The sequence below is a fragment of the Pseudoalteromonas sp. A757 genome (genome assembly GCF_004103285.1).
Taxonomy (GTDB): domain Bacteria; phylum Pseudomonadota; class Gammaproteobacteria; order Enterobacterales; family Alteromonadaceae; genus Pseudoalteromonas; species Pseudoalteromonas galatheae.
Genome location: NZ_QNQN01000068.1, coordinates 57,173 through 224,630, shown reverse-complemented (window position 1 = coordinate 224,630; position 167,458 = coordinate 57,173). Strand labels below are relative to the sequence as shown.

Genomic DNA, 167,458 nt, shown 5'->3' with positions numbered 1-167,458 from the left:
AGCGAACTACTGTGAATAAATACAGAAACACGTAGACAGTAGACAAGGCGAGGGGAAACCCTCGCTTTTTTCGTTTTTGCTTTGTTGAATAGATAATAGACCGGCAAAATGTCGGTATTTAACCTATTTAACATAACGTAAATTATAGGCTTATTTATACAGTATTGCATAACATGTATAGGTGTCACTATAATATGTCCAATACTAACCAATATCGGACTTATCATGATTTTACCATTGGTCGACACCTTAAAGCAGCTTAGGTATCAAATCGCCCACCTTGAAGATGATACGCTTGCGCATGAATATCCCGAGCTGAAAAAATTTTTGGCTCGCCATGGTAAATTATTACCAGTAGATAACGAGCTGCAGTTTTTATTTCAGTTTTTGTATGTTTACGGTCGTAAGTCTGAAGCAACTTTTAACCGCTTTCGTAATGAGCTTGAACGTTTTTATTTATGGTCATGGCTGGTTGCTGAGAAGTCAGTGTTTGAGCTTAAACGGGAAGATATCGAGGCGTATGTGGATTTTGTGGTTGAGCCTGATAAAGCATGGACGCAAACTTCTGTACAGTGGCGTTATAAACAAAACCAAGGTATCCGTCAGGTTAACGAAAATTGGCGGCCATTTGTTCTCAAAGAAAATGGCGCTAGCCAGCAAACGTTAGCCGCGATGTTTACCGCGCTGAATGTGTTTTACAAGTTCGCTATTTTAGAAGAAAAGTCGTTCGCTAATTTTGTTCCGGTAGTTAAAAAAAATAGCCCGTATTTAGTTGTTCAATCGCAAATCAATCTTCCTGATACGCTGAGTGATTTGCAATGGGAATATGTTTTTGGTGTAACTCGTGATTTAAGTGAACAGCAACCAGACCTTGAACGGAATCTCTTTGTATTAGCTTGTTTAAAGGGTTTGTATTTACGTATTTCAGAGCTGTCAGACCGTCCTCATTGGTCACCGGTAATGAGCCATTTTTGGCAGGATCAAGATGATTTTTGGTACCTAAGAATTATGGGTAAAGGCAATAAGCTAAGGGATGTAACGCTTAGCGAAGACTTTATCGGTTATTTAAAGCGTTACCGGCAGTACCGAGGATTAAGCGCCCTGCCTCGCGTTGATGAGCCCTACCCAATTGTTCATAAACTAAGGGGTCAAGGCGGTATGAACGTTCGTCAATTACGCCGTATTGTTCAGCAAAGTTTTGACTTAGCAGTGGCTAAACTAAAAGAAGATGGCTTTACGGAAGAATCAGAGCAACTCGAAGCCGCAACTTCACACTGGCTAAGACATACAGGTGCGACACATGATGCGCAGCACCGCCCGCTAAAACATCTATCTGAAGATTTAGGTCACGCCAAAATCGCAACAACAGATCAAATTTATATTCAAACCAATATTAAAGAACGCGCCAAATCGGGCTTAAAACGGAAGATTTAAATATAAGAAAAAGGACATTCGAGAACGTCCTTTTGAGTCTTCAAAGAATAAGTGCACTATGCTAAAACTCACTTACGCTTAAAACGAATAATCAATTCATGCATTTCTTTTGCTGTAGTTTCTAGATCTTTACTCTCTTGGTGTACTTTGTCTGCACTATCTAGACTGTTGTTCGCAAGCTGGGCAATATTCACTACTTGCTGATTTATGTCATCAGACACAGTCGCTTGTTGCTCAACCGAAGTTGCAATTTGCATCGACATGTCACTAATTTGAATAACAGCTTGAGTGATTTGTTGAAGCATATCAGTGCTTTGATTCAATTGCTCAATACCATGGAGCGATTCTTCTTGACCTTGCTGAGCAATATTTACAGACGCTTGTGTGCTGCTGGTTAGTTGTTCAATAATTGCATGGATCTCTTTTGTCGACTCTTGAGTGCGTTGTGCAAGATGCCTAACCTCATCAGCAACTACGGCAAACCCCCTACCTTGTTCGCCAGCTCGCGCAGCTTCAATTGCCGCATTTAGTGCTAGCAAATTTGTTTGCTCTGCGATTTGTTCGATAATTTGTGCGGCTGCAGCAATTTTATCAGTTTGTTTAGAGACGCCTTCAACAGAGTTGCGTATGTCGGCAATCGTGTTACTCAAATCACCAAAGGCAACTTTGGTTTTATTAGCGATTTTTTCAGTTTGAGAAGTCAAATCAAGGGAGTTTTGAGCATCTTTAGCACTCAGTTGCACACTGTTAGATACATCGTTGATGGTTGTTGTCATTTCGTTCATAGCAGTGGCAACAAGTTCTGTCTCAGTTTGCTGCTTTTGTAAATCAGCATAGGTGGCCCGCGCTTCTTTACTTGCTGTGTGGGCTCCTTTTGATACGTTCTGTGCAGCATGTTCAACACGGGTGAGAATTGTATCTAGGTGTGCCCTTTCACTTTTCAAGCGTACTTGGATTGACCCCATGGTGCCATCCCAAGTTGAGTAAACTTGCTCGGATATTTCATCGCAAAAGCTGTGTGACAGCTCAGATTCCAGACGTCTCAACTGTTCCTTATCGCGCCAAGTCGCATAGGCAGAATACGCGAGCATATTCGCCATTAACCAGAAAAATCCTGCAGACTCTGAGGCAAAATACCAAAGCGCAAGGGACGAAGCGATGTTAAATACTGGCCAAATCACACGTAATTTTGGAAGGCGGATACCGCTTCCCTTATTGGTATTAACGCTGGTGTAAAGTTGACTTGCTCGTTCAACCGTAGCCCTATCTGGGCAGCTTCTAACTGATTCGTAACCAATGATTTTGCCGTTTTCCGTTATTGGCGTTACATAAGCATCAACCCAATAGTGATCACCATTTTTACAGCGATTTTTTACGATCCCCATCCATGGTTTGCCTGTTTTAAGCTGCTTCCACATCGTGTGAAACGCTAGAGGTGGCATATCTGGATGTCGTACTATATTATGAGGTTGACCAACAAGCTCATCACGTGTAAAACCACTAACATCGATAAAAGCTTGATTGCAATCAACGATATTACCTTTTAGATCGGTGACAGAGATGAGTTTTACATCGCGAGAAAAGGTCTTTTCTCTTTGCGTTACTGGGTGGTTGGTTCTCATTAGACTAGTCCAAAACTAACAAAAAATTGATTTTCCCTTAAAGATTTTCAGGAAAATACGCCCTCAACCCCCGAATAGCAATAGAGACGGGGCTAATTAATGATAATTACAACTATAGTGTGAGTTAATTTTGGTCGCAAATTGATTTATGCCAGTTTAGATCGAAATTAGGCTTACTCCCGTATAGGCTTTCTTGTAAAATAACTCTATTAAAATGATAATCTAAGGAGCGTTAGGTGTCTCGCTTTTCAGCCATTACAGATAACCCCCATGAAGGCCGATTTAATTCCAAAACGGGTATTCTTATTACGAATTTAGGTAGCCCTGATGCACCAACGGCTAAAGCACTTAGAGTTTATCTAGCTGAGTTCCTCTCCGACCCCCGAATCGTTGAAATTCCAAGACTAATTTGGTTAATCATTTTGCATGGGATTATTCTACGTGTTCGTCCTAAAAAATCAGCCCATGCCTATCAATCAATTTGGACCGATGCAGGCTCTCCGTTGATTACCATTAGTCGAGCGCAAACTGATAAAATAGAAAAGCAACTACGAAGTGAAGGCTTTGAAGAGATAGAAGTTGAACTCGCGATGCGCTATGGTAACCCATCGATTGAATCTGGGCTTGAAAAGTTAAGAGAAAAAGGTGTTTCTCGCATTATCGTTGTGCCGCTATATCCTCAATACTCCAGCGCGACAACAGGCTCAACCTTTGATCAGATCTCCAAAGTGCTTAGGGGCTGGCGCTGGGTTCCCGAACTGCATTTTATTAATGGCTATCATAAACACCCCCTTTATATAGAGTCTTTAGCTAACTCCATTAGGGAGGACCTTAAGGCGAATGGTGAGCCAGATAAACTGGTTTTTTCATATCATGGTACACCAAAACTATTTCTAGATAGAGGCGATCCGTATCATTGTTTTTGTCAGCAAACGACTCGATTAGTTGTTGAAAAACTCAATCTTGATAAAGAAAAAGTGATGACAACCTTCCAAAGTCGTTTTGGCAAAGCAGAATGGTTGCAACCCTATACGGACAAAACACTTGAGAGCTTTCCGAGTCAAGGTATTAAAAACGTCGCAATATTAAGTCCGGCTTTTAGTGCAGATTGCTTGGAAACGTTAGAAGAGTTGGAAGTAGAAAACCGCGAGGTCTTTGAGTCTGCTGGCGGTGAAAAGTACCGCTATATTCCTGCGTTAAACGAGCGTGATGACCACATTAAAGCGATAACTGCTTTGATAAAGCCCCTATTGTAATAAAGGCTCAGTAGTAACCATACTTTTTAAGGTGTGATATCAAATCATCACACCTTACTTTTCAACAGCACTTTGTGTTTGCTCTGCAAAAGCATTTGTTGTTAATAACTCCAGACAAGCTTCAATCGGTTTCGCCGGACTGTAAAAGAACCCTTGAATGTGATGGCAGCCGAGCTCTCGCAGCTTTTCAAGTTGAGTGAATTGCTCAACCCCCTCTGCTATCACTCCAATCCCCAATTGATCACTCAGCTTTATAAGGCAGTCTATCATTACTTGTTTGTTGTAATCAGACATTAAGCTGTCAACAAAGCTTTTATCTATTTTTAGGTAATCGACCTGATTTTCTATTAAGTTACTTAATGACGAATAGCCAGTACAAAAATCATCAAGTGAAACTTTGACGCCATGTTCTCTTAGTTGGTTGAGCGTTTTCCATGTATAGCGATTCGTGGCAAGTGATTCAGTTACTTCAATGGTAATTGCTTCATACGGGATCTTGGCTTTTTCAATAGCACAGGTGATTAACTTCACCTGATTAATACTGGCTTTAAACTCGCTAACGGAACGATTAATAGAAATCCCTATATTTGTGAAACCAGCATGATGAATTTTTGCTAAGTCTTGACAGCTACGCTCAAGCACAAACTGTCCAACTAAATGGATAAGACCAAACTCTTCAGCAATAGGAATAAAAGTGCCGGGCGACACCATGCCGTATTCATCATCAAACCAACGCACTAGTGCTTCAAACTTTGTGATGTGATTTGTGTCAGCATTTACGATTGGCTGGTAGTATACAGTTAGCGATCTTTCTTTAAGTGCTTGTTTCAACTTGTCCTTAAGCTTTATTTTGTTTAAATAGGCGTTTTGAATTGCCGCATTGTGTAGGGCTACCTGCCCGCGCTCAGTTTTTTTCACACTGTTAAGTGCATGCGCCGCGTTTCTCAATAAATTTGCAGCGGTGATCCGTGAACCTGCTTCGAGTTGTGCAACTCCCGTCGAGCAAGTAACTTCAATGGTAATTTCATTAAATACATAAGGTTGAGAGAGTTTCTGTGAAAGCTTCTGGGCAACTTTAAGTGCACTTTCTACATCGCTATGAGTGAGCAATAGCGCAAATTCATCACCACCATACCTTGCGATAATATCATTTTGTCGAACGGCATTTTTTAATCGTTTTGCAACAGATATAAGTACCTTATCGCCAATCTCCGGGCCAAAAACATCGTTGACTTCTTTAAACCTATCCAAGCCAATAAAAAGTAGTGAGCAACTGGTATTGTTACTTCTAGAACCTGAGATCTGCTCTTCTAGGCGCTGCATAAAGCTGCGGCGATTTAAAAGTGCTGTTAGCGGCTCATGGTTGGCGTAAAAGGTGAGTTGGGACTCGTTACGCTTCCACTCAGTAATGTCTCTAAAAATGCCAACATAGTTAGCGATTTTACCATGCTCGTCTTTGACGACACTGAGCGTTAGCTCTTCAGGGTAAATTTGACCATTTTTACGACGATTATGGATCTCCCCTTTCCAATGACCAAGTGTACTCAACGACGCCCACATGGCTTCATAAAAAGATTTGTCTTGCTTACCAGAGGAAAGAACTGCAGGGTCTTGCCCTAACAATTCATAGCCTGTGTAGCCCGTTAAGCGCTCAAATGCACGATTCACCATAATAATTTTATTGTCATTGTTGGTGATCATAATCGCTTCAGTGGCATGCTCGAAGACAACATTGGTCAGCTCAAGCTGTTTATTAAGCGAAGAAATGTAACTAATATCTTGTATGGTTGCGGTGAAGATTACATCATCTATGTTTTGATCATCAGGCTCAACCTGTCCGATAATTCGCAGTAGACCATGATGTTCTGTCCGTGACGCTAACGAAACTTGTAAATCTATATTACGAACAGCACCTAACCTTACCTTTTCCAATGCAACTCTTAACCTTTCACTATCTTCTATCATGAGCTTATCAAGAAGTAACGATAATGAAGGTGAATCTGCTTGTGTTTTCAGCAAATGATTTAAATGAGAGGAAAAATAGTGTTTGTTTTGTTTAAGCTGCCAAGTCCAAGTACATAAATCTGCTATCTGCTCGCCTTTTGCAAGCTGTTTGAGCAAAATACCTTGTTTATTTAGCTCTAAGTTATGACTAAGCTCGGTTGAGATCAGGTGTCCTAGCTCTTGAAACCATAGTTTCTCTTCACGGCTAACATGTTGTTCCTTGTTAAATAAACAGACCATGATACCGATTGGAGTATGATCTAACGCTCTTAGCGTTACTCCTAAATATCCTTCTATACTGAGGACTCGAAGAATTTCATCCTCTTCATAAAGTTGTTGTAGGCCACTGGTAACACTGCAAACGCCATTACTTGCCTTCGCGTCAAAGCATGGCGTGCCTTCTAGGTCATAAATGATATTGTCGACTTCTTCACCATCCGCAAGGTACATCACGGTTTTTACACGTTTGTCGTTATCGATAAACTTACCCACAAAGCAGTGATCAGCATCAAAGCACTCGTACAATTGCTTTAAGGCAAATTGATAACGCTGGCTGGTGGATGTCATATTGTAAAAATGGCTAAACGATAAATTCATAGAAGTCTGTAGGGCCAATCCTAACCAAGAGCTGTGTTTAATAGATAATAATAGTTCATTAAACTACATAGAATATAAACTCAGATCAATAAATTTGCTTTGAGTGATGGTTGGTGGTCAGTGGTAAGAAGATAGCGTCAGTAGACGCCATCTTACTTTAGGGAGATTAGCCGGTAATTTGCGGTTGTACGTCAAGGCCGTAGCCAAACATAACCGCGAGCACTAGCACAGTTGCGGCAGCCAGCATAAGTTTAGCCATTAACGGCATGCAGAATTTAAACCAATGCGTATAAGGAACCCCTGCCATACCAAGGATCCCCATTAATACTGCATTAGTTGGTACTATCATATTGGAGAAACCATCACCAAATTGATAGGCCAGCACTGCAACTTGTCTTGGTACCCCAACTAAATCACCCACTGGAACCATCAATGGCATAGTGACATAAGCCTGACCAGAGCCCGATGGTATGAACATATTTAAAAGCGTTTGGATAATTAACATACCCACCGCCGAAATTTCCGCAGCTACATAAGAAAGTGGTGTAGAAAGGCCATGTACGATGGTGTGCAGGATTTGACCATCCTCAAGAATAAGTGCAATACCACGAGCTACACCAATAAGTACAGCGGTAGTAACAAGGTCAGAGACTCCTTCGATAAATCGATTTGCTGCTTCATCTGCTGAAAGTTTACCAAGGATTGAAATAACGACACCCCACGCGATAAATAAGCCACCTAGCTCGTATAGATACCATCCTTGAGTTGCAATCCCCCAAACCGCACACACGAGAGTCACAACGAAAGTCAGCAAAATAGTTCTATGACGACCATTAAGCTGTGGATAGCTAGGAGCTTCCTGACCCGCAAGTGGGCAAGGCACGCCTTTCATCATAGAATATTCGGGGTTTTGCTGTACCTTTTTTGAATAGTTCCATACATGATGAAATCCAATTAAGACAAATGGAATAAAAATCGCAAATCGTAACCAAATACCTGAATATACTGGGACTTCAGCGATTTGTTGGGCGATTAATACCGTAAATGGGTTAAATGCTGAGACACCGTAACCAATACCGTAGCCAGCGATAATCATGCCTACCGCGGTCATGGCATCTAATTTCATCGCTTTACAAAGTGCTACCAAAATAAGTACAAAAGGAATGTATTCTCCGGCAGTACCGATAGCGCTTGACGCGATTGCAAAACAGAACACAACCATAAAAATGAGTTTTTGCGGCTTATCACCATTTTTTTCAAGTAAGCGGCCAATTAGCGCATCAACAGTGCCTGTTGCGCGCGCAATAGCGAGTACACCGCCGACTATCATCACAAAGAAGATTACGTCTTGTGCAGCAGCAAAAGCACGAGGGATAGCTTTTAATAGATCCCAAGGAGTAAGACGAACGGACTCATCTGCGATATGGTAGGTACCAGCAAGTACAACTTGTCTACCTGAGTCTGTGGTTGCGGTATCAAAAAAACCTTGTGGAATAATCCAGGTCGACAGCAGTGCAATTAGCATCATACCTAGCAGCAAGACTAGCGTATGAGGAACTTTCAATGTTTTTGCCATGGAAAGTACAGCTCCAAATAAAGGTAACGATAAAAATTGCAACGCATCTTACCGATATTCGGAGCAAATTTCACTTTTTAATATCAGATTTCCAATTATGCTACATTGTGGTTAGCTAAAACGGCGTGCTCAACGCGGTTTCTACCATTGGCCTTGGCCTGATAAAGGCTACGATCTGCAAGTTTAAGCGCGTGATGCAAATCATCAGAACACAATGGCCAGTGAGAAATCCCAAGAGAAATCGTGATATGCCCCGCTTCATCAAATTGAGTTTCAGCAGTGCATGCACGTAAGCGCTCTGCAATGTTTCCCGCCTTATTGATATCTACATGAGGAAGAAACATTAAAAATTCCTCGCCTCCGCTTCGGCACAGATGATCTTGCTCGCGGGCATTGGTGCGCATTAATTCGGCGAGCTTTTGTATTACAATATCACCAACATCGTGACCATAGGTGTCGTTTACTTTCTTAAAGTGGTCTATATCAAGTGCAATAATGCTAAAAGGAATTCGTTGCTCATAGGCCGATTCAAGCCACTTCTCCATTCCGCGTCGGTTAAACAAATGTGTAAGCTGGTCTTGTTTCCGCTCATCATCGAAGCGTTGGATTTGTGCTCCTAAATTTTTTACACTACTTCGCATCGCTTGATATAACCATGTTGCTTCGTAGTACCACGTTGGTACATGTGGGAAGTCGATATTTCGGCCATCCTGAACTTGCTCCGAAAGCTTAGCCAGTCTCCATAAGGGCTTTGCTATGAATGAGCCGAGCCCTAGAACGCAAATGAGTAAAAACACGGTAAATGGCACTGTAGTTTTAAGTACGTGCTTCATGGTGTTTGAGAGATGCGACATGGTCACTTCCAGCGGGCGCTGTGCAACTACGCCCCAGTCGCTTGTAGGCACCAAAGCATAACCAGCAAGCATTGCAACTCCTTGAGTGTTGACGACTTGAGTCGAACCTGAGACTTTCTGAAGTAGTGATCCCACTACTTCATTGTCAGTGACATCCTGTCCTATGCGGTGATCGTCGTGATGATAGATAAGTTTGCCGTTTGGCCCTGTCACAAAAATATAGGTTTTATCTTGATGATGGTGGTTTGCAAGAAGCCGACCTAATATATTGTCTCCTTTTAGGTAAATGCCCGCTGCGATAAAGCCGGCAAAATTCCCTTTGTTATCAAACATTGGATGCGTTGGACTAACCATCAAATTGCCCGCAGGAGAGACAAAAGGTCCGACAATAAAAGGCGCCTGCTCACGCAATGGCGAAGTTTCGGCTTCATTTATAAGCGTTGTCCCAACGACCCCGAGTGAGCTGGGTTGAGCTCCTATGATTTCTCCTTGCGCATTGACCAAGACAATGGAATCAAAGCTATGAGTTCGAGTAAGCATTTGCTTAAGCTCGTTATTTATCAATTCCGGGCTATCCAAGTGTGAGACGATAGTTTCACCCGAGGCTTTTAACTGCATCAGAACCGACTGTAAGAAAAGATCGGTAACATCGGCTAACTTAGTTGCATAAGCGCGGTTTGCTTCTAGTGTATCCTTCACCATCACTTGTTTTTGCACTTGATAACTGGAAAATAATGCGTTAAATAACGAAGCTAGTACGCATAGTGTTGCAAGAATAAGTATTAGCTTTTTTAAGTCTAACCAATGTTTCGCTTTATTAATATGTGCCACTAAAAACTCTCTTTTAATGTACTTCCATGTCATTTTAGCTATTCACATTAGAGAAATAGTTAATCTATATCAAACTCTGGTCTGACCAATAACGAATAGCAATGCCCACATTTTTTGTGCCCGCATTATAACCAGATGGCTAGAAATATTTAGTTTTTTTAACAGATTATTGGTATTGTCGCTGTTCTCGGGTGTAAAATAATCTGAACATGAATACAGCGAAACACTAATGAAGAAAAAGACTACTAACCCACTCGTTGGTCACTTTACACTGGCAAGTCTCGCGCTTGCGGCAATCTGGATGTTTGTATCTGATAGAGATGCATTGCTTGTCCTCAACTCCTTGGTGTTAGTGTATATCGTATTTGCCTTAGCAAGGCGATTGATGAAGTCTACAAGTAAGAAGTCTACAAACAAAAAGTAACCTTTACTGTTTTGTATCAATTTGCTTAATAATGAGACCTACGTTGAGGCGAAAAAACTTGGTTAGTCGAACTAGATAGAAGATTTTTAACGCAGTTAGCGGCATGTTTGTTCCTCCACTTTGAGCAACTGTTAAGACAAATTGGTATTGATTACAGATTAACCTAGTTCAGTGCCAAGGATTGATCATTGACACTGAACAGTTAAAAAAATGGGTTATTTTCTAACTAACTTCATTAAGTTTTCTCCCTTACTATCAAGCTTATTGAGCGGTTTGAGCCCCATAATATGTGAAAGCGTTGGGTAAACCTCTAAATTGCTTGCTTGTGTTATCGTTAAGCCTGATTTAAAGGCTGGGCCATGTGCAACAAAGAATGCTGCCATATCGGGCGTTACTTCGTAACCATGAGTGCCATAATAGCTATGCTTACCTCGGCCCATAAATACGATTGGCGCTTTAGCTTGTAAAATAATATCACCTATTCGAGGTGATTCACCTCCATTGAGTTGTAACTTTTGCGCTTTAGTTAAAACATCATAACGGCCTTTAGCTTTTTCACGTAACTGCTTTATAAGCACTCCTTTTTCAAGAGATTTATTGCCTAGCGCATAAAGTGATACTCTCGTTCCGCTATTTTTTATCGTCCAATCTTCAGGTATATCTAGGTCTTCAAGTAGCACGGCTTTGCTAGGCTCTACGCTTGTCATACCGTGATCAGAAACGAGTACTAAGTTTACTTTGATTTTGTCCTTCTTTAGAGTCGCGATGAAATCACCAATTAAGCCGTCAATAAATTGTACAGCTTCTTTTGTTTTTTCATGATCTGGTCCATATCCATGGCCCATGGTATCTACTAGAGAAAAATAGCTGGCAACAAACAATGGCTTTTCGCTTTTCGGTAATTTTAGCCAATTATGAATTTCATTAAGGCGGTTTTTATAATCGGCTTGTTTTGAATAATGATAATAATAGTCTGGTGTCATACCATTGATTCTAGCGTCGGATTCAGGCCAAAAGTAGGCGGCAGATTTATACCCGTGCATTTTCACTAGGTTCCACAAAGGAATACCGCTAATCCATGAGCTATCCACTTTACCCATCCCCATTTTATAACACTCATCACGTTTTTTATCGCAAAAATAGTTATCAACAATACCATGATGGATTGGCTTTAAACCTGTTACGATTGATAAGTGGTTTGGAAAGGTTTTGGTCGGGTATTGAGGCCATAGCTTGGTCACACGAACGCCCTGTTTGGCAAGCTTTGCTATATTCTTTGCGTCGTGCTTTTCGATGTAATCCCATCTGAAACCATCTATAGAGATCAATATAGTTGTGGCGCGCTCAGCAAATGCAGCACAGCTAAAGATGGATAAAGTGAAAAGAAGGATTTTGAGCATGTATAAATTCCTATGTCATAAGAGTACCGCTGCAAAATTAAGAGGCTATGCAGCTTGTTCCGTGTGATTGCGGCCGCATTAAATCACAATGATTTGAAATTTATATTGATTTGCGGTCAGTGGATGACAATTATAGATATTCGGGGAAGGTTAACTTTCACTATGTTGAAGTAGAGCTTAATTAATACTTGATCTATGTCAAAGTGACCTTTATATTAAAGTTTCAATAATTACTGAAAGTTTAGAACGATGAACTTATCACCAAAAATAGAAAATTTTGTACTTCATTGCGGCGAAATGGGAAGCCGTTGGGGTTTCAATAGAACGATAGGACAAATGGTGGGCTTGTTGGTTATCAATGAAAAACCATTGACAGCGAACGAAATCGCCGATGCGTTAAAAATTTCACGCGGTAACGTGAGTATGGGAATTAAAGAGTTGCAATCTTGGCAACTTGTAAGAGTTCACCATGTTCCAGGAGATCGCAAGGAGTACTACTCTCCAAATGGGTCTATTTGGGATTTAGCTAACCGTGTTTTTGAAGAAAGAAGAAAAAGGGAAATTGACCCAACACTCACCTTACTTCGAGACCAAATCCTAGATAGCGCTAACTCACCAGAAGAAGTATATGCTCAACAGCAAATGCAATCCATTCATGACCTACTTGAAACTGTCACTAAATGGTCAGCCGAACTTCAACGCTTATCACCAGAGCAACTACAGTCGTTGATGAAACTCGGATCTTCAGTGAGCAAAGTAATAGATTTAAAGGATAAATTATTACGTAAGTCTTAAAGTGCGAGGTGCGTCATGCTTGATACGTTGTTATTGTCGCGAATACAGTTTGCGGCAAATATTAGTTTTCACATTCTCTTTCCCACAATAACCATCGCATTAGCTTGGTTTCTGGCGTTTTTTAAACTCAAGTATGACTTGACTGGCCACCCCGTTTGGTTGCGGGCCTATCGCTTTTGGGTCAAAATTTTTGCGTTATCTTTTGCCCTTGGAGTGGTTAGCGGCATTACTATGTCTTTCCAGTTCGGTACAAATTGGCCTGGATTTATGGAAAAAGTCGGCAATATTGCTGGTCCTTTACTAGGTTACGAAGTACTGACCGCATTTTTTATGGAAGCAACATTTCTGGGGATAATGCTGTTTGGAATGAAGCGTGTGCCACCTAAAATACATACTTTAGCTACTTTCCTTGTAGCCATTGGTACAACACTTTCAGCATTTTGGATCTTGTCTTTGAACAGTTGGATGCAAACCCCGACAGGCTTTGAGCTCAGAGACGGAATTGTGTACCCTACTGACTGGTTTGAAGTTATTTTCAACCCTTCATTCGGATATCGTTTCTTCCATATGTTACTGGCCAGTGCACTTACTGCTTCGTTCTTGATAGCCGGTGTCAGTGCATATCGAATGCTCAAAAATGATGAAAAACATGCACCTAAAAAAGCGCTAACAGTGGCTTTGACGGTCGCAGCGCTTCTTACTCCAATACAGGCTTTTGTCGGCGATTTACACGGCCTAAATACGCTAAAACATCAACCACAAAAAATTGCGGCAATGGAAGGAGTATGGGAAACAGAAAAAGGAGCACCGCTCTTACTCTTTGCGATTCCTAACGAGGAAGAAAGGCGCAATGATTTTGCGATAGGCATTCCTAATATGGCTAGCTTTATTCTTACCCACGACGTTAATGGTGAAATTAAAGGGCTTAACGAATTCAAAGGTGAACACCCACCAGTTAAGCCCGTCTTTTTCGGCTTTAGAATTATGGTTGGTATGGGAATGCTGATGATTTTGGTCGCGTTTGTTACCCGGTTTACGCTGTGGAAAAAAGGTGAGTTACCCAAGTGGCAACTAAAGGCTCTTGTAGCTATGACCTTTTCTGGCTGGATAGCAACTCTAGCGGGATGGTATGTCACCGAAATTGGCCGTCAGCCTTACATTGTTAGTGGAGTTTTGAGAGTTGAAGATGCTGTAACTACAATTGCCTCGGAAAACGTACTATTTACGCTGGTTGGCTATCTAACGATATACGCAATCTTATTGTACGCTTACATTCGCACTTTATTCCACACTGCCAGCAAGTCTGTAGAGGTGGAAGAATATGACATGAAGGAATTCGCTGAGGAGGTGACTCGTGTTTAATCCGGAATATCTATCCCTCATCTACGCAGGTTTGATGGCACTTGCTGTGCTTGTTTATGCAATATTAGATGGCTATGACCTTGGCGTTGGCATGATGATCCCACTGGATGATAAAGAAACAGCAGATACTATGATTGCCTCAATTGGTCCATTTTGGGATGCTAATGAAACTTGGCTAGTTTTGGCAGTAGGCCTTGCATTTATCGCATTTCCTCAAGCCCATAGCATGATTTTGCAGGCGCTTTACATTCCTGTTGTTTTCTTATTATTTGGCTTAATTATGCGTGGTGTTGCTTTTGATTTCAGAGCAAAAGCGCGAGTTAAACGCCAAAGACGGTGGGACAAAGTGTTTAAATTCGGGTCGTTACTTACTTCGTTTGCACAAGGATACATGCTGGGACTTTATGTCATAGGCTTTGATAATACACCGCTTGCTCATGCATTTGCAATCTTTAGCGGGATCGGTGTTGTTTGCGCGTATGGCTTGATTGGTTCAGCGTGGTTGATTATGAAGTGTGAAGGGAAACTACAGCAAGATGCAATCAGTTGGTGCAAAAAATTTGCGAGAGTTGCTTTTGTTGGTGTGTTGCTTGTTTCTATCATCAATCCAGTTATTAATGAATGGATCTACGAGCGGTGGTTTGACCTACCTATGGCTTTGGTAGTAATGCCTGCCCCAATCATCTGTTTGTCGCTTTTTGTAATCTTAGAGCTTGTGTTACAAAAGTTGCCAAAGTCACCTAATAGTGGTGCTTGGCTGCCATTCCTCATATCAGCGTTTATTTTTGTACTTTGTTTCTTCGGCTTAGTCTATAGTTTTTACCCGTTTGTGGTACCAGGCAAGCTGACCATCTTTGAAGCGGTTGCTGACGCATCAGCTCTCACCTTCTTATTATATGGCGTAGTGATTGTGGTGCCGACCTTAATTGCATACACGTTATTTTCGTACCGAGTCTTTTGGGGCAAGGTTCAACCCTTGTCCTACTATTGACACTTGCATACATTAGCCCAACCAAAAGGCAGCGAGTTGGAAGCTGCCTTTTTTATTATTCTAAAAACAAAGTTTGCTAAATTATATTTTGTTTAAGGCATTTTCAAGCCAAGTGTATAAAAAAGCCCGTTGCTAAAACGGGCTTGGTCGTTGTGTCGTGATCGTTAGATTTTTGGATAACCTATTCTGTCAGATAGATATCCAACGCTTGAGGCAAAGTAATAAGATCTATTCCAGTTCATCAAGGCCTTGTAATTGTCATAAGCAAGGTACATACGGCCATTGGCGTCATCTGGCATTACTAATGCCGCAGTGATATTCACTTGAGGTAAGTCAGTGCCGTCCATTCTACGAAGACCAAGCGCTTGCCACTCTTGTAGTGAACGCTCTGACTTACGCCATTCACTAAGCCACTCTTTGTGTGACTTGGTGCCACGCCTTAAAATGTAGCTAGTGTCAAAACCTTCTGGAAGCTGTACTTGGCGACCCCAAGTAAGATCATCGTTCCAGCCCACACTTTTTAGATAGTTTGCAATTGAAGCAAACGCATCTTCTTGTGTGGTCCAGATGTCCTTACGACCATCTTTGTTATAATCAACTGCGTAAGAAGTGAATGACGTTGGCATAAATTGAGTTTGCCCCATCGCTCCCGCCCAAGAGCCTTTAAAGTCATCTAGGCCGATGTGGCCGTCTCTTAAAATATCCAGTGCAGCCCATAGCTGTCTTTTATACAAAGCTTCTCGACGACCATCAAAAGCGAGCGTTACCAAAGCGCTAATAACCGGGTAACCACCTTGAATGCGGCCAAAGTTACTTTCAAGGCCCCATAGGGCAACAATGAAGCGCGCCTGCACACCATACTCTTTTGCTATCTTTTCTAAAGATTCTTGGTGTTCTTTATAAAGTTTGCGAGCTTGTTTTACCTTCCACTCAGGAACGCGCTTTGGTAAGTAAGTCTCTAATGTCTCGACAATTTCTGGTTGGGTTTTATCTGCCTTAATTACCTTTTCCTTAAATACTGCCGTAGCAAAAGCGTCCTCAACTAATTTTTGCGAGTAACCCTTTTCAATTGCTTCTTGTTTCAGATTATTAAGATACTCATCAAACTTGGCTTGAGTGTTGGCGAAAACTGATGTGGACAAACAAACTGAGGCTACTAATAGGGAAATTTTTTTTATCACGAATCTGTTACTCCATTTTGCTTTTTAAACTCATCTAGCAAACTTTCTGTGTGAGGGGGAAGCTGCAAGTAAAAACCATCATCAGTTAACTTTTGCTTAACCGTATCAAGATCTGCAATACCCAACTTTGTTCTTCTAGCAAGATCAACCATCATGACGTAGACCGGCGTGCCAAAAGTTTCCATTAAAGGTGCAGGCACGTTGGAGAAATCATCTCTTTTGGTTACAAAAAGGTAGGTATCCGCTTTTTTTGGACTTTTGTATATGGCAGTGAGCATTATAAGCCTATAAATTCTTGCTAATCATTGGCGCTCACTATACCATGCTATTAGTAAGTTGTGGAAAGTTTTACTACCCTCTAAAGTCAGGTAAATAAGGCTTTAGCGGCGGTTGTAACAGAAATTTGAGTACATATGGCAAATCAAACATTCGAACTAAAAGGAAATCTATTTACACTCTCTGTACTACAGTTGTTTTCTTTAGATCTGACCAAGTTAAGACAAGATCTTGATAGCAAAATTTCGCAAGCACCTAAATTTTTTCAAGGGGCACCAATTGTGGTCAATTTAGCTGATGTTCAGGAGCAAACTGTAGAATTCAAAGAGTTAAAGCAAACACTGGTCGATTTACAGCTCAATCCAGTGGGTGTATGTAGCGGTACTCAAAGTCAGCACGACTTAGCCAAAGAAGCCGGGTTTTCTGTACTAAACTATTCAAGGGATGTGCAACCGAGTGCCCCATCGCAATCTCAAGCAGCTGAAGTAATAGAAAAACAAGTTTATCTTCCTGCTCAAATTGTGAACGGAACGGTACGTAGTGGTCAGCAAATATATGCTAAAGACCGCGATCTGATCGTGCTAGGTGCTGTAAGTCACGGTGCAGAAGTTATCGCAGATGGTAATGTGCACATTTACGGTACGTTGCGTGGTCGTGCAATCGCAGGTGCGCAAGGCCAAGAAGACACTAGTATATTCTGTCAACGCTTAGAAGCTGAGCTAGTGTCTATAAACGGGAGTTATTGGATCAGTGATTCACTGCAAGGTGAACACTGGGGTCAAGCTGCTCAAATAACACAACAAGACGAATCATTAAAAATTACAGCTTTGGTCAAAGGATAAATCAGATGGCAAAAATTATTGTCGTAACTTCAGGTAAAGGCGGTGTTGGTAAGACAACGTCAAGTGCAGCAATTGGTACTGGCTTAGCGCTAAAGGGTTATAAAACAGCCATTGTCGATTTTGATATTGGTCTTAGAAACCTTGACCTAATAATGGGATGCGAGCGTCGCGTGGTGTATGATTTTGTTAATGTCATCAACGGCGAAGCTAATCTAAATCAAGCGTTAATCAAAGATAAGCGTGTTGAGAAGCTGTATATACTTCCAGCTTCGCAAACTCGTGACAAAGATGCTCTTACTCGAGAAGGCGTGGAGCGTGTGTTAAATGAAATGAAAGAAGAATTTGATTTCATTATTTGCGACTCACCAGCTGGTATTGAAGCGGGTGCTATGATGGCTTTATACTTTGCAGATGAAGCAGTGGTTACTACTAACCCTGAGGTGTCATCTGTTCGTGACTCAGACCGCATTTTGGGGATTCTACAAAGTAAGTCCAAGCGTGCGGAAATGGGGCTAGAGCCGGTTAAAGAACACTTACTGCTGACACGTTATAATCCAGAGCGTGTAGACAGCGGTGAAATGTTGTCTGTAGACGATGTTAAAGAAATTCTAGCGATTGATTTACTGGGTGTAATACCTGAATCAAAAGCGGTACTCAATGCATCTAACTCAGGTCAGCCTGTTATATTAGACCAAGAGTCCGATGCTGGCCAAGCGTATAGCGATGCAATTAACCGCTTACTAGGTGAAGTCGTCGATTTCCGCTTCTTGCAAGTTGAGAAGAAAGGTATCTTCAAGCGGATCTTTGGAGGGTAAGGTGTCATTATTAGATTATTTCCGCTCTGAGAAAAAAAATAGCGCGTCGCTTGCAAAAGAGCGACTGCAGATCATCGTTGCTCATGAACGATCAAAGCGTGGTACGCCGGACTACTTACCACAACTCAAGCAAGACATTCTTGATGTTATTCGTAAGTATGTAAAGGTAGACTCGGATGCTGTCAACGTACAGTTTGAACAAAATGAAGATGATTTAGCAGTACTTGAGCTGAACGTCACTTTACCTGATGATGAAAAGTAAATTCGAATTTAAAAAGGGCTATGCGTAGGTAGCCCTTTTATTTGTTTAGCACCACCAGCTGTCTAATTTGTCCCCAATAAGCTGAGCTCTCCAGCCTAGAGCGAGGTCCGGCCTCATCAGCAACTGTTTTTCTTCTGGTGATTTTTTCCACGACCAGCTGATCACTTGGTTTATTTGTTTCTTTGAGGCAAACACATCAACCGGAATATTATTATCCTCGGCAACGTTAGCAACCACATGTTTGATATCCTTACAGGCTGCTTTATAACCTTTAAAGTCGATGAGTCTTCTTACGCGTTGTGGACAATTTTGTTCACTCACCTCTTTTGCTTTTTCTATACAGGCGAGAATTTCTTTACCTGAGCGATTGACTTCCATGGGCTCAACACCCGGAACATTGCGTAAACTACCCAGTGAGCTTGGACGACGTTTGGCAATCTCCACCATATTATGTTCTTTTAGCACAAAATTGAGTGCTAAGTTTTTTTTCTCTGCTTTGGCTCTGCGCCATGCTGCAAGTTCTTTCAGGGTGGCAAGATCTCTAGGCTTGAGCTGCCATACGTTTTTAACATCAAGGTAAAGAACTTCATCTGGCTGGCGGAAACTTCGCTTTTGAGCGAGCAACTCACTTTCTTGAAGCACTATGTTAAATAGCTGCTTTTCATTTACTCGCGTCTGAATAGTCTCAAAACATGGCAGTAAATGATATACATCGGAGGCGGCGTAATCTAATTGGCTCTGAGTTAGAGGGCGGCGTAACCAATCTGTTCTGGATTCACTTTTGTCAATATCTACGTCTCTAAGTTGCTTCACCATATTAGCAAAACCAATACAACTACCCTCACCTAACAACTGTAAAGCAAACTGGGTATCGAATATTGGTGATGGGATAAAACCTGCGAACTTTAGAAATACTTCGATATCTTCCGAAGGAGAATGGAGTACTTTTAAAACACTAGTATCTGAAAATAATGTCCAAAGCCTACTAAAATCTATATCGGCTAATGGATCGATAAGAGCAAGGTGGTTACCATCAAAGATCTGTAATAGAGCAATTTCTGGGTATAGGGTGCGGCGACGCATGAATTCGGTGTCGACGGCGAGCACTTTGGCTTTCGAAATAGACAAGACAAATTCATCTAGTGCTGTTTGGCTTTCAATAACTTGATACTGCACTGTTACTCCCATGCAATTTACATAACTAGCCATATCACGCTAGTTATAAAAAAGCCGGCTAGTGCCGGCTCTATTTGTTATTCTTTTAACGCTCTACGCAGTATTTTACCAACATTAGTCTTTGGCAGTTCATCTCTAAACTCAACTAGCTTTGGTACTTTATAGTTCGTTAGATTATCTCGGCAATGTGCAATTATATCTTTTTCTGTTAAAGATGGGTCTTTTTTAACAATAAAAACTTTAACTTGCTCACCACTAACCTCATGTGGCACGCCAACCGCCGCAACTTCTAATACGCCTTCGTGCATAGCAACGACTTCTTCGATTTCATTAGGGAAAACGTTAAAGCCAGACACTAAGATCATGTCTTTTTTACGATCAACGATGTAGAAGAAACCGTCATCATCATAAGTAGCGATATCACCCGTTGCAAACCAGCCATCTTTTAAACATTCGGCAGTTGCGTCTGGGCGATTGTAGTAACCAGCCATCACTTGTGGGCCTTTAACACATAGTTCACCGGGTTCACCTTTAGGGGTTTCATTGCCATTGTCATCTATGATTTTAATATCAGTGCTTGGGGCCGGTAAACCAATAGAACCATTGTAGGCTTCTAGATCGTGCGGACAGATAGTAACTAGCGGAGCACATTCTGTAAGGCCATAACCTTCCATCAGTTTTGATTTTGTGACTTTCTGCCAACGTTCAGCGACAGGGCGTTGTACAGCCATACCCCCGCCTAGAGACATTTTCAGGGTTGAAAAGTCGAGGTCGGCAAACCCCGGTGTGTTTAATAATCCATTAAATAATGTGTTTACACCTGTGATAGCGGTAAATGGAACCTTTGCTAGCTCTTTTACAAACGCAGGCATATCACGTGGGTTGGTAATCAAAATATTGTGACCACCGTACTTCATAAAGGTTAGGCAGTTCGCTGTAAGTGCAAAAATATGGTAAAGCGGTAAGGCCGTAATAACGACTTCCTTTCCCTTATCTAACACCGTGTCTAAACAGCCTGAAACTTGTTCTAGGTTTGCTACCATATTGCCATGAGTTAGCATTGCGCCTTTAGATACGCCAGTTGTACCGCCAGTATATTGCAAGAAGGCAAGATCGCTCAGAGACACTTCTGGTTTACTGTATTTTGCGGGGTTTGCTGCAATTACTTGTTTGAAAGGGATTGTATTTTGCAGGCTGAAGTCCGGTACCATTTTCTTGAAGTGCTTAACAACGAAGTTAACTAAATGCTTCTTAAAGCCACCTAACATGTCACCAATCTCAGTGAGCACTACGTGTTTCACACTTGTCTTTGGCAATGCTTGCTCAAGGGTATGGGCAAAATTCGCAAGTATAAAGATAGCTTTTGACTCTGAGTCATTCAGCTGGTGCTCCAATTCGCGTACCGTGTACAGCGGGTTGACATTCACAACAGTACAACCAGCACGCAGTACCCCTAAAATGGTAACTGGGGTTTGTAATAAGTTTGGCATCATGACTGCAACTTTATCGCCTCGGCCAAGCTTCAATTCGTTTTGTATATAACTAGCAACTGCTTTGGTTTTTTCATCAACTTGCTGATAAGTCAGTGTCTTACCCATATTGGTATAGGCCGGATACTGGGCATAATCTGCGAAACTTTTTTCAAATAATTCAAGCAATGAGTTGTAATGCTCTGGGTCGATAGTTTCAGGCATACCTTCTGGGTAGCGCTTAAGCCAGATTTTTTCCACTCTTAGCTCCTGTGTTCTCGTTATTTTTATATTCACCTTAAACCATAAACGATGTAAGGCACTTTAACAATTGAGCAAATACTCTAAAAGCGCCATATTCCCACAATATCTGAGGATTTACAATCTAGATGCTGTTGAAACGTGGGCTTTAATGCTCTTTGTGAACTTTTCGTTCCATGATTAGTTTATTCTTTACGCTCCTTGGGTTGTAAACGATGTTCTGTTGCTGTCTTGGTGCGCTTCAATTAGCTTATAGCAAATTTCTGGGTTTTCCATATGGCAATGGTGGCCGCCAGGCATTTTCTCAAGCTTAAGTGAGTCGAAACAGCTCTTAAATTGATTATATTGTCTGACAATCATGTCATATCCTTGTTCCGCTAAAACCAGTAAAGTTGGAACAGATATCCCGTTGAGTGCTGATTTTGCTTGGGCGATGGAATATCTAAATCCAGAGTGATGCTTTAGCCGTGGGTCCAATCTAAGCTGCACGCCATCAGTATGCGACAGAGTATTTCTTGCCATAAGCATCGCTGCTATTTCTACAGAAATATCACTGACTTTACTGCGCAGTTGCGCAAGCGTATTTATATCAGGATAAACCCTTGGTTCAGATTGTTTTAATTTATCTCGAGAATTAAACGCATTAATGAGCTGGGTTTTGGTATCACTCTCTGAGGTGCTCACTATCCCTATGCCCTCAATTATAACCAAAGATAAACAACGTGTTGGATAACAACTAGCAAATAAGTTAGCTATCATCGCTCCCATAGAATGACCAACAATATGGCACGTTTGGATCTGTGCTAAATCTAAAAAACATTTCAGATCATAAACATAGTCTATAAAGTAATAAAAGGCATCCGTGCTTTTCCAATCTGATCGTCCGTGGCCGGGTAAGTCAAGCGCAATATGAGAATATTTTTCATTGCCAAATGACGCAAGCGGCACAAAACTGTTGCTGTTATCTTGCCAACCATGAAGGTAGACCACAGTTTGATCCCCCTCTCCCCAGCTTTGGTAGGAGAATGGCCCGATTTTTTGTTCTTTTATCGCATCTATAGACATCGATTAATTCTTTTAGTGTTCATTGTATCATCATTGATTTATCATCTTACCGTGACATATTTGAACTTACTACTTTGATTTGTTGAAAATATTTTTAATTTGAACACAGCTACCTTTCGGGTATGCAAGTAGCGAGGTTCGAACAACAGGTTTCTATTTAGAAAAGTACACGGGAATAACAATGAAATTCAAAACTGGTCTTTTGGCCTCATTTGTTGGGTTAGTATTTGCGGCTCCGACACTGGCTGCTCCAAAAAATATCATTTATATGATTGGCGACGGCATGGGCCCAGCTTATACCACTGCCTATCGTTATTTTAAAGATGACCCTTCCACGAAAGTTGTTGACCCAACGGTTTTCGACTCTATTTTGGTTGGTATGGCGCATACCTACCCAGACGACGACACGGTTGTAACAGACAGTGCTGCAGGTGCAACCGCTCTGAGTACAGGAACTAAAAGCTATAATGGCGCAATTGCGGTAGACCCCCATAAAGAACATTTGGAAACGATGCTTGAAGTGGCGAAAAGAAAAGGTAAAACAACCGCGCTTGTTGCAACATCGCAAATCAACCATGCAACACCTGCAAGTTTCGCGTCTCATAATGAATCGCGTCGTAACTATGACGACATTGCCAATGATTACATCGACAATAAAATCGCAGGAAAACTACCCGTAGATCTTATGCTTGGTGGCGGCACTAAATACTTCATTCGTGAAGATAGAAACCTAGTTAATGAATTTAAAGACGCAGGTTATCAATACGTTGATGCTTTATCCAAGCTTGAAACGCTAAATAAAATTCCTGCTATGGGTCTGTTCGCAGAAGTAGGTCTGCCATTCGCAATTGATGAAGAGCCGCAGCGCCTAACTAAAATGACTAAAACGGCGCTATCATTATTGGAAAATCAAAATGATAAAGGCTTCTTCTTAATGATTGAAGGTAGTCAGATTGACTGGTGTGGACATGCTAATGATATCGCTTGTGCTATGCATGAAATGGACGACTTTGCAAAGTCAATTAAGCTGGCAAAGACTTTTGTTGATAACAATCCAGACACTATCTTGGTGATCACAGCAGATCACTCTACCGGCGGATTAACGCTTGGTGCGAATGGTCAGTATCGCTGGGAACGCGATGTGATCGCTAAAGTGAAAGGTTCAGCGGGCGAAATTGCAAAAGCACTTGCAAAGGCAAAAGACGTTAAAGCAACATGGCAAGAGCTCACTGGTCTTGAGTATGACAGTGCGACTGAGCTAAAAGTAAAAGAAGCACTATCACAAGGTCCAAAGGCGCTTAGCATTGTCGTTAAAGAGGCAATTAGTGATGCATCTTTCACTGGTTGGACAACGGGTGGTCACACCGCTATCGATGTACAAGTGTTTGCCCATGGTAAAGGTAAAGAAGCGTTCATTGGCTCGCAAAATAATACCGCAATTGCGGATAAACTGATTGGATTTATTAAAAAGTAGAAATCTTCATCTACTATTTCAAACAAAGAAGGTCAGCATTTGCTGACCTTCTTTGTTTTATAGTTTTGGATGAGATAATATACCAATTAGCCTTAATACTTGCTCAATTTGAAGGAGCAAATCTGACGCTAACGGCGTTAAAAATTTCTCATTTAGAACAACTAAATAGCAAAATTTTTGTCATGCCTACATGGATGCAGGTACCTTAGCGATAGCAGGACGCGGTAGCGGTGTATCGACAAGATTTTCTTGCCTCAAAATAGACCACTTAATTAAGTGAATTGGTATTACGCGTAAACAGAAACGCCAATCATACTTTTTATCTCATCTCGTCTTGCTTCCGTTGCAATTGCTTTGTATTCACTAATTGCCTGTCCAGTACGAAAGTTAGGGCGGTCGTAGATAGTCGAACGTTGCTGCGACTGGAACTGCTCCACCAACGCAATGCCCTTTTCACTGGTTTTGATCTGTGCGGTATTGAGCTTCGCCGTATTTCCGTCTTCAATAGCAGGGCTCACGGCCTTTTTAGGCTGTGGCTTTACTTGGTAAGTACCAGCTTGTTGAATGATTGAATTTAGTTTCACGTTCTAGCTCAATAAATACGATATGCTTGTATAAAAATACGCCTTTATTCTCGACCTGGCAACTTTTTCCACGTCACAGTATCCCTCACATATTGCGGCTGGGCGTCAGCCGCATCCACAGATAAGCCTTGTGTGAAACTATCGTCGGCTATAAACAGCATGTAATAAGCGTCTGGTAATGTGATATTGTCAATGATTTCGCAGTCAAGCTGTGTAGCAAGCTCTGAGAATGCTTGCCATCCTGTACCAACACCTGCCGCACCACTCGATGTAAAGTCGATATTTTCAGGCGTAATAACTGTTTCTTCGGTGCTTGGTTGAATAACACCACAAGTTTCCCCGTTGTATTGGCATAGGTAGATCTCACCCATACGTGCATCTATTGCCGACACTACGCTGGACTTGCCTGCTTCCATGTATGCCTGTTGCGCCATCGCCTGCAAAGTTGAAACACCAACCAACTTAAGACCTGAAGAATATGCTAAGCCTTGCGCAACTGCTGTACTTATTCTCACCCCTGTAAAGCTGCCAGGCCCACGTCCAAATACAATGCCATCCAGCTCACTAAGAGTGATATCGGCTTCGCGTAAGATACGTTCAACTAAGGGAAGTATCTTTTGACTATGCTGCTGTGGGCAAACCTCGAAGTGGCGAATAAACTTGCCTTCATAGTGCAATGCAATACTGAGTGCTTCGGTGGAGGCATCTATGGCCAACAGGTTATTTTTCATTTTTATCAATATTCTCTAAAAATCGAATTGCCTTGTTTAAGTCTCTCGTGCGAGACATATCAGGCAAACTACTTAAAAACGTCTGGCCGTATTTTCTCGTAACTAAGCGATTATCGCAAATAATCAGTACACCTTTATCGTTAGCATCACGAATTAATCGCCCAACCCCCTGTTTCAGCGCGATTACAGCTTGGGGGAGTTGTATTGCATCAAAGGGTTCTAATCCACGCATTTCAGCGTCGCGCATACGAGCTTGCAACAAAGGGTCATCTGGTGAAGCAAATGGTAGCTTATCAATGACAACACAACTCAAAGTGTCACCTCTCACATCCACGCCCTCCCAAAAGGAGGCTGTACCAAGTAGTACGGCGTTTCCATGCCGAATAAATTGTTCGAGTATTATCCGTTTAGATGCTTGCCCTTGCATAAAAATGGGATATTGCAGCGCCGTATTCAGTCCTTCGTAGACTAAATGCATCGCGCGATAACTGGTAAAGAGTAAAAATGTACGCCCTTTTGCCGCTTCAATCACTTGCTTTGCAAGCTTTACCAGCGCATGTGGCATTAGGTCGTCACGGGTCTCTGGTAGATAGCGTGGCAGGCATAACAAGGCTTGTTGCTTATAGTCAAATGGGCTCTCAACAATAAATTGTGAGGTCGGTTTGAGCCCTAGGCTACGACTGAAGTGCTCAAGGGAATTATCGACGGATAAGGTGGCGGAGGTAAATACAAAGCTTGCCTCAGTGGTTTTGACAATTTGTGCAAACTTACTTGATACATCAAGCGGCGTGATATGAATAGATAAAAAGCGTCTTGTGGTTTCGAACCAGTAACTAAATCCGGTTTGGCTGGTATCAAAGGCACGTTCAAACTGGCTTTTAAAGGTCATGACCTTTTCAAATGGGTGTTCTATTTTTTCACTTCTATCCAGACAAAGTTTGAGTACCTTATAGAGAAAGTCTAAGTTAGCTATCACTCGATGCATGGCATCGCAAATCGGTTTATTCGCCAGCGCTTCACGCCAATCACCACGAGCACCATCGCCACCAAATACCAAACGCAAATCGGCGACACTGGTTTCCAATTTATTGAGTGTTTTGCCAAGTTGTAACATATCTGGAATATCAGCGCGGTAGATCACCCTCAAATCGTTAATAAGCGCCTGCAAAGCTTTAGTGCTGATAGTCTCACCAAAGTAGTCACTGGCAATTTCCGGTAATTGATGTGCTTCATCGAAGATATAGCTATCCGCGGTTGGCATTAGCTCTGCAAAGCCTAAATCTTTTACGGCCATATCGGCAAAAAATAAATGATGGTTGATCACCACAACATCGGCATCGACTGCCTTTAATCTTGCCTTTCGGATATAACAGTCTTCGTAGTCTGGGCACTCTTTCCCTAAACAGTTATCTGCAGTTGAAGTAACGTAGGGTAATACCTTTGCGTCTTCTTCGATACCAACACAGTCGGCTAAGTCTCCACTGTGTGTTTCAGAAGCGAACTTTGCAACCATAGCAAGTTGGTGCATAACATCTGGGTCGTCGGTTGGCACATGGCTCAAATGCTGTGACAAGCGATAAGGGCAAAGGTAATTGGCTCTACCTTTTAGCAAAGTGACTTTTTTACCACTGCCAAGCACCTTTTTTAGGGTCGGCACGTCACGATGGAATAATTGCTCTTGCAAGGCCTTAGAGCCGGTAGAGACGATGACTTTACCTTTAGACTGAAAGGCAGGAATGAGATAAGCAAATGTTTTCCCCGTCCCTGTTCCTGCTTCGGCGATGCATTGTCCACCATTTTGTATAGTTTCTTCTACCGCAATTGCCATATCAATTTGGGGCTGCCTTGGTTGATAGCCCGGGAAATGCTGGGCTAAAGGCCCCGTAGAAGAGAAAGTCGTAGATACAGCCAAAGTAATGTAGTTTACAAACAGACAGGTCGCGAAATTGTATGTGGCTAAGCATCAAATCGCAACCGCTGTTTGGCAATAACTGAGAGTGGATACCAATTGAATTAATTATCTAATCAATTTGAAGGGTGAAATAGCATATTAGCTTCGTTAAAAACTTTTCATTTAGAACAACTAAATAGCAAAATTTTTGCCTAGCTACTAAAGCTATTTCCCCGCTTCGAAATAGATCATTTACTTAATACAACTGGTATTACCTGTTAAGTTGTCGTTTAATCTTGATCATACCCACCCCACAAATAGTGAGATATACGAGATATAAAGCGATGCGGTTAGTCCAAGTAGATTCTGGCGAAGGCATGACAACACGCAAGTAATCATTCAAAACCAACATACCGACGCCGACAATGATTGCTGTCAATTGAAAGTGGCGGTGATTGGCTGAAGAAATGGTAAACAAGGAAACTAGGAGTAGTACAAGGCTTAAGTAAAATGCTAAGACAGCCATACTACCAGGTACAACACTCGGGGCTAATGCTAGCACAGACAGACCTACAACAAAGCAACCTATGAGATTCTTCACTGATTTATTTAACATATTATTTCTCCCTAAATAAACGACCAGTTTGACTGGAAAATTATATCCTAAGAGGTTTATTGTAAGGAGCTTCTCGAATATAAAGTGGGTGAGCCGAGCTTGCGCTTTCAATCAGGCTAATCAAAGGTTTGTTTAATATGGTACTGCCACAGTTAATAGGTTGTTCGCTATTCAGGCCCATGTATCTAGATTCTCACCCTTATGTTCTTCGTGAGATTTTTCCTCCTCATCCTCTTCATCTTCACTTTCTTTAATTTTTTCATGCTCAGCAGCTTGGCGTTTAAGTTCGACATCTGTTTTGAGGTCTTTCTTAATTTTTTCAATCTTATAGTGCTGTACACCAGCTACATGAAATGCAGACTTATGTGCGACATCAAGTCTTACGATAGGGGCTAAAAAGGGTTTGAATGCATCCATATGATCCTCCACTAACCTGCTGTTGATATTGCTTATTATCGGCTGTTATAAGCTATTCTTTAATTTGCGTTAAAAAATGATTGCCAAGTAGAACAAAATTATGTTTATCTATAAATGAACTTTTTGAACAGCAGATATATTACAAAGGTAACATCATGCTAATGACACTGACAGCAATTCATCATCACCATCATCATACGGGATAACCTGTCAGGTATTTCGCTGGTGGGTTATTCCTTAAAGGAACCTCCGGCGAAACAAAAAGTATAGTCAAAGTTTATTTCGCCCCGAGGTTCCGCCTCGGGGTTTTTCGTTTAAAGAATTAGGAAATAAATAATGAGTAACAATAATCGTTTAAGAATCGCAATCCAAAAATCAGGCCGTCTTTCAAAGGATTGCCAAGCCCTACTCAAACAACTAGGTGTAAAACTAAATCTACGTGAACAGCGTCTAATTGCACACTCTACCAACATGCCTATTGATGTACTTAGAGTGCGTGATGATGATATACCGGGTCTTGTAATGGACGGCGTTTGTGATTTAGGCATTGTTGGCGAAAATGTTTTAGAAGAAGCGCAAGCTGAGCGTGTGCGTAACGAGCAGTTTGCTGAAGTCACTAAGCTTTCAAAATTGGACTTCGGCTTTTGCCGTTTAGCGCTGGCGTGGCCACAAGAGCTAGGTCTACAGGAAAAAGCCTGGTTTAACGGCAAACGCATCGCAACCACCTACCCTGAGATTTTAAAGCAATATCTAAAACGTGAGAACATTGATGCTAGTGTGGTCATGTTAACAGGCTCGGTAGAAGTTGCACCTCGAGCAGGTCTCGCTGACGCCATTTGTGACCTAGTATCAACCGGTGCAACGCTCGAAGCTAATGGCCTTATGCAAGGCGATACTATCTTAGAATCGAATGCTTGCCTCATTCAAAATGCAGCATTGACTGACCAAAGTAAGCTTGCGCTAATCGATAAGCTAATGCCACGCCTTAAAGGGGTGAAACAAGCAAAAGAAAGTAAGTACATCATGATGCATGCACCAAAGAACAAGTTAGATGAAGTATGTGCACTTTTACCAGGTACCGGCCAACCAACTTTGCTTGCACTTGCTGGCAGCGATGAATATGTTGCACTTCACATGGTCAGCTCTGAGACTCTGTTTTGGGAGACAATGGAAGAGTTAAAGGCGCTTGGCGCTAACTCCATTCTGGTTATGCCAATTGAAAAGATGATGGAGTAATACCATGTTTGATTGGCAGTTAGCCACCAGCGAGCAACGCATAGAATGCTTGAGCCGTCCTGCGGTCAAAGTGGGTGACAAGGTAAAAGCGGCAGTTGAAACGATAATCGAAAACGTCGCTCGCAACGGCGACAACGCACTTATTGATTATGCTGAGCAATTCGATGCTCGCGTCAGCCCCAGAATAAGAGTGACAGAAACAGAGATCGCCGACAGCGAATACGCGTTAGCGCCAGAGCTGAAAAGTGCTATTGACCTAGCTTATAGCAACATTAAAAAGTTTCACCAGTTGCAGCTACCACAAAGCAAGACAGTTGAGACTCAGCCGGGTGTGATCTGCGAGCTTAGATATCAAGCGATAGAAGCTGTAGGCTTATATGTACCTGGTGGTAGCGCTCCTCTACCTTCTTCTGTATTGATGCAAGGTGTTTGCGCGCAGCTAAGCGGTGCCAAAACAATCGTGTTAGCAACCCCAGTTAAAGGTGATAGTCAGATAAACCCTGCGATTTTGTATGCAGCTAAACTCTGTGGCATTACTGACATTATTGAATGTGGTGGTGCTGGAGCAATTGCTGCGATGGCTTTAGGTACCGACAGCGTACCAAAAGTGAATAAGATTTTTGGCCCAGGTAATAGCTTTGTTACGATGGCAAAACAGTTACTTTCTCAGTCAGTGCCTGGACTTGCGATTGATATGCCTGCAGGCCCTTCAGAGGTGTTAGTGATTGCAGATAAAGGGGCTAATCCAGAATTTATCGCAGCCGATCTACTTTCTCAAGCGGAGCACGGTGAAGACTCGCAAGTCATATTATTAGCATCTGATAGTCAGCTTATCGAAGAAACTCAAGCTGCAATCGAGCGCCAACTCGGCGAACTTAGCCGCGCTGATATTGCCAGAGCTGCGCTTAAAAATAGCACGCTTGTTTTAGTTGAGAGCATAGAGCAAGCATTTGAGATCTCAGCAGAGTATGGACCAGAACACCTTATCTTACAGATAAGAGATGCTGAATGCTTCCTGCCGCTAGTAAAAAACGTGGGCTCAGTGTTTGTCGGTGACTATACGCCAGAGTCAGCAGGTGACTATGCTTCAGGCACCAACCATGTACTGCCAACCTATGGTTATTCAAAAACCTACTCAAGTTTAAATCTGATGGATTTTTATAAGGCTTACACAGTACAAACCATCACAAAAGAGGGCCTGCGTGGTTTGAGCTCTGCCATTTTACCTCTGGCACAAGCTGAAGGTCTAGACGCTCACGCGAATGCTGTTAAAGTAAGGTTGGAGAATATTAATGACTAGTATTGCGTTACCTAATAACATCGAAAAACTAAAGGCTTACAGCTCTGCAAAAAGCGAAAAGCTGACAGGCACAACATGGCTTAACGCCAATGAAAGTCCATACGCTCGTATGCTTGAAATGCGTTTTGATAACTTAAATCGTTACCCTGATCCGCAGCCACAAGTCGTAATAGGTGCCTATGCGAGCTACGCAAAAGTCGAGCAAACAAATGTGCTGATGACTCGTGGCGCAGATGAAGGGATTGAACTTTTAGTTCGAACTTACTGCGAGTCAGCCAAAGATAGCATTGCGATTTTTACTCCTACCTATGGAATGTATAAAGTTACGGCTGACACTCATAACATTGCGATTAATGAATTAAGCCAAGATCAGCTTGCCAATGACGATGTGGATACACTAACCGCTGCAATTGGCGAGGCTAAACTTGTCTTCGTCTGTAATCCAAATAACCCAACCGGTGCAATGCAACCTGCCAGCAAAGTTGCAGCACTTGCAGGTAAGCTTCAAGGCCGTACAATTTTGGTCGTTGATGAAGCCTATATTGAGTTTTGTGAAGAAAAAACCTGTGTCGAGCTAATCAAAGAGTTCTCAAATGTCGTCGTGCTGCGTACGCTATCTAAAGCGTTTGCACTAGCGGGACTTCGCGTTGGCTTTATGTTAGCAAGTGAACAACTATTGGCACCGGTGAGAAAAGTGATTGCGCCCTACCCTGTTTCTACAGTCGTGGCACAAATTGCAGCAACTGCGTTAACGCCAGACGCATTAACTCAGATGCGTCGCCAAGTCTCTATTTTGAACCTAGCAAAAAAGAAGCTTATACAATGGCTACAAGACAGCGAATTCGTAAGCGCAATATTATGTGGCGAAGGCAACTTTGTTACTTTACAGCTAACCGACAAACAGTTTGTAAAGCAAGCGATGCTCCAAGGTTTAATCATGCGGCCATTTGTGCTGTTTGGCGAGGACAATTGGCTGCGCATCTCTATCGGCAACGAGCAGGAATTAAAACAAGTAGAAAATTGGCTGAAACAATGCCAAGTCACTGAGGAAGTATCATGAGCGCCCCGTATTTATTCATCGACCGCGATGGCACTATTATCGAAGAGCCAATAACCGATAAACAAGTAGATAGTCTAGAGAAGCTAGCACTATTACCTAATGTGATCCCTGCGTTATTACAATTACAGTCATTTGGTTATAAATTAGTGATGGTATCTAACCAAGATGGCCTCGGCACAAGTAGCTTCCCTAAAGCAGATTTTGATGCGCCTCAAGATAAAATGATGCAAATACTAACAAGCCAAGGGATCCGTTTCGAAGAGGTATTGATCTGCCCTCATTTTGATGAAGACAATTGCCAATGTCGTAAACCTAAAACTGGATTACTCACCGAACTGATGCGCTCGGGCAAAGTGGACCTTAGCAAATCGTTTGTTATTGGGGATAGACAAACGGATATTCAGCTTGCAGAAAACCTCTGCATTGAAGGTATTCTCTACAAAGATAACTGGCCTGCTATTGTGACGCAGTTAACCACCTTAAATCGCAGCGCACAAATTGCCAGAAATACCAAAGAAACGCAGATTTCGGTGGCGATAAATCTAGACCAACAAGCCAATGGGGAAATTTCGACGGGGCTTGGTTTTTTTGACCACATGCTAGATCAGATCAGAACCCACGCCAACCTTGGCCTGAATATTCAGGCGAAAGGTGACTTACACATAGACGAACACCACCTCGTAGAAGACATCGGGATTGCTCTTGGTCAGGCTTTTAAGGCCGCGCTTGGCACAAAATCACAAATCGCACGTTATGGCTTTGCGTTGCCGATGGATGAATGTAAAGCAGAATGTCAGTTGGACTTATCTGGACGCGCATCTTTTGTACTCAATGCTGATTTTACACGAGATAAAGTGGGTGACTTGGATGTACAAATGGTTGAGCATTTCTTCAAGTCATTTGCGGATAATGCGGCTGTGAGTTTAATTCTGAGCGTCAGTGAAGGTAATGCCCATCACCAAGTTGAAGGCTTATTCAAAGCGTTTTCTCGTGCTATTCGTATGGCAATTGCAACGGATGCGTCACAGCAAATGGCAAGTTCTAAGGGGTGTTTATGATTGCAATTATTAATACCGGTTGTGCCAATATTAATTCAGTGCGTTTTGCATTTGAGCGCCTTGGTGTTACACCAGAAGTGATCACTGCACCGGAGAAACTAGCCAGCTTTGAACGAGCAATTTTACCGGGCGTAGGCCATGCCAATGTGGCAATGAAGCGTTTAAATGAGCAAGGCTGGGCAGAGGCGATAGCTGACTATCAACGGCCTTTGATGGGTATTTGCTTAGGGATGCAGCTGCTTTGTCAATCGACAGAAGAAGGTGATATTCCGTGCTTAGGTCGCATTCCGGGTAAGGTTGAGTTATTAGAGACTAACGAGTTAACAGCACCGCACATGGGCTGGAATAATCTCCGAGTGGTGAAGCCCCATGCGCTCACGGCAGGACTCAGTGAACAAGAGCAAGTGTATTTTGTGCACAGTTTTGCGCATACCATCAATCAATCGACACTGGTTTCGGGTGAGTACGGTCAAGCGTTTTCTGCGATTGTTGCAAACGACAATTATGCTGGCATGCAATTTCACCCTGAGCGCAGCGGCAAGGTTGGTGCGCAGCTTTTACAAAACTTTATTAATTGGCAGCTATAAAAGGACGAACAATGATTATTCCCGCTTTAGATGTATTAGAGAACAATATTGTTCGTTTGTATCAAGGCAAGTACGAAACTGCACAGTTTTACCCATTTAATTTAGCGGAGCGTTTACTTGAATACCAAAATGCAGGTGCTGCAAAGCTCCATTTGGTGGATTTAGAAGGTGCTCGAGACCCGAGCAAAAAGCAATGGCGCACCATTCAGGCAGCGACTAAGGCTTTATCTGTACCCTTTCAAGTAGGCGGTGGTATTCGCAGTATGGACGACGTAAAGCAATGGCTAGATGCCGGAGCCGCCCAAGTGGTGATAGGCTCGATGGCGGTAGATAAACAGCAAGAAGTTGCAGCATGGATTAAAGCATGTGGCGCCGATAAATTTGTGATAGCACTTGACGTGAACAAAACTGAAAATGGCTGGTCTCCTGCTACTCACGGCTGGCTCAATGATGCGAAAAGCGATCTATTCGAGCTGTTAGATTTTTATGTAGAGCAAGGTGTAAGCGACTTTTTATGCACAGATATCAGTAAGGATGGCACGATGACAGGTCCATCGTTTGCATTATACGAAGACATCACTAAGCATAACAGTGCAATTAAAGTACAAGCATCAGGGGGCGTGAGCTCTCTTGAGGATATTGCACGGCTTGCGAAACAACAAGTAGGTGGAGTAATACTTGGCAAATCGCTACTTGAAGGTGTTTTTAGCGTTGAGGAGGCCTTAACATGCTATCAAAACGCATAATTCCTTGTTTAGACGTAAAAGACGGCCAGGTTGTCAAAGGTGTTAAATTCCAAGGCCATGAAGTGGTTGGGGATATTCTTGATCTCGCCAAGCGTTATAGTGAGGCCGGTGCTGATGAACTGGTGTTTTATGAGATCAGTGCCAGCGTTGAAAAGCGTTTGCTTGATGTGAATTGGGTAGCTGAAATTGCTAGACATATTGATATACCATTTTGCGTAGCTGGTGGGATTAAATCGGTGGCTGATGCAGCTCGAGTGCTTGAGCAAGGTGCAGATAAGATCTCCATTAATAGCCCTGCCATTGCAAGGCCTGAACTCATTAAAGAGTTACATGATGAATTTGGTAAGCAATGTGTGGTTGTAGGCGTAGACAGCTTTTATGATAAGCAAACTCAAGAATATTTAGTATACCAGTTAACTGGCGATCCGAATGCGTCAAGTCGTACTCGATACAAAACGCAAGAATGGGTCAAACGAGTTCAAGATCTTGGAGCCGGAGAGATTGTACTTAATTGTATGAATCAAGATGGCGTGCGTAATGGCTATGACATAGCGCAGCTCAGCGCGATTAGAACATTGTGTAAAGTGCCACTTATCGCCTCTGGCGGCGCAGGCAGTATGCAAGACTTTGTTGATGTATTTAAACAAACTGATGTCGATGGTGCTTTGGCTGCAAGTGTGTTCCATAAAGGTGTGATTGAAATTCCAAAGCTCAAGCAGTTCTTAATAAATAATGATGTGGCAGCACGACAATGATAATTAATAAACAAAACATAGCAGAAGTAGATTTTGATAAATCAGCACTCATTCCCGCTATCGTACAAGACGTATTAACCGGGGTAGTGTTGATGCAAGGCTTTATGAACAAAGAAGCCCTTGAAGTGACACTAGAAAAGCAACTTGTGACTTTTTATTCGCGTTCTAAATCGCGTCTTTGGACCAAAGGTGAAACTTCAAATAATGTGTTAACTTTGGTGGAAGTGCATACCGATTGTGATAAAGACAGCCTGCTGATTTACGCAAAGCCACAAGGTCCAACTTGCCACCTTGGCAGCGAAAGTTGCTTTGCGGATACCATGCCAGAGCTTGCATTTTTAGGCAAGCTTGAGCGAGTGATTGCCCAGAGGAAAAATGCATCCCCTGAAAGTAGTTATACCGCTTCTTTGTTTGCAAAAGACTTAAGCCGTAGTTGTCAAAAGGTCGGAGAAGAAGGTGTTGAAGTGGCACTGGCGGCGATGAAAAACGACAACGAAGAGTTGCTCAATGAGTCCGCAGACTTACTGTATCATCTTATTGTCTTATTACAGAGACAAGGGCTTACGCTCAGTGATGTGGTCAATACGCTAAAAGATAGGCATAAGTAATTTGCGCTTTGGGTAAGTAATCATTTCACCTATCTTTTCGTTGGCTTGTTCCGACATCGTGCCGTAACAAGCCAACTTACTATATTTGGGATAAATCTGTAATTAGATCAACTCCTATTCATATAAATAAGGTAAACTTCTCATAGTCTTACAACTATGCAGTGGCAAAATATTAGTCTAACTTTAATGGTGCTATTGCGAACAGTATGGAACGGTTTATGAAAACAAGATTACTCGCTCTAATGTTGGCAGGGTTGACAGCTGTCGGATGTTCAACACTGACTCCTGAGCAACAAGAAAAGCTTGATGATATGTCGGGGTGTGAAAAGCTAAATACGCTTCTAAGTGCATCTTCAAATGGGTTTTCTGCGCTTAAAGGCGCTGAAGTTGGTACAAAGTTGATTAACTCTTGGCAGGCAAAAGCACATCTAGTTGGCAACAAGTGTCAAATTATAGAAAGTACTTTAGGTAAAACAAAATATACCTGTTCAGAACAGTTCAAAGAGTACGAAAACGCAGTAAAAATTCATAACTATGCGCAAGGTCTTGCAAAGCAGTGTTTAGATCCCTCTTGGGTGGGTGATAGCCAGAAAAGTGGTGACCTGATGCGTACGCAAATTATGTCACCGAGCTCGACCAGCAAAATCGCAATTGAACTAGGCAAAGGTCTTGATAAAGTCACGCCATGGATAGTTACGTTTAATGTAACTGAGAAATAAAATCCAAAACGCGGAGAAAAACCCTGCTTCTCCGCTTATCGATTGATTAGCTGAATTAGTTCAGATTAGCATTCCACGCGTTTTCGACTTCCTTCAACTAATCTGATTTAGCTTGGATAGATTCTACATTAGGTTGCTAATTTCGACTCTATATCTTAATTTCTTCATTCCATCGTCACACAAAAACCGCACACTCTGGTGTACTTATTATGTGGATGTATGCATTATTGTGACCAAACCGAATATTTTTCTCATCAATTTAGACTCTTGTACGGATAGACTAGCAGAGTCTACTTCTCAATTTGATAAATTCTCACTCCCCTTTGAAAGGGTTAGCGCAGTAAAAGGAGCAGAGCTGAACGCAGATGTATTAGACGCGAGCTATTGTAAGAAAAAAAATGCTAAACAGTATTTTCGCCCTTTAACGCTAGGAGAGATAGGTTGTTATCTAAGTCACATGAAAGCACTAAGCAGAATTGTTGAGTTAAAACTCCCCTATGCTTTTATTTTTGAAGATGATTTTCAACTACACGACGACTTAGCACAGATAGACCAAATGATTGCTTCACTGCCATTTGAGTGGGATATGATCAAGCTATTCCAGTCTCAGAAGAACAAAAGAACTCCGATTGCAAGCTTCCCGCTAAACAAATCGCTATCGTTATTTATGCAAAATAAAGTACCTGCAGGAACGGTTGCTCAGCTTGTAAGTCTTAAGGGGGCAGAGAAAATATTATCCAAATCAATTCCTTTTGGTAGGCCGATCGATATTGATTATCAACATTTTTGGGAAAAAGAGCTGAGTGTATTCGTAATGAGTCCTTGTCCTGTCAGCCATGGCGAAAAGTTTGCTAGTACCATAGATAGAGCACCAAGCGTTACAGGAGCAAAGCGGTATTTTTTGCGCAAACAGTTGCTCCAGATAAATAAATTTATAAAAAATAAGTTTTATCGAAGTTTAGTTCTCAAACGCTATCATCATCATTTCTAACTACACAGTGTGAAAACCGCTGTATGCCTTTTAACCGATGGGGTCGATGGCTGTACATAATAGAGAAAAATTCGTGTTAAAAGTGTAATTTATGAGAAGACTTCTGAAAAAGATATGCTAGTATCTAAGATTATTGCAATAAGATTAACTTTTTGCTTAAACCATTAATAATAACAACGTTGAGGGAGCACAGACGTGTCTATAGAAATCAACTTTGAACTCTCTGATTCAGATCTAGAACACTTCCGTGGAATGATGAAAGCTGCTATCGAAAAAAGTGGCGATGTGAGTGATGCCGAAATCATTGCTAAAGCGCGAGATTTAGTGGCAACAATGGAAAAATCCAACCTTCCTGAATTTGTTAGTACTCGTCTAATTTCATTACAAACGCTAATTGATGCTGTGTTAGATGAAGAATGGCAAATGCCTGAAGATGAAAAGCGAGAGATCATGGCTTCTCTTGCTTATTTCAGTGAGCCAGAAGATATCGTTCCAGATCATATCCCTGTACTGGGTTATGTGGATGACGCCATTATGATTGAACTTGTATTGCAAGAATTGTCACTAGACTTAAAAGCATACCGTGAATTCTGTGGCTTTAGAGCTACTGAAGAAGCAAGGCGTGGTGATAACGCCAAAGTAGACCGTGAAAGCTGGCTAGCAGGTACACGCTCTCAGATCCGCTCTTCTATGCGTAGAGGCCGCTCTAAGAACCGTTCACGCTTCTTCTCTCGCATTATGTAAGTTAAGTTGTTCTAAGTTAAGCTAATTGCGACTGAGCTTAGGACTACGGATTTAAAAGGGCTGATAGTTATCAGCCCTTTTTGATTAGGCATTATTTTATTTCATTTGGGTGAGAAACACCCATCCATGCTTTATAAAGTAATGCTTGCTCGTTTGATGGGTTTGGCATGAATGTTATTTTTTTAGGCTTATCATGGTCACGGTCAAGCTTGATTTTGGTATTCATTAACTTATCTCGACGGATAAAATCTATTGTGATTGTTTGACCTGGCTCGAAGTTTTCTAAGCTTGTTTTTAAATCTTTACGAACATGGTGCTTATCAAATGCAACGATAAGATCCCCTGCTGTTAACCCCGCTTGCCATGCATTTCCTTCACGAGCCACATGGGTCAGCTCCAGTAATTCACCCTTTTGCCTTGCCATACCATCTAAGCCAGCAATCACTTTTGCCGACTCTGGATAACCATAAACAAGCCCTACTTTGTCGAATAATTTGTCAAAATCTATGTTCGCTGGCGTATCAACATATTCATTCCACCAAGCACTATAGTCTTGGTCTGTGAGCTCTTTTAGGATGTTTTTAACATCTTCGCTGGTGAAGCTGTGTGGCAGTTTGTGCTGTTTGTAAAGCGCTTTATGAACGTCACGGTAGCTAATTTTTCCGTTTGACTTTGCGAGTAAGTCAATATCAAGCGCCATGGATACCAACGCCCCTTCTGAATAGATATTGGTGCTGTAATTTATCCCGTGATCGCCACCTTGATTGATCCATTTATCAAAGCTCGTTGCTGCGACTGACTGAATATGACGACCAGGAGTTTTCAAGTGGCGGTTAACACGCTTAGTCAGCATGTTAAGATATTCATCATTGGTGGTGATCCCTGCGCTTAGCAGTAAATAATCCTCAAAGTAGCTGGTTGAGCCTTCTGCTAGCCACAATAAATCAGTGTAGTTTGGTGCGACGTAATCATAAGGAACCATACCTGCTGGGCGATAGTTTTTGACATTCCACGTGTGAATGAACTCATGTGCTGCTGTAGAGATAAAACCAATGTAATCATCTCTTTCTTTAAAACTGTCTCTATGTCTTTGAATAATCGTCGAGTTTAAGTGCTCTGTTGCCCCTCGTGCACCACTGGTTGCATGCACCATAAAGACATAACGGTCATAAGGATAGTCGTGCCAAATGAGCGTGCCGGTTTGAACGAGTTTTTTAAGATCAGCGAGCATTTGTTCAACGTCATAGTTGCCGTCGCCCCAAATAACTAATTCATATTTACGGCCATCTACCTCAAACTTATGCAGCTGATTAATGCCAGTTTCAATAGGGGAATCTAACAATATGTCATAGTTATCGGCTTTGAAGCTGTGTTTTGAATCGGCAAAGTCCATACCGGAAACAGAGCGCCAGCCTTTCGGAACATTGAGCTCAACAGATACAGGCTCAGATCTGAAAGATTCACTAAACATCAAAAAGCCAGATGCATCAATAAAGGCGTGGGTGTCGTCTATGTGTCTGGCTCGAAGACCTAACTCATTGGCATAAATCTGGTATTTAACCGTCAGTTCGGTCGGCTCGCTAAGGTGTACACGCCATGTGCTTTTATCAATTTTTTCCCATTTTTGTACTTGCCCGTTTTGAGACTTGGCGTCAAAAAAGCGTACGCCATTGGCTAAATCCAATATCTCGTAGCGACCTGTGCGCCAATCTGGGAGTTGCACATCAATGCTTGACTGTGAGGATTTTGGAAACTTTACTTCCACTTCTGCAAGGTGATGCTGTGGTTGCGTAATTGAAATACGGTAGTCGACGTCAGCATAAACACTAAATGTTGCTGTACATGCTAAGGCAATAAGACTTTTCTTCATTATTATTTGTCGGTAATTCGAGATATGATCAATTTACCAAATCAGCAACTTACACGCTAAGTAATATCGATGAGTAAACAGCAAACTCCGATACGTTACCACGTTAAATTTCTGCACATAACGACCTAATTTGTTGTAGACTTAATAACTAAGAGATTATTTTATGATTGGAAATCTGTGACTGACAATGCCTTAATGCTCGAGCAAAAATTAAAGCAAGCCATAGAGGCTAGAAAAACGCTTGAGGATGCAAGAAAACAACAAGTAGAACTTCTAACTCAGTTTGCTGCAAAGTTATCTCTCGCCTGCAAAGGGCAAGATGTTTCGCTTGATAATCAGCTGGCTAAGTTTCGTACTGTGCTTAATAAAGGTGTTGATTTTGAGCAGCTAGCGCCGTTTATCGATGGTATCTCTGAGCCATTGAAGTCTCAAGAAGTGACCAACTCCAATAACCAAAAAGCGTTGCAAGTAGCGATTCAACAAAGCGGCAAGTTGCTGCAAAAGCTTAAAGGCCTGCCAAATGAATCACGCAGAAAGTTGCGTCATTTGTTAGATGTTGAACTTGAAGAAATTAACTCCACTAATGCTTACATCCCAGTGCTAGAGTCTTTAGTTTCAATCTATCACACCGTTTTGCAATCTAAAGTAGAAGTTAGGGAAGAAACCGGCGATGGCCGTCATCCTGAGTTAGCTGCAGAGCTTCAAGCTTTAATCAACGAATTAATTTTCGAAGACGAAGTGATAGAAAAGGTTAAAGAGATCCGGGCAAGCGTTGCTGACGATGACAGTTTAGATAATTTATATTCTGCAGCGACAGAGATCATTAAAATTATTGCGCAAACGATTGCCAAAGAACGCCAATCTGCGCAAGGCTTCTTAGTTTCTTTAAATCAGACACTAGAAGAGCTACATCGTTCTATTGTTGAAACAACAGCACGTTCAAAATCAACATCTAAAGAGCTGCAATCGTTAAACAATAAAATTGAATCAAAAATTCAGAACTTAAATCAGCAAACCCAAAACGCCAGCTCAATAACAGAACTTAAGGCCTTGGTCGATAATGAGTTGAAGCTATTGAGTGCAGATTTGATAGCGCGTGAAAAACTCGAAAAAAATGAGCGAGAGGCGCTGCTAGACTCCTTTGATGCAATTAATAATCGAATTAACATTTTAGAATCTAAAGTTTCAAATTATAAAAAACGGCTCAGTGAACAAAAATTTAAAAGCTTACTGGATAGCTTAACCAAATTACCAAATAGAGCCGCGTTTGATGAGCGCCTAACCCATGAAATGCATTTATTTGAGATTAATGACTCAGATGTGACTCTAGTTGTGATCGACGTCGATCACTTCAAGTCAATCAACGACCGCTATGGACATAGCGCGGGCGACAAAACATTACAGGTGATCGCAAGAGCGCTTAAAAAGTCTATCAGGAAAAGCGATTTCATCGCACGTTACGGCGGTGAGGAATTTGTCTTGCTAATGCCGGGGATGCCATTGACTCATGCGCAAAAACCGCTTGAAAAAGTCAGGCAAGTCATTAAATCTATACCATTCAAATTTAAAGAAAAAGAAGTCGAAATTACGATTTCTCTCGGCGCTACTCAGTTTGTCAAAGGGGATACAGCGCTCAGTGCCTTTGACCGAGCCGATGCTGCGCTTTATGAAGCGAAGAACAGCGGGCGAGATAGGCTATGTTTTAAGTAAATAGAGTTAACTTGGGTAAAGGCTGAGTGGCGAGCTTTTATACTCGTCCCCGCTTTGCTTAGTTATACCAATTCGTTTAATTAAGCGTTCTATTTTGAGGCAAGAAAATCTTGTCGATAACACCGCTACCGCGTCCTGCTATCGCCAAGGTACCTACATCCATGTAGGCAAGGCGAAAATTTTGCTGTTTAGTTGTTCTAAATGAGAAATTTTTAACGCAGTTAGCGTCTGATTTGCTCCTTCAAATTGAGCAAGTATTAAGACTAGTTGGTATTACCACCCGCTGCGCATAACAAACAAGGAGTAAGCCTATGCAAATAGAGCTAAACCCAACTGGGGTTCTTAACTTATTATCAAGATTGGAAGTCGATTTACTTCAGCAGTCAACCACAAGTGAGAGGTATAGGCTTTTTAGAAATTGTGCATTGGCGGTGTTGAACGTAGGTAGCCATACTGATTCCAGCTCAGAAATATACGATAAATATGAAGATTTTGATATTCAGCTACTCGCACGTGAGCGAGGAATAAAAATTGCGTTAAGCAATCCCCCCGAGTCAGCTTTTGTCGATGGTCAAATAATTACCGGTATTCATGAGCACATATTCTCTGTGATCCGCGATATACTTTTTATTTGTCAAAAATACCATGGTGAGAATAAATCTCCGGTGGAAATTACTCATATGGTTTTTGACATGCTGCGTAACGCCGATGCGCTTGAAGTGAATAAAGACCCTAACATGATTGTCTGTTGGGGCGGTCATTCAATCAATGAAGTTGAATACAAATATACCAAGGAAGTGGGCTATCAACTGGGCCTTCGTGGTCTGAATATTTGTACTGGTTGTGGACCAGGAGCTATGAAAGGGCCAATGAAAGGAGCTACAATTGGCCATGCCAAGCAACGGATCTCTAATAATCGTTATTTAGGGTTAACCGAGCCCAGTATTATTGCCGCTGAGCCGCCTAATCCTATTGTTAATGAATTAGTGATTTTGCCTGATATTGAAAAACGTCTAGAAGCGTTTATCCGTATCGCACATGGCATTATTATTTTCCCAGGCGGTGCCGGAACAGCTGAAGAGCTGCTTTATTTACTGGGTATTTTGTTACATCCAGAAAACGAAAAGCAATGTTTACCTGTGATCTTAACTGGCCCTAAAGAGTCAGCTGCATATTTTGAAGAGCTCAGTGCTTTTGTTGAAAAAACACTTGGGAAAGAAGCCCTGTCTAAGTTTGAGATTATCGTAGACAATCCAGAACTGGTAGCCAAAAAGCTCAAGCAGTCGATGGCAACGGTGCGTGAGTATCGTAAGTCTCAGGGTGATGCCTATTACTTTAATTGGACATTAAAGATTGAAAATGATTTTCAGCATCCTTTTTCACCGACGCATGAAAATATGTCTGGCTTAGACTTACACTTAGCGCAACCAAAACAATTACTGGCCGCTAACTTAAGACGTGCTTTTTCTGGTATTGTTGCCGGTAACGTGAAGGATGAAGGTATTACAGCAATTAAACAGCACGGTCCGTATGAATTAAGTGGTGATAAATCACTGATGGCCGATATGGATAAGCTGTTGGGTGCATTTGTAGCTCAAGGGCGAATGAAGTTACCTGGAAGCAAATATATACCGTGTTATAAAATTAAAGCTTAGAGTGAATGAATAATTTGTTGTTAATAGATGCGCTTAACCTTATCAGGCGCATCTATGCCGTTAACGAACCAAAAGGTAATAAAGAACAAGAGGCTCATATTAAGGCCTCTTGTCTTCGTGTAGAGCAAGCTACTCGTAGCTTGTTACGTAAAACGGGGGCGACACACGCCGTTGCGGTCTTTGATGGTGATAAAAGTTGGCGTTATCACTTCTACCCAAAATATAAAATAAGTCGTCAACCTATGCCCGAATTCCTAAATCATAACCTCGATAAGTTTTCAGAAGCGTTTGCAAGTGTTGGTGTTAAATCATTTAATCCCGAACATGATGAAGCTGATGATGTGATAGCGACGCTTGCTTGTAAAGCCGCTGCCGCCAATGTTAACTGCACGATAGTATCGACTGATAAAGGCTTCTTACCCCTGATCAATGATGCTATCTCTGTGTACGACTATTTCAAAAAGTCGATAATTTCGCTTGAAGATATCAAAAGTCGATTTTCTGTGACCCAAAGCAAGCTCGAAATGTTTTGGGCATTAAGTGGTGACAAGACGAACGATATTCCAGGTGTTGCTGGGGTTGGTGTCAAAACAGCGCAAGAGCTGCTTGCAAAGCATGATGACTTTGAAAATATGCTAAAAGATGAGACAGTAAAGCCTGCTGCAAAAGCAAAATTAGAGGCCGGAGCAAGCGATTATGTTACAAGTCTGGCACTAGTGACACTAAGGAGAGATATTGAAATTGGCTTTAGTTTGAAGGATATACGAGTGGTTTGAAGGGACTTTTTATTGGCAATGTATTACATCGTCGCTAAGCGCTAGGCTAATGTAGGTGACTTTGATATATTGCATGCAAGCGTATCTCAGTTTTGTTGATACAGAGTCCATTTTACCCATTCTTTATTGAGCAGTTAGATGATTAGGAAAATATTACAGTACATATTTCTTGGCCTTGCGGTTTACGTTACTGTGGTGTTTCTCGTTATCAACTACTATAAAGATGATCCGCAAGCGATGATTTGGCAGGATCGAGAAGCATTTAATAATCGTTTCATTCGTAACCTTAGCCTTGAAAAACCAACTGAGTTGGATACAGTATTAGATACCTTGGGTAGTCCGGATCTAACGTATGTAAAGAAGAAACAAGATAATACGATTTTACAAATTGTATTTTATCGTACTCAGCTTGTAAAACCGGACGGGATTACGACGGAAGATGAATGTACTGGATTATTATTTGAAAATGGCGTACTGAAGCTTTGGGGTCCTGGTGCAAGGGTTACATTTGATAAAGTGTCATACCAATCAGATTAATGTTCCAACCAATTTTAAGGGTGAAATAACATATTAGTTTCGTTAAAAACGCCTCATTTAGAAAAATTAGATAGCAAAGTTTTTGTCTTGCGAGTAGGGCTGTTTTTCTGCTTAGCAATAGGCCGTTTACTTAATAAAATTGGTAAAGTTTGATGGACGCAAGGATAGTCACTAGTAAAACACTGTTTGCGATAGCTCAGGGCACACACAAAGTATTACGTCTTTATTATCACAAAGAAAAGTGGTCATCTATTTACCCTACCCTAGTTAAACTTGCACAGCTTTATATGGACTGTTACGAGTCCTCCCCTAGCAGCTTGCATGGACAGCTTGGGCTTTATTCACAAAACTTGGGCTACAACACCAATCTGGTCATGAATCAAAATGTGTTGGTTTGTATGGCTTGTCATCACTTAAATTTCTCGCGTGCCGTAACTGAAGAATTATTGCTTGCGAGTTTTGCAGACTATTTATGCGTTGCCCGCGAAAGCGACCAACTTGCAGCGGGTAAAAAGCTAGACGCGCAGCAAGATAAGCTTTGGAAAGTTCGACATCAACTGGCAGTACAAATACTGAGTGATGGACAAACACCGAACTTGCAGTGCTTGCGAGTTTTATCTCGCCTTTCAAATTACGACAACAAACTAGTATCCTCTATTCCCCAACGGTTTAATGACCATGCTTCTTTGATCGTGGCAATTGCTCATCGAATAGCAAGCCTAATAACACCAACCTATAGACAAAATAGTATGGCTTTAGATCGAGCAATTAAGCTTCTTTATGGCAAACTTAATTACACTTTTGCATTAAAGGTACTGAGTGCAATTGCTGGGGCATTTGTAAAACATCCCGCGGGAATGCTGTGTGAAATTAAGGGCGAAGTGGGCTTTTTGGTGATACAAAGTAGTAGTGAGAAAATAATTGCTGTTGTTGAACAAGGGCAAACTAAAAAGTTGGCGAAGGCCAATCGTAGGTTCCAATTCCACTGTAGCTTGACCACAGCGACAGATGCTAATCTCCTATACAATATTTGGGATAGAGCCGCTGAACCAGTAGTACAACCTTTTGGTTCTGAACACTCTCATTTATTAGCAACAGTAAAAGCATTATCTCACAGTCAATTTCAGAGTATTCGGGCACTTGAAAAACTGATTTGTGAGTTTGAATCAGTTTCAAGTGCGGTTCAGATCGCAGCTAAGCAGTATAACCGTGAAAATCTAAAAGCCGCATCCGTCAGGCACTCGCTTGCAATGGTGGGACTTGATGCAGCAGGGTTACTGGCGCAGCGGGTGTTGCTTGAACAAATTATAACAAATCACAAACTTCCTTTTACAGAAGATGTCGTGCATAAATACGGCATAATTAGTCAAATCATTGCCTTATATGTGGGTGAGAGTTATGGTGAACAATTTGAGCGTTTGTTGTCGCCGTTCGCAGCAGTTATTGTGTTTCTGGTGACCAAACAAGGGGTTGAGATCCAACATGCTACTGCGCTCCACTCTCGTGAGTATTCAGAAGAACTAGTATCAATTGCTAACCTATTTGGGATCCGTGCAATAGCAAAAGAAAAATACCTAGACTTTAATCAGCAGTACTTTGAAAGAAGTATTCTTCACAAAGCCATGCTAGAGAGCGAAACGCTAAACAAGTCTCAGATCAATGCTCAGTGTAGACTATTCATTTTTATAAAACTGATTGCACTTAAAGTGATATCACCAAATTTTGTGTTAACTGCCTGGCAAAAGCAATTAGTTGACGATGTTTTAGCTGAAAGTCGTTTTGTTACCGCACAAAAGTTCGATTTGGCGTTACTAGAGACTGGATTTTACTCATCTATTGCCTGATATTTATTCTATAAATACTATCAATAACAAGCATAAATGATATGTATGTCATTTTTCCATTCCATACTGGAATAAGACCTAATTAATTGCTATAAAACGCGGCTTAAACAAGCGAACGTACACCTTTGTTAATTTCTACTAAACTTAGTCTGCAATTCTTCTCGGGTGTATTCCAACTTTTGATAAAGGAAAAAACATGGCACAGCAAACCATCACAGTTATCCGTGGCGACGGCATTGGCCCTAGCATCATCGATTCAGCAATCGAGATCTTAAAAGCCGTAGGTTGCGACTATGAATATGAATACGTAGACGCAGGTTTGGCTGCATTAGAAAAAACAGGTGAATTACTTCCAGCTGCAACGCTAGAAGCGATTGAGCGTAACAAGATCACGCTAAAGGGCCCACTAACTACACCTGTTGGCGAAGGTTTTACTTCTATTAACGTGACATTACGTAAGCATTTTGGCCTTTACGCAAACGTTCGTCCAGTTAAGTCATTTGAAGGTACTAAAGCACGTTACGATGATATTGATATCATTACCGTACGTGAAAATACGCAAGGTATGTACTCAGGTCTTGGTCAAGTTGTTTCTGAGGATGGCAACGAAGCGGAAGCAATGTCAAAGATCACTCGCGAAGGTGCTGAAAAGATCGTAACTTTCGCTTATGAGTTAGCAAAGCGTGAAGGTCGTAAAAAAGTAACTGCGGTTCATAAAGCGAACATCCTAAAATCAACTTCAGGCCTATTCCTTAAAGTTGCTCGTGAAGTGGGTGAGCGTTACCCTGAAATCGAATCAGCAGAAATGATCGTTGATGCTACTTGTATGAAACTAGTAATGACACCTGAAGAGTTTGATGTGATCGTAACAACAAACCTATTCGGTGACATCCTTTCAGATCTTTGTGCGGGCCTTGTCGGTGGTCTTGGTATGGCACCAGGTGCGAACATTGGTACTGATGCTGCAATCTTTGAAGCGGTTCACGGTAGTGCTCCAGACATCGCAGGCAAAAACCTTGCAAACCCAACTTCTGTTATTCTTGCGTCAATTCAAATGCTTGAGTACTTAGGCGAAGCTGATAAAGCGGAAAGAATCCGCAGTGCAGTGGCTGACGTTATTAAGAGCGGCGACCGTACAACTCGCGATCTTGGTGGTAGCCACGGCACTACCGATTTTACACAGGCGGTAATTGAGCGCCTTTAATTCTTAACGCTTGATTTAATCTTTGGGTGGTGCGTTAGCACCACCTTCTTCTTAATCCCACTAGAATCCCACCAATTAACGCAAACCACCCGATACTACCTCCAGACGATCCGCTATCACCAGAATCCGTCGGCGTTGTTGTTGGGGCCGTTACTGTGATCTCGACAGTGCCTTTAGTGCTTTGATCTGCGCCATCCGACAGCGTTAACACGACATTGTATGTGCCCGCTTGAGCGTAACTATGCATTGTAGTTAAACCAGAACCTTGCGTGCCATCACCGAAATCCCAATTAGCTTGATAGTTACCATCACCACCAGCAGCAGTTACGACAAAGCTTGCCTGTAAGTTAGATGTGGTCGCTGCGGCTTCTATGCTAAGTGGCACTACCACTGTCACCGAGGTTGATTTAGCTACCGCCTCACCTTCGACATCTTTCACATTAAGCGTTACCGTGTACGTGCCGCTTAGCTCATAGATATGTTCGACTGAGTTTGATGTCGCGGTTGCCCCGTCACCAAAGTTCCACTCAAGCTCATAAGGCGCTTTGCCACCAATGATTTCGGCATTGAAGACAAAACCTTGCCCTACTGCGGTCGCTTTGATATCACCGACAGCAAGTGGGATTGGCTCTACATTACCAACGCTGACATTTGAGCTCAACGCTGAGCTGCTCCCATCTGCTTTGGTGCGTGTGAACATTACCGTATAGTTGCCAATATCTTGATAGTTATGAACAGGTGAAAGCGCTTTACTTGTTTGACCATCACCAAAGTTCCACAAAAAGCTATCTGATTCGTTTAAAGCTAAGCCTTTGACATTGAACTTAACGGTGTTTTGCGATTGTACTTGAGTGATTTGAGGATCGCTGAGATAAATTACACCAACTTGTGCACTGCTTGCATCTTCTTCTATGGTATTCAATCTAAGTTGAACACCAAAACCTGGCAAATTAACACCTGATTCCTTTTGGATTGAGAAGGTGTAATCCTGAGTATCATCAAACGTACTGATTGGCGTTAGATGTTGATCGCCAAGACCCGCTTTTTGAGTATCTAAACGCAGAGTTGCATCTTTGACCTGAATAATACTCGTTGCGGGTGTAGTGCCGTCGGCTTTGAAAATAGGGTTTTGGTCTTGATCAATCACCAACATATCACCAGAACCGGGGTGTAACGAAGTAGAGTTATTGCTTTGCCCATCGTTGCTGTACCACATCAACACACCTGAATTATAACCCGATAAAGACAAACCAGCATCTAACCCTCTAAATGAGCGCAAATGCGCATAGTATGCGTTACTAGGCTTAGCTCTGTAGCCTGAGATTTTACGAAAACCGTTGTAGATTAGGTCATTTGTTGGCTCCGCAGTATTGGTATAAATTTTCGTACCATCCGCTGTCACTTCGATATTATCTAGTAATACTCCTTTGAGCGTTTCAAAATCGTCGGTTTGATAAACGAATGTCACGGTGATAGTTTGTCCTCGGTACGCTGAGATATCAAAATCTAGCGTAATTGGATTAGCGCCAAAAGCAGACGACTCGCCATCCATGTAGTGAGTGATATTGGAGTAATTTGGATGGTTTGATTTTGTTGTATTTCCCGCTATTGGCTGTCCATTTACCGCCACTTGGAAAATATCGTAGTTGAGCTCGATACTATAATTTGCAAGCATGGATAATGAAATTTGACTTGCGTTGGGTAAACTTAAGGTAAAACTTGCTTGATTATTGAGTTTGTCGTCTTCTCCGGAGTAATAGTGATAATTCCCATCAAGTGGCGTTATGAACTCTTCTAGTTGCGCAGGCAGATTTATTTTTATTTGATTCGTAGTACCATTGTTCACTCCAATATCCGTGAGTGTTACCGTTTGTTCTGTACTCAAGTCGTCTAATGTGTACTCGGTTTGGTTTAACCAATTTCCTGCATAATTTTGTTGTAAAAACTCGAGGCTTTTAGGGGAAAACTGGGTCGGCTGCGAGCCACTTAATTGACCTAAGTAACTGCCTGAAGACATGACCGACCATAGCGCAACGGGTTCACCTATGTCATTGGAATTTAAATCGTATTCGTCCGGTAATCCGAGGTCATGACCAAACTCATGGACAACCACGCCAATTGCAGCATCGATAGGATTAATGGTGTAGTTATAAACTTTGTAGTTGGTATCTGGAATTGCTTTTGGTTGGTTGTTTTCATCAAATACGAAGAAGCGATGTGACCAAATTGCGTCAGTATCTAATACGCCGCCACCTGCTTCTTGACCAATACTTGAATGAAATAACATGACATGGTCAATAATGCCATCAGGTTCAAGGCGGTTGCCATCACCATCTATATCGTTCAAATCTGTTTTATCGTACTCAGATAAGTCGATATTAAATTGAGTCACGGCCTTACTAACAGCTTCGAATACTAACTCTTCCGGCCTTAAGTCGCGGGTATCGCCTTCTTGCTTGCCGTAGTAGGCTGCGTTTTGAGAGGCTCTTACCCAACCAAATGCATTGCCAGATACTTTAAAGCTACCGCCTGAGGCCGCTTGATAAAACTGGGTAGCTGATTGTAACGTTTCATTGTTCGGTCCGTTATAGCCGCTATCTGAATATAATAATGATTGGTAGTGAGACGCGGGATAGCTCGAGTAGTACATGTCTGTATCACTCGGATTTAGTCGGTTTTGGTCGTTAGGTAAATCCGGGAAATCGACCAGAATAGCAAGAATTTTGGCTTCATTAAGTGTTTGCGCCGTACCCACTGCAAATTGTTTGGCTAACTTAGTATTGCCAAGGTGCACATTTTTAATTGCATAAGGTGTTTTTATTTGATTTGCAATAGGCTTTGTCTTGGTGAATTGCTCAAGCGCTATTTTCCGCTCGTATTCACTCAGCGTGCGGCCGAGCTTTTTCTCCTGCCAATAGATAACCTGATCTTTATAGATTACCTGAGCTTGCGCCGTACTTGATAGCAGTGTGGCCGATGCCAATATGCTTAGTTTAAAAATGTTCATCTAAGAGACCCCAGTACAATTGAGCTTTAAGTTTAGCATTTTTATCGTTTTGTTCCCGTATAAGTTCTACTAAATAAAAAATCTAATTGGTGGTTAGTTTTAAATTGAAATGTAATATTTCAACAATTGAAATGTGGAATAGTGGAATTTATATCTAATACTGTGTAGGCTAACTTTGAAATCAACTTAAAGGCAAAATAATGACAAATTTCTTTCAACTAATCGTTCTCGTGGTGGTACTGGTCTCTTCATAGAGTTCAGCGGGGAGCTATTACTTGAAAGAAATACTCAAACCCCGCAACCAGCGGGGTTTTTTTTTGGATTTTAGAAATATAACAGGCACGCACAGTCAACGAGGAATGAGGTAATGGCAGAGCAATACAACGGCTCCGAGCTAGTAGTAAAAGCATTGAGCGCATTAAAAGTAAAATACATATTTGGCTACCCTGGAGGGTCGGTTCTTGATCTTTATGATGCGTTGTTTCAGCAATCAGATATTGAGCATATCTTGGTTAGGCATGAGCAAGCAGCAACTCACATGGCAGACGGTTATGCCAGAGCAACGGGAGATGTCGGTGTTGTCCTTGCGACCAGTGGCCCAGGTGCTACTAACTGTATTACAGGGATCGCGACGGCCTATATGGATTCAATCCCAATGGTTGTACTTTCAGGGCAAGTACCTTCAAACCTAATCGGCGATGATGCATTTCAAGAGACGGATATCGTTGGTTGCTCTCGTCCTATCGTTAAACACAGTTTTAACTGCCGGGACGCGACAAAAATCCCAGAAGTGTTAGCTAAGGCATTTTATCTAGCCAACTCTGGTAGACCGGGACCAGTTGTGGTTGAGTTGCCAAAAGATATTTTGAACCCTGCGCTTAAATTCGATTACCAGATGCCTGAACAGATTGATATGCGTACTTACAACCCGAGTGTAAAGGGGCATTCCAAGCAGATCCGCAAAGCGGTTGAAGCCATTATTGAAGCGAAGCGTTTGGTTATCTATTCTGGCGGCGGCATCATTCTTTCGAATACCTCAGAAAAACTAACTGAGCTGGTTGAGAAACTAAACGCGCCTATCACCAATACTCTAATGGGTCTTGGTGGGATCAGTGGCACACATCCTAATTTTATTGGCATGTTAGGTATGCACGGTAGTCTTGAAGCGAATAAGGCGATGGCGAATGCCGATGTTATCTTAGCGTTAGGTGCGCGTTTTGATGACCGTGTGACTAATAATGTTAAGAAGTTTTGTCCGGATGCCAAAATTGTTCACGTTGATGTGGATCCAACTTCAATTTCTAAGACCATTCAAGCGCATATTCCAGTTGTGGGCTGCTTAGATACGGTGATGGAGCAATTGCTACGCGGTATCGAAAAAAGCGAGAAGCGCATCGACCGCGCTGCACAAGAAGATTGGTGGCAAGCAATTACCACATGGCGTGCTCAGAAATGCTTGTCGTTTACTGCCGGTGTAGAAAAAATTAAGCCGCAAACGGTTATTGAAAAGCTATACCAAATGACCAGCGGTGACGCCTATGTTTGCTCGGATGTAGGACAACACCAGATGTTTGCAGCGCAATACTATCCGTTTAAATCACCTCGTCAATGGATTAATTCAGGCGGCCTTGGCACCATGGGATTTGGTTTACCCGCTGCGATGGGCGTAAAAATGGCATTCCCGCAAAGTGAAGTATTGTGCGTAACTGGAGACGGCTCTATCCAAATGAATATTCAGGAGCTTTCAACCTGTTTGCAATACGGCCTTGCTGTCAAAGTCATCTCATTAAACAACCGCTCGCTTGGCATGGTACGCCAGTGGCAAGACATGATGTATGAGGGACGCCACGCGAGTTCTTACATGGAGTCACTGCCTGATTTTGTCGCGCTTGCAGAGAGTTATGGTCACATCGGAATTCGGGTTGATAAGCCTGAGCAACTTGATGCGGCACTGGAAAAAGCAATGTCGATTAAAGACCGACTTGTATTTTTAGATATTTTGGTTGATGAGTCTGAACATGTGTATCCAATGCAAATTAAGCAAGGTGCGATAGACGAGATGTGGTTGAAAAAAGGAGTAAAGGCATAATGAGAAGAATACTATCGATTTTATTAGAGAATGAACCAGGCTCTCTTTCTCGTATTGTGGGTTTATTTTCTCAACGTGCTTACAACATTGACAGCTTAACAGTGGGTACAACCGCAGACAAAACGCTATCTCGTATTACCATCACGACCCAAGGCGATGACCGCATTGTTGAACAAATCACCAAGCAAGTTAACAAGTTGGTGGATGTGCTTAAGGTTATTGATCTAACCGACATGCAGCACATTGAAAGAGAGCTGCTATTGGTAAAAGTCTATGCCAGAGACGAAGTAACACGAGCCGCTATCAATCGTGTTGCCGAGGTGTTTCAAGCCAGCATTATAGATATGGGCAAACAAAGCTATATATTACAGATGGTAAGCTCAGCCGACCGCCTTGAGTCTTTCTTGGATCTATTACGTCACGAAAGCGACATTATTGAACTTGTGCGCTCTGGCGCGGTAGGTATTGGCCGTGGTGACAAAGCGCTGAAAGGATAAAACCACTTACCTTTTAGCTGTCACTGTTATCTTTTTGGGCGGGTGAGCACGTTGTATTACGTACAACCCGCTTCAGCTATTTTGCATGTTAGCTTCGATTTACTCTCATTAGGTTACTGGCTATAATCTCGTTTTTATCAAGTTAGATTATACACATGGAACTCGAACGCTTCTGGCAGCTTGTCACCGCCCCCGATCATTCAAACGATAATGAATATTTAAAAACGCGTTTATCACCGCTAAGTTCAGAAGAAATTGCTCAGTTCGATGCATTATATACCAAAGAACTAAGAGCACTGTGGCATTGGGATAACTGGAAAGTGGCCTACGTGATTGCAGGCTGTAATAGCGAATATGACTTCTTAGATTTTTGTAATTGGATCATCAGTCGCGGCCCTGAAGCGGTAAGCGTACTCACTGCGGAACCAGACGAATTAGCTAATAAGTTTGCTATACCAAATAAAGACGACCTGCCCTACCCGTTTATTGACGAATTAGATTTAGTTGCAGGGTTGCTTTTTGAAGAAAAAAATCAAGACGAACTCCCGTATCACAGTGTCGTGAACTTTCCGCCGCAAGGAAAAAAGTTTAAAAATAAACCAAAACAGTTAAAGGCTGAATTACCTCAACTTTTTGGCCAATATTGGCTTGGATAAGGTTTAGTTTATTGTTTTATATGATGGGTTTTGGTTGGTCTAGATTTAGACGCTGAAACTCATTATTACCATTGCAAAATGTCGCCGCTCCAGATGCCTATCAATTCTTCGCGCTAACTTACCAAAATGACTTTGCTAAAAACACAACCTCTTGTTAAGTCTTAAGCAGAGGAATACTATGTTTTTCTCTATATCGAAAACGAAAAGAATAATGAACTTAAACACTGAATCTTTTCTTCCTCTCTGTCTATTTCTTAATTTTTTGAGTGAAAAACACCTAAGTTGAAGTTGCGATTTTTTGCCCGTATTTCGAGTAATGAAAAGCTTATACATGAATTTCTTGGCTGGTGGCCATATATGATTGCTGGCATTAACAACTTCCGCCACCTCCACCATCCCCTCCTGAATTGCCGGAAAAGCCAAAGTACACGTTCGAGCTATCTGAAGTTCATATTACCTCGTCTTGCTAGTACTGCCCATTTGTACGAACCATTTCATTAGCGTACACAGGCTCGCCATTATATTCAGTGAGAAATTCATCAGACACTTCGAATCCGTATGCCTTGTATAACTCCTTTGCAGGCTCATTTGTCTTGGCGACAAAAAGGTTCGCCTTGCCGCATATTTGAGACAAAAGGAATTCAAGTATTTTTCTTCCGACTCCGTTTCCTCTAGCACTAGGGCAAACAAATAGTGCCCTAATCTCTGACCCAAATATTGCTCCAAACCCAAGAATATTCCCATCATCAAAAACGTATATCTTTGATTCCCTAAGCGCAGACAATCTCTTTTTATCATTCTCTAGAGGCAAGAGCTTAAATGCTTTCTTCTCAAAACGAAGCTCATCTAGCTTAGATTTTGAATAGATTTCCAAAACTCTTGGGTAATCGTTCTCGTTGAACTCTCGAATATTCATGAGATGCTAGCTCTTATCAATTTTAAATATATCCATTGTACGTTGTAGCGTATCGCTGTTTAGTTTCATATCTTTAAACAATTCATTTAACGCTTTCGACGTATCTAATTCATGGTTTGCGGCTTCTAATACGGCAGCGGTATTTTGTGAGATATCGGCGGCGACTTCTGATTGTTCGCTGGCTGCCGTAGCAACCGAGGTTGTTAGTTTTTCTACATGTGTACTGTGTTCGTTTACTCTGAGCGATACTTTACGCGTTTCTTCTACTTCGTTCATGGTATTTTGTGTGAGCAGTGTGTTTTCTCTGATTGATTTAACAACGCTTTGGCTTATTTCTGACAAGCTAAGTAGTAGCGTGGAAATTTGCTCTGAAGATTGTTTACTGTTGTTTGCAAGTCCTCGGACTTCATCGGCCACAACTGCAAAGCCGCGGCCATGCTCGCCGGCTCGGGCTGCTTCTATTGCGGCATTGAGTGCTAGCAGGTTCGTTTGCTCAGCGACACTGCGAATTGAATCCAAGATAGTATTTATCTCAGACACCTGCTTTTCCATACTGGCAGCCATCTCGTCGACGACGTTCATATTCGTCGAAAGTGTTCTCATGGTATCTAAGTTCTTTTGATTGTCTGCAAGTAATTGCTGTGATTCGATATTAAGTTGGTCGCTGGCATCCAGTGTGTCTTGCGCAAGTTTTGCGATTTCTTGGCTTGTTGTGGCCATTTCTTCTATTGCAACGGCAATAGAAGATGCCATCCCTTGGGTTTTTTGTGCATCCTCATTGACATTAGAGGCTGCTAAATGCATTTTTTCGCCAAGCCTTGTACCTACCTGTACCGAATTTGCCAGGCCAACCATTAAATCTTTAAAAGCATAAATCGTATTGTAAATTGATTCAGAGATTTGCCCAAGCTCGTCGCGAGTGTTTAGGCGCATATCTAAAGTCAAATCGCCCTCTTCCGCTACGCGTTTTAATATGCTCGTTAATTGTGAAAGTTCTGAGCGTAGTGAGTGAATAAGGTGAAGGTTGATCAGCGCGATAAAGGCGAGTACTACGACAAAAAGCGCAAACATAAGTATGCTATCAAATGCTATATCTGATTTGTTCTTTTGACTGTCTTCAATTGTCATTTCCCAAACGGAATCGAGCTTGGCCTTGAACTTACCGATTAAACTCGTCGCTGCAGAGAACCACTCGGCACTTGAAGGTAAGCGGTTAAAGTCAATTTCTCCTTGGCTTTCAAGAGTATCAAGTATTCGATTAAACGCTTTTGCCTCGCTTGAAGATAAAATAGTTTGTATATTGCTTTGGCCTGTACCTTCTAGGGCGGTCTCCAGTTGATGCAATGACATCTCTAGCTGTTGGCGATAGTATTTTATATCGTCTTTGAGGGTGTTTGACATTACTTTTTTCGCAAGCACACCATTGACCTTGCCCCGGAGCTGACCAAGGCGCTCTTTGCTTTGGGCGATAAGAAAAGCAATAGAAAGATCAGAAGATAAGGTTCGATCTGATACATAGGCCTGAATCTTTGCCGCCGTATCCAAAGAAACCTGATTGAGTTTGCTGTAGTAAGCAAAGGCATTGCCGCCGTTTTTCCTGTCTACTTCACTCCTTACCTTTTGCTTTTCGGTCTCCACTTCAAAAATATACGGTAACCATTTTTGCACGTTTTTATCTTTTAGAAACTGCGAATTGTTAATTGACTTTAACGTGGATATCGTTTGATCAGCAATTTCGCGTTGCAGGCTTACTTTCGTTTTATTTTCGCTACTTGGATCACCAAGGAAACCAGCTGTTAAACCACGTTCTACCGCGTGGTGGTGCGCCACTTTTTCTATGGCGTCGAGTAAAACGACGTAATTGATATTTTGTTCAGCGGCGTTGTACTCTCTCCAATTATGCAAAACGTTTTTGCCCACTAAAAATAGTAAAAATGCCAGCAGCGATATAGAGCTTATCATCGTTAGCTGCATAATTGAGAATCTTTTCAAAATACCCATTCGTCTCTCCGTAGTGCGAGCGTAGATTATTGTTTAATCAACATAACTATAGTTCAACAAAATTAAGATGAGATATTTTGTAACAAACATCATGATTGATTTAGTTTTTCTAGGCTGTAAGGATATGATGAATGTTCTCTAAAGTAGTTTTTCTGAAAGCGAATGGTAACGCAGTGTTATTACCTTCTTGGTGCTGATAATGGTATTGGCACCAAAAAATAAACAGATAAATGTATGAAAGGATTTATCAAACTAATATTGGTGCGCTTATCCCATTGAAGTCTTATGCAGTCGTATTTACGTGTCAAGGTATAGTGTACGACCTTTACTCAAAAGGTGACAATCGTTATGAAGTAAGGTTTGAACGTGAGCCTGATTTCGACCTTGAGCCTGTTGTTATCTATCCAGAACAGCACTACATTTTGGCTACAGTTTTAGATGCCATGATGGTGAGAGTGGAAACGCCTTATTCGGTCTTACAAAAGTCATCGATAAAAAAACAAAAGGGCGCCGACGGCGCCTTTAGAAATTAACCTGTAATGATCCTCAACATTCTACGAAGTGGCTCTGCAGCCCCCCATAAAAGTTGGTCACCAACGGTAAATGCACTGATATATTTTTCACCCATAGTGAGCTTTCTTATTCTGCCGACAGGAATACTCAGTGTGCCAGTAACATTAACCGGAGTTAGTTCTTTTGCAGTAATATCACGCTCATTTGGAATAACGCGCACCCATTCATTATGTGCTGCTAGAATTGCTTCTATTTCTTCGACGCTTCGATTTTCACGTAACTTGATGGTGAGCGCTTGTGAATGACAGCGCATGGCGCCAATTCTTACACACAATCCGTCGATAGGAATGGGTTGCTTTGATGAGCCAAGGATTTTGTTTGCTTCTACTTGTGCTTTCCACTCTTCTTTACTTTGACCAGATGGCATTGGAACGTCAATCCATGGAATTAAGCTGCCAGCCAAGGGCACACCAAATTGATCTTGTGGTAAAGATTCATCTTTGATTTTTTCTGCCACAAGCTTATCAATTTCTAAGATGGCCGAACTTGGGTCGTCTAGTTGTGCTTTAACAGAGTTGTGGATCTCACCCATTTGAGTGATGAGTTCACGCATATTTCTTGCGCCTGCACCTGATGCCGCTTGATAGGTCATTGGGCTCACCCACTCTATTAAGTCTTGCTCGAATAAACCACCAAGCGCAAGTAGCATAAGAGAAACCGTGCAGTTACCACCGACAAAGGTTTTTACGCCTTGTTCAAGACCTTGTTGAATGACATCGTTATTGACAGGATCAAGCACAATAATACTGTCTTTTTCCATTCTTAGTGCAGAGGCAGCATCTATCCAATAGCCTTCCCAGCCCTGTTCACGCAATGAAGGATATACAGATTTGGTATAATCTCCGCCTTGGCAGGAGATGATAATATCCATTTCGCTAAGCGATTGAATGTCGCTTGCGTCTTGAAGCGGCTTTGGCTCACCACCACCTTTAACAACGGGGCCAAGTTGACCTGCTTGTGAGGTAGTAAAGAAGTGTGGATCAATGACCTCAAAGTCATTTTCTTGCTGCATACGCTCCATTAGCACGGAGCCTACCATTCCACGCCAGCCGACGAGTCCTACTTTTTTCATGATATGTGCCTTAATTTTGGTTATACGGTTCATTGCGTGAGTCGTATGTCTAGATGGCTACCTTAGCAAAAGAATACGCGATGGACTAGCTAGAAGTTAGGATTTTAAAATAAAAAACCCCGCATGGCGGGGTTTGGATACAACATGTAAAGGTTGTCCTAATTTAACGCATTTGCGTCAACAAGAACTCGGTACGAAGCCAGCTATAGTTTTGTTTTTAAAGCGCTTAAATAATGTTACTGGTTAAATATGACAGATATATTAACAACCTAGTAACTTACTGAAGTATTTAGATATATTTTATATATAGACTAACTATACACAAAGTTACAGAACTTAGTCTATGAAATAACGAGTAACAAAGAAAAAAATTTAGAAAGATTGATAAAGATCAAAAAAGCCAAGGCATGCCTTGGCTTTGGTTAAAGCTTAGTTGCTCCTTAGAACTCGTAGCTGTAGCTCAGGCTAACTGAGGTGCCAACATCTTTTTGTCTTACTACCACGTCAGATTGAGTTACTTCTTGATCTTCATTTAGCAAGTTCTTGACTTTAAATTTAATTTTAGAGTTAAAGTCTGGATACCAAGTATATACTAGATCAAGCGAATGAAATGGCTGCTCATAAGCATCATCTCTACCACCAATCCCAGAAGCCAAAATACGCTCTCCAAAGACGTTATAGACTAGAGAACCGCTATGTTGACCATCAGCCGAGTCATAGTTTAATTGCATATTAACCACATACTCTGAGTGACCCGTCATACGCTTCGTTGGGTTGGTTAAGTTACCAGCACGAGCAGGATCTATCGATACTTCAGAATCACTCAGGGTGATGTTACCTGACGTAAAGAAGCCACTCGCAAGACCCGATAAGTCGTATAACCATTCGGCTTCAATACCGTATACTTCACCTTCCTCACCGTTTACGAAGGTTGCTGTATAGTCTTCATCACCAACGCGCAAGATAGTTTCTATTGGCGCGGTGATATCTTTATAGAATGCCGCAATTGAGAAGTTGTCGCCATTATCCATATAGTACTCAAAGCGCGCGTCATAGTTTTTCAGGTCGCTACTTTTAAGGCCAGCTACACCGAAGGTGCGGATATCGGTTAATGGATCATAGTAGGCAACCGGTACTAACTCACGTAAGTCAGGACGTACAGTGGTTTCACCATAACCAAAACGTACTTGATAGTTACCGTCTGAAAGATACGTTAGCGATAGTGCGTTAAAGAAGTTATCTTCGTTAACTGTACCGGCTAAAATACGCTCTTCATCGTAAATCGTTTCCATCGTTATGCGGTCGAAAATCAGACTCGATGTTGCAAGTGACACTTGTTTAAAGTCCTCGTAACGAATACCACCACTAATACGCCAGGTATTGTCGAAGAAGATATCAAACTCACCATAGCCCGCATCTATCTTTTGAGCGGCAATGTAATCATCTGCTGCTGGTGCCTGAGGTTCGTTGAAGGTCAACAAGAAAGTGTTGTTGTTCAAAAACTCATCGTCAAGATAACCCGATAATCCATAGATCTCAGACTCATCAAAGTTTACTGGGATGGATATACCACTTTTGTTGTTTACAACGAAGTTACTGGTATTGTAAACACGTGCTCTATCCATAAAGTCGTAACCACCTTTAAGAGTAATTTCTATGCCCTCGAAGGTTAACGGTAAGGTGACATTGCCGCTGTAAGACTTTACGTTGTCTTCCATGTCGGTAAAGGCGTACGTTATACGGTTATCATCACCGGTAACGATGGAGTTTTTATAAGAACCGTCTTCGTTATAGTTATCAATAAACTTAAAGTCGATTTCTGTTGGAATATCGGTTTGCGCTTTTGACTCTGTATACTGCCAGTCAAAGCCTACCCCCCAGTAATCGAGGAACGTGTGTTGACCAATCACTTGGTCGATATCCAACGTGCGTTCTTCGTAATCAAACTGATGTGAACGCTGTGCCGCGCCCGTTCCCGCAATTGTTCTAACGGTACTGCCGTTAGGGCTTTGTAACACGGAAAACTCTGATTCGGTTTCGTTATCTTCGAGATAAATCTTAGAATAAGTAATGCTATGCTGATCTAAGCGGTAACCGATATTGAATACACCATTTAGGCGTTCAGTTTCAGTCGTTACTTTAGATTCTTTAAGTGTTACATAACAAGAGTTTGCAGTATCTTCCGCAGTCTCAAGCTTAGACGTACAGTTTTCAGCTAATGTGTCGTCAATAACACCTGTTGTGCGGTCGCTATAATTCCAATCGTTGTCATAGGAACCCGCAAGCATAAAGCCTACCGTGCCGCCTAACCAATCTTCTTGGAAACTATTGCCAATGTTGGCTTTTACATCAAAGTTTGGATCTAGCGACTCTTCTTTGACTTGAATATCGCGAGGAAGTGATGACACAAAACCTTTGATCACGTCAATTGCTTGATCCGCACGTGTTAGCCCGTCTTTATCTTTGAAACCGTTTTTGTCTACAACTTCGCCGATGTCAAAGTTACCACGATATCTTACAACTGCATCTTGTAGTACTTGAGGTATACCTTCCGTAGTTCCGCTGTAGGTAAAGCCTTTATCAGAATTAAAGTTTTGGCCAATACCTACCTCAATACCTGCGGTGAACTCCGATGGTACTGACTTAGTGCGGATATCGATGTTACCACCACCGAATGCAGCAGGCATTGACGGAGAATAAGCTTTTTGTACCGCTAGACTTTCAATAATGCTTGCTGGAAAAATATCGAGTGGAATAACGTTTCGGGTTAAGTCCGGGCTCGGTACTGCGGCACCATTCAGGCGAGCACTTGAGTAACGCTCACCTAGGCCACGAACATAGATAAACTTGCCGTCAACTAACGTAAGACCGGTAACACGACGTAGCGCGGATGCTGCATCACTATCACCTGTTCTAGATAGCTGCTCTGCGCCTAAGATATCCGCAACGAATGCTTGGTTCTTACGTTCTTCAATTACCGCTGCAGCACTACCTTGTAAACGAGTACCTACCGCAACAACTTCTTCGATTGCTTGTTCTTCTTCTGCGACGCTTGGTAGAGAAGTTGCGACTGTGAGTGCCGTACTGATGGCTAAAGCAACTTTTTTAAATTTCATTTGAGTATCCATATACAATCCTGCCAAAAATCATAAAAAAGGCGCAATGACTGCGCCTTAATTGTAATAACTAAGGTCATTACGGATAATTAGTCAGCGTTTGAAGCCTCAATTGCTTTCTTAGCCCACTGATACCATTCAGAAGATGTATCTTTATCAGATACCGCACCTATGTAATCAACAGTCGTGAAGAAGTTGTCATTTAGGCTGCTTAGGTCGTTTGCTTCAACAGTGATAGCGGTAGAGCTTGAATTTGTTGAGAAGCCATCTGCTGCAATTACGTCAGCTGCACCGTTTAGAATTTGGTTAGAACCTGCGTTAACAAACCAGTCTTCTTTACCTTCACCTGCAGGTAATGGGTCAGAACCATTTTTAAAGTTTGCAGCACAAGCAAGTACAGAGCTTACATAGTTAAGCGTATCAGCTTCAGCGTTTGCAGCAGCCTTATCATCTTTAAACTCTAAACATTCAGTGCCATTCGCAGCTGATGATTTAACCACTAATGCGTTGTAGTACATACCACGGATTGCATCGTCAAACTTCATACCTTGTGATTCGTCATCATCACGAATTGAGTTACCATCAGTCGTTAACACAGTTACGTTTGCAAAGTTAAGCGTAGATGCCGGTGCTTGGCTGTAATCGGGGCCTGCTGCTTTTTCACCATCAGTTTCAAAACCGTTGTTACCCATGAAACCTTCTTCGCCAGCAGGGATTAATACCGCTTTGCCGTCGTCATCAGCATAAGTAACGTCGCGCTTAGTTTTAATTGTGCCGTGCTTAACCAGGATGAATTGACCTTTACCTTGCCAACCCGCATCTACGTCTACTGCATCATCTTGAGTGTCGGTTACGACGATGTTTTTGATGCTAGCCGCGCCGCCAAAGAATTCGATACCGTCATCAAAGCCTTGGTGAATGTGTAAGAACTCAAAGCTAGAGCCAGAACCTACAGCATTAAGCGTTAGCGAGTTTAAGTCGTCTCCAGGGCCGCCATCACGAGGACCAGAACCTGCATACCAAATGTGTGCATATTTGATTTGACCGCTGCTATCTGCGTTGTTTTTACCGCCATAGTAGCTGGTTACACCTTCAGAATCTGCATTACAAAGGTCGCCATCGCGCTCCGCATCGGTACACTCGTTTGTGATACCAAAACCGTTAACCATTATGCCACCCCAGTCCGCAAACTGTGGACCGATACCTGCTAGGTTAAATGCGTCATATTCTGCAGCCGAAGTGAAACGAATTGGCTCAGCGGCAGTACCAACTGCGTTGATCTTCGCTCCACGCGCGATACGAACCACTGACTCACCAGAAGTGAATGCCATTACAGCACCTGGCTCTACAGTTAGTGTTGGACCATTCGCCTCGATTGTACAACCTGTTGAAGTGTTACAATCTTTACCGATTAAAAGTGCACCCTTAAATACGTGAGCACCACCATTCTTAAGTTTTTTGAATGTAACATCAGCTTGAATTTCTAGTGATTTAGACGCGAAGTCAGTACCGTATACACAGTGTGGTGCTTGGAACGTACCTTGAACTTCAGTGCTTCCTACCGCTCGAGTTGTACAAGGGTTCTCTACAACTGGATCTGGAGTTTTATCGCCAGTGTTTGTCGTATTGTTTGAATTGTTAGTGCTGTTATCGTTTACAGTAGGTGTAACTTCGATGTCACCACCACAACCAGTAAGTGCCATAGCAGCGACGATTGCAGAGACTCTGAAGAGGTTTTTTAGTTCCATTGCTAACTCCAATAGTAGACTTTTAAAAAATTATTTTTTTACTGTGTTTAAATGATGTGACTAAATTAATGGTGTTTTATTACACCAAGATTACATAAAATGATTGTAATTAAATCTTCACAATAAAAAATTGAACTTTTAAAAATAAAAAAACCGCCCGAAGGCGGCTTTGGTGTTGCGATTATAAAATATTATAATAGAGCTTGTTTTAATGTTTCAGCATGAACTTTTTCTCGCTTCACATATTTAATCCATTGTTTAGCAAGGTTTGCCGATTTTTTGTGCTTTTCAGCTTGTTCGAATGCCAATATAGAAGCATCAAAGTTTTGCAGGTTAAACTGTGCCATTCCAAGTGCAACATAGGCGTTAGACTCAAACGTTAAATCGCCTTTATTGAGAGCAAGTCGGGCGTGATCTGCGGCTTCATCATACTTTTCAAGATTTAAGTAGATCTCTGCAAGTCTCTGATCTAAATTGCCATGTTCAACTTTTTCAGTTGCTGCTAGGAAGAAAGGTAGTGACTTTTTATCTTCTCTTGCTTGAACGAACGCTTCTGCGATAAAAGTTAGGTTTTTGGCGCTGTCTTCAACGACACCTGCTTTGATTCCGTTATCGAGTGCTTCCGCTGCTTTAAAAGGCAAGGCGTTCATTAAATAAACTTGAGCAAGCTGCATATAATCCGACTTTGATTTTATAAAGCCCCTTTGCTTCGCAGTTTCAAATGTTGCAAGCTGTTTTTTCTCGGCACCTATCTCACCGTACATACCACCAAGTTGGATCCAGTATTGTGGTTTGTCATAGAGGGTAACCATTTTCTCTAAAACATCCGCTACCTTTTCTGGCTGATTTAATGAATAATATATCGCACGCTGAAGAACTAGCCAGTTTTCTTTTGGTAGTTCACCGTCGGCTTCAACTAAATTAATTGCAGTATTTATATTTTTTATCGCGTCATTATATTTTTTTAGTTGATATTGTGCTTGCGCTTTTAAAATATAAAAGTTGCTTTTTGGGGCCTGCGTATTAACTTCTTTCCACTGTTCAAGGAATGATAATGTACTTTCAAAATCATTATTTGCCATGGCCAATTGAGCCAAACTAAATGTCGTAGAAAGACGCAGGGACTCAGGAATAGATTCTTCAGCAATAACTGCTTTGAAGGATTCGATGGCCTTGTCTAGCTTATTTTCGTTGTAATAAATAAAACCATAGAAGTTATACATCATGGCTATTTCATAACTGTTCATGCTTGATGAACGCTCTTTGACTGAATCAAGTGCTGCTAAGCCTTCAGTTACTTGACCATCGTCTGCGAGTTTTTGTGCGCGAGCTAGTTGGCTATACACTTTTTCGCGTAATGCAGGCACTCGCTTGGTTTTCGTTTCTGAGTCAGCATAAGCCGTTGCCAAATTAACATTTGGTAAGACTGAAATGAGACTTGGCATTATTAGCCCTGTGCTAAATAATGCACTTAATAAAGTAATTTTTTTAAACATTTTCATAATCGCAATCCTTAATGACAATTAGCCATTAATTTGAAATGAAATCTTATTCTGAACACCCGCCACTTCAACCGGTTCACCGTTTACTACGCGAGGTTTGTATTTAAATTTCAATGCCGCATCAAGCGCTGCTTGATCAAAAATTGATTCCGGTTCGGCACTTACTACAACAGGGTTTCTCACAGTGCCTTGCTTAGTTACAATGAACTCAACAATCACATAGCCCTCAATTCCGCGTGATAACGCACGTCTTGGATATACCGGCGCAACTTTAACGATTGGTAGATATTCACCATCACTGGACTCAAGTGCCAAACCACGCGCCAAATCTACGTCAGCGTCCACATTGGCACTGAAATCAAAGTTGCCGCCTGTTGCGTCAAGATTGTTGTTCTGTGTTTGTGGTGCATCCATTGGTGGAGGCGGCTCTTTTGGTGTCGGTGGTTTTTGTGGCTTACGCTCTTTTTTCTCCACCGTTTCCTCTTTTTTAAGACGGACGAAATCTAGTACTTGTCCTTTTACAGGATCTGTCATTGCTCCTTCCCCTCCTTGGATAAGCGCTTGCATACCCAAGAAAAGGAAAAAGGTAACTATGCCTGCAATTACTAAAGCAATTAAGTAACGCATGGTATGTTCCTATGACTCCTGTGCTGCAATTGAAACATCAAATGCGCCAGCTGCGCGTGATGCATCCATTACTTTAATTAGCGTGTCAGTAGTTGCCTTTTTATCAGCTTGAATAACCACGCTACCCTGTGGATTTTCCGCTTTAAGACGTTCAATGTTTGCTTGAACTGCACGGATGTCTACTTGGCGTTTGTTAATCCAAATTTCACCAGTATCTGAAATTGCAACCAAGATATTTGCTCTTTGCTTTTTCACTGCGGTGGCCGCTTCTGGGCGGTTAACATCAATACCCGCTTCTTTAACGAAAGAGGCCGTTACAATAAAGAAGATAAGCATGATAAATACAACGTCCAGCATTGGTGTCATGTTAATTTCTTCTGCTTCTTCTTCTTGGAATACTTTTGCAAGTGGTGCTCTCATAATTCTTTCCTCACACGACCGATTAGTGGTCTAGTAGCATTTTATCTTCTAACAACTCAACTTCACGCTTGGCTTTACGCTGCAGGTAGGTCGATGCAAATACACCCGAAAGCGCGCCAACCATACCTGCCATTGTTGGGATAGTTGCTTTTGATACCCCAGATGCCATCGAACGTGCACTGCCTGACCCTGTGATCGCCATGACATCAAATACTTCAATCATGCCGGTTACCGTACCTAGGAGCCCTAGTAAAGGACACAGTGCCACCATGACATTGATATAAGGCAAGTTGGCATTGAGTTTGATCCCCACACGAGAGATAGTCGCTTGTCTTATCTGCTCTGCGTTCCAACTGTTACGCTCATTTCGAGAGTTCCAAGCTTGTAAGACTTCGTTTTTGTAGCCTCTGTATTTACCGAACACAAACATGAAGCGCTCGAGAATAAGTAGCCACATGGCGAAGGTTACGAAGCCGATGACCAGGAGAACGTGGCCACCCGTATCAAGGAATTCACGTAAAGCGTTAATTGCATCAAGCAATAAAACCACGATTACGCTCCTTTCTCGCTACGCTCTGCAATGATCCCCGCGCTCTGCTCTTGAAGAATAAGGAGCAAGTTACGAGAACGTGTGTTTAGTAGTGTGTAAAGGAATACGGTTGGGATAGCGACAACCAGACCGAGTACGGTGGTTACAAGGGCCTGAGAAATACCACCAGCCATGAGTTTAGGGTCGCCCGTGCCAAATAAGGTGATTGCTTGGAAGGTGTTGATCATACCGGTCACTGTACCTAGTAGACCAAGTAGCGGTGCTACGACTGAAATAATTTTGATTAAAGTTAGGTTACGTGTGATCTTTGGCATCTCTCGAAGGATTGCTTCGCTTAACTTAAGTTCTAGCGTGTCATAAGCCACATCTGGATATTGCTCTTTCACTTTCATCACACGGCCTAATGGGTTGTCGTCACGCGCAACGCTATCTTTAAGCTGGCGATTAATTTTAGAGCCCATCAACATGAGCGATACAAAACGCTCGATTGCAATAAGTAGTGCCAGTAAACCAACACCTAGGATCACATAACCTACTGCGCCACCTTGGTGTACTTGTTCTTCGGTATTTGGTGCTTGTACTAGTAGACCGAGAATTGAACCGCCTGTTGGGTCAAGGGCAAAATCGACAGAACCTGTCTTCGCATTTTGTAATTCATCCGCTGTTGAGGTGAAACGAGACGCTGGCTGACGAGTCAGTTCAGAGAGAGTTTGTGTGTCGTTGTTGTAAGTCAGGTATTTACCATCAGCGATTAAGTTGAATGCACCGACGCGAAGCACTTCTTTATTTTGCTTGGCACCACCGGCTACGATAACTTCGGTATTAAAGCGCGACACTTTACCTTGCTCTGTCATTTCACGTTGCATCTCAAACCAGACTTTTTCAATGTCTTCGATTGATGCTAGACGTGATGTTGAGCCCATCTTTTTCGCAAGCTCAGTCATGTAATCATCACGACCTTTAATTTCAGCTGATACAACTGAAGTTGCGAACTTATTTGAACTATCGCCAGCTACCTGTTGAAGCACACCGAATAGCTCTTTTAATGTACCCATACGCTTGCTGAGAGTGTCACTTAGGTTTGCCAGTTTAATTTCGTTTTCTTCGAAATTGGTTTCTAGACGCTCTGATTTTGCCAACGCTTGGTTACGTTCACCCGTTAACGCATTCAACATTTGGATTTGGTTGTTTTGCTGCGCTTTGAACTCGGCTTCACGTTGTTTGTTTTGCGCTGTTTGTGCCGTTTGACCTTGCTCTAAGGTTTTAAGTAGTGAATCTAAATCTAATGCTTGTTCAGCATGCACAGATGCGGTTAACGCAAGGGTTGTTGCGAAAATAGCGTGTTTAGTGAATTTTTGTACGAATTTCATAGTGGTGTCACCTATTACTCTGCAGCCTGAACTGGAAGCGTTAACATGTCTGGTGCTAACTGCTTACGTGCGATGCGAATGCCTTTATTGATTTGGCTGATGTTGGTATCTGGTAATACGTCAAAAGCGTTACTGTCTTTGTTCCAAAAACCAGCTTGGCTGCCATCTTTTGTGACATAAAGCAGCTCAAGGCGACCAATGCGTAGGAAGTCTACTTCGCGTTCTTGCCCATTCACGTCAAGTAATGAGGTATAAGCTTCGATAGTACGGCCGTAGTCAACTTCAACTTGGTAAGCTTCAAGTACGCGGCGGAACTTTTCGCTTGATGAGATATCAGCACGATCCATCAAGTTAGTTAACTGAGTAATACGCTCAGCACGCTCTTTAGGAAGGAATGGCACATCTAATTCAACGAACTGCTTCAGACCAGTGATCATGCGCATCATGAGAGGTGTGATTTGACGCTCGATCACCGAAACTTGATCCATAGAGGTGTTAATTGCCGTCATTTCTTCAAGTTGGTTTTTGATTTGTTTTTCTAATTGAGCGTTGTAAACCGATAAGCCATCGATTTCTTTATTCAATGTCTTGAACTTTTGCAAACGAGACTGCATATCGTCTGCAATACCATCGATTTTCCCTTGAGATTTTAATGCAGATTCATTGATAGCTGCACTTTTGTCCATCGCTTGATTTAATTCTGTTGCTCCGGCAGAGGCCGTTGCTAGCATACCTGCTATAAGCAAGTGGTTAACGCACTTCATCGCATACACCTTATAAATTATTGCTAGTTGCTTAAAAACTGGGTGCAGTCTAATTACGAAAAATGACAACCATGTTGCGCAACTGATACATAAATATGACAGCTGTCATTTAAATTACATTTATTAATTAACTTACTGGTTTTAATGGGATTTTGTTGGTTAATGAGATGTTGCGGGTTTTTTGTGTCATAAAAGGATCACAAAAAAGCCGCTTTTGTTAAGCGGCTTTTAAGTATTGTTGGATTGGCATTATACTCTAAACTTGAGCACCATTTGTTCTAATTCGTCGAACTGTAGTTTCAATGACTTACACTCTTCAAGGGTTGCGGTTAGGTTATTGCTGCCTTGCAGACTTAGGTCACTAATATGGTGAATGTCGCTATCAAGTGATTGAATAACTGCGTTTTGTTCATTTGTTGCACTCGCCACTGCGTGGTTTACACCATCTATGGCATCAATCGAATTGCTCACTTCTTGCATTTTTGTACCTGACGTATTGGCTCTATCTGCGCTTCTTGCTGAGTCTTCTAAGCTTGCTTTCATTACGGCCACAGCTGAAGCCGAGCCTTGCTGCAGCTGTGCAATCGTGCTTTCGATTTCTTGCGTTGATTCTTGTGTGCGCTGCGCCAATTGCCTTACTTCATCGGCAACGACAGCGAATCCGCGACCAGCCTCACCTGCCCTAGCTGCTTCAATGGCTGCATTTAATGCCAGTAGGTTGGTTTGCTCACTAACTCCTTTAATCACTTCAAGTACTTGCCCTATGCTACCTGAGAGTTTATCTAACCCGTCCAGCGTGTCTTGTGCTTGAGACATTTTTTGTGTCAGTGAAGCGATTTCTTCGATATTTTGAGTGAGTGAATGTTGGCTTTCAACAGAAAGCTTGTTGGCGTTACTGGCAAGTTCTGAAGCATGGGTTGCATTGTTTGAGATCTCTTGTGCACTTGAAGAAAGCTCGTTGATGGCTGTCGCGACACTATCGGTGCGCTTGGACTGATCGGTATACATAGATAAGGTATCTTGCGTTTGTGCAACCAAGCTATTCACTGCGTTTTCAAGCGTCACTGTGGTATTTTTTACCTGCGTAATTGAGGCATGAATTTTATCGATAAACTGGTTGAAATAATCGGATAACTCGCCAAATTCATCTTGGTTCTCTACGACTAATCTACGAGTAAGGTCACCTTCACCTTGGGCGATGTCTTTGATGGCTGCGTTGAGATTGTACATCGGGCGCATCAGATACTTGAGTAATAGTTGTAGCATCACCACAATCGCAATCACTCCAAGTAGCATATAGATAGCAGCCATATTTCTAAAAGAAGATACGGACGAATAGGCAATTTCTTTATTAATGACAACGCCAAGATACCAGTCGACATTTTTAATGCCTTTCATTTTTACAAATGAAACGAGCTTTTCTGTGCCATCAATTTCAAGCTCCGTGAAATCCCGGTTTAATGACAGGCGTTTACCAAACAGCTCTGACATCGGCTTGTCATTCAGTTTAGTATCTGGATGACTGAGTATTTTACCGCTTTCATCAAGTAAAAAACCGTAACCAAACCCTAAAAAGTCAATTTCGTTGATAATTTCTGTGATGGTTGACATGTCTATGTCGCCCCCAGCCACACCGGCGAAACGGCCTCCTTGTTTTACCGGTACAACGGCAGAAATAGTGAATTCGTTGGTGGTAACGTCGATATAAGGTGCGGTAAATGCGGTATCTTGTTTTTGCTCAGCGAGTTTATACCAAGGGCGGCTAGTAGCATCAAAATCAGCAGGAAGTTGGATACTTGGATCGTCCAACACAAATGTACCATCTGGCGTGCCAATAAAAACGTTTTTGAAATCCCCCGCAGTGTCTGCGGTTTTTAATCGTCTTCGTATCTGTTCAGTAGAATCATCAGCTCTATGTCCTTCAGCAATTGACACCACGATTTCAAGTCTGTCATTGAGCCAATTGGCGATATTTTGTGATACCGAATTGGAAATCTCTTGCAAAACCAAGGTAAGCCGAGCTTGAGTTTGGTCTCGCATAACGAGAAAGTTGTTTACGGTAAATAAGCCGAGCACAATCACTAATACAAGGGAGGCTGCTACGGTTACTTTGGTGGTGAACTTTAGCGCTTTAAACATCATGATCCTGTTGAACTTGTTCTTTTCTTCAGCCAAACAATAAACTTGTTGGCCGATTGTTATTAATAGATTTAGGAACTGGATTCCTTTGTAACTATTTTTATCAAAAACTCAAAGGTTTGTCTTTGATTATCGGCAGGAAATGAGAGAGGTTTAGAGTGAATGTTAAATAAAGGTGAGACTAAGCTCACCTTGCGTTAAAGTAACGACGCTTGATAATGTCGCCAAGCAGTATCTAATTTAACACCTGCTGATTGCTCGAAGTATTGCCAATTCCACTTTATATCATCATGTGGGTCTAGCTGGGCATTGATTTCCTGAAGCAGGTCCCGTTTACTTTGTTTTGATAACCAATTAATAAAGAAAGCAGTATTCTTATAGCCATCTTTATAGGTGCCTCCAGGCCTTTGGGTGTCATCTGCAATATACCCCGCTTTTAGCCTGACAACATCTGCTATTCCCTCAATAATTGGCCCTATTTCCTTGTAGTTATGATCATCTAGCTGATAAGCATGGGCAATTTCATGATAGAGAATACCGATGAGTTCATCGACGGATTCTGTTTCGCTGTGCGATTTAGAAAAGTTTTCCATGTAATTCGCACTAATATGGATAGTTGCACCGTTAAAATCGCCCTCTTTATATGCAACTCCTTTTAGGTCTTCAAAGACAATATGAAGTGTAGGTAGTTTAGGCGCGCTTTCCATCTCCTTATACAGCAATCTAGCCACGTTATAACTTATTTGCTCTATTACTTTATTATCAATTTCTTGCCATGCGAAATGGTTAATTTTAGTTGTTTTACTGAGCGAGACGGCAGGCAGGGGAAATTGACGCCATGCTAAATCTGACTGAAACGCGATCGGTTTTAATCGCGCTGCGGCACTATCGGCGTCATTTGCAAGTGCGGACGGCACACTTGCAAAGTTGGTGATAGCCGCAAGAAATATTCCTGCTTTAACCATTATTTATACTCCGACAATGAAGGCGGTCTCTGCGTCTTGGATTGACCCCATGCCTTATTAGGCTTGTTAGACATTTGATACTCCAATGTACCGCCACTCATGATATCGTTATGTGTGATATAACTGCGATTAAGTGGTTTACCATTTAATTTAATGGATTTTATGTATTTATTCTCGTTACTGAAATCTTTCGCAACGGTTCTAAACGCTTTACCGTTTGCAAGTTTCAACGTAACTTCAGGCACCTGAGGCGCACCAATCGCGTAGCTTAGGTCGCCTGGCGCAACAGGATAAAAGCCCATCGCTGAGAATATATACCACGCAGACATCTGACCTACATCGTCATTGCCTGCAAGGCCATCCGGTTTGTCTGAGCTTAAGGTATCCATGATCTGACGAATGCGCTCTTGGGTTCTCCACGGCTTACCCGCGTAGTTATATAGATAGGCAATATGATGGCTTGGTTCATTACCATGGGCATAGTTACCAATCAGACCTGCAATATCTTCGTGCTCTTTGATCATCTCTTCAGAAAGGTGGGTATCAAACAGTGCATCTAGACGCGCTTCAAATGCATCATCACCACCCATTAATTCAATCAGGCCGGCAACATCGTGCGGTACATAGAAGCTATATTGCTTAGCGTTACCTTCCGTATAAGGGCCCATGTATTTTGCTTCAAACGGGTCAAATTCCGGATCCCAGTTTCCTTTTGAATCTAACCCTTGCATGTAACCGGTTTCTTTATTGAACACATTTTTATAGCTCATTGCACGGCGATAATAGTCTTTCGCTTTGCTGGTATTGCCCATCGCTTCGTACATTCTTGCAATGGCAAAATCATCGTAAGCATATTCAAGTGTGATAGAAATAGACTCAGGAAGTACGTCCATTGGTACATAGCCAAATTTCTTGTATTCTGGAATGGCGTCATACACTGGGTTATTAGCCGTGTTTTCAATTGCTTCTACTGCTAAATCAATATCGTAATCTCTGATCCCTTTTAGGTATGCATCAGCAATGACTGAAACCGCATGATAACCAATCATGGTCCATGTCTCGTGGGCATGGAACGACCAAATAGGTAACATTTTTTCATAGCTTTGCTGATAATGTACCAGCATAGATTGGATCATGCCGGATACGCGGTCTGGGTCGATATAAGTGAGCAATGGATGTAATGCACGATAGGTATCCCACAACGAGAATAAAGTATAGTGCTCGAAACCTTTGCCGTCATGAATTTCACCGTCAACGCCTCGATACTGTCCATTTACATCTTGGTAGATATTAGGCGCTTGTAGCGCATGGTAAAGCGCAGTGTAGAACTGACGTTTTTGCGCTTTGGTGCCTTCCACGTCGACTTTATCTAAATAATTTGCCCACTGAGATTTCGCATTAGCGCGAACGGTATCAAAATCCCAATTTGGTACTTCAGTTTGAAGATTCTCTAATGCATTTTTGCGGCTAACTGCGGAAAGTCCAACCTTAACTAATAGCGGCGTTTCGTCTAGATCATCAAAGCTTGCAACAAACTTAACTGCTTTACCTGCTGTCATTTTTACTGCGGTATTCTCAATCGTAGAGTGTTTGCTGTCTTTTCCTAAGCAATTCATACAACGATAACGATTATTGTCTAGATTATAAAACTGATAGTCAGTGATAGGTTTTGAAAACTCGATGGCAAAATACATTTGGCGGTTACGCGCCCAGCCATTAGTTGCACGGTAAGCAACCAATGTGGTGTCATTTATTTTGCGTATGTCGCTCCAAATCACTTTGTTCTCAAAGTTGTAGATAGCTGAGGTCAAATCAAGCAATACATGACCTTGTTTTGCTTTGTTGAAGCTGTATTTATGCATACCCACTCGAGTGGTTGCGGTGACTTCAGCCTTCACATCATAGTCGAGTAACTCAACGCCGTAATAGCCAGGTTCTGACCACTCTTGGTCATGAGAAAAGCGCGAGCGATACCCTATGTCTGGATTTTCAGCGGTACCAGCATCGAGTTTTACTTCGCCAGTCATTGGCATGATCAGCAAGTCGCCAAGATCTGAGTGACCAGTACCAGAGAAATGCGTGTGGGAGAAACCAACAATAGTATGGTCATCGTAGTGGTAACCGGCGCAGCGCTTGTAGATTTCTGGTTGAGGGGAAACGCCGCGCATAGGGTTATCTGTATCTGGGCTTAATTGCACCATACCAAATGGGACGACCGCGCCTGGGAAGGTGTGGCCATCACCGCCAGTACCAATGAAGGTATCGACCCACTGTGTATTTGACTCAGTGGCGTGAACTGTTGCGCTTAACAACACACTTTGTGTGATTGCCAACGCCCAAGTTTTAGCTCGCATTACTCTCTCCTAGTTTTTGTTTTGAATTGGAGCGTTCCAATTTTATTTTATAATACCCTTTATGAATACGTATTCAATACTATGCGACGAAAAAATTATGCAATAAAAAAGGCGAGCTATGCTCGCCTTGTAAACTTTCGTTAACTTAATTCAGTTTTGCTTGCCACTTTTGCGCCAGCTTAACCACGTTTAACCCATACCATGCGATGTAAACATAACAAAGCAATGGCACAATAAAGCTGATCTGAATATGGAATTTATCTGCAACCACGCCTTGAACGAGCGGCACTATAGCACCACCGACAATAGCTAAACACAGCCAGCCTGAACCTTTACTGGTTAATGAACTCAAGCCTTCAATTGCCATTGAGAAGATTGTCGGGAACATGATTGAGTTAAACAAGCCAATCGCGAGCACGGCAATCATCGCTATGTTGCCACTTGTGCTTATGGTCAATGCCAGTAATAAAATAATCACAACTGAGTTGAAAGCCACTGCTTTTGAAGGTGCAATAGTCTTTAAGGCTGCTGAGCCGATAAAGCGCCCTACCATAGCACCACCCCAGTAGTAACCGATAAGCTTAGCTGCGGCATGCTCTTCAAGTCCTGCTATTTCAGGCTCTGCAAAGTAATTTACAAGGAAACTGCCAATCGCAACTTCTGCACCTACGTAACAGAAAATGGCTACCACACCCATTACTAGGTGAGGAGCCTCAACTAGGTTATGGTGTTTCGCTTTACAATCAACAGCTTCAGTATGCTCAGCAATGACGGGCAACTTTAAAAACGCGAATACTACAGCGATTGTAAGTAGCGCAGCAGCCAAAATAAGATAAGGTACCTTTACACCCTCTGCGCTTGCCGCAGCTTCCACGGTTAGCGTACCGGCTGAGCCAAACAATAAAAAACCACCCACGATAGGGCCAATAGTGGTACCCAGTGAATTAAGCGCTTGCGCAAGGTTTAAACGACTTGATGCGGTGCGAGGATGGCCGAGTGCTGCAACATAAGGATTCGCTGATACTTGCAAAACAGTGATGCCAGATGCAAGCACAAAAAGGGCTGAGAGAAAGATCCAATATTCGTGAACAACAACAGCAGGGTAAAACATGATGCAGCCAATCGATGCCACGATTAAGCCAGTTAGTACCCCATTTTTATAGCCAAAACGTTTAACTAAATATCCAGCAGGTAAAGAAATAATAAAGTAGGCACTAAAAAAGCAAAACTGGATCAGCATGGCTTCTGTGTAATTAAGGTCAAATACGCCTTTTAGACGTGGGATGAGGACATCGTTTAAAACGGTGATAAATCCCCAAAGGAAAAAAAGCGTTGTCATTGCAATAAGCGGAAGTCGATAATTATTATTCTCGGTATTCCCGCTTGTGACGAAGGTTTGATTTGTATTTATTTCGCTCACAAGTGATACTCCAATCTGTTTTCACCTTGATTCTACACACTGTTACACGAAAATCACAAATGTTTTATTGGATCGTTCCATGTTTTATCTGCTAAAGTAACGAAAATGTTCAGCAGTAGGTTAAAAGTTAGATGAATTTTAGAACAACGCAATTTTTAGAAGCACACATTAAAAAGACGCTCAGCTTTTACGCACCAAATTGCGTGGATGAACGTGGTGGCTTTAATCACTTCTTCAAGGATAATGGCGAGGTTTATGATGCGAACACGCGTCACTTAGTATCAAGTACACGCTTTGTCTTTAACTATGCTATGGCTTACGATTATTTTAAAGAGCCAGCTGACTTAGACAAGGTTAGGCATGGTATCGATTATTTAGAAACCGTTCATAGGCAAGAAAATGGCGGCTATGCGTGGTTACTTGAAAATGGAAATGTTGTAGATGGCACCAACCATTGTTATGGCCTCGCCTTTGTTTTATTAGCTCATGCTAGTGCGTTGAAGGTGGGCTTATCAGAAAGTAAGTCTGTAATTGAGCGAGTATGGCAGCTATTAGAAGAGAAATACTTTGAGCCAGAGTTTGGGCTTTATAAAGACGAATTCGATGCAGATTTTAACCAGGCAGATAAGTACCGTGGGCAAAATGCCAATATGCATACCTGTGAAGCGCTAATAGCTTGCTTTGAAGCAACACAGGATGAAAAGTTTTTACAGCGTGCATATAAGCTTGCCGACAATATGGTTAATCGTCAAGCTGCTAAGGCTGAAGGGCTGATTTGGGAGCACTATGATAGTCAATGGCAAGTCGACCTTGAGTATAATAAAGACGATCCCAAACACTTATTCAGACCTTGGGGATTTCAGCCCGGTCATCAAACTGAGTGGTCAAAATTATTATTGTTGATTAACCGCTACATGCCAAAGCCATGGCTTGTGGAAAAAGCCGTTCACTTGTTTGATGAGTCATTAAAAGCAGCTTGGGATAGTGAATTTGGCGGAATTTGCTATGGTTTTGCACCGGATAAGTCGATTTGTGACGATGACAAATACTTTTGGGTTCAAGCTGAGTCTTTCGCTGCTGCGGCGCTACTAGCACTTGAAACCGGTGATGAAAGTTACTGGCAGTGGTACGACAGAATTTGGCAATATGCTTGGGATAACTTCGTCGACCATGAATACGGTGCTTGGTATCGTATTTTGAATAATAAAAATGAAAAGTATAGCGATGAAAAAAGCCCGGCGGGCAAGACCGATTATCACACTATGGGCGCGTGTTACGAAGTACTACGTTCAATGAAGTTAAAAGGCGAATAATATGGCACTTGTTTGTTTTGGTGAGGCGTTGATTGATTTTTTATCGGATGGAAAAACACCAGAATCTTTTACTAAATTTGCAGGCGGGGCGCCTGCAAACGTGGCGGTTGCTGCGGCAAAGCAAGGCGTTAATGCGTATTTTTGCGGCATGTTAGGCAATGATATGTTCGGCCAGTTTTTAGCTGAGGAGCTACAGGCCAATGGCGTAAATACTCGTTACCTTGAGTATACAGATAAAGCTAAAACGGCATTAGCATTTGTCTCTCTTGATGAGCAAGGTGAAAGAAGCTTTAGTTTTTATCGACCACCAGCGGCGGATTTGTTGTTCAGGCAAACACATTTTTCTGATGATATGTTTACAGCGCATTCTGTATTACATATATGCAGTAACAGTCTTACTGAAGAAAATATTTATAAAACTACGGTTTATGCGCTTGAGCGCGCGCGCGCAAATAACATGCTTGTTAGTTTTGATATGAACCTCAGGTTGAACCTGTGGAGTTCGACTGCGCATATTCTTGATAGAGTTTGGCATTGTATCGCGCTAAGTGATGTTATTAAACTTTCTCGCGAAGAATTGGAATATCTGAACGCAAATAGCCATGCAGGTAAAACAGAAGCGCAAACCATAGCCGCAATTATGGATAAGCAAACTCAATTGTTACTAATAACCGACGGTGCAAACCCTGTTGAGGTTTATCTGCCAAATGTTAGTGCTAAAGTCACTGTGCCAAATGTTGTCGCAGTGGATACCACGGCAGCGGGAGATGCGTTTGTCGGAGGGTTACTTGCTGAAATCATTCGAAAGTTTAAACCTACCCGAGATGCTGAGTTTGCCATCTCACTGGATGAGGCGAAAGATTTAGTCACGTATGCTGCGAAATGTGGAGCGTTTGCCGTTCAACGCTTTGGAGCATTTGCCGCTTTGCCGTCTAAAGGCGATATTGGCGAATAGAATACTTTTTCTAGGATAGATGCACGCTCTCTCGCAAGGCATTTATCCTAGGACTTGCTTCTTCAGTCGCTGTCGTTGTGGGGCCACTCTACAATATGCGCTTCAAAATCAGATTCTAAATCTACCTCCAGCTCAGAGGTCGCCTTACCAAAAATACTAATGCCCGCATCTATCATGGCCTGTTTGGACCCGTTGTTTTTAAGTGGATGCCAGCTTGCCAGTCCCCTGCCCTCATGAAGTCGTCGATAACTACAACTGTTTGGCATAAAAAAGATATCTTTAAGGTTTTCTTTGGTTAGCTGTACGCAAGACGGTACTAGAACTTGCCTTTCGCTGTAGCGGCTACAGCCACAGCTATTTTTATCGTTATATTGGCAGACAACATCGGTGTAGAGTAACTCTTCACCTTCGCGTAAAAAGTCAGTGCTCTCGAATGATTCATCTTCTTCATCGCTGTCGATAAAAGAGTGTAAACAGCATTTACCACAGCCATCACAAATCGCTTCCCACTCATCTCTAGTCATTTCTTCGAGAGTTTTTTCTTGCCAAAAGCTCATTACTTCGCCCCTTCATTACGCTTTTTTGCATCCTATTTGATTTGTGACTGAGGAATCAATCGATCACATCAAACAAGCGGCGCATTCTATAGGATAGTTGAATGTAATTCAAAATTGGCGAACTATTTATGGCTGACTATGATTAAAGTACTATTTTTATATCGTAATCTTTGGTGTTTGGGTCCGCAGGCTTGTGATCTTTCAGAGAAGCTCTGAATGGCATGTGAGGCTAGTCCATTGATAAGCGAAAGTTATTGTATTGAGATAACATTAAGTGCAGGATTACATACTCAAACTAAGCTACCTTATAATGGTAAAGAATTACTCTCCTCGGCTGATCAAGCGCTTTATTTTGCCCAAGCGTAATGGCCGTAACCAAATAGCAATCTCAGGTGAGTTGTAGAATTGGTATTTGGCAGAAAATGAATTAGTGCATTAAGCTAAGGCACCATAGAAAAGAATGTAAGATGAAGACACTTCACAGAATCGCCATTTTACTGGCTTTACTCATTGGGGCGATAGCTGCTTATAGTTATAGCAGCCAAACCGGGATGTTCATATTTGTAATATTGGGGGTGGCACTTGAAATTGCGTTTTGGCTTAAGCTAATACCGCGACGAAAAATTAAATTGTGAACGCGAATACATATTTTTGTATATCAGCTGAAAGCAGGGGTTTTAGTTAATGGCAGCTTGATCTCCATGTTCAACCCGCCTAATAGGCTATTAAAGGATTCAATTTGTCCGCTGTGGGCTTCTACCACTTTTTTGCACATCGCAAGGCCCATACCCTTGGATTTTCCCGAATTGGTTCTAGCAGATTGTGATTTGTAAAGCGGGTCGAATAGCTGTTGGTGCGCTTCATAAGATAAAGGAGTGCCTGAGTCCTCAATGCGTATGATTAAGTTGCTGTCTACGCTGAAGAAGCTCATCTTGACTTGGACCTTATCTCCACCATGCTTAATGGCATTTCCTAAAATCTCAAGAATGCAGTTGGTTATTGCGTCTAGGTCTATGGTTATCTTTTCCGTACCAGATATTTGATAATTAACTTCTAGCCGTTCTTTGTTATCTTTAAATAAAGTCGCGGCCTGAGTGTGCACTTGATTTACCAATTTACAGATTGTGAAGTCTCGAAGGTTAAGCATTGTTGCTAATTTTTCGTGATCTGTAACGAGCATCAATTGATTTATAAAGTGATTGAGCTCGTCAATTTTATCCATAAGTTTGCTGTAGCTTTCCTGCACATTTTCAACAATATTGTATTGCAAAGATTCAACTTGTACTTTCATCACAGTCAAAGGAGTGCGAAGCTCATGAGACAGATCTGTGAATAGGCGTTGCTCTTTCTTTTCTAATGCCTGCTGATTTTCATGGTTAAACTGTTTTTCACTTTGTACAGTATTGGCCAATGCGTTGACTTGAGTTTGTAGTGTTGATAATAGATTGTTTTGGGCTGACTTATTCTGTTGTGCGAGCGCTAATGTGAACAACATAACCTCGATTAGGTAGCCAAATTTAATCGCGCTTGAGATATGAAGAACATTGATAAAACCCGTATACATAGTCCCACCGATAGCAATGAAATTTACAAAAATAACATGATTTAGCAGGCTGAGGGAAAAAGTTACAGAGCCAGGAGCACGCTGTTTTAAAGACCAATAGCTGGTATAAAGAAATAGCGGAATAATACTCAAGCTTAATACCAGATTATAGTGAACTGATTTTGAATAGATTGCGATTGGGATTAGCAGCAAATAAGCTGTTAAAAATCCATTATATAAAAAATGTAAAGTTTCGTTTCTACGCTTTAGTTGCAAAAACTGTCTAATGAAAAGAAGATGAAATACAGGCACAAAGGTCATCAGACATGCTGAAAACAAGGTCGCAAACTTACCGTGTAAAGGCCAAAAATACTGAAACGTGAACCCCGACATGTCTAAAACAATAAGTAAGAATAACAATGTCCATATACAATAATAAGCGTTTGTGGTGTTTGCATTGAAGTAAAAATTGACAAGTACGATGATAAACACTGCTGCTATTATCCCACTTAGTGCCGCGTTCATTAGCGTGCTAGTGAGGACATTGCTATTAAGTTCATTGTCATTAATCAATCTTAGATCAGCCGGTGCATTCGCAAAAGTCTGATATCTAACTATTAAACTAGCCCCAGCTAAATCCTCTTTTGATACTGGGACATATAGTTGAGGTGCTTGCACTTCTCTTTCTGCAAACGTTGTATTTAGTGTATGTTGTGTTAAAAATGAGACCTCATTGTCTTTTATCAAGGCAATATTTAGCCAAGGTAGTCTGCCAAAACCAAACGCAATATAATTTCTCTCCATTGGTAATAGCATATCGGGTGTGATCACTGCCCATTGATATCGCTTGTTTTCATGCTCTGGTCTCTGCTGATTAAGTTTGTCCAATACAGCTTCCGCTTCATCTGGACCTAAGACCAAGATTGAAGATAGTTGTGCTTTATCGACCTTATCAAAATAAATTGTTAGTGGTGTACTTACTCTATACTTGGCATTTGACGTAAAGTCAGCCGCACTGACTGCCATGGCGGCAAGAATTAGTAACAGTGAAAAAAGTCTAAGCATAGTCATATACGGCACAATAATTATAGGTAAATCCTACTTTTAAATAGTGAAGCAAATGTGGATCAAATTTGAAGAAGTAAACAAATGTAAACGCATGCCTACGTTAATAAGTAGAAAAAACAAGATATTACTGCTGTATCGAGAAACTGTTTATGAAAATACGATGAGAAAGTAAGCAGCCGTGACGAGTTACATGAAACTGAAATATAACTGTAACAATAGAGTGGTTAAATGCGCGACTGAAATAAAAATGTAATGAAAGAACATTACTTAATCTAAGAGCGAAACTATGGTTAATCAATCTCAGACCTCGGGATCAGCTAAACTTTTAAACTGGCTGTCTATCATACTACTTGTTTACTTAGTCTTAGTCGCAGTGGGAACTGTGAGTGGCGGTTTTAAGTTGGCTTCAGGTGGAAGTGAAGGCGCGAAAGAAATCTTTGCATTTGCAACTAATCCAATTGTGGCCCTACTTTTGGGAGCTTTAGCTACTGCACTGGTGCAGTCCTCATCAACGGTGACCTCAGTTATTGTTGGTCTTGTGGCTGGTGGATTACCAATAAACATTGCAATTCCTATGGTAATGGGGGCAAACATTGGTACGACTATTACCAATACGCTTGTTTCAATCGGTCACATTCGCAGTAAAGAAGAGTTTAGAAGAGCGTTTGCCGCATCCACCGTACATGACTTCTTTAATTTATTAGCCGTCGCTATTTTTCTACCGCTCGAAATCATGTTTGGTATTTTTGAGAAGTTAGCATCGGGATTGGCCCACGTTTTTGTAGGTGACGCCGATTTATCCTTAAAAAGTTATAATTTTATTAAGCCGTTGGTCAAGCCAGCGGTTGGCGTTGTTAAAGATGGCGTTAGCTTTTTAGACTCCACTGCTGCAGGTGTTGCTATGGTCGTTATCGGGATCATGATGATTTTGTTCGCCGTAACCTATTTAGGCAAGTTACTGAAAAAGGCATTGGTCGGTAAGGCTAAAGAGTTACTACACAGTGCTATTGGCCGAGGTCCATTTGTTGGTATTGGTTCGGGTGCTGTAGTTACGGTAATGGTACAGTCATCATCGACTACAACTAGTTTGATGATCCCGCTTGCTGGAAGCGGCGTATTTACCACTCGTCAGATATATCCATTTACCTTAGGTGCGAATATAGGCACTACAATTACCGCATTATTAGCGGCTACATCTATCACAGGCCCCGCTGCAGAAGTAGCATTAACTATTGCGCTTGTGCATGTTATGTTTAACATTTTTGCTGTTGCGTTTATTTATGGCTTACCGCTGCTTAGAGAAATTCCTCTACATCTGGCTGAGAAGTTAGCAGAAATTGGGGCTAAAAATAAACCTGCGGCTTTAGCATATGTCTTAGGTTCATTCTTTGTATTTCCAGGACTTATTATGCTCGCAGTACGATAAATTTAACTAAAAAGTGCGTTTAAAGCTCGGTATTGCCGAGCTTTGACTTTTTTAGTCTTTGGTTGGTAAGTCATAATTCTGTAATCTAGCTTTGAGATAATTAACATTGTCTTGTAAATAACGAAAGAAAGTAATGAGTAGCAAACCTGGTATTTTTAGTTTTAATGCAGCACAGATCACAAGTTCTATGAGGGGACAGTACCGTGCTGTTCAGCCCTATGAGAAGCTTAGTCTGCAACCAGGTGAGCAAGGACTTTCTTTGGTAATTGAGTTGCCAATCGATGCACGTATTGATGACCGAGTTAACGTTGTACTTACAAAGCACGACGAGCGGAATGCAAAGTGCGAGGTATCTTTGGTGGTAGATCCGGAGTCTTATCTCACTAAGATTGTAGAAATCAAAGTAAAGCAATCGCTTGATGCTGGTCCCTACTTTATGCAATTGAACCTAGTGGGGCTCCACGATTATTTAAAGAATGCAGCTGAGTTTGATATCATTTTGAATGAGAGAATTACCGTAAGCGAGCCAGTATCTGAGCTTGTCAAAACTCAGACTACTGGCTTCAAACGTATTTTTAACTCGGCAGTGAGCGCAGTATTATCCGTTTTTTAGCGACTATGCTGGTAATGAAATCTTACCCATAGAAAAAGGCAGTGCATTACTATCACCTGAAACGGTTTCATTCGCAAGTAGCGCAAACAAAGCGGCTTCTTTGGCGTCGGGGTTTACTCCCAGTTGTAAAAAGTCCTTGAGTAAAACATGGTTACTCAAATGGCTTTCAATTCGCTCCATTAAAAATACATTATGAATACCACCTCCGCTAATATATAGCTCTAATTCAGTTGTACCAAGCTCATTCACCGCATTTGCGACAGTGATAGCTGTGAATTCAGTCAGTGTCGTGATGATATCTTCATGATTATAATCTTTTCCATCCAATGCGTGATGCACAAAGGTTTGATTAAATAACTCTTGTCCAGTTGATTTTGGAAGTGGCATCTCAAAGAATTGGTGCGACAGTAAAGCTTCGAGAAATGGCAATTGAATTTTGCCACTTGACGCAATCTCACCATTTTCATCGAATGGCAGTCCCAATACGTGGCGGCAATATTGGTCTACTAATGTGTTTCCAGGACCAATGTCACTACTTATACTCTGCGTAAGTGTACAGTTTTTTGGTAAATAAGTAAGGTTTGAAATACCGCCAATATTGAGCAAAACCCTATCGATACTCGTGCTCGAATATAACAGGTAGTCACCATATTGCACGAGAGGCGCTCCTTCATATCCCTTGGCGATATGCTTTTGTCTAAAGTCTGCGATGGTGATGATGTTCGTTTTTGTCGCAATAATATCAGCATCAACGATTTGCAAGGTGCTATTTAATTTTTCAAAGTCAGCAAAGGCTTGTTTCGGACAATGGTAAAGTGTTTGTCCATGACTCGCTATTAAATCAACAGTGTCGGCTGCAACTTGCCACTCTGCCAAAATATTATTGATTAGACTTGCGTACAACTCGCCGAGCCACGCATTTAATTGACACAACGTCTTAAGATTTACCTGAGATCTAGACGCATGATCACTGAGAAGCTGCTTTTGCGAAGGGTTATATTCTATTGTGGTAAATCGCTCAACCGTTAGCTGTGTATGTTTCCCGGCACCTTCAATTTTACATAACGCAATATCTAACCCATCTAATGAGGTACCGCTCATTAGTCCGAGTATATATTTGGTCTTTTTTTCCGCGATCGTGGCGAGTTTAATAATATCTGCTTTCATCTATAAAGCGCGCTCCATGATCAATGCTCTTGCCTTTTCATACTTTACTCCGGATAAACTGCCAAATCCTTCAAGTTGTCTGAATTTATATTTAGTAAAATAGGGGCAATTTAAGCCTAGTAAAAACAATGTTTTGAGGTGAGTAGAAAAATTAACGCCGCGTTGCGACGCAAACTGTGAAGCGTCTCTTAAAATATTTCTTGTTGTTTCAATATCTAATCCGTGGCTCTCTTGTGCATTGACGATCAAATGCTTACCGCTGCAGACCCCACAATGGCCACATTGCTCTGGTGCGTGCATATCGCCGAAATAACTGGCGAGCGCTTTGTGGTAACAGGAAGTCAGCTGGAAAAATTTGAGTAAATGTCTTAGCCGTGCAAGTTCGCCTTGCTCTTTAATTTGTGATTGCTGGTAGAAAGACTCAACCAGTTCATTAATGTTAACTTGTTGGACAGGCTTTGAATAAACCGAAGTATATTTAGCGACTTTTACGTCAATCAGTTGTTGATTTTGCAAATACTCAACGACTTCTTGCGCTTTAGTAAGGGGGATATTGTACCCATCTAATGCTTGATGTGAAAGTAATCCCCATTTCTTTTTGAATTCAAAACATGAGAATAGCTGAGACAAAAACAGTTGCCGTTCCGGCGAGTACCTGGCTAATATTTTATCTTTGTCTTGAGTGAATGCGATACTTAGCTCCGCAAAGTAGCTGTAGTTTACCCGTAAGTAACCTTGCAGTTCGAGTTGGACAATAAGTGTTTTTAATACCAATTGATTAATATTGGTTTTGTAGGCAAGTTCGTATTCGTTGAGGTGATAATCTGTAGCTGGCTCACCGAAAAGTTCGTTAAAAAGCAGCGTTAATGACTCTCGCTCTAATGCACTGGCATAAACGAAGTTCTCTAATGTGGCAATTTTTTCATTATTAATTAAAGCAACGCAATGTGCATTTTCGCCATCCCTGCCAGCCCTACCGACTTCTTGACTATATCCCTCAATAGATTTTGGCATATCATAATGTAGTACCCAGCGAACATCGGGTTTGTCTACACCCATACCAAACGCAATAGTCGCTACAACGATAAGATTAGCTTTCGCTAGAAAGTCAGCTTGAATTTGGGCCTTTTTCTCACTCTGCAATGATGCATGAAAGGCTTCTGCAGGAAAGCCACAAGCGGTTATCATTTTTGCTACTTCTTCAGCTTGTTTTTGCTGCGTGACATAAACGATACCTGCGCCTTTTGCTTTTTTCAAAAAGGCGAGTAGATATTCGTCTTTCTGAGATTCGCTAATATGCGCCGCACTTAAGAATAGGTTCTTACGGTAAAAGCCCGTTCTAATGATATTTTGATCGGATACATCGAATTTATCTGCCATATCGCGTGCAACTTTATTTGTTGCTGTCGCGGTGAGTAATAGCACTTGGTTGATACCAAGTTCATATCGATATTTAGCCACTTTTAGGTAATCTGGCCTGAAATTATGTCCCCACTCAGAAATACAATGCGCTTCATCAATGACAAGAAAAGAGATATTGCTTTGTGATAATAGAGTCCGAGCCTTTTGGCTATTCAGCCGCTCGACAGATATAAAGAGGACTTTAAGAGCATTGTTTCGCACCGCATTTTCTATGCGTAATGTTTCCTCTTTATTTTGAGTACTATCAAGACAAGCCGTCGCAACCCCTTTACTTTGTAGGTAATCTCGTTGTTCATGCATCAATGCCAATAGCGGTGAAACGACTACGCACACCCCTTGCTTCATGATTGCTGGTAACTGATAACACAACGACTTGCCTGCACCAGTTGCAAAAATAGCGATTGCACTTTGGCCTTGCAGTATAGATTCTATGACTTCCGATTGTCCCGGGCGAAGTGTCGTATGTCCAAATGTGCTTTGTAATGTTTGAAGGAGTTGCTGCTGTTGAGTCATCCTGAATCTTTTCTATATTTTTCTGAGATATTCGCTATTGTGCCATTTAAATTGGTAATTGCTTCATTGACCCGCTCAATGTCACTACGCTTAAATGCATGACGTCCAAGCATAAAATGAATAGCGTTATCGTTAACTACATAAGGGTGTAGCTGAATGCTTTGATAGCCTAGCTTGTTGATATAGTAGTAGCCTGCGTCTTCATCTTCAATCAGAAAATCGACGCGGTTTTTAGCCACCATTTCTATTCGCCTGTCCAAGCTCGCGATTTCAAACAACCGCTTGTCATACCAATCGATTTTTTTTATTTGCTTCACTTCCTCACCGTAGTAGGCTCCGGGATTAGCCGTAAATGTATAGCCTGCAGAAAATAACTCGATTAAGTTGCTATCGAGATCTATTTCCTTGTTAGCAAACAAACGCATTTTTTCACGCCGATATGGCGACGAGAAGTAAGCGATTTTTGCTCTATCAACACTAAAACTTGCGGATGGTAGGACATCAATTAAGCCCTTCTCAAGCTCGGTGATCCCACGTGCTGATGAAGGAAGTTGAATAAACTCGATACAAAACCCGGCGCGCTCAAACACTGCTCTAGTGATATCTACGTCTATGCCATAAGGACGAGTGCCATACATAACAAAAGGCGGCCAGCTAGAGCCAATGCCGATTTTTAGGGACAACTTATCCGCGCAATCGGAAGCGTAGCTTTTTGGAAAAGCCAAAACGAATAATAAAACGGATAGACGAATAAGCACTGCCAGAACTTATGACTCTTTTATGAAGTTCATTATGTCATTATGAAAGACCAAGCAGAAAAAGAAAGAAGAAATTGCTGATAAAAGCCAGATAATGGATAACTTTATGTTTATGTGCATAAAAAATGAGCTTGACTGGCAAGCTCATTAATTGGGGATGGTTAGATTAGTTAGTTACTGCTTTCCATACCGCAGCAGTTCCAGGTTCCTCGCCTCGAGTCCACCATTTTGCTTCAAAGACATTACCATTGTGAATTACACGGTCACCACCAACATATACGGTAGAGCGATCCCAAGTCGGGTATTGGGCGCCACCGTCTTTAATTGTGACATTGAATGTTGTATCTACAGCGTTAACCCCGTCTGATACGGTAACTGTGACTGGCACGGTTGTGTCGGCAGTGACATTTGCAGCAGTAATAGTGGCTGAGCTACCATTTGCTACAACGCTCAGTTCGGCTGGTGCATTCCAGCTATAGCTAAGTGCTGCGCCTTCAGGGTCAGTTGCTGATACATTGACAGTAGCCGAGGCTCCTTCGTTAACCGTAATATCTGAAATCGGTGTAACGACTGGCGCTGCATTTGCACCTTCTGGGTTTACAACTACAGCGACTGTTTTGGTTGTTGACAATGCGCCGTCATTCACCGTTACAGTCAAGTCATAGCTTGTCTGCTGAGTGACAGATGGAGCAGTTACAGCGACAGCTGCGGTGTTGTTAGCAGATAAAGCCAAACCAGGCGCAGCAACCCATGAGTAGGTTAGTGGATCATTGTCTAAATCGCTTGCTTGCGCATCAACATTCACAACCTGACCTGAGGTCACATTGATCGGTCCAGAAACGCCGATAGAAGGAGCACGATTAGGGATCTCACCCGCTGTAAGGCCATCATACATCGCATTTAGAATGTCGCCATTATCAGCGTCAATTTCCCAAGCAAATAAACCAGCCAGTTGATGAGTGTTCGCATACTGGCCTTTTGCGATAACGCTGCGTGGGCTATCGTAAGTGATGAGTTTACCGTTACTTCTGTTCCAAACATATGCTGCTTGTGCTTGCTCATCATAGCCTACTTCATAACCATTAACGCCTGAACCACCTTGGCCTACAGCGTTTGCTGCAATAGCCTTGTAATCCATAATACCCGGCTCCCAAACGCCCTCACTTGTAGAACCAGTCAACGGCCCATTGCCCGGCGCTGTCATTGGATTGCCTGGAATGGTCGCATTTGCATCAAGCACACCTTCCCAGCCGCGACCGTACATTGCAACGCCCATAACGAGCTTAGAGGGCTGTACACCTTGTTGAAGTAATAACTGAATTGCATGGTCGCCAGTGTATGCAGGGCCTTTGCGTGGCACTCCATTGTCATCAACACCTGTACCGTTACATTCATCTGTACTTAGATGAGAGCCACAATAGATACCAGTCTGATGACCCGTTTCATTGTTCCAAGCGCCATAGAAGTCATAGGTCATCGCAAAGATATAGTCCATATACTGCTGAGCAGCTTGGTAATCTACATCTTCAATCTTGTCGTAGCCTGCACCTATTGCAGAAGTCAGCTCATATTGACGGCCAGTTTCAGCTTCTAATTCGTCTAGCATTGCACGAAGTTCTTGCATTAGCGCCACATATGCTGGACCGTCGTTAACTGGATCGCCCAAATCTGGGTTTGGACCATCACCGCCGGGAAATTCCCAATCGATATCTACACCGTCATAGAACTTCCAAGTTTTAAGAAATTGTTTTACTGACGCGACGAAAGTGTCGCGGTTTGCTTTATTTGTAAAGCCATGGAACGGATCTGATAGCGTCCACCCCCCTACCGAAGGGAGAATTTTAAGATCTGGATAGCGTTGTTTTAGTGCCATCAATTGAGAATAAACACCGCGAATAGGATCTTTTGCATCCACCCCTGGCATAGATTTTTGGACGGCTGCCCAAGGGTCGTGAATGACGACTTCATAATCTTGAGAGTCAGCACATGCAGTTTGTAGTGCTCTCCAACTATTACCATTTTCAATGGATTTGAGTGATTCGTTAGGACCACAAATAGGAATAAAGCCATATAAAATGTGAGATAGGTTATGCGCTGGGATCTTAGTTACGTCGTAGTCACGACCATAAATGCCCCATTCAACGAAATATGCACCCGTTACCCGGCCTGGAATTGTCCCGTTATTGCGGTTGTTAGGATCTACATTCATAGGAAGTGGCGCGAGATGTGCTCCGTCTGTGTCGGCAATGACGATTTCTTTCCCTGCGCTTCTTGCACATACAGTACCTTCACATAGCTCTAAATAAAGCTGATGGCGACCGGATTTAGTATAGGGAAATTGTACTACGCCACTTTTAGTACCAGCTGAAAGAGTACCTTGGTTAACGAGCTGGTCATCAAAATATACTTTATAATTGTCGCCGCCAGAGCCACTCCATGCATTCCATTTGATGCTAATATCGACAACTTCTTTGGCTTTAACCAGTTGTTTGTATGAGCCTAGCCCATCAACGTTAACCTCAACGAACGAATACTGTTGTGGCTGCCAGTCTAGCGTTGGTGTGGAAGGAGCGGCAAGTGCTCCGCCACTCAGTAAGGCAAGTCCTATATAGCTGGTGATTTTGTTAAGTTTCATATCTTCAACCTTATTGTAGTTACATGTTGTACCCAATTAATTTGGGTTTTCTTTAAATTGCTTTCCAAACATCGGACGTGCCGGGTTCTTCTCCCTGCGTCCACCACTTGGCTTCATATACTTTTTGTTTATGCGTTACTCTGTCGCCTGCGACATAAGTAGTTGTGCTACTCCAAGCTGGGTATTGGTTATTGGTGCTATCTTGAACGGTAATTTTGAAACTTACGGTCGTGCTTGCTTTGCCATCGGTGACATTAAGTTCAGCCTGAAAGGTTTGATCAGCGGTAACTTCAGGTGTTGAGATGGTAATGGTGTCACCTTCGCCACTAAAGCTAAGTGGTGCAGGAATGCTCCAAATGAACGATAGTGGATCATTTTGGTCGTCAAATGCATGTGCATGCACGGTCACTTGGCTGTTTTCTGAGATAATTTGGTTAGAAATTGGGTTCACCGTAGGGGCAGTGTTGTCGCCGCCTTTTACGATGCTAAGATTGCTAGTGTAGGCTGCACTTGGCAAAAATACTTCGTTTGCCAATAAGGCGTTAGGATCAAATACGATTGAGCCGTCCGCTTGCTTAATACCAATGTTGACCTTATTACCGTAGTTGCTATTAAGATAAAGAGCTAACTCAGCTTGCCATGTTGATGCATTAGTGGAGGTTACATTCAGGTGATGGCTAATTAATTCGTTGCCAGATTGGTCAAATGTCCTAAACCACACACTATCGCCGGCTTTAGCATCTTGGCCTTGTTTTACGAAATAGCCGCTGCTCACCCATTCTGGTGGTGCCCCCGTTGGGGTTATTGTGATATCAGAGCAGTTATAAAATCCCTCTCCTGCGACATCAAACCGTTGCCAACGGGTATATAATACAGCATTGCCCTCTCGGCCTTGCGGTATATCTATTTCCATTTTATAGAAGCGCTTACCTTCAGGATCCACGACGAAATCAATATTGCCAAATTCATTAATAAGCTCTAAATCATTCCAAGTCAGTGGAGATGTATCACCATCATAGTTCGGCTTTGACAGGAAAAACTGCCAAAAGCTGGGGTTATGGGGGGTTGTAGCTCTAAAGCTAATGGCAAGTTTATTTTGGGCGTTTGGCTCTACAACTGTGCGCTGCCAGTGCGATGAGACAACACTCATGCCACTTTTGTTCGGGTCGCCAGCTGAGCAAAGCGTACCATCGGGAATATTTGCTTTTACCGCCTCTAGATTATTGTAGTCAGCGGTATTGGTTGAAAACTCATGCTCTTGCACAAACTGAAAATGGCCTGAGTCTAGAAAAGCTGCTTGGCACGCTAGGTTTGGGATATTTGAACCATCATCTGGCCACCAATAACCTCCTTGCGCTTGACAGATAGCTTGCCTTGCTTTGGGAAAGTCCATAAAACCATGAGCTGAAACTGCGTTTGAAAGCAAAGCCGAGGTTACGCCAAAAAGACCAAGCGCATATTTACGGTATAAACTATTCATGCTTATTCGCCTTTCATAAAGGGGGAGCAAAGCTCCCCATTAACTATTTACAAATTGCAAACCTTGGTATAGTCGCTGCTGACTGATGGCTGCTTATTGCTCCACCACTTCGCTTCATACACCGCGTTTCCTTCAACAATTAAATCACCTTGAGCAGCATGTGTACCTTGTGGCAAATTAGGGTAAACCACAATTTGACTGATAGGTGTGCCTTTACAGTTAGTTACCGGATCGGTAGGTCCTGTGCCAGGTGCTGCGACCGGTAGGTCGTTATATTCGCTGGTGAATGCATAACGGTTTCCGTCTTTCTCAACTACAAAGTTAACGGGGCCAGAAATAGGCATGTAATACATGACTTGGGCATTGATGGTTTCGCCTGGAGCAAAAGACTTAGGCGTACCACCCCACTCATTCACAAGCGTGATTGAGAATCGATGGAATTCATTTTCGAAGCCGCCAATATTATTACCCGCAGCATTTGAGCCATTTACGTCCACTGCCATACCAAGCTTTTCTTGTGCATTCCAGTTCGATTTAAAAATTGCCGATGTTGCAACAGGAACATCAAAGGAAATTTTCGCGCCACTCAAATCTATCGCTGAGTTGTTGGTAAAGGCAAAAGTTGGTGCAATCGGATAGTTAGCATCTCCTGCTGGAAAATCCTTCGCTACGAAGGTTACATCAACAGCTGACGCTGGTTTTACAAAGCTCTTATTTCCTTGTTTTACAGAGTAAGGCGTGCCACTTTGGTTAAACTTGTTGTAGGCTAAGGTTGTTAGCGATGAACCCATAAAGTATTCATTCTTGCTTGCATCATAATCGAAATCACCTGCAAGCTCCCAGAACATGATACCGCCTAGTTCTTGGTTGATGACATAGTCGACTTTGGCGGCCATTGATTCTTCATCTTCAATAGATAGAAAAACATTCTTGGTGGCGTTCCAGAGCCAAGGAGCAACGGCAACAGAATCGTAATGGCGCGTATAGCTGCCATTAATTTGATGCTCAGGGTTATTAACTGGGTCTAATCCATAATCACTTAGGTAACTACCTAACACGCCATTTTGAAGGTTTTTAACATGCCAAAGTGGGTTCGAACCTGCCGGTACTTCTAAGCCAACGTCGTTCTTGTCGTGCCACAAGTTATCGATACCTACTGCACCATTACCGCACTTGTTCTTTTCGCCGCTACCAGTTCCTGGAGGACAATCAGCTTGGTTAGGCAATGCAGCCTGTCCCCATAAACCATTTGTACCGCCCGTAACATCTCTAAAACCCCGAGTATAATAAGGGATGCCAATGTTGATCCGTCCTGCAGAGACAGAGCCTCTGAAATATTTGACCGCCCAATCAGTGTTAAGGTAACCAATTCCTTCAAATTCTTTGGTGCCATATACATTCCACTGCTTAAGTTCTGAATCTTCGCCAGTGTCGAATAGCGATGCGTTATGACCAACGTGCTGGTTCCACGCTCCGTGTAAGTCATAAGACATGATATTGACATAGTCTAGATACTTGGTGACTTGGAATGTCTCCATACCACGTAGAAGGTAACCAGAAGAAGGTGATGCAATCGTTAGTAAGTAGTGAGTATTGTCTTGTTGGCCTGCTTGGTCTAATGCTTCTCTCAGTTTTTTCATTAATACTTGATAAGAAGCATTCAATGCTGCTCTACGCGGGTTAGATATTGCAAAATCATCGGGATGACCAGAGTCATTCATTGAAGATGGGTATTCATAGTCGATATCGACACCATCAAAGTTGTATTTACGGATAAATTCAACGGAACTTGCTACAAACGCATCAATACCTGCATGATTCACGCTTCCATCTGCATTGGTAGTCATCGTATAGAAGCCACCGCTGGCGACACGCTTACCTGTTTCGTCAAAGTAGCCACCAGTTTCTGCCCAGCCGCCTACGGAGATCAAAGTTTTCACATCAGGGTGCTGTTTCTTGAATTTGTTCAGTAAGTTAAAGTGGCCGGTATAAGGAAGAGATGGATCCATTTCTGCCCCAGCAACACCTGGCCATGTCATATTCGTTGCAGGATTGTTAGGTGCAGTTGGGTTCCCTATTGATACCTTGTTATTGGCATCAACGTGCGCGAAAGCGTAATTGATGTGGGTGATCTTATCCCATGGAATATCATCAACTAAATAGCTAGGCTGACCATTCTTACCCGTTCTCCAGCTAGTAAAGTACCCTATGACACGTCTTGGGTGATCGCTTCCCATTTTTTCACGGCCGTTTTCATCGTAAATATCACAATAGTTAGGCGAAGTGTTGGGGGTCTGGTAAAGGCCATGTGGAACACAGCTGTTTGCAACTGGAGGTGTTTCAATCACACTTGCATTAAGTATGCTCTCAGCCGTTGCACCGGTATTATCTTCAACAATAAGCTTTAATGTTACCGCACCAAGTTGTGTTGGTGTCCAAGTGTGCTGAGCTGGTGTTGTTGTACTTTCAAATGCGATTTGGTCGTTAATAAGCAGCGTTAGTTTTGCTATTGAGCCGTCAGGATCCGAGCCATCAAGAACGATATCTACAGGTTGATCAATAACTAGATCACTACCTCCACCGAACGAAAGGTTTGCTGTAGGTAACTGATTTCCTGTCGTATTAACGATAACATTTGTTGTTAACGTGTTGGACACTGCTTGCTTATCATCTGTTGCAACAACAGAAATTGCGTGAGTTCCGGCGATTGCCGCCCAATTAAATGAAAAACTATCACCCGTTGCTGTTGTATCAATACCGACTGACATGCCATCTACAAAAAATTCTACCTGAGTTACTTCGCCATCTGTGTCTGTTGCATTTACAGAAATGGCAACGCTGTCATTTTCATTAAAAGAGGTCCCGTCAACTGGCAGTAAATTCTGTATTAAAGGGGGATTGTTGTTGACAACGCTGTCACAGTCACCCAATTTTTTCCAATCATCCCACGGACCAGAGTGTGTAATCGGATCGGCTTGTGTCCACCATTTTGCTTCAAAAGCTTGTTGCGATTTTTGTACCTGAGCGCCTCCATTGTAAGTAGAGTTTTGTGACCATTCTGGTAGGCCATCACAGTTGTAAGCATATGAGTTTGCGCAAAAAATAGCTCCAATGAACGCAGCCATTTGCGATAGTTTAAGGGTCTTTACATGTTGTTTCATAGTTTGGTTCTCCAACCATTTATTGTATTTGGTTAACAATAACACCATAAAGCTAACACATAAAATTAATATGGCAACAACAAATTTCGGTTTAAGTTTACGTTTACGTAAACGTTGTTTTCATCCTTTTTTCATTAAACTGTAACACTAACACTATGAAAAATATGCTTAGTTTCGTCTTGATAAGGCACATAAATTAAATTTGTAATTATTTAAAATTAAGTGATAGTTACCATTAAGATTTACCAAAAAGCATGTAAGTAACAGTTTGTTTTAGCGGTATATATTAAAAAGATATTAACAAGTCCAAAGTGTAATATAACTTATGAAACACTTACTCCCTTTCTTGTCGTTGTTTCCTTTTTGAACTAGATTTAACTTAATTCGTTTAGGAGAATGAACTTTGGAATTTGACGAGCAATCGACGACTGCAGGTGAAGCAATACGTATACTTTGTCTTGATGATGAAACGAACGTGATCCGTTCGCTCAATCGATTATTTCGTCAAAATGGAATACACGCAGAGCTCTGCAATGATCCACAACAAGCCTTGTCACTTGTGCGAGCATCCTCTTTTGAGGTTGTTATTAGTGATATGCGGATGCCCGAAATGGATGGTGCTACTTTCTTACACGAGGTGAAGAGTATTTGCCCAGATACACAAAGGATATTACTTACCGGATATTCTGATCTCTCATCAACAATTAAAGCGATTAACGAAAGTGGGATCCATGCATACATTCAAAAGCCTTGGGATAACGATATACTCGTACATACGGTAAGAGAGTGTTCAGAGAAATACAGATTAAAAAGATTAAATAAGAAGCTTAATAAAGAGATAGTACAAAAAAATGAGCAACTAACAGAACTAAATGAAAACCTGGAAGGATTAGTACAAAAACGGACAGCGCAGATCCGTAAAGTATTAAGTCAATTAGAGCAAGCTAACCAAAAAGAACGTAAAGAACATCGAGCGACCGTAGAGTTGCTATATAATTTTCTGAATGCGAATCCTTTTATTGATGGGAAAAAAGCAAAAAATATAGCCAAGTTATGTAGAATCATAGCCAAGAAGTTAGCGCTCTCAAATGAAGTAGCTGAAACGGCCATGATGTCGGGATATTTAGCTGAAGTTGGCTTACTTGCTATGGATCCTGAAATTTATAAATCACCAATAAGAAAGCTAAGCGAAGCACAAAAGAAAATCTATTATACACACCCTTCCATTGCACAGCTTATGTTGATGCCGGCGCAGCACTTATCTGATGTAGCTGAAGCGATTTATCATCAGTTTGAAAAGTTCAATGGCCAAGGTATCCCTAAAGGGCTTAAAGGTAAAGAAATTCCTTTGGGCTCACAAATACTTGCAGTCGCTAGAGATTATTATGACAATTTATATAGCACGAATGGTTCTGATAACGAGAGAGCTGATTTAGCACTAGACCTTATTCGAACCTATAGGGGAAGCTTTTATTCCCCTGAAATTGTTGATATTTTGGAGCAAGCAGTAAATAACAACGAGTTAGGCCAAGATCAAGTCGGCTCGGTTGATATCTTGACCACCGAAAAGCTCAAACCTGGCTTGACATTGGGCTTAGCACTTCACAGCAATCAAGGAATTTTATTATTACCAAAAGGGCACACCTTTACCGATAAGTCTATTGAAAAACTTAAGCAGCTTGAAGCGCAGCGTCCAATACCTTTTCGAATTATGATTAAGCGATAATTATATGCTTACTGGTGAGAGCTTTATTAAATACTTGTTTACTGACAGTGTTTAGATGATAGCCAATATAGCTTTCTCGGATGTTAACACGAATGAACTGCTAAACTATATCAATGAGTCTTAATACTTGGTCAATTTGTAGGAGCAAACCTGACGCTTACAGCTTTAAAGGTTTCTAATTTAGAACAACTAAATAGCAATAATTTCGCCTTGCTTACATTGATGTGAGTACCTAGGAAATAGCAGCCTGCGATAGCGGTGTTGTCGACAAGATTTTCTCGCCTCAAAATAGATCACTTAATTTTAAGCTAATTGGTATTATAGCGGCTCCTTTCAGTATGAGGGAACACATCATACATAAAGTCATATTAAGCCAATATTGGCTTTAGTTAAAATTAATTATAAAAAAGCCCAGTAAACTGGGCATTCTTAGGATTTAATCTAACATTTTGTTAAGTGCTTGAAGTGGGTGCTTTGGTTTTATTCCCTTAAAGCGTTTAACCTGACAGCGACAAGAGAAACCTGTCACTAATACTTCATCTAGAGCGGTGTTATCAATATGATGCTGCCAAGAGGATTCATAGAGCGCTCTTGAATTTTCTTGGTTTTGCGTTTCGTGGCCATAAGTTCCCGCCATGCCACAACATCCGGTATTAACCGCTTCTAAATTAGAGTTCAATTTATTAAAAATGCCTTGCCAAACACCTTTTGATTCAGGCATTGCTGTTGTTTCTGTACAGTGGCTTATTAACGTAAATTTTGACGGACTGATTGTCGCAGCCGTCGGGATTTCAACAGTTGAAAGCCATTCATGCGCCAATTGTACTTTAAAGTTACCCCTACTCTTTTTTAGGATATCATTATATTCATCGCGATAGCACATCACCAAAGAAGCATCGAGCCCAACTAGAGGCCTGTTATATTCACTGATTGTATTCAAAAACTGTGCAGCGCTGCTCGCGGTCGATTTAAATTCCTTTAAAAAACCTTTAACGTGTTGTGGTTTACCGTTTGGTTTAAATGGTAACACGAGTGGATAAAACCCAAGCTTTGATATAACTTGCACAAAGTCCGATACTAATTCCGCTTCATAGAAACTCGTAAAGGGGTCTTGAACAACAAATACTACGCTTTGCTGTTCTTCATCGCTTAACTTTTCGAAACGGCCCTCTGAATAGAAATATTTGTTCGGCACTAACTTGTTAAGCTGCATCTTACTTAGTGCCGGCGAGTCAACATAGCCAATTAGCCGTTCAACGAAAAAGTTTGATATTTTGTTACTTTGTAGGGCGTTAACTACATTTGGGAACTTGGCCATAGTAGGTAGTGCACGTTCAATGTTCGCAACTAGGTAGTCTTTAAGTGGTCGATTGTAACGACTGTAGTAAAAGTTTAAAAACTTAGCGCGAAACGTAGGAACATCAACTTTTATTGGGCATGCCGTTGTGCACGCTTTACAGGCTAAACATTCATCCATTGATGCTTTAACTTCATGGGAAAAGTCATATTCGCTTTTCTTACGGGTATTTAGAAAGCGCTCCCACCAAGTAGTGTCATTTTCATGGTTGATTAATTGTTTTTCTGTCGCAATCAAATCAACCCCTTTATTGTTTTGGAGTCTTAACCACTCTTTGAATAAGCCTGCACGTCCTTTTGGAGAGTTTCTGCGATCTTTGGTGACCTTGTACGATGGGCACATTGGTGATTTATCATCATAATTAAAGCAAAGTCCATTACCATTACAATTGATCGGTGCTTCGTAGTTTACTTTTACTTCAGTTGGGATTGTTCGGTCAAACCAAGCTCTTTTCTGCGCATCGACTGACACTAATTGGTCACCTGAATCCAGTGGTGTACAAATTTTTCCAGGATTTAAGCGATTGTTTTTATCAAACAAGCTTTTAATTTTACGAAGTTCATTAAATAGTTGCTCACCGAAAAACTCAGGTCCGTATTCACTTCGGTAACCTTTTCCATGCTCACCCCACATTAGTCCTCGGTATTTTGCGGTTAACGCCACTACCTTATCTGAGATCACACGTAGTAGTTTTTCCTGTTCAGGATCGCACATATCAAGCGCTGGGCGTACGTGTAAAACACCGGCGTCAACATGACCAAACATACCATAATCTAATTGATAACTATCAAGTAACTCTCTAAACTCAATGATAAAATCAGCAAGGTTTTCAGGTGGAACGGCTGTATCTTCAGCAAAAGCAAGTGGCTTTTTATTGCCCTTGGCGTTACCCAATAAGCCAACCGACTTTTTACGCATCGCATAAATCTTAAGGATATCCGCCTTATCATTGGTAAGCTGATAGCCAATAACACCTGCTTCTTTGTTCGCAATAAGCTGATCCAATCGTTGACATAAGCTATCGACTTTAGATGAAATTTCATCTTCTGATTCACCATTAAACTCAACCATGTTAAGACCTTGCATCTCAACACCGGGTACATCTTGAATTAAGTCCGATACTGAGTGCCAAATGATGTCTTCTTTGGCAAGACCTAAGACTTTACTGTCAACGGTTTCGACCGAAGTTGCATTAGCGGAAACCAAGAAAGGACTGTTTCTGAGTGCAGATTCAAATGAATCATACTTAACATTGATCAAAGTTTTAAATGGCTGAATTGGCGTTAAATTGAGTTTTGCTTCGGTGACAACACCAAGCGAACCTTCAGAGCCCGTAATAATTCGAGACAAGTCAAAAGTGGTTAGTGAATCGTCGAATACATTTTCGAGGTCATAACCCGTTAAAAAGCGGTTTAGTCTTGGAAATTTTTCAAGTATAAGTGCTCGATTGTTTCGACAGATCTCGATGACATTCGCATAAATGTGAGAAGTCTTTGAGTTTTGCTCAGCTAGTAACTCCGCTTTGTCAATTGCTAACTTTGAGGTATTTAGTTCTGTACCGTCCACCAAAAAGGTTTTTAACCCAAGTACATGATCGCTTGTTTTACCATAAACGAGAGAGCCTTGACCCGACGCATCAGTATTTACCATACCACCAATTGTTGCTCGGTTACTGGTGGAGAGATCTGGAGAAAAGAAATAACCGTAAGGTTTTAAAAAGTCATTAAGCTGATCTTTGATTACACCCGCTTGAACTCGAACCCAACCTTCTTGTTCATTGATCTCAAGAATTTCTCTCATGTGCCTCGAAAGATCTATCACGATACCTGGAGTAAGTGATTGACCATTAGTACCAGTTCCTCCTCCTCTCGGACCAAAGGTAAGAGATAAAAACGGGTCTTGTTGGGCGATTTCCAGCGCAAGCTGTACGTCTCGATTTGTTCTAGGAAACAATACAGCTTGAGGGATTTCTTGATAGATACTATTGTCGGTTGATGTAACAAGGCGAGTTGCATAACTCGAATCAATGTCTCCACTAAAACCTGCATCAATTAGTTTGCTTTGATAGAGGTTGATAAGTTCGTTTGCAGAATCCTGCTGACTAATATTTGCGATCATGACGGTATATTTTACTTGCTTTGAATTAATTGTATCACGAAGGATTAATGATCAACTTGAGAATTTTATGGTTTGTTACAATTGGAAATAGTTTATTTCACCATGCATCTTATACTCTTATTGTAAAGGAGGAAATAACATGAAAATTATTTACGACCTCGCTGGTATCGTGTTTTGCATTCTAGCATTGATCTTCTTTGTTGTGCCCGGTCCATCGATTATCTTTTTACTTGCGGCACTTGTGTGCTTTTCAATGAATCATGATGGTGCGAAGAAGCACCTAAAAAATGTGCAGCGTTTGTTTAAGCTTGGCTGCGAAAAGTTAGATAGGACATTTCAGAAATGAAATGGCCCCAATGTGTTACATTGGGGCCATTAAATTATTTATTAAACTTCTCAGCTAGATAAAGCCACGTTTCAAGTACTGTATCAGGGTTAAGTGAGACAGAATCAATTCCTTCTTCAACTAACCAAGCTGCGAAATCTTCATGATCCGATGGGCCTTGACCACAAATACCTACATATTTGCCCTTCGCCTTAGCGGTTTGAATTGCCATTGAAAGCAGTTTTTTGATAGCCGGGTTTCGCTCATCAAATAAATGTGCAATAAGGCCAGAATCGCGGTCCAGACCAAGTGTTAATTGGGTAAGGTCATTTGAACCTATCGAGAAGCCATCGAAATATTCTAAAAATTCTTCAGCAAGCAGGCAGTTTGATGGCAGTTCACACATCATGATGACTTTTAGACCATTCTCGCCGCGTTTTAGACCATGAGCTTCAAGAATTTCAATAACTTGAGCTGCTTCTTCTAGGGTACGAACGAATGGGATCATGATTTCAACGTTAGTTAAATCCATCTCATTACGAACACGTTTGATAGCTTCACACTCTAATGCAAAACACTCTCTAAAGTCTTCGGAAATGTAACGGGATGCGCCGCGGAAACCAATCATTGGGTTTTCTTCTTCAGGCTCATACTGCTGACCGCCAACCAAGTTTGCATACTCGTTTGACTTAAAGTCAGACATGCGAACGATTACACGCTCCGGAGCAAATGCCGCACCTAGCGTAGAAATACCTTCAACTAGCTTGCTGATATAGAACTCTACTGGTGATTCATATCCTGCGATTAGCTCTTTAATTTCAGCCTGTAGCTCTGCATCTTGCTTATCAAAATGAAGTAGTGCTTTAGGGTGAATACCAATCATACGGTTGATGATAAATTCAAGACGCGCAAGACCGATACCTGCATGTGGTAACTTCGCAAAATCAAATGCGCGATCTGGGTTACCTACGTTCATCATTATCTTCATCGGAATAGTTGGCATTGAATCGATGCGAGAAGAAATAACATCGAATTCAAGTTCACCTTTATAGATATAACCTGTATCGCCCTCTGCACATGATACTGTTACCGTGTCGCCATTAGTGATCAAATCGGTTGCGTTACCACACCCAACTACTGCTGGGATCCCTAGCTCACGAGCAATGATTGCTGCGTGACAAGTACGACCACCACGATTCGTTACGATAGCAGAGGCACGCTTCATGATAGGTTCCCAATCAGGATCCGTCATATCAGTAACAAGTACATCGCCTTGCTTTACCGAGTCCATTTGATCAATTGAAGACAGGACTTTAACTACGCCTGAACCAATCTTATGACCGATTGCACGACCTTCAACAATAACTTCAGACTTTGACTTTAGCTGGAAGCGCTCCATTACGTTCGCATCTTCGTTTGAACGAACGGTTTCTGGACGGGCTTGAACGATATAAAGCTTACCGTCATTACCATCCTTCGCCCATTCGATATCCATTGGACGACCGTAGTGCTTTTCGATAATAACAGCTTGTTTTGCTAATTCTTCTACTTCTGCGTCTGTAATCGAGAATTGGTTAGATAGTGCTGAGTCTACATCAACAATCTCAACTTGCTTTCCGTGAGACTCATCACTTGAGTAGATCATTTGGATTGCTTTTGAGCCTATATTTCTCTTAAGAACTGCAGGTTTTGCTTTTGCTAGAGTTGGCTTATGAACATAAAATTCATCTGGGTTCACTGCGCCCTGAACTACCATCTCACCTAAACCATAGCTAGAAGTAACAAAAACAACATCTTCGAAGCCTGATTCAGTATCTATTGAGAACATAACACCAGACGATGCTTTGTCTGAACGCACCATACGCTGAATACCGGCAGAAAGCGCGACGCCTCTGTGATCATAGCCCTGGTGTACTCGATAAGAAATAGCACGGTCATTAAATAGCGAAGCAAAAACATGCTTGATGGCGACCATTACGGCATCTATGCCACGAACGTTTAGGAAAGTTTCTTGTTGGCCAGCGAAGGAGGCGTCTGGCATATCTTCTGCTGTTGCTGATGAACGAACAGCAAAGGAGACATCTTGGCTTGCGTCACCGTGTAACTGGCTATATGCCTCACGGATTGCTTTATCTAATTCTGGTTGGAATGGTGTATCGATAACCCATTGTCTAATTTGGGTGCCGACTTTGGCTAATTCGTTGACATCGTCAACATCGAGAGTATCTAGGATTGAGTGGATTTTTTCATTGAGGCCTGACTGCTCAAGAAATTCATTAAACGCATCAGCTGTTGTTGCGAATCCACCAGGTACTTGTACACCAGCGTTAGCAAGGTTAGATATCATTTCACCTAGAGAAGCGTTTTTACCACCAACTCGAGGTACATCTTGCATACCCAACTCTTGATACCAGAGAACGTAGTCTTGCACGGAACTGTCTCCAAAACAAATTGTATTAAATGTGAGAGATTAATTGACCTTTCCACTTGGTCAAGGGCATTCTACAACGGTAAGGCAGTCTTCGTAAACCGCGATGGCTTATTTTCAACAATTTCTGAATGAATAATAGCAAAATGAGAACAGCATTTTATATTTCCGATGGCACCGCTATCACCTCTGAAGTGTTTGGTCACGCAACGCTTTCAATGTTCCCTGTAGAATTTAATCACCAAACGATACCGTTTGTAGAGACAACAAAAAAAGCAAATGAAATCAAAAAATTAATAGACTCTGTCGCTGAAAGTTCAGGTGAGAAGCCGTTGGTGTTTTTTACATTCGTTAATCCAGAATTGTCCGATATTATTTTATCGTCGCAAGGGGTTTGTTACGACTTTTTATCTTATGCGAGCGAAATAGTAAAAAGAGAGCTAAAAGTTCAGCCGGTGCCCAAAATGCACCGCACGCATAGCATTCACGAATCTTCTTATGATTTTAGAATAGATGCAGTTAACTACGCACTTGCAAATGATGACGGCGCAAATATTAAAGATTATGACGAGGCAGACATCATATTGGTAGGTGTCAGCCGCAGCGGTAAAACGCCAACTAGCTTATATTTAGCATTGCAATATGGGATCAAAGCCGCGAATTACCCAATGACGGAAGATGATTTAGAAAGTGGAAGACTACCTAAATGTTTGGATAAATATAAAGGTAAGCTGTTTGGTTTAACCATAGAGCCAGAAAGGTTAGCTGCAATAAGGCAGGAGAGGATGGCAAACTCAAAGTACGCATCAATCAGACAATGCCGTATTGAAGTCAAAGAAGTTGAGATGCTATTTAAAAAGAATAAAACGCCTTACTTGAACAGCACACGTTATTCCGTTGAGGAAATATCAGCAAAGATTATTTCTGAAACAGGTCTAAAGCGCCATAAGTACTAAAAAGGCCGCAATGCGGCCTTTTGTTTGTTATTTATACTGTTTTGCGAGCGTCTTTTAGTAGATCTGCAACTAAAAAGCCTAGCTCTAAAACTTGGTCTGCGTTTAGACGCGGATCACACTGGGTGCGGTAACGCTGAGATAAGTCCTCGTCTGATAGACCGTAGGCACCGCCAACACATTCAGTGACGTGTTGCCCTGTCATTTCTAAGTGCACACCACCAGGATAGCTACCCTCAGCTTTATGCACTGCGAAGAACTGACTGATTTCTCTCAGGATATTGTTAAAACTACGTGTCTTATATCCAGTCGTCGCTTTTTCAGTGTTTCCGTGCATCGGATCCGAAGTCCAAATAACTTTGCGGCCTTCTTCTTGAATTCTACGAACTAATTTAGGCAGCTTTTCCGGCAGCACATCTGCACCCATGCGTGTGATAAGTGTTAGACGACCAGGAATATTATCAGGGTTAAGCGCATCGACAAGTTTAATTAACTCATCTTCTTGCATCCCAGGGCCAACCTTTACGCCAATAGGGTTTTTAATACCACGGAAAAATTCGATATGAGCGTGATCTAATTGACGAGTACGTTCACCAATCCAAACAAAGTGAGCAGAACAATCGTACCAGTCCCCAGATAAGTGGTCTCGTCTAGTTAAGGCTTCTTCATAACCTAACAATAGCGCTTCGTGTGAGGTATAAAGCGGAGTTTCCTTCAGGCTTGGTGCTACTGTTGAATCAATGCCACAAACTTCCATAAACTCAAGTGCTTCTTGAATACGCTCCGCGAGTTGTTGAAATTTGTCTTTTAACGGATTTGCAGCTACGAAACTCATATTCCAGCGATTTACCTGATGCAGATCTGCAAGACCACCCTGTGCAAACGCGCGAAGTAGGTTAAGTGTTGCTGCAGACTGGTGATATGCTTTCATCAATCTATCAGGATCTGGGATACGTGCTTCTTCCGTAAACTCAAAACTATTAACGATATCACCACGATATGAAGGTAAAGAAACACCTTCAATAGTCTCGAAATCTGAAGAACGGGGCTTAGCATATTGCCCTGCCATTCGAGCAATCTTAACTACCGGGCATTTACCGCCATATGTTAATACGACAGCCATTTGCAAAAGTGTCTTGAACGTATCACGAATATTAGCGGCACTAAAATCTGAAAACGATTCTGCGCAATCACCACCTTGCAATATAAAAGCTTTACCTTCGCAAACATCTGCTAGGCTTTTATACAAGCTTCGCGTCTCTTCTGCAAAAACGAGCGGCGGTGCTGAATTTAGTTCTTTTTCAACTGATTTTAACTTCTCTGAATTTGGGTATTCAGGTTGCTGTAAGATAGGTTTATCTCTCCAGCTATTTGGGCTCCAATTAGCCATTGTATTTTCCTCATTCCAATATGTGTTACCACCATTGAACAGTACCCCAAGCCCCCTTATTCATCAAGGAAAAACTTTAGTTTGTTTTGTTAAAGAACACATCATACATTATATAATTTATTATAATGACACTTTAGCTAAAACTGTTTTACAAATTAATCACAGTACTAAGCTTCTTAAAATAAGGTGATTTTTAATACATCTTTCCAGCTAGCAAAAAAGCAGACCTAAAGTTGGCAACTATCAGACTTTTATCAGCTGATCTTTATTCGCTATAATGAGTAACATCAGGAATTTAGAGTGAATTGAAGACCCTGGAATCGATATCAAATATAATCTTGTCGACATCTTGTTTTTCACTTTGAGTTCCTTGATTAGAGGTCAATTCAAGAATTTGAGAGCAAGCAGGCTCCTACCCTACCTCTTCAGCAAATCATCTTACAGAGCATTTATATACAAAGACGATACACTGACTTTAGCTTATTATTATGTTAAATTGATATTTGTTTAAGTTCAGACTAGTAATTCTTCAAGTCAGCTATAAGTCACTGGGTAGTGACTCGTCGTATTTTATGAGTAGGAAGGAAGCAAGAAAAAATGAGTCTATAGTGATTGCTATGAGTACTAACCACATGTGCTATATAGTTTTTGGAAGCATTAACACGTATAGGTACTTCCAACAGCCCTCTCCTCCAATGAGAGCTCAATGCTGAAAAATAGGGGAGATTTCTCTTCAGTGCGCTGGACTATTAAAATAAGTTTTCTTGATTAAGCTATCTTATTGAAACAACGAAATCTCGCCGGGTAACACAGTGCTTAACTCTATAACCAGATAAAAATAAGTAAAGTATTCTACTGTCAAAAAGGTGGTATTGATTACGCAGTACTACTGAGTTTACTCTTGCCCCTCATTCTTTTCTCGATATCTAACACAACGACCTTTATTCTTACAGCTAATCACTTTGCCTAAAATAATTAGGCATAAGGTTACTCGCTTAATTGCTATTTTCATTTCCAAAACTCTCACTAGTTTCTGGCCAGTTAATTTCAGAGATATTGTCCCATGAGCAGTTAGCTCATCTAGCTTGACTCGTTCGCAAACAAACTGTTCAAACGCTTGAAAGATCTCTGTCTACTTCACTCTTCGACGATCTGACCATGAGCACAAGTGTAAAAACTATATGATATTCAAATAACCAAAGCACATGAGATGTGTCTTCTATCTACTTGTGTTTGTCCGTTATTTTAACTTCACTACAAATCGAGTACGGCATTGACATTAGTATTTATTCCGGTGAAGTTTGAATAACAGTAAACAATCACAGAAGTAGCTGGTTTAGTTATTATAAAGTTAGTACTAGCACTGAACATGTGCATGTAGAAAAAATAAACTTGTCTTTTAATCGTCTTCGTATTTTAGTCAGGTACGACTGAAAAAGTGCGGATGTTACTCGAAGATTCATAGCCCAGAAAAAGAAGTGGTACGGTTATTCTCTTAGAAAGTGAAAAATTAAATTCAGTGTTTTACTCTATAACTTAGCCAACCCTTTGAAGGGTCCCAAATGATAGTCATCGCAAAGTAAGTACACACTTACCAACCATCTATCATCTTCCCTTCCTAGCCTAACTAGGATCTATCAAACCTTCATGTCTACGAAAAAGTACGGTCGAAACAAAATAAGTGAGCACTTACTATTGTTTTTCAACACTAAAATATTGAACCAGAAGAAGACTCTGTCAGTATCAAAAGTTGACTTTAATTTATAAAAAAGAGTATTATCGCGAGGATAAAGGAACACATCATACAGTTTTTTCATGAATATAAAATCAGTGTTGAATTTAAAAGTTAATCAAAAAGCTGACAAGTAGCGTTGTTGTTCTGAGTGGTTACTAGCCACCACTGCTTTTTAGCCTGATAGTATTGCCCATTAGAAACTCCCTTCAAAAGTGACAAAAATCTAATTTTATAGGAGAAATCCAAAAAATTTGATATAACTTAGTCTATCGGAAAGAAACACATCATACAAAGTGAGATAAAACAATTTCAACTCTACAAAACTAATTAGCTATTTCATCAAAACGACATAGAATCACTTTCCTATTTTAAAATTCACTAATAGATATTTTATTTCTCTAAAACCTAGACACTCCAAATAAAAGCTTAATAAGTGAAGATAAATATGAGCTAACAGAATATTTCTGATATAATTTACATATATCCCAGGGAACACATCATACTTATAAGATCAATAAAAGTATGCATCATCACAAAATACCCACAGCTAATTGATCAAATAACTAAGTTCTCAACAATGATCGACTAAAACGATACTTAGCTTAATTTAGCAAACGGCAAGTGATATGGTTAGTTTGTTCCATTAGATACTCATAATAAAATCGCTTAGCGAGATTTCATTATTTTTGATATAATGCGAGAGAGATAACAAGAACACATCATACAATGAATAAATTTAATATACGTTCAACCTTCGACATTCTTAATGAACACATTAATCAGCTATGCCATGAATTAACAGAAGCTGATATTAAAAAGGCAACTTTTTACGAACTGCCAGATATAAAAAAACAAGATGAAGAAACCGCTCCAACAAATATAACTGTTAAAAAAATAGAAGGCGAAAAAGCACTCTCTAAATGTTTAGATGCTTATCGCGACCTCTATTTAAACGACCGAGAAAGCGGAAAGTTGTTGCAAAGGTTTCCAGGTCTTTTGTTAGTCAATGACCCTAAAGAAGTTATCAAGTCTAGGGTGAATGCAGTGAATCTTGCCAAAGAAAATTTTAAAAATGCTATTTTGGAAATTTCTAACAATGATGCCAGATTCGAAGCTGTTCATAGTGCAGTTCCTAACTTAATGACTTTAGCTGCCTATCGAAAAATACATAGCGAATCCGAAGCTCCCTATTCCGTTCGATTTACTTGGATGAAAAAACATGCAACCAGAGTTTTGAGTAAAGAACTTGCTATGGAGATGTTGAATCGCTCTTCACTTTATTCAAATCCAAGGATGATAGATCAGGAAAAGTGGCAACAGCTTGTAGAACAAGAAAAATATAGAGTTTCTAGTCTATCAGAAAATGCAAAACTCAGAATTAGAAGGCCAACCCGAGTAACACCTGAGGTGAATGTAAGATATACAGCTCAGAATCGCTATCATGTGAGTGCCGCACTTCCATTTATACTCTTTAACCCGAATCCAGACACTAAACTTGGAGAGCTAAGTCATTTTACACAAAAAGATGATCATCCAAGAAAGCGAGAGTACAACTTTCTAGTCGATAGAATTTATTTAGAGAAATTTGATTAATAATAAGGTAATTCATACGGAATCTGACGATAGCAATTAATTTAACATAATCTTGTTAAATTAGTATAGTCCATGCAAGCGCTAACTGACTTGTCCTCATTATAGTATGATGTGTTCTATACACTTTAAAACTTATACCAATTAATTTAATTAAGTGATCTCTTTTGAGGCGAAGAAAATCTTGTCGATAACACCATTACCGCGTCCAGCTATCGCCAAGGTACTTACATCCATGTAGGCAAGGCGGGAATTTTGCTATTTAGTTGTTCTAAATGAGAAATTTTTAACGCAGTTAGTATCAGATTTGCTCCTTCAAATTGAACAAGTATCAAGACTACTTGGTATTATAAGACTGTAATGAAATCGTTATCTTCACAGATTAAGTACTAAATTTCTTCAGGTTAAATTTTGATTTATCATTACGTGTTAAGCTCTGAAATAGCTTATCGCCTACGGACTCGCATCTAGAAATCACTAAAAAATCAACTTCTGTTGGATAACAGAGTTTTTCTATTTTATTGTTCTAAATAGGAAAATTTGAATTATCGATATACTTATTAGATCTCCCAAGGACTAGAGAATTGACTTAATCCGCTGATGTAGTTTCAGGATATATTGATGGCAGTATTTTTTCACCGCAGAAAATTTCAAGAAGACTTTTAGCTCTTCAGACTCCATCTTTTTGAAGAATTGGGTGGCGATAAATTTCGCTCGGAAAGTATCCTCCATTGAAATAGAAATTAGCTTTGATACCAAAGTTCTTTATTTTGGCTAGAAATACTATCCTAGCCAAAACAGAAAATCTTATTTCTTAACGATTTCTTCTAATGTATCTTCATCAATTACTTCAACATTTTCGACGATACGTTTACCACCTTGAATTTCGATACGTTTATGGTGTTTATTGAGAGCCAATATTTCGTCACAGAATTGAGCAGATGGGTGCATTTCGTACACATAATCAACGATTTTTCCGGATTTTTCATCCTTAACATTTGAAATGTTGTATTCGGATATTGCCCCTTTCTCGATCAAATCTTTCATTGTTGTGGTCATATCACGACGAAGTGCCTTCAATTTATTCTCTGTAATTTCATCATCAGAATAAATTGAGCCGTATTTTTCCATAATTGAAATTAGGCGAAAGTGATAAGTTTTACCTGGGGCTGCATAACGCCATAGATGATACAAACGTAGCATCATCCAACGAGACAAACCACGTTTTAACTCTTGAGCACTGTTGAAATAATAACCTTTATACTCCAAGTTATCGATCATGTTATGAACAAATGCATTTAAACATGCAACACATTTGATATTCCCGCCCTGCCCTTTTTTTCCACTAAAGTGTAGCGACGACAGAAAATTCATGTTTGATTCGTAAAATGAATCATCAATACTTGGGTTTTTAGTATCGGTGGCCGTGTATTTGAACGAAAGTTTAGAACCTTGAAGGGCTTCCAAAGATTCTTTAATTTGCGGATAAGGCATTGATTGACCAACAGCTTTTAATTCTTGAGCAAGCTCATTCATTGAAAAAATAACTGCGTATTGAATACCGGACTTAAAATTTATTTTAACAATCTTGCCTTTGGAAGCTAGGCGGATCAACGCGCGCTCGACCTTTTCTTCGCGGTCAGATGGCCAAACTAAAAACTCTTCGTCATCACCGTCTTTTTTAGTACTAACAACAGCAGGCGTAATTTTTATCTCACCTTCGTATAGAATACCATCTACTTTTTCAGATATTTTTCTCGTTACGATCGTTTTTTTAGGCGCTTCTTCTAACGGTAATTTTTTATGCCCCGAACGAACAAAGCGTCCCCATAAATCGTAATGATTAAAGGTGTTAGAATAAGCTCTTAACCCATGGGCGGCATTTTCTAAAGATACTCGAACATCTTTATTATCCGTAAACAACGCCAAACTTTCGTTATCGATTGCACTTTCTACACCATGGATCTGTCCACGAAGTGAATCAGGCAAATTGTCAACAGAGATGTTCACCTTCCGGCTCATTGTTTTACTTCCAAATTTTCATGACGTCTAATAACAACATATTCGACAGAAAAAGTTAATGATTAAAGTTAGTAAAAAAGTGATCCGAAGTAACTTTTTTTGTTGGGATCATTGTTTTACTAGGTAGGGCCTATTTTCAGATCAAGTTTTTACTAACTAAGGTAAAATTAACGCTGAAAAACCTTTGATTAAGGCTTATTTAGCGGACTTACAACGACAAACCTGACGTACTTGTGGAAAACTCCACCATTAATTAGTAAGGATCTGATCTATGCTAAGTAGAGATCAGATCTATACATACCTTAAAGCACTTGATCTTATACCATCTGTGCATAACAGTTTGATCTTACTTAGTAAAAATTTGATCTCCAGAGGCATAACTGTGAATAATTATGTGTATAAGCTGTTTATATATAACTTTTTGAAATAGTAGTTAGTAAAATTTCGATCTCGGAGTTATAAGAGATCTGATCTTAACCTAGTAAAAAGTAGATCTATAAAAAACAAAAAAAACGATGTAAAACAGTTGGATAGCGTATAGTTTCCTTACCTTAGCCTTTAATACCTATATATTTAACCATATCTAAACTTTCTTATTTATACTTAGATGTAAATCAAAATTACAAATGTCTTTGTTTTTTTGTGTTTACAGCAAAATATATGGACATTATAATATTCGTTATCAAATAAAGGATAATGTGTATGTCTATAAATAACAATGCGCTATCAACGTACCGGCTGTTGAAAGCTACGGCAGAAGTAGCTGAACAATCACTTGCTGGTCGTATTCAACATTATAGAGCTCATCTTAAAACTGAAGAAAAAGAGCTCAGAACTTATACGCAAAAGGCTGCCGCAGATCTACTTGGTGTAAATAATAGAACACTAAAAAGACGTCATGACCAAGGTGACTTTGATACCATTAATATAAAGAAAGGTGCAAACGGTCATTATGCATACACATTAGCAAATATCTTCGCTATGGCAGATGTTCTGGGTGTAAATGCAGATCAACGAAAGTCTAACGATAAATTACAAGTCATTGTGATCAATAGTTTGAAAGGTGGTTGTGGTAAAACAACAAGCTTGGTGAATATCGCTGCGGCACTAGCTACAACTAATATTAAGCGCTATCGCATTGGGATCATTGATCTTGATCCACAGGGATCATCATCAAGCTTTTTTCCATCGAATGATCATGAACCGATCACGGTTGGTGATCTAATGAGAGATTGCATTGAATTAGATGAAGGTGAAACATGGAAAGATCTTGTCTCTAACTCATTCCAAGAAACCCACATTCCAAATATTCGTGTACTACCTTCAGGTATGGATGACTTTTACTTTGAACATGAAACAGCAACAGAGTTAAAGGAAAGTTCAAGCTACGAAAAGACACGTCATTACCATAAGCTTAAAGAGAAGGTTATAGAGCCCGTACAAGACGAGTTTGATATTATCCTAGTAGATACCGCACCTTCTCTTAATTTTATGTTCTATAACGCATTGATGGCGTCTACGGCGATGTTAATACCTGTACATCCAGAGGCTGTTGACTTCGACGCTAACAATAAATACCTGAAGCGTCTTGGTGAAATATACCATACTGTTGCTGCTCTTGGTCACGAAGGCTGGGACTTTATGCAATTTTTAGTCACTAACTATGTTAAAGGCAACCATTCTCAGCGTGATATCGTTAAAGATGTACGTAGTGCGTTTGGCCGTCAAGTAATGAGCTATCCAATCAATCACAGCTCTGCAATTACGGCGAGCTCTTCATCATTTAATACAATTTTTGACCAAAAGACTTCAGATAGTTTAGCAAGTCGTGAAGCATTGCTAAAAGCGCAAGAAAATATCAAAGATGTGGTTGATGAATTAGAGATGCTGATCCGTTCAAATTGGCCTTCAACACAATCTTCGCTAGCAGAATAAAAAGGTATTAATAATGGCTAGAAAACGTAAAAATGATACACGAATAGATCCTTTTGCTACTGCGGTTGAGGGGAGTAGTCTCGACGATCTTTTAGATCAGGCTAAAGTAGGCGACGTGGTTACTATGCCTGCGCCAAGCGATCCGACAAAAACCATAGTACTAACCTGTGAAGTAGTGCCGTTTAGTGAAATTGAGAGTAAAACCACCGTATATGGGCAGAATCGCCGCGAGCAATCTTTATTAAGCGAAAAAGCAGTCGCAGATATATTACCTGCCATTAAAAAAGATAAGCGAAATCTCCACCCTGCTCTATGTTGGCATCACAACGGCAAACTTCACGTTTTATCAGGCTCAAGACGCCGTAAAGCCTGTTTGCTGGCCGAAGCAGATTATGTGGTGTTGAGCTCGAAAGACTTTAGTGACGAAGATGCAAAAACATTAGCGGTATCTTCCGATCAATACATCGCTCCAAGCCTTTGGGAGTTAGGTAAAGCTTATTTTGACACTAAGCAAAACTTGATCGAGCAGGGCCAAAAAGGATCGTATCGAGAAATCGCAGCCGTGGAAGGCGTTTCTCACACAGCTATTGCTGATGCGTTGAAAGCTTATGAAAGCATTCCGGTCGAAGTATTACAGTTGTATCCAACGGCAAATCATTTGGGTCGTGAAGCGGCTAAAAAGCTCATTACTGCAAAGCAAGAGCAGCCTGACCTGTTTTCAGAGCAAATTGCTGCGCTTAAAACGCAAGACTTTATGGCAGAAGAGATGTCAGATGAGAAACGTGCTGTTCAGATCACTAAATTCTTAACTACATTCGGAAGTAGCGATTCTCGCGTCGAATCCATGTTAGAGAACGACTACATTCGAGTGCAAAGAAATCTAAAAAGCGGTGATGTTACCGTGAAAATAGATAATCGAGTATTGACTGATAAGCGTTTAGAGCAATTGCAAAAGTTGCTAAGCAGCTATAACTAAGGTTCGTACAAGAATTGCTGAGTTGGTTGAATTATCAAGCAACTCAGCGCTTTTTCTACCCAGTTGACCTCCAACCAGTGCTTTTTTAACGAATTTCTCGCATTTCTCTCTTTAGCTCAAATCACTAATTTCATATACTGGCTCTTTATTTCAATTTTGACGTGCATTTAATGTCTTCGCAGTTATCTAAAGAGCAACTTTTCGCTTTATTTGAAGAAATCAAACAGGAACAAGCTAATCAATTTCCTTTGTCTGAACGTTTTCTTCGTCAGTACTTCAATTCAGCTTTACTTACGAAAGCTAAGGAGTATTTACAAGACGAACAAGTCTGCTACCTCCAACACAGCGAAAACTTTGCGCAAATTGACGCGCAGGTATTGGGAAATTACGGCAATACCTTCACTCAACACATCAAAATAAACCAATCACAAGGTACGGTTTCGGTTGAGGCAAACTGCTCTTGTTCGAATAATCCTAAATGCCGACATATTGCTGCAGTATTGCTAAAACTTAAAATCGAACACTCTGGTGGTTTTGGTGAAGCCTATTTGGTTAATGACTGGTTTAATGAACTCGGGCAGTTGCAGCAAGTAGATAAAGCAGACGCGGAAAACGTCTTGCTCTTCGTATTAGAGCCTCGGGCAAACGAAGTCCTTGTAAACCCTAAGGTATCGCCAAATCGGCCCGACGGTGTTTACCCTCTGGGTCGAGTGCTAACAGAACAGCAGCTCAATAGCCAAGTTGCGCCAGCTGGCTTACTAGAAAACGATTTCCGCTTGTTTAGCTGGATCCGCTCGCAAAATACACCGGGTCATTTTGAGCTATTTGGTGCTTGGGGTTTCAATGCGCTAACACAATTGGTACATACTCACCGCTGCTTTTATCGTAACCAGCGCCAACCTTTGGAGCTTGGACACAAGCAAACGCTAGATTTTTATTGGCATCAAGAAGGCAATGAATACCAACTTAAAAGCCGCCTTGCGAATGTTGAGCATTGGCGCTTGATTAAAACAGAACCTCCTGTGTATTTAGATACAGAGAACTTGATCGTTGGCCGAATAGAGTCAGAGCTTACCGCGCAGGAAATCGCCCACCTTCATACTATGCCTACAATAACGGCAGAGAAGCTAGAGCAGGTGATGGCGCGTTTCCAAGATATCTTTACGGATGATGTCATTGCGCCTCCTGCTGGATTTTTGCAGTTAGCGAGTAAGCAATCTAATGTCGCTAAGCTTATAAAACTAGATAGGCCAAATAAAATTCGCTTTGCAATTGAGCCACTTGGAAAAGGCGCGACGAAAAAGCAGTTAGCAAGGTTAGAGCAGGTACTTACAGGTCTGGGTTTTGTTCATGAGGGCGACGAATTCTTATTACCAACCGAGGATGGCGTTGAAGTCCATTGGTTTAACAGGGAGATCAGGCCGCTTTTACAGGGTAAACGTTGGGTTGTTGACGAGTTGCCAAGCAATGGCCTTGTTGTTACACCAAAAGTGCTGTTAAGCCTCAAACGAGATAAACAACATCATGTGCTCGGAAAGGTGATGTTAGATGACAAGCCCGTTACGCTCAACTGGGATAAGCATCCGGTTCATGAGCTTAACAACCTTGCCCATGAATATCGCTACGTCGAAATCGGTGAGCAGTTCTACGCCATAAGCAAGTCCGTATTTGATGAATTGCTGGAGCTTAAATCTCGTTTTAGTTATTACCTTTCAAGCTCACAATTTAAATTTCCGTTGTCGTATGCCAAAAAGCTGTTTGAACTGGACCATATTCATACCGACTCTGACGATCACAAGCTACTTGAGTACCTCGCTGAGCTAGATAAACCGATAGAAAGTCTTGAAGTGATCCCAGCCAGCGAAGGGCAGAGCTTCACCCTACGAGATTATCAGGTGCAAGGCGTTAATTGGCTTAAGTTCCTCAATCGTCATCAGTTAGGTGGCATTCTAGCCGATGATATGGGCCTTGGAAAAACACTTCAGGTTATTGCTTACTTTATTTCTCAGCATAATACGCTGGTGACACAGCCAAGTTTAATTGTCTGTCCAACGAGTTTAGTAGGGAACTGGCGTGACGAATTTAAGCGTTTCGCTCCGCATTTACCACTTACTATTATTCATGGCTCTAATAGAGAGGAAGCACTCACTAACCTCTCTGGTGCGCGATTTATTCTAACGACGTATCCGCTACTTAAGCGCGATGTGGCGTACTATAAAGGGCTTGATTTTGATTCCATTGTGTTGGATGAGGCGCAATATATAAAAAACGAAAGCGCACAAATATCTAAATGCGTAAAAAGCCTATCCGCCCGTTTCAAGCTTTGTTTAAGTGGCACACCGGTAGAGAACAACTTACTCGAGCTTAAATCGTTGCTTGATTTTGTGATGCCAGATGTGCTGGGCACCAAGCAACAGTTTAAGCAACACTTCCAGATCCCAATTGAAAAGGAGCAAGATCGCCCTCGAGCTCGAGAACTTAGATCGCTGATCGCGCCGTTTATTCTTCGTCGTACAAAAGCTGAGGTGGTGAAAGAGCTACCCAATAAGACAGAGCTCATCAAAGAATTAGAGTTCTCTGATGAACAACATAAATTATATCAAGGTGTTCAGCACCAAGTAGAAAGCAAATTGCTCAATCTATTTCAGGAGCAAGGTGTAGAAAGAAGCAAGCTGGCGTTCCTCGATGCCTTGTTAAAGTTACGTCAGATCTGCTGTCACCCACAATTGGTCGATAAATCGCTGACCGACCAACACGGCGCTAAATTTGAGTGGCTTGCGCAACACCTGCCTGTGCTACTCAGTGAGGGGCGTAAGATAATTATCTTCAGCCAGTTTACCAGTGTGTTAGATCTCATTGCTGAGCAGTGCCAACAGCAACAGTTGAAATATACTATGCTGACAGGGCAGACGAGGCAACGGGATAAAGCCATTGAGGCGTTTACTCAAGGCAAATGCAATGTCTTTTTGATAAGCCTAAAAGCAGGGGGAACTGGTTTGAATTTGACTCAAGCAGATACGGTTATCCATTTTGATCCTTGGTGGAATCCTGCGGTGGAAAATCAAGCGACAGATCGTGCCTATCGTATCGGACAAGATAAGCCGGTATTCGTGTACAAGCTGATTATGGCGAACTCTATCGAAGAGAAAGTGTTTAAGATGCAACGCGATAAACAAGCCCTTGTTGACGCTCTGTTTGCTGAGTCTGGCGTTAATCTTGGTCAGTTTGATGAGTCACAGATGCTCGCGCTGATAAAAAATTAAAAAAATTTGGAACTAATCAACAAAGCTGAAGGTCTATGATAGTGCTTGTTGTGGCATTGTTGATGCAGTGAGCATATGTTGATTTTCCCCCTTTGTTACTGATTGTAATAAGCCAGCTTAATTAAGCTGGCTTTTCTTTTGATAAAAAAACATCATTCACTCCATTTTTATTCCATAATCTCACGCTTTAATAGCTATAACGGAGAAACGCCATAGACTAATTAGGATAACGTTATGCTTTGCAACGATGCGACAATTTCACACTTAAACTTTATTGAGACACAATCAGAATCAGACTATGATCTACTTAATGAAGTTGCGAGTTCAGACGACTTGTCTAGTATACTTACCATGTTACTGTTCGATGACACGCTTTCAGACAAATTAAAGCGTCAAGTTAGACAGCAATTGAAAAAGTTAAAAGCAAAGAGTAAATAAATCCTATGTCTACCCCATCAAGAATCTTGCTCGTCGAAGACGACCAAGATATTGCAGAGCAGGTGCTGTTATTTTTTAGAGCATCCGGTTTTGAAATGTTTCATATTGCAGACGGTGCAGAAGTTGTGCCCTGGGTAAAGGTAAACCAACCAGATGCGATCTTGATGGATATTATGTTGCCGAACCAAGATGGCGTAGAGTGTATGCGTCAAATTCGAGAGTTTTCTGAAGTACCTATTGTGATGCTGACTGCCAAAGTGGCAGAAGCAGACCGTTTACAGGGCTTAGAAGTCGGCGCAGATGACTATGTATGTAAACCTTTTAGCGCTGCTGAATTAGTGATGCGTATGAAAGCAATCTTACGCCGTTGTGTAAACTCCAATGCGTATCAAAAGCCTATCGAAGTAAATCGCGAAGAATTAACGGTTAAACTGAAGGGCAGTACATTAGGCTTAACCAAAGTTGAGTTTGACGTCTTTGCACTTTTATATGACGCACCAAATCGTGTCTTTTCAAGACAGCAAATTCTTGATTATATTCAACCGGATAACTTTGATATTTCGGATCGCGTAATCGACAGCCACATTAAAAATATCAGAAAGAAAATCAAAGGATTAGATTTATCTCCGAAAATTGTAGAGTCGGTATATGGCGCCGGATATCGCTACAATGGTCAACAGATCACTGAATGACTAAGTGATTGAAATTTATATCTAAGGTATTATCAAAGCAGAAGAACCGATGAGATCTCAATATGCTTTGGTCAATGCTCTCTAATACGCCTGCATGGTTTAGTCTTGCGCTATTCGCAGGCGGTGCGGCTACTCTACTCCCCGTTGTTTGGGTCATGCGTAGCACTTTCAAAAATCAACTCAATACTCAACTCGCCTCCGAGCAAGCACTTAGGTCACAACTAAGCCAAGCCGAGCAACTCGCTGAGCAATTAAGAGCGCAGCAACTACAAAGTCATGGCCAACAGCAGCAATTGCAAGCAAGGTTAGCTGAGCGTCAACGGCAAGCCGCTGAATATCAGCAGTTGTGGCAGCGAGAGCTCGATGCTAAGGAAGAAATTCAAGTGCATGCTCATGAGTTAGAAGTTGAAATGGCCAATCTACAAACCTTGCTGGAGCAAAAGCAACTAAGCTTTGAGCAGCAGCTTGCGCAGCTTGAACAAGCGAAAGTCCAGCTTAAAGAAGAGTTTCACAATCTCGCGAATCAAATATTTGATGAGAAAAGCGAGCGTTTTAGTCATCAAAGTAAAGAAAAAATCCAGCAGTTGTTGCAGCCAGTACAAGGTGAATTAAAGGGCTTTAGAGATAAAATGGAAGCCATTCATAGTGAAGAGCTGAAGCAACGGGCGTCATTAAAAACTGAATTGTTGCACTTACAAGCCAACAATAAAGCCATGACTGAGCAAGCAGATCGTTTGACCACCGCATTACAAGGGCAAAAGAAAGCACAAGGTAACTGGGGCGAACTCATGCTTGAAAATGTGCTAGATAGCGCTGGGCTACGTCCGGGGTACGACTATCAGCGAGAAGTAAACTTTAATACCGACGAAGGCAAGTTTCGCCCTGATGTCGTGGTTTACTTACCGCAATCTCGTCATCTGGTAATTGACGCTAAAACCTCATTGAATGCCTATACACGATATATCAACGCCATAACCGATAGTGAAGCGAATCAAGCCATTGTGGCACACACCGAAGCCATCACTGCAAGGATCAAAGAGCTGGGTAGTAAATCTTATGAGCGCTTACCTGGTCTTAACTCCCCAGAGGTGGTCATTATGTTTATCCCTGTGGAATCTGCATTTGTTGAGGCGGTTAAGCATAAGCCAACACTTTATCAGGATGCTTTACAAAACAATGTATTGGTAGCAACGCCAACAACACTTTTAACCAGTCTTAATATAGTCAAACAGCTATGGCGTTTTGAAGAGCAAAGCAAACACACCAGAGAGCTGGCGCTCCGTGCTGAAAAGTTTTATAACAAGCTCAATAGCTTCCTACATAGTATGGAAGGCGTGGGCAAACAGCTTGATAAAGCAAAAGAGAGCTATGAACGCGCGTTTTCTCAGTTGTATATGGGTAAAGGCAACTTAATTAAGCAAGCCTCTGAATTTAAAGAGCTAGGTGTTGCTGTAGTCAAAGAGCTACCCGAAGAACTCGAAGAAAAAGCCAAACTTGAGCTCGAGCCGGTAAGTCAGCTTGGCAATCACGACAGCTCGAAATAACCTTTGAAATCCAAAAAGCAAAAAAGGCCCATTGGGCCTTTGAACGAAAGATAAAAGAATTTAATATCAGATGATTAAGGTGCCTTGCACTTGGCATAGTCGCTGTGGCGTGGCGTATCCGAATACAAGTGCATATAAAGCGCAAATTGGCTGACATCACGCCAAACATTGCTACTGGCCGGTGGGCATAGTGATTGCTCGATATAACCCTTAAGTGCCTGTCCCGTTAATGCAAGTTTAGTCGGGATACGGATAAACACATTGATGTCATCTTTACTGGTTTTTAAATGTGAGAACTGCCAGCTTCCAACCATATACTGTTTGGTAAAGTAGCGATTGATACGCATTTGGGATTCTTGACTAAGCTGCTGAATGGGTGCTTCAGGCATTTCTGTGATAAGTGCCCATGCACTGACCAGTGAAATCATAGTGGCTAGTACAAAAGTCCAGATCACAGCTGGCGATAGTTTATTTTTTGGCTTTATTTGAAGTTGCTGTTGGTTCGCTCTAGATTCAACAATTTTCAACCATTCAGCATGTTTTAGCGTCCGTTGTGTCATGGGTACTCTCCGTTTCTGCATGCTGGTATTTAAGCGCTTCAATGTGGAGTAAAGATGGAGTGAATACACATCAGACCAGAGTCTTATGAAGCATAAGGTAGATCTAAAAATTCTTTATTATCAATGAAAGAATAATTCTAAAATCCGCATCCTTTCTGATATGAGATTACTTAATCTTAAGCTGGTATTGAATAAGTAAGTACCAACATTGTAGTCGTAAGTTGAATAGGTATCGTACTGTATTCTGTGTTATTTACTGGGGTACCTTGTTCAGTCTTGATTTATCTTCATATTGACTAAATTAAGTAATAATCGGTCTTTTACAGACTCTGCGTTCAACATATTCACGGGACAAACTATGCAATTTATTAATAACAAGCTGGAAAACGCTGTTCGCAAGCCACTCTCGTTGGCTGTCGGTGCTGCGCTTCTTTCAACTATTTCAATTCATGCGCAAGCGGAAAGTAACAACACTGAAGCCAAAGAAAGTGTTGAAGTCATCGAAATCACTGGTACGCGAAGAAGTCTTCGTAGTGTTGCTGAGAGTACAGTGCCGGTAGATGTCATCTCTTTAGAAGATATGCAAAGTACAGGTCAGCTGGAGCTGAGCCAAGTACTCACTACGCTCGTACCTAGTTTTAACTTCCCAAATTCAACGCTGGCGGATGGTACGGATCACGCTCGTCCGGCAGTGCTTAGAGGTTTAGCACCGGATCACACCTTAGTGCTGGTAAATGGTAAACGTCGTCATGCCGGCGCATTATTGAATTTAAACGGTACTGTTGGTCGTGGTTCAACGGCGGTTGATTTAAATACCATTCCAGCTGCTGCGATTAAGCGTATAGAAGTCTTACGTGATGGTGCTGCTGCTCAATACGGCTCAGATGCCATTGCTGGCGTTATTAATATCGTGCTTAAAGATGCCGAAGAAGGCGGTAGTATTAGCGTGACCTATGGTGAGCATGATACACAGATGGCAGGTGTACCTGATTTATTACAAACTCGTGCAAACGCAGCAGGCGATTTAGACTTTGTATTAGGAGATGACCGTAAGCGTAATGATGGTGGTACTACAACAATTGGTGCCAACATCGGTTTTGCTTTAGGTAATGATGGCTTTATTAATCTGTCTGCTGAATATAGAGATAAAAAACCGACTAATCGTTCAGGCTTCGATCCAAGAGAGCAATATGCTCGTGATGAAAATGACCAACTTGACTCAAGAGAGTTTTCATTCGATCGCTACAACCACCGTTTTGGTAAAGCCGAAGTGGAAGACTTTGCACTATTTTATAATGCGGGTTACAGCTTAGATGCGGAAACCGAACTTTATTCATTTGGTAGCTACTCGACACGTGAAGGTAACTCCGGTGGTTTCTATCGTCGCGCAAATGACAGTCGTAACCTAACAGCGGTATACCCAGATGGGTTCTTGCCTCAAATCGTCAGCGATGTAGATGATTACTCGTTTGCGCTTGGTGTCAAAGGCACTCAAGGTGAGTGGGATTACGATATCAGTACAAACTATGGTGTGAATGACTTCGCTTTGGGTGTCGTAAATAGTTTGAATACTTCGATGGGGGTAACAAGCCCGACTGAGTTTAATAACGGCGCTTTAGTCTATTCACAGTGGCTCGTGAATGCTGATGCTAAAACGGCATTGGATTTAGGCTTACCGGATGACGTATTTTTCACTATTGGTGCAGAATATCGCCGCGAAACTTATGAAATTGAAGTCGGTGAAGAAGCGTCTTACCTCACCGTGCTTGATGCAGAAGGCAATCCCGTTGCGGCTGGTGGTGCGCAAGTACTCGCTGGTTTCTCACCAGCAAGTGCTGTCGATGAATCTCGTCATAACATCGCTTTATTCGCAGAGTTTGATACCTACTTAACACAGGACTGGAACGTCGTCTTGGCGGGTCGCTTTGAAGATTACAGTGATTTTGGCAGCACTTTCACCAGTAAACTGGCATCGCGCTATGTGGTGTCGGATAACTTTTCACTACGTGGTGCAGTAAGTACAGGTTTTAGAGCGCCTTCATTGGCTCAAACGTCCTATAAATCAATTGCTACGGTATTTGAAAATGGCGTACCGAGTGAAGTTGGTCACTTCCCTGTTGATACTCCTGCTGCAAAAGCGCTGGGTGCTCGAGAGCTTGAGCCGGAAGAGTCGGTCAATATGACGGCGGGTTTTGTTTTTACATTGGATGCGTTCTCATTTACCGTGGATGCTTATCGCATTGACATCGACGATCGCATCGTACTTTCTGAGAACTTGGGTGGTCCTGAGGTCATCAATATTTTGCAGCAAGCGGGTGAGCTCAATACGCAAAGTGTAAGGTACTTCACGAATGCTATCGACTCGCGCACTGAAGGTGTGGACATCGTAGCGACGTATAGTTTTGATCTTGCCGACTACGGTGATCTGCGTTTAAGTGCCGCGCTAAACATCAATGACACTGAAGTTACGCATGTAAAAGCAAATCCTGCTGAGCTTGAAGCCCTTGGTGACAGCTACGAGTACTTTGCTCGTCGTGAAATTGCACGATTTGAAGATGGAACACCAAAAGACAAATGGAACTTAGCTGCAATTTGGCAATTTGGTGATTGGCAGACGACATTACGTGCCACACGCTATGGTGAAACGGTAGATTCTTCGAGCGCAGTAGAAGGCGATGAAGTATTAGACGCTAAATGGATCACTGATCTAGAAGTGGCTTATAACCTCGGTGACCACTGGAAGTTTGCAGTAGGCGCTAACAATCTATTTGATCAATATCCACAAGATACCGTTAGTAATATTGGTTATACAACGTTTAATCAGATCTTCCCGTACTCTGCGTTTTCGGCATATAACACCGATGGTCGTTTCGTGTATGGCAATATCAGCTATCGTTTCTAAGCAAGCATAGAAAGACAAAAGGCCAAGCATCTGCTTGGCCTTTTGTACTTTATGCTGATACATCTACCGCGTGAGGTAAGTTTATCTGAATACACAAACCGCCATACTTCCCTGACTTCACTGTGATTTTTCCATTCATCGCTTCAATCAAGCTCTTACAAATAGATAAACCAAGACCTGAGCCTCCTGTTGCACGGCTTCTCGATGCTTCGACACGATACAGACGTTCAAACAGTTTGTTTTGCTCGGCCTCTGATACGCCTGGTGAGCTATCATCTACTTGTAGAAATAGTCCTTGCTTATTGACCACAGCTTTAAACCTTACCTTGCCGGGTTTATCTGTATATAAACATGCATTTTTAGCAAGGTTATCGATAACCCTATCCAGCTTCGGTTTATCAATGTAAATACTCATATCATCGACGTGAATGTCGGCGATAAATTGCAGCTGATTACTTGTTACTAGCCTTTCAATGTCATAAACATAGCTTTGGATAACCGTTTTCGCGCCATGCTGCTGAGGGTGGATCACAAGTGCGTTATGATCTGCTTGAGATAATTGATATACGTTCGAGATCAATTCATTTAGCTGATTTATCTTGTTGTTGATCTTGGCATATGCAATTGTGTTGTCATCAATAAGATTGTGTTCCATCGCTTCTATATGGAGCTTTAAGACACTGAGTGGCGTGCGTAACTCGTGGGAAATATCGGCCAGCATTTTATCTTTATGCTCAATATTCAATTGATACATTTTTGCTTTTAGCGCCGCATTTCTATGTTTGATGACAAAAAATCCGACTAGAAATAACCCAGCTAAGAAGGTCGATATTGCAGTGATCACCCACATTTGTGTGGATAGCTTGGCATTTTCTAAGTTAACCTCAGTTATGGCTTGTGCAGAGCGGGCTTGCTCAAGTTGTTGAGATTGAATAAGCGCGTCAATACTGGCTTTATAGGTACTTACTTGTTTTTCCAGTAATGCTTCATGAAGTCGAGTCTGTAGTTCTGAAGTCGACTTCATAAATTGGAAAGCTTGAGCGTATTCATGATGTGCAGCAAGCGTTATCGCTTTAAGGCGATGATATTTTTCGAGCAGCAGCTCTGCCGTTTCAATTTCGGTTAGAGCGTCCAGCTTGGTGAGTAGTGTTTTTGCTTTGTTTACTTCTTTGCGTTTTAGCCTAACTTCTAACTCCGTCAGGTAGGCGTAAAATTGTTGCAGTGTTGAGCTGGTTTGAGTGGCATATTCAATGCCTGCAAGTGCATCTGATAACGCATTGTCTAAGTCTGCCTTGGCTATATGGATCAGCGCTGAGTTACGATATGCCCTAGCGAGTGAAACCCTAGCATTGAGTTCTTTTAGAAATTCAATGGCCTCTTTTGTTTGCGCTAATGCTTCGTCCGTTTTACCATTTTTAAACTTTAGCTCCCCCAAGCGAAGGGCTGTGCCAGCGACGTTGCGTAATTCTTTTGAAGCTTTATCTGCAACGAGAGCTTGTTGGAAGAAATACTCAGCATTCTCCTTATCTCCCATACGCACAGAAATATCACCAAGATTATAAAAATTAGCCCCTTGCTTTTCGTACTGATCAGTTCCTTTTAGCAATTCATAGGCTTTTAAGTGGTATTGCATAGATTGCGCAAGCAAATTTCTATGGTCGGCAACTACACCCAGGTTATTATAGGTTTGCGCAACTAAATTTGATTTATTCATTGCTTCGGCTGAAGAGAGTGCTTTTAAGTAAAAAGACTCGGCCTTTTCAAGCTGGCTTAAGTGACGATAGTTAATACCTATCTCTCTGTATACATCATACTTACGTGCTTCGGTAAGAAAAAATTGCTTTTCAATATAACTAAGTGTAGATATTGATTTCTCGTATAAGTCCTGCTTTCGATAAATCATGGCCTGCAAATAAATCGCTTGATATCGCGTTTCTTCTTCTTCACTGACGCTGGCCGTTTCAATTTTAACTAAGGCTTCGGTGTATTTTCCTGCCTTTTCTAAATCTTCTATTTCCTTGATAACTGTATTCCCAGCCTGGCAATGCATCGCTGTAAGCAGTGCTACTGCTTTTATTAAGTTCTTAATGGGGGTCATGTATCAACTTCAACGTACTATAATCAGTTTTATAGTCTTACATGGAAAAGTGGGGTAAATATGGAAAGTGTAAAGGGGGTTTACAGCAGAATGAAGTGCTTATAAATCTGAGGTTAGTCATATTTTGGTTTTTAGTCAAAATAAACTCAGAACAAAATTTTACTAAGTAAGTTAGTAAAAATGTGACCTGTCGCTGGTTTAGTTAGTAAAATTTTGGTTTGTGACAGTGAAAAAAGTCACAAATGCGCTCTTTTTTGTCGGGATCTTAGATCTTTACTGTAAAGATCGGGATCGTTAGGTGTTGAGTTAATAAAATTCTGATCTCAAATAGGTCTAGGTTAGTAAAAACATGATCTGAATAGCTGATGTTGGTAAATACGTGATCTCAGTTACCAGTGGCTAGTAAAAATCTGATCCACAATAGATAAAAGGGCCTGACGGCCCTTGCTGATTAAGGAACTATATAAGTCGATATTTAGCTAGAGTGTTTAGAACTGGTTCATGGTGTTGGCTTCACCGCCTGCTTTGAGAGCATTCTCACCAGAGAAATACTCTTTGTGCGTGTCACCGATATTAGAGCCTGCCAAGTCTTGGTGTTTAACTGATGCTTGCTCGCGACGGATTTCTTGTCGTTGCACATCGCGTACATAGGCAAGCATACCCGCGTCACCAAAATAGCCTTCAGCCAGAATATCGGTGCTGAGCGCTGCTGTATGATAAGTTGGCAGTGTAATTAGGTGGTGGAAAATACCCGCTTCTCTTGCCGAGTCACGCTGGAAGTTTTGCACCAGTAGATCGGCTTCTGTTGCCAATTCGGTTGCGTCTAACTCTGGTGCCATCAATACTTTTGCATCCGCGCTTGGATTTGGGTATGCCGATAAGTCTTTACCTTGCTCCTGCCATTGTTGGTATACCTGTTCACGGAATTTTAATGTCCAGTTGAACGATGGTGAGTTGTTGTACACAAGCTTAGCGTTAGGCACTTGCTCGCGAACTCGGTTAACCAGCTCGGCAATTTGCTCGATATTTGGCTTTTCGGTTTCAATCCACAATAGATCTGCGCCTGACTGTAAGCTAGTTACACAGTCTAGTACCACACGGTCTTTTTCTGTGCCTGCTCTGAATTGATAGAGGCCGTTATCCAAGCGAACTGGTTTCTGTAATTCGCCATCCAGCTTAATTGCCATTTCACCTTCTTGTAAATCAGCGGCTGAGGTCACAGGCGTGGTGTCTAAGTAGCTGGTGTATTGACTCGCAAGGTCACCAGCTGCTTTTGATACTGGTACCTTTTGCGTCAAGCTAGCACCCAATGAGTCGGTACGAGCAACGATCACGCCATCTTCAACACCAAGCTCAAGGAAAGCGTATCGCACAGCGTTAATTTTAGCTAAAAAGTCCTCATGGGGAACCGTTACTTTACCTGCTTGGTGGCCACACTGTTTTGCATCCGATACTTGGTTTTCGATTTGAATAGCACAAGCGCCCGCTTCAATCATTTGTTTAGCTAAAAGATAGGTCGCCTCTTCATTACCAAAACCGGCATCAATATCTGCAATGATAGGCACTACATGGGTTTCGAAATTATCGATTTTGCTAAGGATCTCGGTTGTGTCTTGGCCTTTGGTTTTTGCTGCATCAAGCTCTTTGTAGAGATGGTCTAGCTCTCGTGCATCGGCTTGCTTGAGAAAGGTGTAGATCTCTTCAATCAAAGCTGGAACCGCTGTTTTTTCATGCATACTTTGGTCAGGTAGTGGGCCAAACTCTGAGCGTAGCGCTGCAACCATCCAGCCACTTAGGTATACATAAGAGCGCTTTGTGGTTTTATTGTGGCGTTTTACGGCCATCATCATTTGTTGCGCGGTAAAACCGTGCCAACAACCAAGCGATTGTGTGTATTGGCTGCTATCTGCGTCGTACGCTGCCATGTCTTCACGCATCACTTTTGCCGTGTATTTTGCAATGTCCAAACCGGTTTTAAAACGGTTTTGTAGGTGCATACGGCTGGCATACTCAGGACTGATAGACTGCCAAGTTTTTCCTTGGCTTTGGCATAGACTAGAGAAATGATCTAACTGAGTTTGATACTGAGACATAATTAGCTTCCTTTGAACGGGTACTATAAATCAAATTAAATTCTGGTTGTTTGTTACACGAAACCAACCGGTGTGAGAGTGGTTGGCTGCGGGCTTAATTAAACACTAGGCCGATAAATTAGATTTTTTAAATTTATAGTTGTTATTGTGAGTATATTTTTTGTGAATGAGAAAAGGGGTTCGTTTTTCCAAAAATTGTTTTATGTTTGACCTATCCCGTTCAAAAAATGTTAATCAAGGACTCTCCATGAGCAAGTATGTCACTCATTCAGGCTTCCAAATTGCGACTCCACTGGCGCACTTTGTTGAGCAATCTCTACTTCCCGGTACGGGGATCGCGGTCAATCAATTTTGGCAAGGCGTAGCGGATATTTTTTCGGAACTTGGGAAGCAAAACCAAGCGTTACTCAACAAACGCGATACCCTGCAACAGCAAATTGACGATTACCACCTCTCTCATCCTGATTGGCAAGCTGCAGAATATCGGACATTTCTTGAATCTATCGGTTATTTGCAGCCTGAGCCTGAAGACTTTACCATCGAAACCGAGCATGTAGAGCCTGAAATTGCGAGCGCAGCCGGTCCTCAGTTAGTGGTGCCTGTCAGTAACGCAAGATTTGCGCTCAATGCGGCGAATGCGCGTTGGGGCTCCTTGTATGACGCGCTCTATGGAACGGATGTTCTTGGTGAAGAGGATGGTGCTGAGCGTACTCAAGCCTATAATCCGAATCGCGGATTTAAAGTCATGGCTTATGCTAGGCAATTTCTCGATAAAGCGCTGCCGCTGGCAGAAGGCTCTCACATAGAAAGTACGAACTACGCGATTCTAGACGGCAATTTGGTGATTACACTAAACGACAGCACCCAAGTTGCACTGCAAAAGCCTGATCAGCTAGTGGGTTATCAGGGGGAGGCACAAAATCCAAGTGCGATATTGCTATGTCATCATGATCTGCATATTGAGATCCAAATCGATCCGCACCATCCGATCGGACAGGCAGACAAAGCCGGGATCAAAGATGTCGTCCTTGAGGCTGCACTTACGACAATCATGGATTGTGAAGACTCAGTTGCGGCGGTAGATGCACAAGACAAAGTATTGGTATACCAAAATTGGTTAGGCTTGATGAAAGGGAGCTTGAGCGAGACCTTCGAAAAGTCAGGACAATCACTGACTCGGACGCTAAATGCCGACCGAAGCTATGTAAATACACAAGGCCAGCGAATGACACTAAAAGGTCGTTCTATGATGTTTGTGCGCAATGTTGGCCACCTAATGACAACACCAGCGATACTGGATGCAGAAGGAAACGAGCAGTTCGAAGGGATCTTAGATGCCATCATGACAAGCACGGCTGCGCTGCATGATTTGCAGGGAAATAGTCCGTTTAAAAACTCGACGGCAGTAAGTATCAATATCGTGAAGCCAAAGATGCACGGGCCTGAAGAGGTCGCTTTCACTGATACCCTATTTAGCCGAGTTGAAGCGATGCTCTCGCTACCTAAAAATACCATTAAAATGGGGATTATGGATGAAGAGCGCCGTACTTCGGTAAACTTGAAAGCGTGTATTGCTGCCGCTAAGCAGCGTGTAGTATTTATTAATACGGGCTTTTTGGATAGAACAGGCGATGAAATTCATACCTCAATGCTGGCGGGCCCTGTATTGCCCAAAGTGGCAATTAAAGGACAGTCTTGGATAGCGGCCTATGAAGATCAAAACGTGGATATTGGCCTTAAAACCGGTTTTAGGAAAAAGGCACAAATAGGCAAAGGAATGTGGCCAATGCCAGATAAAATGGCGCTGATGATGGAGCAAAAGCAAGGCCATCCGGAGTCTGGTGCTAATACTGCATGGGTGCCCTCTCCTACCGCAGCAACGCTCCATGCAATGCACTACCACTATGTGGATGTGTTTGCCCGCCAACTTGAGATAAAAACACGTCAGCAGGCGTCGCTCGATAACTTACTGACGCCCCCGTTGATGTTAGAAAACGATTTGTCTGCGGAGGATATTCAAGCCGAATTAGACAATAATGCGCAGGGCATTTTGGGCTACGTGGTGCGCTGGATAGATCAAGGTGTAGGTTGCTCAAAAGTGCCTGATATCAATCACGTTGGATTAATGGAAGACAGAGCAACCCTTAGGATCTCAAGCCAGCATATCGCTAACTGGTTATATCATGGTATTTGTAGCGAAGAGCAAGTGGAAAAAACCTTTAGGCGCATGGCGGCTGTAGTAGATGGTCAAAACGAAGGTGACAGCCTCTACCAACCAATGCTCAATGACCATAAACCGCTTAGTGAAAACCTCGCCTATAAAGCGGCGTTATCTTTAGTATTTGAAGGCCGAGTACAACCCAATGGTTACACCGAGCCGCTACTTCACGCCTATCGACAAGCCTATAAGCAGCAGGCAAATTAGTTCCTTTTTATTTCGATGTCACTCAAATCAAGGCTGGTCAATCCAGCCTTTTTGGTTTTTCTGCTTGTGTCGAGGTAAACCTCGACCTACGTTGGATTTGTAGGTCGTGATGTATATCTTTCAGCACATTAGCACCTACTATGGCCATAATATTTCAATTGCAGAATTGGCTGATATCGTCCCATTCACGTAAAGAACCGTTTTACTGAGGTGTTCGGGCTCAACCCAAATCAATATCTGCAATGGTTTCGAGTGCAGAAAATGTGTGATTTATTAGAAAGCACGAGTAAGCCATTTGATTGGATTGCGCACCAGGTAGGATACGACAGCCTGCCGTAAGACGTTTGATAAGTGTATGGGCTTAAGACCAAGCGAGTTTCGAAAACGTTTCTAGTTATTTAAACTTGACTTAAAGTAAAAAATATTTGACTTGTGGTTGAGCAAAGCTTACGCTTTCAATGTAAAGAATACTTAACTTTGAGTAAAGTGAGGGTAACATGGAAAGCAGCAATAAGATTAAAGCGTTTTTAGACTCGTTGAGTTTCCGTGACTTAACGATTGCGATAGAGTTTTTGGTAACAGGTTATATCTTGTATTTTTATTTAGGCGAAATAACAGCGGCTACAGAGCAGTTACGTCAAGATCCTAGTTGGGTATCAGGATTGTTGCTCAAGGTGATTGTTATTTCTATCGTGACATCTATTGCAGGTCAGCTGCTACTGAGCTTTGTTAGCGATAAAGATATGGATAAGCCGTTAGATGAGCGTGAAAAGTTGATTGCGCTATCAGGGTGCAAACCGGCCTACTGGGTGCTTCAGATTGGTGTGTGTATCTCTATTTTCCAGTATTCAGCCGAAGCACAAAATTGGTCGCAAGCGCTTCCTTTTGAACTACCATTTGCACCACTTCATATTTTAGTGATTGCATTTTTGCTGGCTGAATTGGTCGGTTATGGAACCCAGCTCGTCAAAGCTCGTTTGGGGGTTGTGTATGTCTGATTTACCAATAAAAAACAAAATCAGAATGCTACGTTTTATGAGCGGTGAAATGACACAAAAAGAACTTGCTGAGCGGGTGGGTGTCACAAGACAAACGATTATGGCCATTGAGGCTGCCAAATATTCTCCCTCGCTTGAAGTCGCCTTTAAAATAGCGCATGTATTTAATATCTCTATTGAAGAGGTATTCGAATATCAGCCATAAAGTGCCAAAACAAGCGTGATGTAAAGGGGGTTTACGTCACGCTTTTTTGTTTCTGTGAGCACCGATACGTTTTTTGATTTAAATAGTTTAATTATCAGGCATTGTGTTCTAGGCTTTAGGTAAATATATTGTTACTACTAAAGATAGTGCCTATGCAATGAACTGAGTAGTCATGCTATAAGGCCGATTGTCACAGACTTGCTCACGAGGTGTCATGGTTAAGCAGTACATATCAGTGAATAACTTGATTGGCATGGCTATATTGGTGTGGAGCTTGGTAACTACTCCTGCCAGTGCAAGCGAATGCAGTAAAACGGTGAATATCGGCGTTGTTGCCGATTGGCCACCATTAACTGTATTTGATGAGCTTGGACCTTGGGGCCTAGACGTAGACATTGCCGAGATGGTGTTCCAGCACGTTGCCGTGTGTACTACTTATATTCGCCTCCCTTCCAGCGCTCGCACTTTTGAAGAAATGTCAAAAGGAGTGATAGATGTTGCGGTAATGGTTAGCTACACTAAAGATAGAGAAGTATACGGAGATTTCTCTCAGCCCTATCGTTTTGAACGTATGCGATTATTTTCTTTATCACCTCCCACAGCGCTTCCCAATTTAGCTTCATTACTAGAGCAATCGAAAACTATAGGGTTAAGCATAGGATCCTACTATGGCGAAGAGCTTGGTGAGCTGAAACAAGATCCTCGCTATAAAGATCAGTTTGTGAGTATTGCCAGTGCGCAGCGTCGAGTTGAAATGCTAATGAAAGCTCGTGTTGACTTTATTGTGGACGATATGATCACGGGAAATTATTTTATCAAAGAGCGAGGGCTTGACGCAGCGCAGGCTTGGCCTTACGTGATACATGATAACCAAGTACATTTTTTGCTGCGTAAAAATGTTTTTAGTGCGAGGCTAAAAAGTAAAATTGATGAAGCGATCGTAGAACTTAAACCTAAGATTGAATTGTTAGTGGCGAGTTATCAGTCAAATGCTTCTTTTGGGGTTTCAACTGTCTCAAATCGGTTCCCCGGTTACCAGTTGTTACCGCTTTCAAATCTTAAATAGCAAGGGTGTTTTGTCTTACTCAGTTCCCTCATTTGATTCGGTTTTGACTGTTTTCTAGTCAAGATAAGCTTAATCAGATTGTCACATCAAAACGGTAAATTATCGCAAATACCTGCAAAATATCAGATTTTTTAAATTTTTTTAAGATTTTTTGTAATCCTTTAAAACCCCTTAGCTATCATGGGATTAACCTAGGTACAAACGTCAAAAAATTGGCTTTTTACAAAAAGTCAACCTTGAAGTCTTAACTTTATCACCCTAAGCTTATTTTAATTGAACGGTCAATTAATAAAAAGCTATGCCAAAAGTCGGAATGGAACCTGTTCGTCGTCAGCAGCTAATTGACGCTACTTTAGAGTCAGTTGCCGAGTTAGGATTACAAGCAACCACTATTAATAGTATCAGTAAAAGGGCCGGTCTCTCATCAGGGATCATCAGTCACTATTTTGGTGGTAAACAAGGCTTGATTGAAGCAACCGTGCGCTATCTATTAAACAACTTGAAATACAGTTTGTTGGACAAAACCTACGGTGGTTGTAGTGCCGAGCAGCGACTCATGTATATCGTAGAGGCTAACTTTGCCATGGTGCAGCAGCAGTCAAATACGACGCGTACCTGGTTGAGTTTCTGGGCGCAATCTATGCACGATGACGAGCTTCACCGACTACAGCGTGTTAACAGCCGCCGTCTGCAGAGTAACTTAGCGACTTCATTTGCTGCCTTTATGCCTCGGCCTGAAGCAAAAGAAGCGGCTGAGCTTGCCGCCGGTATGATTGACGGACTCTGGTTAAGAGCTGTACTAAGCAAAGCTGACCATCATGCGTTTCATCATAGTGAAACGCTCGCAAAACGCTACATTCAATCACTTATTAAGCAGTTTGGAGGATAATGTGACAGTCCCTGTATATCAAAATTTTATTCATGGCCAGTTCTTGGCAAACCACTCAGGCGAAAAGTTTGCAGTAAAAAATCCAGCAACGGATGAAGTGATCTACGAGGTAGAGGTTGCTGATAGTCATGTTCAGCAAGCTGCGATTGAAAGTGCCAAAGCGGGCTTTGCATTATGGTCAGCAATGGCGCCAATTGAGCGTAGTCGTGTTTTACATAAAGCGGTATCTTTGCTGCGCGAGCGTAATGATGAGCTTGCCAAGATTGAAGTGTTAGATACAGGTAAGCCTTGGCAAGAAGCGGAATGTGTAGACATTCAAACAGGCGCTGATGTGATTGAATACTTTGCAGGGTTGGCTCCCGCTCAAGTTGGCACTCAGCAGCCTGTGGCAGGTGACTTTTTCTATACTCGCAAAGAGCCTCTGGGTATTTGTGCAGGCATTGGCGCGTGGAATTATCCTCTGCAAATTGCGTGTTGGAAATCAGGGCCTGCACTTGCCGCTGGTAATGCTCTCATTTTCAAGCCATCGGAAGAAACACCACTTGGTGCAATTAAGCTGGCTGAAATCTTTATTGAAGCCGGTGTCCCTGCGGGAGTATTCAATGTGGTACAAGGTGCCGCTGAAGTGGGCCAATGGCTTACTACCAGCCCTGATATTGAAAAAGTATCGTTCACCGGTGAAGTGGGTACTGGCAAAAAAGTAATGCAAAGTGCGGCAAGCAATTTAAAAGAAGTGACGATGGAGCTAGGTGGAAAATCACCGCTGATCGTCTTTGAAGATGCTGATATTTCTCAAGCGATAAGCGCCGCGATGTTAGGTAACTTCTACACCCAAGGTGAAGTGTGTACTAACTGTACGCGCGTATTTGTACAGCGTAAGGTTTATGACGCCTTTTTGGCCGAGCTAAAGCAGCGTACTGAACAAAATATCATCGCCGGCGATCCGCTCGATCCAAAAGTAAATCTTGGCGCCCTAATCTCAAAACAGCATCACACCTTGGTGATGGATTACATTGCAAAAGGCAAAGCTGAAGGCGCAACCTTACTTACCGGTGGTGAGGCACTTAGTCCTGAAACGGCACCAAACGGCTACTTTGTTGCACCGACTGTATTTATCGATTGTCATGATGACATGACCATAGTGAAAGAAGAGATCTTTGGTCCGGTGATGTCGGTATTGGTATTTGATGACGAGGAAGAAGTCATTCAGCGTGCAAACAACACCCACTTAGGTCTGGCTGCGGGTGTATTTAGTAAAGATATTCAACGTGCACACCGTGTCATCCACCAGCTAGAAGCTGGTATTTGTTGGATCAATAGTTATGGCAACTCACCCGCTGAAATGCCCGTTGGAGGCTATAAGCAGTCGGGCATTGGCCGCGAAAATGGCATCGAGACGCTAGATCAATATACCCAAACTAAGTCTGTGTATGTTGGTATGAGCGATATTGAAAGTCCATTTTAATCGAGGAGTATGATGACTGATTTTGATTATATTGTTGTAGGTGCAGGTTCTGCAGGCTGTGTGCTTGCAAATCGCCTATCGGAAAATCCAGCGCACAAAGTACTGTTACTCGAAACGGGTGGTAGCGATAAGAGCATTTTTATTCAGATGCCAACCGCGCTGTCTATTCCAATGAATACCGATAAATACGCTTGGCAGTTTCATACTGAGCCTGAGCCGTATTTAGACAATCGCGTTATGCATTGCCCTCGCGGCAAGGTACTTGGGGGGTCGTCGTCAATCAATGGCATGGTGTACGTTCGAGGTCATGCAAAAGACTTTGATGAGTGGCAAGACCATGGTGCGCAAGGTTGGGATTATCAGTCTTGTTTGCCTTACTTCAAGCGCGCTGAATCTTGGTATTTAGGTGGCGATGAGTACCGTGGTGAGCAAGGTCCGCTTGGTACCAATAATGGTAATGAAATGGCAAATCCGCTCTATCGTGCATTTATTAGCGCAGGTGAGCAGGCCGGTTATGCGTTTACCAAAGACTATAACGGTGAGCAGCAAGAAGGCTTTGGACCAATGCATATGACCGTCAAAGACGGTAAACGTTGTTCATCAAGCCGAGCATACTTAGACCCAATTAAGCACCGTAGCAACCTGACTATTGTAACGGGAGCACTGGTACAAAAAGTACTGTTAGATGGTAAAACCGCTACAGGCGTTGAGTTCAGCGTGAAAGGAAAACTGAAAAACGCGAATGCAGCGAAGGAAGTGATCCTGAGTGCAGGTTCAATCGGTTCACCGCACTTATTACAATTATCTGGTATTGGTGATAAAGAAGCGTTGACAGCCGCGGGCGTAGAAGTGAAACATCATTTACCTGGAGTTGGCAAAAATCTGCAAGATCACTTGGAGTTTTATTTCCAATACAAGTGTAAGCAGCCCATCACCTTAAACGGCAAGCTAGGGTTAATTTCTAAAGGTTTGATCGGTGCAAGATGGTTGCTTGATAAGTCAGGTCTTGGCGCGACCAATCACTTTGAATCTTGTGCCTTTATTCGTTCGAAAGCGGGCGTTGAGTGGCCAGATCTTCAGTATCACTTTTTACCCGCCGCTATTCGCTATGATGGGAAAAGTGCCTTTGACGGTCATGGGTTCCAAGTTCATGTTGGCCACAATAAACCAAAGAGCCGTGGTGAAGTAACGATTAAATCAGCAGATCCAACGGCTGCGCCTAAAATACAGTTTAATTATCTGGCAGAACAAGAAGACATTGAAGGCTTTAGAGCTTGTGTTAGGTTGACTCGTGAAATCATTGAGCAGAGTGCGTTTGATGACTTTAGGCAGAGCGAGATCCAACCAGGTGAACATATCCAAACCGATGAAGAGATTGATGCCTTCGTGCGTCAAGCGGTAGAGAGTGCTTACCACCCTTCTTGTTCATGCAAAATGGGTGAGGATGAAATGGCGGTTGTAGATTCACAAACCCGTGTGCACGGTGTAAAGGGGCTACGCGTTGTGGATTCATCTATTTTCCCGACCATTCCAAACGGCAACCTCAATGCGCCGACTATTATGGTCGCGGAAAAAGCAGCGGATATGATTTTAGGCAATTCGCCACTTGCCGCTGAGGGAGCAAACGTTGCTATGACGCAAAACTGGCAACAGGTTCAACGTAGTTCGGAGATCTAGTTTCGCCACTCGTATGGGAAAGTTCGTGCCCCATATGAGACCTGCAGTGGCATGCAGTGCAAATCGTTTGCACTGCATTAATGCGGGAATAATGTAAATAAAAACAACGGAGAAAAAATGAGTTACTTCTATCAATTTTGGGAGGGTGACAATGACAGTATGGCTTAGTGCAGGCATCATTTTCACCCTATTGGCAATTGCCTTTATTTTATTGAAGTGGGGGAATTTACAGTGCGTTGGTGTTACACCGGTTAAAACGTTCACTTTTATTGCAATCTTATTTACTTCTGGCCTAGACGTTGGCCTGATCATGTTTCCGCTTACGGAGTTTGCGGGTTACGCAGACATAAAAGCAAGCCCAGAGTATGCATTTACTAATCCGCTGGCCATAGAGTTCGGCTTTTGGGGATTTTTAATCTGGGGTTTCTACTTTCTTACGTGCTTTTATTTCTGCGTAATAGAGCCCAAAGTGAAATTTTTTGAAATTCCTTGGGTAAAATTCATTAATAACCTAGTTATTATCGGTACATGTGCGTTTACTGCATTCTTATTACTGTCTAACCTACCTTGGTATTTACCTAGTTTAGGCGATGGTGAGTCGATTATTCCTAGTTTCTATCTGATTGTGTTTGCGGCGATCGCCTTTGCGGTTTATTCAAGCACTAGCCTTAAGTACGTGCGTTTTTTAAGTATCACAACGACATGGGTATTTATCGGTTTAATTGCCTTTATGTGGGCGTCTGCGTTTGTCTTTGGTGACAGTGCAATGTCGAGTTATACCAATAACTTGGCGCTGATCGGCGGTTACTTTGCCAATATAGATCAGTTTGTGTTGCCACTTAATGACTATCACGAGTTCTATCTATTCTGGTGGTTTGCGTGGAGTATCATGATAGGGCAATTCACATCGCGTTTTGTCGGCGGCTTGAAAACTTATCAAGTGCTAGCGGCGATGTTAATTTTCCCATCTATTCCAATCGCAGCATGGTTTAGTGTGCTTTATCACTATCATGAGGCTGGGATCCCAACTGCGGGTATTAAAAACTTTGCAATGGTCTTTGTTGGCGTGGTGTTTGTAATCAATTCGCTCGACTCTTTGATCCGTTTATATACAGATAACCTTAACCTCACAGTTAGCCGTTTAGGAAAAAGAAACTATATTTTATTTAATATCGTGGCGTTATCACTGCTTACGCTGTTATTTAAACTAAACTTTTTACAGATCCAATGGGTTGGTGCGTTAGTCATAGGCTTGTTCTTCTCATGTTTTGGTTACATTGCTTATAGCAAATACAAAACCGTGAGTAAGATTGATAGCTCGCCAAAAGACAACCTTATCGACTTTAGAAAAATTGAATCAGTAAACTAGGGATACAACCAGATGACAACTTTAAAGAAAACACTTTGTGCACTCCCACTTGTACTTGCATCTAACTATGCGGCTGCAGATTGGTCTGCAACACTCACAGGCGCGTCCGACTATACCTTTAACGGTGTGAGTCAAACGCAAAATGACCCTGCACTTCAAGGCAGTATTGATAAGGCTTTTGCTAATGGCGTTTATGTAGGTAGCTGGGCCTCAAATGTAGACTTTGGTGACGGCACCGATATAGAGTGGGACTTCTATGTTGGCCGATATGTAGAGCTAAACCAAAGTTGGAGCCTAGACTACGGTATTGCTTATTACTCTTATCACGGCGATAGCGGCTCAAGTGATGGGAACTACCCCGAAGTGTATACCAAGTTTGGTTACGCTAGTGAATTTGGCCAAACTGAATTTAATTTTTGGTACAGCTGGGACTATTTTGGTTCGGGAGCGGGTCACACCATTGCGATGGTAGCTCATACCTTTGAAATTGCTGAAGGCCATGCTTTAAGAGCAAGCTTTGATGTATCTAACTCTTTGGATGGTGATAAATTTGCTTGGGATGGTAATGATAAATCTTACAATCATTACCGTCTTGCATATCAAACGGCATTTAAAGGGTTTGATATTGAAGTGGCTGCTGAAAATACGAGCTTAGATTGGGATACGGCTGATGAACGTATCGTACTTTCTGTGTCGAGAACATTTGATTTGTAACTCGCATTAAGATGCGATGATTGTAATACCAGCCTAAGCTAGGCTGGTATTTTTTTGCCGACAAGGCACGATGGTTCAGTATTATAAGGTTGATGATTATGAATCTTAACCAAGTTACTCTCCCCGTTGATGATATAGATGCAGCCTGTTTGTTCTATAGAAAGCTAGGTTTCACGCAAATTGTTGATACACCGCACTATGCTCGATTTGAATGCCCTGAAGGTAATGCCACCTTCTCCTTGTCGCTAGAAACGCCTCCTATCAACAATGGTGCGGTTATTTACTTCGAGCATGAACAGTTAGATGAGTGGGTTTCTGAGCTAGAGGCCCGGGGGATCATATTTGAGCAACTGCCGACAGCGCAGCGCTATCTATGGCGAGAAGCCATACTGTTTGACCCCGCAGGGAACAAGATAAAACTCTACTGGGCCGGTGAAAATCGACTGGATCCTCCTTGGCGTATAGAGCTTAAAGGGCTTTAGTAAGTTCACTCTTGTTTATTTAATGTTAAATTACGTTTTACAAACATTGTTAAATTGTGTAACTTTAATGGCGACTGTACAACGGGGCAAGAAGTCCGAGTGGAGTCGCTAAAGTTAGGGGGTTTCACTAATCACCTGATGGGTTGTTTTGACTTATTGAGAACGATGTATTGAACGTTTCTATTGATCAAGTTGTACCATTCTCCCAATTTGCCGCTACTAGATAAATGGATGTGCTTGTTGCGGCAAATTATTTCTCTATCGTCGATTAATTGCTAATTTCAAGCCTATGAACTTTCTAAAAGACATTCCAGCTGATTTACCCGAAGAAATTTTCGAAACGGTACTGTCTCATCCAAATATTCGTATTGAACGAATTGTATCAAACGGGCATTCCTCGCCAAGCTCAGGATATTATGACCAAGATGAAAACGAGTGGGTGCTGGTGTTGCAGGGCTGTGGCGAGTTGACTTTTGATGACGGTAAAATAGTCACTTTAAAGGCGGGAGATAGCCTTAATATTCCCGCACACCAAAAGCATAAAGTAAGTTATACAGACACTTCTGAGCCAACTATATGGCTCGCCATTTTTTATTAACTAACCTGAGGTTTGGATAAGGAATGTTCCAACTCATTGTTGCTAGAGCACAACTTAGCTTTTTCCTTGTCTAGCCAGAGAGTTTTAGGGAAAACACCGCTTCCGCGTCCTGCTCTCGCTGAGGTACCTACATCCTGTAGGCAAGGCGAATTTACGCACCAATAGCTGGCTATTGGAAGTGAATTCAACGCAGTTAGCGCTAAAACTAGCTGCTAGAAAGGCATTAATTATCCGCAGCTCAGGTTAACTACCAAAGTTTAACTGAACGAAGCTTAGATAAAACTAAAGTCTCCAACAAACACTTGGTTATCGTTGGAAACTTGGGTAAACCACTCTTTTAGGCTTTCAATGGCTGCGGTTGTTTTTGCCGCAACGGTATCGCGATGTGGCGTCACGGCATATACGCTGTATTCTCTTAATGACCACTCAGCACATAACCTTTTTAGTCTACCTGATGAAAGGTGGTGCCTAATTTCTGGTTCAGGTAATACCCCATAGCCGATACCATCAAGCGTGAGCTGAATGCAAGCTTGCATATTATTCACCATAAAACGTGCTGTTGGCAGCGCCACTTGCTGATGAGTTTGTTGATTGCTCAAATGATAGGGGTTTTGTTTGCTACTAGAATGACCAATTAAAGCATGAGGCGCTAAGCTTTCTGGGTGCGATATATTGAGTTGTGCCAGTGGGTGATGGCAACTGACACAGGGGATAAGTTGCCAGTCAGCAAGGTGGCGGGCAATAAGGTTTGAGTCCTGTAAAGGGCCTATACAGATAGCTAAGTCGACGCCTTCAGTGATGATATCGATGGGTTCGTCGGTTAAGATCAAATCAACTTTTATTTGTGGAAACTGCTCACTCAAATAGCGCAGTGGCTTACTGAGTAGCCCTCCTCCAAACCCGATGGGGGCAGAGATCTTCAATATGCCAGATGGCGTATGCTGCAATAACTCAAGTTCATGCTCCGCTTGCTTCGCAGTTTGCAGTATTTGTATCGCGGATTTGTAGTAGATAGAGCCCGCTTCGGTGAGCGTGAGGTTACGAGTATTTCGATTAAATAAACCTAGGCCTATGTCTTGCTCTAATTTGCTGATCTGCTGGCTGACGGCCGAGGTGGTCATATGCAATAAGTCAGCGGCTTTACTCATACTGCCAGCTTCTACCGTTTTTGCGAACACTTTAAGTCCGCGAGTCAATTTCTGATTCATTGTTAAGACCTGCTTAAAATACCTTTAAGAAAAACCGCATTGCTCCAAAATACGCAATCATCATACCATTACAAATGAAAATAATTGTTATTTATCTTGTATTCTATCATGGAGGTTTCTCGATGTTGATGGCCTGTCGTAGTTTGGCGCCACTCTCTTTAGCTGTTGCAGCTGCCCTGCCTTGTTCTTCACTTGCACAAAGTGATGCAAAATCAGAAATAAAAGAAGAGGTGGAAGTGATCGTCGTATCCGCTTCTGGATTTGAGCAACTGCTAAAAAATGCGCCGGCGTCAGTTAGCGTTATCAATCAAGAAGCGCTGCAGCAGCGCTTTTATCGAGACCTGACCGATGCCATGACAGATGTTCCCGGAGTTGTAGTAACTGGAGGCGGAGACAGGGAAGATATTAGCCTTCGCGGCATGGGCAGTCAGTACACGCTTATTTTAGTCGACGGGCAAAGACAAAGTTCGCGTGAGACTCGGCCAAATAGTGACGGCCCTGGTGTTGAAGGTGCATGGACGCCTCCTGTTGCTGCCATCGAACGTATCGAAGTTGTGCGCGGGCCTATGTCTTCGCTGTATGGCTCTGATGCAATTGGCGGCGTAATTAACATTATCACTAAAAAAACGCCTGACCAGTGGCATGGAGAAGTCAGAGTTGACGCCACCAGCCAAGAAAACAGTCGCTCAGGTGATATTTATCAGGCAAATTTCTTTGCTGCAGGCTCGCTAATCAAAGATACCTTAGGGGTACAAATTTACGGCCAAACTACGCACAGAGACGAAGACGAAATTGTGTCTGGCTTTAGAGGTCGCGATGCAGATACGCTGAAGGTAAAACTGGCCTATACGCCATCAGATGAACACGAATGGTTATTGGATTATGGTATTGCTTCACAAACGCTTGATGCCACGCTAGGTAAAACGGTGGCAACGCTTGCGCCAGGTGAGCCGTGTGGCCGCCGTGGTTGTCCTGAGTCCACTACAACCGAATACGATAGTGAGTCAATCTCTTTGACGCATAACGGTTACTGGTCATTTGGTAGCTCTCGTAGTTACTTAAAACATGAAGAGTTTGACAATAAATCCCGTGAGATGACGGTCAAAAACGTAGATTTCCAGTCTCTTTGGACGTTACCGCTTGGTGAGTCTCATACTAGCTCAATCGGTGTTGCTTATCTTAATGAAGATTTGACAGACAAAACCAGTAACCGCATTAGTGATTTGCAGCAAGTCGACAACGATCAGTGGTCGGTATTTGCTGAGGATGAGTGGCGCATCGTTGAGCCATTTGCCCTGACTATGGGCCTACGCTACGACAAAGATGGTAACTTTGGCGGCCATGTTAGCCCGCGCTTATACGGTGTTTATACTGCATCAGATGCGGTGACGGTTAAAGGTGGGATCTCAACCGGCTTTAGAGCGCCTAACTTGCGTCAAAGTACGGCGGCGTGGGGCCAAGTGAGCCGTGGTGGTAATATTTATGGGAATCCAGACTTAAGCCCTGAAACCTCAATTAATTACGAGGTAGGCGTATACATTGAGCTTGCTAAAGGGATCAGCACCTCAGCAACGGTATTCTATAACGAGTTTGACGATAAAATTTCACGGGTTTCGTGTCCACTAACTCAATGTACGGACGGCCCTAACGAGTTTGGTTCGTTACCGACAACCTATGTCAACGTTGATGAAGCCGTAACCCAAGGGGGTGAAATTAGCTTTTCGGGTCAATTGACTGAAAAACTAAAGCTTAGCGCAAACTATACCTACACAGATTCGGAGCAAAAAACCGGAGTATATGCAGGTAGCCCATTAAACCAGTTACCTAAACATTTGTTCCAAACGTCGCTTAATTATCAGTATTCGGATGAGCTAAACACGTGGTTACGCTTCCATTATCGTGGTGAAGAAAGCCAGCCTGTAACAGGGCCTTCGCAAAGTAGCTTAGTCGCACCTTCGTATAACCTAACTGATGTAGGTGCTAATTATCAGCTGAACGAAGCAATTAAGCTTGGATTTGGGGTTTACAACCTCTTCGATGAAGAAATTACTGAAGCAGAATACGGCTACTTTGAAGATGGTCGTCGCTATTGGGCTTCATTGGCGTGGAGCTTTTAATGACACGAGCTCGCTCAGCGGCTAAGTCGTCGAATCGGCGACTTAAAAAGCTGTTTGATTGGCGCACTTGGCATTGGATGAGCTCTGCCGTGTGTTTGGTGGGAATGCTGCTATTTGCCGTGACTGGGATCACCTTAAATCACGCAAGCCAGATAGAAGCTGCACCTACCACATATGCTAAAGAAGCGGTGCTGCCAAGTGCTCTGTTGACCCAGCTTAACGCGGCAGCAGAGCAGACAGCGCTGCCTCGCAGCTTTCAATCTTGGTATCAGTCACACACAGGTGCGGCGTTACCTGCACTACAGCAAGTGCAGTGGAGCGAGTACGAATTGTATGTTGCGCTGCCAAGAGCTGGTGGCGATGGCTGGTTTAGCATTGCCCTTGATAGCGGTGAGTTTTATCAAGAGATCACGGATCGTGGTTGGGTATCATACCTTAACGATCTTCACAAAGGACGTAATACAGGATTTGCATGGCGTATGTTTATTGATGTGTTTTCAGTAGCTTGTGTAGTGTTTTCACTCACAGGCTTATGGCTTTTATACAAGCATTCTCGAGGAAGAAAGTCGACTTGGCCGCTCGTCGCAGCAGGCTTTGTATTACCTGTTTTAGTGCTGATGGTACCTGCGCACGCTAAAGCTGATGAAGTTGAAATCACGATCCCGCGTTTAAACGTTGCGGAATATCACCCACCTTATGTCGCAGTATGGTTGGCGAACAGCAAACAACAGCGAGTTGCCGATATTGCCGTTTGGTATGACGTTAATATGGCGGATAAAGAAGGTGAAAAGTGGCTAAAAGACTTACGCCTTTGGTGGCGTAGAAGCGGCCGTAGCCTATCCATGCCTGTAGATGGCGTGACTGGTGCGACAAGGCGTCCAGGTACGGCAAAGATTGATTTAACCCCTTGGCGCGATGAGTTTAAAGCTTTACCTGCGGGTGAATACACGCTGTTCGTAGAGGCTGCTCGTGAGCTTGGAGGTCGTGAAGTATTGAAACTGCCTGTGACTTTACCTATCACTGCACCTGTCACTGTGATTGCAGAAGGTAAATCTGAACTCGCTACAACAATTTTAACAATGGAGCCTTAATCGTGAAAATTTCAACGTTAGTATCTGGTGTCTTAGTTGCCTTAGCCGCATATAGCCCATTAAGTGAAGCACACCGAGTATGGATCAAGCCAAGTACCACCGTGGTGTCTGGTGACAGCGAATGGATCACGTTTGATGCAGCCATCGCCAATGGGATCTTTAACCCAGATCATTATGCTTATCCACTAGAGCGTCTATCAGCACTGTCTCCTTCTGGAAGCAAGGTTGAACTTAAGAACGCTGCAAAACTTAAGTATCGCAGTGTGTTTGACATTGAGCTCAATCAGCAAGGCACTTACAAAGTGTTTAATCAAAGTCGCTCGCTGGTGGCGCGCTGGACTGATGAAAATGGTGAAAAGCATTACTGGCCAGGACGCGGCAAAGTTGGCTCAGTAGAAGCCTTTAACAAAGAAGTGCCAAAAACGGCAAAAGATTTAAGTGTGGTCGACGTTGCAAGACGATTAGAAGTATTTGTAACTTTGGGCGCACCAAATAACACTGCGCTTAAGCCAACCGGCAAAGGGCTAGAGCTAAACCCGGTTACTCACCCTAATGATTTGTACACCGGTGAACCAATTACCTTGCAGTATACGATGGATGGTGAACCTGCCAAGGGTGCAGAAGTGATAGTAGTACGTCAGGATGAAAAGTACCGTGATAATAGTCAACCAAGCAAATATACAACAAATGCCAAAGGTGAAGTGACGCTAACGCTATCTGAGCCAGGCATGTATTGGTTTGAAGTGGAATATGAAGATGACAAAGCACAAGCACCCGCCACAAAACGTGCCGGCAGCTATGTCACTACCCTCGAGGTATTACCGCTTTAACTAACGGTCCCCATGTGGTTTGAGACGTGCAGTCGTCTCAGCTTATTTAATTTAGTGGTCATAACAGAGACGCCACTAAGTGCCCAAAGGGGGAGGCGTTCCTTCCTCCCCCTTTTCTTCTGTTAAAACCTTCACGATGAAAGCTTCACAATCACTGAGCGATCCATCTAACTGCCAAAAGTCATTACTAAAATCAGGAACCATTTGATTTTGGCTGAGTTCACATAAATAGTTCAGGAGCTTGGGGTGGATATAGTAGTCTCGACAGACTTTGGGTGTGTTGCCAAGTGCCTTTGCTACCCGCTTGATTAGATGGGTATCAAAACGCTTTCTTTTACTACCTTCAACCTCTATTGCAACGTCAAATGCGAACTGTACCGCTAACCGAGAAGCTACCCAAGTGCGGTAATCCTTACTGGTAAATTGTGGGCCGTGTAGCGTGTGGATCTGCGTGTTGACGTCATCGCTGGTTAAATCGTGCCATCGCCCTTGGCAATGATATCGAAATAACCCATAGCCAGTTTGTACAGCGGATTCACTAATAAACTGACAAAGTTGTTCGTCGAATACGTCAACTTTTCTTTGTTTACCGTGTTTTCCCTGAAACTCAAAAGTTATCCCTACTTCGTTATGTTTCAGGTGCTTGCGCCTTAACGTGGTTAGACCACAAGTATCATTGTGTTGATAGTAATGTTGGTTACCAATACGGATCCCTGTGGAATCAAGCACCATAACAGCCAGTGCGGCAACTTTTTCTTGGTGCCAATCATCGTGTTTTAGCTGCTCTATACAGCGCGTTCTTGCTTGTGGTAGCTGTTTTGCAAATTGGGCCATGCGGGTAAATTTAGCTTGTTGTTGGGTGAGTTGATAGCTTGGATGATAGATATGTTGCTTTTTACCTTTACTATCGAAACCAACGGCTTGCACTTTATCAAAAGCACAGGCGCTGATTTGAACCTGCTTCCACATCGGTGGGATCACCAACTGTTTTATTCGCTTTTTGATCACCTTAGAGCGAATGGGGTTGTTGCTCGCATCTAAATAGCAAAAACCACGGCCCCACTTTTTTCTAGCAACCTCTAAACGATTACATTCGTGAAACTCAGATTGAATACCCTTACAGTCCACATTATCTCCAGTGACAGAATGTTGCATAGAACTAGAAATGCAAATCCCAAACCAGAATTTAATTACCTGAAATACTTTACTTTTTTATCTTAGCCTAAGAAGTATTTGGTAAATTTTTCATGATGTTGTTAACCTTATCGCTTCAAGTTTACTGAGCTGACCGCAAAAGTACTCATTATGAGAGACCAGCATAAATCCACAAGGAAGCTGATTAAGCATGGCCGCAAGCTCTTCTTGTGCTTCAAGGTCGAGGTGATTATCCGGCTCGTCAAGCAGTAAAAAGCCTTGCAGTTGCACTGCCAGCACGATGGCCGATTTCATTCTCTCGCCACCACTGAGGCTCGAGATAGGCCCTGAAATCTGGTTGAGTTTTAGGCCGACGCTTGCAAAGCTGGTGATGATATTATGATGTGGTGTATCAAGTAAGCGCTTGGCAATATCTAAAACGCAAGGGCCCTGCTCAAGCCAAGCACAGTGCTGATCTAAGTAAATACATGTTGCTGGGCGCTGAATTTCTCCGCGCTTTAACTCTAGCTTACCCGCAAGGGTTTTAAGCAAGGTCGATTTACCGATGCCATTTTCTCCAATTACTCTGAGCTTTTGTGTTGTATCCGCAAAAAGGTTCAGTGTATTTTCCGGTCCAAAGCACAGTTCGGCTTCACATAAGCGGAGCTTTTCTTTTGCTCGAAAAGCTGAATTAAAATGAAACTGCTGTTTGTCTTCTCGATAGTACACTGTATTTTTCTTAATATTATCTTGAGCTTTTTGAATTTTATGGGTTTGTCCGGCATGACGTTTACTTCCTCTGTCAGACTTAAAGTCAGCAATCAGTTTACTTTGGCTACCAGCGCGTACTTGTGCTTTCCCTTTATTGGCTTGCCGTTGATGTTGCAGATCCGCTGCAATCATGGCTTGTTTAAGTGTTTTTTGTGCCGCGCGATTTGCTAAATGTTGCTGTTTTTGTCGAGCTTGAGTTTGAAGTAGTGTCTCTCTAAAGGCGTCAAATCCATGTGAGTGGTGAGTTAGCTCCCCCTGTTTTATGTGCAGTATATGGTCGGCTGCATCTAATAAAATAGGATCGTGTGTGACGGCAACCACACCATGTTTGTGGTGCTTTAGCTGCTCGGCTAGCCAGTGCTTATTGTTGCTGTCCATGTGATTGCTCGGCTCATCCAGTAATAGGATTGCAGGCTGAGATTGTAATACTTCGATATAGGCTCGCATTTTTGCCCCGGGACTTAGCAGTGTAAAGGGGGTTTCCAAAGTGAGTTCTAGCGGCGCAAGTGTTGCCTGCCAAGTTGATTCTAACTGCCAATCATCTGAGATTAATTCAAAATCGTACCCAGAGGCTAACCCCTGATGGGCCCGATGCAGTGCTGCTAGCTTCTCTTTAAGCCCTAGTAGTTCAGAAACGGTAGCAAAGTGGTTAGTTGCATCTTGTGGGAGATAAAAGCATTTCCCATGACTTTGGCGCTCGCCCGAGGTTAGAGGTTGTTCACCGGATAGGGCTTTGAGTAAGTGTGATTTGCCCGCCCCATTAGGGCCTGTTATCGCAATAAATTGTCGCTCTATTGTTAAGTCGACATCGCAAAATAAACATTGACCATTTGCAAGGATAAAGCTTGCTTGTTTTAACTGTATCCAAGGCATAATTACTGCTCCTAGTTGCAGCAGTGCAAAAGGCTAAAGGCACAAAGACTCGTAAAAGCCGTAAATAGTAAAATAGAAAATGAGAGTCTATAGATTAGTCTGAGAAGCCTCAACGATAACCATAAGCTTTGCACTGGAAATTAATAATAAGTTCGTCAGTTACAAAGGGCTTAGTTATTCATTGTGATGGCAGCTCCTAAAGAGGAAATAAAACGAATAGAGGCAAACAATTAGCGCCTACGTTTATTTTGCAGGCACTAGATTAAATGTCAAGACACTGAGTGGATTAAATTACAATTGAATGGGCATAAATGGTTTGATGAAGGCGCCGACCACAAGGGCAAGCAACACACTGACAAGCGTGCCCAACATCACGTATTCGGTGAGCTTTCTGTCTTGGCTTTGGGTTAGATCGCCAAAGCGAAACACCGATTTAGCGGCGAGAATAAAACCGATAGCAGCCCAGCTATCCAGTAACACGCAGCTCAGCAGTAATACACGTTCAAGCTGACCAATTAAGCTTCCTGCTTGCGGCAGGCTATCAAGAGCTGAATTATTGAGTTGCCATCGCTCAAGCAGCATGCTGGTGAATATCGATGCGGGATGCAATACCATTAAATAGCCCACAACCAATATTAGCAGCTGGACATTGGCAAAAGGCTTGGCAAAGACACTGAGTGCAATCTCAGGCTCTGCAATTAGCCAAGTGACGACCACTAATATGGCAATATGTGCACATTGGTCTATCACAAAAGGAATAACTCCCTTGCTAGAATAGGATTTAGCTAAGTCGATACAGTAGTGACTAATACCTACCGCTAGCGCAAAGAGCAGCGCATTCCATTGTGCTCCCCAAAACAAAGTAGACTGCCAAAGTAGGATGATTGCAAGTGCAGCCCCGCTATGCGCGATACTATGCCACAACAATTTGATGGACTTATAGTGACGGGTATTTCTATCATGTACCCAGCTCATAGGTTGGAGGTAAAAGTCAGTGAGTGTGTGGCCTATTACTAACCACAATAACAATACTTGCCATTCGTTCATTAAGTCCACCTCGTGATATTTAAGCGTTGAGCATTCGACTATTGGTGTGAGCGTGCAATTGCTAAAAATTGATCTAGTAAAGCATAGTGTGCGCTATTGAGTAACTTAGTCACATTCACCCGACTGGTGTTGAGTTGTTTTGCAATATCGGCATGGCTCAACTTAGGGTGTGAAATATGAATAAAAGCGGCCTCTGCTTGTTTATGGGTTAAGTTCGAAAGTAACAAATCCACAAATGCTAGGTTTAGTGTAAAGTGGGCATTGCTGTCATTGTTATATCTGAGTCTTGCTTGTCCTATTGTGTCCAACCCTCGGCCCGCTAGTACCAGCGCAGTACCCGTTGCGGTTGATAAATCTGCGGCGGTGATATTGACTTCACCGACTGCGAGGCTGAGTCTGGCATCGCTATGTCGGCTAATTAAAAACAACCGTAGCCGTAACGCCACATTGAATAGTTTCGTCGCGTCTTGCAACACAAGCTGAAAGCCGTCACCGCGGTAAAAGCTATAATAGCCCTGCTCTGCAGCTGCTATATCAGCTAAGTAGTCCTTTAATTCACTTTGCAGTGTTGTAAGTTGTAATTGTGACAGTGATTGTGAGCCGACGATGTCTGCTGTGATCACCGCACCTTGAAGTAGTGATGTCATGTAAGTAACTTATTTTGGTTACATATCGATAAGTAACTAATTTTGGTTACATTTATTTTGGTATGAAGCTGGATAAAAAGCAAGCAGTCGGTAAGACTTGTTCACTTTGACAGTATTTTACCAAAACGAATGCAGTTATGGAGGCAGACAAAGCTTCCGTTGATGTGAGAAATAGACGTTTATTAGCAGCTCTAAAACTTACATTTTTAAATTTAATATACTGATTTTAAAGTGCTTTATTGTCATCTTGGGCGTGGATGTTAGTGAAGCACGGGGCCACTTTATTCATGACTGACAAAACGTCGTTTACTATCCTCGGCGAAGTGCCTACCAGTGTCGATTATCTCACCGATACGATGTACTATTGATAAATCGAATATCGGCCAAGAAGGAAGTGGTAGAGCTTACGGTTGCTAATCAATAACTGGAGTATAAAATGAGCCAATTAGCTCAATATCAGCGTTTTAGGCAAGAACTGGGGCAATTGCTCGCACAATACAAAGGCTATGGGTTGGTACTTGGTTTTCTGCTAAACCTGAGTATTTGGCATATTGCATCTCAGTTTGTTGCTGTTCCCTTTGTCTCTAACTTTTGGAATCAAGTGTTTGTTTCCTTACTCTTTTCTGCGGTTTTTTGCCTGCGTGCAAAGCGAAAACTAACTTAATTTGCTTACCGAAAAGAAAGGCACAACACGCATGTGCCTTTTTACAGCAAGCGCGGCTATAAACAATACTGTGAAATGATCTTATACACTTGGTTGATATTGTCGCCCGCTTTAAATTCTTTACTAATTGGCGTTGGATCTGAGCCAATCCAGATTTTTAATTCCGCGTCTAGGTCGAAGTGACCCGCAGATTCTTTGCTGTATTTTGTTATTTTGCTATACGGAATGCTGAGCATTTCTACTTTGCTGCCCGTCATGCCTTGCTTGTCGATTAAAATTAAACGCTTGTTAGTAAAAATAAATAAGTCGCGGATCACTTTGTAAGCTTGTGCAACCTCTTCTCCGGTGATAAGTGTATCTTCTAATAACTTATCAACTTCGTTACTGTCTACTTCGCTTGCATTACCGAGTAGACCACTTAATAGTCCCATTGTTATTCTCCGTTTTTTCAATTCGTCTTAGACTGATCGCTAGATAGTGCTTAGGTCGAAATGAATTAATGATGAAAGTGACAAAACCAGCATAGAAAAGCACGCTGATTTTGCCAAATAAATAACCTGAGTTTGGATAATTAATGCCTTTCTAGCAGCCAGTTTTAGTGCTAACTGTGTTGAATTCACTTCCAATAGCCTGCTATTAGTGCGTAAATTCGCCTAGTTATCCCTAAAACTCTCTGGCTAGATAAGAAAGTTATTTAAGGTGAGTTTAAAACAATGAATTAGCCCATTCCTTATCCAAACCTCAGGTTAAATAACCCGAGTTTGGAGTAAGAAGTTAGCTTATATCTCTTATCAAACAAATTTTGCCATCACGAAATGCAAACTCTGAGCGGCCTTGTAAGGAGATGCTTTGCCCTGCTTTCATGCCATTGGCCAAGTCTTGGGCTAATTTAGCTTTGTATGTCACATGAACAATAAACAGATCATTGTCTTGCGTGGCGGCGGTTAAAGATTGATTGCGTTCGGAAAATAACTTAGCGGACTGATTTGCTAATTCTGCAAACTCCATTTTGCTGGTTGTACGCGTCGTAATTTCACCATTGGCGAGATTCTCAAATACGACATCATCCGTGAGCTGAGCTAGCATACCCGGGATATCAAAATGATTGTAGGCTGAGATATAATTTTTAACTAAGGTTTCCATTTTTCCTCCTTGGTGTAATGGATGTTAATAAAAACTTAGATCGGTTTGTTCAATTTCGCACACTCTTTTTACCACTTTTTGCTGTGCCATGACTCGCATAAATCGACCCAAATGCGCATAATCTCTTGGCGCAGTATTAAATCCACTTGCCCAATGGGCTAGCATAAACAAATAATAGTCACAGAGCGTGAGCTGCTCACCAGCTAAATAGATGTTTGTTGCTAACTGCTTATCGATGAGTGCAAACATGTCGCCGACTCGTTGCTCTGCGGCTTGAGACATGGTCTTACTGTTCTCTAGTGACAGCTGATATTTTTCAGGATAAAAATACAGCATGAGTTCTGGCTGCACTGTCGTGGTTAAATAAAAAAGCCACTGATAAAACGCGGCTCTCTGTGGGGTTTTCGGCGCAGGGATAAGTTGCCCCTCAGGGTGCTTTTCGCATAAATGCAAACAAATTGCCGCACTCTCGAAGATGACCTGTTCGCCGTCGACCAATGTCGGGATCCGTCCTGTAGGATTGAGTTCTAAATAGGTCGCAGACTTTTGTTGTTGTGTCTTTCTATTGACTAAGAGCAGTTCCTTTTCTAGCTGTAAGTGCTCAAGTACGAGGTGCGGTGCCCAACTGGCATTACGAGGGTAGTAAAATAACTGATACATCTTTTGCTATTCCTTGGCGATACTTTTTGTTAGCGTGTGGCTGGTTTACCGTTGATAGTTACAACTTTTGCGGAGGCTGTAAACCGTTATTTTGCTTTTAGCTGGGAGAATCAAAAATGTATATTGGCAAGCTGTCAAAGCAAACAGGGCTGTCAGTCAAGGCCATTCGCTTTTATGAAGAAAAAGGGCTTATTCCTACCCCGGAGCGGGTTGGTAAGTACCGCGTCTATTCGCAAGTGGATGTCGATCTGTTGTTATTAATAAAAGAAGCAAAATTGCTCGGTGTGTCGATTAAGCAATTACAGCAGGTAATTGAAATTAAAGGGCGGCAAGTCAACTGGGTCGAAATAAACACGTTTTTAGTTGAGCTCAAAGCATCCTACATAGAGCAAGTTGCGCAGCTTCAGCAAAAAATACACCGAATTGAACACTGCATCGCATCGCTTGATGAATGTCCACAGATAAAACTATCCTAGTCTCAGGTAGAGTAACTTGACTCTCCCGTTAAGGGGAGACAGTACACTCGTTTCTCAGTCATTGATAAGGAAACGACGATGAAAAAAATACTGCTACTAAACGGTAACCCCAAAACCAAAAGCCTGTGCCACGCTATCACCGCAAGCTACGAGCAAGCTGCAAGCACCCAACATCAAATACGCAGAATGGATCTTAGTGAGATGCACTTTGAAATCAATTTGATGTATGGCTATGAAGCAAACCAACCGTCAGAGCCATGCCTCAAGCAGTTCCAAGAGAACTTACTGTGGGCGCAGCACATTGTGATAGTAAGCCCAATTTGGTGGTTGGCGTTACCAGCCAAGCTCAAAGGTCTAATAGATAGAACATTACTTCCAGGTTTTGCTTTTAAATACAATGAAGCAGGAACTGAAATTGAAAAACTTCTAGCACATAAAACCGCAAGAGTTATTCTCACATCAGACACGCCGCAAACTTATTTGGAAGAAGCCGCAACTGGGCTTGTGGCTCAACTAGAACATGGGACATTGGGGTTTTGTGGTATAGAGCCAACTCAACATACGTTATTTGGCCCAGCGCACTTAGCAACTCCTGAGGTAATTGATAACTGGCTGAGTGAAGTGACAAGCTTAGCCGTGCGGGGCGAGTGAGTAAAAACACACAACTTCTATTGCTAAGCTTATTTTAAATCAAAATTTGCAATGCCGAATGTTGCTATCTTTTACAGCAAGATGGCAACTTGGGCGGAGTGTATGCGAATTTGGAGTTTATTACTTTTTGCGTTTCCATTATTGGGAGTTGCAAATGAGCCAATTCTGCCACTTGAGTCTGCAATAGGACTTGATGCCGATAAAGTCAGCTTGGGCAGAACACTTTTTTTTGATAAGCGACTTTCTCGAGGAAATCAGGTTAGCTGTGCGTCATGCCATCAACTTCCCAGTCATGGCGCAGATGTAAAGCCCCTTTCCAGTGGTGTTAATGGTGCAGTTGGTGAGCTAAAAACTCCGACCGTTTACAATGCAGTTTTTAATATCCGCCAAGCGTGGGATGGCCGTGCTCAATCGCTTTATGATCAGGTCGACTCACCCATCTTAAACCCTAAAGAGCATGATATGACTTGGCCAGAAGTCATTGCTAAGTTAAATCAAGATAAAATACTAGTCGAGCAATTTGATAAAGTATACTCGCAGGGAATAACCAAGCACACGATAAAAGACGCAATAGCAACTTTTGAATCGTCGTTAATCACCGTTGATGCGCCGTTTGATTTATGGCTTAAGGACAATAGTGTAAAACTGCCGAAGTCTGCTATTGCCGGCTATGAGCTATTTAAACGGTATGGCTGTATTAGCTGTCATCAAGGGCGCAATGTTGGCGGTAATATGTTTGCCAAAATGGGCACTTTTGGTGATTACTTTGGCGATAGAAAGACGCCAATTCAAAAAATGGATTACGGCCGTTTTAATGTTACTGGCAACGAGCAAGATCGCTTTGTGTTCAAAGTGCCGAGTCTGCGACTTGCTAGTAAACAAGTATATTTTTTTCACGATGCTAGTCATAGTAGCCTAGAAGCTGCCGTTGCGACCATGGCCAAATATCAACTTGGCCGCAATATCTCAGACTCTGATATCAATAAGCTAGTTGCCTTTATTGGCAGCCTAGCAGGACATCACCACGAAATGGATTTGGAAAATCACGAATGAAGAATAAGGCCTTCATTGGTGTGCAAGCATTGTTGCTGTGCGCGCCAATTGCGCTTTTTGCGTACTTTTACTCGCAACAAGAGCTCAGTAGTCAAACACACCAATCACGAGTTACCCTGCTCTTTGAAGCCAAAAGTATTGATGCCAAACTGGATGCCGCGGTGTTACAAATGCTTAGTGCACAGCTCAATCAATATGATGAGTTAGCGCAATTAGCACATGCAATTGACGCTTTGAATACACCCGAGCGGGATGCGTTATTTGTAGAAACTACACCGGATATTCAACAGCAATTTGATGCTTATCGTCAACTGCTTAGTGATAAAGTATTGCAAGTCGAATCCATTAAAACAGCTGCAGCAAACATTAAGAACAGTTTGCTTTATCTCCCCGAGTTACTAATCGAGCTGGAACAGAGCGAGCCTGAATTGGCGACACATGCAAATAGAATGCTTGCTAATTTAATGTTGGGTCAGCTTTACGAATTTGTGGCAGAGCCTTTACTTATAATTGACTCTGAAAGTCGCTTAGAGCAGCTGATCTACCAGCATTTTAATGTTGCCCTAGTTAACAGTGCAGAATTAAAAAAGGCAAAACAACGCTTTTTATCTTTACCTAGTGACCAAGCTTTTTCAGCGCTTTATGCGGCATATAGTCAGCACCACAGTGAAACCATAGAAAAAACCAAGCATCAAAGTGAATTACTCTTGCTGCTGACCATTGCGCTATTTTTGCTCTTGGTTGTGTTTGCTAACCGGCTTTATGTAGCCAAAAATAAAATTTTGAGCACCAGTAAAACTTTGTCAGACGCCGTTGCGCGTTTAACCGAAGGCTTTGCTCTTTTTAGTCGCAGCGGTAATTTGCTGCTCTGTAACAGTGCTTGGCGTAATCATTTCGCAATTGCTGATAGCGAAAAAATGCCACGCAAACTAGAAGAGTGGCAGCAGCAGTTTGGAGACATTTTTAACTCCGATGCCAATTTGCATCAAACCGAATCTGGCGCTTGGTTACAGGTAAAACAAACGAACACACACAATAATGGCCAAGTGTTTGTGAGTGTTAATGTCTCCCTTTTTAAACAAGCGGAAGAAGAGCTGCGAAAATGGGGCCATGCGATTGAACAAAGCCCCTCTTCTATTGTGATCACCGATCCTCGTGCTCGTATTGAATACGTTAATCCTAAGTTTGAACAAGTTACCGGGTATTCACTTGAGGATGTGAAAGGACATACACCGAAAGTACTAGGTTCCAAGCAAGGATTCACTGACTACAAAGCACTTTGGCAAACGATTAAGCAAGGTAAAGTCTGGCGTGGTGAGTTTTACAACCGCCGTAAGTCTGGAGATTACTATTGGGAGTATGCATCTATTTCCCCGATTAAAAATCAGCAGGGGGAAATCATAAACTTTATTGCGATCAAAGAAGATATCACAGCACAAAAAAGTGCAAGTGCGCAGCTTAAAACTGCGGCTGCGGTATTTAATGCAACGCAAGAAGGAATTATGACCACCAACGCAAAACTTGAAATCACCGCGGTCAACCCAGCCTTCACCAAAATTACCGGTTATGAAGAACATGAAGTACTCGGTCAACGACCCAATATTTTAAGCTCGGGCAAGCATGATAAACATTTTTATGAGCAAATGTGGAGCACCCTCAACTCGCACGGACAATGGGCGAGTGAGATCTGGAACAAGCGTAAAGACGGTACTTTATATCCAGAGTGGCTAGCAATCAGTGTCGTGCATGATGACAAAGGACTGGTACAGCAGTACGTTGCCATATTGTCTGATATGACTGAGCGCAAAGCGCAAGAGGAGCAGATTGAATATCAAGCCTATTACGATGTGTTGACCGGGTTGCCTAATAGAACGTTATTACTCGAGCGCATTGAGCAAGATATTAAGCGGATGAGCCGCACTCATCATCAAAGTGCGGTGTTATTTATCGATTTAGATAGATTTAAGCGGGTCAACGACACCATGGGTCACGAAGCCGGAGATGCTTTACTTATCTCCGTAGCCAAGCGTTTAAACGGCCTGCTGCGTAAAAGCGATACCTTGAGCCGCTTTGGTGGAGATGAATTCGTATTATTATTGAGCCAAATTGCGCATCCGGATCATGCCGCGCAAGTCGCCGATAAGATTGTCAAAGCACTAAGTAGCCCTTTTGTGATCAATGGCTTTGAGGTATTTACGGGGGCAAGTATTGGGATCGCTATTTTACCTAGTGACGCAAAAGACCAAAGAGAGCTATTGCGCCTTGCTGACTTAGCGATGTATAAGGCAAAAGAAGCGGGACGCAATCAATATCATTTCTTTGCTCAAGAAATGCAGCAGCAGGTGAATCGGCGAGTTGAGCTGGAGCAGCTACTTCGGGCTGCGCTTGAACACCAGCGTTTAACCGTACATTACCAACCTATTGTCGATACGGTGTCGGGTAAATTATATGGCGTCGAGGCGCTCATGCGCTGGCCAACTGATTTCGGCCAGTATATTTCCCCCGCTGAATTTATTCCGGTTGCTGAAGAAAGTGGCCTTATTGCTCCTCTTGGTGAGTGGTTACTCGCCAAAGCATGCAATGATATTCGCAGATTAAATAAAGCGCTTGGCATGAATTGCTACCTGACGGTAAATATCTCGAGCCAGCAATATCGGCTCGGTTTTAATGCCACTATCATTAAACAAATCATGCAGCAGTCAGGCTTTCATCCAGAGAACCTAACGCTTGAGATCACAGAAAGCATCTTGCTTGAAGATGATAAAGCTGTAACCGCTTGGCTGCAAAGCTTAAGGGCAACGGGGGTCAACTTAGCAATCGACGACTTTGGCACTGGCTACTCTTCGCTTAGCTATCTTAAACGCTTCCCCATCAATATATTAAAGATTGACCGAGGTTTTATTCAAGATATAGATCAAAACCAAGATGCTGTCGTTTTGGTCAACGCGATTTTGTCTATGGCGGAGAGTTTATCGCTCAAAGTGATAGCCGAAGGCGTAGAGCAACAAGGGCAGCTAGATTGCCTAACAGGTTTGGGCTGCCAGTATGTTCAAGGGTATTTTTATGCCAAACCAATGGCGATTGAAGTATTAATCGATTGGGTTGAGCAATTTGCCATTATATCGGAGCGAGCATCTCCAAAGCAATGGTTGGATTGAGGGGCGGTGTTTTGGGTTGCTTTATCACTTGCTCAAATCAGGGGGTTACTGTGGGGTAAGGAAAAGTTATTGATAACCAGAGCAAAATTTTATATTTAACTTGAGTGAAATATCGCATTTGGAAAGATGAGTTATAAAGCTTAGTGAATCCGACCAGCAATTGCCGAGATAGGCTAGTTTACATGATATGTTTAGTAAAATCAGATGTAGGAGCTCACTGAGCTCCTAATATTCTTACTCGGTTTTATTCCAATCCAGTTGCATATCCCACACATATCGGTGCTTTGGCTCTAGAGGCTGTTGAGAGTCATCGACTTGTTCAAGCACATTGCGTGCCTTTACTATGGTGGCGTCGCGACCGAACAAGTAACTCTGCTCTTTGACAATGGTCAAGTAGGCCTTGTTCAATGCCAGCGCGCGTGGCTTTGATGGTGTGATCAATTCATAGAGGTTTTTCACAGACTGCACTTTTTTGCTGTTTACCGTTCCATCTTCGTTAAACCAGCGCATCAGCATCTCTTGGTTCTGCCTAAACTCATCCCCGCCGCCAACACGCATCATATAGGTCAGGAATTCGCCCTGCTCTTCGCCTTTGTTAGGTACGTCTTGCATCTCTTTTAAATTGATATAACCCCAACCCAGCTTGCCCTCGACTTTACGTGCAAATGAGAAGGTTTGGTCATAGGTTGAGCCAATGGTTTTGTGACAGCCATTACAAAAAGCAAGCTCTTGTTCATGTTGCGGACGAAGTGCACCATTTTTGTCTTCAATATAACCGTTAATCGTCCAACCGAAGTTGTTATTGATCCCTTGGTCGCCCAAATAAAGCGTTTGAGGGTAATTTTCGAATGCCTTTTCTTTCGCTTCTCTGTAGTAAGCTGCCCCGAGTGATTGCTTGGATTTAAAGTTGTGCTTCTTCATGTAGCGCACTTCTTTCATTCTTGGCGCATTAAATACTTGACCATTATCATCAACCCCAATATACCGAACGGTATGTAAAAACTCAGTGTCTTGTGGATATAACTGATGAGCAAGCTCGATAGTATTGGCATCACCAAGGTAGCGTTCACCGCGCAGCATGCTGGTGATCTGAGTGAGCTTGCCATCACCATTTAAATCTACGCCAACTCGCGATTCAGAAATCACTGGTGTTGATATTTCGTCAAGCCCCTTTACAGCCATTTCAACCAGACTTAAGTTAGCAAGATAGACGTCTTGATTATACGTTTCACCTTTTTCTCTAAAGGCGTCAGCAAGGCGGATCATGACATCTCCTGTAGAGCCATTAGTTGGCCAGAAAGTACTAGGAAAAGGCTTATAGTTGAATGCCACCCAACCACTGCCGTCTTTTGCTATACCTAGCTCATCGAATGCTTTTTCAGGATATGCCAAATTGTTAAGCGGGGTGATCTCACCTTTCCAGTCAGGGTTATTTTTCAGTTTTTCGATGAAAGGAGTGTAATTATCTTGGTTGACCCAGTTAGTAATATCTTGATCTGAGATACTGTTGATAAGTTCTGAACGATCTTTAAACAAATTTTTCCAGTGGTTTTTAAATCCAAGGTCGGAAAACTCATAGGCACCTTGTAAATTGGCATCGCGCATCATGTTTGGTCGGTTTTTTTCATCGTATGATTGATGGCAAGCGTAGCAAGGGTTATTTACACCATCCGTTTTGGTGTAACACTGAGGCGGGATCACCGATTCAGGGTTATAGACTTCATTGTGCTGCATAAATGCGGTCGCAGGAATATCATCACCTTGTTTGTAAGGTGCAGCAGTCTGCGCCGACAAAAGTGCGATGTTGGTTAGCTCTTGGGGCTGTTCATCATTACAACCAAGTAAAACCGCGCTCGTTAACGCCACTAGGGTTAGGCTAACGTATTTCATTTTTATGACTCCAAAATTTTGCTAAAAAAAAGCAGCGCACTATAAGGTGCACTGCTACTTGTTTAATTATTTTGCTTTAGGGTCATAAAGCCATAGTGTGTTATTTTCTTGGAAGCCATCTTCGCCGATGATAATCCGGCCATCTTCCATAACGATAACGTTATCAGGCTGTGAAAGCTGATTGACGTCACAACGCTCAGCGCCAGTCAATGATGAGCGGTACGTACCACCCATTACAACGGGCTCGATACGGGTTAGGTTATAGTTGTTATCTATATGGGCACGATATACACCACCACAATCTTTAACACGCGCAGAAAGCTGAATATCACCTTCTTCATCAATCATGGTTTTATCAATATCTGCAATGCCAATGTACATATAGGCTTTATCTACTACTTCACCGGCAACAACATCTTGACCAGTTACTGCCTCAAGTACACGGTTGTGGTTGATGCTGATCCCTTCAAGTTTACGCCATTCAGCTGTCGCCCCTTTTTGGCGCGCAGCTTGACGAGATTCAAGGAAGATTGCTCGGTTATCCATAGGCTTGCCAGCCGTTACTTTACCACCACCATTTTCAACGGTAGGATAGGTCGCAGCACCTTCAGCCCATGCTTTTACGTCAGCCACAGACAGGTAGCTTGTTTGATCTTCAACATAGTCACTCTCATTGATGCCATCATATTCAGCAATCCAAGTTTCTATCTGTGCATTACTGCCATTACCAAGCTCAACCCAGCTAATGTCAAAGCCAGTTACAGCTGGATCAGTAAGGCCTGCATCCTGAGTTAACTTTGCTGCGTAAAGGGTACCCGCACTTAAGTCTTCTGGTTGATCTGCAACAAATTTAAATAGTACACCACCTGTGTCATCTTGTGATGAATAGACAGTACGGCGGTCTGGCATCACGACTGAGTTCTCATGCTCATAGCGACCAATTGTGAAGTGTTTCACAACATCAGGTGTTTCGGTCGTAGGATTTTGAATCTCAGCAATATAGCCGTAGCGATAAGGATTAGGGAAGTCAGGTGCAGTTAATGCTTCCATTGTGTCGTTGCCTGTCTCCGCTGGGTTATTCCACTGGGGATCTTGTGTTGAATCAACTTCAGACCAGACAATCCATTCTTCCGAAGTTAGTGGTGTACCCCAAGGAGATACTGAACCAAAACAGTTAGCTGCTGTTCCTTTAACACCGTCGAAATCTACCATCATAGCTTCTTCGATTGACCACTTCCCTGTTGTCGCTTTGCTCATTTTCAAACGACTAACACCACCTGGATACGCTTCCCAGTTCGTGAATAGGTAACCTGTGTCTGCGTCCACAGGAATATAACCATTAAAATCAGGATTATCATTTTTAATGATCTCTTCGCCAGTTGAGATACTGTAGTGCACACCCAAACCGCCCGCTAGACCTTTAGCACCAAGGTTCGCGAATGTATCTCCTGTTTGGCCTAGAATTTGATACTGACCAATCGCAGAAATCACGGTCTGTTGTTCCATGGTTGAAGCAGGGATCGGCGCGCTTGGGATATTAGCAGGTAGATTATTAAAGTTCACACCAGTTAGTACACCGACCGTACCCGTATTGAATGGCTTGCTGTTGAACTTATCTGTGGCTGTATTGGTGTCATTTGGGTGCTGAACGTTGAAGAACAAGTCGCCTCCTTCGGAAAGAAATAGACCAGTAACTTCGGCACCAGCCGGGACGGTTGCTATGCGAACAAGGCCTGGTACGCTGTAGCTACCATCACGACCATTTTGGCCATCTTGTCCATTTTGACCGTCCTGTCCATCTTGACCATCCTGTCCATCTTGACCATCCTGTCCGTCAGTACCACTTTGACCATTTGAGCCATTAGTGCCGTCTGCACCATCCTGGCCTGCTGTGCCCTGCTCACCTTGAGATCCTGCTGGGCCTTGTGCTCCATCATCACCATCACAGGCTGTAAGTGCCATTGCAACTGCTGCTGCAATAAGAGAATATGCTACACGCTTCATGAGTTACTCCAGTTCCTAAGTATTATTTTTTGTAAAGCGTGCAACAGTGTGAAGTGTTCCTGTTACAGTTGACTGAATGATTTATTAACCATTTCCTACAGGAATAAGACACTTGGACTCAACTCACATACAGGCTACTTTCTGTTAGTAAGTTGAAGTACCCATAAAAGGAATTTTAGTGTAAAGGGGGTTTACATTATTTGTTCTGAACGGCTTCGTGCTTCATATAGATAAGTTCATCAGTGTTAAAGCCATATTTTTCAGACATATCTTTAAATTTAGTCATTATAGTGTCCGATACTTGAGGTGTTCTAGAAAGCAACCAAAGGTAATCACGATTGTAGCTGGTAACGAATGCATACTGGTAATCTTCACCCAGCTCGAATACCACATAACTGCCATAAAACGGACCAAAAAATGACACTTTCAGGTGCGCTATTTCATCATTTGCAACAAACTTGGCTTTGCCAATTGCTTCTTTCCACTCTCCTTCCTCTGTTACATATCCCTTATTTACGACTTTAATTGACCCGTCGGAATTTTGGCTATAAGTTGCCGTGACGTTCTGCATTCCCCTTTCAAATGAATGGTCTAATCGCGCGATTTCATACCAGGTACCTGTATAGCGCTCAACATTAAAGTCCTTAACTGGTTTGATGCCATTAGGCAGCCCTGTGCATGCCGAAACTGCAAGCGTTAAAATCACCGTGAAAAATAACTGTCGTACTTTCATATAAATTCTCCATATTCCATCTTAATGTCATACGTAGTGTTCAAGCACTAAGATTAGCGATAGATTAAATTTTTACCTAGTAAGAACAAAATTTAATTCAAACCCTTACCATGCCAATTTCACCTTATTTATTTTAAACTTACGTGCAAATGAATAGATCGCAGCAAAGCGTGATGAATACAGCACAGAGCAAAAAAATACTAACTCATGGTTTGGGTGTAGCAACGGGGAAAGTTGCGTTTTATATTGAGCATCCACCAAGCATAGAACCTTACAATAATTTGATAAAAGTCAGTGCGTTAGCTAATAGGGAGATCGAACATATTAATTCGCACTGCGGCAACGGTTGGCGGAAAATCTTCAATGTTTTTGCCAAGTTTTTATTTGCAGCAAAGCTGCCAGATCACGATATTACTAACTATTCAACTTGGCAGTCATATCGAGATAGTGCGTTACTTCAAGCTTCAAGTCAGGAAGCTCTGCTCTTTTCAGCGCCTGATTTTTCAGCAAAAACATACGATTGGCATATTATTGCAGGACGAACCTACGCGAAATCATTGCTTAGAGATCAGATTTTTACTAACAATTTAATTTGGCTGGATGATGAGTTCGCCGTTGACTATAACTTGCGTCTTATTATTTCGCCATTTTTGGATTATCGCCAACTTAGTAATATAAAAATCAATAAGTTAGTAGATATAATAAGACGAGGTTAGATATTAGGTGGGAACTAAACAGCATGCCAATTCGTGAATAGATCAAACTTTTACTAAGTAAAATACTGATCTCCCTTCCGCATCATGGTCATTGAGATCAGAGTTTTACTAACTTTTTAGAAGTAAATGACCTGAGGTTTAGATAAAGCGCGGTGACGCCAGTGGCGGAGCAGCAATTGGCTTGGTATAGATCACTATTTTACTAACTTAATGTAAGCTACTTTGAAAGAGTAAGAATGGAAAGCCAAACCCAAACCCGAATATGGTCTGGCTTATTTATCCGAAGCTCAGGTTATTTAGATAAAAACTACTGCTTATCTACCACAAAGCCCGCAAAGCCAAGGGCTTTAAAGAAAGGTTTGGCAATGCCAAAACCTGCGGTGTCTAGCAGCTCTGCAAGGCGCATTTTATCCACGGGGTAAAACTCATGTTCTAAATTCACCCTCATGCGCTGCTCGCCAACATCAGTCAGCCCGAGTTGTTTGCAAACGACTAATTGCGCTTCACGCTCAAAGCTTGTCGCAGGTTTTTCTAAGTCGGCAATAAAAAGATGCCCATCCGACTTTAGCTGCTCACTCATTTGTTTAAACAAGCTTGCTTTATCGCCGTTATCCTTTACAAAGTGCATCACCAGCAAGCACAGTACGGCATCTGCTTGATAGGCCTGTGGTGAAATCGCACCATGATGGATCTGCACGCGCTCCTGTAAGCCTAACTTAGTAAAATGTTGATCTGCAATTGCTAACATATCAGTAGATACATCTTGCGCTATAAATCGCCAACTTGGGTTTAGCTGAGCAAGTTCAACAATTTCTTTGCCTGTCCCCGCACCCACAACCAAAATGGTTGCACTATTCGGGTAAAGCGCTAAAAGTTGTGCTCCAGTAAGCTGGTGAATTAACGCATAACCTGGCACAAGCTTTGTGATCCTAGAGTCGTAGTTTTGGGCTTCTTCGCCCGTGAAAGTCGGCATCCAAATTTCCTTATGTTTGTGGTACTAAATTTAAAGATGAGTAGCCTCCCGGCTGTTTATTCACATGGATACGAGTGGCGATCCGCTCGCTCATCTGAGCAACATGCGAGATCACACCAACCTTGCGGCCCTGTGATTGTAACGCGTCCAGTGCATCAATCGCTACACCTAGTGTCTCGGGGTCTAACGTACCAAACCCTTCATCAATGAATAATGAATGTATTTGCACTTTATTTGACGAAAGCGCAGCAAGTCCAAGTGCTAAAGATAAAGATACCAAGAAGGACTCCCCTCCTGATAAGGTGTTGACGCTACGCTGTTCGTCAGCCATATCTTTATCTATAACCGCAATTTCTAAAGACTGCTCAATATTGGTAAGCAAATAGCGTTTTGAAAGCGTATGCAATTGCTGGTTAGCATACTGCAATAAGATTTTTAACGTTTGCGTTTGCGCCCAATTACGCAACTTTTTGCCTGTTGCGTCGCCTAATAGCTTATCTAGCAAATGCCACTGCTCGTAGTCTTGTTGTAACTGAGCGAGATTTGCCGCTTGTAAAGAGAATTGTTGTTTATTCTGAGCATCAATCTCTAATGCACTTTGCACTTGTAGCAATTGACTTTGAGTTTGTTCAAGTGCTTGCGTCGTCTCGGCATGGCTTAGTTTAACGTGTTCACTATCAACCCCATCAGGGTGCTTACTTTCAAGTTGGCTGAGTTCTTCACGCTGATGACTAAGTTGCAGCTTAGTGTGTTGAAAGGCTTGCTGAACTTGCGCACACTTTTCTAGATTCGCTCGCGCTTCATCCAACGAAACCTCAAGTAACGCTAATACTTTTACTTTGTCTAGCAACCCTTGCTGGTCGAGCAACCATTGTTCAAAGCGCGCATCAAGTTGCTGCAACCGCGATGTTTGCTCAGTGATTTGCTTTTCTAGCTGTGTCAGACTGTGCTGGGTCTTTTCACGCTGTGCTTCGGTTTGGCTCAGCGCCAGCTGAGTTTGTGTGATCTGCTCTCGGCTTTGTTGCTCTTGCTGCTTAAGCTCTGCAATCCAATTATCCAAGCTGGTGTGCTGCTGTGGTAAGTATTCAGCACGTTCGCGATTGAGACGTTCAATATTCTGCTGATGTTGTAAAAGTGTATGTTCTAATTCTTCAAGACGGTGCGTCTCATCTTGTTTTTGTTGACTGGCAAGATGTAATTGATGCTCAAGCTGAACTTTATTCGTTGTTAACGTATCTGTACGCTCTGTGGTTTCTAGCCAAGTTTGCACTCCTGTCTTAAGTTGGCTAATGGCAGCTTGAGGGGATGAATCAAATTCTTGCCACCACGACTTATCGGAAATTAACGCTTCAAGCCGATGGCGTAAAGCATCCACTGTTTGTGATAGCTGATCATATTCGGTTTGCAAAAAGGCAATATGATTACCTAAATCATGGTGCTGCTGCTGAAGTGCCTGTTGCTTATGTTTAGCCTGCTCGAGATGTTGTTGCGCCTGCTGAACCGACTGCCACTGGCGGTCGATATTATTGCGTAACTTTGATAGCTCATTTAGCTGCAACTGAATACTCAAAAGTTGCGATTCAGCTTGCTCGGCATTGCCAACTTTATACTCATCATTCAATGCATCTAGTCGAGCGCGACTCTCGTTTATTTGCTTATTGTGGTGAGCGATTTCCTGAGTGACTGACTGCCATAGCGCATTCTCACGCTCTTTTTCACCGACTTGTTGATTATAACGCTGCAACACCTGCTCACGAGCTTGCTCAGCAGCTTGATACTGAGACCGAAAATCCGATAGTAACTGTTCCCAGTGGGCATCTATGTGCTCCACACCATAAGGGTGTTCTTTTGAGCCACATACCATGCATTCTTGCCCAGCTCGCAGTTGAGCGCGTAAATCGCTGATCCGCTCACTTGCGCGTAACTGCACTTGCTCCAAATTATCACGAGTTAGGGCTAGTCGCTGCTTAGACAACTCGTCTTGCTGCTTGGTATCTCGGATCAATATCTCAAGCCTTTCCAAGCCAATATGATGTTGAGTTTGTTGCGACCGTAACTGATGCAGCAAGGCCTCCCCTTCTTCGATATTACGATAGGCTTGCACGCATAGAGACCAGTTCTGTAATGCCAAATTTAGGTCTTGTTGAGTCAAAGGTAGGAGTGCTTCTTTTAACGCTGAGAGCGCGCTGGCTTCAGTGTCGTAAATCTTTTGTAGTTGCTGTACCTCAGCCTCATGTTTGCTCAATTGTGTACCTAGCGCTTGCTGTTCGTTCGGTAATTTTTGTAACTGGACTTCATGATCATTGCGTTGTTGTTGGTACTTTTGCAAATCATCAAATTGAGGCTGAACCACGCTCCATTGTCCGGCAATATTGCTAACTGAGTGCAAGTTCGCTTGCTTATACTCTAGCTGCTTTAATTCAGTAGCGATTTCACCTTGCTGCATTTGATATTTCTGTATCGCAGTCTCATGTTGCGCAATGAGATTGGCATGCTTATCGAGATAGGGCTTAGTTTCTAGTGCTTGCGCTTTGTGTAGGCTTAGCTTTTCATCCAATATACGAATGGTGTTAAAGCTTGGCTCTAACTTTACAAAATTGGCTTGCTGCGTAGTAAGCTGCTGTTCCAGTTGCTGTTGTTTTGCTTTGAGCGTTGTAATAGCGGATTCAAAATCTTGTTGCTGCAGTGCCAGTCGTTCTTGAGATAGCTGCGCAATGTGTTTATCTGTCAACTCATGCTGCTCACGATTATCACGCATCTCATTGGCTTTTAAGACTTGCTGCGCATATTCCTGCTGTGGCTTTGCCTCTTCTATTTGCTGCTCAAGCATTTGCAGCTTGTGTTCCACCTCAGCTATTTTTTGCTTTCTTAGCTCGACATCCGCGAGCCATTGCAGCTGAGCTTGCAGTTTTGTGCTTGTCTCTTGTTGTCGATTTCTTGTATCAAGCAATCCCAACTTCTGTGCTTCAAGTTCGGCTTGCTGCTCTGGTGACAAGAGCACAATTTGACCTAGCCTATCTTGCTGAGTTTGCAGCTCGATTTTCTTTTGCTTGTGCGCTTCAAAAACCGCTTTACCGATATTACTGAACTTTTCGGTACCTGTAAGACATTCTAGTAACTGTGCCCGTTCATCTCCCCCCGCCTTCAAAAACGCGGAGAATTCATGTTGAGCGAGCAGCACAGCTCGAGTAAACTGTTCAAAGTTAAGCCCGACTAGCTGTTCGATTTTTTGCTCTGTTTCTTTTTTCTTCTCACAGACTAGGGTCATATCAGGTAGGCTAAACAACTCAATAGTGGCGGTTTTTAAATTACCTTTAGGGCTTTTTCTAGCGCGCTCTACCGACCAAATAGCTTGATAACGTTTGCTGTCTTGAGCAATAAAAACCACGCTGGCAGATGCCGCAACACAGCCCCGACGCAATAGGTTTCGCGGGTCGTTTAACTTAATGTTATCGCCATTAAATGCAACTTTCTCTTTGTCGTCCGATTTTAACCGTGCGGTTTTGCCATAAAATGCAAGGCAAACCGCATCCAGTAAAGTGCTTTTTCCCGCCCCTGTGTCACCAGTAATGGCATAAAGACCTGTGTCTTTGAGTGGTGCCGCAGTAAAGTCGACTTCTGCGCTTTCTATAGAGGCAAGGTTGGTGATTAATATTTTTTCAAGTTTCATCGCCCTACTCCTCCATGCTCGCGATCACTTCTGCTAACTTTTCATGCAATGTCGCGGGTGCCTTTTCCTGTTCCGGTTCAATTTCGCGGTAGGCAATATCCAACAAGGTATTGGGCGATAACGATTCAACTTTGCCCAAATCTTCAAACAACCACTCACTGGCAGCTGTGCCTTTAGACACCCGCTCAATACCACAAAATTTAATATCCTTTCCTTTTAGCACTTCATCAATCTCGGCTCGAAAGCGGCTATTGGTTTCCGCTGCAGATAATTTTAAGCGAATATAGGGAGCGCTATCGAACTTGCTAAAATCCTGCGCCGCGATAGCTTCGCATAATTCAGTCAAGCGCTTTGCACCATCTTCAGGAATATATAACACATCTTTAAAACGGGGAACGTAAAGGGGGTTTACATCTACCAGACCTTGTTCATTAAATTCAGCGAGCAATACCTGATGCTTATAATTGCGTTCAGAAAACGACATTGGCAGAGGCGTACCGCAGTATCTGATAGCACTTTGCTTCGCGACGGTTTGCGCTTTATGTAAATGACCCAGCGCAACATAGTCAAACTGCTCGCCAAACACGCCCGCAGATACAGCATCAAAACCGCCAATGTTGAGATTACGCTCAGAATCTTCTGAAATCGTTCCCCCCTTGGCGTGCAGATGCCCCATTAGCACAATAGGACCTTTCACTTTTTCTATCGTGCCTAGCGCATGCTGATAAGCTAATTGTACCCCGGTTTGATAGTCAAACTCGTCATCTAGTGGTTTTGGTAAATCAGCACTGCGCAAAAATGGCATTGCCACAACATGCATATGCTGTGCTGCGATGGGCAAATCGATAACAACCCGTTCAGGCGCTTGCTTGTTAAAGCGACCAATAACATGGGTGTTGAATAAGGTTAAGAGTGGTTTTGCGGTTTCAATGCGATTAGCGGAATCGTGGTTGCCAGCAATCAGAACAATGTGCAGCTGCGGGCACAGTTGAGATGCTTTTTGGATAAAGGTATACAGCTGCTTTTCAGCGCTCGCAGGCGGCGTTGCAGTATGAAAAATATCACCGCTGATCAACAATACATCGATTTGCTGTTCAACAAGCACATCGCATAGCCAGTCTAAAAATAGCTGATGCTCTTCACTGCGATCATGTTCGTAAAACGATTGCCCTAAGTGCCAGTCTGACGTATGTAAAACCTTCATTTAGCGTTCCTTTTCCAATAGAAACGCTAATATAGCATCGTCGAGCAATATTCGTCTTGTGAATATTGACGCTTTCACTGCTTAGTGAGTTAGCTGCCACCAAGCAAAAATGATCACAGGTAATGCCAGTAAAAAGAATTTAGCAGGTAACTTGAAAACACGACTATGTTTATCTTGCACACGTTTAATCGCCGATTTCTCGTTACAGGCAGCTACTTTATCAACATAAAAATAGCCATCATCTAAATAATCTTTACAGTTTTGTTCGTCTGCAGGAATTGCAACAAACTTCTCTTGTTTTTTTAGTATGTAGAAATCCATACTGCCCACCACATTTGATTTGCTAAACGGGTATTTAGTACAGAGCAAAACTAACGCCAGTTTTACCCAGAGATTGTAAAGTGCGCGATTTTAAAGATAAACTTGGGTCAATATCAACAACTAATTTTGTTTTCTTTATTTATTTATAAAATGTAGACAATAATCCTGCAGAATACCTTTTTGGCATACAAATTAATTTTTGGACCTTCTGATTTTCTTTAACAAAAACAGAGGATTAAAAAACACTCAAAATAGGATCGATTTCAGTCGTATCTCAATATTGTTACTTTATCTCAAAACTTTGATTTATGCGTTTTTATTTGTCAGCTTATTGACTCGTAGCAGGTTTTATTTGTCCTCTTTTGTCACTATACAAATCACCTCTACT

129 protein-coding genes are annotated in these 167,458 nt (G+C 42.1%); 67 read left to right on the top strand and 62 right to left on the bottom strand.

Features of this window, described 5'->3' with window-relative positions:
* Positions 1-225 precede the first annotated feature (225 nt).
* Complete coding sequence (locus tag DRB05_RS11875) at positions 226-1,434, top strand: site-specific integrase (RefSeq protein ID WP_128727135.1); 1,209 nt, start codon at positions 226-228, stop codon at positions 1,432-1,434.
* A 68-nt stretch (positions 1,435-1,502) separates the two neighbouring features.
* Here DRB05_RS11875 and DRB05_RS11870 read toward each other — a convergent pair whose 3' ends face one another.
* Positions 1,503-3,056: a PAS domain-containing methyl-accepting chemotaxis protein gene (locus DRB05_RS11870; RefSeq protein ID WP_128727134.1), complete on the bottom strand. Its 1,554-nt coding sequence runs from the start codon at positions 3,054-3,056 to the stop codon at positions 1,503-1,505.
* Between the two features lie 236 nt (positions 3,057-3,292).
* On the opposite strand from DRB05_RS11870, the gene hemH reads away from it, so the two are divergent.
* A complete protein-coding gene (gene hemH, locus DRB05_RS11865; protein WP_128727133.1) occupies positions 3,293-4,312 on the top strand; it encodes a ferrochelatase in 1,020 nt (339 codons plus the stop codon).
* 54 nt (positions 4,313-4,366) lie between these two features.
* Here the strand turns inward: hemH and DRB05_RS11860 are convergent, their stop codons facing one another.
* The 3 genes from DRB05_RS11860 to DRB05_RS11850 form a co-directional block, all read right to left on the bottom strand.
* Positions 4,367-6,913 carry a GGDEF domain-containing phosphodiesterase gene (locus DRB05_RS11860; protein ID WP_128727132.1) on the bottom strand — a complete coding sequence of 849 codons (2,547 nt, stop codon included), beginning with the start codon at positions 6,911-6,913 and terminating at the stop codon, positions 4,367-4,369.
* A gap of 166 nt (positions 6,914-7,079) precedes the next feature.
* A complete protein-coding gene (locus tag DRB05_RS11855; protein WP_128727131.1) occupies positions 7,080-8,489 on the bottom strand; it encodes a TIGR00366 family protein in 1,410 nt (469 codons plus the stop codon).
* 95 nt (positions 8,490-8,584) lie between these two features.
* On the bottom strand, positions 8,585-10,174 hold the full coding sequence (locus DRB05_RS11850; RefSeq protein ID WP_128727130.1) for a sensor domain-containing diguanylate cyclase: 1,590 nt from the start codon (positions 10,172-10,174) through the stop codon (positions 8,585-8,587).
* Positions 10,175-10,403: 229 nt separating this feature from the next.
* Here DRB05_RS11850 and DRB05_RS11845 point away from each other — a divergent pair, with 229 nt between their 5' ends.
* The gene (locus DRB05_RS11845) at positions 10,404-10,598 is read left to right on the top strand and encodes a hypothetical protein (protein WP_128727129.1); all 195 of its coding nucleotides are present in this window, start codon (positions 10,404-10,406) and stop codon (positions 10,596-10,598) included.
* 215 nt (positions 10,599-10,813) lie between these two features.
* Here the strand turns inward: DRB05_RS11845 and DRB05_RS11840 are convergent, their stop codons facing one another.
* A complete protein-coding gene (locus tag DRB05_RS11840) occupies positions 10,814-11,998 on the bottom strand; it encodes an ectonucleotide pyrophosphatase/phosphodiesterase (RefSeq protein WP_128727128.1) in 1,185 nt (394 codons plus the stop codon).
* 249 nt (positions 11,999-12,247) lie between these two features.
* Here DRB05_RS11840 and DRB05_RS11835 point away from each other — a divergent pair, with 249 nt between their 5' ends.
* The 3 genes from DRB05_RS11835 to DRB05_RS11825 are packed head-to-tail and all read left to right on the top strand — an operon-like array spanning position 12,248 to position 15,146.
* Positions 12,248-12,793: a MarR family transcriptional regulator gene (locus tag DRB05_RS11835; RefSeq protein WP_128727127.1), complete on the top strand. Its 546-nt coding sequence runs from the start codon at positions 12,248-12,250 to the stop codon at positions 12,791-12,793.
* Positions 12,794-12,808: 15 nt separating this feature from the next.
* Entirely contained in the window at positions 12,809-14,155 is a 1,347-nt protein-coding gene (locus DRB05_RS11830) for a cytochrome ubiquinol oxidase subunit I (RefSeq protein WP_128727126.1), read from the top strand.
* A complete protein-coding gene (locus DRB05_RS11825) occupies positions 14,148-15,146 on the top strand; it encodes a cytochrome d ubiquinol oxidase subunit II (RefSeq protein WP_128727125.1) in 999 nt (332 codons plus the stop codon). The genes DRB05_RS11830 and DRB05_RS11825 overlap by 8 nt, the downstream gene beginning before the upstream one ends.
* A 164-nt stretch (positions 15,147-15,310) precedes the next feature.
* Here the strand turns inward: DRB05_RS11825 and DRB05_RS11820 are convergent, their stop codons facing one another.
* Entirely contained in the window at positions 15,311-16,327 is a 1,017-nt protein-coding gene (locus tag DRB05_RS11820) for a lytic murein transglycosylase (RefSeq protein ID WP_128727124.1), read from the bottom strand.
* The gene (locus tag DRB05_RS11815) at positions 16,324-16,605 is read right to left on the bottom strand and encodes a YcgL domain-containing protein (RefSeq protein ID WP_128727123.1); all 282 of its coding nucleotides are present in this window, start codon (positions 16,603-16,605) and stop codon (positions 16,324-16,326) included. The genes DRB05_RS11820 and DRB05_RS11815 overlap by 4 nt, the downstream gene beginning before the upstream one ends.
* 135 nt (positions 16,606-16,740) lie before the next feature.
* Here DRB05_RS11815 and minC point away from each other — a divergent pair, with 135 nt between their 5' ends.
* From minC to minE, 3 genes are read left to right on the top strand one after another with little or no spacing between them, the layout of a single operon-like run.
* Complete coding sequence (minC, locus tag DRB05_RS11810) at positions 16,741-17,445, top strand: septum site-determining protein MinC (protein WP_128727122.1); 705 nt, start codon at positions 16,741-16,743, stop codon at positions 17,443-17,445.
* 5 nt (positions 17,446-17,450) lie between these two features.
* Positions 17,451-18,260: a septum site-determining protein MinD gene (gene minD, locus DRB05_RS11805; protein ID WP_095727585.1), complete on the top strand. Its 810-nt coding sequence runs from the start codon at positions 17,451-17,453 to the stop codon at positions 18,258-18,260.
* A 1-nt stretch (position 18,261) separates the two neighbouring features.
* Entirely contained in the window at positions 18,262-18,522 is a 261-nt protein-coding gene (gene minE / locus DRB05_RS11800) for a cell division topological specificity factor MinE (protein WP_010372964.1), read from the top strand.
* Between the two features lie 45 nt (positions 18,523-18,567).
* Here the strand turns inward: minE and rnd are convergent, their stop codons facing one another.
* The 3 genes from rnd to DRB05_RS11785 all read right to left on the bottom strand — a co-directional run bounded on the left by rnd (position 18,568) and on the right by DRB05_RS11785 (position 22,493).
* Complete coding sequence (rnd, locus tag DRB05_RS11795; RefSeq protein ID WP_128727121.1) at positions 18,568-19,698, bottom strand: ribonuclease D; 1,131 nt, start codon at positions 19,696-19,698, stop codon at positions 18,568-18,570.
* 77 nt (positions 19,699-19,775) lie between these two features.
* Positions 19,776-21,428, bottom strand: coding sequence for a long-chain-fatty-acid--CoA ligase FadD (gene fadD / locus DRB05_RS11790; RefSeq protein WP_128727120.1), 1,653 nt, complete (start codon positions 21,426-21,428; stop codon positions 19,776-19,778).
* Positions 21,429-21,620: 192 nt separating this feature from the next.
* Positions 21,621-22,493 carry an alpha/beta hydrolase gene (locus DRB05_RS11785; RefSeq protein WP_128727119.1) on the bottom strand — a complete coding sequence of 291 codons (873 nt, stop codon included), beginning with the start codon at positions 22,491-22,493 and terminating at the stop codon, positions 21,621-21,623.
* 181 nt (positions 22,494-22,674) lie between these two features.
* Here DRB05_RS11785 and DRB05_RS11780 point away from each other — a divergent pair, with 181 nt between their 5' ends.
* Positions 22,675-23,967, top strand: coding sequence for an alkaline phosphatase (locus DRB05_RS11780; RefSeq protein WP_128727118.1), 1,293 nt, complete (start codon positions 22,675-22,677; stop codon positions 23,965-23,967).
* Between the two features lie 287 nt (positions 23,968-24,254).
* On the opposite strand, the gene DRB05_RS11775 is transcribed toward DRB05_RS11780, so the two are convergent.
* The 5 genes from DRB05_RS11775 to DRB05_RS11755 all read right to left on the bottom strand — a co-directional run bounded on the left by DRB05_RS11775 (position 24,255) and on the right by DRB05_RS11755 (position 28,206).
* Complete coding sequence (locus tag DRB05_RS11775; protein ID WP_128727117.1) at positions 24,255-24,551, bottom strand: hypothetical protein; 297 nt, start codon at positions 24,549-24,551, stop codon at positions 24,255-24,257.
* A gap of 44 nt (positions 24,552-24,595) precedes the next feature.
* Positions 24,596-25,282, bottom strand: coding sequence for a tRNA (adenosine(37)-N6)-threonylcarbamoyltransferase complex dimerization subunit type 1 TsaB (gene tsaB / locus DRB05_RS11770; RefSeq protein ID WP_128727116.1), 687 nt, complete (start codon positions 25,280-25,282; stop codon positions 24,596-24,598).
* The gene (locus DRB05_RS11765; RefSeq protein WP_128727115.1) at positions 25,272-27,110 is read right to left on the bottom strand and encodes an ATP-dependent DNA helicase; all 1,839 of its coding nucleotides are present in this window, start codon (positions 27,108-27,110) and stop codon (positions 25,272-25,274) included. The genes tsaB and DRB05_RS11765 overlap by 11 nt, the downstream gene beginning before the upstream one ends.
* A 334-nt stretch (positions 27,111-27,444) precedes the next feature.
* The gene (locus DRB05_RS11760; protein ID WP_128727114.1) at positions 27,445-27,789 is read right to left on the bottom strand and encodes a hypothetical protein; all 345 of its coding nucleotides are present in this window, start codon (positions 27,787-27,789) and stop codon (positions 27,445-27,447) included.
* 171 nt (positions 27,790-27,960) lie between these two features.
* On the bottom strand, positions 27,961-28,206 hold the full coding sequence (locus DRB05_RS11755) for a hypothetical protein (protein WP_128727113.1): 246 nt from the start codon (positions 28,204-28,206) through the stop codon (positions 27,961-27,963).
* A 336-nt stretch (positions 28,207-28,542) separates the two neighbouring features.
* Here DRB05_RS11755 and hisG point away from each other — a divergent pair, with 336 nt between their 5' ends.
* From hisG to DRB05_RS11700, 11 genes are all read left to right on the top strand, one after another.
* Positions 28,543-29,442 carry an ATP phosphoribosyltransferase gene (hisG, locus tag DRB05_RS11750; protein WP_128727112.1) on the top strand — a complete coding sequence of 300 codons (900 nt, stop codon included), beginning with the start codon at positions 28,543-28,545 and terminating at the stop codon, positions 29,440-29,442.
* Positions 29,443-29,446: 4 nt separating this feature from the next.
* Complete coding sequence (gene hisD, locus DRB05_RS11745; RefSeq protein ID WP_128727111.1) at positions 29,447-30,742, top strand: histidinol dehydrogenase; 1,296 nt, start codon at positions 29,447-29,449, stop codon at positions 30,740-30,742.
* On the top strand, positions 30,735-31,802 hold the full coding sequence (gene hisC / locus DRB05_RS11740) for a histidinol-phosphate transaminase (RefSeq protein ID WP_128727110.1): 1,068 nt from the start codon (positions 30,735-30,737) through the stop codon (positions 31,800-31,802). The genes hisD and hisC overlap by 8 nt, the downstream gene beginning before the upstream one ends.
* Entirely contained in the window at positions 31,799-32,860 is a 1,062-nt protein-coding gene (gene hisB, locus DRB05_RS11735) for a bifunctional histidinol-phosphatase/imidazoleglycerol-phosphate dehydratase HisB (RefSeq protein WP_128727109.1), read from the top strand. The genes hisC and hisB overlap by 4 nt, the downstream gene beginning before the upstream one ends.
* Positions 32,857-33,447 (top strand): imidazole glycerol phosphate synthase subunit HisH, encoded by a 591-nt coding sequence (gene hisH, locus DRB05_RS11730; RefSeq protein ID WP_128727108.1) that lies wholly within the window; start codon positions 32,857-32,859, stop codon positions 33,445-33,447. Before hisB ends, hisH begins: the two co-directional genes overlap by 4 nt.
* Positions 33,448-33,458: 11 nt before the next feature.
* The gene (locus DRB05_RS11725) at positions 33,459-34,193 is read left to right on the top strand and encodes a 1-(5-phosphoribosyl)-5-[(5-phosphoribosylamino)methylideneamino] imidazole-4-carboxamide isomerase (RefSeq protein WP_128727107.1); all 735 of its coding nucleotides are present in this window, start codon (positions 33,459-33,461) and stop codon (positions 34,191-34,193) included.
* Positions 34,175-34,948, top strand: a complete 774-nt coding sequence (hisF, locus tag DRB05_RS11720) for an imidazole glycerol phosphate synthase subunit HisF (RefSeq protein ID WP_128727106.1) — start codon at positions 34,175-34,177, stop codon at positions 34,946-34,948. Before DRB05_RS11725 ends, hisF begins: the two co-directional genes overlap by 19 nt.
* Positions 34,945-35,556, top strand: coding sequence for a bifunctional phosphoribosyl-AMP cyclohydrolase/phosphoribosyl-ATP diphosphatase HisIE (gene hisIE / locus DRB05_RS11715; protein ID WP_128727105.1), 612 nt, complete (start codon positions 34,945-34,947; stop codon positions 35,554-35,556). Before hisF ends, hisIE begins: the two co-directional genes overlap by 4 nt.
* A gap of 218 nt (positions 35,557-35,774) precedes the next feature.
* Positions 35,775-36,275, top strand: a complete 501-nt coding sequence (locus DRB05_RS11710; RefSeq protein ID WP_128727104.1) for a hypothetical protein — start codon at positions 35,775-35,777, stop codon at positions 36,273-36,275.
* 211 nt (positions 36,276-36,486) lie between these two features.
* Positions 36,487-37,266, top strand: a complete 780-nt coding sequence (locus DRB05_RS11705; protein ID WP_240036240.1) for a glycosyltransferase family 25 protein — start codon at positions 36,487-36,489, stop codon at positions 37,264-37,266.
* Positions 37,267-37,461: 195 nt separating this feature from the next.
* Entirely contained in the window at positions 37,462-38,010 is a 549-nt protein-coding gene (locus DRB05_RS11700; protein ID WP_128727102.1) for a YkvA family protein, read from the top strand.
* A gap of 91 nt (positions 38,011-38,101) precedes the next feature.
* Here DRB05_RS11700 and DRB05_RS11695 read toward each other — a convergent pair whose 3' ends face one another.
* Positions 38,102-39,880 carry a PDZ domain-containing protein gene (locus DRB05_RS11695; protein ID WP_128727101.1) on the bottom strand — a complete coding sequence of 593 codons (1,779 nt, stop codon included), beginning with the start codon at positions 39,878-39,880 and terminating at the stop codon, positions 38,102-38,104.
* A 177-nt stretch (positions 39,881-40,057) separates the two neighbouring features.
* On the opposite strand from DRB05_RS11695, the gene DRB05_RS11690 reads away from it, so the two are divergent.
* The 6 genes from DRB05_RS11690 (at position 40,058) to DRB05_RS11665 (ending at position 47,606) form a co-directional block, all read left to right on the top strand.
* Positions 40,058-41,590, top strand: coding sequence for a GGDEF domain-containing protein (locus DRB05_RS11690; protein WP_128727100.1), 1,533 nt, complete (start codon positions 40,058-40,060; stop codon positions 41,588-41,590).
* A 311-nt stretch (positions 41,591-41,901) separates the two neighbouring features.
* Positions 41,902-43,245, top strand: a complete 1,344-nt coding sequence (ppnN, locus tag DRB05_RS11685; RefSeq protein ID WP_128727099.1) for a nucleotide 5'-monophosphate nucleosidase PpnN — start codon at positions 41,902-41,904, stop codon at positions 43,243-43,245.
* Positions 43,246-43,250: 5 nt separating this feature from the next.
* Positions 43,251-44,021, top strand: coding sequence for a flap endonuclease Xni (gene xni / locus DRB05_RS11680; protein ID WP_128727098.1), 771 nt, complete (start codon positions 43,251-43,253; stop codon positions 44,019-44,021).
* Positions 44,022-44,159: 138 nt separating this feature from the next.
* Entirely contained in the window at positions 44,160-44,558 is a 399-nt protein-coding gene (locus tag DRB05_RS11675) for a DUF3192 domain-containing protein (RefSeq protein ID WP_128727097.1), read from the top strand.
* 152 nt (positions 44,559-44,710) lie between these two features.
* Positions 44,711-46,402, top strand: coding sequence for a hypothetical protein (locus DRB05_RS11670; RefSeq protein ID WP_128727096.1), 1,692 nt, complete (start codon positions 44,711-44,713; stop codon positions 46,400-46,402).
* A gap of 196 nt (positions 46,403-46,598) precedes the next feature.
* A complete protein-coding gene (locus DRB05_RS11665; RefSeq protein WP_128727095.1) occupies positions 46,599-47,606 on the top strand; it encodes an isocitrate dehydrogenase in 1,008 nt (335 codons plus the stop codon).
* A gap of 34 nt (positions 47,607-47,640) precedes the next feature.
* Here DRB05_RS11665 and DRB05_RS11660 read toward each other — a convergent pair whose 3' ends face one another.
* On the bottom strand, positions 47,641-50,613 hold the full coding sequence (locus DRB05_RS11660; RefSeq protein WP_128727094.1) for an immune inhibitor A domain-containing protein: 2,973 nt from the start codon (positions 50,611-50,613) through the stop codon (positions 47,641-47,643).
* Positions 50,614-50,980: 367 nt separating this feature from the next.
* Here DRB05_RS11660 and DRB05_RS11655 point away from each other — a divergent pair, with 367 nt between their 5' ends.
* From DRB05_RS11655 to DRB05_RS11645, 3 genes are all read left to right on the top strand, one after another.
* On the top strand, positions 50,981-52,702 hold the full coding sequence (locus DRB05_RS11655; protein ID WP_010605491.1) for an acetolactate synthase 3 large subunit: 1,722 nt from the start codon (positions 50,981-50,983) through the stop codon (positions 52,700-52,702).
* Positions 52,702-53,199: an acetolactate synthase small subunit gene (gene ilvN / locus DRB05_RS11650; protein WP_010377111.1), complete on the top strand. Its 498-nt coding sequence runs from the start codon at positions 52,702-52,704 to the stop codon at positions 53,197-53,199. Before DRB05_RS11655 ends, ilvN begins: the two co-directional genes overlap by 1 nt.
* 155 nt (positions 53,200-53,354) lie before the next feature.
* A complete protein-coding gene (locus tag DRB05_RS11645; protein WP_010377109.1) occupies positions 53,355-53,855 on the top strand; it encodes a DUF4240 domain-containing protein in 501 nt (166 codons plus the stop codon).
* Between the two features lie 466 nt (positions 53,856-54,321).
* Here the strand turns inward: DRB05_RS11645 and DRB05_RS11640 are convergent, their stop codons facing one another.
* Together DRB05_RS11640 and DRB05_RS11635 are read right to left on the bottom strand one after the other, a co-directional pair.
* Positions 54,322-54,771 (bottom strand): GNAT family N-acetyltransferase, encoded by a 450-nt coding sequence (locus DRB05_RS11640; RefSeq protein WP_128727093.1) that lies wholly within the window; start codon positions 54,769-54,771, stop codon positions 54,322-54,324.
* Between the two features lie 6 nt (positions 54,772-54,777).
* On the bottom strand, positions 54,778-56,772 hold the full coding sequence (locus DRB05_RS11635; protein WP_128727092.1) for a methyl-accepting chemotaxis protein: 1,995 nt from the start codon (positions 56,770-56,772) through the stop codon (positions 54,778-54,780).
* 230 nt (positions 56,773-57,002) lie between these two features.
* On the opposite strand from DRB05_RS11635, the gene DRB05_RS11630 reads away from it, so the two are divergent.
* On the top strand, positions 57,003-57,305 hold the full coding sequence (locus tag DRB05_RS11630; RefSeq protein WP_240036239.1) for a hypothetical protein: 303 nt from the start codon (positions 57,003-57,005) through the stop codon (positions 57,303-57,305).
* Here the strand turns inward: DRB05_RS11630 and asd are convergent.
* From asd to DRB05_RS11565, 13 genes are all read right to left on the bottom strand, one after another.
* Positions 57,302-58,417 carry an aspartate-semialdehyde dehydrogenase gene (asd, locus tag DRB05_RS11625; RefSeq protein ID WP_128727091.1) on the bottom strand — a complete coding sequence of 372 codons (1,116 nt, stop codon included), beginning with the start codon at positions 58,415-58,417 and terminating at the stop codon, positions 57,302-57,304. The two genes, DRB05_RS11630 and asd, sit on opposite strands and share 4 nt — an antisense overlap.
* Before the next feature lie 440 nt (positions 58,418-58,857).
* The gene (locus tag DRB05_RS11620) at positions 58,858-61,545 is read right to left on the bottom strand and encodes a TonB-dependent receptor (RefSeq protein ID WP_128727090.1); all 2,688 of its coding nucleotides are present in this window, start codon (positions 61,543-61,545) and stop codon (positions 58,858-58,860) included.
* A 77-nt stretch (positions 61,546-61,622) separates the two neighbouring features.
* Positions 61,623-63,281: a hypothetical protein gene (locus DRB05_RS11615; protein ID WP_128727089.1), complete on the bottom strand. Its 1,659-nt coding sequence runs from the start codon at positions 63,279-63,281 to the stop codon at positions 61,623-61,625.
* 191 nt (positions 63,282-63,472) lie between these two features.
* Positions 63,473-64,783, bottom strand: coding sequence for a CDC27 family protein (locus tag DRB05_RS11610; RefSeq protein WP_128727088.1), 1,311 nt, complete (start codon positions 64,781-64,783; stop codon positions 63,473-63,475).
* 21 nt (positions 64,784-64,804) lie between these two features.
* On the bottom strand, positions 64,805-65,410 hold the full coding sequence (locus DRB05_RS11605; protein ID WP_128727087.1) for an energy transducer TonB: 606 nt from the start codon (positions 65,408-65,410) through the stop codon (positions 64,805-64,807).
* 9 nt (positions 65,411-65,419) lie between these two features.
* Positions 65,420-65,830, bottom strand: a complete 411-nt coding sequence (locus DRB05_RS11600; RefSeq protein ID WP_010378708.1) for a biopolymer transporter ExbD — start codon at positions 65,828-65,830, stop codon at positions 65,420-65,422.
* A 22-nt stretch (positions 65,831-65,852) separates the two neighbouring features.
* A complete protein-coding gene (locus DRB05_RS11595) occupies positions 65,853-66,380 on the bottom strand; it encodes a MotA/TolQ/ExbB proton channel family protein (protein ID WP_128727086.1) in 528 nt (175 codons plus the stop codon).
* A 2-nt stretch (positions 66,381-66,382) separates the two neighbouring features.
* The gene (locus DRB05_RS11590; RefSeq protein WP_128727085.1) at positions 66,383-67,750 is read right to left on the bottom strand and encodes a MotA/TolQ/ExbB proton channel family protein; all 1,368 of its coding nucleotides are present in this window, start codon (positions 67,748-67,750) and stop codon (positions 66,383-66,385) included.
* A 14-nt stretch (positions 67,751-67,764) separates the two neighbouring features.
* Positions 67,765-68,514 carry a DUF3450 domain-containing protein gene (locus tag DRB05_RS11585; protein ID WP_128727084.1) on the bottom strand — a complete coding sequence of 250 codons (750 nt, stop codon included), beginning with the start codon at positions 68,512-68,514 and terminating at the stop codon, positions 67,765-67,767.
* Between the two features lie 249 nt (positions 68,515-68,763).
* Positions 68,764-70,653 carry a methyl-accepting chemotaxis protein gene (locus tag DRB05_RS11580; protein WP_128727140.1) on the bottom strand — a complete coding sequence of 630 codons (1,890 nt, stop codon included), beginning with the start codon at positions 70,651-70,653 and terminating at the stop codon, positions 68,764-68,766.
* Positions 70,654-70,850: 197 nt separating this feature from the next.
* A complete protein-coding gene (locus tag DRB05_RS11575; protein WP_128727083.1) occupies positions 70,851-71,618 on the bottom strand; it encodes a basic secretory protein-like protein in 768 nt (255 codons plus the stop codon).
* Positions 71,618-73,972 carry a GH92 family glycosyl hydrolase gene (locus DRB05_RS11570; protein ID WP_128727082.1) on the bottom strand — a complete coding sequence of 785 codons (2,355 nt, stop codon included), beginning with the start codon at positions 73,970-73,972 and terminating at the stop codon, positions 71,618-71,620. The genes DRB05_RS11575 and DRB05_RS11570 overlap by 1 nt, the downstream gene beginning before the upstream one ends.
* Before the next feature lie 145 nt (positions 73,973-74,117).
* On the bottom strand, positions 74,118-75,392 hold the full coding sequence (locus DRB05_RS11565; RefSeq protein WP_128727081.1) for a sugar MFS transporter: 1,275 nt from the start codon (positions 75,390-75,392) through the stop codon (positions 74,118-74,120).
* Between the two features lie 131 nt (positions 75,393-75,523).
* Between DRB05_RS11565 and DRB05_RS11560 the strand changes: the two genes are divergently transcribed.
* Both DRB05_RS11560 and DRB05_RS11555 read left to right on the top strand, forming a co-directional pair.
* Positions 75,524-76,705 (top strand): AGE family epimerase/isomerase, encoded by a 1,182-nt coding sequence (locus DRB05_RS11560; RefSeq protein ID WP_128727080.1) that lies wholly within the window; start codon positions 75,524-75,526, stop codon positions 76,703-76,705.
* 1 nt (position 76,706) lies between these two features.
* The gene (locus DRB05_RS11555; RefSeq protein ID WP_128727079.1) at positions 76,707-77,660 is read left to right on the top strand and encodes a carbohydrate kinase; all 954 of its coding nucleotides are present in this window, start codon (positions 76,707-76,709) and stop codon (positions 77,658-77,660) included.
* 62 nt (positions 77,661-77,722) lie between these two features.
* On the opposite strand, the gene DRB05_RS11550 is transcribed toward DRB05_RS11555, so the two are convergent.
* Both DRB05_RS11550 and DRB05_RS11540 read right to left on the bottom strand, forming a co-directional pair.
* Positions 77,723-78,217, bottom strand: a complete 495-nt coding sequence (locus tag DRB05_RS11550) for a YcgN family cysteine cluster protein (protein ID WP_095726518.1) — start codon at positions 78,215-78,217, stop codon at positions 77,723-77,725.
* A 658-nt stretch (positions 78,218-78,875) separates the two neighbouring features.
* On the bottom strand, positions 78,876-80,831 hold the full coding sequence (locus DRB05_RS11540; protein WP_235956692.1) for a sensor histidine kinase: 1,956 nt from the start codon (positions 80,829-80,831) through the stop codon (positions 78,876-78,878).
* Between the two features lie 283 nt (positions 80,832-81,114).
* Here DRB05_RS11540 and DRB05_RS11535 point away from each other — a divergent pair, with 283 nt between their 5' ends.
* Together DRB05_RS11535 and DRB05_RS11530 are read left to right on the top strand one after the other, a co-directional pair.
* Positions 81,115-82,254: a Na/Pi symporter gene (locus tag DRB05_RS11535; RefSeq protein WP_128727077.1), complete on the top strand. Its 1,140-nt coding sequence runs from the start codon at positions 81,115-81,117 to the stop codon at positions 82,252-82,254.
* Positions 82,255-82,387: 133 nt separating this feature from the next.
* Positions 82,388-82,867, top strand: a complete 480-nt coding sequence (locus tag DRB05_RS11530) for a hypothetical protein (protein WP_128727076.1) — start codon at positions 82,388-82,390, stop codon at positions 82,865-82,867.
* Positions 82,868-82,870: 3 nt separating this feature from the next.
* On the opposite strand, the gene DRB05_RS11525 is transcribed toward DRB05_RS11530, so the two are convergent.
* From DRB05_RS11525 to DRB05_RS11500, 6 genes are all read right to left on the bottom strand, one after another.
* Positions 82,871-84,034, bottom strand: coding sequence for an anhydro-N-acetylmuramic acid kinase (locus DRB05_RS11525; RefSeq protein ID WP_128727075.1), 1,164 nt, complete (start codon positions 84,032-84,034; stop codon positions 82,871-82,873).
* Entirely contained in the window at positions 84,035-85,969 is a 1,935-nt protein-coding gene (locus DRB05_RS11520; protein ID WP_128727074.1) for a RecQ family ATP-dependent DNA helicase, read from the bottom strand. It abuts the gene before it with no gap.
* Complete coding sequence (locus DRB05_RS11515; protein ID WP_240036238.1) at positions 85,966-86,652, bottom strand: transporter substrate-binding domain-containing protein; 687 nt, start codon at positions 86,650-86,652, stop codon at positions 85,966-85,968. The genes DRB05_RS11520 and DRB05_RS11515 overlap by 4 nt, the downstream gene beginning before the upstream one ends.
* Before the next feature lie 241 nt (positions 86,653-86,893).
* Entirely contained in the window at positions 86,894-89,362 is a 2,469-nt protein-coding gene (locus DRB05_RS11510; protein WP_128727072.1) for a glycosyl hydrolase family 18 protein, read from the bottom strand.
* Positions 89,363-89,414: 52 nt separating this feature from the next.
* The gene (locus DRB05_RS11505; RefSeq protein WP_128727071.1) at positions 89,415-90,842 is read right to left on the bottom strand and encodes a lytic polysaccharide monooxygenase; all 1,428 of its coding nucleotides are present in this window, start codon (positions 90,840-90,842) and stop codon (positions 89,415-89,417) included.
* Between the two features lie 47 nt (positions 90,843-90,889).
* Positions 90,890-94,003 (bottom strand): glycosyl hydrolase family 18 protein, encoded by a 3,114-nt coding sequence (locus DRB05_RS11500; protein ID WP_128727070.1) that lies wholly within the window; start codon positions 94,001-94,003, stop codon positions 90,890-90,892.
* A 403-nt stretch (positions 94,004-94,406) separates the two neighbouring features.
* On the opposite strand from DRB05_RS11500, the gene DRB05_RS11495 reads away from it, so the two are divergent.
* Positions 94,407-95,729 carry an HD domain-containing phosphohydrolase gene (locus tag DRB05_RS11495; protein ID WP_128727069.1) on the top strand — a complete coding sequence of 441 codons (1,323 nt, stop codon included), beginning with the start codon at positions 94,407-94,409 and terminating at the stop codon, positions 95,727-95,729.
* A gap of 436 nt (positions 95,730-96,165) precedes the next feature.
* Here the strand turns inward: DRB05_RS11495 and DRB05_RS11485 are convergent, their stop codons facing one another.
* On the bottom strand, positions 96,166-99,204 hold the full coding sequence (locus DRB05_RS11485) for an FAD-binding and (Fe-S)-binding domain-containing protein (protein WP_128727068.1): 3,039 nt from the start codon (positions 99,202-99,204) through the stop codon (positions 96,166-96,168).
* 139 nt (positions 99,205-99,343) lie between these two features.
* Here DRB05_RS11485 and DRB05_RS11480 point away from each other — a divergent pair, with 139 nt between their 5' ends.
* A complete protein-coding gene (locus tag DRB05_RS11480; RefSeq protein ID WP_128727067.1) occupies positions 99,344-99,550 on the top strand; it encodes a hypothetical protein in 207 nt (68 codons plus the stop codon).
* Between the two features lie 34 nt (positions 99,551-99,584).
* Here the strand turns inward: DRB05_RS11480 and ppsA are convergent, their stop codons facing one another.
* Complete coding sequence (gene ppsA, locus DRB05_RS11475) at positions 99,585-101,960, bottom strand: phosphoenolpyruvate synthase (protein WP_128727066.1); 2,376 nt, start codon at positions 101,958-101,960, stop codon at positions 99,585-99,587.
* Positions 101,961-102,103: 143 nt separating this feature from the next.
* Between ppsA and DRB05_RS11470 the strand changes: the two genes are divergently transcribed.
* Positions 102,104-102,913 carry a pyruvate, water dikinase regulatory protein gene (locus DRB05_RS11470; RefSeq protein ID WP_128727065.1) on the top strand — a complete coding sequence of 270 codons (810 nt, stop codon included), beginning with the start codon at positions 102,104-102,106 and terminating at the stop codon, positions 102,911-102,913.
* A 31-nt stretch (positions 102,914-102,944) separates the two neighbouring features.
* Here DRB05_RS11470 and DRB05_RS11465 read toward each other — a convergent pair whose 3' ends face one another.
* Entirely contained in the window at positions 102,945-104,300 is a 1,356-nt protein-coding gene (locus DRB05_RS11465; protein WP_128727064.1) for a 3-deoxy-7-phosphoheptulonate synthase class II, read from the bottom strand.
* A gap of 2,461 nt (positions 104,301-106,761) precedes the next feature.
* On the opposite strand from DRB05_RS11465, the gene DRB05_RS11460 reads away from it, so the two are divergent.
* Complete coding sequence (locus DRB05_RS11460) at positions 106,762-107,628, top strand: DNA replication terminus site-binding protein (RefSeq protein ID WP_128727063.1); 867 nt, start codon at positions 106,762-106,764, stop codon at positions 107,626-107,628.
* Between the two features lie 804 nt (positions 107,629-108,432).
* Here the strand turns inward: DRB05_RS11460 and DRB05_RS11455 are convergent.
* Positions 108,433-109,647, bottom strand: a complete 1,215-nt coding sequence (locus DRB05_RS11455; RefSeq protein WP_017216875.1) for a hypothetical protein — start codon at positions 109,645-109,647, stop codon at positions 108,433-108,435.
* A 702-nt stretch (positions 109,648-110,349) separates the two neighbouring features.
* On the opposite strand from DRB05_RS11455, the gene DRB05_RS11450 reads away from it, so the two are divergent.
* The 6 genes from DRB05_RS11450 to rmuC all read left to right on the top strand — a co-directional run bounded on the left by DRB05_RS11450 (position 110,350) and on the right by rmuC (position 118,495).
* The gene (locus DRB05_RS11450; protein WP_128727062.1) at positions 110,350-111,582 is read left to right on the top strand and encodes an AAA family ATPase; all 1,233 of its coding nucleotides are present in this window, start codon (positions 110,350-110,352) and stop codon (positions 111,580-111,582) included.
* A 13-nt stretch (positions 111,583-111,595) separates the two neighbouring features.
* Positions 111,596-112,558, top strand: coding sequence for a ParB N-terminal domain-containing protein (locus tag DRB05_RS11445; RefSeq protein ID WP_128727061.1), 963 nt, complete (start codon positions 111,596-111,598; stop codon positions 112,556-112,558).
* A 170-nt stretch (positions 112,559-112,728) separates the two neighbouring features.
* Positions 112,729-115,821, top strand: a complete 3,093-nt coding sequence (locus tag DRB05_RS11440) for a DEAD/DEAH box helicase (RefSeq protein WP_128727060.1) — start codon at positions 112,729-112,731, stop codon at positions 115,819-115,821.
* A 234-nt stretch (positions 115,822-116,055) separates the two neighbouring features.
* A complete protein-coding gene (locus DRB05_RS11435) occupies positions 116,056-116,259 on the top strand; it encodes a hypothetical protein (RefSeq protein ID WP_128727059.1) in 204 nt (67 codons plus the stop codon).
* Between the two features lie 5 nt (positions 116,260-116,264).
* Positions 116,265-116,951, top strand: a complete 687-nt coding sequence (locus DRB05_RS11430) for a response regulator (protein WP_128727058.1) — start codon at positions 116,265-116,267, stop codon at positions 116,949-116,951.
* 62 nt (positions 116,952-117,013) lie between these two features.
* The gene (gene rmuC / locus DRB05_RS11425; RefSeq protein ID WP_128727057.1) at positions 117,014-118,495 is read left to right on the top strand and encodes a DNA recombination protein RmuC; all 1,482 of its coding nucleotides are present in this window, start codon (positions 117,014-117,016) and stop codon (positions 118,493-118,495) included.
* 74 nt (positions 118,496-118,569) lie between these two features.
* Here the strand turns inward: rmuC and DRB05_RS11420 are convergent, their stop codons facing one another.
* Entirely contained in the window at positions 118,570-119,055 is a 486-nt protein-coding gene (locus DRB05_RS11420) for a hypothetical protein (RefSeq protein WP_128727056.1), read from the bottom strand.
* Positions 119,056-119,413: 358 nt separating this feature from the next.
* On the opposite strand from DRB05_RS11420, the gene DRB05_RS11415 reads away from it, so the two are divergent.
* The gene (locus DRB05_RS11415) at positions 119,414-121,957 is read left to right on the top strand and encodes a TonB-dependent receptor (RefSeq protein ID WP_128727055.1); all 2,544 of its coding nucleotides are present in this window, start codon (positions 119,414-119,416) and stop codon (positions 121,955-121,957) included.
* A 49-nt stretch (positions 121,958-122,006) separates the two neighbouring features.
* On the opposite strand, the gene DRB05_RS11410 is transcribed toward DRB05_RS11415, so the two are convergent.
* Together DRB05_RS11410 and DRB05_RS11405 are read right to left on the bottom strand one after the other, a co-directional pair.
* Entirely contained in the window at positions 122,007-124,055 is a 2,049-nt protein-coding gene (locus tag DRB05_RS11410) for an ATP-binding protein (RefSeq protein WP_128727054.1), read from the bottom strand.
* 488 nt (positions 124,056-124,543) lie between these two features.
* Positions 124,544-126,148: an isocitrate lyase gene (locus DRB05_RS11405; protein WP_128727053.1), complete on the bottom strand. Its 1,605-nt coding sequence runs from the start codon at positions 126,146-126,148 to the stop codon at positions 124,544-124,546.
* 247 nt (positions 126,149-126,395) lie between these two features.
* Here DRB05_RS11405 and DRB05_RS11400 point away from each other — a divergent pair, with 247 nt between their 5' ends.
* The 12 genes from DRB05_RS11400 (at position 126,396) to DRB05_RS11345 (ending at position 138,036) form a co-directional block, all read left to right on the top strand.
* A complete protein-coding gene (locus DRB05_RS11400) occupies positions 126,396-128,573 on the top strand; it encodes a malate synthase G (RefSeq protein ID WP_128727052.1) in 2,178 nt (725 codons plus the stop codon).
* A 210-nt stretch (positions 128,574-128,783) separates the two neighbouring features.
* Positions 128,784-128,912, top strand: a complete 129-nt coding sequence (locus tag DRB05_RS22970) for a hypothetical protein (RefSeq protein ID WP_239966548.1) — start codon at positions 128,784-128,786, stop codon at positions 128,910-128,912.
* 158 nt (positions 128,913-129,070) lie between these two features.
* On the top strand, positions 129,071-129,571 hold the full coding sequence (locus DRB05_RS11390; RefSeq protein WP_128727051.1) for a hypothetical protein: 501 nt from the start codon (positions 129,071-129,073) through the stop codon (positions 129,569-129,571).
* Positions 129,564-129,776: a helix-turn-helix transcriptional regulator gene (locus DRB05_RS11385; RefSeq protein WP_128727050.1), complete on the top strand. Its 213-nt coding sequence runs from the start codon at positions 129,564-129,566 to the stop codon at positions 129,774-129,776. Before DRB05_RS11390 ends, DRB05_RS11385 begins: the two co-directional genes overlap by 8 nt.
* A gap of 214 nt (positions 129,777-129,990) precedes the next feature.
* Complete coding sequence (locus tag DRB05_RS11380) at positions 129,991-130,842, top strand: transporter substrate-binding domain-containing protein (RefSeq protein WP_128727049.1); 852 nt, start codon at positions 129,991-129,993, stop codon at positions 130,840-130,842.
* A gap of 298 nt (positions 130,843-131,140) precedes the next feature.
* Complete coding sequence (gene betI / locus DRB05_RS11375) at positions 131,141-131,731, top strand: transcriptional regulator BetI (protein ID WP_128727048.1); 591 nt, start codon at positions 131,141-131,143, stop codon at positions 131,729-131,731.
* A 1-nt stretch (position 131,732) separates the two neighbouring features.
* Entirely contained in the window at positions 131,733-133,196 is a 1,464-nt protein-coding gene (betB, locus tag DRB05_RS11370) for a betaine-aldehyde dehydrogenase (RefSeq protein WP_128727047.1), read from the top strand.
* A 9-nt stretch (positions 133,197-133,205) separates the two neighbouring features.
* The gene (gene betA, locus DRB05_RS11365) at positions 133,206-134,873 is read left to right on the top strand and encodes a choline dehydrogenase (RefSeq protein ID WP_193554567.1); all 1,668 of its coding nucleotides are present in this window, start codon (positions 133,206-133,208) and stop codon (positions 134,871-134,873) included.
* A 151-nt stretch (positions 134,874-135,024) separates the two neighbouring features.
* Complete coding sequence (locus DRB05_RS11360) at positions 135,025-136,242, top strand: BCCT family transporter (protein WP_128727046.1); 1,218 nt, start codon at positions 135,025-135,027, stop codon at positions 136,240-136,242.
* A 12-nt stretch (positions 136,243-136,254) separates the two neighbouring features.
* The gene (locus DRB05_RS11355; protein WP_128727045.1) at positions 136,255-136,956 is read left to right on the top strand and encodes a TorF family putative porin; all 702 of its coding nucleotides are present in this window, start codon (positions 136,255-136,257) and stop codon (positions 136,954-136,956) included.
* Positions 136,957-137,054: 98 nt separating this feature from the next.
* The gene (locus tag DRB05_RS11350) at positions 137,055-137,438 is read left to right on the top strand and encodes a VOC family protein (protein WP_128727044.1); all 384 of its coding nucleotides are present in this window, start codon (positions 137,055-137,057) and stop codon (positions 137,436-137,438) included.
* A gap of 289 nt (positions 137,439-137,727) precedes the next feature.
* Positions 137,728-138,036, top strand: a complete 309-nt coding sequence (locus DRB05_RS11345; protein ID WP_128727043.1) for a cupin domain-containing protein — start codon at positions 137,728-137,730, stop codon at positions 138,034-138,036.
* Between the two features lie 272 nt (positions 138,037-138,308).
* Here DRB05_RS11345 and DRB05_RS11340 read toward each other — a convergent pair whose 3' ends face one another.
* Positions 138,309-139,244, bottom strand: coding sequence for a LysR family transcriptional regulator (locus DRB05_RS11340; protein ID WP_128727042.1), 936 nt, complete (start codon positions 139,242-139,244; stop codon positions 138,309-138,311).
* Positions 139,245-139,366: 122 nt separating this feature from the next.
* On the opposite strand from DRB05_RS11340, the gene DRB05_RS11335 reads away from it, so the two are divergent.
* Genes DRB05_RS11335 through DRB05_RS11325 form a run of 3 tightly spaced genes read left to right on the top strand, consistent with a single transcriptional unit; the run spans position 139,367 to position 143,282 of the window.
* Positions 139,367-141,361 (top strand): ligand-gated channel protein, encoded by a 1,995-nt coding sequence (locus DRB05_RS11335; protein ID WP_128727041.1) that lies wholly within the window; start codon positions 139,367-139,369, stop codon positions 141,359-141,361.
* The gene (locus DRB05_RS11330; RefSeq protein ID WP_128727040.1) at positions 141,361-142,452 is read left to right on the top strand and encodes a PepSY-associated TM helix domain-containing protein; all 1,092 of its coding nucleotides are present in this window, start codon (positions 141,361-141,363) and stop codon (positions 142,450-142,452) included. Before DRB05_RS11335 ends, DRB05_RS11330 begins: the two co-directional genes overlap by 1 nt.
* 2 nt (positions 142,453-142,454) lie before the next feature.
* A complete protein-coding gene (locus tag DRB05_RS11325) occupies positions 142,455-143,282 on the top strand; it encodes a DUF4198 domain-containing protein (protein ID WP_128727039.1) in 828 nt (275 codons plus the stop codon).
* A 75-nt stretch (positions 143,283-143,357) separates the two neighbouring features.
* On the opposite strand, the gene DRB05_RS11320 is transcribed toward DRB05_RS11325, so the two are convergent.
* The 4 genes from DRB05_RS11320 to DRB05_RS11305 all read right to left on the bottom strand — a co-directional run bounded on the left by DRB05_RS11320 (position 143,358) and on the right by DRB05_RS11305 (position 147,754).
* Entirely contained in the window at positions 143,358-144,437 is a 1,080-nt protein-coding gene (locus DRB05_RS11320; RefSeq protein ID WP_128727038.1) for a DNA topoisomerase IB, read from the bottom strand.
* Between the two features lie 90 nt (positions 144,438-144,527).
* Positions 144,528-146,060: an ATP-binding cassette domain-containing protein gene (locus tag DRB05_RS11315; protein WP_128727037.1), complete on the bottom strand. Its 1,533-nt coding sequence runs from the start codon at positions 146,058-146,060 to the stop codon at positions 144,528-144,530.
* 291 nt (positions 146,061-146,351) lie between these two features.
* Positions 146,352-147,107, bottom strand: a complete 756-nt coding sequence (locus DRB05_RS11310; protein ID WP_128727036.1) for a DUF3307 domain-containing protein — start codon at positions 147,105-147,107, stop codon at positions 146,352-146,354.
* A 38-nt stretch (positions 147,108-147,145) separates the two neighbouring features.
* A complete protein-coding gene (locus DRB05_RS11305) occupies positions 147,146-147,754 on the bottom strand; it encodes a hypothetical protein (RefSeq protein ID WP_128727035.1) in 609 nt (202 codons plus the stop codon).
* A gap of 436 nt (positions 147,755-148,190) precedes the next feature.
* Between DRB05_RS11305 and DRB05_RS11300 the strand changes: the two genes are divergently transcribed.
* Positions 148,191-148,418 (top strand): hypothetical protein, encoded by a 228-nt coding sequence (locus tag DRB05_RS11300; protein ID WP_128727034.1) that lies wholly within the window; start codon positions 148,191-148,193, stop codon positions 148,416-148,418.
* A 56-nt stretch (positions 148,419-148,474) separates the two neighbouring features.
* Here DRB05_RS11300 and DRB05_RS11295 read toward each other — a convergent pair whose 3' ends face one another.
* From DRB05_RS11295 to DRB05_RS11285, 3 genes are all read right to left on the bottom strand, one after another.
* A complete protein-coding gene (locus DRB05_RS11295; protein WP_125251249.1) occupies positions 148,475-148,849 on the bottom strand; it encodes a PH domain-containing protein in 375 nt (124 codons plus the stop codon).
* A gap of 343 nt (positions 148,850-149,192) precedes the next feature.
* Positions 149,193-149,561, bottom strand: coding sequence for a nuclear transport factor 2 family protein (locus tag DRB05_RS11290; protein WP_010605566.1), 369 nt, complete (start codon positions 149,559-149,561; stop codon positions 149,193-149,195).
* Positions 149,562-149,585: 24 nt separating this feature from the next.
* Positions 149,586-150,221 carry a glutathione S-transferase family protein gene (locus DRB05_RS11285; RefSeq protein ID WP_128727033.1) on the bottom strand — a complete coding sequence of 212 codons (636 nt, stop codon included), beginning with the start codon at positions 150,219-150,221 and terminating at the stop codon, positions 149,586-149,588.
* A 116-nt stretch (positions 150,222-150,337) separates the two neighbouring features.
* Here DRB05_RS11285 and DRB05_RS11280 point away from each other — a divergent pair, with 116 nt between their 5' ends.
* The 4 genes from DRB05_RS11280 to DRB05_RS11265 all read left to right on the top strand — a co-directional run bounded on the left by DRB05_RS11280 (position 150,338) and on the right by DRB05_RS11265 (position 155,559).
* The gene (locus DRB05_RS11280) at positions 150,338-150,697 is read left to right on the top strand and encodes a MerR family transcriptional regulator (RefSeq protein ID WP_128727032.1); all 360 of its coding nucleotides are present in this window, start codon (positions 150,338-150,340) and stop codon (positions 150,695-150,697) included.
* A 78-nt stretch (positions 150,698-150,775) separates the two neighbouring features.
* On the top strand, positions 150,776-151,348 hold the full coding sequence (locus tag DRB05_RS11275; RefSeq protein WP_128727031.1) for an NAD(P)H-dependent oxidoreductase: 573 nt from the start codon (positions 150,776-150,778) through the stop codon (positions 151,346-151,348).
* A 102-nt stretch (positions 151,349-151,450) separates the two neighbouring features.
* Positions 151,451-152,401, top strand: coding sequence for a cytochrome c peroxidase (locus DRB05_RS11270; protein WP_128727030.1), 951 nt, complete (start codon positions 151,451-151,453; stop codon positions 152,399-152,401).
* Positions 152,398-155,559 (top strand): EAL domain-containing protein, encoded by a 3,162-nt coding sequence (locus DRB05_RS11265; protein WP_128727029.1) that lies wholly within the window; start codon positions 152,398-152,400, stop codon positions 155,557-155,559. Before DRB05_RS11270 ends, DRB05_RS11265 begins: the two co-directional genes overlap by 4 nt.
* 234 nt (positions 155,560-155,793) lie before the next feature.
* Here the strand turns inward: DRB05_RS11265 and DRB05_RS11260 are convergent, their stop codons facing one another.
* The 3 genes from DRB05_RS11260 to DRB05_RS11250 all read right to left on the bottom strand — a co-directional run bounded on the left by DRB05_RS11260 (position 155,794) and on the right by DRB05_RS11250 (position 160,186).
* On the bottom strand, positions 155,794-157,449 hold the full coding sequence (locus DRB05_RS11260) for a hypothetical protein (RefSeq protein WP_128727028.1): 1,656 nt from the start codon (positions 157,447-157,449) through the stop codon (positions 155,794-155,796).
* A gap of 66 nt (positions 157,450-157,515) precedes the next feature.
* Positions 157,516-159,453, bottom strand: a complete 1,938-nt coding sequence (locus DRB05_RS11255; RefSeq protein WP_128727027.1) for an alkaline phosphatase PhoX — start codon at positions 159,451-159,453, stop codon at positions 157,516-157,518.
* 196 nt (positions 159,454-159,649) lie between these two features.
* On the bottom strand, positions 159,650-160,186 hold the full coding sequence (locus DRB05_RS11250) for a lipocalin family protein (protein ID WP_128727026.1): 537 nt from the start codon (positions 160,184-160,186) through the stop codon (positions 159,650-159,652).
* Between the two features lie 173 nt (positions 160,187-160,359).
* Here DRB05_RS11250 and DRB05_RS11245 point away from each other — a divergent pair, with 173 nt between their 5' ends.
* On the top strand, positions 160,360-160,902 hold the full coding sequence (locus DRB05_RS11245) for a hypothetical protein (RefSeq protein WP_128727025.1): 543 nt from the start codon (positions 160,360-160,362) through the stop codon (positions 160,900-160,902).
* 307 nt (positions 160,903-161,209) lie between these two features.
* Here the strand turns inward: DRB05_RS11245 and DRB05_RS11240 are convergent, their stop codons facing one another.
* The 4 genes from DRB05_RS11240 to DRB05_RS11225 form a co-directional block, all read right to left on the bottom strand.
* Positions 161,210-161,875, bottom strand: coding sequence for a class I SAM-dependent methyltransferase (locus DRB05_RS11240; RefSeq protein WP_128727024.1), 666 nt, complete (start codon positions 161,873-161,875; stop codon positions 161,210-161,212).
* A 10-nt stretch (positions 161,876-161,885) separates the two neighbouring features.
* Positions 161,886-165,545, bottom strand: coding sequence for an AAA family ATPase (locus DRB05_RS11235; protein ID WP_128727023.1), 3,660 nt, complete (start codon positions 165,543-165,545; stop codon positions 161,886-161,888).
* Positions 165,546-165,549: 4 nt separating this feature from the next.
* Positions 165,550-166,749, bottom strand: coding sequence for an exonuclease subunit SbcD (sbcD, locus tag DRB05_RS11230; protein WP_128727022.1), 1,200 nt, complete (start codon positions 166,747-166,749; stop codon positions 165,550-165,552).
* An 81-nt stretch (positions 166,750-166,830) separates the two neighbouring features.
* Positions 166,831-167,070, bottom strand: a complete 240-nt coding sequence (locus DRB05_RS11225; protein WP_088532724.1) for a hypothetical protein — start codon at positions 167,068-167,070, stop codon at positions 166,831-166,833.
* Positions 167,071-167,458: the final 388 nt, after the last annotated feature.

Excerpts from the sequence above, each read along its gene's own strand:
- DRB05_RS11875 (WP_128727135.1), top strand. The coding sequence starts at position 226 with ATGATTTTACCATTGGTCGACACCTTAAAGCAGCTTAGGTATCAAATC.
- DRB05_RS11870 (WP_128727134.1), bottom strand. The coding sequence starts at position 3,056 with ATGAGAACCAACCACCCAGTAACGCAAAGAGAAAAGACCTTTTCTCGC.
- DRB05_RS11860 (WP_128727132.1), bottom strand. The coding sequence starts at position 6,913 with ATGAATTTATCGTTTAGCCATTTTTACAATATGACATCCACCAGCCAG.
- DRB05_RS11855 (WP_128727131.1), bottom strand. The coding sequence starts at position 8,489 with ATGGCAAAAACATTGAAAGTTCCTCATACGCTAGTCTTGCTGCTAGGT.
- DRB05_RS11845 (WP_128727129.1), top strand. The coding sequence starts at position 10,404 with ATGAAGAAAAAGACTACTAACCCACTCGTTGGTCACTTTACACTGGCA.
- DRB05_RS11840 (WP_128727128.1), bottom strand. The coding sequence starts at position 11,998 with ATGCTCAAAATCCTTCTTTTCACTTTATCCATCTTTAGCTGTGCTGCA.
- DRB05_RS11835 (WP_128727127.1), top strand. The coding sequence starts at position 12,248 with ATGAACTTATCACCAAAAATAGAAAATTTTGTACTTCATTGCGGCGAA.
- DRB05_RS11830 (WP_128727126.1), top strand. The coding sequence starts at position 12,809 with ATGCTTGATACGTTGTTATTGTCGCGAATACAGTTTGCGGCAAATATT.
- DRB05_RS11815 (WP_128727123.1), bottom strand. The coding sequence starts at position 16,605 with ATGCTCACTGCCATATACAAAAGTCCAAAAAAAGCGGATACCTACCTT.
- minC (WP_128727122.1), top strand. The coding sequence starts at position 16,741 with ATGGCAAATCAAACATTCGAACTAAAAGGAAATCTATTTACACTCTCT.
- minD (WP_095727585.1), top strand. The coding sequence starts at position 17,451 with ATGGCAAAAATTATTGTCGTAACTTCAGGTAAAGGCGGTGTTGGTAAG.
- DRB05_RS11785 (WP_128727119.1), bottom strand. The coding sequence starts at position 22,493 with ATGTCTATAGATGCGATAAAAGAACAAAAAATCGGGCCATTCTCCTAC.
- DRB05_RS11780 (WP_128727118.1), top strand. The coding sequence starts at position 22,675 with ATGAAATTCAAAACTGGTCTTTTGGCCTCATTTGTTGGGTTAGTATTT.
- tsaB (WP_128727116.1), bottom strand. The coding sequence starts at position 25,282 with ATGAAAAATAACCTGTTGGCCATAGATGCCTCCACCGAAGCACTCAGT.
- DRB05_RS11765 (WP_128727115.1), bottom strand. The coding sequence starts at position 27,110 with ATGGCAATTGCGGTAGAAGAAACTATACAAAATGGTGGACAATGCATC.
- DRB05_RS11760 (WP_128727114.1), bottom strand. The coding sequence starts at position 27,789 with ATGTTAAATAAATCAGTGAAGAATCTCATAGGTTGCTTTGTTGTAGGT.
- DRB05_RS11755 (WP_128727113.1), bottom strand. The coding sequence starts at position 28,206 with ATGGATGCATTCAAACCCTTTTTAGCCCCTATCGTAAGACTTGATGTC.
- hisG (WP_128727112.1), top strand. The coding sequence starts at position 28,543 with ATGAGTAACAATAATCGTTTAAGAATCGCAATCCAAAAATCAGGCCGT.
- hisD (WP_128727111.1), top strand. The coding sequence starts at position 29,447 with ATGTTTGATTGGCAGTTAGCCACCAGCGAGCAACGCATAGAATGCTTG.
- hisC (WP_128727110.1), top strand. The coding sequence starts at position 30,735 with ATGACTAGTATTGCGTTACCTAATAACATCGAAAAACTAAAGGCTTAC.
- hisB (WP_128727109.1), top strand. The coding sequence starts at position 31,799 with ATGAGCGCCCCGTATTTATTCATCGACCGCGATGGCACTATTATCGAA.
- hisH (WP_128727108.1), top strand. The coding sequence starts at position 32,857 with ATGATTGCAATTATTAATACCGGTTGTGCCAATATTAATTCAGTGCGT.
- DRB05_RS11725 (WP_128727107.1), top strand. The coding sequence starts at position 33,459 with ATGATTATTCCCGCTTTAGATGTATTAGAGAACAATATTGTTCGTTTG.
- hisF (WP_128727106.1), top strand. The coding sequence starts at position 34,175 with ATGCTATCAAAACGCATAATTCCTTGTTTAGACGTAAAAGACGGCCAG.
- hisIE (WP_128727105.1), top strand. The coding sequence starts at position 34,945 with ATGATAATTAATAAACAAAACATAGCAGAAGTAGATTTTGATAAATCA.
- DRB05_RS11710 (WP_128727104.1), top strand. The coding sequence starts at position 35,775 with ATGAAAACAAGATTACTCGCTCTAATGTTGGCAGGGTTGACAGCTGTC.
- DRB05_RS11695 (WP_128727101.1), bottom strand. The coding sequence starts at position 39,880 with ATGAAGAAAAGTCTTATTGCCTTAGCATGTACAGCAACATTTAGTGTT.
- ppnN (WP_128727099.1), top strand. The coding sequence starts at position 41,902 with ATGCAAATAGAGCTAAACCCAACTGGGGTTCTTAACTTATTATCAAGA.
- xni (WP_128727098.1), top strand. The coding sequence starts at position 43,251 with ATGAATAATTTGTTGTTAATAGATGCGCTTAACCTTATCAGGCGCATC.
- DRB05_RS11675 (WP_128727097.1), top strand. The coding sequence starts at position 44,160 with ATGATTAGGAAAATATTACAGTACATATTTCTTGGCCTTGCGGTTTAC.
- DRB05_RS11670 (WP_128727096.1), top strand. The coding sequence starts at position 44,711 with ATGGACGCAAGGATAGTCACTAGTAAAACACTGTTTGCGATAGCTCAG.
- DRB05_RS11665 (WP_128727095.1), top strand. The coding sequence starts at position 46,599 with ATGGCACAGCAAACCATCACAGTTATCCGTGGCGACGGCATTGGCCCT.
- DRB05_RS11660 (WP_128727094.1), bottom strand. The coding sequence starts at position 50,613 with ATGAACATTTTTAAACTAAGCATATTGGCATCGGCCACACTGCTATCA.
- DRB05_RS11655 (WP_010605491.1), top strand. The coding sequence starts at position 50,981 with ATGGCAGAGCAATACAACGGCTCCGAGCTAGTAGTAAAAGCATTGAGC.
- ilvN (WP_010377111.1), top strand. The coding sequence starts at position 52,702 with ATGAGAAGAATACTATCGATTTTATTAGAGAATGAACCAGGCTCTCTT.
- DRB05_RS11645 (WP_010377109.1), top strand. The coding sequence starts at position 53,355 with ATGGAACTCGAACGCTTCTGGCAGCTTGTCACCGCCCCCGATCATTCA.
- DRB05_RS11640 (WP_128727093.1), bottom strand. The coding sequence starts at position 54,771 with ATGAATATTCGAGAGTTCAACGAGAACGATTACCCAAGAGTTTTGGAA.
- DRB05_RS11635 (WP_128727092.1), bottom strand. The coding sequence starts at position 56,772 with ATGGGTATTTTGAAAAGATTCTCAATTATGCAGCTAACGATGATAAGC.
- DRB05_RS11630 (WP_240036239.1), top strand. The coding sequence starts at position 57,003 with ATGTATGAAAGGATTTATCAAACTAATATTGGTGCGCTTATCCCATTG.
- asd (WP_128727091.1), bottom strand. The coding sequence starts at position 58,417 with ATGAAAAAAGTAGGACTCGTCGGCTGGCGTGGAATGGTAGGCTCCGTG.
- DRB05_RS11620 (WP_128727090.1), bottom strand. The coding sequence starts at position 61,545 with ATGGATACTCAAATGAAATTTAAAAAAGTTGCTTTAGCCATCAGTACG.
- DRB05_RS11615 (WP_128727089.1), bottom strand. The coding sequence starts at position 63,281 with ATGGAACTAAAAAACCTCTTCAGAGTCTCTGCAATCGTCGCTGCTATG.
- DRB05_RS11610 (WP_128727088.1), bottom strand. The coding sequence starts at position 64,783 with ATGAAAATGTTTAAAAAAATTACTTTATTAAGTGCATTATTTAGCACA.
- DRB05_RS11605 (WP_128727087.1), bottom strand. The coding sequence starts at position 65,410 with ATGCGTTACTTAATTGCTTTAGTAATTGCAGGCATAGTTACCTTTTTC.
- DRB05_RS11600 (WP_010378708.1), bottom strand. The coding sequence starts at position 65,830 with ATGAGAGCACCACTTGCAAAAGTATTCCAAGAAGAAGAAGCAGAAGAA.
- DRB05_RS11590 (WP_128727085.1), bottom strand. The coding sequence starts at position 67,750 with ATGAAATTCGTACAAAAATTCACTAAACACGCTATTTTCGCAACAACC.
- DRB05_RS11585 (WP_128727084.1), bottom strand. The coding sequence starts at position 68,514 with ATGAAGTGCGTTAACCACTTGCTTATAGCAGGTATGCTAGCAACGGCC.
- DRB05_RS11580 (WP_128727140.1), bottom strand. The coding sequence starts at position 70,653 with ATGTTTAAAGCGCTAAAGTTCACCACCAAAGTAACCGTAGCAGCCTCC.
- DRB05_RS11575 (WP_128727083.1), bottom strand. The coding sequence starts at position 71,618 with ATGGTTAAAGCAGGAATATTTCTTGCGGCTATCACCAACTTTGCAAGT.
- DRB05_RS11570 (WP_128727082.1), bottom strand. The coding sequence starts at position 73,972 with ATGCGAGCTAAAACTTGGGCGTTGGCAATCACACAAAGTGTGTTGTTA.
- DRB05_RS11560 (WP_128727080.1), top strand. The coding sequence starts at position 75,524 with ATGAATTTTAGAACAACGCAATTTTTAGAAGCACACATTAAAAAGACG.
- DRB05_RS11555 (WP_128727079.1), top strand. The coding sequence starts at position 76,707 with ATGGCACTTGTTTGTTTTGGTGAGGCGTTGATTGATTTTTTATCGGAT.
- DRB05_RS11550 (WP_095726518.1), bottom strand. The coding sequence starts at position 78,217 with ATGAGCTTTTGGCAAGAAAAAACTCTCGAAGAAATGACTAGAGATGAG.
- DRB05_RS11540 (WP_235956692.1), bottom strand. The coding sequence starts at position 80,831 with ATGACTATGCTTAGACTTTTTTCACTGTTACTAATTCTTGCCGCCATG.
- DRB05_RS11535 (WP_128727077.1), top strand. The coding sequence starts at position 81,115 with ATGGTTAATCAATCTCAGACCTCGGGATCAGCTAAACTTTTAAACTGG.
- DRB05_RS11530 (WP_128727076.1), top strand. The coding sequence starts at position 82,388 with ATGAGTAGCAAACCTGGTATTTTTAGTTTTAATGCAGCACAGATCACA.
- DRB05_RS11525 (WP_128727075.1), bottom strand. The coding sequence starts at position 84,034 with ATGAAAGCAGATATTATTAAACTCGCCACGATCGCGGAAAAAAAGACC.
- DRB05_RS11520 (WP_128727074.1), bottom strand. The coding sequence starts at position 85,969 with ATGACTCAACAGCAGCAACTCCTTCAAACATTACAAAGCACATTTGGA.
- DRB05_RS11510 (WP_128727072.1), bottom strand. The coding sequence starts at position 89,362 with ATGAAACTTAACAAAATCACCAGCTATATAGGACTTGCCTTACTGAGT.
- DRB05_RS11505 (WP_128727071.1), bottom strand. The coding sequence starts at position 90,842 with ATGAATAGTTTATACCGTAAATATGCGCTTGGTCTTTTTGGCGTAACC.
- DRB05_RS11500 (WP_128727070.1), bottom strand. The coding sequence starts at position 94,003 with ATGAAACAACATGTAAAGACCCTTAAACTATCGCAAATGGCTGCGTTC.
- DRB05_RS11485 (WP_128727068.1), bottom strand. The coding sequence starts at position 99,204 with ATGATCGCAAATATTAGTCAGCAGGATTCTGCAAACGAACTTATCAAC.
- DRB05_RS11480 (WP_128727067.1), top strand. The coding sequence starts at position 99,344 with ATGAAAATTATTTACGACCTCGCTGGTATCGTGTTTTGCATTCTAGCA.
- DRB05_RS11470 (WP_128727065.1), top strand. The coding sequence starts at position 102,104 with ATGAGAACAGCATTTTATATTTCCGATGGCACCGCTATCACCTCTGAA.
- DRB05_RS11465 (WP_128727064.1), bottom strand. The coding sequence starts at position 104,300 with ATGGCTAATTGGAGCCCAAATAGCTGGAGAGATAAACCTATCTTACAG.
- DRB05_RS11460 (WP_128727063.1), top strand. The coding sequence starts at position 106,762 with ATGAATAAATTTAATATACGTTCAACCTTCGACATTCTTAATGAACAC.
- DRB05_RS11455 (WP_017216875.1), bottom strand. The coding sequence starts at position 109,647 with ATGAGCCGGAAGGTGAACATCTCTGTTGACAATTTGCCTGATTCACTT.
- DRB05_RS11450 (WP_128727062.1), top strand. The coding sequence starts at position 110,350 with ATGTCTATAAATAACAATGCGCTATCAACGTACCGGCTGTTGAAAGCT.
- DRB05_RS11445 (WP_128727061.1), top strand. The coding sequence starts at position 111,596 with ATGGCTAGAAAACGTAAAAATGATACACGAATAGATCCTTTTGCTACT.
- DRB05_RS11440 (WP_128727060.1), top strand. The coding sequence starts at position 112,729 with ATGTCTTCGCAGTTATCTAAAGAGCAACTTTTCGCTTTATTTGAAGAA.
- DRB05_RS11435 (WP_128727059.1), top strand. The coding sequence starts at position 116,056 with ATGCTTTGCAACGATGCGACAATTTCACACTTAAACTTTATTGAGACA.
- DRB05_RS11430 (WP_128727058.1), top strand. The coding sequence starts at position 116,265 with ATGTCTACCCCATCAAGAATCTTGCTCGTCGAAGACGACCAAGATATT.
- rmuC (WP_128727057.1), top strand. The coding sequence starts at position 117,014 with ATGCTTTGGTCAATGCTCTCTAATACGCCTGCATGGTTTAGTCTTGCG.
- DRB05_RS11420 (WP_128727056.1), bottom strand. The coding sequence starts at position 119,055 with ATGACACAACGGACGCTAAAACATGCTGAATGGTTGAAAATTGTTGAA.
- DRB05_RS11415 (WP_128727055.1), top strand. The coding sequence starts at position 119,414 with ATGCAATTTATTAATAACAAGCTGGAAAACGCTGTTCGCAAGCCACTC.
- DRB05_RS11410 (WP_128727054.1), bottom strand. The coding sequence starts at position 124,055 with ATGACCCCCATTAAGAACTTAATAAAAGCAGTAGCACTGCTTACAGCG.
- DRB05_RS11405 (WP_128727053.1), bottom strand. The coding sequence starts at position 126,148 with ATGTCTCAGTATCAAACTCAGTTAGATCATTTCTCTAGTCTATGCCAA.
- DRB05_RS11400 (WP_128727052.1), top strand. The coding sequence starts at position 126,396 with ATGAGCAAGTATGTCACTCATTCAGGCTTCCAAATTGCGACTCCACTG.
- DRB05_RS11390 (WP_128727051.1), top strand. The coding sequence starts at position 129,071 with ATGGAAAGCAGCAATAAGATTAAAGCGTTTTTAGACTCGTTGAGTTTC.
- DRB05_RS11385 (WP_128727050.1), top strand. The coding sequence starts at position 129,564 with ATGTCTGATTTACCAATAAAAAACAAAATCAGAATGCTACGTTTTATG.
- DRB05_RS11380 (WP_128727049.1), top strand. The coding sequence starts at position 129,991 with ATGGTTAAGCAGTACATATCAGTGAATAACTTGATTGGCATGGCTATA.
- betI (WP_128727048.1), top strand. The coding sequence starts at position 131,141 with ATGCCAAAAGTCGGAATGGAACCTGTTCGTCGTCAGCAGCTAATTGAC.
- betA (WP_193554567.1), top strand. The coding sequence starts at position 133,206 with ATGATGACTGATTTTGATTATATTGTTGTAGGTGCAGGTTCTGCAGGC.
- DRB05_RS11360 (WP_128727046.1), top strand. The coding sequence starts at position 135,025 with ATGACAGTATGGCTTAGTGCAGGCATCATTTTCACCCTATTGGCAATT.
- DRB05_RS11355 (WP_128727045.1), top strand. The coding sequence starts at position 136,255 with ATGACAACTTTAAAGAAAACACTTTGTGCACTCCCACTTGTACTTGCA.
- DRB05_RS11350 (WP_128727044.1), top strand. The coding sequence starts at position 137,055 with ATGAATCTTAACCAAGTTACTCTCCCCGTTGATGATATAGATGCAGCC.
- DRB05_RS11345 (WP_128727043.1), top strand. The coding sequence starts at position 137,728 with ATGAACTTTCTAAAAGACATTCCAGCTGATTTACCCGAAGAAATTTTC.
- DRB05_RS11340 (WP_128727042.1), bottom strand. The coding sequence starts at position 139,244 with ATGAATCAGAAATTGACTCGCGGACTTAAAGTGTTCGCAAAAACGGTA.
- DRB05_RS11335 (WP_128727041.1), top strand. The coding sequence starts at position 139,367 with ATGTTGATGGCCTGTCGTAGTTTGGCGCCACTCTCTTTAGCTGTTGCA.
- DRB05_RS11330 (WP_128727040.1), top strand. The coding sequence starts at position 141,361 with ATGACACGAGCTCGCTCAGCGGCTAAGTCGTCGAATCGGCGACTTAAA.
- DRB05_RS11320 (WP_128727038.1), bottom strand. The coding sequence starts at position 144,437 with ATGCAACATTCTGTCACTGGAGATAATGTGGACTGTAAGGGTATTCAA.
- DRB05_RS11315 (WP_128727037.1), bottom strand. The coding sequence starts at position 146,060 with ATGCCTTGGATACAGTTAAAACAAGCAAGCTTTATCCTTGCAAATGGT.
- DRB05_RS11310 (WP_128727036.1), bottom strand. The coding sequence starts at position 147,107 with ATGAACGAATGGCAAGTATTGTTATTGTGGTTAGTAATAGGCCACACA.
- DRB05_RS11305 (WP_128727035.1), bottom strand. The coding sequence starts at position 147,754 with ATGACATCACTACTTCAAGGTGCGGTGATCACAGCAGACATCGTCGGC.
- DRB05_RS11300 (WP_128727034.1), top strand. The coding sequence starts at position 148,191 with ATGAGCCAATTAGCTCAATATCAGCGTTTTAGGCAAGAACTGGGGCAA.
- DRB05_RS11295 (WP_125251249.1), bottom strand. The coding sequence starts at position 148,849 with ATGGGACTATTAAGTGGTCTACTCGGTAATGCAAGCGAAGTAGACAGT.
- DRB05_RS11290 (WP_010605566.1), bottom strand. The coding sequence starts at position 149,561 with ATGGAAACCTTAGTTAAAAATTATATCTCAGCCTACAATCATTTTGAT.
- DRB05_RS11285 (WP_128727033.1), bottom strand. The coding sequence starts at position 150,221 with ATGTATCAGTTATTTTACTACCCTCGTAATGCCAGTTGGGCACCGCAC.
- DRB05_RS11280 (WP_128727032.1), top strand. The coding sequence starts at position 150,338 with ATGTATATTGGCAAGCTGTCAAAGCAAACAGGGCTGTCAGTCAAGGCC.
- DRB05_RS11275 (WP_128727031.1), top strand. The coding sequence starts at position 150,776 with ATGAAAAAAATACTGCTACTAAACGGTAACCCCAAAACCAAAAGCCTG.
- DRB05_RS11270 (WP_128727030.1), top strand. The coding sequence starts at position 151,451 with ATGCGAATTTGGAGTTTATTACTTTTTGCGTTTCCATTATTGGGAGTT.
- DRB05_RS11265 (WP_128727029.1), top strand. The coding sequence starts at position 152,398 with ATGAAGAATAAGGCCTTCATTGGTGTGCAAGCATTGTTGCTGTGCGCG.
- DRB05_RS11260 (WP_128727028.1), bottom strand. The coding sequence starts at position 157,449 with ATGAAATACGTTAGCCTAACCCTAGTGGCGTTAACGAGCGCGGTTTTA.
- DRB05_RS11255 (WP_128727027.1), bottom strand. The coding sequence starts at position 159,453 with ATGAAGCGTGTAGCATATTCTCTTATTGCAGCAGCAGTTGCAATGGCA.
- DRB05_RS11250 (WP_128727026.1), bottom strand. The coding sequence starts at position 160,186 with ATGAAAGTACGACAGTTATTTTTCACGGTGATTTTAACGCTTGCAGTT.
- DRB05_RS11245 (WP_128727025.1), top strand. The coding sequence starts at position 160,360 with ATGAATACAGCACAGAGCAAAAAAATACTAACTCATGGTTTGGGTGTA.
- DRB05_RS11240 (WP_128727024.1), bottom strand. The coding sequence starts at position 161,875 with ATGCCGACTTTCACGGGCGAAGAAGCCCAAAACTACGACTCTAGGATC.
- DRB05_RS11235 (WP_128727023.1), bottom strand. The coding sequence starts at position 165,545 with ATGAAACTTGAAAAAATATTAATCACCAACCTTGCCTCTATAGAAAGC.
- sbcD (WP_128727022.1), bottom strand. The coding sequence starts at position 166,749 with ATGAAGGTTTTACATACGTCAGACTGGCACTTAGGGCAATCGTTTTAC.
- DRB05_RS11225 (WP_088532724.1), bottom strand. The coding sequence starts at position 167,070 with ATGGATTTCTACATACTAAAAAAACAAGAGAAGTTTGTTGCAATTCCT.